This is a genomic window from Herbaspirillum sp. GW822-FHT03A08, assembly GCF_058801885.1.
In genome coordinates, this window is sequence record NZ_JBXANR010000007.1 from 1 (window position 1) to 230,001 (window position 230,001).

The 230,001-nt window shown below is 58.5% G+C and carries 202 protein-coding genes, 1 tRNA gene, 2 other RNA genes and 1 riboswitch (1 of these 206 only partly in view); of the genes, 112 read left to right on the forward strand and 93 right to left on the reverse strand.

Annotated elements, in window-relative coordinates; translation table 11 throughout:
* The coding region (locus AC1RN6_RS20910) for an ABC transporter ATP-binding protein C-terminal domain-containing protein (protein ID WP_493007628.1) at nt 1–84 on the forward strand (84 nt) is incomplete at its 5' end.
* A gap of 83 nt (nt 85–167) precedes the next feature.
* Nucleotides 168–737: an NADPH-dependent FMN reductase gene (locus tag AC1RN6_RS20915; RefSeq protein WP_493007378.1), complete on the forward strand. Its 570-nt coding sequence runs from the start codon at nt 168–170 to the stop codon at nt 735–737.
* Nucleotides 738–866: 129 nt separating this feature from the next.
* On the opposite strand, the gene AC1RN6_RS20920 is transcribed toward AC1RN6_RS20915, so the two are convergent.
* Nucleotides 867–1,331 (reverse strand): PA2169 family four-helix-bundle protein, encoded by a 465-nt coding sequence (locus tag AC1RN6_RS20920; protein ID WP_493007629.1) that lies wholly within the window; start codon nt 1,329–1,331, stop codon nt 867–869.
* A gap of 507 nt (nt 1,332–1,838) precedes the next feature.
* Between AC1RN6_RS20920 and AC1RN6_RS20925 the strand changes: the two genes are divergently transcribed.
* The 14 genes from AC1RN6_RS20925 to AC1RN6_RS20990 all read left to right on the forward strand — a co-directional run bounded on the left by AC1RN6_RS20925 (nt 1,839) and on the right by AC1RN6_RS20990 (nt 9,639).
* Entirely contained in the window at nt 1,839–2,045 is a 207-nt protein-coding gene (locus AC1RN6_RS20925) for a hypothetical protein (RefSeq protein WP_493007379.1), read from the forward strand.
* A 48-nt stretch (nt 2,046–2,093) separates the two neighbouring features.
* Nucleotides 2,094–2,306: a hypothetical protein gene (locus AC1RN6_RS20930; protein WP_493007380.1), complete on the forward strand. Its 213-nt coding sequence runs from the start codon at nt 2,094–2,096 to the stop codon at nt 2,304–2,306.
* A 70-nt stretch (nt 2,307–2,376) separates the two neighbouring features.
* Nucleotides 2,377–2,640: a hypothetical protein gene (locus AC1RN6_RS20935; RefSeq protein ID WP_493007381.1), complete on the forward strand. Its 264-nt coding sequence runs from the start codon at nt 2,377–2,379 to the stop codon at nt 2,638–2,640.
* A 36-nt stretch (nt 2,641–2,676) separates the two neighbouring features.
* A complete protein-coding gene (locus AC1RN6_RS20940; protein ID WP_493007382.1) occupies nt 2,677–2,988 on the forward strand; it encodes an ElaB/YgaM/YqjD family protein in 312 nt (103 codons plus the stop codon).
* 50 nt (nt 2,989–3,038) lie between these two features.
* Complete coding sequence (locus AC1RN6_RS20945) at nt 3,039–3,593, forward strand: ferritin-like domain-containing protein (RefSeq protein WP_493007383.1); 555 nt, start codon at nt 3,039–3,041, stop codon at nt 3,591–3,593.
* A gap of 97 nt (nt 3,594–3,690) precedes the next feature.
* Nucleotides 3,691–3,903, forward strand: a complete 213-nt coding sequence (locus AC1RN6_RS20950; protein ID WP_493007384.1) for a CsbD family protein — start codon at nt 3,691–3,693, stop codon at nt 3,901–3,903.
* Between the two features lie 81 nt (nt 3,904–3,984).
* Nucleotides 3,985–4,362, forward strand: a complete 378-nt coding sequence (locus AC1RN6_RS20955) for a cell envelope biogenesis protein TolA (RefSeq protein ID WP_493007385.1) — start codon at nt 3,985–3,987, stop codon at nt 4,360–4,362.
* A 96-nt stretch (nt 4,363–4,458) separates the two neighbouring features.
* Nucleotides 4,459–4,776, forward strand: a complete 318-nt coding sequence (locus AC1RN6_RS20960) for a BON domain-containing protein (RefSeq protein ID WP_493007386.1) — start codon at nt 4,459–4,461, stop codon at nt 4,774–4,776.
* Nucleotides 4,777–5,023: 247 nt separating this feature from the next.
* A complete protein-coding gene (locus tag AC1RN6_RS20965; RefSeq protein WP_034298516.1) occupies nt 5,024–5,653 on the forward strand; it encodes a response regulator in 630 nt (209 codons plus the stop codon).
* 103 nt (nt 5,654–5,756) lie between these two features.
* A complete protein-coding gene (locus AC1RN6_RS20970) occupies nt 5,757–6,224 on the forward strand; it encodes a response regulator (protein WP_493007387.1) in 468 nt (155 codons plus the stop codon).
* A gap of 138 nt (nt 6,225–6,362) precedes the next feature.
* Complete coding sequence (locus tag AC1RN6_RS20975) at nt 6,363–8,417, forward strand: PAS domain-containing sensor histidine kinase (RefSeq protein ID WP_493007388.1); 2,055 nt, start codon at nt 6,363–6,365, stop codon at nt 8,415–8,417.
* Nucleotides 8,418–8,600: 183 nt separating this feature from the next.
* Nucleotides 8,601–8,774 (forward strand): CsbD family protein, encoded by a 174-nt coding sequence (locus AC1RN6_RS20980; RefSeq protein ID WP_493007389.1) that lies wholly within the window; start codon nt 8,601–8,603, stop codon nt 8,772–8,774.
* Nucleotides 8,775–8,969: 195 nt separating this feature from the next.
* Entirely contained in the window at nt 8,970–9,314 is a 345-nt protein-coding gene (locus AC1RN6_RS20985; RefSeq protein WP_493007390.1) for a hypothetical protein, read from the forward strand.
* A gap of 109 nt (nt 9,315–9,423) precedes the next feature.
* On the forward strand, nt 9,424–9,639 hold the full coding sequence (locus AC1RN6_RS20990; RefSeq protein ID WP_493007391.1) for a YMGG-like glycine zipper-containing protein: 216 nt from the start codon (nt 9,424–9,426) through the stop codon (nt 9,637–9,639).
* Nucleotides 9,640–9,853: 214 nt separating this feature from the next.
* Here AC1RN6_RS20990 and AC1RN6_RS20995 read toward each other — a convergent pair whose 3' ends face one another.
* The 3 genes from AC1RN6_RS20995 to AC1RN6_RS21005 form a co-directional block, all read right to left on the reverse strand.
* Nucleotides 9,854–10,180 (reverse strand): hypothetical protein, encoded by a 327-nt coding sequence (locus tag AC1RN6_RS20995; protein ID WP_493007392.1) that lies wholly within the window; start codon nt 10,178–10,180, stop codon nt 9,854–9,856.
* 117 nt (nt 10,181–10,297) lie between these two features.
* Nucleotides 10,298–10,456 (reverse strand): DUF3309 family protein, encoded by a 159-nt coding sequence (locus tag AC1RN6_RS21000; protein ID WP_007878300.1) that lies wholly within the window; start codon nt 10,454–10,456, stop codon nt 10,298–10,300.
* Between the two features lie 84 nt (nt 10,457–10,540).
* Nucleotides 10,541–11,386 carry a hypothetical protein gene (locus AC1RN6_RS21005; protein ID WP_493007393.1) on the reverse strand — a complete coding sequence of 282 codons (846 nt, stop codon included), beginning with the start codon at nt 11,384–11,386 and terminating at the stop codon, nt 10,541–10,543.
* A 418-nt stretch (nt 11,387–11,804) separates the two neighbouring features.
* Between AC1RN6_RS21005 and AC1RN6_RS21010 the strand changes: the two genes are divergently transcribed.
* The 5 genes from AC1RN6_RS21010 (at nt 11,805) to AC1RN6_RS21030 (ending at nt 16,660) form a co-directional block, all read left to right on the forward strand.
* Nucleotides 11,805–12,428, forward strand: a complete 624-nt coding sequence (locus tag AC1RN6_RS21010) for an ANTAR domain-containing response regulator (RefSeq protein WP_493007394.1) — start codon at nt 11,805–11,807, stop codon at nt 12,426–12,428.
* A 453-nt stretch (nt 12,429–12,881) separates the two neighbouring features.
* A complete protein-coding gene (locus tag AC1RN6_RS21015; protein ID WP_493007395.1) occupies nt 12,882–14,054 on the forward strand; it encodes a CmpA/NrtA family ABC transporter substrate-binding protein in 1,173 nt (390 codons plus the stop codon).
* A gap of 49 nt (nt 14,055–14,103) precedes the next feature.
* Entirely contained in the window at nt 14,104–15,021 is a 918-nt protein-coding gene (gene ntrB / locus AC1RN6_RS21020) for a nitrate ABC transporter permease (protein ID WP_493007396.1), read from the forward strand.
* A gap of 66 nt (nt 15,022–15,087) precedes the next feature.
* Nucleotides 15,088–15,897: an ABC transporter ATP-binding protein gene (locus AC1RN6_RS21025; protein WP_493007630.1), complete on the forward strand. Its 810-nt coding sequence runs from the start codon at nt 15,088–15,090 to the stop codon at nt 15,895–15,897.
* A gap of 55 nt (nt 15,898–15,952) precedes the next feature.
* Nucleotides 15,953–16,660, forward strand: coding sequence for a methyl-accepting chemotaxis protein (locus AC1RN6_RS21030; RefSeq protein ID WP_493007397.1), 708 nt, complete (start codon nt 15,953–15,955; stop codon nt 16,658–16,660).
* 84 nt (nt 16,661–16,744) lie between these two features.
* Here AC1RN6_RS21030 and AC1RN6_RS21035 read toward each other — a convergent pair whose 3' ends face one another.
* The 11 genes from AC1RN6_RS21035 to AC1RN6_RS21085 all read right to left on the reverse strand — a co-directional run bounded on the left by AC1RN6_RS21035 (nt 16,745) and on the right by AC1RN6_RS21085 (nt 25,250).
* Nucleotides 16,745–17,119: a DUF423 domain-containing protein gene (locus AC1RN6_RS21035; RefSeq protein ID WP_493007398.1), complete on the reverse strand. Its 375-nt coding sequence runs from the start codon at nt 17,117–17,119 to the stop codon at nt 16,745–16,747.
* A gap of 122 nt (nt 17,120–17,241) precedes the next feature.
* On the reverse strand, nt 17,242–18,234 hold the full coding sequence (locus AC1RN6_RS21040) for a ChuX/HutX family heme-like substrate-binding protein (protein WP_493007399.1): 993 nt from the start codon (nt 18,232–18,234) through the stop codon (nt 17,242–17,244).
* Between the two features lie 750 nt (nt 18,235–18,984).
* Nucleotides 18,985–19,060 (reverse strand) — tRNA-Lys (locus AC1RN6_RS21045).
* Between the two features lie 67 nt (nt 19,061–19,127).
* The gene (gene ybgF / locus AC1RN6_RS21050; protein WP_493007400.1) at nt 19,128–19,889 is read right to left on the reverse strand and encodes a tol-pal system protein YbgF; all 762 of its coding nucleotides are present in this window, start codon (nt 19,887–19,889) and stop codon (nt 19,128–19,130) included.
* A gap of 5 nt (nt 19,890–19,894) precedes the next feature.
* Nucleotides 19,895–20,419 (reverse strand): peptidoglycan-associated lipoprotein Pal, encoded by a 525-nt coding sequence (gene pal, locus AC1RN6_RS21055; RefSeq protein WP_493007401.1) that lies wholly within the window; start codon nt 20,417–20,419, stop codon nt 19,895–19,897.
* A gap of 39 nt (nt 20,420–20,458) precedes the next feature.
* Nucleotides 20,459–21,760, reverse strand: a complete 1,302-nt coding sequence (gene tolB, locus AC1RN6_RS21060; RefSeq protein ID WP_493007402.1) for a Tol-Pal system beta propeller repeat protein TolB — start codon at nt 21,758–21,760, stop codon at nt 20,459–20,461.
* Nucleotides 21,761–21,775: 15 nt separating this feature from the next.
* Entirely contained in the window at nt 21,776–22,702 is a 927-nt protein-coding gene (tolA, locus tag AC1RN6_RS21065; RefSeq protein WP_493007403.1) for a cell envelope integrity protein TolA, read from the reverse strand.
* A gap of 1 nt (nt 22,703) precedes the next feature.
* The gene (locus AC1RN6_RS21070; RefSeq protein ID WP_050479482.1) at nt 22,704–23,132 is read right to left on the reverse strand and encodes an ExbD/TolR family protein; all 429 of its coding nucleotides are present in this window, start codon (nt 23,130–23,132) and stop codon (nt 22,704–22,706) included.
* Entirely contained in the window at nt 23,132–23,833 is a 702-nt protein-coding gene (gene tolQ / locus AC1RN6_RS21075; RefSeq protein WP_493007404.1) for a protein TolQ, read from the reverse strand. The genes AC1RN6_RS21070 and tolQ overlap by 1 nt, the downstream gene beginning before the upstream one ends.
* Before the next feature lie 162 nt (nt 23,834–23,995).
* A complete protein-coding gene (ybgC, locus tag AC1RN6_RS21080) occupies nt 23,996–24,454 on the reverse strand; it encodes a tol-pal system-associated acyl-CoA thioesterase (protein ID WP_493007405.1) in 459 nt (152 codons plus the stop codon).
* A gap of 46 nt (nt 24,455–24,500) precedes the next feature.
* Nucleotides 24,501–25,250, reverse strand: a complete 750-nt coding sequence (locus AC1RN6_RS21085; protein ID WP_493007406.1) for an SDR family oxidoreductase — start codon at nt 25,248–25,250, stop codon at nt 24,501–24,503.
* A 172-nt stretch (nt 25,251–25,422) separates the two neighbouring features.
* Nucleotides 25,423–25,526: riboswitch (ZMP/ZTP riboswitch) on the forward strand.
* 160 nt (nt 25,527–25,686) lie between these two features.
* Between AC1RN6_RS21085 and glyA the strand changes: the two genes are divergently transcribed.
* On the forward strand, nt 25,687–26,934 hold the full coding sequence (glyA, locus tag AC1RN6_RS21090) for a serine hydroxymethyltransferase (RefSeq protein ID WP_094564961.1): 1,248 nt from the start codon (nt 25,687–25,689) through the stop codon (nt 26,932–26,934).
* Between the two features lie 148 nt (nt 26,935–27,082).
* Complete coding sequence (gene nrdR / locus AC1RN6_RS21095) at nt 27,083–27,565, forward strand: transcriptional regulator NrdR (protein ID WP_493007408.1); 483 nt, start codon at nt 27,083–27,085, stop codon at nt 27,563–27,565.
* Between the two features lie 223 nt (nt 27,566–27,788).
* On the opposite strand, the gene ssrS is transcribed toward nrdR, so the two are convergent.
* The 9 genes from ssrS to AC1RN6_RS21140 all read right to left on the reverse strand — a co-directional run bounded on the left by ssrS (nt 27,789) and on the right by AC1RN6_RS21140 (nt 39,421).
* A non-coding RNA gene (gene ssrS, locus AC1RN6_RS21100) (6S RNA) lies at nt 27,789–27,967 on the reverse strand.
* A gap of 213 nt (nt 27,968–28,180) precedes the next feature.
* A complete protein-coding gene (locus tag AC1RN6_RS21105; RefSeq protein ID WP_050479476.1) occupies nt 28,181–28,492 on the reverse strand; it encodes a cell division protein ZapA in 312 nt (103 codons plus the stop codon).
* Nucleotides 28,489–28,722, reverse strand: a complete 234-nt coding sequence (locus AC1RN6_RS21110; protein ID WP_493007410.1) for a DUF904 domain-containing protein — start codon at nt 28,720–28,722, stop codon at nt 28,489–28,491. Before AC1RN6_RS21110 ends, AC1RN6_RS21105 begins: the two co-directional genes overlap by 4 nt.
* A gap of 195 nt (nt 28,723–28,917) precedes the next feature.
* On the reverse strand, nt 28,918–29,808 hold the full coding sequence (locus AC1RN6_RS21115) for an alpha-amylase family protein (protein WP_493007412.1): 891 nt from the start codon (nt 29,806–29,808) through the stop codon (nt 28,918–28,920).
* A 13-nt stretch (nt 29,809–29,821) separates the two neighbouring features.
* On the reverse strand, nt 29,822–32,197 hold the full coding sequence (locus AC1RN6_RS21120) for an NfrA family protein (RefSeq protein WP_493007413.1): 2,376 nt from the start codon (nt 32,195–32,197) through the stop codon (nt 29,822–29,824).
* 8 nt (nt 32,198–32,205) lie between these two features.
* A complete protein-coding gene (locus AC1RN6_RS21125; protein ID WP_493007415.1) occupies nt 32,206–34,365 on the reverse strand; it encodes a glycosyl transferase family protein in 2,160 nt (719 codons plus the stop codon).
* A gap of 37 nt (nt 34,366–34,402) precedes the next feature.
* Nucleotides 34,403–36,559 (reverse strand): cellulose synthase, encoded by a 2,157-nt coding sequence (locus tag AC1RN6_RS21130; protein ID WP_493007417.1) that lies wholly within the window; start codon nt 36,557–36,559, stop codon nt 34,403–34,405.
* A 385-nt stretch (nt 36,560–36,944) separates the two neighbouring features.
* Nucleotides 36,945–38,162, reverse strand: coding sequence for a non-hydrolyzing UDP-N-acetylglucosamine 2-epimerase (wecB, locus tag AC1RN6_RS21135; protein ID WP_493007631.1), 1,218 nt, complete (start codon nt 38,160–38,162; stop codon nt 36,945–36,947).
* A gap of 326 nt (nt 38,163–38,488) precedes the next feature.
* Nucleotides 38,489–39,421 carry a DNA-3-methyladenine glycosylase family protein gene (locus AC1RN6_RS21140; protein ID WP_493007418.1) on the reverse strand — a complete coding sequence of 311 codons (933 nt, stop codon included), beginning with the start codon at nt 39,419–39,421 and terminating at the stop codon, nt 38,489–38,491.
* A gap of 203 nt (nt 39,422–39,624) precedes the next feature.
* On the opposite strand from AC1RN6_RS21140, the gene AC1RN6_RS21145 reads away from it, so the two are divergent.
* Complete coding sequence (locus AC1RN6_RS21145) at nt 39,625–40,542, forward strand: lysozyme inhibitor LprI family protein (RefSeq protein ID WP_493007420.1); 918 nt, start codon at nt 39,625–39,627, stop codon at nt 40,540–40,542.
* Between the two features lie 385 nt (nt 40,543–40,927).
* On the opposite strand, the gene ssrA is transcribed toward AC1RN6_RS21145, so the two are convergent.
* From ssrA to AC1RN6_RS21175, 6 genes are all read right to left on the reverse strand, one after another.
* Nucleotides 40,928–41,290, reverse strand: a transfer-messenger RNA (tmRNA) gene (gene ssrA / locus AC1RN6_RS21150).
* An 85-nt stretch (nt 41,291–41,375) separates the two neighbouring features.
* Nucleotides 41,376–45,134: a DUF748 domain-containing protein gene (locus AC1RN6_RS21155; protein WP_493007421.1), complete on the reverse strand. Its 3,759-nt coding sequence runs from the start codon at nt 45,132–45,134 to the stop codon at nt 41,376–41,378.
* Nucleotides 45,135–45,265: 131 nt separating this feature from the next.
* Nucleotides 45,266–45,925, reverse strand: a complete 660-nt coding sequence (locus AC1RN6_RS21160; RefSeq protein WP_493007422.1) for an HAD family hydrolase — start codon at nt 45,923–45,925, stop codon at nt 45,266–45,268.
* 65 nt (nt 45,926–45,990) lie between these two features.
* Entirely contained in the window at nt 45,991–46,686 is a 696-nt protein-coding gene (ubiG, locus tag AC1RN6_RS21165) for a bifunctional 2-polyprenyl-6-hydroxyphenol methylase/3-demethylubiquinol 3-O-methyltransferase UbiG (protein ID WP_493007424.1), read from the reverse strand.
* A 111-nt stretch (nt 46,687–46,797) separates the two neighbouring features.
* Nucleotides 46,798–47,418, reverse strand: a complete 621-nt coding sequence (gene ompA, locus AC1RN6_RS21170; protein ID WP_493007425.1) for an outer membrane protein OmpA — start codon at nt 47,416–47,418, stop codon at nt 46,798–46,800.
* A 282-nt stretch (nt 47,419–47,700) separates the two neighbouring features.
* On the reverse strand, nt 47,701–48,387 hold the full coding sequence (locus AC1RN6_RS21175) for an OmpA family protein (RefSeq protein ID WP_493007426.1): 687 nt from the start codon (nt 48,385–48,387) through the stop codon (nt 47,701–47,703).
* A gap of 331 nt (nt 48,388–48,718) precedes the next feature.
* On the opposite strand from AC1RN6_RS21175, the gene gyrA reads away from it, so the two are divergent.
* The 25 genes from gyrA (at nt 48,719) to AC1RN6_RS21300 (ending at nt 76,171) form a co-directional block, all read left to right on the forward strand.
* Nucleotides 48,719–51,394 carry a DNA gyrase subunit A gene (gene gyrA, locus AC1RN6_RS21180; RefSeq protein WP_493007427.1) on the forward strand — a complete coding sequence of 892 codons (2,676 nt, stop codon included), beginning with the start codon at nt 48,719–48,721 and terminating at the stop codon, nt 51,392–51,394.
* A 190-nt stretch (nt 51,395–51,584) separates the two neighbouring features.
* Nucleotides 51,585–52,682 (forward strand): 3-phosphoserine/phosphohydroxythreonine transaminase, encoded by a 1,098-nt coding sequence (gene serC, locus AC1RN6_RS21185; RefSeq protein WP_493007428.1) that lies wholly within the window; start codon nt 51,585–51,587, stop codon nt 52,680–52,682.
* Between the two features lie 135 nt (nt 52,683–52,817).
* Nucleotides 52,818–53,891, forward strand: a complete 1,074-nt coding sequence (pheA, locus tag AC1RN6_RS21190; RefSeq protein ID WP_493007632.1) for a prephenate dehydratase — start codon at nt 52,818–52,820, stop codon at nt 53,889–53,891.
* Between the two features lie 28 nt (nt 53,892–53,919).
* On the forward strand, nt 53,920–55,026 hold the full coding sequence (gene hisC, locus AC1RN6_RS21195) for a histidinol-phosphate transaminase (RefSeq protein WP_493007429.1): 1,107 nt from the start codon (nt 53,920–53,922) through the stop codon (nt 55,024–55,026).
* A 12-nt stretch (nt 55,027–55,038) separates the two neighbouring features.
* Nucleotides 55,039–55,935 carry a prephenate dehydrogenase gene (locus tag AC1RN6_RS21200; RefSeq protein ID WP_493007431.1) on the forward strand — a complete coding sequence of 299 codons (897 nt, stop codon included), beginning with the start codon at nt 55,039–55,041 and terminating at the stop codon, nt 55,933–55,935.
* A gap of 107 nt (nt 55,936–56,042) precedes the next feature.
* On the forward strand, nt 56,043–57,374 hold the full coding sequence (gene aroA / locus AC1RN6_RS21205; RefSeq protein WP_493007433.1) for a 3-phosphoshikimate 1-carboxyvinyltransferase: 1,332 nt from the start codon (nt 56,043–56,045) through the stop codon (nt 57,372–57,374).
* A 44-nt stretch (nt 57,375–57,418) separates the two neighbouring features.
* Nucleotides 57,419–58,081, forward strand: coding sequence for a (d)CMP kinase (gene cmk / locus AC1RN6_RS21210; protein ID WP_493007434.1), 663 nt, complete (start codon nt 57,419–57,421; stop codon nt 58,079–58,081).
* Between the two features lie 175 nt (nt 58,082–58,256).
* Complete coding sequence (gene rpsA / locus AC1RN6_RS21215; RefSeq protein ID WP_081493360.1) at nt 58,257–59,972, forward strand: 30S ribosomal protein S1; 1,716 nt, start codon at nt 58,257–58,259, stop codon at nt 59,970–59,972.
* A gap of 13 nt (nt 59,973–59,985) precedes the next feature.
* The gene (locus tag AC1RN6_RS21220) at nt 59,986–60,291 is read left to right on the forward strand and encodes an integration host factor subunit beta (RefSeq protein ID WP_007876341.1); all 306 of its coding nucleotides are present in this window, start codon (nt 59,986–59,988) and stop codon (nt 60,289–60,291) included.
* Between the two features lie 233 nt (nt 60,292–60,524).
* A complete protein-coding gene (locus AC1RN6_RS21225) occupies nt 60,525–60,857 on the forward strand; it encodes a LapA family protein (RefSeq protein ID WP_493007435.1) in 333 nt (110 codons plus the stop codon).
* A gap of 10 nt (nt 60,858–60,867) precedes the next feature.
* Nucleotides 60,868–62,043, forward strand: a complete 1,176-nt coding sequence (gene lapB, locus AC1RN6_RS21230) for a lipopolysaccharide assembly protein LapB (RefSeq protein WP_493007436.1) — start codon at nt 60,868–60,870, stop codon at nt 62,041–62,043.
* A gap of 32 nt (nt 62,044–62,075) precedes the next feature.
* Complete coding sequence (locus tag AC1RN6_RS21235) at nt 62,076–63,452, forward strand: UDP-glucose dehydrogenase family protein (protein ID WP_493007437.1); 1,377 nt, start codon at nt 62,076–62,078, stop codon at nt 63,450–63,452.
* A gap of 4 nt (nt 63,453–63,456) precedes the next feature.
* On the forward strand, nt 63,457–64,386 hold the full coding sequence (rfaE1, locus tag AC1RN6_RS21240; RefSeq protein WP_493007438.1) for a D-glycero-beta-D-manno-heptose-7-phosphate kinase: 930 nt from the start codon (nt 63,457–63,459) through the stop codon (nt 64,384–64,386).
* A 129-nt stretch (nt 64,387–64,515) separates the two neighbouring features.
* Nucleotides 64,516–64,884, forward strand: a complete 369-nt coding sequence (locus AC1RN6_RS21245; RefSeq protein ID WP_493007440.1) for a ComEA family DNA-binding protein — start codon at nt 64,516–64,518, stop codon at nt 64,882–64,884.
* A gap of 303 nt (nt 64,885–65,187) precedes the next feature.
* Nucleotides 65,188–66,156, forward strand: a complete 969-nt coding sequence (locus AC1RN6_RS21250) for a sensor domain-containing diguanylate cyclase (RefSeq protein WP_493007441.1) — start codon at nt 65,188–65,190, stop codon at nt 66,154–66,156.
* 54 nt (nt 66,157–66,210) lie between these two features.
* Nucleotides 66,211–67,656 (forward strand): mannose-1-phosphate guanylyltransferase/mannose-6-phosphate isomerase, encoded by a 1,446-nt coding sequence (locus tag AC1RN6_RS21255; protein ID WP_493007442.1) that lies wholly within the window; start codon nt 66,211–66,213, stop codon nt 67,654–67,656.
* A gap of 136 nt (nt 67,657–67,792) precedes the next feature.
* Nucleotides 67,793–69,835 carry a DNA polymerase III subunit gamma/tau gene (locus AC1RN6_RS21260; RefSeq protein ID WP_493007443.1) on the forward strand — a complete coding sequence of 681 codons (2,043 nt, stop codon included), beginning with the start codon at nt 67,793–67,795 and terminating at the stop codon, nt 69,833–69,835.
* Nucleotides 69,836–69,928: 93 nt separating this feature from the next.
* Nucleotides 69,929–70,255, forward strand: coding sequence for a YbaB/EbfC family nucleoid-associated protein (locus AC1RN6_RS21265; protein WP_050479445.1), 327 nt, complete (start codon nt 69,929–69,931; stop codon nt 70,253–70,255).
* Nucleotides 70,256–70,323: 68 nt separating this feature from the next.
* Entirely contained in the window at nt 70,324–70,626 is a 303-nt protein-coding gene (locus AC1RN6_RS21270) for a YciI family protein (protein ID WP_493007445.1), read from the forward strand.
* Nucleotides 70,623–71,219, forward strand: coding sequence for a recombination mediator RecR (gene recR, locus AC1RN6_RS21275; protein WP_493007446.1), 597 nt, complete (start codon nt 70,623–70,625; stop codon nt 71,217–71,219). The genes AC1RN6_RS21270 and recR overlap by 4 nt, the downstream gene beginning before the upstream one ends.
* 124 nt (nt 71,220–71,343) lie before the next feature.
* Complete coding sequence (locus tag AC1RN6_RS21280) at nt 71,344–72,588, forward strand: CaiB/BaiF CoA transferase family protein (RefSeq protein WP_493007447.1); 1,245 nt, start codon at nt 71,344–71,346, stop codon at nt 72,586–72,588.
* 83 nt (nt 72,589–72,671) lie between these two features.
* Entirely contained in the window at nt 72,672–73,709 is a 1,038-nt protein-coding gene (locus tag AC1RN6_RS21285; protein ID WP_493007448.1) for an ABC transporter substrate-binding protein, read from the forward strand.
* A 142-nt stretch (nt 73,710–73,851) separates the two neighbouring features.
* The gene (locus tag AC1RN6_RS21290) at nt 73,852–74,661 is read left to right on the forward strand and encodes an ABC transporter ATP-binding protein (RefSeq protein WP_493007449.1); all 810 of its coding nucleotides are present in this window, start codon (nt 73,852–73,854) and stop codon (nt 74,659–74,661) included.
* Nucleotides 74,662–74,703: 42 nt separating this feature from the next.
* On the forward strand, nt 74,704–75,555 hold the full coding sequence (locus AC1RN6_RS21295) for an ABC transporter permease (RefSeq protein WP_007876313.1): 852 nt from the start codon (nt 74,704–74,706) through the stop codon (nt 75,553–75,555).
* A 235-nt stretch (nt 75,556–75,790) separates the two neighbouring features.
* The gene (locus AC1RN6_RS21300; RefSeq protein WP_493007451.1) at nt 75,791–76,171 is read left to right on the forward strand and encodes a DUF3597 domain-containing protein; all 381 of its coding nucleotides are present in this window, start codon (nt 75,791–75,793) and stop codon (nt 76,169–76,171) included.
* A gap of 84 nt (nt 76,172–76,255) precedes the next feature.
* On the opposite strand, the gene tal is transcribed toward AC1RN6_RS21300, so the two are convergent.
* From tal to pgi, 5 genes are all read right to left on the reverse strand, one after another.
* A complete protein-coding gene (tal, locus tag AC1RN6_RS21305) occupies nt 76,256–77,197 on the reverse strand; it encodes a transaldolase (RefSeq protein WP_493007452.1) in 942 nt (313 codons plus the stop codon).
* A 55-nt stretch (nt 77,198–77,252) separates the two neighbouring features.
* Nucleotides 77,253–78,482 carry an AGE family epimerase/isomerase gene (locus tag AC1RN6_RS21310; RefSeq protein ID WP_493007453.1) on the reverse strand — a complete coding sequence of 410 codons (1,230 nt, stop codon included), beginning with the start codon at nt 78,480–78,482 and terminating at the stop codon, nt 77,253–77,255.
* Between the two features lie 80 nt (nt 78,483–78,562).
* Nucleotides 78,563–79,417: an SIS domain-containing protein gene (locus AC1RN6_RS21315; protein WP_050479436.1), complete on the reverse strand. Its 855-nt coding sequence runs from the start codon at nt 79,415–79,417 to the stop codon at nt 78,563–78,565.
* A gap of 23 nt (nt 79,418–79,440) precedes the next feature.
* Nucleotides 79,441–80,907, reverse strand: coding sequence for a glucose-6-phosphate dehydrogenase (gene zwf / locus AC1RN6_RS21320; RefSeq protein ID WP_493007454.1), 1,467 nt, complete (start codon nt 80,905–80,907; stop codon nt 79,441–79,443).
* Between the two features lie 59 nt (nt 80,908–80,966).
* Nucleotides 80,967–82,613, reverse strand: a complete 1,647-nt coding sequence (gene pgi, locus AC1RN6_RS21325) for a glucose-6-phosphate isomerase (protein WP_493007456.1) — start codon at nt 82,611–82,613, stop codon at nt 80,967–80,969.
* Nucleotides 82,614–82,875: 262 nt separating this feature from the next.
* On the opposite strand from pgi, the gene edd reads away from it, so the two are divergent.
* From edd to AC1RN6_RS21345, 4 genes are all read left to right on the forward strand, one after another.
* Entirely contained in the window at nt 82,876–84,726 is a 1,851-nt protein-coding gene (gene edd / locus AC1RN6_RS21330) for a phosphogluconate dehydratase (protein ID WP_493007458.1), read from the forward strand.
* Complete coding sequence (eda, locus tag AC1RN6_RS21335; protein WP_493007460.1) at nt 84,723–85,346, forward strand: bifunctional 4-hydroxy-2-oxoglutarate aldolase/2-dehydro-3-deoxy-phosphogluconate aldolase; 624 nt, start codon at nt 84,723–84,725, stop codon at nt 85,344–85,346. The genes edd and eda overlap by 4 nt, the downstream gene beginning before the upstream one ends.
* Before the next feature lie 226 nt (nt 85,347–85,572).
* Nucleotides 85,573–85,968 carry a thioredoxin family protein gene (locus AC1RN6_RS21340; RefSeq protein WP_493007461.1) on the forward strand — a complete coding sequence of 132 codons (396 nt, stop codon included), beginning with the start codon at nt 85,573–85,575 and terminating at the stop codon, nt 85,966–85,968.
* Nucleotides 85,969–85,990: 22 nt separating this feature from the next.
* A complete protein-coding gene (locus AC1RN6_RS21345; RefSeq protein WP_493007462.1) occupies nt 85,991–86,719 on the forward strand; it encodes a cytochrome c biogenesis CcdA family protein in 729 nt (242 codons plus the stop codon).
* A 42-nt stretch (nt 86,720–86,761) separates the two neighbouring features.
* On the opposite strand, the gene lgt is transcribed toward AC1RN6_RS21345, so the two are convergent.
* A complete protein-coding gene (lgt, locus tag AC1RN6_RS21350; RefSeq protein ID WP_493007463.1) occupies nt 86,762–87,574 on the reverse strand; it encodes a prolipoprotein diacylglyceryl transferase in 813 nt (270 codons plus the stop codon).
* Nucleotides 87,575–87,621: 47 nt separating this feature from the next.
* A complete protein-coding gene (locus AC1RN6_RS21355) occupies nt 87,622–88,530 on the reverse strand; it encodes a LysR family transcriptional regulator (protein ID WP_493007464.1) in 909 nt (302 codons plus the stop codon).
* Nucleotides 88,531–88,699: 169 nt separating this feature from the next.
* On the opposite strand from AC1RN6_RS21355, the gene ilvD reads away from it, so the two are divergent.
* Both ilvD and AC1RN6_RS21365 read left to right on the forward strand, forming a co-directional pair.
* Nucleotides 88,700–90,370: a dihydroxy-acid dehydratase gene (gene ilvD / locus AC1RN6_RS21360; RefSeq protein ID WP_493007466.1), complete on the forward strand. Its 1,671-nt coding sequence runs from the start codon at nt 88,700–88,702 to the stop codon at nt 90,368–90,370.
* Nucleotides 90,371–90,564: 194 nt separating this feature from the next.
* Nucleotides 90,565–90,885 carry a c-type cytochrome gene (locus tag AC1RN6_RS21365; RefSeq protein ID WP_493007467.1) on the forward strand — a complete coding sequence of 107 codons (321 nt, stop codon included), beginning with the start codon at nt 90,565–90,567 and terminating at the stop codon, nt 90,883–90,885.
* A gap of 203 nt (nt 90,886–91,088) precedes the next feature.
* On the opposite strand, the gene AC1RN6_RS21370 is transcribed toward AC1RN6_RS21365, so the two are convergent.
* Nucleotides 91,089–92,225: a branched-chain amino acid ABC transporter substrate-binding protein gene (locus AC1RN6_RS21370; protein ID WP_050479423.1), complete on the reverse strand. Its 1,137-nt coding sequence runs from the start codon at nt 92,223–92,225 to the stop codon at nt 91,089–91,091.
* Between the two features lie 294 nt (nt 92,226–92,519).
* Between AC1RN6_RS21370 and AC1RN6_RS21375 the strand changes: the two genes are divergently transcribed.
* From AC1RN6_RS21375 to rpiA, 3 genes are all read left to right on the forward strand, one after another.
* On the forward strand, nt 92,520–93,029 hold the full coding sequence (locus tag AC1RN6_RS21375; RefSeq protein WP_007876291.1) for an Lrp/AsnC family transcriptional regulator: 510 nt from the start codon (nt 92,520–92,522) through the stop codon (nt 93,027–93,029).
* Between the two features lie 565 nt (nt 93,030–93,594).
* Nucleotides 93,595–95,358 (forward strand): cation:proton antiporter, encoded by a 1,764-nt coding sequence (locus AC1RN6_RS21380; RefSeq protein ID WP_493007469.1) that lies wholly within the window; start codon nt 93,595–93,597, stop codon nt 95,356–95,358.
* A gap of 44 nt (nt 95,359–95,402) precedes the next feature.
* On the forward strand, nt 95,403–96,074 hold the full coding sequence (rpiA, locus tag AC1RN6_RS21385) for a ribose-5-phosphate isomerase RpiA (protein ID WP_493007470.1): 672 nt from the start codon (nt 95,403–95,405) through the stop codon (nt 96,072–96,074).
* 79 nt (nt 96,075–96,153) lie between these two features.
* Here the strand turns inward: rpiA and AC1RN6_RS21390 are convergent, their stop codons facing one another.
* The 3 genes from AC1RN6_RS21390 to argA form a co-directional block, all read right to left on the reverse strand.
* On the reverse strand, nt 96,154–98,898 hold the full coding sequence (locus AC1RN6_RS21390) for a M16 family metallopeptidase (protein ID WP_493007471.1): 2,745 nt from the start codon (nt 98,896–98,898) through the stop codon (nt 96,154–96,156).
* A 227-nt stretch (nt 98,899–99,125) separates the two neighbouring features.
* Nucleotides 99,126–99,401, reverse strand: coding sequence for an oxidative damage protection protein (locus AC1RN6_RS21395; protein WP_007876284.1), 276 nt, complete (start codon nt 99,399–99,401; stop codon nt 99,126–99,128).
* 133 nt (nt 99,402–99,534) lie between these two features.
* Nucleotides 99,535–100,863, reverse strand: coding sequence for an amino-acid N-acetyltransferase (argA, locus tag AC1RN6_RS21400; protein WP_157050740.1), 1,329 nt, complete (start codon nt 100,861–100,863; stop codon nt 99,535–99,537).
* 143 nt (nt 100,864–101,006) lie between these two features.
* Here argA and hrpA point away from each other — a divergent pair, with 143 nt between their 5' ends.
* Together hrpA and dcd are read left to right on the forward strand one after the other, a co-directional pair.
* Complete coding sequence (gene hrpA / locus AC1RN6_RS21405; protein WP_493007473.1) at nt 101,007–105,083, forward strand: ATP-dependent RNA helicase HrpA; 4,077 nt, start codon at nt 101,007–101,009, stop codon at nt 105,081–105,083.
* A gap of 107 nt (nt 105,084–105,190) precedes the next feature.
* Nucleotides 105,191–105,757 (forward strand): dCTP deaminase, encoded by a 567-nt coding sequence (gene dcd, locus AC1RN6_RS21410; RefSeq protein ID WP_053200600.1) that lies wholly within the window; start codon nt 105,191–105,193, stop codon nt 105,755–105,757.
* A 100-nt stretch (nt 105,758–105,857) separates the two neighbouring features.
* Here dcd and AC1RN6_RS21415 read toward each other — a convergent pair whose 3' ends face one another.
* Nucleotides 105,858–106,781 carry a LysR family transcriptional regulator gene (locus AC1RN6_RS21415; RefSeq protein ID WP_493007475.1) on the reverse strand — a complete coding sequence of 308 codons (924 nt, stop codon included), beginning with the start codon at nt 106,779–106,781 and terminating at the stop codon, nt 105,858–105,860.
* Between the two features lie 160 nt (nt 106,782–106,941).
* Between AC1RN6_RS21415 and AC1RN6_RS21420 the strand changes: the two genes are divergently transcribed.
* Together AC1RN6_RS21420 and AC1RN6_RS21425 are read left to right on the forward strand one after the other, a co-directional pair.
* Nucleotides 106,942–107,565, forward strand: a complete 624-nt coding sequence (locus tag AC1RN6_RS21420) for a chromate transporter (protein WP_493007633.1) — start codon at nt 106,942–106,944, stop codon at nt 107,563–107,565.
* Nucleotides 107,562–108,086, forward strand: coding sequence for a chromate transporter (locus AC1RN6_RS21425; RefSeq protein ID WP_493007476.1), 525 nt, complete (start codon nt 107,562–107,564; stop codon nt 108,084–108,086). The genes AC1RN6_RS21420 and AC1RN6_RS21425 overlap by 4 nt, the downstream gene beginning before the upstream one ends.
* Nucleotides 108,087–108,116: 30 nt before the next feature.
* On the opposite strand, the gene AC1RN6_RS21430 is transcribed toward AC1RN6_RS21425, so the two are convergent.
* From AC1RN6_RS21430 to AC1RN6_RS21440, 3 genes are all read right to left on the reverse strand, one after another.
* On the reverse strand, nt 108,117–110,075 hold the full coding sequence (locus AC1RN6_RS21430) for an alpha/beta hydrolase family protein (RefSeq protein ID WP_493007477.1): 1,959 nt from the start codon (nt 110,073–110,075) through the stop codon (nt 108,117–108,119).
* Between the two features lie 208 nt (nt 110,076–110,283).
* Nucleotides 110,284–112,548 (reverse strand): Orn/Lys/Arg family decarboxylase, encoded by a 2,265-nt coding sequence (locus AC1RN6_RS21435; RefSeq protein WP_493007479.1) that lies wholly within the window; start codon nt 112,546–112,548, stop codon nt 110,284–110,286.
* 363 nt (nt 112,549–112,911) lie between these two features.
* Nucleotides 112,912–113,415, reverse strand: a complete 504-nt coding sequence (locus tag AC1RN6_RS21440) for a dihydrofolate reductase (protein ID WP_493007481.1) — start codon at nt 113,413–113,415, stop codon at nt 112,912–112,914.
* A gap of 403 nt (nt 113,416–113,818) precedes the next feature.
* On the opposite strand from AC1RN6_RS21440, the gene AC1RN6_RS21445 reads away from it, so the two are divergent.
* The 4 genes from AC1RN6_RS21445 to AC1RN6_RS21460 are packed head-to-tail and all read left to right on the forward strand — an operon-like array spanning nt 113,819 to nt 120,735.
* Nucleotides 113,819–115,414 carry a glucan biosynthesis protein G gene (locus AC1RN6_RS21445; protein WP_493007483.1) on the forward strand — a complete coding sequence of 532 codons (1,596 nt, stop codon included), beginning with the start codon at nt 113,819–113,821 and terminating at the stop codon, nt 115,412–115,414.
* Nucleotides 115,387–117,963, forward strand: a complete 2,577-nt coding sequence (mdoH, locus tag AC1RN6_RS21450; RefSeq protein ID WP_493007484.1) for a glucans biosynthesis glucosyltransferase MdoH — start codon at nt 115,387–115,389, stop codon at nt 117,961–117,963. Before AC1RN6_RS21445 ends, mdoH begins: the two co-directional genes overlap by 28 nt.
* Nucleotides 117,960–119,201, forward strand: a complete 1,242-nt coding sequence (locus AC1RN6_RS21455) for an efflux RND transporter periplasmic adaptor subunit (RefSeq protein WP_493007485.1) — start codon at nt 117,960–117,962, stop codon at nt 119,199–119,201. The genes mdoH and AC1RN6_RS21455 overlap by 4 nt, the downstream gene beginning before the upstream one ends.
* A gap of 37 nt (nt 119,202–119,238) precedes the next feature.
* Nucleotides 119,239–120,735: an efflux transporter outer membrane subunit gene (locus tag AC1RN6_RS21460; protein WP_493007487.1), complete on the forward strand. Its 1,497-nt coding sequence runs from the start codon at nt 119,239–119,241 to the stop codon at nt 120,733–120,735.
* A gap of 57 nt (nt 120,736–120,792) precedes the next feature.
* On the opposite strand, the gene AC1RN6_RS21465 is transcribed toward AC1RN6_RS21460, so the two are convergent.
* Nucleotides 120,793–121,038, reverse strand: coding sequence for a hypothetical protein (locus AC1RN6_RS21465; RefSeq protein ID WP_493007488.1), 246 nt, complete (start codon nt 121,036–121,038; stop codon nt 120,793–120,795).
* A gap of 224 nt (nt 121,039–121,262) precedes the next feature.
* Between AC1RN6_RS21465 and AC1RN6_RS21470 the strand changes: the two genes are divergently transcribed.
* From AC1RN6_RS21470 to AC1RN6_RS21485, 4 genes are read left to right on the forward strand one after another with little or no spacing between them, the layout of a single operon-like run.
* The gene (locus AC1RN6_RS21470; protein WP_493007489.1) at nt 121,263–122,366 is read left to right on the forward strand and encodes a BMP family ABC transporter substrate-binding protein; all 1,104 of its coding nucleotides are present in this window, start codon (nt 121,263–121,265) and stop codon (nt 122,364–122,366) included.
* A gap of 51 nt (nt 122,367–122,417) precedes the next feature.
* Nucleotides 122,418–123,098 (forward strand): Rieske 2Fe-2S domain-containing protein, encoded by a 681-nt coding sequence (locus AC1RN6_RS21475; protein ID WP_493007490.1) that lies wholly within the window; start codon nt 122,418–122,420, stop codon nt 123,096–123,098.
* Nucleotides 123,095–124,003, forward strand: a complete 909-nt coding sequence (locus AC1RN6_RS21480) for an aromatic ring-hydroxylating dioxygenase subunit alpha (RefSeq protein ID WP_493007491.1) — start codon at nt 123,095–123,097, stop codon at nt 124,001–124,003. The genes AC1RN6_RS21475 and AC1RN6_RS21480 overlap by 4 nt, the downstream gene beginning before the upstream one ends.
* Nucleotides 124,000–124,638 carry a glutathione S-transferase family protein gene (locus tag AC1RN6_RS21485; protein WP_493007493.1) on the forward strand — a complete coding sequence of 213 codons (639 nt, stop codon included), beginning with the start codon at nt 124,000–124,002 and terminating at the stop codon, nt 124,636–124,638. Before AC1RN6_RS21480 ends, AC1RN6_RS21485 begins: the two co-directional genes overlap by 4 nt.
* A gap of 3 nt (nt 124,639–124,641) precedes the next feature.
* On the opposite strand, the gene AC1RN6_RS21490 is transcribed toward AC1RN6_RS21485, so the two are convergent.
* The 11 genes from AC1RN6_RS21490 to AC1RN6_RS21540 form a co-directional block, all read right to left on the reverse strand.
* Nucleotides 124,642–125,670, reverse strand: coding sequence for a LysR family transcriptional regulator (locus AC1RN6_RS21490; RefSeq protein WP_493007494.1), 1,029 nt, complete (start codon nt 125,668–125,670; stop codon nt 124,642–124,644).
* 136 nt (nt 125,671–125,806) lie between these two features.
* Nucleotides 125,807–126,601, reverse strand: a complete 795-nt coding sequence (locus AC1RN6_RS21495; RefSeq protein ID WP_493007495.1) for a thymidylate synthase — start codon at nt 126,599–126,601, stop codon at nt 125,807–125,809.
* A gap of 458 nt (nt 126,602–127,059) precedes the next feature.
* Nucleotides 127,060–128,400 carry a c-type cytochrome gene (locus AC1RN6_RS21500; protein WP_493007496.1) on the reverse strand — a complete coding sequence of 447 codons (1,341 nt, stop codon included), beginning with the start codon at nt 128,398–128,400 and terminating at the stop codon, nt 127,060–127,062.
* Nucleotides 128,397–130,175 carry a GMC family oxidoreductase gene (locus AC1RN6_RS21505; RefSeq protein WP_493007498.1) on the reverse strand — a complete coding sequence of 593 codons (1,779 nt, stop codon included), beginning with the start codon at nt 130,173–130,175 and terminating at the stop codon, nt 128,397–128,399. Before AC1RN6_RS21505 ends, AC1RN6_RS21500 begins: the two co-directional genes overlap by 4 nt.
* A 72-nt stretch (nt 130,176–130,247) precedes the next feature.
* Nucleotides 130,248–131,006 carry a gluconate 2-dehydrogenase subunit 3 family protein gene (locus tag AC1RN6_RS21510; RefSeq protein WP_493007499.1) on the reverse strand — a complete coding sequence of 253 codons (759 nt, stop codon included), beginning with the start codon at nt 131,004–131,006 and terminating at the stop codon, nt 130,248–130,250.
* Nucleotides 131,007–131,446: 440 nt separating this feature from the next.
* Nucleotides 131,447–132,379 carry a 3,5-dioxohexanoate:acetyl-CoA acetone transferase gene (gene kce / locus AC1RN6_RS21515; RefSeq protein ID WP_094564892.1) on the reverse strand — a complete coding sequence of 311 codons (933 nt, stop codon included), beginning with the start codon at nt 132,377–132,379 and terminating at the stop codon, nt 131,447–131,449.
* A 131-nt stretch (nt 132,380–132,510) separates the two neighbouring features.
* Nucleotides 132,511–133,443 (reverse strand): 3-hydroxyacyl-CoA dehydrogenase, encoded by a 933-nt coding sequence (locus AC1RN6_RS21520; RefSeq protein ID WP_493007500.1) that lies wholly within the window; start codon nt 133,441–133,443, stop codon nt 132,511–132,513.
* 21 nt (nt 133,444–133,464) lie between these two features.
* A complete protein-coding gene (locus AC1RN6_RS21525; protein WP_493007501.1) occupies nt 133,465–134,247 on the reverse strand; it encodes an SDR family oxidoreductase in 783 nt (260 codons plus the stop codon).
* 36 nt (nt 134,248–134,283) lie between these two features.
* Nucleotides 134,284–136,815 (reverse strand): branched-chain amino acid ABC transporter ATP-binding protein/permease, encoded by a 2,532-nt coding sequence (locus AC1RN6_RS21530; RefSeq protein ID WP_493007502.1) that lies wholly within the window; start codon nt 136,813–136,815, stop codon nt 134,284–134,286.
* A gap of 8 nt (nt 136,816–136,823) precedes the next feature.
* Nucleotides 136,824–137,699 (reverse strand): branched-chain amino acid ABC transporter permease, encoded by an 876-nt coding sequence (locus tag AC1RN6_RS21535; RefSeq protein WP_094564888.1) that lies wholly within the window; start codon nt 137,697–137,699, stop codon nt 136,824–136,826.
* Nucleotides 137,700–137,856: 157 nt separating this feature from the next.
* Nucleotides 137,857–139,116: an ABC transporter substrate-binding protein gene (locus tag AC1RN6_RS21540; protein WP_493007503.1), complete on the reverse strand. Its 1,260-nt coding sequence runs from the start codon at nt 139,114–139,116 to the stop codon at nt 137,857–137,859.
* 474 nt (nt 139,117–139,590) lie between these two features.
* Between AC1RN6_RS21540 and AC1RN6_RS21545 the strand changes: the two genes are divergently transcribed.
* Complete coding sequence (locus AC1RN6_RS21545; RefSeq protein ID WP_493007504.1) at nt 139,591–140,298, forward strand: GntR family transcriptional regulator; 708 nt, start codon at nt 139,591–139,593, stop codon at nt 140,296–140,298.
* On the opposite strand, the gene AC1RN6_RS21550 is transcribed toward AC1RN6_RS21545, so the two are convergent.
* Nucleotides 140,249–140,503: a hypothetical protein gene (locus AC1RN6_RS21550; RefSeq protein WP_493007505.1), complete on the reverse strand. Its 255-nt coding sequence runs from the start codon at nt 140,501–140,503 to the stop codon at nt 140,249–140,251. The two genes, AC1RN6_RS21545 and AC1RN6_RS21550, sit on opposite strands and share 50 nt — an antisense overlap.
* Before the next feature lie 304 nt (nt 140,504–140,807).
* On the opposite strand from AC1RN6_RS21550, the gene AC1RN6_RS21555 reads away from it, so the two are divergent.
* Both AC1RN6_RS21555 and AC1RN6_RS21560 read left to right on the forward strand, forming a co-directional pair.
* On the forward strand, nt 140,808–142,013 hold the full coding sequence (locus AC1RN6_RS21555) for a serine hydrolase domain-containing protein (RefSeq protein WP_493007506.1): 1,206 nt from the start codon (nt 140,808–140,810) through the stop codon (nt 142,011–142,013).
* A gap of 113 nt (nt 142,014–142,126) precedes the next feature.
* Nucleotides 142,127–142,768 (forward strand): DedA family protein, encoded by a 642-nt coding sequence (locus tag AC1RN6_RS21560; RefSeq protein ID WP_493007507.1) that lies wholly within the window; start codon nt 142,127–142,129, stop codon nt 142,766–142,768.
* Between the two features lie 133 nt (nt 142,769–142,901).
* Here the strand turns inward: AC1RN6_RS21560 and AC1RN6_RS21565 are convergent, their stop codons facing one another.
* The 8 genes from AC1RN6_RS21565 to folD all read right to left on the reverse strand — a co-directional run bounded on the left by AC1RN6_RS21565 (nt 142,902) and on the right by folD (nt 152,615).
* Nucleotides 142,902–143,972: an asparaginase gene (locus AC1RN6_RS21565; protein WP_493007508.1), complete on the reverse strand. Its 1,071-nt coding sequence runs from the start codon at nt 143,970–143,972 to the stop codon at nt 142,902–142,904.
* A gap of 243 nt (nt 143,973–144,215) precedes the next feature.
* Complete coding sequence (locus AC1RN6_RS21570; RefSeq protein ID WP_493007509.1) at nt 144,216–145,256, reverse strand: GGDEF domain-containing protein; 1,041 nt, start codon at nt 145,254–145,256, stop codon at nt 144,216–144,218.
* Nucleotides 145,257–145,874: 618 nt separating this feature from the next.
* On the reverse strand, nt 145,875–146,777 hold the full coding sequence (gene lpxO / locus AC1RN6_RS21575; RefSeq protein ID WP_493007510.1) for a lipid A hydroxylase LpxO: 903 nt from the start codon (nt 146,775–146,777) through the stop codon (nt 145,875–145,877).
* A gap of 283 nt (nt 146,778–147,060) precedes the next feature.
* Complete coding sequence (locus AC1RN6_RS21580; RefSeq protein WP_493007512.1) at nt 147,061–148,368, reverse strand: D-amino acid dehydrogenase; 1,308 nt, start codon at nt 148,366–148,368, stop codon at nt 147,061–147,063.
* A gap of 148 nt (nt 148,369–148,516) precedes the next feature.
* Nucleotides 148,517–149,086 carry a hypothetical protein gene (locus tag AC1RN6_RS21585; protein WP_493007513.1) on the reverse strand — a complete coding sequence of 190 codons (570 nt, stop codon included), beginning with the start codon at nt 149,084–149,086 and terminating at the stop codon, nt 148,517–148,519.
* A gap of 4 nt (nt 149,087–149,090) precedes the next feature.
* Nucleotides 149,091–149,510: a DNA polymerase III subunit chi gene (locus tag AC1RN6_RS21590; RefSeq protein ID WP_007876221.1), complete on the reverse strand. Its 420-nt coding sequence runs from the start codon at nt 149,508–149,510 to the stop codon at nt 149,091–149,093.
* A gap of 165 nt (nt 149,511–149,675) precedes the next feature.
* On the reverse strand, nt 149,676–151,763 hold the full coding sequence (locus AC1RN6_RS21595) for a M3 family metallopeptidase (RefSeq protein WP_493007514.1): 2,088 nt from the start codon (nt 151,761–151,763) through the stop codon (nt 149,676–149,678).
* Nucleotides 151,764–151,769: 6 nt separating this feature from the next.
* Nucleotides 151,770–152,615: a bifunctional methylenetetrahydrofolate dehydrogenase/methenyltetrahydrofolate cyclohydrolase FolD gene (gene folD, locus AC1RN6_RS21600; RefSeq protein WP_493007515.1), complete on the reverse strand. Its 846-nt coding sequence runs from the start codon at nt 152,613–152,615 to the stop codon at nt 151,770–151,772.
* Between the two features lie 174 nt (nt 152,616–152,789).
* On the opposite strand from folD, the gene gshA reads away from it, so the two are divergent.
* The 6 genes from gshA to lpdA all read left to right on the forward strand — a co-directional run bounded on the left by gshA (nt 152,790) and on the right by lpdA (nt 162,863).
* The gene (gene gshA, locus AC1RN6_RS21605) at nt 152,790–154,394 is read left to right on the forward strand and encodes a glutamate--cysteine ligase (RefSeq protein ID WP_493007516.1); all 1,605 of its coding nucleotides are present in this window, start codon (nt 152,790–152,792) and stop codon (nt 154,392–154,394) included.
* Between the two features lie 165 nt (nt 154,395–154,559).
* On the forward strand, nt 154,560–155,351 hold the full coding sequence (locus tag AC1RN6_RS21610) for a transporter substrate-binding domain-containing protein (RefSeq protein WP_493007517.1): 792 nt from the start codon (nt 154,560–154,562) through the stop codon (nt 155,349–155,351).
* 26 nt (nt 155,352–155,377) lie between these two features.
* A complete protein-coding gene (locus AC1RN6_RS21615; RefSeq protein WP_493007518.1) occupies nt 155,378–156,049 on the forward strand; it encodes an amino acid ABC transporter permease in 672 nt (223 codons plus the stop codon).
* Between the two features lie 349 nt (nt 156,050–156,398).
* Complete coding sequence (aceE, locus tag AC1RN6_RS21620) at nt 156,399–159,095, forward strand: pyruvate dehydrogenase (acetyl-transferring), homodimeric type (protein WP_493007520.1); 2,697 nt, start codon at nt 156,399–156,401, stop codon at nt 159,093–159,095.
* A gap of 153 nt (nt 159,096–159,248) precedes the next feature.
* Nucleotides 159,249–160,913 (forward strand): dihydrolipoyllysine-residue acetyltransferase, encoded by a 1,665-nt coding sequence (aceF, locus tag AC1RN6_RS21625; protein ID WP_493007521.1) that lies wholly within the window; start codon nt 159,249–159,251, stop codon nt 160,911–160,913.
* A gap of 153 nt (nt 160,914–161,066) precedes the next feature.
* Nucleotides 161,067–162,863, forward strand: a complete 1,797-nt coding sequence (lpdA, locus tag AC1RN6_RS21630) for a dihydrolipoyl dehydrogenase (RefSeq protein WP_493007522.1) — start codon at nt 161,067–161,069, stop codon at nt 162,861–162,863.
* Nucleotides 162,864–162,954: 91 nt separating this feature from the next.
* Here the strand turns inward: lpdA and AC1RN6_RS21635 are convergent, their stop codons facing one another.
* A complete protein-coding gene (locus AC1RN6_RS21635) occupies nt 162,955–163,989 on the reverse strand; it encodes an aldo/keto reductase (protein WP_493007523.1) in 1,035 nt (344 codons plus the stop codon).
* Nucleotides 163,919–164,410 (reverse strand): MerR family transcriptional regulator, encoded by a 492-nt coding sequence (locus AC1RN6_RS21640; protein ID WP_493007524.1) that lies wholly within the window; start codon nt 164,408–164,410, stop codon nt 163,919–163,921. Before AC1RN6_RS21640 ends, AC1RN6_RS21635 begins: the two co-directional genes overlap by 71 nt.
* 224 nt (nt 164,411–164,634) lie before the next feature.
* Between AC1RN6_RS21640 and AC1RN6_RS21645 the strand changes: the two genes are divergently transcribed.
* Complete coding sequence (locus tag AC1RN6_RS21645; RefSeq protein WP_493007525.1) at nt 164,635–165,405, forward strand: dienelactone hydrolase family protein; 771 nt, start codon at nt 164,635–164,637, stop codon at nt 165,403–165,405.
* Nucleotides 165,406–165,483: 78 nt separating this feature from the next.
* Here the strand turns inward: AC1RN6_RS21645 and AC1RN6_RS21650 are convergent, their stop codons facing one another.
* From AC1RN6_RS21650 to AC1RN6_RS21680, 7 genes are all read right to left on the reverse strand, one after another.
* Nucleotides 165,484–166,368, reverse strand: a complete 885-nt coding sequence (locus tag AC1RN6_RS21650) for a carbohydrate ABC transporter permease (protein ID WP_050478659.1) — start codon at nt 166,366–166,368, stop codon at nt 165,484–165,486.
* The gene (locus AC1RN6_RS21655; RefSeq protein WP_094566423.1) at nt 166,365–167,264 is read right to left on the reverse strand and encodes a carbohydrate ABC transporter permease; all 900 of its coding nucleotides are present in this window, start codon (nt 167,262–167,264) and stop codon (nt 166,365–166,367) included. The genes AC1RN6_RS21650 and AC1RN6_RS21655 overlap by 4 nt, the downstream gene beginning before the upstream one ends.
* A gap of 130 nt (nt 167,265–167,394) precedes the next feature.
* The gene (locus AC1RN6_RS21660; RefSeq protein WP_493007527.1) at nt 167,395–168,732 is read right to left on the reverse strand and encodes an ABC transporter substrate-binding protein; all 1,338 of its coding nucleotides are present in this window, start codon (nt 168,730–168,732) and stop codon (nt 167,395–167,397) included.
* Nucleotides 168,733–168,863: 131 nt separating this feature from the next.
* Nucleotides 168,864–169,952 (reverse strand): ABC transporter ATP-binding protein, encoded by a 1,089-nt coding sequence (locus tag AC1RN6_RS21665; RefSeq protein WP_493007528.1) that lies wholly within the window; start codon nt 169,950–169,952, stop codon nt 168,864–168,866.
* 314 nt (nt 169,953–170,266) lie between these two features.
* Nucleotides 170,267–171,223: a C-terminal binding protein gene (locus AC1RN6_RS21670; protein WP_493007530.1), complete on the reverse strand. Its 957-nt coding sequence runs from the start codon at nt 171,221–171,223 to the stop codon at nt 170,267–170,269.
* A gap of 138 nt (nt 171,224–171,361) precedes the next feature.
* On the reverse strand, nt 171,362–173,089 hold the full coding sequence (locus AC1RN6_RS21675) for an IlvD/Edd family dehydratase (protein WP_493007531.1): 1,728 nt from the start codon (nt 173,087–173,089) through the stop codon (nt 171,362–171,364).
* A 92-nt stretch (nt 173,090–173,181) separates the two neighbouring features.
* The gene (locus AC1RN6_RS21680) at nt 173,182–173,367 is read right to left on the reverse strand and encodes a hypothetical protein (protein WP_493007532.1); all 186 of its coding nucleotides are present in this window, start codon (nt 173,365–173,367) and stop codon (nt 173,182–173,184) included.
* A gap of 519 nt (nt 173,368–173,886) precedes the next feature.
* Here AC1RN6_RS21680 and AC1RN6_RS21685 point away from each other — a divergent pair.
* Both AC1RN6_RS21685 and AC1RN6_RS21690 read left to right on the forward strand, forming a co-directional pair.
* The gene (locus tag AC1RN6_RS21685; protein ID WP_493007533.1) at nt 173,887–174,951 is read left to right on the forward strand and encodes an Ldh family oxidoreductase; all 1,065 of its coding nucleotides are present in this window, start codon (nt 173,887–173,889) and stop codon (nt 174,949–174,951) included.
* A 124-nt stretch (nt 174,952–175,075) separates the two neighbouring features.
* A complete protein-coding gene (locus AC1RN6_RS21690) occupies nt 175,076–175,999 on the forward strand; it encodes a FadR/GntR family transcriptional regulator (protein WP_493007534.1) in 924 nt (307 codons plus the stop codon).
* An 18-nt stretch (nt 176,000–176,017) separates the two neighbouring features.
* Here the strand turns inward: AC1RN6_RS21690 and AC1RN6_RS21695 are convergent, their stop codons facing one another.
* The 4 genes from AC1RN6_RS21695 to AC1RN6_RS21710 all read right to left on the reverse strand — a co-directional run bounded on the left by AC1RN6_RS21695 (nt 176,018) and on the right by AC1RN6_RS21710 (nt 179,531).
* The gene (locus AC1RN6_RS21695; protein WP_493007535.1) at nt 176,018–176,392 is read right to left on the reverse strand and encodes a GFA family protein; all 375 of its coding nucleotides are present in this window, start codon (nt 176,390–176,392) and stop codon (nt 176,018–176,020) included.
* Between the two features lie 48 nt (nt 176,393–176,440).
* Nucleotides 176,441–176,977, reverse strand: coding sequence for a C40 family peptidase (locus AC1RN6_RS21700; protein ID WP_493007536.1), 537 nt, complete (start codon nt 176,975–176,977; stop codon nt 176,441–176,443).
* A gap of 16 nt (nt 176,978–176,993) precedes the next feature.
* On the reverse strand, nt 176,994–178,196 hold the full coding sequence (locus tag AC1RN6_RS21705) for an acetylornithine transaminase (protein WP_493007537.1): 1,203 nt from the start codon (nt 178,194–178,196) through the stop codon (nt 176,994–176,996).
* Between the two features lie 303 nt (nt 178,197–178,499).
* The gene (locus tag AC1RN6_RS21710; protein WP_493007538.1) at nt 178,500–179,531 is read right to left on the reverse strand and encodes a CDP-6-deoxy-delta-3,4-glucoseen reductase; all 1,032 of its coding nucleotides are present in this window, start codon (nt 179,529–179,531) and stop codon (nt 178,500–178,502) included.
* 12 nt (nt 179,532–179,543) lie between these two features.
* On the opposite strand from AC1RN6_RS21710, the gene AC1RN6_RS21715 reads away from it, so the two are divergent.
* The 6 genes from AC1RN6_RS21715 to AC1RN6_RS21740 all read left to right on the forward strand — a co-directional run bounded on the left by AC1RN6_RS21715 (nt 179,544) and on the right by AC1RN6_RS21740 (nt 184,624).
* Complete coding sequence (locus AC1RN6_RS21715) at nt 179,544–180,425, forward strand: sugar nucleotide-binding protein (RefSeq protein ID WP_493007539.1); 882 nt, start codon at nt 179,544–179,546, stop codon at nt 180,423–180,425.
* 175 nt (nt 180,426–180,600) lie between these two features.
* Nucleotides 180,601–181,386 carry an ABC transporter ATP-binding protein gene (locus AC1RN6_RS21720; protein ID WP_493007540.1) on the forward strand — a complete coding sequence of 262 codons (786 nt, stop codon included), beginning with the start codon at nt 180,601–180,603 and terminating at the stop codon, nt 181,384–181,386.
* Nucleotides 181,383–182,378 carry an ABC transporter substrate-binding protein gene (locus AC1RN6_RS21725; protein ID WP_493007541.1) on the forward strand — a complete coding sequence of 332 codons (996 nt, stop codon included), beginning with the start codon at nt 181,383–181,385 and terminating at the stop codon, nt 182,376–182,378. The genes AC1RN6_RS21720 and AC1RN6_RS21725 overlap by 4 nt, the downstream gene beginning before the upstream one ends.
* Before the next feature lie 220 nt (nt 182,379–182,598).
* Nucleotides 182,599–183,372 (forward strand): ABC transporter permease, encoded by a 774-nt coding sequence (locus AC1RN6_RS21730; protein WP_007884259.1) that lies wholly within the window; start codon nt 182,599–182,601, stop codon nt 183,370–183,372.
* An 18-nt stretch (nt 183,373–183,390) separates the two neighbouring features.
* A complete protein-coding gene (locus AC1RN6_RS21735; RefSeq protein ID WP_493007542.1) occupies nt 183,391–184,194 on the forward strand; it encodes a type 2 periplasmic-binding domain-containing protein in 804 nt (267 codons plus the stop codon).
* Nucleotides 184,195–184,387: 193 nt separating this feature from the next.
* Nucleotides 184,388–184,624 carry a hypothetical protein gene (locus AC1RN6_RS21740; RefSeq protein WP_094564847.1) on the forward strand — a complete coding sequence of 79 codons (237 nt, stop codon included), beginning with the start codon at nt 184,388–184,390 and terminating at the stop codon, nt 184,622–184,624.
* A 158-nt stretch (nt 184,625–184,782) separates the two neighbouring features.
* Here the strand turns inward: AC1RN6_RS21740 and AC1RN6_RS21745 are convergent, their stop codons facing one another.
* On the reverse strand, nt 184,783–186,063 hold the full coding sequence (locus tag AC1RN6_RS21745; RefSeq protein WP_493007544.1) for a cytochrome-c peroxidase: 1,281 nt from the start codon (nt 186,061–186,063) through the stop codon (nt 184,783–184,785).
* A gap of 152 nt (nt 186,064–186,215) precedes the next feature.
* Here AC1RN6_RS21745 and acpA point away from each other — a divergent pair, with 152 nt between their 5' ends.
* Nucleotides 186,216–187,844, forward strand: a complete 1,629-nt coding sequence (gene acpA, locus AC1RN6_RS21750; RefSeq protein ID WP_493007545.1) for an acid phosphatase — start codon at nt 186,216–186,218, stop codon at nt 187,842–187,844.
* A gap of 227 nt (nt 187,845–188,071) precedes the next feature.
* Here acpA and AC1RN6_RS21755 read toward each other — a convergent pair whose 3' ends face one another.
* Nucleotides 188,072–189,745 (reverse strand): Na+/H+ antiporter, encoded by a 1,674-nt coding sequence (locus AC1RN6_RS21755; protein ID WP_493007546.1) that lies wholly within the window; start codon nt 189,743–189,745, stop codon nt 188,072–188,074.
* Nucleotides 189,746–189,924: 179 nt separating this feature from the next.
* Between AC1RN6_RS21755 and AC1RN6_RS21760 the strand changes: the two genes are divergently transcribed.
* A complete protein-coding gene (locus tag AC1RN6_RS21760) occupies nt 189,925–190,908 on the forward strand; it encodes an aldo/keto reductase (protein WP_493007547.1) in 984 nt (327 codons plus the stop codon).
* Here AC1RN6_RS21760 and AC1RN6_RS21765 read toward each other — a convergent pair.
* Nucleotides 190,905–192,380, reverse strand: coding sequence for an MATE family efflux transporter (locus AC1RN6_RS21765; protein WP_493007548.1), 1,476 nt, complete (start codon nt 192,378–192,380; stop codon nt 190,905–190,907). The two genes, AC1RN6_RS21760 and AC1RN6_RS21765, sit on opposite strands and share 4 nt — an antisense overlap.
* Before the next feature lie 303 nt (nt 192,381–192,683).
* On the opposite strand from AC1RN6_RS21765, the gene AC1RN6_RS21770 reads away from it, so the two are divergent.
* Together AC1RN6_RS21770 and AC1RN6_RS21775 are read left to right on the forward strand one after the other, a co-directional pair.
* A complete protein-coding gene (locus AC1RN6_RS21770; protein ID WP_493007549.1) occupies nt 192,684–193,403 on the forward strand; it encodes a FadR/GntR family transcriptional regulator in 720 nt (239 codons plus the stop codon).
* Between the two features lie 208 nt (nt 193,404–193,611).
* Nucleotides 193,612–194,373 (forward strand): SDR family NAD(P)-dependent oxidoreductase, encoded by a 762-nt coding sequence (locus AC1RN6_RS21775; RefSeq protein WP_493007550.1) that lies wholly within the window; start codon nt 193,612–193,614, stop codon nt 194,371–194,373.
* 117 nt (nt 194,374–194,490) lie between these two features.
* Here AC1RN6_RS21775 and AC1RN6_RS21780 read toward each other — a convergent pair whose 3' ends face one another.
* Together AC1RN6_RS21780 and AC1RN6_RS21785 are read right to left on the reverse strand one after the other, a co-directional pair.
* A complete protein-coding gene (locus AC1RN6_RS21780; protein WP_493007551.1) occupies nt 194,491–195,048 on the reverse strand; it encodes a hypothetical protein in 558 nt (185 codons plus the stop codon).
* Entirely contained in the window at nt 195,048–196,841 is a 1,794-nt protein-coding gene (locus AC1RN6_RS21785) for an autotransporter domain-containing protein (protein ID WP_493007552.1), read from the reverse strand. Before AC1RN6_RS21785 ends, AC1RN6_RS21780 begins: the two co-directional genes overlap by 1 nt.
* A 73-nt stretch (nt 196,842–196,914) precedes the next feature.
* On the opposite strand from AC1RN6_RS21785, the gene AC1RN6_RS21790 reads away from it, so the two are divergent.
* Nucleotides 196,915–197,229, forward strand: a complete 315-nt coding sequence (locus AC1RN6_RS21790; RefSeq protein ID WP_493007553.1) for a hypothetical protein — start codon at nt 196,915–196,917, stop codon at nt 197,227–197,229.
* Between the two features lie 404 nt (nt 197,230–197,633).
* On the opposite strand, the gene AC1RN6_RS21795 is transcribed toward AC1RN6_RS21790, so the two are convergent.
* Nucleotides 197,634–198,470 (reverse strand): outer membrane protein assembly factor BamE, encoded by an 837-nt coding sequence (locus AC1RN6_RS21795; RefSeq protein ID WP_493007554.1) that lies wholly within the window; start codon nt 198,468–198,470, stop codon nt 197,634–197,636.
* Between the two features lie 41 nt (nt 198,471–198,511).
* Nucleotides 198,512–200,563: a YadA family autotransporter adhesin gene (locus AC1RN6_RS21800; RefSeq protein WP_493007555.1), complete on the reverse strand. Its 2,052-nt coding sequence runs from the start codon at nt 200,561–200,563 to the stop codon at nt 198,512–198,514.
* 523 nt (nt 200,564–201,086) lie between these two features.
* Here AC1RN6_RS21800 and AC1RN6_RS21805 point away from each other — a divergent pair.
* The 9 genes from AC1RN6_RS21805 to AC1RN6_RS21845 all read left to right on the forward strand — a co-directional run bounded on the left by AC1RN6_RS21805 (nt 201,087) and on the right by AC1RN6_RS21845 (nt 210,065).
* The gene (locus tag AC1RN6_RS21805; RefSeq protein ID WP_493007556.1) at nt 201,087–202,331 is read left to right on the forward strand and encodes a sensor histidine kinase; all 1,245 of its coding nucleotides are present in this window, start codon (nt 201,087–201,089) and stop codon (nt 202,329–202,331) included.
* Nucleotides 202,332–202,394: 63 nt separating this feature from the next.
* Complete coding sequence (locus AC1RN6_RS21810) at nt 202,395–203,039, forward strand: response regulator (protein ID WP_094564838.1); 645 nt, start codon at nt 202,395–202,397, stop codon at nt 203,037–203,039.
* A gap of 157 nt (nt 203,040–203,196) precedes the next feature.
* Nucleotides 203,197–204,606 (forward strand): CmpA/NrtA family ABC transporter substrate-binding protein, encoded by a 1,410-nt coding sequence (locus tag AC1RN6_RS21815; protein WP_493007557.1) that lies wholly within the window; start codon nt 203,197–203,199, stop codon nt 204,604–204,606.
* The gene (gene ntrB / locus AC1RN6_RS21820) at nt 204,606–205,478 is read left to right on the forward strand and encodes a nitrate ABC transporter permease (protein WP_493007558.1); all 873 of its coding nucleotides are present in this window, start codon (nt 204,606–204,608) and stop codon (nt 205,476–205,478) included. The genes AC1RN6_RS21815 and ntrB (AC1RN6_RS21820) overlap by 1 nt, the downstream gene beginning before the upstream one ends.
* 26 nt (nt 205,479–205,504) lie before the next feature.
* Complete coding sequence (locus AC1RN6_RS21825) at nt 205,505–206,365, forward strand: ABC transporter ATP-binding protein (protein WP_493007559.1); 861 nt, start codon at nt 205,505–205,507, stop codon at nt 206,363–206,365.
* 77 nt (nt 206,366–206,442) lie between these two features.
* Nucleotides 206,443–206,886 carry a cyanase gene (gene cynS, locus AC1RN6_RS21830; protein ID WP_493007560.1) on the forward strand — a complete coding sequence of 148 codons (444 nt, stop codon included), beginning with the start codon at nt 206,443–206,445 and terminating at the stop codon, nt 206,884–206,886.
* A 91-nt stretch (nt 206,887–206,977) separates the two neighbouring features.
* Nucleotides 206,978–208,324, forward strand: coding sequence for a TAXI family TRAP transporter solute-binding subunit (locus tag AC1RN6_RS21835; protein WP_493007561.1), 1,347 nt, complete (start codon nt 206,978–206,980; stop codon nt 208,322–208,324).
* 178 nt (nt 208,325–208,502) lie between these two features.
* Complete coding sequence (locus tag AC1RN6_RS21840) at nt 208,503–208,733, forward strand: hypothetical protein (RefSeq protein ID WP_007884216.1); 231 nt, start codon at nt 208,503–208,505, stop codon at nt 208,731–208,733.
* 297 nt (nt 208,734–209,030) lie between these two features.
* Nucleotides 209,031–210,065 carry a Fe(3+) ABC transporter substrate-binding protein gene (locus AC1RN6_RS21845; RefSeq protein ID WP_493007562.1) on the forward strand — a complete coding sequence of 345 codons (1,035 nt, stop codon included), beginning with the start codon at nt 209,031–209,033 and terminating at the stop codon, nt 210,063–210,065.
* 95 nt (nt 210,066–210,160) lie between these two features.
* On the opposite strand, the gene AC1RN6_RS21850 is transcribed toward AC1RN6_RS21845, so the two are convergent.
* Nucleotides 210,161–211,249, reverse strand: coding sequence for an ABC transporter ATP-binding protein (locus tag AC1RN6_RS21850; protein WP_493007563.1), 1,089 nt, complete (start codon nt 211,247–211,249; stop codon nt 210,161–210,163).
* A gap of 128 nt (nt 211,250–211,377) precedes the next feature.
* Between AC1RN6_RS21850 and AC1RN6_RS21855 the strand changes: the two genes are divergently transcribed.
* Nucleotides 211,378–212,982, forward strand: coding sequence for an ABC transporter permease (locus tag AC1RN6_RS21855; protein WP_493007564.1), 1,605 nt, complete (start codon nt 211,378–211,380; stop codon nt 212,980–212,982).
* 16 nt (nt 212,983–212,998) lie between these two features.
* The gene (gorA, locus tag AC1RN6_RS21860; protein WP_493007565.1) at nt 212,999–214,351 is read left to right on the forward strand and encodes a glutathione-disulfide reductase; all 1,353 of its coding nucleotides are present in this window, start codon (nt 212,999–213,001) and stop codon (nt 214,349–214,351) included.
* A 55-nt stretch (nt 214,352–214,406) separates the two neighbouring features.
* Here the strand turns inward: gorA and AC1RN6_RS21865 are convergent, their stop codons facing one another.
* On the reverse strand, nt 214,407–215,678 hold the full coding sequence (locus AC1RN6_RS21865; RefSeq protein WP_493007566.1) for a phospholipase A: 1,272 nt from the start codon (nt 215,676–215,678) through the stop codon (nt 214,407–214,409).
* Nucleotides 215,679–215,956: 278 nt separating this feature from the next.
* Here AC1RN6_RS21865 and AC1RN6_RS21870 point away from each other — a divergent pair, with 278 nt between their 5' ends.
* Both AC1RN6_RS21870 and AC1RN6_RS21875 read left to right on the forward strand, forming a co-directional pair.
* Nucleotides 215,957–218,044 carry a putative bifunctional diguanylate cyclase/phosphodiesterase gene (locus AC1RN6_RS21870; protein ID WP_493007568.1) on the forward strand — a complete coding sequence of 696 codons (2,088 nt, stop codon included), beginning with the start codon at nt 215,957–215,959 and terminating at the stop codon, nt 218,042–218,044.
* Nucleotides 218,045–218,311: 267 nt separating this feature from the next.
* The gene (locus tag AC1RN6_RS21875; RefSeq protein ID WP_493007569.1) at nt 218,312–219,943 is read left to right on the forward strand and encodes a methyl-accepting chemotaxis protein; all 1,632 of its coding nucleotides are present in this window, start codon (nt 218,312–218,314) and stop codon (nt 219,941–219,943) included.
* Nucleotides 219,944–220,020: 77 nt separating this feature from the next.
* Here AC1RN6_RS21875 and AC1RN6_RS21880 read toward each other — a convergent pair whose 3' ends face one another.
* From AC1RN6_RS21880 to wrbA, 4 genes are all read right to left on the reverse strand, one after another.
* Nucleotides 220,021–220,464, reverse strand: a complete 444-nt coding sequence (locus AC1RN6_RS21880; RefSeq protein ID WP_493007570.1) for a hypothetical protein — start codon at nt 220,462–220,464, stop codon at nt 220,021–220,023.
* A 105-nt stretch (nt 220,465–220,569) separates the two neighbouring features.
* Nucleotides 220,570–222,009, reverse strand: coding sequence for an FAD-binding oxidoreductase (locus AC1RN6_RS21885; RefSeq protein WP_493007571.1), 1,440 nt, complete (start codon nt 222,007–222,009; stop codon nt 220,570–220,572).
* Between the two features lie 16 nt (nt 222,010–222,025).
* Nucleotides 222,026–222,421 (reverse strand): DUF2069 domain-containing protein, encoded by a 396-nt coding sequence (locus AC1RN6_RS21890; protein ID WP_493007572.1) that lies wholly within the window; start codon nt 222,419–222,421, stop codon nt 222,026–222,028.
* Nucleotides 222,422–223,033 carry an NAD(P)H:quinone oxidoreductase gene (wrbA, locus tag AC1RN6_RS21895; RefSeq protein ID WP_493007573.1) on the reverse strand — a complete coding sequence of 204 codons (612 nt, stop codon included), beginning with the start codon at nt 223,031–223,033 and terminating at the stop codon, nt 222,422–222,424.
* 143 nt (nt 223,034–223,176) lie between these two features.
* Between wrbA and AC1RN6_RS21900 the strand changes: the two genes are divergently transcribed.
* Nucleotides 223,177–224,481, forward strand: a complete 1,305-nt coding sequence (locus tag AC1RN6_RS21900) for a YihY family inner membrane protein (protein WP_493007574.1) — start codon at nt 223,177–223,179, stop codon at nt 224,479–224,481.
* Between the two features lie 6 nt (nt 224,482–224,487).
* Here the strand turns inward: AC1RN6_RS21900 and AC1RN6_RS21905 are convergent, their stop codons facing one another.
* Nucleotides 224,488–224,808: an Mpo1-like protein gene (locus AC1RN6_RS21905; RefSeq protein ID WP_493007575.1), complete on the reverse strand. Its 321-nt coding sequence runs from the start codon at nt 224,806–224,808 to the stop codon at nt 224,488–224,490.
* Between the two features lie 200 nt (nt 224,809–225,008).
* On the opposite strand from AC1RN6_RS21905, the gene AC1RN6_RS21910 reads away from it, so the two are divergent.
* The 5 genes from AC1RN6_RS21910 to leuC form a co-directional block, all read left to right on the forward strand.
* The gene (locus tag AC1RN6_RS21910) at nt 225,009–225,458 is read left to right on the forward strand and encodes a CBS domain-containing protein (protein ID WP_050478608.1); all 450 of its coding nucleotides are present in this window, start codon (nt 225,009–225,011) and stop codon (nt 225,456–225,458) included.
* Between the two features lie 147 nt (nt 225,459–225,605).
* The gene (locus AC1RN6_RS21915; protein ID WP_493007576.1) at nt 225,606–227,492 is read left to right on the forward strand and encodes an MFS transporter; all 1,887 of its coding nucleotides are present in this window, start codon (nt 225,606–225,608) and stop codon (nt 227,490–227,492) included.
* Nucleotides 227,493–227,544: 52 nt separating this feature from the next.
* Complete coding sequence (aroC, locus tag AC1RN6_RS21920) at nt 227,545–228,642, forward strand: chorismate synthase (protein ID WP_493007577.1); 1,098 nt, start codon at nt 227,545–227,547, stop codon at nt 228,640–228,642.
* 176 nt (nt 228,643–228,818) lie between these two features.
* Nucleotides 228,819–229,658: a M48 family metallopeptidase gene (locus tag AC1RN6_RS21925; RefSeq protein ID WP_493007578.1), complete on the forward strand. Its 840-nt coding sequence runs from the start codon at nt 228,819–228,821 to the stop codon at nt 229,656–229,658.
* Between the two features lie 142 nt (nt 229,659–229,800).
* Nucleotides 229,801–230,001, forward strand: the start of a protein-coding gene (gene leuC / locus AC1RN6_RS21930) for a 3-isopropylmalate dehydratase large subunit (RefSeq protein WP_493007579.1). The gene runs 1,200 nt beyond the window's last position; the window shows 201 of its 1,401 coding nt (coding positions 1–201); its start codon is at nt 229,801–229,803; its stop codon lies beyond the right edge, outside the window.

Consider the following 230,001-nt stretch of genomic DNA (forward strand, 5'->3'; position numbering starts at 1 on the left):
TCGGGCCTGATCACCATGACCGGCGACGCCAAGGAGATGCTCAGCGATCCGCGCGTCAAGGCGGCTTATCTGGGTGAGGCATAAGGAAGCTGCGCGTAAGTCTGGTGTAGGATAGATCGGTGTTTCCGCTATTTGCAGGTTTAACTCCCTCATCAAAGGACATTGAAATGAGCGATACCCCGATCACCATTCTTGGCATTTCCGGCAGCTTGCGCACAGGTTCTTACAACACGGCTGCTCTTCACGCTGCAGCGGAATTACTGCCACCCGGCGTGCGTCTGATCCAGGCCGACATCTCCGACATTCCTCTTTATAACGACGACGTGCGCGCCAAAGGATGGCCGCCGTCGGTCGAACGTTTTCGCAAACAGATTGCTGAAGCAGATGCCATCTTGTTTTCCACACCGGAATACAACTACTCGATTCCGGGCTTGCTGAAAAACGCCATCGACTGGGCCTCGCGCCCTCCGGAGCAGCCTTTTGCAGGCAAAGCAACCGCCATCATGGGCGCCAGTCCGGGCGCAGTGGGCACGGCACGCGCGCAGTATCATTTGCGCCAGATCGGCGTCTTTCTCGATCTGAAAATTCTCAACAAACCGGAAGTCATGATCGGCGGCGCGGGTGATCGTTTCGATGCCGCCGGCAAGCTGACCCATGAGCCGACGCGTGAGTTCATCAAGACCATGCTGGTTGCCTTGCAAGAACTGGCGCTGATGCTGAAGCATCACAAAAAATAGGACGAAAAAAATTAAAAAGAATTAGAAAGAAAATAAAAAAGAGCGGCCGTTGAGCCGCTCTTTTTATTTCTGGCGATATGCATGCCCGGAGGCATTTGCGCGTCGCCTACATCGGTTGCAACCGAATACTTAGGCCGCCTTCTTGGCGCGCACCTGATCGCGTAACGCCTTGACGCGGTCATGGTTAGCCAGCACGCCCTGATACTGGCGTTCGACGATCAGGCGTACGTCGCTCGGCAGATCTTCCGCCAGCGCCTTGCGATAGGCGTTTACGGCGGCATCTTCACCGCGTTCGCATTCGTTGAGAATGGCCTCGTCGTTCTTGCCGACGATAGCGCTCTTGATGTTGATCCATTGACGGTGCAGGGCGCCGCTTACCGTGGTGTGGTTGGTCGGCTCGCCGCCGAGTGCACGCACCAGATTTTGCAATTCCAATGCGCTCTGGCCGCAAGCCTGCGAACGTTCCAGGAACTGGGTTTTGTAGTACGCCTGACGTTCCGAAGCGTCTTCCGCGCAGACGCGGAAACCTTCTTCGCCATCCTTGGAAATCTGGATCAGGTCGTTCAAGGTATCAATCAGTTGATCGTTTTTCATCATGTGCCTTTCATTGAAATGGAGGAAAAAAGTTTTTTCTTTTTCTGTTTCTGTTCATGCATCAGTGCACGAAAAAGTAGATCAGCACCAGCACGAAAGCGGGAACGCCCAGTATCCAGGCGAGAAAATACTTACCCATATCTGCTCCTTGAAATGTGAGGTCAACGTATTGACCAGAGACGCGCATCGATTCTTTGCATGCCTGTCGCGATCTGGCTGGCAAGGTCCGGGACATTCTTGATGTATTGCCAAGATTCTGCCGACTTGCCATCCAATGTCTGCATCGTAGTAGCTGCATCGTTCCGGGACCATCAGACGCCTGCGCAATCGGTTGTAGGAGGGCAACTGCAAAGGCTGGTAACAATCACCATGAGGAAGGTCGCAAAGCCTTTGCCGGCGCGGCTTCTCATCTTGTCCTACAAGACAATGGGCGGGCGTCCTATACCTCTTGCCTGGTGGCATTGCTACGATCCTCCCATCGCATCATCAAAAGCCGAGGAGCGCGTCATGAATAAAGACCAATTGGTAGGCAATCTGAAAATTGCACTGGGCCGTCTGTATGAAAACATGGCCAAGGTTTCCGGTGATCAGTCGCGCCGCCGCCATGCCCTGCAATTGCAGGAGGCAGGCAAGGTGCAACGCACCGTCGGTGATGCGCGCCAGATCATCAAGCACTCCATCAAGCATTCCGCCAAGCAGCATTTGTCGGCCTGAGCTGACTGCTTCGCATACGAGATCAACAAATAGAACAAGGAGCTTGCCATGTTGACCAAACGAAATCTGCTGCTGGCGCTGGGTATTTCCAGTGCAGCTGTTGTTGCGGTCCTGAATGTTTGCGCCAATCGTCTGCAGCGCGCCGACAACCGTGCGCAGCGCAAGGCATTGCAACGCTGGGAAGGCGAAGGCGGCAATGTGTTTCAGCCAGCCATGCCGGCGCCGAAGGCCGATGCGCTGTCGCAGGACGCGACGCCCTGAGCGGGGTATGTAAAAGAGGGTGTTTTACCGGCCTTGTCCTACAAGGCAATCAGCGGCAGTCCTATCGCTGATGACGCAGGCAGAAAGTATCGTTCAGTTACCGGATCCGCAACGCTTTACAGCCGGACGGATTACAGGGAAACAAGGAAGAGACAAGCAAGATACAAGCAAGATACAAGCAAGATACAAGCAAGATACAAGCAAGATACAAGCGGTTCGTTTCACGACACAAGAACAGATCGAAACGGGTGCAATCATGGAAAAAATGGTGCTTTGCTGGTTAGTGGGTATGCCTCTGGTGATGCTGCTCGTTCTTCAATACTTTATGTATTGAGCTGTAAGCCAAAGCCAATAAACAAGGAGTTAGAAAATGCGCGAAGAAAAATTACGAACCGTCCGAACTGACGTCCAGGTGCTGTTGCAAGAAGCACAGGAATTGTTCAACGAAGCTGCGGCGGCAACCGGTCAGAAGGCCGCCGATCTGCGTGCCAAGGGCGAGGAAATCCTCGATCGCGCCTTTATCAAGGCGCAGGGAATTCAATCGTATATGGTGCAGACCGGCAAAGAAATCGCCGCCACCACCGACGACTACGTGCAGTCCAACCCATGGCGCGCTATTGCCATCTCTACCGGCGTCGGCCTGCTGCTCGGCCTGTGCGTGTCGCGCAGCTGCGAACGCTAAGCGTCAGCCCATCCTCAGCCATATAGCCAACCGGATAAAGGAACACGATCATGTCAAGCAAACCATCCACGGTGCATCACATCAGCGGCAAGCCGTTTCACATCGACCGCGAAAAAGTGCGCCAGGACGCCATGAAGCTGAGTGACGGCGCCGTGACCGAGGGTTACAAGGGCGACCGCGAAGAAGTCGTCGCCATGCTCAATGATGCACTGGCCACCGAGCTGGTCTGTGTATTGCGCTACAAGCGTCACTATTTCACCGCGACCGGTCTGGAAAACGAGCCGATCAAGGCTGAATTCCTGGAGCATGCGCTGGAGGAAGAGGCTCACGCAAACCAGATCGCCGAACGCATCGTGCAACTGAACGGCGAGCCGAATTTCAACCCGCGGGAGCTGTCCGAGCGCAGCCATGCGGACTATGACGAGTCGACCGACATCAAGTCGATGATTCGCGCCAACCTGATTGCAGAACGTATTGCGATCGAGACCTATCGCCAGATGATCGAACGCATCGGCGACGACGATCCGACCACCAAGCATTTGCTCATTTCCATCATGGCGAAGGAAGAAGAACACGCCGACGACATGAGCGACCTGCTCGATTGACTGCGCCTGACCGGCGCATAGACGCCGGTGAGAGGCACGCCTCCGGCGCAGCAGTCATGGCAGAACTACCCTATCGACAACAAGCAAGGAGAACAGCATGAACTGGGACATTATTGAAGGCAACTGGAAGCAGTTCAAAGGCAAGGCCAAGCAGCAATGGGGCAAGCTGACCGATGATCAGCTCGACACCATCAACGGCAAGCGTGAAGAGCTGGCCGGCCGCATTCAGGAAGTGTATGGCATCAACAAGGACGAAACCGAGAAACAACTCAAGGCTTTCGAAGAAAACAACAAGGACTGGCGTCATTGATCGGTGACTTGGCGTCGGCAGCAAAGCTGTCGCCACACCGTTCCGGCAAGGTCTTTTAAAACCAAAACCAATGGAGTTCTCATGAAAAAATTTATCGCCACCTGCATCCTGACTACCGCCGCGTTCGGCGCACATAGTCTGGCAAACGCCGCCGACGCCGTCAAATCCCAATACAAGGCTGACGTTGCCGCCGCCGATGCAGACTACAAGACCGCCAAGGCCAAGTGCAAACCGCTCAAGGGCAACGAGGAAGACGTTTGCAACAAGGAAGCCAAGGCTGCGCACGAAACTGCGATCGCCGACGCCAAGGCCAAGCGTAAGACTAAAGACGCCAACAAGGATGCAGCCAAGACCACCAATGACGCCGACTACAACGTCGCCAAGGAAAAATGCGACGCCCTGAAGGGTGCGGAACAAGACAAGTGCACCACCGCGGCCAAGGCCAAGTACGGCAAGTAATTCTGTAGTAATCCAGTAAGGTCATGGAGAGGTAGCGATGCTTCTCCATAAAACAATCACACGCAAGTATTTGAATTTACCAACAAGGAGATCATCATGACTTTATCTTTGACCAAACGCTTTATGGGCTTTTTCCTCGCACTGATGATGGTGTCGCTGGTCGGCTGCGCTTCCGGTCCCAACAAGGAAGGCACCGGCGAATATGTCGATGATTCCGTGATCACCACCAAGGTGAAGAGCGCAATCTTCCAGGAACCTAATCTGAAGTCGGCAGAAATCAACGTCGAAACCTACAAGGGTGTCGTGCAGTTGAGCGGTTTCGTGAGCTCGGCAACCAACGCTTCCCGTGCTACCGAACTAGCTCGCGGCGTCAAGGGCGTGAAATCGGTGAAGAACGACCTGCGCCTCAAGTAAGGTCTTTCCCGGCGGCGGCCACCGTTGCCGCCGGGATCCGTTCCGGCGCTTTTCTGCCGGACAATTGTTTTTTTGGAATCAAGCAGAAGGCGTATTAAGGTATAGTTAGCCGCGGAAGGCCCCGGTGCCGCCGGGCAACTCACTCAAATGACGGAAACGCTGCACAGCAGGCAAGGAACAGCGCAGTCGTACCCGCATTTGCCTGATCAGGAAGGACTTCAGCATTGTCTTGATGCTGGTAAAAACTATGACAAAAATATTGGTAGTCGATGATCACGCTGTCGTGCGTGCTGGTGTCCAGCACTTTATTGCGGACATTCCAAATATGGAAGTCGGTGGTGAAGCAAGTACCGCCGAAGAGGCGATCCGCCTGGTGCGTACGCAAGAGTGGGATATTGTCCTGCTCGACATTGCGATGCCGGATAAAAGCGGCGTCGAAGTATTAAAGCAAATCAAACGCGAAAAGCCGGCGTTGCCGGTGCTCATGCTGAGCATGCATCCGGAAAGCCGCTACGCGGTGCAGGTGCTGCGCAGCGGCGCCAGCGGTTATGTGCAGAAGGAAGCCCTGGCGACTGATCTGGTCAGCGCCATCAACACCATTCTGCGCGGCCACAAGTACATCAGCTATGGCGTTGCGGAGTTGCTGACTACGGATCCTGTGGATTCGGAAAAGCCGCTGCACGAAACGCTGTCGCAACGCGAATACGAAATTTTTTACAAGCTGGGCCAGGGCCAGGGCGTGACGCAGATCGCCGATGAGCTTTGCCTGAGCGTGAAGACCGTGAGTACTTACCGGTCGCGCGTTTTGCAGAAGATGAATATGGCCAACAACGCCGATATCATCTATTACGCCATCAAGAATAATCTGATCGATTAACGGAACACGCAGGCAGGCGCATGCGGCCCATAAGCCGCCGATACGCCGGTCATGCCGGACCGGGGGCTTTTCGCAATTGAGTTTGAGTGTCAGGACAGTGATCATGGAACAGGTATTGCAGGACATGTCGGAAAGGATGGGGCGCAGCGCGAATGCGCCGCTGAAGGTGTTCCTTGTCGAGGATTCGGCCGACGTGCGCGATCTGATCATGGAAAGCCTCGCCGAAATTCCCGGTGTCGAACTGGCCGGCTATGCCGAGACCGAAGACGATGCTGCGGCCCATCTGGAAAACGAAAGCTACGACGTACTCATTCTTGACATCCAGCTCAGGCAGGGCAACGGCATGAACCTGTTGCAGTCGCTGGCACGTTCAGGCAAGAAAAGCCACGACGAACTCAAGATCATCTTCAGCAATCATGTCAGTTCTACTTATCGTCGTGTCGGCTTGCAATACGGCGTGCAGTTCTTCTTCGACAAATCTTCTGAATTTACCAAATTGCGCAGCCTGATCGAAAGACTCAGCGGCAAGGGAAAAGGTCTGGCGCCGATGCATGGATACACGCCGGCATGACCGGCTGATGCCATGCAGCGCAGGCGGGACTACCTGGCCACCTTGTTCTAAATATAATGTAGCCGGTGCAAGAACGAAGATACGTGTTCTCCACACGACGTTTGCGCACTCAACGGCACAATCCGGGGGCTTCAGCACATGCAAATGAAGGCAGCACGCAACGACATCAGTGAAGGCTCGTCGCTGGAACATTACGTCGCCACGCAGGCAAATTTCGCCAGTATCGTCACCGCGGCAATGAGCTTGGCCATGATTATCGTGCTGTTTGGCATCGTGGTGCTCATCAGTTGTTACGCAGAAGACGACTATCGCAAAATCCTGGCAGATCTGATTGCGGTACAGGGCAGCACGGCCGTCGGATTTATCCTGTCCGGTTCTGCGCTCTATCTGCAGTGTCTCAACGTCGGGCAAACTAGCCGCCGCATGGCGCTTGCTGCGCGTGTCGTAGCCTGTCTGCTGCTGGTGCTGGGAGCCGGCTTCCTGTTACAAAACGTCTTTGGCCTGAGTTTGCTGGGCGATCGCCTGCCGGGACTTCTTTCCACCATTTCCATTGCGCACAGCGCCTTCGGCGCGGCGATCCATCCGCTGGCGGCGGCTTGCTTCGTACTGATTGCCCTGACGCTGTTGCTGCATGACGTACGCATCAATGCACGCCACTATCCGGCCGAATATCTGGCCTTCATCCTGATCGGCCTGAGCGCCATTCCGCTGGTCGGTTACCTGTACGGCGTCAATAAACTGACCTTCCTGCATTACTCGACCGGCATTCCTTTCCTGTCGGCGCTGGGTTTTTTGTTGCTGAGCGCAGCGCTGTTGATGGCGCGGCCATCGCATCGCCTGATGGCGATCATCGTCAGCCATGCACCCGGGGGCAACATGCTGCGCCGTTTGCTGCCATCGATGCTGTTGCTGATTCTGATCCTCAATTTGCTGGTGGCGCGCGGCGCCGAATACGGTCTTTATGCGGATCGCCTGATGTTGCCGTTTTTGACGCTGATCGACGGTGCGCTGGTGGTGTTTATCTTCTGGCGCTTCGCCGGCAAGCTCGATCGCGAATACGGCGCGCGCATGCAGAGCGCCGCCAAGCTGGCAGAAACCAATTCTCTGCTGACCGCCGTCAGCGACAGCACGCGCGAACCGATCTTTGTGAAGAATCGCCAGGGTCTGCTGGTCTTTGCCAATCCGGCCATGCTGCAGCAAGTTGGAAAGACCTGGGAAGAGGCGATGTACCGCGCCAGTCGCGAACTGTTCGTACACAAGGAAGATGCCGATCGCATCGATGAGGACGACCGGCGCGTCATGGCCAGCGGCTTGCCTGAAACCATTGAGCAGACGCTGAATCTGCCGCATGGCGTCTTCACCTATCAGTCCACGCGCGTGCCCTGGTTCGACAAGCTCGGCAACGTATTGGGCGTGATCGGTATCAGCACCGATATCTCCGAGCGCAAACGCGCAGAAGACTCGCTGCGTGAGCGCGAAGCGCAGCTTGAAAAGACTGTGGTCGAACGTACGGCGTTGCTGCGCGAACTGACCAATCACCTGGAGACGGTCCGTGAGGAAGAGAAACGTGCCATTGCACGCGAGCTGCATGACAACATGGGCGCATCGCTGACGGCCCTGAGCATGCATCTGGAGAGCGTCTACAAGATCCTGCCCGACGATGAGAAATGGCAGGAACGCAAGCCGCGCATCCAGGGGTTGATGAATTCGCTGGTCGGCACGACACGACGCATCCAGACCGAACTGCGGCCGAATATGCTCGACCTGTTCGGGCTCAAGGCAGCGATCACCGAGCAGATGGACGAGCTGGCCGAGCGCAGCGGCATGACTTGCAAGGCCAGCCTGCCGGATGAGGACGTCGCCATCGGCCATCAGATGGAAATCGCCATCTACCGCATGCTGCAAGAGATGCTCAACAACGTCACCAAACACGCCAAGGCGACGCAGGTCGACGTGATCCTGGATGTCGATGAAGAACAGGTCGCCCTGACCGTGCGCGACAACGGCGTCGGTATTTCGCAAGACCGGCGCGATAACAATAAGACCTACGGCTTGCGTGGTTTACGCGAACGCGCCACCTTCTTCGGCGGCGAAGTCGACATCCGCTCCGCTCCAGGCACGGGTTCATTGATCACGATACGCCTGCCCATCGCCGCTCCCGCGGCTCCGGCTACCCCCGCGGCGCAAGCCTGACAAGGGATTCGGTTTTCAGGTCATTTTTTACTCTGCTTGTCCTACGTTTCAAAGCGGGGCTGTCTTATAGTCCCGCAACATCCTCCTCGCTAAGATGAACTCATCGCGTTTCCATTCATGGAGATGTGTGCAGTTGACTGTTGAGCATCGCAGTAACTGGTCTTTCAACTTTCAGGAGTCATCATGAATAAAGATCAAGTTCAAGGTAGCGCAAAACAGGTAGCCGGCAAGGTTCAGCAAAAGGCTGGTGAAGTTGTGAACAGCAAGGAACAGCAGGTCAAGGGCGCTGCCAAGCAAATTGACGGCAGCGTGCAAAAGAGCTACGGCGACGCCAAGGAAGCACTGAAGGGTCGCTGATCCTGAGCCGGTGAATGGGAGCGAGAGCTCCCATTTTCATGTCTGCGCGGTTTTTCTTGTAGGAATCGTCTTACGCCAGAATCGGAAAAGCACGGCTGTTGAGCCTTTCCGGCTTTTGTCATGATGGGCTGATAGAAAAACAGGCAGGTATTGAGACTTAACAATTCCCGGATCGTCGTTGTCGAGGGAGGGATCATGAAAAAAACAGCAACCGTTGCTTCGCTCGTACTGACCGGCATGATGGCATGCTCAATTGCCGTCGCGGCAACCGCAACGCCTCACACGACGCACCTGGTGCCAAGTGATGATGCCGCGCATGTTGTCATGGCGAAGAGCCATGCGCAGGCAGGAAAAGCAGTCGGCACGAAGCCTGCATTGGACAAAAAGAAATTCCGCTATCTCGACATGGTAGAGAGAAAGCATCCTTCTTCGATCCGCAACGCGGTCATTGTGTATGACCATGCACTGATGCGAAAGAAGGCATGTGACTCGCACGATCCCGCAAGTGTAAGCGAATGTTTGGGACGTCCTTCGGTGTGAAACTATCCACCCTCAAGACGTCTAAAAAGTATGTGCCTCGCAAACCGGCGCTTAACTGAACCATTTGCTGCAGCGGCAGCATCAATCAACTTTTTATAGAGGTGTCATCATGAAAAATATACATAAGATTGCAGTGACCTCGATCACTGTGTGCGCCCTTACCGTATTGAGCGGCTGTAGCGGCATGTCAAATCGCGACAGAGATACCGCGATCGGCGCCGGCGTCGGTGCAGTCGGCGGTGCAGTCTTGACCGGCGGCAGCGGTATCGGTACGGTCGGCGGTGCAGCTGTCGGCGGTGTGATCGGTAATCAGGTCGGCAAGTAAATGAAGTAGCAGCCGACGCACAGACTTCTCATTGCATTCACGGCGATATGCGGGATGCAATGCAGGAGAAAATTGTGGAGACAAGAAAAGAACAAGGGGACCGATCCGGTCCCCTTGTCTTTTGGCGCGTCGAAAGCGTTTTGAAATGCCTTCTGAGACCAGTCTTGTACCGCACCACCTGGCGATGCTGTTTTAAGTACGGTCCCGATAGTTCTTATTCGCTGTTGGCGGTATTGGCCTTGTAGATGCGCTTGGCTCGTTCCAGATCGCTTTGCATCAGCTCGCGCGCTTCCTTGCGGCAGGCTTTGGCTTCGGCCCGCTTGAGCGGTTTGCATTCGCCCAGAGCTTGCGCATAGGCGGCATGCGCCTCTTTCAGCAGCGTCTTGTTATGCAGCTTGGCGGTGTCGTCGCCTTCATACCAGCGTTGCGGATCTTGCTGCGAGACGTCTTCTTCCGCAGCCATGGCAGGGACATGCGCGGTAAAGCAAGCGGCCAGGAAGAACGGCAGTAGCAAAAGGTGTTTTTGGCGATTTTTTGTCATCGTTACGAGCTCCCTTCCAGTCAAAAAGATAAGCGGCGCTGCATCTGCATGGTATCTGCAGATGCAACGCCGCCCATCATATCCTGTTTATGGTGCCCGGAAGAAAAACCCGTATTTCTACAACCTGCCCAGCAACACCAGTATCAGCAGAATGATGACGACGGTACCGGCGATGCCGCTCGGGCCGTAGCCCCATGAACGGCTATGCGGCCAGGCCGGCAGGGCGCCGATAAGAATCAGGATAAGTACGATCAGTAGAATGGTGCCGATGGTCATGTTGTTCTCCTTGTTGTACTGCAGGACTTGCAGCGGTTACCGGCGCTATGCGCCACACCGGTTGGCGGGCGCACAGCGTCAATATTAGAAACGCACCTTTACGTAGGCAGACGGCCCTTTGAGGCGGATGTCGAGGTTGGCGTCATTGATGGTGCCGCCGCCGCTGCGATTGATGTTGATGCGGGTGATGCCATAGTCGGCGCCGATACCGAGGTTGGCGAGTGGATACCATTCGGCGCCGAATGCGGCGCTATAGATATGGCCGGTAACGCGGCCCCAGTTTTTTTTCACACCGGAGGCTTCGGCATAGAGACGAAAGTCTTTGCTGAAGGCATGTTTCCAACCCAGTTCGACCAGCGGCGCCCAGGTCTTTTCGGTATAGCTTTCGTTGAAGGTGCCGGTGGTGCCATTGAGCGTCGCCGCCGCGTTCACGTCGAGGTGGGCGCGGTAATAGCCGCCGCCGAGGCCGATGCCGAAGACGTCGTTGCCCTGGCCGATCCACCATTTATAAGCCAGTGACGCCATGTCGACCTGCAGGTTGGCGTCGGCGTTGGCGTTCAGACTGGAGGTAGTGCCGCCGATCAGCGCCGATCGGTCGATGGCGCCGCTGTTATTTTTCTTGTACGTGAAGTAATCGAAGGACAGGCCCTGGCTGTCGAACAGCAGTAACTCGCCGCGTATGCGCGGCAGGGTGGTGCGGTTGCGATCGATGTCGCCGGACTGGAAGTTGCCGTATTGCGTATTGGCGTTCACGCGAAACGTCGGATCGACATAGTAGGCGCCGGCGGAGAGGCTGAAACGGTCGAGGGCGGGAGAGTGCTCCGCAAGCGCGCTCGCCGATGTCAGTGCAAGCGCACTGCCGGCAGCGAAATAGGTGGCAAGTTGCGCGGTTTTTCTGACGGTTGGCAGCGTGCGATGACGACGGAACATTGGGGTCTCCTCCTGAGAGCGGATCAAATAAATGGAACGAATGCGGTGTCGTACTCACCTGCAAAAGCAGGAGGTGACGTCATGGATGTTAGCCATCGCCATGGCTACGGTAGATAGGCGTGCACCTCAATTTCCTGTAGGAAAAGGCGAGTAGCGAAGTAGGAGTGAACCATCTTTGCGCCGAGGCATGGGGGAAGTCGTGGTTTGATTTTTGCTTGCGGAAGACTGACGGACGGTGCTGTGATCGTCGAAATACCTCATGAAATGATATAAAGTGTGCACCCGCAGCAAATGAGTTACTATTCGCCCGACTGCATTTGGGGGAATATCGGGGAAGCCGAAGCAGCAGAATCCACACACCAGCCCGCAACGAGTTCAGAATCGATTTACGATGTCCAGGCGAACATTGGAACCACACATGCGCAATTTACGCATCGTTGTCGTCAACACCATCATCGATCATGCCGATGAAAGCGACACCGCGCTGCACGAACAGGCGGAGCGTGGAAAGGCTTTGCGTATCGGTTTGCTGGAAGCCGGCTACAACATCATCGCCTCGCTGCCTGCCGACCTGTACCTGCCGGAGCGCATCGCCCAGCTGCACCCCGACATGATCATTATCGACGCCGAGTCGGACGCGCGCGACGTGCTTGAACACATCGTTATCACCACACGCGACGAACGCCGTCCCATCGTCATGTTCACGGAGGACGACACCACCTCCACCATGGAAGCGGCCATGGAAGCCGGCGTCACTGCCTATATCGTGGCCGGCCTGCAGTCGGAACGCATCAAGCCGGTGCTGGATGTGGCGCTCGCGCGTTTCCGCCAGGAGCAGAAGCTGCTCACCGAACTCTCAGACACCAGGCACAAGCTGGCCGAACGCAAGGTGGTTGAGCGCGCCAAGGGCGTGCTGATGGCCAAGCACAAGCTGTCGGAAGAGCAGGCCTATCAAAAATTGCGCAGCATGGCCATGAACAAGAACCTCAAACTTTCCGAAATCGCCCAGCGCCTCCTGGATGTCGAAGACTTGCTCGGCTGACATTTTTTCGTCACGCGTTCCGATTGCTTGCTGCCGTCATGCACCGCCAAATTGGTGCGCGGCACAAACGCGGTGCGCCAGTGTTGCACTTCCTCCTGCCGGTTTTTCCTGATTTTTCTTTTTCTCCGAATCGTCTTGCTCCCCATTTCATAGCGTAGCGGCGCGGCTTTTCCGATTTTTCGTCCCGCTTGGCACGCTCTTTGCTGAATCTCCGGTATAGCGCAAGGTTTGCGCATCGAACGGTTCGGCCAATGGCGGTTGGACCATCCAAGACAAAGGCGTCTTTCAGCATGTTTCATTACGTGCTGAAGGGACGCCTTTTTTATTTGCTGAATGGGGAACGCGATGGAATTCAAAGAGCAACAAGCGAGCAAGGCCGTGGCAGCTGTCGAGGAAGTGGATTTCAAGCGTCGTCAATTAATTCAGACCGCAGGACTTGCAACAGGAGCGACCATGTTGGGATTAGCCACCGGAGGAGCATGGGCAGCCGGCTCGGACAAGCCGGAAAAAGAAGAAGTGAAGATCGGTTTCATCCCCTTGACTGATTGCGCTTCCGTGGTGATGGCGTCGGTGCTCGGTTTCGACAAGAAGTACGGCATCAAGATCGTGCCCAGCAAGGAGGCTTCCTGGGCCGGCGTGCGCGACAAGCTGACCAACGGCGAGCTCGATGCGGCGCACGTCCTGTACGGCCTCATCTACGGCGTGCAAATGGGTATCGGCGGCCAGAAGAAAGATATGGCCGTGCTCATGAATCTCAATAACAACGGTCAAGCCATCACGCTGTCGAAAAAGATCGCCGACAAGGGTGGTGTCGACGGTCCGTCGCTGGCCAAGCTGATGCAGACCGACAAGCGCGAATATACCTTCGCCCAGACTTTTCCGACCGGCACGCACGCGATGTGGCTGTACTACTGGCTGGCAGCCAACGGCGTCAATCCGATGAAGGACGCCAAGGTCATCACCGTGCCGCCGCCGCAGATGGTCGCCAATATGCGTGTCGGCAACATGGATGGCTTCTGCGTGGGCGAACCATGGGGCCACCGCGCGATTGTCGACGGCGTCGGCATCACTGCCACCACCACGCAAGACATCTGGAAAGACCATCCTGAAAAAGTGCTGGGCACCTCGCTCGACTTCGTCAAGAAAAACCCGAACACCTGCCGCGCCATGATGGCCGCAATTCTTGATGCCAGCAAATGGATCGACGCTTCGCTGGCCAACAAGAACAAGATGGCCGAAGTCATTGCCGACAAATCTTATGTCAACACCAGCAAGGACGTCATCGACCAACGCATCATGGGTCGCTATCAGAACGGCCTGGGCAAGACCTGGGACGATCCGAACTACATGAAGTTCTACAACGACGGCGCGGTCAATTTCCCGTATCTGTCGGACGGCATGTGGTTCATGACGCAGCACCGCCGCTGGGGCTTGCTCAAGGACGATCCGGACTATCTGGCTGTGGCCAGGTCGGTCAATCAGATCGACCTGTACAAGGAGGCTGCCGCCATGACCAAGACCAGCATTCCGAAGGACCCGATGCGTACCTCCAAGCTGATGGATGGCACAGTGTGGGATGGCAAGAATCCGAAGGCCTACGCCGCGTCGTTCAAGATCAAGACGTAAGCAGGGATCGGCACGTGTTTTTGTCGCAGTACAGAGTGAAGGAATCGATATGAGCGCAGTCATGGAAACGACGATGAATGAGAACCCGAAGCCGGCAGCTGTAACAGCAACCGCAGTGCCGGCAACAGCTGTTGTTGCGCCGGCACCGGTCGTCCGGGCGAAGTCGAAGCAGGCAAAGAGATCTCCGCTGGTAGCAGGCTTGCTGATGAAGGTATTGCCGCCGCTGACCGGGCTCGCTTTCCTGGTGCTGGTGTGGCAGATCGTCGCCGCCAAGACCGGAAACTTCCCGACACCGCTGGTGACTTTGCAGGAAGCGATCAAGCTGTTCTCCGATCCGTTTTACCGCGCCGGTCCGAACGATCAGGGCATCGGCTGGAACGTGCTGGCATCGCTGCAACGCGTGGCGATCGGCTTCGGTCTGGCGGCGCTGGTAGGGATTCCGTTGGGCTTCCTGATTGGCCGCGTGCGTTTTTTGTCGGGCATGTTCGGCCCCATCATCAGCCTGCTCAAGCCGGTGTCGCCGCTAGCCTGGTTGCCGATCGGCCTGCTGGTGTTCAAGTCGGCCAACCCGGCGGCGATCTGGTCGATCTTCATCTGCTCAATCTGGCCCATGATCATCAACACTGCCGTCGGCGTGCAGCGTGTGCCGCAGGATTACATGAACGTGGCGCGCGTGCTGAACCTGTCCGAATGGAAGATCCTGACCAAGATCCTGTTCCCGTCCGTCTTGCCTTATATGCTGACCGGCGTGCGCCTGGCCATCGGCACTGCCTGGCTGGTGATCGTCGCGGCAGAGATGCTGACCGGCGGCGTGGGCATCGGCTTCTGGGTCTGGGATGAATGGAACAACCTGAACGTGCCGCACATCATCATCGCCATCGTCGTGATCGGCGTGGTGGGCCTGATTCTGGAGCAACTGCTGGTGGCGCTGGCGAAAGCCTTCACCTACGAACAGGTCAGCACCTGATTCTGAACCTGCATTCTGAATACTTATTTGAACGATCACGCAGTCGAAGCCGAGAAGGAAATTGCGATGGAAGCGATGAATAAATTTATTGAGATCAATGACGTCGAGATGGTGTTTCATACCAAGAAGGGCACGTTCCACGCGCTGCGCGACATCAATCTGATTGTGCAGAAGGGCGAGTTCATCACTCTGATCGGTCACTCCGGTTGCGGCAAGTCGACGCTGCTGAATCTGATCGCCGGTTTGCTCAAGCCCAGCGACGGTTTGCTCCTGTGCGCCAACCGCGAAATTGCCGGTCCGTCGCCGGAGCGCTCGGTGGTGTTTCAGAACCATTCGCTGCTGCCTTGGCTGACCTGCTACGAGAACATTTATCTCGGCGTGGAGCGCGTTTTCGGCGCCGCGGAAAACCGTACTCAGTTACGCGACCGCACGCGTGCTGCCTTGGCGCTGGTCGGCCTGACGGCGGCCGAGAGCAAGCGTCCGAACGAAATTTCCGGCGGCATGAAGCAGCGCGTCGGCATCGCCCGCGCGCTGGCCATGGAGCCTAAGGTCTTGCTGATGGACGAGCCCTTCGGTGCGCTGGATGCCTTGACCCGCGCGCATTTGCAGGACGAGCTGTTGAAGATCGTCGCCAAGACCGAATCGACGGTCGTCATGGTCACGCACGATGTCGACGAAGCAGTGCTGCTGTCGGACCGCATCGTCATGATGACCAACGGACCGGCGGCGACTATCGGTGAAATCCTCGACGTCAAGCTGGCGCGTCCGCGTGAGCGCGTGGCACTGGCCCAGGATGCGCAATATTCCGAATACCGTACCGCGGTGCTGGAGTTCCTCTACCGAAAACAAGCGCATCCGGCCAAAGAAGCGGCGTAATCAGCGTAGCAAGAAGGCAGAGCAGGCAAGAACAGATTCAGACGAAAGGAACAACATGGCGGTCTCCGGGCAAATCAAGCTGGTGCAAAACAGCGATACCGGGAAGGGCGAGACGACTTCCGCTGCCGATACCAAGCCCTTGTCGGGCGAAGTGTTCGGCGCATTGATCAATCTGTCGGGCCGCCGCCGCTTCACTTCTCAGCGCCTGGTGCTGTATGCGGTGCTGGGGTCGCAGGGCCACGAAGGGGCCACCAAGATCGCGCGCGAGGCACTGGCCTTGTTCCGTGGCGCGCATACGGCGCTGGTGAAAGGTTCGGACACCGTGCCCGGTATTTTTTGCGAAGAGGTACGCGAAGCTTACTTCGGCAGGCTCGATGGCGATGCGCAGATTGTATATTTCATCAACCTGGCAGAACGCGCGCTCAACGCCATCGACGACGGCTTGCGCGACGCGCCGGCGTTACTGGACGAGCTGGTGCGCATCACCACGCCGCTGCTGAGCGTGCTGAACCAGATCACCAGCGTCTACGAAGAACAGTCGAAACGTCATGCGCTGCTGATGAAGAAGCAGTTGCGCGGCATCATGACCGACATCGAAACCATCGCCAAGCAGGCCAAGATGGTGTCCTTCAACGCGCGCATTGTGGCGGCGCGCGCAGGGCAGGCAGGCAAGGAGTTCTCGGTGGTGGCCGGCGTGCTGTCGAACATCACGACCGAGATCGACGATCTGGTGAAGGTGGCATTGAGCGGGGCAGCTGCTTAGTGGTTCGTGTTGATGCGTAAAAACAAAAAGCCGGTCTTCACCGGCTTTTTGTTTTTACAAAGAAGACTGCGGAACGAAACAAGCTTACTGCGCCTTGTAAGCCGCCCATGCCACCAGCAGCCATCCTCCCAGGAAAGCCAGGCCGCCGATCGGCGTGATCGCACCAAGGAAGCGTACGCCGCTCAGGGCAAGTACATACAGGCTGCCGCTGAAGATCACAATGCCGATGAACATCGCGCTGCCCGCCCAGCCCAATATGGCCGGGCCGAATTTTGGAATCAACAAGGCCACAGCGAACATGCCCAGTGCATGCACCATCTGGTAGATGACGGCGGTTTGCCAGATCGCCAGCATGTCGGCGTCGAGGATTTGTTTCAGACCGTGCGCGCCGAAGGCACCGGCGCCGACGGCGATGAACATATTGAGGCCTGCCAGGATGACGAGAAGACGTTCGCTCATGAGTGATTCCAGAAATTGATCTGCAGGTATTGTAATTGTTCTGCGCCCGTCACCCTTGGGCGGTGAACGGGGCGGCAATTTGTCGATGCGGGGAACTGCTTGGGTGTTGCCCAGGGATAGCTTCAAACACCGAAGATCGGCATCAGGCGCATGATCGATTCGCGCCATTCGCGCGGCTCCGGCTGGCCGTTGTCTTTTTTGCTCAGGAAGCTGGCGATGTGCATGCCCTGGCGATTGAACAGTTCCAGCGAAGTGATGATGCCGTCGGTGGTCGGCTTTTTCGCGACCCAGACCGAATCGATATGATCTTCGCGCAGCAGCATGCGAAAACCCGAGTTCATGATCTTCAGGCGCGAATCCTTGATGCCGATATTTTTGATCTTGCCATAGTAGGCTTGCACGATGCCGGCGTTGCCAACCTGCGCCATGATGGCGGTGCCGAATTCCGTCATGCGCTGCAGGATGATGCGTGCCGAATCGTTGGCGACCTGATAGGCGAAGGCCTTGCCGGCCAGGCGCAGCTTGCGCAGGCGCTGTTGGTCGAAGGCTTCCTGGCGCTGGACGAAATCGTTGTGGTTGTGCGTATGCGCCCAGTCGGCGCGCAGTGCATCGACGTCGATTTCTTTGCGGATGTCGGCCTTGTCTTCGCGCGGATGCACCAGTTGCAGCGGCGACGTCTGGTCGGCGGCTGCATGTTCGCTAACGAGCTTTCTGAAGGCCAGAATATCGTCGTTTTCACGTAGCACGATCTTGTGCAGCATGTTGCCGTAGCGGTCGAAGAACTGGAAGCTGTGCTGCTTGCTGCCGTTGCATTCGTCGTGTTCTTCGAGGGCGTAGCCGTGTTCCCATTGCGGATAGAAGATGCGCAGGTGCATGGCTTCCGCAGGCGCGAATTCGATTTCGTTCTTCACGTAGAGCGCGCCGCTGACGTTGTCTTTTTCCAGCAGGGCGGACGAGTTGCGCGTGACTTCCGTCAGGTTGCCGAGCGCCGCCAGGCGGTTGAGCAGCGGTGCGAATTCGTTGTGCAGGCGCGTGGCTTGCGGATGCAGCGCAATGCGTTGCACATCAGTCAGGTTGGGCAGTTGCTGATCGTCGAGAGGGCGCAGACGCATCATGATCTTTCCTTCTTCGTTATTACTGTGTTGCAGAGTGACCGGTAACGGCTCAATGACATCTCCGGAGGAAATGGCGGTGCACGGCTTTCTGGTCCTGCGTGATTCCGACCCATGTGGGGATGGGTTGCTGATATCCAAGTCGCTATGGCGCGGTATCCAAAGAAAAGGCGGCATGTCGGCTGGCGCGTGGGCTAACAAGCGATGGGAGGGCAGACGAACCGGAGGTGAATTTTCTTTAGATGAGAATAATTCTCATCTATTATTGGGCATGAGGGCTGAAATTGCAAGGACGGTTAAAGTCTTTTACAAAAGTCGGTGTCGTTGTCAGCTGTAATCAAAGTGTTGAGGATGTGTCATTGTGTAATTGTTCTGGAGGCGTATGGTGCGCTGCGATAAAGTGAATCTGTCTCCTCCAACTCCTCCCTGGATTGGATTCAGCCCCCGACCTGCAAAGCTTCGGGGGCTTTTTTTGTGTGCGCATTTAGGGGGGGCGATGCAGATGGTTTTCTTTGTCGGCGAAAGCATCGGTAGCGGAAAGCACTTCGCCTCCGGAATTGTTTGTGCAAATGGACGTGCAGAAATTAGCCGCGGAGTTGCTAGTATGCGGTAAGCAATTTTGCCTGATCGCGGGGAGGGGAATTAAAGAACGGCTTGCGTGTTTCGCAATGCATCGCGGACATCTGCAACGGCATTCAGCAAAACAAAAAGGGCTCCAATTGCTTGGAACCCTTTTCATCTACTGCGAATTTCTGGTAGGCCGTGCGGGACTCGAACCTGCGACCAACGGATTAAAAGTCCGCTGCTCTACCAACTGAGCTAACGACCCGAAAGACCGCTATTATATGCAATATTGATCGATGGTGTCAAACAGGTAGGGGAAATATTTCAAGGCGCTATTTCAATGTTGCCAGTTTTTCTTTGCCTGTCTGAGCCGCCGGGCTTTCGGGATACTTCGCAATCAGCGCATCCAACGATTTTTTCGCCGCTGCCTTGTCCTTCAGCTCGATGTACGAGCTGCCGATGTTGAGCATGGCGTCGGCCACTTTTGGACTGTCCGGATAATTCTTCACTACCGCCTGCTGTGCTGCGATGGCGCCCTTGTAGTCGCGCTGTGCATACAGTGCGTTGCCCACCCAGTATTGCGCCGATGGCGCGTAGCCGGATTGCGGATAACGCTTCAGGAAGTCGCTGAACGCAGCGCCGGCACCCTTGTAGTCGCCGCCCTTGAACAGGTTCAGTGCGGCATCATAGGATTTTTGCTCATTCAGATCGACGCTGGCTTCCTTGCCGTCGATGTTGATTTTTTGCGGTTCCAGCTTGCGCAGTCGCGCATCCAGATCGACGTAAAAGTCTTTCTGGCGTTGCTGCGTGTTGGACAGTTCATTGGTCAGCACTTCGATCTGGCCACGCAGTCGTGCAATTTCCTGGCGGAGCTGGTCGTTCTGATCGGACAGGCTCAGCGCGCTGTTCTTGTCCGACTTGTTGACCATGTCCTTTTGCAGGCTATCGACTTTGTTGCGCAGATCGAGGATGGCCTTGCGCGCTTCGTCATCGTCAAACAAGCCCGCGTGCGCTGTCATTGGCAGACACGCGACAGCGGCCAGCATGGCCGCTGCGGAAACCGATTTGAACTTGGTTTTCAGGGAAGTGCGCATAGGTCTTATTGGTAAGCGATATCAGCGCGGCGGTTTTCAGCCCATGCTGCTTCGTCGCTGCCCAGTGCTTTTGGCTTTTCCTTGCCGAAGGAAACGGCTTCAACTTGCGCATCGGAGACACCCAGCAGGACCAGTGCCTTGCGGACTGCTTCTGCACGCTTCTGACCCAGGGCCAGGTTGTACTCGGTGCCGCCGCGATCATCGGTATTGCCTTGGATGATGACCTTGCGATCCTTGTGCGAGTTCAGGTATTTGGCGTGTGCTTCCACCACGGAGCGGAACTCTTCCTTGACGGAGTAGCTGTCATAGTCGAAGTAGACGCTGCGCTTCGAGAGAATGCCTTGCGGATCGTTCAACGGGTCGGAACCGGCGTTGACGGTGTTGACTGCACGTGGATCTGCGCCGTCATTAGTGCCGGCTGTTGCACGGGTTTCTACCGGTGCATTTTTGTCGTCCAGTTTGGTGGACGAGCAAGCCGCCAGCAGCACTGCTGCCGAAAGAACGATTGCAAAAGAACTGAATGTGCGCATCTGAAACTCCTTGTGTCGTGAATGAATGTGAATAATTGTTTATTTCATGAACGGCCCCCAGGTTGGCTCCCTGACATCGCCGACCTGGGTTGTTAAGCGCTGTTTGATCCGGCCATCCGTGGAGACGATGGCTAAAGACCCGCGACGGCCTGATTCCGTCGCGTACATGATGTATTTGCCGTTTGGCGAGAAGCTGGGCGACTCATCTTTGACGGTGTCGGACAGGCGTTGTTCCTGACCGTTGGTCAAATCCAGCGCGTAGAGCTGGAATTTACCTTCCCGGCGCGAAATAAATGCCAAAGTCTTGCCGTCCGGCGAAATGCGCGGGCTGATGTTGTAGCTGCCGCCAAAGGTGACGCGCTGGGCTTCGCCGCCGTTGGGGCTGACCTTGTAGATCTGCGGACCGCCGCTGCGGTCGCTGGTGAAGTAGACGTAATTGCCATCCGGCGAAAAACGCGGCTCCGTATCGATGCCGGCGGTGTTGGTCAGGCGGCGCAGGCCGCTGCCGTCGGCGTTGATGATGTAGACCTGAGTCAGGCCGTCGCGCGTCAATGCCACTGCCAGGCGCGAACCGTCGGGCGCCCAGGCCGGAGCCGAGTTGCTGCCCTTGAAGTTGGCCACCAGCGTGCGCTGGCGTGTCACGAGATTCTGGATGTAGATGACCGGTTTCTTGGCTTCGAAGGAAACATAAGCCACCTTGCCTCCGTCCGGCGACCAGGCCGGCGAAATGATCGGCTCATTGGAACGCAGCGCAACCTGCACGCCTTCGCCGTCGGCGTCGGCAACTTCCAGGCGGTACTCCTTGCCGGAACGTGTCACATAAGCAATACGTGTCGAGAAGATGCCGGGGATGCCGGTCAGCTTTTCATAGATGTCGTCGGCAATCTTGTGTGCGGTCAGGCGGATCAGTTGCGGCTGGCTGCCGAATGACAGTGCCGACAATTGCGCCGCCTTGATGGTGTCGAACAGGCGATAGCGCACATCGAAACGGCCATCGGCCAGGCGCTGCACGCTGCCTACGGCCAGCGCGTTGGCGCCGCGGCCTTTCCAGTCGTTGTAATTGATCGCGGAAGAATCCGACAGCGAGTCGCTGTTGTCGATCAGCTTGAATACGCCGCTGCGCGTCAGGTCGGCTCTGACAATGTTGGTGATCTGTTGCGGTGCGCCTTCTTCGCCGGGGAAGGAGGCGATGGCGACCGGGATCTGGCTGGCGCCGACACCGGAAATTTCAAAGCGCAATTCTGCATGCGAGGCAGGCGCCATGGCGATGCCGGCGACGGTCAGGGCAAGGCCCGTCAGGCGGCGAAAACCAAGTGGCAAGTTGCGTGAGTTTTTCATCATCCTCATTGTCATCGTTTACTGATCTTTCGGTAAATGGGTGAAAGTAAAGCTGTTCGGCACCCGGCCATCCTTGTCAGGAGGGAAAGGTTGCGATTTGTTGATCGCTTGCAGGACTGCTTCGTCAAAGCCCGGAATGCCGGATGTTCTGTTCTTGCGGATGCTGCGTACCGTGCCGTCTGGCAGCAGTTCGACAGTGTATTCTACCGCCGGGTTCGCGCTCAATTCGCCAGGCACGTCGAAGATGGTGTTGGAACGGATCTTCGCGCCCAGCTTGCGGCCATAGTCTGCCGCGCCGCGCGGGCCTTGCGATTGCGCCGCCGTACCGGTGCCGCCGCTATTGCTGGTGGCCTGACCCATCATGCGTTTCAGGTCATCCTGGCGACGTTGCTCGGCTGCCTTGTTGTCGGCTGCTTGCTGCTTCTGTTTCTTCTCGGCAGCAAGTTTATCGGCGTCGGCTTTCTTCTTCGCTTCGGCGTCTTCCTTTTGCTTGGCGAGTTTCTTGTCGGCGTCCAGCTTCTCCTGTTTTTCCTTCTTCAGCTGATCTTCTTTTTCACGCTCGAGCTTGGCTTCTTTCGCCTTCTCTTCGCGATCTTTCTTTTCCGCTTCCTTGCGCTTCTTTTCCTTCTCTTTTTCTTTCTCCAGCGCGATATCCGGCTTCACGACCGGAGGCTCTTCGACCTTCGGTGGCGGCGGTGGCTTGACTGGTTCAGGGGCCGGTTGCGGCGTCGGTTTCGGCGGTTCCGGTTCCGGCTCGGGTTGTGGCAGCGGGGCGGCTTCCTTGACGTTCGGATCCCAGATTTCCGCCTCGACGGTGAGCGGCGTCTGGCTCTGCCAGCTGATGCCGAACCAGAGGAAAGCCAGCAAGGCCATATGGACCACCACCGCCAGCGCGATGGCGCGCCAGCGACCCGGTTGTCTCGGTACTTGGTAAGGAGAGCTCATATTACTTCGTTGCCAGTCCCACGCGTGTGATGCCCAGCTTCTTGGCGGACGCAATGGCCTGAATCACTTCGTCGTACTTGATGTCCTTGTCAGCGGAAATCATCACCGGCATGTCGGGGCTGTCCGCATGCAAGGCCTGCAGTTTTTGCGCCAGGTCGTTGCGGCTGCTTGCGGTTTGCGTCTCACCGCGCTTCGGGCCGTTGACCTTGATGGTGGCCTTGGCGTCGGGCTTCAGCGCGATCTCGATGTATTCGTTCGGCGGCACGGTCGACTTGCCGGCGGTCGGCAGGTTGATGACGCTCGGGTCGTTCACCGGCGCTGCCACCATGAAAATGATCAGCAGCACCAGCATCACGTCGATGTAGGGCACGACGTTGATTTCGGATTTGAACTTGCGGGTGCGTCCCCCGCGCATGGATGAACCTGCCATTAGCGTGCCTGACGTTGCAAGATATTGGAGAATTCTTCGATGAAGCTTTCAAAGCGGATCGCCAGGCGGTCGATATCGTGCGAATAGCGGTTGTAGGCAATCACGGCAGGAATCGCTGCAAAGAGGCCGATCGCGGTCGCGATCAGCGCTTCGGCAATACCAGGCGCGACGGCGGCAAGCGTAGCCTGTTGCACGTTGGCAAGGCCGCGGAAGGCGTTCATGATGCCCCACACCGTGCCGAACAGGCCCACATACGGCGACACCGAACCGACCGACGCCAGGAAGGCCAGGTGCGATTCCAGTGCATCCATTTCACGCTGGTAGGCTGCACGCATGGCGCGGCGGGCGCCGTCCAGCAAGCCGGTCGAATCGATCGTGGCGCCTTTGCCAACTTGCGCCTTGGCTTTGTTGAATTCGCCCATACCGGCCTGGAAGATGCGTTCCAGCGCACCGCCGTGGCCGCCGCCCTTGCGGCGGTTGGACAGCGTGTCCTGGTACAGTGCAATCAGATTGCCACCGGACCAGAACGAGCGTTCGAACTCTTCGGTCTGGATGCGCGAGCTGCGGATCGTGAACATCTTGCGGAAGATGTAGGTCCAGCTGAAAATCGACGCCGACAGCAAGAGCAACATGACAAGTTGCACAATGACGGAGGCATTGGCGATCAGGGTAACGAAGGATAGATCTTGAGTGACATTCATGGGGGATTGAGGGTCGGAGGTTCAGTCAGAGATGGTCAATTGTACGTGCAAATTTTTTCAATTCCGTTGAGGCAGGTGTAAAGACGCCGCTGCGGTCATGAGGTGCAGGCTTGACTTGCAAGCTTGATGCGCAAGCCGTGCAGATGTTGAATAGATGGCGAATTATAAATTTTCCTTGAAGCGCGCCAGCATTTCTTCCGGAATGGCCTGAGGCCGGAAGCTCGCCGCGTTGACGCAGACGATGGTGATGCGGCCGCGCGCCAGTAATGTTTGTTCTGTTCCCTGTGGTGTTCCCGAGGTACGCCACGCTTCCTGAACGAAAGCCAGCGAGGCGTTGCGGAACTGTTCGACCACGACGGTCAGTTTCAGTTCATCGTCGAGGCGCGCCGGTGCAAAGTAATCCACCGTGGTGTTTTTGACCACGAAGATCAGACCCGCAGATTCGGCCAGTGCTTGTTGGGAGTAGCCCAGCGCACGCAGCCACTCGGTGCGCGCGCGCTCAAAGAACTTGAGATAGTTGGCGTAAAACACCACGCCGCCGGTGTCGGTGTCTTCGTAGTAGACCCGCACCGGCCAGGCGAAGGCGTCGCTGTTACTGCTACCGACGCTGTTGCTGCTCATATTGTTCTTATTGGTTGATTCGGACATCTGGGGGCGTTTATCAGATTTATTGGGCGCGTTTGATATTCAGCGGTCCAAAACCTTGGCAAGTTGGCATCAGTTCGATGTAGTTGATGTTGACATGCGGCGGCAGGGTGGCGACCCAGAAAGCTGCTTCCGCGATGTCTTCGGCGGTCAGCGGGGTGGTGCCTTCGTAGACCTTGGCGGCCGCGCTGTCGTTGCCCTTGAAACGCACGTTGGAGAATTCGGTGCCGCCGCACAGGCCGGGCGCCAGGTTGGTGGCGCGCACGCCGGTGCCGACCAGATCAGCGCGCAGGTTCAGGGTGAACTGGTCCACGAATGCCTTGGTGGCGCCGTAAACGTTGCCGCCCGGATACGGATAAGCGCCGGCGATCGACCCCAAGTTGATAATCGTGCCGGTGCCGCGCTTGACCATGTTCGGCAGGATGTGATGCGTGACGGTGACCAGACCCTTGACGTTGGTGTCGATCATGGTTTCCCAGTCTTCCAGCGCGACCTGATGGGCAGGCTCCAGGCCCAGCGCGAGGCCGGCGTTATTGATCAGTACGTCGATGTCTTGCCAGCCTTGCGGCAGACTTGCCAGGGCGGATTTAATGGAAGCCTTGTCGGTGACGTCCAGCACCAGTGGCAGCACCTTGTCGCCGAATTCGCCGGCGAGGGCGTCGAGGCGATCCTTGCGACGGCCTGTAGCGATGACCTTGTGACCATTTTGCACGAATTTGCGTGCCATTTCTGCGCCGAAACCAGCTGTTGCACCTGTAATCAAGACGATCATTGTGTTGTTCTCCGTGTTGGTGTCTGGGCAATGCATATCTGCATCTATAACCCGAAATTGTAGCCCAAAGCGGGCCGCGGCGAGAGGTGGCGTGCGTTGCAACATATTCACGCAGGGCGGCAGACGCAAATCTTGCTGAAATTTAAGCCTTCACTTACAATGGGCAGACCATTTCGTCTCACGTAACTGGCGAAAAACCGGGACCTTGTTCCGGTACAAGATGGGTATCCATCGGGAAGCGTGAGATTTCATTAGCCGTGCGCCTGGGCAGCCCTGAATGGAGAACGTACGACTGAGGCTGCCTGCAATTCCCTTTTATTTTTGGCCCTCATTCGATTTGGAAGTCAGTCAAGTCGGCTTCGCCCATTGTGTTTTTGCTTTTTGGGCGCGCCGAACTGATATGCCTTCAGGCGCATCCTCATCCATTGGAGAAATCATGTTTGCAAAGAATCACACCATCGCGAATATCGACCCGGAATTGTGGTCGGTCATCCAGAAAGAAAACGTCCGTCAGCAAGACCACATCGAGCTGATCGCTTCCGAAAACTACACTTCGCCTGCAGTCATGGAAGCCCAGGGCACCCAACTGACCAACAAGTACGCTGAGGGCTATCCGGGCAAGCGTTACTACGGCGGTTGCGAATTCGTCGATATGGCTGAGCAACTGGCCATCGATCGCCTGAAGCAATTGTTCGGCGCCGAAGCCGCCAACGTACAGCCGAACTCCGGTTCGCAAGCAAATCAGGGCGTGTTCTTCGCCATGTTGAAACCAGGCGATACCATCATGGGTATGTCGCTGGCTGAAGGCGGCCACCTGACGCATGGCATGGCATTGAACATGTCCGGCAAGTGGTTCAACGTCGTTTCCTACGGTCTGAACGACAAGGAAGAAATCGACTACGAAGCCATGGAAGCACTGGCGCGTGAAAAGAAGCCGAAGCTGATCATCGCCGGTGCATCCGCTTACGCACTGCGTATCGACTTCGAACGCTTCGCCAAGATCGCCAAGGAAGTCGGCGCTTACTTCATGGTCGACATGGCGCACTACGCCGGTCTGATCGCTGCAGGCGTATATCCGAACCCTGTGCCGTTTGCTGACTTCGTCACATCGACCACGCACAAGTCGCTGCGCGGTCCGCGCGGTGGCGTGATCCTGATGAAGGCCGAGCACGAAAAGGCCATCAACTCGGCAATCTTCCCAGGCATCCAGGGCGGTCCGCTGATGCATGTCATCGCCGGCAAGGCAGTGGCATTCAAGGAAGCGCTGTCGCCGGAATTCAAGGCGTATCAACAGCAAGTCGTGAAGAACGCCGATGTGCTGGCCAAGACGCTGATCAAGCGCGGTCTGCGCATCGTCTCCGGTCGTACCGAGTCGCACGTGATGCTGGTGGATCTGCGTCCGAAGAATCTGACCGGCAAGGAAGCCGAAGCGATCCTGGGTTCGGCTCACATGACGTGCAACAAGAACGGCATTCCTAACGATCCGGAGAAGCCATTTGTGACTTCCGGTATCCGTCTGGGCAGCCCGGCGATGACCACACGCGGTTTCAAGGAAGCGGAAGCGGAAAAGGTCGCTAACCTGATCGCCGACGTGCTCGACAACCCGCATGACGCCGCAACCATCGAGCGCGTGAAGGCTGAAGTCAAGAAGTTGACTGACGCGTTCCCGGTTTATGCTGCGTAATCAGGCGCAAGTCTAGTCAGTAGCGATTCAGTAAAGTTGTTGTTTCATCCTGCGGCCTTCATCTTCTTTGCATCAACGAAGATGAAGGCCGCAGGCGCAGTAAGATGGTCTCCGGTATTAACCCAGCAGTCAGCTTCTACTCGCCTCTATGAAATGTCCCTTCTGCAATCATGACGACACGCCCGTGTTGGATACGCGACTCTCGGAAGAGGGCGACGCGATTCGCCGCCGCCGCCGTTGCGCCAATTGCGACAAGCGGTTCACGACTTATGAGCGCATTGAGCTGACCATGCCTGTCATCGTCAAGAAGAACGGCAGCCGCAGCGAGTTCGATCCGTCCAAACTGCGCGCCAGTCTGATGCTTGCCCTGCGCAAGCGCCCGGTGTCGGCCGAAGCGGTCGATGGTGCGATTCAGAGCATTCAGGAAAAGCTGTTGTCCAGCGGCGCGCGCGAAGTCGTGTCGGGACAGGTTGGCGAATTGGTCATGCGCGAATTGAAGCGCCTCGACAAGATTGCCTACATTCGCTTTGCCTCGGTCTACAAGAGCTTTGAAGACGTCACCGAGTTTCAGGATGCGATTGCCGAAGTGGGGCATGAGCGTAAAGCTGCGGCCAAGAAGCGCAGCGACTGATCGCTATCTATCGCTGCATGGCACCAGATCCTCGCGCCTGTTCATGCGCGTCTTTGCCATCTCTCCGCACACTCCTTCGTTGTAATCAGCAAGCAATGCGAACGCCGCACGAGGTCGATGACAGGATCTCGGCTGCCGGTGCAGCAGCGAATTCTACAAAGCCTTCACAAAGCGTTTTTGCATAAAAAAATCGACCGTATTTCTACAGTCGATTTTTTCTGAATCTAGTCCCGCCTGTGCCGCTATGCTGGCATCCTGAACCAAGCGGTTCAAGTTGGCTGCAGTTAGTTTAATTTCGGGTTCATCGGACTAGCGACGCTCACGCCCACCAAACAAAATCCCACAGCCTGTGCACATAAATGGTTCAAGGAATATAAGCATTCGCGAACACGGCAGGAGACTTAAGTCTACTCTATTCGCGATTCTTGTCAAAGTGTTTGCGTAAAAATATCGGGTATTTGCGCAGAGCGATGTGACGAAAAATTATTCATGCACATGCATTGACATCGAGGAGCAAAAAGCGCACGCACGCGACGTACGAAATGAGTTTCTCACAGGTCAAGAATTGAAAATGGCGTGCAGGAAAATACGTTAAAAAATATGCTCGGAAAGAACTCAGAACAAATTTTCCTGCGGCGCCAATGCTTCATCCAGCACCGTATGCATGGCAGCGATGCTTTGCTTCCATTCTGCAACCGTCAGGCCGGCAAAAGGACCGTCGCCCGGTTGGGTCGACAGCAATTCTGCGGCAATGCCGAGCGCGGCCATGACCGCGATGCGATCATTGCCCTTGATCTTGCCGGAGTCGCGGATGACGCACATCTTTTCATCCAGGTAAGCAACGGCTTGCTGCAACGTTGCCTCTTCACCTTCCTTGCATGCCAGCGTGTAGGAGTGGCCCATGATTGTCACGTTGAGCTGAATCATGCTGTCTCCTCTTCATTGATCGCTGGTGTCGTCGGCGCCGCAACTGGCAATTTTTCCAGCAAGGCTTCAACGCGCTGATGCGCTTCTTCCATGCGCCGCGCCAATTCCGCATTCTCAGTTGTCAGGGCGGAGACGTTAAGACGCAGTTCGGCGTTTTCGCGGCGCAATGACTGAGTCAGAGCGGCAAGTTGCGCGACTTTCTCGGAGAGTTGGTGAAATTCGGAGCTCATGGCCTAAGGTGTAGTGCAAAAGATGTGCGCCATTATATTCTGTTGGCGGCGTCGGGCGCGACAAATAGCGTGTCGGTTGCAGACGGTTACAGAATTTTTTCCGTGATTATCTTCGCGGCTATCGCTGATATTGGAGAAAGCATTCTGGAATCTTGAAGAGACAGGCGTCACAATATTGCCAGAAAAATAACTTCATCAGCGTCTGCGCAATTGCTCCACCAAAGCATCCGGCAAATAATGCGGCCCATCGAAAGCCCATACCCGATAGCCTTTATAGATCGCCAGTTGCGGACGGATTTCTTCGGCCGTGGCGCTGCGAAAGCCGCCACCCGGCATCGGCCGGAACATCTCGGCGATGATGCGCACGCGCGCGTGTCCGAGTCGCTGCGACAGCACGTCGGCATAATGGCGCGCGATGCGGGGCTCGCGCGCATAGACGCCGACGCCGTCCTGAAAGAACACGCCGACATCCGCCGGCAGCCATTTCAACAACCCGGCAGCCAGTGCATCCGGCCCGACGTTGGCGCTGTCATACACGCTGATCCAAAGCGGGCGCGGCAAGCGATTCAACAAGGCCGCAAGTCGCGGTGCATCGCTCCAGGTCGGATCGATTTCAACCGGGAAGAACCAGCCTGTCACATGCAGCGGCGTCGGCAATGCCGCCAATGCGGCAGAGTCGGCCGCAAGCTTGTCGATATCGGCACGTGCCGCCTTCTCGTCAAAACGGCCGGCCAGACCGAGGATGACGTTGTGCGCCCATGGTTCTGTCGCGATACGGTCCCAGTCAGGCAGGGCGCCGACGGGCGGCAACGTGCTTCCCGGCACGAAAGACATGCCGTCGACTGCCGACCATTGCACCAGCAATTCCGACGCGCCGAGCTGGTCCCATTTTCCGTGTGGGTTGATGGTGGCGTTGTCCGGTTGCCAGACCACGCCGTCGATATGCGACGGCTCCTGCGAGGAGCTGTCTTGTGCAAGGTCGCAACCGGCGCACGCGGCCAGCACCGCTGACGCCAGGATCGCCAGCGTCTTGCTGCGCAATGCAGTGAATGCATGTGTGCCGATATCGACTGTGCGTGAGTTCACCCTATCTCCGTCGTCAATAAGAAAGCGTAGTCGTCATGAAGAAGCCGCGCGCGCGTTCGTCGCCGGTTATCTTCAGTCGATACTGCAAGGACAACTCAATATACGAGCGTGGTGCGTGATAGGTATCCTCGCGAAACCAGTATCGCAGATTGACGCCCGGTCCTACGCCCATGGCGCTGCGCCGGCTGTTCAGCGAGTTGTAGTCTGTATTGAGCGTCACATGCGGAAACACCACCAGCCGCGGATCGATTGCATCCAGCCGTACGCTGCGGCCGGTCTGCACCGACGCCAGGCCATAAGTTTGCGGATGCTGAATATACCGTCCGGCTTCGGCATACCACTGCGTGGTCCACCACGATGGCCTATCGACGCGCAAGTCGGTGCCGAGGCCATCCGAATACGCCAGCTGCGCCAGCCAGTCGCTGCTGGCCTGCGAGCCAAGGGGGATCAGACGCCCGACGGACATCACGATATTTTGCGATGACCAGGGTTTCCAGCGCGCGCCCACCGTTGCCTGCGCCGTCTGCGTACCGGTGGCGCCGCCGCTGCGATCCTGCAAGGTCTGGAACACGCGGCCGAACACTTCGATGGTGCTGCCGTCGCGATAGCCGAACGGCCGCCAGTAAGCTTCCGTACCCGCTTGCAAGCTGCTGCTGCCGCGCGAGGCGCCGGGTTGCCCTCCGGCACCTGCACCTGCAGCGCTCGGGCCGCCGCCGCTGCGCGTGAGTGAAGCGATGAGGCCGAATTCACGATCCGTCGTTGCCAGTGCGCGCCGGGTATCGAACTGCTGTTGCGGGGTCTTGTCGATGCGTCCCGCATTGGCGGCGTCGACGCTTCGTCTGAACCACGTGCCGGCGCTGCGGTCGTCGCCGGCATGGCTGGCGCTGTAGGCGGCATCTTCCAGCGCCGTATCCGGCAATGCGCCGCGACGATCGGCTTGCTCGAACGCCTGTGCCGCGTCCTCGTTGTCGCCGACGCGTGCGGCAAGGTAGGCCAGTTCCAGATAGCTCATCGCAGCCAGCGCGCCATTGCGCTGTGCGTCCTCAAATCGTTTGCGCGCCTGCGTTGGCTGATCAGTGCGCATCAGCAGATCGATTTCGGTCGCCGGAGGCAAGCCGCCTTGCGCCAGTGCCTGTACAAAATCGTTGCGCGCGTCGGCGCTGCGACCGAGCTGGCCGCGGATCAGTCCGCGCTGCGCGAGCACGGCAGCATCCGGGTTCCTGGTCAATGCAGACGATGCCGCTTGTTCCGCATCCTGCAGGCGGCCGGCGGCAAGCAAGGCGCTGAGCAGGAGCTGGTCGTAGTCGGGATTGTCGGGTGACAAACGGACGGCGGTCTGCGCTTGCCGGACGGCATCGTTGTTGCGTTTTTCATCGAGCGCCTCATAGGCCAGCGTCGCCGCTTCATAACCACGGTCGCGCGGCAACCGGCCGGGGACGACCAGGCAAGATGCCGGATCGGTGCAATCCAACGCAGGCACAGGAAAATGGCGGGCGTCAATGCGATTGTCTTGTGCGGCAGCAGCGATGGTCTGAATCGACGGCAAGTCCTTCGGCGTTGCAATAGCGCGTGCTTGCGCAAAGTCGCTGGCAGCCTCATCGATTTTCCCGAGACGGCGTTGCGCATAGGCGCGCAGCACCAGCGCATCGCTGCGAGTCCGGTTTTGTGCGAAAGCGGAAGAGGCCGCGTCGACCGCATCATTCCAGCGTTCGTTGTGCAGCAAGGCAATCGCCAGCATCAGGCGGTACGAATGATTGTCCGGCGTGTAGTTGACGGCCTCTTGCGCCGCTTCCAACTCACCTTGCGCATCGTTGTTCTGCTGCGCACTGTAGACGCGCGCAGCCTGCAACGCTGCCATCTCCCGGCGTACGTAGTTGCGGCGCGTCGTCAGCGGTTCGGCATCGCCGACTTTGGCGGCGCCTTCTTTCAATACGCGATCGGCTTCATCGTAGTGTTGCTGCGCGATCAGTGCGTTGCCCAGCAGCAGCCAGTAGGCCGGGTTGCCGGGCGACTTCTCCGCTGCCTTGCGCGCCAGCTGTGCCGCTTCCGGATAGTCGCGGCGGGTATAGGCGCGAAACGCCGAGTCGGCATCGTCATAGCCGGCGTCACGCCTTGTACTTGCCATCTCGCGCGTGCGCGCCTGCTCTTGCCGGATTTGGCGAAGCTGTTCGCGCAACGCGGCGACATCGGGACGCAAGCGGATCGCTTCCCGCAGTTGAGCAATGGCGCGCGGATAATCGCCGCGGGCAGAAGCGCGGTAAGCCTCTTGCGCCAGTTCGTAAGCAGGTCCGCTCAAAGGTAGCGGCACGATCGCCATCTGTGCCGAGACGGCGACCGGCGCCAGTAGCAAGGCAAGAGCAGCGGAGTGGAAGCTGAGTCGCATTGTCATTGTTGTTCTCAGGCGGTCTGGCCGCCGGGTTGTTGAAAAAGCCGACGCTGTTCGCGTACCGCCTGTTCGATGGCCTCGCGTGAGATCACCGATTGATCCACCAGATAATCGCCGATGCGACCGTGCCGGTCAGGTCGGTAGCGATGCATAGCAGCATCGAAGACCTCACGCGACAGCAAGCCGCTTGAGATCAGCAAGTCGCCAAGCAGCGGCACGCGCGCTTCCGTACGATTCTTGTCGAAGGCGTTGCGCTGACCGTGCAGCAGGCGCAGGCCGGCGGCGATTTCCGATTCGCGCGCGATCATGGCGAATGGCGGCAGGCCGAGCGCTGCCTCCAGTTCGGTGCGCGCGTCGTCGCTCAAGTCGCTGGCGACAGCCACCCGTGCAATACGGACATCGTTCAATACTTCCTCACCGATGAACAGTGCGCGCAAGCGTGTCGCCACTTCCGACGCCAGCCGGTCGCGGTGCTGTTCCACCAGGTCGCGGGTCAGGCTCACGCGTGGCCGGCGTTCCTGATAGGCCAGCGCTTCGGCCAGCGTTTCTTCATCCAGCCAGCCGTGCGACACCATCACCGTGCCCAAGGGCAGTTGAGTACGCCGCTGTTCTTCCAGCGCGCGGTTGAGGGTGACGTCATCGACCGCCTGCCAGGTCTTGAGCAGATCGCCGAGCCGCTGGCGCGGTCGCACCAGATGACCGTCGCTGGGGAAGTCGTGCATGGTCTTGTCCCACGCCAGAGCCTTGCCGGCAAACAGATACAGCAGGAACAAACGCCATGCGCGCGCCACTGCCATGAAGTTGACGAAGTTCGACACCACCATGCGTGGCAGCGACATCAAGCCATGGCGCCAGCCGTACAGCTGGGAGGTGAAATAAAATCGATGCGCACCGCGATTGATCATCGCCAGCGCATTGAGCAGCAAGACCGTACGCCACCAGCCGTCGCCGGCCAGCAGCGGCGGATAGAAGATATCCCACAGATTGAACGTTGTCGCGACAGAGAACACGATGAACTGCGCCGCCAGCACATATCCCAGCATGCTGACGAAAGCGGTCACGATGCCCTTGCGATCGTGCAGCAGCAGATAGCGTGCCGCCAGCGAGCCGCTCCAGCCGATCTGTTCCCAGCTTTGCAGTCCGATGCCGAGTACCCAGCGGGCTTTTTGCCGGTAGGCCTGGCGAAAGGTGTCGGGAAAATACTCACGCACACTCAGCGGCGTTTCCAGTGTGGTGCTGACACCGTCGCCGTCGGAAAACCATGGTCGCCGGGTCACTGCAAATTGCACCGGGAAGCGCGCAAAAATCGTTTGCATGCCCATGCGTGCCAGACGTGTGCCGACTTCGTAATCTTCGGTCAGGCTGGCGGTGTTGAAAGGCTCGCCGCCGGATTCCGCCAGCAGACCATGCAAGGCCTTGCGCGAGAAGCAGGTGCCGACGCCCGCCGACGGCACGATGCCGGCCACGCTCTCGCGCACCATCATGTCCTTGGCATGGCTCTCGGCGAATTCGTCCATGTAGGTGCCGGCGACCAGCTCGTACCATTCGCGCTCCAGCGAAGCCACCGGCAACTGGATCATGTCCTTGCGCGGCAACAGGTAGTTGAAGAACTTCAGCTCCAGCGGATGGAGCACGTCTTCGCTGTCATGCAGCACGACACCGGCAAAGTGCATATTCATTTCGCGCTCGTGGGCGAAGATGGCCTTGACGATCCAGTTCAGGCAATCGGCCTTGCAGGTCGGCCCGGCATGAGGTACTTCGACGCGGCGCAGCTGCTTGTAGCGTCCGCGCATGCGTTCCACCTCGGCGATGGTCCGGGCGTCATTGACGTAGGTGCCGACGAAGACCTGGTAATGGCGATAGTCGAGCGTCGCCACCATGTCTTCGATCATGTGCGCAATGACGTCGTATTCCAGCCAGGCCGGGACCATGATGGCGATCGGCTGTTCGTCGCGCTCATGCAGCTGCGCCGCTGTCAGCGGGGTGCGGTCGCGCTCGATGGTGAGCTTGCGGTAGAGGCGGCGTCCCCAGTACCACAGGTCGAAGAACAGATCGTCCAGCGCCGAGATCAGGATCAGGATCGCCACCACCGCAGCCGAGATCTCCAGCGCCGCATAGTAATTCGCGGTGAGGAAATCCAGCTGGGCAGTGGCATTGGCAGTCGCAAACATCAGGCGCTCCGGTTGTTCTTGTTATTGACGATCAACATCAGGACGGCGTGCTCTGATCGTGATCGGGCGCATTGTCGGGCGCGTCCCTGGCGGCCTCAAGTTGGGTGATGCGACGTCGGCGCGCGCGGCTGGCGAGAATCAGCAAGCCGATGAACAAGGCAACGATGAACAGCGGCACCACCCACCACAGCATGTCGGCCACCGTCAGCACCGGCGCATCCTGCACCGAATCGCGGCCGCTGGTGTCATCCGTGTCGATCTCCGACAGCAAGCCACTGGTGCCGACCGCAGCGATATTGCCCGTGGAAAGCTGGAAAGGTTTGGCCAGCAAGGGCTGCTGCGCGCCGACACTGCGATAGACGATGCCCTCGTTGCCGGAAATCTTGTTCACTTCCAGCATGCCGAAGCGATTGAGACCGCTGATGTCCAGCAACGGCTTTTGCGAATGGTCGTTGAGCACCAGCGCATTGCCGTTGACGGCGATCATGCTCTTGCCATCCTTGAGCGGTACGTCGAGCGCGAGGAACGGGTGTGCAGGTTCGATCACCTTGCTGTCATCCGCGACGCGCAGTGTCGCCTTGGCGGGCGAGACGCCGGTGCTGGCCGCCAGCATGATGACGTTTTGCAGACTGGCATCGGCATGCGCGAGATAGGCCTTGGGCAGGATCAGTTCGGCGCCGTCCGTAAAGCGGCGCACCATGCTGGTGAAGTTGGCCTCTGCTTTGGCCTTGCTGAGTTTGACGTGACTGGATGCCAGTACGGCAACCGGAAAGGCTTGTGGCGTTTCACGGCAATTGTCGCTGGATGGCTGACGCACGAAAGCGACCTTCAACAGGTTTTGCGCCGCCAATGCATGCGGTGGAATCTTGGCGCTGATGCGTTCGCGCTGGCCGTCGGCGCGCAGATGCTTGGCACCGAGTAAAACGTCATTGAGGAAGATGGAGGCAACCGGCGGCGTGCGTCCGGCACCTGGCGCAGCGGAGATGTCGAGCACCAGTTCGCCCGGAACGCGGCCGTCGCTGGCGACTTCGGCAATATCGAACGAGGCCGTCCAGTCGGCGCGGCTCATCACGTCGAAACTGCCAGGCGCTCCGCCCAGATTTTTAAGGAGGATGAAAGATTCCTCGCTGCGGGGTTTGTGCGCGGCGCGCACGGTCAATGCCGGTGAGCCGCTGATATTTCGCCAGAAGTTGTCGAACAGGCTGGCGAAGTTGGCGCCCGATTGCATGCCGGCCAGGATCACCGGATGTCCGAATGCCGACACCAGTCTGAGTTCTTGCGGGTTCAGTCCATTGGCAGGGAGTGCAGGCTCGATGCGTTGCCGCCATTGCGAGAACGCTTCACCGGCATCCGCAGCGCTGCTGCGGATCTGTTCCTGCAAAGCATTGAGCGCGACGGTGATGGCATTGAGCAGTGCCGGATCGCCGACCACGATGTCGCCGCGCAGCTGGGCGTCGGGGCCGTTCTGGCCCAGCGCCATCAGTGCGCCGATTTCCGCCGGGGTCTTCAATACATGCATGCCGCTGCCGCTCAATGCAGCGAACGCCGGAATCGCGCGCAAGGCGGCGGGCACTGTCAGGCGACCGATATCGATGCTGTCGCCGACTGCAGGCATGGTGGTGATGGTGCTGTGTTTGCCGGCGCGTTCCAACGCCACACCGATGCGCCACGCGGTGTCGTAGGATTGCTGCGTCAGCTGTTTGCCGCTGACCATAATGGCCGTGACTGCCGGCAGTGCGCCCCACGCGGTGCGCAAGTCGGTGATGGCATTGCTGTCATAGCGATAACTGAAACTGGAGTCCGGCGCCACACGCAAGACATTGCCTGGCGTGCGCGGATCGGAGCAGGCGGTTTGTCCTGCCAGCATGGTGGTCCAGTTGATGCCCACTTTGACGAAACCATTGGAGCGTGGCGCACCGTCGATGCCCAAGGTCAGACCGGCGTCACCTTGATCTGCCGTCATGGCGCGCGCGGCGGCAGGATAGGTATCCACCGCCAATACCATGGTGGTGCGTCCGCCGTCGGCACGCAGGTAGCCGGCATTCATCTTCAGTGACGCGTCCGATAGCGGCACGTTGGCAGGAACGGGGAGATAGATTTCGCGGCTGCTGTCGTTCGACGCCAGCACCAGAGGGGTGGTGAAGCCGAGGCTGGAAAGTGTTTCCTTGCGGGTGATCCAGGTGTCGCCGGCCAACTGGCGGAATGTGGATGAAACGGAAGAAGCCTGAGCTGAAACAGGAGCGGCATGCGCTGCCGGCGGAAAGAAAAATGGAGCGCATAACGACATCATCGAGACAGCGCGTAAGGTGTGATAAAGGCGGTGATGAAGGCGATTTTTAGGACTGTTTGTTATCATATTTTCCTGTCTCGAAATAGCGTTGCCGCCGGTCCCGTCTATGTGTTCCGGCGAGACGGTTCCCCACGATGCGACCTGCATTTAGGGAATGGCCTGTCTATATTGTGTAGAGATTCGACCCGGAACTTACCGCTCTGGTCGCGTAAGATCCGTATAAAAAAATCAGACTGCATCAGACTGCATCAGACGGCGAGTACGCTTGCCGCGAATGGATGCGAAGCCGTCAGAAGGTGCGCGCCAGGCTTCCCTGTGCCGATGCTGGCATTGCGATCCGGGAATGAATAACGCGTACGCTGTCGCCGGCCGAGGCTTCCTGGAACTCGGCTGCATGCTGTCCCAGCAGTGTGCTTACGATCCGTGAAGATGCTTTGCCGTCACCGTAAGGGTTATGCCGCCGCGAATAACTTTGCCGCAGGATGTCGTCGTTCATCAGCGTTGACACCGCATGGACGATACGCTCGGTTCGCGTGCCCACCAGCGTCACGGTTCCTGCTGCCACCGCTTCGGGGCGCTCGGTGACATCGCGCATGACCAGCACCGGTTTGCCCAGCGAAGGCGCTTCTTCCTGAACGCCGCCGGAATCGGTGAGGATCACGTCGGCGCGCTGCATCATGCGGACGAATTGCAGATAGTCGAGCGGTTCGATCAGGTGCAGATTCGGTACGCCGGACAGGATCTCCATGACCGGCCGGCGCACGTTGGGATTCAGATGCACCGGATAGACGATCTGCAGATTGTCTCGCCGCGCCAGCATCGCCAATGCCTGGCAGATGTTGCGAAAACCATCGCCGAAATTCTCACGTCGGTGGCCGGTGACCAGCAGCGTTTTTCTGTTCGCGTGTAAGGGCGGCAGTTGCGCATCGATGTCGGAACGCAGAGATGCATCTGCGGCAAGTCGGGCCACCGTGATCTGCAAGGCGTCGATTACGGTATTACCGGTGACAACGATGCGGCCCTGCAATTGTTCTTCGAGCAAGTTGCTGCGCGACTGCTGCGTCGGTGCAAACAACAGGTCGCTGGCAAGATCGATGGTGCGCCGGTTCATTTCTTCCGGCCACGGCTGCTGCATGTCGCGTGTGCGCAGACCCGCTTCCACATGCGCCACTGGAATGCGCCGGTGAAACGCTGCCAGCGCCGCCGTCATAGCGGTCGTGGTGTCGCCGTGCACCAGCACGCGATCAGGTTGCTCGTCGACCAGCAGGCCATCCAGTGCTCCCAGCAGGCGCGCGCTCAAGCCGTTGAGGCTTTGGTCGTGTGCCATGACATCGAGCTTGTGATGGGCCTGGATGTCGAAAAGCGAAAGAACTTGCTGCAGCATCTCGCGATGCTGGCCGGTGACGCAAATACGCGAATCGATGCCGGGCGTTGCCGACAATACCTTGAGCAAGGGCGCCATCTTGATCGCTTCGGGACGAGTGCCGAAGATCGACAATATTTTTATGCGGGCGTGTCTGATGATTCCCTCCACAGTAATGGCCGATGGTCATCGCGTGGAGTGATTTATTGGAAAAGTCTGGTCGCAGATGATTGTCGGAATGTGCCTGCTGTTATTTGCTAACTACTTGCTAAATCTCAGGGACATACAGAGAACCACAAAGAACCATAAGTTGCCGGAGAGTCACGACGCGATGCCAAACATACAAGGTCGTATGTTTTACAGAAGATGGAGTCGAAAATGTTTGAGGTGGTTCCAGCTTCGCTACTAATGAGTAGCGAAGCTTTGTATCAAATTGTAAAAACAGTGAAGGCCGGACCCGTGGCAAGGAATTAACCGCCGCGCTGTTGCCCTTGCCGGTCGGCGATCTCATTCCACAAATGCATCGCTACATAGGCACGCCAAGGTCGCCACGCTTCAGCGTGGGCACGTTGATGAGCGAGTTTGAGCAAAGCCGGATCTCGGCCTGCAATCGCTTGCATCAGCACCAGATCTGATGCCGGCCATGCATCGGCATCGCGCCATGCACGCATGGCGACGTACTCGACTGTCCATGGTCCGATGCCAGGCAAGTCCAGCAGGGTTTTGCGCCTGTCGGCAAGATCGACGTCGGGCGCATCCACCGGCACGTCGCCGACTGCAACTGCACGCGCAAAACCTTGTAGTGCGGCGACACGTTTTCCCGGCATGCCGATGGCGGTGAGGTCCGCGCTTGCCAGGGCATGCGGTGTGGGAAAACGCCATGAGGTCGCTGCATGCGCATGGTGTTCGATACGTTCTCCGGCGCGTTCCACCAATCGTCCTACGATGGTAGTCGCCGCTTTGACGCTGACCTGCTGGCCGACGATGGTGCGCACGATCAGTTCAAACGCTGACCACGAACCAGGCAAGCGCAGGCCGGGTGCTGCCTTCAACAGCGGCGCCAGCCACGGATCTGCGGCGAGGTGACTGCGAATCGGTTGCGGATCGGCATCCAGGCCGAACATGCGGATGAGCGGCGCAACCAGTTCATCCGCGTGACGGCTGACCTTGCCTTCCAATACTGCGATCAGCGTGTTGTTCTCAGGATGCCGCGAAACCGCCAGCGTGCCGGCATCGCCATTCCACTCGATGGCGCGCAGATAGACGCCGTTCTCCACTGCTTCCACGCCCGCGGTCGAACGTCCGCCAAAAAAGCGCAGCAGCCTTTCCCAGTCAAACGGTGGCTTGAACGGCAGTTTTCGTATTGCGTTGTGCTTTTCTGAAGAGATGTCCGATTCCGGCATGGTTGATGTTGGTGATCTGCGTGAGTGTGAATGCGATAAATCAGTAAAGGAATGGCAGCAATTTGCAACGGCTTGTAACGGACGTAAATGTTACCCGGTATTTGTAAAGAATTCGGCGGGAAAGCCTGCTTCATTTCGATTTTGTCGATCATGTGTCGATGCCATCCTTCGGCTTTCACCATCTCAGACACGCACACGAGATCATGAGCCAGATACAACGCATCCTCGCATCGGCCATTGCGCCGCTTTCATCGGTCGATACCCATCCTCGTATTGCCTTCAGCTCCTCGGATTGGAAGCGGCGATTGCTGCTGGCGAGTTTGCTGGCGAGCGGTGCCGTCACTTCGGCGTTCGGTGCCAGCTTCAACTGCAGCAAAGCCGGTTCTGCGACGGAGATGATCATTTGCGGCGATGCCGAACTTTCCCGTCTCGACGATCAGTTAGGCAAGACATATAAGCAAGCCAAGGCGAAAGCCGCCGATCGCCGCGAGTTCGCCGCACGCTCGGACGGCTTCTGGCGCTGGCGTGAAAAGAACTGCCGGACGCGCGAGTGTCTGGCCGACTGGTATCAGCAGCGGCAGCTTGCACTGGATGCCGAGTTGTCGGGAATATCCGTCGCATCCACCGCGTTGCAATCCTTGCCTGCACAGGTATCCGCTGTGGTTGCGGATAGTCCGGCGCCGGTAGTGACGCCGGAGCAAATGCAAGCGGCATTGGCGCAGGTGCAGAAACTGATTGCAGAACCGGCCCATGGCAATCATCTGTTCCTCGTGTCTGCCGCACCTCAGTCCACACCGGCAGTCCCGCTGCAGCCACATTACGTCAGCACGTCCGATGGCGAATATGTCTACGAAGATTTGAACGAAGCCACAGCCCGCGACGCCAGGCCGCGCGTGATGGTCCGCTATCGCGGCAAAGTGCATGGCGAGTACACGCTGGAAGTACAGAAGAAAGCGGGGAAGGTGCGTTATACCTGCGACAGCGATTGTGCTTATATCAAGCAGCTGATATTGCCGGGGTATGGCTTGCATGATCTTGATATGGTGAAAAATGATCATGCGTCGCTGGCGTCGATCATGATGCGGGATGCGATGAACGGATTGTTGGTGGAGAGTGACTGAAGTGCGAACGAGGAGAGTGTAGCGTTGGTGTCAGAAGGAATCTCCCGCAGTTGGGCTTGCAAGCCCAACTGGCTCGCCCGGCGCGAAGCGATGCTTCGCGCAACCCCGGCCTCGCCCCGCGTCCGGACCGGACGCGAATTCAATTCCCGGAGGCACACCACCAATAAAAAAGGCCACCCAGAGGGTGACCTTTTGTATTGGTGGGGGTTATTTTTAGGTGGGAATCTCCCGCAGTTGGGCTTGCAAGCCCAACTGGCTCGCCCGGCGCGAAGCGATGCTTCGTGCAACCCCGGCCTCGCCCCGCGTCCGTACCGGCCGCGAATTCAATTCCCGGAGGCGCAACACCAATAAAAAAGGCCACCCAGAGGGTGACCTTTTGTATTGGTGGTGGAGCCGGCGGGAATCGAACCCGCGTCCGCAAGCACTCTACAGACAGTTCTACATACTTAGCGCTGCCATTTGATTTAACCCGAACGACGCGGACGCGCACGCTGCGTTAAGGCGAGTCACCTTAGATTTAACCTCGAACCAAGTGACCCGGTTCAAAGCGATTCCTTGTAAATGACTCTACTGCTGTTTTACCAGCCTACCCCAAGGAAGAAGTAGTGTAGAGCAAGCGGGTATTAAGCCGCTTGTGCGTACGAGTTATCGTTTGCAGTTATATCTTGTCTGATTGTATTTACGAGGTAGTCAGGCCTCGGTATGCCCTGCGCTGCTTTGCAACCCACGTCGAAACCAAGTCGGCCCCATGCAGATCTGCATTATAACTCAGTATGGGGGCGGCTTGCCGGGTTATCAAGGAGGATGCCGGCAAGCCATGTTGTTTTGGTTCTTTATTGCTGCAACGTCAGTTCGACGCGGCTGGTTTGTCCCTTGTCCTTGATGCCTTCGGCATTGAGCTTGGGCGCGATCAGGTAAATGCGATCCGCCGAGATGATGCTCTGGTCTTGCAGGTAATTGCGGACCAGATCTGCACGGCGTTGCGCGAGGTTACGCAGGTCGTCTTCCGTGATCGTGGTGTTGTCGACGATCAATTTCTGCATTTCTTCCGGGGGCAGCGACTTGGTCAGGCCCACCATGTTGCGCGGCTTCTTGAATTTTTCGTCCTTGTAGACCTTTTCCATGTACTTGGTGCGTTCGCTATCGGAGATATCGAGATCCTTGCCGGAGGGTTGGCCTTCTTTCTCGATGATGTCCTTGCGTTTCATTGCGCGCATTTTGCGGTTCAGGAGCTCCTTGCGCAGGCCGACGTCGTCGACAGCGGGGTCAGCGCGACCCATGACGTCGATCTTCAGGGCAGGGCGCTGATGCAAGGCGTAGCCGAGGGTGTCGAGCTTCTTGCGGATGTCGTCGGTCAGTTCGGACGAGCCGGGTTCGAACTCTATGTAGCTGAGCTCACCGGCGCTGTCGTCGCCGAACATCGAGCTGATCAGCGCAAACGGCGAGGTGACGGCCTTGACGATCAGGTTGACGAAAACGCGCATGATAATGCCGCCGATTGAGAATTGCGGATCGGACAGCGAGCCGGAAATCGGCAGGTTGAGGTTGATGGTGCCGTTGCGGTCCTTGAGCAGAGAGACGGCGAGCATCACCGGCAGCTTGGTGACGTTGGGGCCATCCACGTGATCACCGAAGGTCAGTTGCTCGATGCGCACGTCGTTTTGTGCGACCAGTTTGTCGTTTTCAATCTTGTATTGCACATCCATCGACAGCTTGCCCTTGGTGATCGGGTAGCCGGCGTACTTGGCGGAATACGGCGTCAGGCGCGGCAGTTGCACGCCGTTGGCGCTGGCTTTGACGTCGAGGAACATCGGCTTGAACAAGGGATTGAGTGAGCCGGAGATTTGCAGCGGCGCGTCGTTGTCGATCTTGCCGCGCAGGTCGATGGTGGCTGGTTCAGGCTTGTCGGAAGCGATGCTGCCGATGGTGCCGCCCATACCGGTCATGTTGGCGGTGTAGTTGGGTTTGACGAAGTTGTCGGTGAAGTTGATGTTGCCGCCTTGCAGGACCGTCTGGCCGATGCGCACGACCGGTGCATTCGGATCAGGTGCGGCGGGGGTGACCGGTGCTGTCGATGTGGTGGTCTTGGCGACGGTGGTCGAAGGTTTGCCGTCGGCGCTGGCTGGTGTAGTGACGGAGTTCGGCGGCTGATCTTTGGAGACGACGATGTCTTGCAGATTCAGCTTGCCCTGATCGGACAGGATGGCGCGGGCGTAAAAATCGGAGAGAGCGATCTTCTCCAGCGAGACCACCGGTTTGCCGCCAACTTTTGCATTGATACCTTGCAGATTCAGCGTTCTCCAGCGCAGGAAGTCGGTGGAGGTCTGCTTGTCGAGCACGCGGAAGTTGTTCAGGCTGGCCGAGCCGTTGTATTGCAGCGCCAACGCCTGCTTGTTGATGGGCGGCGTGAGCGCGAGTTTGCCTTTTGTGCTCAGCGTGCCGCTGGTGAGTGTGACGTTCAGGTAGTCGGTGAAGTAGGTCTGGAACGGTGCGATCGGCAAGTTCTGCGCGTCCAGTACGAGGTCGACGGTCTTCAACTGCGGTGCCGCCTGACCGGTGACGTTGAGCTTGCCGTTCTTGTTGAGCTTGGTTTGCAGCGAGATCTTCGTGGTCTGATCCAGTTGGCTGGAGAGATTGTCGATCTTCAGATTGAGGCCTTCGGCGCGCAGCTTTTGCGTCGGCGTGGTGCCGCTGTCTTCGTAGACGATGGTGCTGTCGGTGATGGCGAAACTGTTCAACTTCGCTTGCCATGCTGCGGCGTTTGCGCTGGCCGGTGTTGCAGTCTTTGCAGGTGTGTCGGCCTTGGCGGATGCATCCGCTGCTGTGGCCGGCTTGCCAGATGTGCCGGATGTGGCGAGCAAGTCTTGCAGGTTCAATACGCCCTTGGCGTCGCGTCGCAGATCGCCGTTCAGGCCGACGATGCGGAACGCCTCTGCTTCCGCCTTATGCGCTTGCAGGTCGATCGATGCATTATCCAGGGCGATGGTCTTGGCGCCAATGACACTCGCAGCGGATTTGACTTTGGATCCCAGTTTCAGATCGCTCACCTCGATACCGAGCTTGCGGAGGTTGATCTGGCCGCCGGCGATTTGTACATCGGTCTGGCCTGAGACCTTGCCGCTGAGTGCGCCGTTGAGGGAGCGATTGAGGTAATTCTGATAGCCGCTCAGCTGTACGGATTTCAGCGTGGCATTGCCGTTGACGCTACCTTTAAGTGGTGCGACTTCACCGGTGAAGCCGATTTCGCCATGACCGTTTTCTATGAGCGACAAAGCGATCTTCGCTGGCTTGGCATCGGCGACGGTGGAAACTTCTTCGGCGTCGACGGTGATTTTTTCCAACTGCACAATCTGGCGCGGCGAGGCGTTGGTGTCGTCCGTCCATTTTACGCTGCCGTCGCGCACCATCAATTTACGGACGGTGATGGCCGGTGCAGTTGCGGCCGGTTTCGTGTCTGCAGCCGCAGGCGTGGCTGCTACAGGAGCAGCGGTCGGCGCTGCAGCCACGGGTTTGACATTGCCCTGAGGGGGTGTCTTCTTTGCAGCAACAGGTCTGGTGTTGTTCTTGCCGATGCGGGTCCAGTTGATTTCGCCCTTGCTGTTCATCTCAGCCCATATTTCGGGCTTGCTGATGGTGATTTGGTCGATAACGCCACTGAGTTTGACGAGGTCGAGCTTGTTGAGCTTTGCTGAAATCGAACTGGCTTTCAGCAATTGCGCCGCATTTTTTTCCTGCACTGAGATATCTGCCAGCGTCACGTCGCCATCGAGCGCAATTTGCGGTTTGTCCTTGTCGCGGCTGAAGGTGAGGTCCAGTTGCGTGGTGAGTTTGGCGCTTTCCAGTTTGACGGGCAGCGCAACCGGGACGAAGGGGACGTAGCTCGCCAGATCCAGCTTGTCGATGTCGATGGCCAGCGTGGTATCGAGGGAGCTGGCAAATGGTTTGCTGCGTCCCTTGAGCGAAAACGGCGTGCCGTTGACGCTCATCGACAAAATGGGCTGGACGAAGGTATCCACATTGCGCGGCAGGTTTGACACGAACGGCACACCGATGTTGAGTGTGCGGATGTCGATGGTTTTGCCGGTGACCTTGTCGTCGAACAGGATGGCGCCGTTTTGCAATTGCAGATTGGCCAGCGAGAAGAAGGTTTCTCCTTCGCTCTTTGGCATGGCGAGAATGCGATCAATGATGTCGGAGAAGTTGTAGCGGCCGATGCCCTCATCGCTCAGGCGGACGACGTGGAGCTTGGGCTCGGTGAGCTTCACTTCGTCCAGAATGGCGGCCAATCGCGGCAGAGATGTCGCCGAGGCGTTGACGACCAGTTCTTTGGCGCTGAATGCGGCGGTTTTCTGATCAGGTTCGTAGAGTGTGACGTCATGCACGCGCAGGGCGAGGATGAAGGGATTGAAGCTGACTTCGCCGATGTCGAGCTTGCGGCCGATTTTCGCCAGCGTCTGTTCGGCGGCGATTTTCTTGACCAGAGACGGTAGTGCCAGCCAGCTGACTAATGCGAGCAGCAGCAGAACGGTGATGGTGTATGCGGACCAGCGCAGTGTGCGCAGTTGCCAGGCAGGACGGGGATGATTCGCCATGATCGTTTCCTCGTGGAGAAGTGCGTTCGCGGCAGGCAAACGCCTTCAATATATTTTGATGTGGCCGGAAATCGGATGGAAGCCGGCTTCCGGCTGCGCTGCAAGAGATGCGACGAATGAAACTATCGTGATTATGGCCTGATCAGGTCAAGCAGGTGCAGCGGGTCGTGCAACAACGCATCAGCTTCCCATGATGCCGGCTCCGCATGGCCGCAATAGCCCCAGGCGGCAGCCACGGTTTGCATGCCGGCGGCGCGTCCGGCCTGGATGTCGCGCAGGTCGTCACCGACGTACCAGCAATCCTCCGAAGGCAATTGCAGACGGCTCGCGGCCTCCAGCAGCGGGGCAGGGTGCGGTTTGGTATGTGGCGTGGTGTCGCCGGAGACGACGCAGCCGGCGTGACCCAGGCCGATCTGCGGTACCAGCGGATCGGTGAAGCGGGATGCCTTGTTGGTGACGATGCCCCAGGCCAGGCCTTGGGCTTCGAGCTGTTTCAACAGATCGGGGATGCCGTCGAACAGTTTGCTTTTGACGACCAGATTCGCTTCGTAACGGTTCAGGAAACTGACGCGCAATTCTTCATAGGCTGCGTCATCTGGTTTGATGCCGAAAGCGGCGCCGATCAGACCGCGCGCACCGGCCGAGGCGACAGGGCGCAGCAACTCATAGGGTGTCGGCTCCAGGCCGCGATCGGCGCGCAATGCATTGACCGCTTCGGCGAGGTCCGGGGCAGTATCGGCGAGGGTGCCGTCGAGGTCGAACAGGATTGCACGTGGCTTCTTCAGAGGCATTGTAGATTTCTGCTGTTGTTATATGGACGTGGCCGGGGTTGGTCCGGCCACGTATTTGCCAGCTGCTACAGTGGTTTGCGGCAAGCCACCATGTAGTTGACGCTGGTGTCCTGGTTGATCGAATACAGTTTGGTCAGCGGATTGTAGGAAAGACCTTTGAGGCCGTCGAGTTCCAGATCTGCTTCGCGGATGAAGCGCGCCAGTTCGGCCGGGGTGATGAATTTTGCATAGTCGTGCGTGCCTTTGGGCAGCATGCGCAGCAAATACTCTGCGCCCAGAATCGCGAACAGGTAGGCTTTCGGATTGCGGTTCAAGGTGGAAAAGAACACGTGACCGCCGGGTTTGGCGAGGGCAGAGCAGGCGCGCACAATGGAGGCCGGATCGGGAACGTGTTCCAGCATCTCCATGCAGGTCACGACATCGAATTGTCCGGCTTCGCGCGCAGCGAGGTCTTCTGCGGCAATTTTCTCGTAACGGACTTGCACGCCGGATTCCATGCCATGCAGGTCGGCAACTTTCAGTGCCTTTTCTGAGAGATCGATACCGGTGACCTTAGCGCCTTTGCGCGCCATGGATTCGGCAAGGATGCCGCCGCCGCAGCCGATATCAACCACATTCTTGCCGGGCAAGGCCGCTCGGGCATTGATCCATTCGAGGCGAAGCGGGTTGATTTCGTGCAAGGGACGAAATTCGGAAGTGGGATCCCACCAACGATGGGCGAGATCGCTAAATTTTTGCAGTTCTAGAGGATCGGCATTCATAAGGTGAATGATAGCCGAAGCAATTGGCTTGCTGTCCGACACAAAACAAATTTCCATAAAAAAACCCCGCCGAAGCGGGGTTTTTTTCGATTGAAAATCTCGTGCTGGCAATTACTTGTTACGTGTGCCAACAACTTCGATTTCAACGCGGCGGTTCTTAGCGCGGCCAGCTGCAGTCTTATTGTCTGCGACTGGTTGCGATTTGCCCTTACCTTCAGTGTAGACACGGTTAGCTTCGACACCCTTGGAAACCAGGTATGCCTTGACCGATTCAGCGCGGCGGACGGACAGTTTTTGGTTGTAAGCAACAGAACCGACGGAGTCAGTGTGGCCGACAGCAATGATAACTTCCAGGTTCAGACCGTTCAGGTTAGCAACCAGCTCGTCCAGCTTAGCCTTACCAGCTGGCTTCAGGACTGCCTTGTCGAAGTCGAAGAATGCGTCAGCAGCGTAAGTAACTTTTTCCGATGTCGGAGCAGCAGCAGGAGCAGCGGCTGGAGCAGCAGCAGGAGCGGCAGCAGCAGCAACCGGAGCAGGTGCTTCTTCGCAAGGGCCGTTAACAAATGCAGTTTGCCAGCACAGACCGAAACCGCTGCGGGTTACAACGTCACGACCGTCTTGCAGGTACAGGCTGTTTGGACGGACCTTGATGTCCTTGATTTCCTGTGCAGTCGCAGACAGAGCGATGGCTGCGGACGCAGCAGCGAAGACGAGTTTTGCTAATTTGTTCATGTTTCTCCTCTCGGGTGAGATATCCGCAGATAAACTGCGCTACAAAATTACGACATCAAAAAAACGAATAATATCATGTGTTCAGGTCGTCACACGCCCCTTTGCAGGGGACCGTGCAATGAACTTAGCCGCCATTCTGCCACAGGCTGGTGCAATCAGCGAACGTTGCCAAATAGTCCAATCAACGTTTTTAACACTCTGTTGTTTTTTGGTAACAAGAGGTTTACCTCTATGAACATGCTATGTGAGTTGCCAAAAAAACTAATTTTTGCGTAAAAAACCTTATTTTTCATGCCCTTGCACAGAAATAACCACACGCCGGTCAGGTGATAGGCAGCTTGTTAATTTCTTTTTGGCAAGACTTTCGCTGCAGTCGCTGATCGGTTCATTATTGCCGGCGCCGATGGTTTGGATCGGTGCGGAAATATTTTTGCTCTTCAGAAACGCCGCGACGGCTTCTGCTCGTTTGAGTGAAATTTCCTGATTATGTTTCTGAGCGCCAAGGCGGTCTGCATGACCGGTCACGATAATGCTGTCAATCTGACCGCATGCTTTCAGCTTTTCGGTCACCTCCTGATTCAGAACGTTGGCGGCGGCGCTATTTAATCTGGCCGTGCCGAAGCCAAAGGTCTGGTCGCCACTCAATGTGACGGTGAAAGTGCAATTCGCCCTGTCACCCTGCATGCCCTGGCCAACAGGGCCAACTGCCATCGGATTGCTGACCAATGCCGGTGCAATCGGATTGGCGACCGGCGGTTGCAGATCGCCGTCGCAGCCCGTGACGGAATTGGAGGGAGTCCAATATCCCGTGCGCCAGCAAAGCCCATATTGGCTCCGTGCAACATTGCCCTGATTGTCCTGGTTATAAGCGGACGAGGCGGGCGTTGCAGGGATGTTGGTGACGTTCTGCGCGCCGACGGTGGCGGCGAAAAGGCAGAGCAGGAATCCGGTGGTAGATTTATGTGACATATTAATTAGTATGTTGAAGCAGTTGCGAGACGAATTATTTTAAGGTCGGACTGTAAGGCGCTTGCAAGTGCCTTACAGGCCGTAAGGAAACGTGCCTCTTGCTTCAAATTCGCAAGTTTTTCTATGGAGGGCTCGCATTTTAATCATATTTGCCGCCTTGCCTCCAATTGTTTATGCCGGCCGCTGCATATTGCTCCAGAGCTAAAACCCGTGGCAACAAGGCTCGGCGTGCTAGAATGCTTGGTTTAAAGTCGCTACCCGCTATGGACGTTTCTAGCATGCTGTTGCGGGTCTGATTTACCAACCAAGATCAATACCTTCCGACTTGCCAATGGATCAATTCGCCAAAGAAACCATCCCCATTTCCCTTGAAGAAGAGATGCGCAAGAGCTACCTCGACTACGCGATGAGCGTGATCGTGGGCCGTGCTCTGCCGGACGTGCGTGACGGCTTGAAGCCGGTGCATCGCCGCGTGCTGTTTGCCATGCACGAGATGAACAATGTCTGGAACCGCCCGTTCGTGAAGTGTGCGCGTGTGGTCGGTGAAGTCATGGGTAAGTATCACCCGCACGGCGACGCTTCGATTTACGACACGCTGGTGCGTATGGCGCAGGATTTTTCGCTGCGTTACATGCTGGTTGACGGCCAGGGCAACTTCGGTTCGATCGACGGCGACGGCGCTGCGGCGATGCGTTACACCGAGTGCCGCCTCGACAAGATCGCCAATGAGCTGCTGGCCGACATCGAAAAAGAAACCGTTGATTTCGATCCCAACTATGACGGCAAGGAAAAAGAACCTTCGGTTCTGCCGACTCGCATCCCCAATCTGCTGATTAACGGTTCGTCCGGTATCGCGGTGGGTATGGCGACCAATATTCCGCCGCACAACATCACCGAAGTCATCAACGGCGCGTTGCACGTGTTGTCGAACGCCAATTGCACCGTGGATGAGCTGATCGAGCTGATTCCTGCACCGGATTTCCCGACGGGCGGCATCATCTATGGCGTGTCCGGCGTGCGCGATGGTTATCGCACCGGTCGCGGTCGTGTGGTCATGCGCGCCAAGACGCATTTCGAGGAGTTCGGCCGTGAAGGCCGCACCGCGATCATCGTCGACGAGCTGCCGTATCAGGTGAACAAGAAGGCCTTGCTGGAACGTATCGCCGAGCTGGTGCGCGACAAGAAGCTGGAAGGCATTTCCGACCTGCGCGACGAGTCCGACAAGTCCGGCATGCGCGTCGTCATCGAACTCAAGCGCGGTGAAGTGCCGGAAGTCGTGCTGAACAATCTGTACAAGCAGACGCAACTGCAAGACACCTTCGGCATGAACATGGTGGCGCTGGTGGATCGCCAGCCCAAGCTGCTGAACCTGAAGCAGATGCTTGAATGCTTCCTGTCGCATCGCCGTGAAGTCGTTACCCGCCGCACTATTTTCGAACTGCGCAAGGCACGCGAACGTGGTCACGTGCTGGAAGGTCTGGCGGTTGCACTGGCCAACATCGATGACTTCATCGCGATCATCCGTGCGGCGCCGACGCCACCGGTGGCAAAGACCGAACTGATGGCGCGCGCCTGGGATTCTTCCATGGTGCGCGAGATGCTGGCGCGTACCGGCGCAGAAAACACCGGCGGCATCAACGCCTTCCGTCCGGAAAATCTGCCGACGCACTACGGTATCCAAAACGACGGCCTGTACAAACTGTCCGACGACCAGGCGCAGGAAATTCTGCAAATGCGTCTGCAACGCCTGACCGGTCTGGAGCAAGACAAGATCGTCAACGAGTACAAGGAAGTCATGGAGCAGATCGCCGACTTGCTGGACATTCTGTCCAAGCCGGCTCGCGTTACTGCCATCATCACCGACGAACTGAACGCCGCCAAGAACGACTTCGGCATCGGCGCCAAGGACGAGCGTCGTTCGACCATCGAACTCAACGCGACCGACCTCGGCACCGAAGACCTGATCACGCCGCAAGATCTGGTCGTGACCCTGTCGCACACCGGTTATATGAAGTCGCAGCCGGTCTCCGAATACCGTGCGCAAAAACGCGGCGGCCGCGGCAAGCAAGCCATGGCCACCAAGGATGACGACTGGATCGACCAACTGTTCATCGCCAATACGCACGATTACATCCTGTGCTTTTCCAACCGCGGCCGCATGTACTGGCTCAAGGTATGGGAAGTGCCGCAAGGCTCGCGCAACTCGCGCGGCAAGCCGATCGTCAACATGTTCCCGCTGCAAGACGGCGAAAAGATCACGGTCATCCTGCCGGTCTCCGGTGAGAACCGTACTTTCCCCGAAGACCGTTACGTCTTCATGTCGACCAGCCTCGGCACCGTCAAGAAGACGCCGCTGTCCGACTTCAGCAATCCGCGCAAGGCCGGCATCATCGCGGTCGACCTCGACGAGGGTGACTTCCTGATCGGCGCTGCGCTGACTGACGGTCAGCACGATGTCATGCTGTTCTCCGATTCCGGCAAGGCGGTGCGCTTCGACGAAAACGATGTACGTCCGATGGGCCGTACGGCACGCGGCGTGCGCGGCATGAATCTGGAAGACGGTCAGCAAGTCATCGCCTTGCTGGTCGCCGAAAACGAACAGCAATCCGTCCTGACGGCAACTGAAAACGGCTTCGGCAAACGTACGCCGATCACGGAATACACCCGCCACGGCCGCGGTACCAAGGGCATGATCGCGATCCAGACCAGCGAGCGCAACGGCAAGGTTGTTGCGGCGACGCTGGTGGAAGCCAGCGATGAAATCATGCTCATCACTACCGGTGGCGTGCTGATCCGCACCCGGGTCGCGGAAATCCGCGAAATGGGGCGTGCAACGCAAGGCGTGACGCTGATTGCGGTGGAAGACGGTACCAAGCTGAGCGGCCTGCAGCGTGTGGTTGAGTCTGACGCTGAAGAAGACAAGGCGGAAGACGATGTCGACGGTGCGGTTGATTCCGAAGGCGGTGATGCAGCTGCCGCCGGAGAAGGCGACGCGCCTGCGGAATAAGCCGGGTTGAACAGAAAATGACCGGCTGATGGCCGGTCATTTTCATCCTGTTGCGTTTATTCGCTTCATTTTGTTCTATTTGTTTGTTCCGCTAGCTTGTTCTGCCTGTTTGCCCAGTCTTCTGTTTCTGTCTTTTCTGCTTGCGCTCTTGTATTGTTGCTTCGTCTTTTCTTTATTTCTACCCTGGATCATGGTCTACAATTTTTCCGCTGGCCCGGCCGTATTGCCGAAAGAAGTATTGCAGCAAGCTGCTGATGAAATGCTGGACTGGCACGGTAGCGGCATGTCCGTGATGGAAATGAGTCATCGCGGCAAGGAATACATGTCGATCATAGAAGCAGCATTGCGCGACATGCGCGAGCTGTTTGCAGTCCCCCCCAATTACAAGATCCTGTTCCTGCAAGGCGGCGCCATCGCCGAGAACGCCATCATTCCGATGAATCTGGCGGCTCTGCGCGGCGAGGCCGGCGTTGCTGATTACGTCAACACCGGTTCGTGGTCGACCAAGTCGATCAAGGAAGCGCGCCGTTATTGCGAAGTCAATGTCGCCGCATCGTCTGAAGCCGAGAAGTTCGCCAGCATTCCTGCGCGCGAGTCGTGGAAGCTGTCGCGCAACGCCGCTTACGTTCACCTGTGCACCAACGAAACCATCGACGGCGTCGAATACCAGTTCACGCCGGACGTCGCAGCCGATACTGACAATGCGCCAATCGTCGCCGACATGTCTTCGCACATTCTGTCACGCGCGGTGGATGTATCCAAATACGGCGTTATCTACGGCGGCGCGCAAAAGAATATCGGTCCGGCTGGCCTGACCATCGTCATCGTGCGCGAAGACCTGCTGGGCCACGCTTTGCCGATCTGCCCTTCCGCGTTCGACTGGAAGATCGTGGCTGACAACGATTCCATGTACAACACGCCGCCGACCTATTCGATTTATATCGCCGGACTGGTGTTCCAGTGGCTCAAGCGCCAGGGTGGAGTGGCTGAGATGGAGCGCCGCAATATCGCCAAGGCGGACTTGCTGTACAACTATCTGGACAGCACCGAATTTTATAAAACCCGCATTGCCAAGGATTGCCGCTCGCGCATGAACGCGCCGTTTTTCCTGCACGACGAGGCATTGAACGAGACATTCCTGACCGGCGCCAAAGAGCGCGGTCTGCTGCAGCTGAAAGGCCACAAGTCGGTCGGCGGCATGCGTGCATCGATCTACAACGCGATGCCGATTGAAGGTGTGCAAGCGCTGGTAACGTATCTCCGCGACTTCGAGCAAACTCACGGCTAAGAGGCCGCTGCAAAACAAATCTGGCGTTGTTGCAACGTCTTGCCGTGCTAGCGCACTGTTTGCGACGCTGCGCCTAGCCAGCTTTGCTTTGCAACAGCCTCTGGATGAGGCGAACGCGTAATAAGAAAGACTATGATGAGTGACGATAAACTCTTGCCCCTGCGTCAGAAGATCGACGCTATCGATGCGCAAATCCTCGATTTGCTTAATCAGCGCGCCCGTGTTGCGCAGGAAGTCGGCCATGTGAAGGCCGAAACCAATGCGCCGGTGTTTCGTCCTGAGCGTGAAGCGCAGGTGTTGCGCAAGGCTGCCGAGCGCAATCCAGGCCCGTTGCTGGGAACTGATATCCAGACCATTTTCCGCGAAGTCATGTCGGCTTGCCGCGCGCTGGAAAAGCGTGTGGTCGTGGCCTATCTCGGCCCGGAAGGCACCTTCAGCGAACAAGCCGTGTATCAGCAGTTCGGCCATGCCGTCGAAGGCTTGCCCTGCGTTTCGATCGACGAAGTGTTTCGTGACGCTGAAGCCGGCACTGCCGATTTCGGCGTGGTGCCGATCGAAAATTCTTCCGAAGGCGTGATCAATCGCACGCTGGATCTGTTGTTGCAGACCACGCTGCGCATCAGCGGCGAAATTTCGATTCCCGTGCATCACAGCCTGATGACTAAAGACGGCGGTATGCAAGGCATTACGCGCATCTGCGCGCACTCGCAAGCGCTGGCGCAATGCAATGCGTGGCTGAATCAGAACTACCCGTCGATTGAGCGTCAGGCCGTGGCATCGAATGCCGAAGCGGCGCGCATGGCCGGCGAAGATGTCACCGTGGCGGCTATCGCCGGGGAAATCGCCGGACAGAAGTACAGCCTGCAGACCGTCAACGCGCATATCCAGGACGATCCGCACAACCGTACCCGTTTTGCCGTGATCGGCCGCTTGCAAACGGCGCCGTCGGGGCGGGACCAGACCTCCATCGTGCTGTCGGTGCCGAACAAGGCTGGCGCAGTTTATAACCTGCTGGCGCCGCTGGCTAAGCACGGCGTGTCGATGACGCGCTTCGAGTCGCGCCCGGCCCGCATGGGCGCGTGGGAATATTATTTCTACGTCGATCTCGAAGGTCACGAACAAGACGAAAAAGTCGCCAAGGCCCTGGCCGAATTAAAAGAGAACGCTGCTTTCTTCAAGCTGCTGGGCTCTTATCCTTTCACTGTTTAAGTCATTCTAAGTCATTCGAAGGTTCATTATGTCGACACAATTTGGTCCGGAATACGTGCGCGCCCTCGCGCCCTATCAGGCAGGTAAACCGATCGCCGAAGTCGCGCGCGAGTTCGGCCTGGAAGAAAGCAAGATCATCAAGCTGGCATCCAACGAAAACCCGCTGGGCATGCCGGAATCGGCCAGGCTGGCTATGCAGAGGGCAGTTGCCGATATCGGCCGCTATCCCGATGCCAACGGCTTCGACCTGAAGGCGGCCATCAGCGCCAAGTACAACGTCCCGCAAGACTGGATCACGCTCGGCAACGGCAGCAACGATATTCTGGAGCTGGCGGCGCATGCTTTTGTGCAGCCGAATCAATCGGTGGTCTATGCGCAATACGGTTTCCTGGTCTACGCGCTGGCGACGCAAGCGGTGGGTGCACGCGCGATTGAAGTCAAGGCCAGGGATTTCGGTCACGACTTGCAAGCCATGGCGGCTGCCATCGCCGATGACACGCGGCTGATCTATATCGCCAATCCCAACAACCCGACCGGCACCTTCCTGCCGCCGGCAGAGCTGGATGCCTTCCTCAAGGCAGTGCCGCAGCATGTGGTGGTGGTGATCGACGAGGCTTACAACGAATACCTGTCGGCCGATCTGCAATACGAGTCCACCGACTGGGTCCGCACCTATCCGAATCTGATCGTCTCGCGCACCATGTCCAAGGCCTACGGTCTGGCCGGTCTGCGCGTCGGTTTTGCGATCGCGCAGCCGGGCGTGACCGATTTGCTTAATCGCATCCGTCAACCGTTCAATGTCAATTCGCTGGCACAAGCCGCTGCGGTCGCTGCGCTCAACGACAAGGCCTTCCTGCAAAAGAGCGCCGAAATCAATGCGCAAGGCTACAAGCAGCTGATCGCTGCCTTCGATGCGCTCGGCCTGAAGTATGTGCCGTCGTATGGCAACTTCGTGCTGGTCAAGGTGGGCGATGACGACGGCGCGGGTGCGCGCGTCAACCTGGCCTTGCTGAAGAAGGGCATCATCGTGCGCCCGGTCGGCAACTATGGTTTGCCGCAATGGCTGCGCATCACCATCGGCCTGCCAGAAGAAAATGCTGCGTTTATCGACGCATTGAAAGTCGTTCTGGGCTGAAGGCTGAGCATAGTGAAGAAAATTGTTGTCTTTGGCGTCGGTCTGATCGGCGGTTCGTTTGCACTGGCGTTGAAAAAGGCCGGAGCCGTAGAGCACGTGGTCGGTGTTGGCCGTACGGAAGCATCGCTGTCGCGTGCAAAGGAACTGGGCATCATCGACGAGCTCAGCACCAATGTCGCCGATGCCGTACAAGGTGCGGATCTGATCATGCTGGCGGCGCCGGTCGCACAGACCGGTGCGATTCTGGCAAGCATTGCGCCGCATCTGCAACCAGATACCGTCGTGACGGATGCCGGCAGCACCAAGGCTGATGTTGTTGCTGCAGCGCGTGAAGCTCTGGGCGACAAGATCGCGCAATTCGTTCCCGGGCATCCGATCGCCGGGCGCGAGCAGAATGGTCCGGATGCGGCTTTGGCAGATCTGTACGTGGGCAAGAAGACGGTGGTTACTTCCTTGCCCGAAAACACTGAGCAGGATATCGACCGTGTTGCGCAAGCCTGGCAGGCCTGCGGTGCAGTGATTCATCGCCTGAGTCCTCAGGAACACGACGCTGTCTTCGCATCGGTCAGTCATTTGCCGCACTTGCTGGCCTATGCGCTGGTGGACGACATCGCGTCGAAGCCGCATGCGCCGATTTTGTTTCAATACGCCGCCAGCGGTTTCCGCGATTTCACGCGCATCGCCGGGTCGTCGCCGGAGATGTGGCGCGACATTTCGCTCGCCAATCGCGCCGCGTTGCTGCATGAGCTGGATGCCTATCTGGTTCAGTTGATTCGCATGCGCAAGATGCTGGTCGAGCGCGACAGCGACGGTCTGGAAAAAATTTACGCAAATGCCCAGCAGGCACGGCACAATTGGTCTGTGGCGATCGAAACAGCCGAGCGGCAAAGCAAAGAGGGTGGCGACTAAGCTGCTTATATGCCTTCTGCGTCGTCATTGCCCGATTGCCGCAATTGCCGCGGTCCGCAATATCCCCGTTATTAATCCGCTATTAACCTGGTGAACCACGAATTCCGATGAAGCAAGCTTCCTATCCACATCACATCGATCTGGCGCCCGTCGCCCACGTACAAGGTACGGTCAAGTTGCCGGGTTCCAAGAGCATTTCCAATCGCATCCTGCTATTGGCCGCCTTGTCGCGCGGGACCACTAAGATCATGGATCTGCTGGCATCTGACGACACGCTGGTGATGCTGATGGCCTTGCAGCAGCTCGGCGTCAAATGGGAGCAGATCGACGGCACGCAGGATTACATCGTGCACGGCGTCGATGGCGTGTTGCCGGTGCACCAGGCGGATTTATTCATGGGTAACGCCGGCACCGCGATTCGCCCGCTGACGGCGGCGCTGGCGGTCATCGGCGGCGACTACACGCTGCACGGCGTGGCGCGCATGCATGAGCGCCCGATCGGCGATCTGGTGGATGCATTGAACGACGTCGGCATGCAGATCGAATACACCGGCAATGCCGGCTATCCTCCATTGCACATCCGCCGCGGCATGCTCAATGCGCATCGCATGAAGGTGCGCGGCAATGTATCGAGCCAGTTCCTCACGGCGCTGCTGATGGCTGCGCCCTTGATGGCCAAGAGCGAGCCGATGACGATTGAAGTCGTCGGTGAGCTGATTTCCAAGCCTTATATCGAAATTACCCTGAACCTGATGCGCCGCTTCGGTATCGAGGTGCAGCGCGACGGCTGGCAGTCGTTCACAGTTGCCGCCGGTCAGCATTATCAGAGTCCGGGAACGATTCACGTCGAAGGCGATGCATCTTCTGCATCGTATTTTCTGGCGGCCGGCGCGATTGCCGGCGGACCGATCCGCGTGGAAGGTGTCGGCAAGGACAGCATCCAGGGCGACGTACGCTTCGTCGAAGCCCTGCGTCAGATGGGAGCGACCATCACCATGGGCGACAACTGGATCGAAGCCTCGTCCAATGGCGTGCTGCAAGCCATCGATACCGACTTCAACCATATCCCTGACGCGGCCATGACGATTGCAGTGGCGGCTTTGTACGCCAACGGCACCAGTGTTTTGCGCAATATTGCCAGCTGGCGCGTCAAGGAAACCGACCGTCTGGCCGCAATGGCGACCGAACTGCGCAAGCTCGGTGCGACCGTGGAAGAGGGTGGGGACTATCTGAGCGTGACCCCGCCGGCCCAGCTGACGCCCGCGACCATCGATACCTACGACGACCACCGCATGGCGATGTGTTTTTCGCTGGCCTCGCTGGATGGTGTGGCGCGCCAGGGTACGCGGGTACGCATCAACGATCCGAAATGCGTGGCCAAGACCTTCCCGGACTACTTCCGGGTATTCGAACATATTGCCGAACAGACACTGATCTGATTCGCCAGAGTTTTTACTGATTTCACTGATAAGCGGGGATTCCCATGAACGCGGCAACTATTCCCGTTATTGCCATCGACGGCCCGACTGCCTCGGGCAAAGGTACGGTGGCGCAAAAAGTAGCGCAACATCTCGGCTTCCACTATCTGGATTCGGGGGCCTTGTATCGTCTCACTGCGTTGTCCGCGATTCGTCGCGGCGTGGCCATGAATGACGAGCATGGTCTGGCCAAGAGCGCAGAACATCTGAATTGCCATTTCGATGCCGGGCATATTTTTCTCGCCAACGAAGACGTCACACACGCGATCCGCGCGGAAGAGGTCGGTAATACCGCTTCAAAAATTGCCACTCTGGCAACGGTTCGCCATGCCTTGTTCGGCTTGCAGCTGAGTTTTCGCAAAGCGCCCGGCCTGGTTGCCGATGGCCGCGACATGGGGACGGTGATCTTCCCGCACGCCCCCTTGAAGGTCTTTTTGACCGCCAGCGTCGAAGCCCGGGCGCAAAGGCGCTATAAGCAATTGATTGACAAGGGTTTTCCTGCTAATATGGAAGACCTCTCGAAGGATTTGAGGGAGCGTGATGCACGGGATATGAATCGTGCGTCGGCGCCTCTCAAGCCGGCGGAAGGGGCATATCTACTGGATACATCCGACATGACAGCCGATGAGGCGGTCAAGCAGGTACTCAGCTGGTATGCAGCTTTATAAGCATTTGTTGCTGTTTTATCTGTTGTTTTTGCAATGCCATTGGTGCTCGCCAGATGCAAAGTCCGGCGAGTGTTGATAAACCTAAACCCAATATTCATCGCCCTTTGCGTGCATCATAAGCAGTCTGATTTCTGCAAATCGCGACCGGATACTGGCCAACACCTTTCATAAATCTATGTCTACCACTACTGTCCTGGCTCCTGGAGCCGCTGGCGCTGATGCATTTGCAGCGCTGTTTGAAGAATCGCTGTCACGTCAAGACATGCGTTCTGGTGAAGTCATTTCGGCTGAAGTCGTCCGCCTCGACCATAACTTCGTTATCGTCAACGCCGGCCTGAAGTCCGAAGCCTTCATTCCTATCGAAGAATTCAAAAATGACAACGGCGAACTCGAAGTCAACGTCGGTGATTTCATCTCCGTCGCGATCGAATCGCTGGAAAACGGTTTCGGCGACACTATCCTGTCGCGTGACAAGGCCAAGCGTCTGGCATCGTGGCTCTCGCTCGAAAAAGCGATGGAGTCCGGCGAGATCGTCGTTGGTACTGTCAATGGCAAGGTCAAGGGCGGTCTGACCGTTCTGACCAACGGTATTCGTGCCTTCCTGCCAGGTTCGCTGGTGGATACACGTCCGGTCAAGGATACAACGCCTTTCGAAGGCAAGACTCTGGAATTCAAGGTCATCAAGCTGGATCGCAAGCGCAACAACGTCGTGTTGTCGCGTCGCGCCGTCATCGAAGCATCGATGGGCGAAGAGCGTCAAAAGCTGATGGAAACCCTGAAAGAAGGCACTGTTGTTACCGGTGTCGTCAAGAACATCACCGACTACGGCGCGTTCGTGGATCTGGGCGGTATCGACGGCCTGTTGCACATCACCGATCTGGCATGGCGTCGTGTGCGTCACCCATCGGAAGTGCTCACAGTCGGTCAAGAGATCACTGCCAAGGTCCTCAAGTACGATCAAGAGAAGAACCGCGTTTCGCTGGGCGTCAAGCAACTGGGCGACGACCCATGGACAGGTCTGTCCCGTCGTTACCCACAAGGCACACGCCTGTTCGGTAAGGTCACCAACCTGACAGACTACGGCGCATTCGTCGAAGTCGAGCAAGGCATCGAAGGTCTGGTGCACGTTTCCGAAATGGACTGGACCAACAAGAACGTCGCGCCTAACAAGGTTGTTCAGCTGGGCGACGAAGTTGAAGTCATGGTTCTGGAAATCGACGAAGAGCGTCGCCGTATCAGCCTGGGCATGAAGCAATGCAAGCCGAATCCTTGGGATGATTTCGCGATCAGCCACAAGAAGGGCGACAAGGTTAAGGGCGCCATCAAGTCGATCACCGACTTCGGCGTGTTTATCGGCCTGACCGGCAACATCGACGGTCTGGTTCACCTGTCCGACCTGTCCTGGACTGAAACCGGCGAAGAAGCTGTCCGCCGCTTCAAGAAGGGCGACGAACTGGAAGCCGTTGTTCTGGCAATCGACGTCGAGCGTGAGCGCGTTTCCCTGGGCGTCAAGCAGCTGGAAGGCGATCCGTTCAACAACTTCGCTGCAATGAACGACAAGGGCGCACTGGTTACCGGTACCGTCAAGTCGGTCGAGCCTAAGGGCGCAGTGATCCAGTTGTCGGACGAAGTCGAAGGCTACCTGCGTGCATCCGAAATCTCGCGCGACCGCGTTGAAGATGCCGGTACACACCTGAAGGTCGGCGACAGCGTTGAAGCACTGGTCATCAACATCGACCGCAAGGCACGCAGCATCCAGTTGTCGATCAAGGCAAAGGACAACGCTGAAACTCAAGAAGCAATGCAAAAGATGTCTTCGGACTCCAGCGCTGCTTCCGGTACCACCAGCCTGGGTGCACTGCTGAAGGCAAAGCTCGACAACAAGAACTGATTAGTCGAGCATAATGACCAAGTCTGAGCTGATCGCTCGCCTGGCTGAGCGTTATCCGCAACTTGTCGCCAAGGATGCGGATTACGCGGTCAAAACCATCCTCGATGCAATGGTTGATGCATTAGCAACCGGCCAGCGTATCGAGATCCGTGGTTTTGGCAGCTTTGCGTTAAATCGCAGGCCGCCTCGCATCGGTCGCAATCCCAAGTCGGGCGACAAAGTGATGGTGCCGGAAAAGCGCGTACCTCATTTCAAGCCCGGCAAGGAATTGCGTGAGCGTGTCGACGCCATGGTGGGGCAACCCATCAAGGAAGACTAAGTTGTTGCGCCTGCTGCAGAGCAAGCGGGACCGTTGAGCGCACTGAGTGTAAATAGCGCTTAACAAATCAAACGGCATCTTTGGATGCCGTTTTTTTTCACGTACAATTTCAACTCTGCCGTATTGGCGATCCGGTTGGATAGTTTTTCTGCCGTTTGATCGTCTGTGCAGCATGCTGTAACTTATCGCCAAGCCATCGCGGCCGGCCAATACATCAAAAAAGGATTAGCGCCATGAAGATAATTTCAAGACTGATTGCGGCCATCCTGTTTATTCTTTTCTTTTTCTTTGCGCTGAAAAACACGCAGGAAATCACCCTCCATTTCTTCCTCGGCTATGAACGCACCGATCCGCTGGTGCTCGTGCTGCTGGTCTGCTTCGTTGGCGGCGCCATTCTGGGCGTGCTGGCCATGACGCCGATCGTCTTCCGCCATCGCCGCGAAGCATCCAGACACAAGAAAGCTGTCTCGACCCTGCAGAAAGAGCGCGAAGCGCAGCAACTGGCGCAAATTCAGCCACCGCAGCCGGATAGCATCGTGCCTGTTCCTCCGCAGCATCTCATCTAAAAAGATTTTTATGGAATTTGAATTCTGGTGGTTGCTGGGCATCCCCGTCTTTTTCGGCCTGGGCTGGATTGCGGCACGTGTCGATATCAACCAGTTGATTTCCGAATCGCGTACTTTGCCGCGCGGTTACTTCAAGGGGTTGAATTTCCTTCTGAACGAGCAGCCGGACAAAGCGATTGACGCATTCATCGAGATCGTCAAGCTGGATCCGGAAACCGTCGAACTGCATTTTGCGCTGGGCAATCTGTTCCGCCGTCGCGGCGAGACCGAACGCGCGATTCGCGTTCACCAGAACTTGCTGGCACGCCCCGATTTGCCGGCCGAGCACAAAGCCCATGCGCAGTACGAACTTGGTCAGGATTACCTGAAAGCAGGTTTACTGGATCGCGCGGAAGAAACCTTTCATTTGCTCAATGACACGCAATATGGAGCCCAGGCCGGCCGCGCCTTGCTGGAAATTTATCAGCGCGAAAAAGAATGGGCGCGCGCCATTAAAGCCGCTGAGACTCTGCAAGCATCCGGCGCCGGTGGGCGGCAGAAGGAAATCGCGCAGTTCTACTGCGAACTGGCGGAAGACGAGCTGGTGCACACGAACCCCGATGCCGCAATGAACATGCTGGAAAAGGCGCTGGCAACCGACCGCAAGAGTGTGCGCGCCAACATCCTGCTGGGCGACGTTTACCTGGCGAAAGGCGATGTTGAAGCTGCCTTGCTGGCATGGCGCCGCGTCGAACATCAAAGCGTGCCGCATGCTGCTTTGGTGGCGCAGCGCTTGCTCGATGGCTATCAAGCCGTAGGCCGCATGAAAGAGGGTTTGAATTTGCTGCGTGCCTATCTGGCCGAGGCCTCTTCCATCGACTTGCTGGAAGTGGTTTTCAAGGCCGTGCTGGAGCTGGAAGGTGTTGAGGCGGCCAATCAACTCGTCAGCGATGAGTTGCGCAGGACACCGACCTTGCTAGGTCTCGACAAATTCCTGGAAGCGCGCATGATCAATGCTCCGGCGGAGATTCGTCCTGAACTGTCGGTAGTGAAGACGCTGGTGCACAGCTACACCCAAAAGCTGGCCCGATACCAATGTACGCATTGTGGGTTCAAGGCTCGCCAGTTCTACTGGCATTGCCCGGGGTGCAATCACTGGGAAACTTATCCGCCACGCCGTACTGAAGAATTGAATGTGATGAACTAGAGTGCGCACGCACTCGCATCGGTAGGAATATTATGAAAATTACCATTATCGGCACCGGCTATGTCGGACTTGTCACCGGTGCCTGTCTGGCAGAACTGGGCAACGACGTGTTTTGTCTTGATGTCGATCAGTCCAAGGTCGACATTCTCAACAACGGTGGGATTCCTATCCATGAGCCAGGTCTGGAAGACGTCGTGGCACGTAATCGTGCGGCAGGCCGTCTGACGTTTTCGACCGATGTCGCCGCCAGCGTAGCGCATGGCGATGTTCAGTTCATCGCAGTAGGTACACCTCCTGATGAAGACGGTTCCGCAGATTTGCAGTACGTTCTGGCAGCTGCGCGCAACATCGGCAAGCACATGGCCGGCTTTAAAGTCATCGTCGACAAATCGACGGTGCCTGTCGGCACGGCGGATCGCGTGCACGCGGCCATTCAGCAGGAACTGGAACAACGCGCAGTCAAGGATGCATCCTTCTCGGTGGTGTCCAATCCCGAGTTCCTCAAGGAAGGTGCTGCAGTTGAGGATTTCATGCGTCCTGATCGCATCGTCATCGGTCACGACAACACATCGGAAGGGCAGCGGGCTTATTCGACGATGAAGAAGCTGTATGCGCCGTTCAACCGTAATCACGAGCGCACCTACTGGATGGATGTGCGCTCTGCGGAATTCACTAAATACGCCGCGAACGCCATGCTGGCCACCCGCATCTCGTTCATGAACGAACTGGCTAATCTGGCGGACAAGGTCGGTGCAGACATTGAGGCGGTACGCCACGGCATCGGCTCCGATCCACGTATCGGCCACAGTTTCCTCTACGCCGGCTGCGGCTATGGCGGCTCCTGCTTCCCGAAAGACGTGCAGGCGCTGGAACGCACCGCGCGTGACTATGGCCAGGAATTGCACATCCTGCGTGCAGTGGAACAAGTCAACAACAACCAGAAGCACGTGCTCGGAAAGAAGGTTGTGACGCGCTTTGGCGAGAATCTGCAAGGCAAGCATTTTGCAATCTGGGGCCTGGCGTTCAAGCCGAATACCGATGACATGCGTGAAGCATCTTCACGCGTCTTGCTGGGTGAGCTGATCGAGCGTGGCGCGACTGTCGCCGTGTATGATCCAGTCGCCATGAAGGAGGCCAAGCGCGTGCTGACCTTGGATTTCGCCGGCAAGGACGAAGCATTGTCCCGTATTCGTTTCAGCGACAGCCCGATGGATGCGCTGCAGGATGCTGACGCGTTGGCCATTGTTACTGAATGGAAGGCGTTCAGAAGCCCCGATTTTGATCAGCTCAAGCGCAAGCTCAAGAATCCGGTCATTTTCGACGGTCGTAATCTGTTTGAGCCGCAAGTGATGGCTGACATCGGTGTCGAATATCACGGTATCGGCCGTTCCATCCTGACCAAGGCGTAAGTTCATGGCAACAACACTTTCTTCCACCAACAGTGCTCGTATCCTGATCGTCGGCGATGTCATGCTGGATCGCTACTGGTTCGGCGAAGTCAATCGCATCTCGCCCGAGGCTCCCGTACCTGTTGTGCGCGTCGAACGTCGTGAAGAGCGCCTGGGCGGCGCCGCCAACGTGGCACGCAATGCGGCAACGCTGGGCGCGCAAACCGGTCTGCTTGGCGTCATTGGACAAGATGAGGCAGGTTCGGCCGTCGAGGGTTTGTTGACCGAGCTTGGCATCAACAGCTACCTCAATCGCGATCCGGCCATCTCGACTATTATCAAATTGCGCGTGATTGGCCGTCAGCAGCAGCTGGTGCGCGTCGATTTCGAAGATGCGCCGACCGACACCGTCTTGCGCGACAAGCTGACGCAATACAATGCTCTTGTCGGCAACTACGACGTGATCATTCTGTCCGACTACGCCAAGGGCAGCCTGGTCAATGTTGCCGACATGATCAGCGTCGGCCGCAAGCTGGGCAAGCGTATTCTGGTCGATCCCAAGGGTGATGATTTCTCCCGTTACAAAGGCGCTTCCATCCTGACGCCGAACCGCTCCGAACTGATCCGGATTATCGGTCACTGGAAGACCGAAGAAGAGTTGACCGCAAAGGCGCAAAATCTGCGACAGTCGCTGGAACTGGAAGCGCTACTGTTGACGCGTTCCGAAGAAGGCATGACGCTATATCTGGAGAATGAAGTCGTCAATTTCCCCGCCGTCGCGCGCGAAGTGTTTGATGTGTCAGGCGCCGGCGATACGGTAATTGCGACCCTGGCCGTGATGCTGGGTAACGGCGTTGCATTGCCGGAAGCAGTCCGGATCGCTAACTTGGCGGGCGGCATTGTCGTCGGCAAGCTGGGTACCGCGACCGTGACGCGCGAAGAGCTTTCTCTCTAATTTATTTCAATTTTATTTCGTTTCCATTTTGTCAACTTTTGTTTCTGGGCATCGTTAAGTTATTCAGCCGGCTAATTCCATTGCCGGTGTTGTTATTCACTGACTTAACGCTTACCCGAAAGGAACATTATGTTGAAAAAAATCTTGCTGGCAGTGTGCGCATTCGCCATGAGCGCCGGCCTGGCATTTGCCCAGGTGGATGTGAACAAGGGCGATCAGGCCGCACTGGACGGTATCAAAGGCATCGGTCCAGCGATGTCCAAGCGTATTATCGATGAGCGCAAGAAGGGCGACTTCAAGGATTGGACTGACTTTGGTACGCGTGTCAAAGGTGTTGGCGACAAGCGCGCAAACAAATTGTCCGACGCCGGTTTGACGGTAAACGGTCAACCTCGCAGCAAAACGCTGGTTACCAGCAAGGGCGAGGCGAAGCCTTTTCCTAAAAAGATGAAGGATCAGGACGCCAAGGCAGATAAATCAGCCGCCACCAAGGGCTGATGCGCAGGCAATGCAGTACACGAATTCGTTCGTCGATAAACCCCGCTTTGCGGGGTTTTTTGTTCTTGTGGCCGCAAATGATCATTTGCCCGGCGGCCGCTTGCGCATAAAAATAATCGGCATTACAGTCATCAATAATGATCAAAAATAAATAACTTTGATTTGCCGATATGGCAATTGTCGCGAACGCCTGTTATGTACATGCGCGGCAATCAAGGTGGGGAAAGGTTTTATCGGCATGCGTATGGCTGCCGCAGCTTTGCGTGTCAACAAGTTCTGTCAATTACTGGGCAAAAGGGATTTATGAAAATCGCTGATATTCCCGTCGACGAGCAAGCACGCGTCGGCGAGTTGCACTCCTTGCAGATTCTGGATACGCCTCCCGAAGAACGCTTCGATCGTCTGACACGGCTGGCAAAGCGCTTGTTTGCAGTGCCGACGGCCGTGGTGAGTCTGGTGGATGCCAAACGGCAATGGTTCAAGGCGCGTGCCGGTATTGATGTCTGTGAAACCGGACGCGATGTATCGTTTTGCTCGCATGCGATCTTGCGTGACGAAGTCATGGTGGTAAGCGATGCACTGAAGGACCCCCGTTTTCACGACAATCCATTGGTGGTGGGCGATCCGTACATCCGCTTTTATGCAGGCTGCCCGATCCGTAGTCCGCAGGGCTACAAGCTGGGCACCTTGTGCATCCTCGACACCATTCCGCGTGAATTTGATGAGGACGACAAAGTCATGCTGGCAGACCTGACGCGCATGGTAGAGCAGGAAATGGCGGCGGTGCATCTGGCCACCATGGATGAACTCACTAAGCTCTCCAATCGCCGCGGATTTGAGTCGTTGTCCGAACATGCGCTGAGCATGTGCAAGCGACTGGGGAAGCCGGCGTCCTTGCTGTATTTCGACCTCGATCTGTTCAAGCAGATCAATGATCGTTTCGGCCATGCCGAAGGAGACCGCGCGCTGGTCAATTTCGGTCGTATCCTGCTTGCCAATTTCCGGGAATCTGACGTCATCGGCCGGCTTGGCGGCGACGAATTCGCCGTGTTTCTGACCAATACCACGGGGCAGGAAACGGCCGCAGTGCTGGCGCATCTGGATACGGCAATCAATGAATACAATCAGGCCAGCAAACGCGGTTACGATTTGCTGTACAGCGTCGGATCGGTTGAATATGATCCCGCCACGCATGATACGATTGGCGACCTGATGAACAACGCCGATGCCCTGATGTATCAGCAAAAGAAGCGCCGTCGCGAAGCGCCATGATTCTTTCGGCCTGAGACGCTGGGGCAATGTCATCCAACAAACAGCGATAGATTAATGACTTATCTGCAGCCAGTAATTCTCTCAGGCGGCTCCGGCACACGTTTGTGGCCGCTGTCCCGTGAACAACACCCCAAACAGCTGCTGCCGCTGGTCGGTGCCGATACGATGCTGCAGGCGACTGCTTTGCGCCTGTCCGACGGTGGCGATGACTACACGTTGATTGAAGCGCCGGTTGTCGTGTGTAATGAAGAATATCGATTTACCACTGCCGAGCAATTGCGGACTGCAGGACGTCCGACCAGGCACATCGTGTTGGAACCGGTCGGGCGCAATACTGCGCCGGCATTGACGCTGGCAGCCTTGCTCGCGCATCAGGACAAAGACGATCCGATTCTGCTGGTGATGCCGGCGGACCACGTTATTCGCGATGTCGACGCGTTTCAGGCGGCAATCAAAAAAGGCATTCCTCACGCAGTTGCAGGCGCCATGGTGACATTCGGCATCGTCGCCGATCACCCTGAAACCGGTTACGGCTACATCCGCCGTGGCAAGGTCATCGACGGCGCGTATGCCATTGATCGTTTTGTGGAGAAGCCTGACGCCGCTACAGCGCAGGGCTATATCGACTCCGGCGATTATCTCTGGAACAGCGGCCTGTTCATGATGCGCGCCAGTGTCTGGTTGCGCGCGATGGATCATTTTCAGCCGGCCATGGCGAAGGCTTGCCGCGCTGCGTTCGACGGTGGCAAACAAGACCACGATTTTTACCGCATCGATAAAGCCGCTTTTGAAGCATGCCCGGCAGATTCCATCGACTACGCCATCATGGAGAAGCTGGCTGGTGCATCGGGGCTTGGCATCGACGGCCGGATTATCCCCTTGGATGCGGGCTGGTCCGATGTCGGCGCCTGGGATGCGTTGTGGGACGTGTCCGAGAAAGATGCTGCCGGCAATGTCGCGCGCGGCGATGTCATGCTGGTTCAGGCATCGAACAATCTGGTGTTCGCGCAGGGGCGGCTGGTCGCTTGCGTCGGCATTGATAATCTGGTGATTGTCGAGACTCCCGACGCCGTCATGGTTGCCGATAAAAACAATATGCAAGAGGTCAAGCAAATTGTTGCCCAACTGAAGACGCAAAAGCGCGTTGAAGCCGTAACGCATCGCAAGATCCATCGTCCCTGGGGCTGGTATGACTCCATTGATTCCGGCGAGCGTTTTCAGGTCAAGCGCATTGTCGTCAATCCCGGCTGTACGCTGAGCTTGCAGATGCATCATCACCGTGCTGAACACTGGGTCATCGTCAAGGGTACGGCGCGCATTACACGCGGCGAAGACGTATTCCTGCTCTCGGAAAACCAGTCGACCTATATCCCGCTGGGCGTCACGCATCGACTGGAAAATCCCGGCAAGTTCCCGCTGGAAATGATCGAAGTGCAATCCGGCAGCTATCTGGGCGAGGATGATATTGTCCGCTTTGAAGACACTTATGGACGGAAATAAGTCGGCCTACACACGAGCTTGATCCGGCGCTTGCCCGGCAATCAAGCCAATTCAGCGATAGTCGGTTAAGACGGGCCGGAAATAGAATAAAATGCCCGTCTGACCCAACGCAGCTATCCAAACGCACCCCAAGTTTATGTCCTACCAAGTTCTCGCCCGTAAATACCGCCCCCGCAGCTTCGATACGCTGGTCGGGCAGGAACACGTCGTGCGGGCGCTGACACATGCACTGGATCAGCAGCGTCTGCATCACGCCTACTTGTTCACGGGGACGCGTGGTGTTGGCAAGACAACTTTGTCTCGCATATTGGCCAAGTCGCTCAATTGCGTAGGCACTGATGGCAACGGCAGCATTACCGCGCAGCCTTGCGGCGTGTGCGAAGCCTGTGTCGCCATCGATGCGGGCCGCTTTGTCGACTATATTGAAATGGATGCCGCCTCCAACCGCGGTGTCGATGAGATGGCGCAGTTGCTGGAGCAGGCGATCTATGCGCCGTCCAACGCCCGCTTCAAGGTCTACATGATCGATGAAGTGCACATGCTCACCAATCACGCCTTCAACTCCATGCTGAAGACGCTGGAAGAGCCGCCTGAGCATGTCAAGTTCATTCTGGCGACGACCGACCCGCAAAAGATTCCCGTGACCGTGCTGTCGCGTTGCTTGCAGTTCAATCTGAAGCAAATGCCGCCGGGCCACATCATCAGCCATCTGGACAATATCCTCGGGCAGGAAAACATCGAATTCGAAGCACCCGCATTGCGTCTGCTGGCGCAAGGCGCGCACGGCTCTATGCGCGACGCCTTGTCGCTGACCGACCAGGCCATCGCTTACGCTGCCGGCAAGGTCACGCTGGAAGCAGTGCAGGGCATGCTCGGCGCGCTCGATCAGTCGTACCTGATCCGCGTGCTCGATGCGCTGGCTGCGCAAGACGGTGCCGCCTTGCTGTCGGTTGCAGACGAAATGGCGACGCGCAGTTTGTCGTACAACGCCGCGCTGCAGGATCTGGCAACGCTATTGCATCAGATCGCATTGGCGCAAACCGTGCCGGCTGCGCTGGCCGAAGATGTGCCGCAACGTGAAGATATCATGCGTCTGGCTTCCCAGTTCAATCCGGAAGAAGCGCAACTGTTTTATCAGATCGCCGTTCATGGCCGCAACGAACTGGGCCTGGCGCCGGATGAATACGCTGGCTTCAGCATGACGCTGTTGCGCATGCTGGCGTTCCGTCCGGTTGCTGCAAACGCCGCCGGCTCTGTGGGCAGCGCGCCGGCAGCGCCTGTTGCAAGATCCGCTGCGCCAACCCGGCCGACACCCGCTGCCGCGCCCTTGAGCGCGGCACCGCAGGTTGCGACGGCCAGCACACCGGCTTCACGTCCGCCGGTTGCTGCTCCGGCTCCTGCCGCAGGTCCAGGCAACTCGGCGCGCGCCGCTGCATTGGAAGCCGCCCGCGCCGCATCGGGCAAGAGCTCGCCGCGTCCTGCCGCCGCTACTCCGGCACCGGCACCGGCTGCTGAACCGGTTCAGGCCGCGCCCGCGCCAGCACCGGCACCTTCGTTGCCCGAAGCGTTCGATGACATTCCCCCGCCTTGGGATGAAGAGCCGGCCGGCGCCGACGCTCAAAAAAAAACTGAACAGTATTCATCAGACGGCGCAAACGCGGCTGTAAGCCGCGTTGTTTCGGACAATCCGCCGTCCAATGCGGAAGACGCCATCGTCGTCGCACCACCGGCGACATCTGTCAGCACTATCACGCCCGCAATGCAGGCGCAGACAGCGCAGGTCGCCGCCTCGCTCGGCTGGGACGGCAACTGGCCGCACCTGGCTGCCGAGTTGCCGCTGCGCGGCATGGTGCAACAGATGGCGCAGCAGAGCGAACTGGTACGATGCGAACAAGTCGGCAATGCCATTTGCTTCCATCTGCGCATCCCGGTAGAAACCCTGCGTGCTTCTGGCAACGTCGACAAATTGACTGCTGTTCTGAGCGAGCGCTTTGGCAAGAGCGTCCGGGTAGAAACTGAAATCGGCATGGTGGCGCATACCGCCAATGCCAAGGCGGAAGCCAATCGTGCCGAACGGCAACGCGAAGCGGAACAAACCGTGCAAAATGATCCCTTCGTGCAAGTGATGATGCGCGAGTTCGGCGCATCCATCGTTCCGGGGTCGGTCCGGCCGCTGTAAGAGATAATTAGCGGACACGCCGCAACTGCCGATGTGCCATTTCCGCCACGGCATGAGAAACATGAATCAACTTAGTTACCAAGGAGTACGACCATGATGAAAGGCCAACTGGCAGGCTTGATGAAGCAAGCTCAAGCGATGCAGGACAACATGAAAAAAATGCAAGATCAGCTTGCATTGATCGAAGTCGAAGGACAGTCCGGTGCAGGGCTGGTCAAAGTCGTGATGACCTGTAAGAATGACGTCAAGCGCGTCTCTATCGATCCGTCGCTGCTGGCTGACGACAAGGACATGCTGGAAGATCTGGTTGCCGCCGCCTTCAACGACGCCGTGCGCAAGGCTGAAGCAACATCGCAGGAAAAAATGGCAGGCATGACTGCCGGCATGCCATTGCCGCCAGGGTTCAAAATGCCGTTCTAAACGACGTGTCGGTATGATGTGGCAACGCGCTGTCGAAGCGGCTGCGCTTGCTTTCTGAGGGAGGCATCATGTTCGTTATCTCGATTACCTATACCAAGTCGGCAAGCGAAATAGACGCCTTGCTGACGGCGCATAAGCAATTCCTGAACGAACAATATGCCGACGGCGTGTTTCTGATGTCGGGCCGCAAGATTCCCCGCAGCGGCGGCATCATCATCGCTGACGCTGCCGACCGCGCCGAACTGGAAGCCATCATCGAAACCGACCCGTTCTACATCGGCGACGTCGCAGAATATGAAATCACCGAGTTTGTTCCATCCATGACGGCCGAAGCGCTTTCCGTCTTCCGGCATACCTCAGATCGAAATTGAAAACCCCGTCCAGTCTCACCCAGCTTACGGAATCTTTGCGTACGCTTCCAGGCATCGGTCCCAAATCGGCACAGCGCATGGCCTATCATCTGCTGCAGCATGATCGCGACGGCGCCTTGCAATTAAGTCGCGCGCTTGCCCAGGCAGCCGAAACGATCCGCCACTGCGCCCTGTGCAACACCTTCACCGAACAAGTCATCTGTGACACCTGCCAGGACGGAGAGCGCGACACCACCGTCCTGTGCGTGGTCGAGACACCCAGCGATCAACTGATGATCGAGCAGACGCTGACCTTCAAGGGTTTGTACTTCGTACTCATGGGGCGTCTGTCGCCGCTGGACGGCATCGGTCCCAAGGATATTCATCTGGAGAAACTGATTACGCGCGCCACCGACGGCGTCGTGTCTGAAGTGGTGCTGGCCACCAACTTCACCAACGAAGGCGAAGCCACTGCCCACTACATCAGCGAAACGCTCAAGGCGCGCGGCCTCAGGGTCAGCCGTCTGGCGCGCGGTGTACCGGTGGGCGGCGAGCTGGAATACGTCGACGCAGGCACCATCGCACGCGCCATGCTGGACCGCCGTGCAACGTAGTTCAAATATATAGCAACAAAGCAAGGCACTACATAACAAAGCAGGAGAGGAGATTCGGGACACGCCGGTGGCAAATCGATACAGTCGATACATCAGTTGCAGCCACTGTCCCGACAATACAAGTATGGAAAAGAAACAGACAAGCGGCCCCCTGGCCGGCATCAAGGTACTCGAACTCGGCACGCTCATCGCCGGCCCGTTCTGCTCACGCATGCTGGCGGAATTCGGTGCCGACGTCATCAAAGTGGAAGCACCTGAAGTCGGCGATCCGCTGCGTCAATGGCGCGTGCTCAAGGACGGCACCTCGCTGTGGTGGTCCGTGCAGGCGCGCAACAAGAAAAGCCTCACGCTAAACATGAAGGATCCGCAGGCGCAGGACATTGCCCGCCGCCTCGCGCTGGACGCCGACATCATCATCGAAAACTACCGCCCCGGCGTGCTGGAAAAGTGGAATCTCGGTTACGAAGCGCTCAAGAAGCTTAACCCCGCCACCATCATGGTGCGCCTGTCCGGCTACGGCCAGACCGGCCCGCTGAAGGATTTGCCTGGCTTCGGCGCCATCGGCGAATCGATGGGCGGCATTCGCTATGTCTCCGGTCACCCCGACCGGCCGCCGGTGCGTATCGGCATTTCCATCGGCGACTCGATTGCCGCTCTGCACGGTGTCATCGGCGCCATGATGGCCTTGCGCCATCGTGACGTCACCGGCGGCCGCTGGAACGGCAAGGACGGCGAGTTGCGCGTGGCAGGGCAGGGCCAGATGGTGGATGTCGCGCTGTATGAGTCGGTGTTCAACATGATGGAATCCCTGGTGCCGGAATTCGACCAGGCTGGTGTCGTGCGTGAGCGTACGGGCGGAGCATTGCCAGGTATCGTGCCGTCCAACACCTACACCACCGCCGACGGCAAGAACATCGTCATCGCCGGCAATGGCGACGCTATTTTCAAACGCCTAATGATCGCCATCGACCGCAACGACATGGCCAACGATCCGCAACTGGCGCGCAACGACGGCCGCGTGCCGCGTACCGAAGAAATCGATCAGGCGATTCAAGCCTGGTGCGACACCCGGACGATTGACGACGCGCTGGCCATCCTGCAAGCGGCAGACGTCCCGGTCGGCAAGATTTATTCGGTGCGCGACATGATGACCGACCCGCAATTCCTGGCTCGCAACATGTTCGAACAACATGCGTTTGCCGACGGCACGCCCATCAAATTGCCTGCCGTCACACCCAAATTGTCGGAGACGCCGGGCGGCACGAAATGGATCGGCCCGGGCCTCGGCGAGCATAACGATGAAATCTTGCGTTCGCTGGGGTATGATGACGCACAAATTGCGCAGTTGCGGCAAGACAAAGTCATCTGACGGCAGTCATCCCTGGAACTGCCCGGCATCAAATAAGTAAGCATAAGCAAGCACAAATAAGCACGCTCATAGGAGGAGACGACATGAAATTCAACCTGAAGCAATTCGCGATCGCCCTGGCCCTGTTTCTGGCCGGTTACGTGACATTCAATACCAATCTGTTTGCACAGACGCTGGAAAAACCGAAGGTATCCATCGCCGTCGGCGGCAAGAACCTGTTTTACTACCTGCCTTTGACCGTGGCCGAGCAACTGGGCTACTTCAAGGATGAAGGCCTGCAAGTCGAAATCTCGGACTTCGCCGGCGGCGCCAAGGCCCTGCAAGCCATGGTGGGCGGTAGCGCAGACGTGGTTTCCGGCGCGTATGAGCACACCATCAACATGCAGGCCAAGAACCAATCCATCGTCGCTTTCGTCTTGCAAGGCCGTGCACCGCAAATCGTGTTTTCGGTCAACAACAAGACCATGCCGAACTACAAGACCATCGCCGACCTGAAGGGCAAGAAGATCGGCGTGACTGCGCCGGGCTCCTCGACCAGCGTCATGGCCAGCTACGTTCTCGCCAAGGGCGGTCTGAAGCCGACTGACGTATCCTTCATCGGCGTCGGTGCAGCGGCAGGCGCCTTGTCGGCAATCCGTTCCGGCCAGATCGATGCGATTGCCAATCTGGATCCGGTGATTGCGATGCTGGAACAAAAGGGTGAAATCAAGACCATCGCCGATACGCGCACGCTGAAAGACACCAACGACGTCTTCGGCGGCCCGATGCCTGCAGCGACTTTGTACGCACCGGAAGCCTTCATCAAGAAATATCCGAACACCACGCAAGCGCTGACCAACGCCATGGTGCGCGCGCTGAAGTGGATCCAGAAGGCCGGTCCTTCCGACATCATCAAGGCCGTTCCGGAAAGCTATCTGCTGGGCGACCGCGCGCTGTACATCGCCGCCTTCCTGAAGGTGCGCGAAGCGATCTCGCCGGACGGCACCTTCCCGGATGCGGGTCCTGCCATTGCGCTGAAGACGCTGCAAGCTTTCGAACCTGATCTGGCCAGCAAGAAGATCGATCTGTCCAAGACTTACACTAATGACTTCGTCAAGAAGGCGAACGCCAAGTACAAGTAAGCGACTTTCGTCAGTCACAACACACGGGCGCCTTTGGGTGCCCGTCTGCAATTTGTAGTCCCGTATTTTTTGTATTCATCATCTTTGTTTTGATGCTTTCTCTTAACGTACCAACATTCGGCCTGGCCGGAAAATCCTCGCTATGACGCCAGCACTTTTTCTCGACGACATTACCTGCACCTTTGTTTCCAAGGACGACCGCACTCAGCGTTACACCGCCGTCGCCAACACCACGCTGGCGATTGCGCCGGGGGAGTTCGTCTCCGTCGTGGGGCCGACCGGCTGCGGTAAATCGACCTTGCTCAACGTCGGCGCCGGTTTGTTGCAACCGTCCTCGGGCAGCATCAAGGTCTTCGGCGAAGAGCTGACCGGCATCAACAAGCGCGCCGGCTACATGTTCCAGGCCGAAGCGCTGATGCCGTGGCGCAGCGCGCTGGAGAACGTTGTCGCCGGACTCCAATACCGCGGCATCGACGATCGCGAGGCTAAGGAACTCGGCGAGCAATGGCTGGCGCGCGTCGGCCTGAAGGGTTTCGGCGACCGCTATCCGCATCAACTGTCCGGCGGCATGCGCAAGCGCGTGGCGCTGGCGCAGACGCTGATCATGGATCCGGACATCATCCTGATGGATGAGCCGTTCTCCGCGCTCGACATCCAGACTCGTCAATTGATGGAAAACGAAGTCCTCGATTTGTGGAACGCGAAGAAAAAGGCAGTGCTGTTCATCACCCACGATCTGGACGAAGCCATCGCCATGTCCGACCGCGTGGTGGTGCTGTCGGCCGGTCCGGCCACGCATCCCATCGGCGAATTCACGATCGACCTGCCGCGTCCGCGCGACGTGGCCGAGATTCGCACGCATCCCCGTTTTGTCGAGCTGCACCAGCAAATCTGGTCGGTCCTGCGCGACGAAGTGCTCAAGGGATATCAGCAACAAAAAACCGCGGCCTGAGTCCTCAGCCGGTCGACATAAAAAACTGAACAAAGAATCATCATGTGGAAACTCCTCAAACCAAGTCATAAAAATCTGCGCTTCTGGCAATTGCTGGTGCTGGTCGTCGTGCTCGGCGTCTGGCACATCGCCACGCGCAATGAGCAGACCGCTTTCTTCTTCGGTGAACCGCTCAAGGTCGCCGTGCGCATCTGGCAATGGTTCACCGTCGGCAGCGGTTCGCTGGAAGTCGGCTTCGGCGACACGACGTTCTTTACGCTGACGTTCCCGGCCGAGATTTATTCGCACCTGCTGGTCACGTTGACCGAAACGGTACTGGCCTTTGGCATCGGTACCGTGCTGGGCCTGGGCATCGGTCTGTGGCTGGCGCTGTCGCCGGTGGCGTCGGCAATTCTTGATCCTTACGTCAAGGCTGCCAATTCGATGCCGCGCGTGATTCTGGCGCCGATCTTCGCGATGTGGTTCGGCCTGGGCATCTGGTCCAAGGTTGCTTTGGCCGTGACGCTGGTGTTCTTCATCGTGTTTTTCAACGTCTACCAAGGCGTGAAAGAAGTCAGTCCGGTGGTGCTGGCCAACGCGCGTATGCTGGGCGCCAATGCCCGCCAGTTGCTGCGCACGGTGTATCTGCCATCGGCGACATCGTGGGTGTTTTCCAGCTTGCACACGTCGATCGGTCTGGCCTTCGTCGGCGCGGTAGTGGGGGAATACCTCGGCTCGGCGCGTGGCGTCGGTTATCTCATTTTGCAGGCGGAAGGCAGCTTCGACATCAATACTGTGTTTGCCGGCATTGTGGTGCTGACGGCCTTTGCGCTGGTGCTGGACGTGGCGGTCGGCGTGATCGAAAAGCGCCTCATGAAGTGGCAACCGAAATCGGGCGAAACCGAAAAGTTGTAATCGCGCATGTAATCGGTCGAACAGGAATTTGGTGAAAGAAAAGAGGCGGATATTCCGCCTCTTTTTTATTTATGTTTCGTGAAAAGCTATCCGCATGATCGAAGGTTTTCGGTAAGCATAGGACTTGCCGGTGCGTTACAAATTGCTCAGGAACTTGACCTGAGCAGGGGTTTCTCAAGGGGCTGTTGCTTGTTTCGGCAACAGCTTTTGTTTTATTCCCTTTCAGGAGAACGCCATGGGCATTCTGAGCAATATTTTCAGCAAGATTTTTCCTTCATCTCACCCCACCCAGAATGATGCCGCCAATACCACCGCACCTGCATCGGATACCGGCGTCGTCGCAGGACAGGTGACACCTTTGGTCGACGTGGAAGCGATCCTGAACGACATGGCCGCGAAGAATCCGCAGAAACTGAACTGGCAGACCTCCATTGTCGATCTGATGAAACTGCTCGATCTGGACAGCAGTCTGGCCGCGCGCAAGGAGCTGGCGACGGAGTTGTTGTATCCGGGCGATAGCAATGACTCGGCCGCCATGAATATCTGGCTGCATAAGCAGGTCATGACTAAGCTGGCGGAGAATGGCGGCAAGGTGCCGGACGAGTTGAAACACTAAAGAAAAAGTGTTCCGGGCAATAAAAAAGAGGCGCTGTTGCGCCTCTTTTTTATTGGATTGATTTCCTAATGTGAATGCATCAGATCAGATGGCAGAGCGCGTCTCATCAATCATTTTGTTTAGCGTGTGGGTGTCTGCACAGAACAGGCGGATGCCTTCTGCCAGCTTTTCCGTCGCCATGGCGCTATCGTTCAACTGGAAGCGGAAATCCTTTTCCGAAGTCCGCGGAGGATGATTACCTTGATCTTGCGCCGCTTCGCGGGTCAGCTTGCGTGTCACCGGCTCGTTGCTTTCGGTGAGCTTTTTCAACAGATCGGGGCTGATGGTCAGCAGGTCGCAGCCCGCCAGTTCGACGATCTGCGATGTGTTGCGGAAGCTGGCGCCCATCACTTCAGTCTTGTAACCGAAATAGCTGTAGTAATCGTAAATGCTGCGCACCGACTGCACGCCAGGATCGTCGGCGCCGGTGAATTCCATGCCTTCCGCCTTCTTGTACCAATCGTAGATGCGGCCGACAAATGGCGAAATCAGGCGAACATTGGCTTCCGCGCAGGCGATTGCCTGCGGTATCGAAAACAGCAAGGTCATATTGCAACGGATGCCTTCGCGCTCCAGTACTTCGGCCGCGCGGATGCCTTCCCAGGTCGAGGCGATCTTGATCAGCACACGCTCTCTGGGGATGCGGGCGCGGCCATACAGATCGATGAGCTTGCGGCCCTTATCGATGGTGGCCTGGGTATCGAACGACAAGCCGGCATCGACTTCAGTAGAAACGCGGCCAGGCACAATCTTCAGAATCTCTGCGCCGAACGCCACCAGCAGGTGGTCCATGATCTCATGCTGATTCCAGCGGTTGTCGTGCACCGCCTTTTCCAGCAGCGGCTTGTATTCGTCCTTCTTCACCGCTTTCAGGATCAGCGAAGGATTGGTGGTTGCGTCTTGCGGCGCAAACGCCTTCATGGACTCGAAGTCGCCGGTGTCGGCAACGACGGTGGTGTACTGCTTGAGCTGTTCTAACTGGTTCATGGCAAGCGATCTCTGGTGAATGGGCCAAATGGCATTTTACGTAAGTTTTCGGGCGCTATCGTTTTTTCGGCAACGGTGCACCGACGGCGTTCAGCGACTCCAGATAGGCGCCGAGCGGATGATAAAAGTCGGTTTTGCCGTGCGGCGGTTTTTCGGGGCCGTAGCGGGTGTTGTCGCGTTGCAGGATGCGATACCAGCCGCCGCGTTCCTGATCGATCAGGTGCTGCATGCTGTACTGCCAGAGCTGGTCATAGACTTCCCAGTAGATCGCCTCGCCGGTGCGTTGCGCCAGCAGGGCTGCGGTGGCCAGCGATTCGGCCTGCACCCAGAAATACTTGTCGCCGTCGCATACGCTGTTGTCGGGCGCGATGCCGTAGAACAAGCCGCCATTCTCTTCATCCCAGGCGACCGGGACAGTCACGTCGAATAAGGCGCGTGCACGCGGCGCCAGCCAACTGGCGTCGTCTTGCAGATGTTCGGCATGGCGTTCGAGGATCAGCAGCAATTTGGACCACTCCGTCATGTGGCCCGGCTGGTAACCCCAGGGGCGGAACATGTTGGTGTTGTCGTGCTTGTTGTATTCCCAGTCGATCTTCCAGTCGGCAGTGTAGTGTTCCCAGATCCAGCCGTTGGCCAGGGCTGCCTGGCGCACGGTAATGTTGCGCGCCAGGTGTTCTGCGCGGTGCAGGAATCGGATGTCGCCGGTGGCTTCATAGGCCGCCAGCAGGGCTTCGCAGCTGTGCATGTTGGCATTCTGGCCGCGGTACGACGACACCACGCCTTCGGGCGTCGCTTCGTCGGCGTAGAGGCCGTGCTGCTCGGACCAGAACAGCTTTTCCATGTGATCGAAGGTGGCGTCGATATGCGCGCGCGCTTCTTCCACGCCGATGTCGTAGGCATGCGCATACGCCAGCAGCACGAACGCCAGGCCGTAGCAATGTTGCGTGCGGTCGAGCGGCACGCCGTCCTTGAGCACCCAGGCATAGCCGCCGTAACTTGGCTGCCAGTGTTGTTCCTGTAAAAACTTCAGGCCATGGCGCACCGCATCGCGATGCGTTTCCTTGCCGGTAGAGCGGTACGCCAACGCGTGGCAAAACACCATGCGCGTGCTGTTGACCAGATGGCGGCTGTTGTCGTACACGCTGCCGTCATCATTGAGATAGTGAAAGAAGCCCCCGGCCGGGTCGAACGCGTGTTGCGTGAAGAAGTCGATGTCGCGTTGCAGGCGCTGGTGCAGAAAGGCCGGAGTGCGGAAGGACGTAGACGATGTCGTTGCTGATGTCATGGCAAAACTCAACGAATGATTGCGAATGATGGTTAACTGAGGACGGAAGCGCTGCCCTCCAGAGTAAAGGAAAGCCTCGCTCAGCGGAAGAAGGAGTCGAACTGCATGTCGAATTTTTGCAGGGATTTCTGCGCGTTCTGCATCTTCTTGCGAAATTCCGGACCACGGCGCAGCGCCAGGCCAACCGCCAGAATATCGATTACCACCAGATGCGCCAGGCGCGCCGAGATCGGCGTGTAAGGGTCGATGTTGAAACTCAGGTCAATCGGCACCAGTACCGTCGCCAGTTCCGCCAGCGGCGTGCCGCTCGGCCCCAGTACGATGATGTCGGCGCCGCCCTTGCGCGCCAGTTGCACGCTGCGCAGCAACGCCGCATTACCGCCGCGTTGCGAGATCGCCACCACGGCGTCGCCGGGCTTGAGCAGCGATGCAGCGATACTGTGGATGTGCGGGTCAGAGTAAGCCACGGTCGGTACACCCGAACGGAAGAACTTGTGCTGGGCGTCGTTGGCGACAATGCCAGAAGTGCCCTGGCCGTAGAACTCGATCTTGCTGGCGCGCGTCAGCACATCTAACGCCAGTTGAATGGCGTCAGGATCAAGATGGTTGCGCAAATCGAGCAGGGTATTGATCGAGCGGCTGCAGATCTTGTTGACGAGGTCGACCGCGAGGTCGTCCTGTCCCAGCGATTCATTAGCGCCGGGCAGGGCGAGCGCCAGGCTTTGCGCCAGCTTGAGTTTGAAATCGTGCCACCCTTCGTAGCCGATGGCGCGGCAGAAGCGGATGACGGTCGGCTCCGACACTTCGGCATTCTTGGCCAGCGCCGTCAGGTTCTCTTGCAGCGCAAGCTGCGGATTGGCGAGGATGGCAGCCGCGACCTTCTTCTCCGATTTGGAGAGCGAATTGATATGGGTGCGGATGGAGTCGAGTAGCATGGCGCTTCTGTTCAGTCTTTAAATTAAACTTCCGGCAGCGCTTCTTCACGCCATTGCAAACCGTCGCGGCCGATCAGCGCGCTTGCGGCGGCGGGGCCCCAGGTGCCGGCGCTGTACGGAATAGGATCGCTTTCTTCCTGATCCCAATGTTCGAGGATGGGTTCAACCCATTCCCATGCCGCTTCCAGCTCATCGCTGCGCATGAACAGCGTCAACTGGCCGCGCAACACGTCGAGCAGCAGGCGCTCGTAGGCCTCCATGCGCGGCGTCTTGAATTTTTCGCGGAAATCCAGTTCCAGCTCGACCGGCTTGAGGCGCATGCCATCGCCCGGCGTCTTGGCCATCAGATTCATATGCAAGCCCTCGTCCGGTTGCAGGCGGATCACCAGGCAGTTTGGGGTGGCGTTGTTTTGTGCAAAGATCGAATGCGGCACGCTCTTGAAGCGCACCACGATTTCAGCGAGACTGTCGGCCATGCGTTTGCCGGTACGCAGATAGAACGGCACGCCGGCCCAGCGCCAGGTATCGATTTCCGCTTTGACGGCGACAAAGGTTTCGGTACGGGAATCCGGATTGGCGTCCTCCTCCTTGCGATAACCGGGAACGGCGACACCGTTGACATGGCCGGCGCGGTATTGGCCGCGTACGACATTCATTGCCAGCGTAGCCGGTGTGAAGCGTTTGAGCGAGCGCAAGACCTTCAGCTTCTCATCGCGCACGGAATCGGCCGAGTTGGAGACCGGCGGTTCCATGGCGACGATGCACAGCAGTTGCAGCAAGTGGTTTTGCAGCATGTCGCGCAGCGCGCCGGAGGTGTCGTAGTAATCGAAGCGGCCGCCCACGCCGAGTTCTTCGGCGATGGTGATCTGTACGTCGGAGATCCACTCGCGGCGCCACAACGGCTCGAACAGCACGTTGCCGAAGCGCAGCGCCAGCAGATTCTGCACGGCTTCTTTTCCCAGATAGTGATCGATACGGAAGATCTGCGACTCATTGAAATAACGGCCGACTTGCGCGTTGATGTCCTTGGCGCTTTCGAGATCGTGGCCCAACGGCTTTTCCAGCACCACGCGCGCATTCGGCGTCGCCAGACCGGCTTGCGACAGGTTGTCGCAGATCATCGAGAACAGCGTCGGCGGCGTCGCCAGATAGAACACCTGCGAGATCGCCGGATCGTTACGCAGTGCCGCGACCAGGTTCTGGTAGGTTGCAGTTTCCTTGGCGTTGAGCGAGACGTACTGGATGCGGCCGCAGAAGCGTTGCCAGACGTCGGCGTCCATGGTTGCGCTGCTGATGTGCGGTCTGGAGTTCTGTTCGACGATCTGCAGGAAGTCTTCGTTGCTCTTGTTGTCGCGGCCGATGCAAATGATGCGTGCCGTCGGCACCAGATCACGCGCGCGGTCGCGGGCGTACAGCGCGGGCAGCAGTTTGCGCATCGCGAGGTCGCCGGTGCCGCCGAATAAAACCAGGTCAAAGTCGGAAATAGCCATAGCAGTCTTCTTGTCTCAGTCAGTTGTTCGGTAAATATTGTTCAGTGTGGTCAGCCGCTTCAGGATAGCGCTTGTTTCGCCAGCGCAATCAAGGCGTTGGTCGAGCAGTCGTGACGCGACGGCACGGCTTCGCCGGACAGCTCGGACTGGATGGTCTTGGCCAATACCTTGCCCAGCTCCACGCCCCATTGATCGAAGCTGTTAATGCCCCAGATAGTGCCCTGGACGAACGTCTTGTGTTCATACAAGGCGATCAGTGCGCCCAGCGACGCCGGCGTCAATTCATCCAACAGCAGCGTGTTGCTCGGGCGATTGCCGTTGAAGGTCTTGTGCGGCAGCAGGAAATTGATTTCGTCTTCGTCCACGCCTTGCTTGCTCAGGTCCTCACGCACTTCTTCGGCTTGCTTGCCGCGCATGAAGGCTTCCGACTGCGCGAAGCAGTTCGCCAGCAGCACCGCGTGATGGCCGGGCAGGTCGTGCGTCGGTTTGAGCACGGCGATGAAATCGATCGGCGTGATGTCAGTACCCTGATGCAGCAACTGAAAGAATGCGTGCTGGCCGTTGGTGCCGACGTCGCCCCAGATGAACGGGCAGGTCGCTACGCCGACGGCGGTACCGTCGCGGGTGATGCGCTTGCCGTTGCTTTCCATTTCGAGCTGCTGCAGATAGGCGGGGAAGTGGCGCAGGTCGTGGTGATACGGTGCAATCGACAGCGATTCGCTGTTGAAGCAGTTGCGGTTCCAGATGCCGATCAGCGCCTGGATGATGGGCATGTTCTGTTCCAGCGGCGCTTCGCAGAAATGCTTGTCCATCGCATGTGCGCCGGCCAGCAAATCGCTGAAGTTCTTGAAGCCGATCGCCAGCGCAATCGACAGGCCGATGGACGACCACATCGAGTAACGTCCGCCGACCCAGTCCCAGAACGGAAACATGTTCTCGGGATCGATGCCGAAAGCGCGCACGGCATCGGTGTTGGTGGATACCGCGACAAAATGCCTGGCCAGATCGGCCTCGCCCGCGCGTTGCAGAAACCAGTTGCGCGCCGAGGTGGCGTTCATCATGGTTTCTTGCGTGGTAAAGGTTTTGGAGGCGACGATGAATAGTGTTGTGTCGACGTCAACTTGTTGCAAGACTTCATCCAGATCGTGGCCGTCGACGTTGGAAACGAAGTGCATCGTCAGGCGCGGATGAGCAAACGTGCGCAGCGCCGTACAGGCCATTTGCGGTCCCAGATGCGAGCCGCCGATGCCGATATTGACGATGTCGGTGATTGCCTTGCCGCTGCGGCCCAGCCACTGGCCGTCGCGCACGCGCTCGACAAAGCCGTGAATGCGATCCAAAACCGCATGAACGTCCTCGCCGATGTGCTGTCCATCTACTTGCAGGTTCTGGCCGCGCGGTGCGCGCAGGGCGGTATGCAAGACGGCGCGGTGTTCGGTGAAGTTGATCTTGTCGCCGTTGAACATGGCAGTACGCTGGGTTTCCACGCCGCGCTCACGCGCCAGCTCGAACAGCAACTTGAGCGTAGTATTGTCGACGCGGTTCTTGGAGTAATCGAACAGAATGCCGGCGGCCTTCACAGTCATGTGGTCGAAGCGTCTGGCGTCGGCGGCGAACAAGTCGCGCATATGCCGCTCGCGAACATCGGCGTGGTGAGACAAAAGTGCTTGGAAGGCTGCGGTCGCTGTGAGTGCTGTGTGCGGCATGTTCTGCAATCTTGGCTAGAGTGGGAAGGATCAAGAAGAATCTTTACTATACATGAATTACTACTTTTATGGTAATTTCACTACAATATCAAATGCGCAATTCAGTATGAAAATCGACTTGTAACTTAGTTGTCATAGGTTAGTAAGAAAAATCGGCAATTGGTTTCATTTGTAGTGCGTCTGAACAAAACAAGTAAAAGACGGAGTTTTATTTAAAGTTTTGTAGTAAAATTACATTTGTTAACGCTATCAGGAACCCAACATGTCTCTCAACGCTACCTTAGCCAGCGTCACGCGACGCATCGCCGAACGTAGTCGGCCTTATCGAACTGCCTATCTGGCGCGCCTCGATGCTGCGCGTCATGAAGGGGTGCAACGCGGCGCGCTGTCCTGTACCAATCTGGCGCACGGTTTTGCCGCATTTCCCGCCAACGACAAACTGAAACTGAAGCAGGATCGCGCGCTGTCGGTGGCGATCGTCTCCTCCTACAACGACATGTTGTCGGCGCATCAACCTTTCGAACGTTTCCCGCAGATCATCAAGGACGCTATCCGTGAAGACGGCGGCGTGGCGCAATTCGCCGGCGGCGTGCCCGCCATGTGCGACGGCATCACGCAGGGCCAGACCGGCATGGAGCTGTCGCTGTTCTCGCGCGACGCCATCGCCATGGGTACCGCAGTGGCCTTGTCGCACAACATGTTCGACGCCGCGCTGTATCTGGGCGTGTGCGACAAGATCGTGCCGGGTCTGCTGATCGGCGCACTGCATTTCGGCCACATTCCTGCCGTGTTTGTTCCCGCCGGTCCGATGACCAGCGGCATGACCAACAGCGAAAAGGTCAAAATCCGCCAGCTGTATACAGAAGGCAAGATCGGCCGCGCCGAATTGCTCGAAGCCGAATCGAAGTCCTACCATGACGCCGGTACCTGCACCTTCTACGGCACCGCCAACAGCAACCAGATGCTGATGGAAGCCATGGGCCTGCATCTGCCAGGCGCCGCCTTCATCACGCCGAACACGCCGATGCGCGACGTGCTGACTGCCGCCGCCGCCAAGCAGGCGCTGAAGATCACAGCGCAAGGCCAGCAATACACGCCGGTCGGTCGTCTGGTCGATGAAAAATCCATCGTCAACGCCATCGTTGCCTTGCTGGCAACCGGCGGTTCGACCAATCACACGCTGCATCTGGTGGCTATCGCCAAGGCTGCCGGTCTGGTGATCGACTGGGACGACTTCTCCAAGCTGTCGTCGGTGGTTCCGCTGGTGACCCGCATTTATCCCAACGGCACCGCCGACGTAAATCATTTTCATGCCGCCGGCGGCACCGGTTTCGTGCTGCGCGAGCTGATCGATGCCGGTCTGATGCACGACGACGTCATGACCATCCTCGGCCAGGGCTTGCGCGCGCATTGCACCGAACCATTGCTGGAAGACGGCAAGGTCACCTGGAAAGCGACGCCGAAAAACAGCGGCGACGACACCGTGCTGCGTCCGGCGACCAATCCATTCTCCGCCGACGGCGGTCTCAAGCTGTTGCAAGGCAATCTGGGCCGCTCGGTCATCAAGGTTTCCGCCGTCAAGCATGAGCATCGTGCAGTGCAGGCGCCGGCGATTGTGTTCCACTCGCAGGAAGCCTTCATGAAGGCCTTCAAGGCCGGCGAACTCGACAAGGATTTCGTCGCCGTACTGACCTTCCAGGGGCCGCGCGCCAACGGCATGCCGGAACTGCACGCATTGACTCCTGCGCTGGGAATCTTGCAAGACAAGGGCCGCCACGTTGCACTGGTGACCGATGGCCGCATGTCGGGTGCGTCAGGCAAGGTGCCGGCGGCGATCCACGTGACGCCGGAAGTATTGGCCGGCGGACCGTTGGGTTTTGTGCGCACAGGCGATATGATTCGTCTGGACGCCGAAGCCGGCATCCTGGAAGCGCTGGTGTCGGAAGCCGAATGGGTGGCACGTACATCGGATACCGCCAATCTGGCAGGCAACCAGACCGGCATGGGCCGTGAATTGTTCAGTGTCTTCCGCGCCAACGTGAGCGCGGCGGAAGAGGGTGGGACCAGCTTTGGTTTGCCGCCAGTTTTGGAAAATGAGAAAGCGACAGTATGAATATCTTAGACATCATGCGTACCTCGGCGGTCATCCCTGTGATCGCCATCGATAAACTGGAGCACGCCGTACCGTTGGCCAAGGCGCTGGTCGCAGGCGGCATCCGCGTGCTGGAAGTGACGCTGCGCACCGAGCATGGCCTGCCGGCGATCCGCGCGATTGCCGAGCAAGTGCCGGGCGCCATCGTTGGTGTCGGCACCTTGACCAGCCCGGAAGAATTCGCCGCTTCGCGTGACGCGGGTGCCGTGTTCGGCGTCTCGCCGGGTCTGACAGCGGCGTTGATCGCTGCCGCCAAATCCAGCGGCCTGCCCTTGCTGCCGGGCGTGATGACGCCGTCGGAAGTGATGGCTGCACGCGAAGCAGGTTTCCGCCAATTGAAGCTGTTCCCAGCCGTGCCTGCGGGCGGCGTCGGCATGCTCAACGCAATCGCCGGCCCGCTGGCTGATGTGACTTTCTGCCCGACCGGCGGCATCTCGCAAGAGACTGCACCGCAATTTTTGGCCTGCAAGAACGTCGCCTGCGTCGGTGGCTCATGGCTGACACCGAAGGGCGCGATTGAAGCTGGTGATTGGGACAAGATTACGGCGCTGGCCAAAGCGGCCAGTTCGCTGCGTCCTTAAAACCAGAACAGGTGAGTCACACGGCTTCTCATTGGAAGCTGTACTGATAGCATCAACATGGAAGCACATGCGCCGACGATCCGATGCATGTGCTTTTTTGCTTTGTGCCGCGTTAAAACACGATAGGCAAACAAACTGTAAGATTTCCCGGAATCGAACGACCAAAAGGCAGGCAGCATCCCGCAAGCATCAAACCATGTTCGTCCAGGCAACCAAGGGAAACACCATGAAAATTCTCAAAACGCTAATCGTCTTTTTACTCCTGCAAGCGGGCGTCGCCACTTCAGCCAGTGTTGCTTTCGCTGCCGGCCAGCATTTCACACAGGCGCAGTTCGACGCGCTCAACAAGAGCGGCAAGCCGGTCGTCGTTCATGTCCACGCCGACTGGTGTCCTACCTGCCGGGCGCAGGACCCGATCGTCTCCGCGCTGATCAAGGATCCGGCGTTCAAGAATGTCAGCTTCCTTGAAGTCGATTTCGACGCGCAGAAAGATATCGTCAAGGCGTTCAATGTCACGCAACAAAGCACGCTGATTGTCTTTAAGAATGGCAAGGAGCAGGGACGTTCCACCGGCGACACCCGCAAGGCATCCATCGACAGCCTGATCAACAAGGCGCTCTGATCCCAGGCTGAGAGCAGGCATCATGGAATTCGGCGTCACCTCCTATTTCATCGCGTTGGCGGCAGGGGTGCTTTCCACCCTGTCACCCTGCGTGTTGCCACTGCTGCCGGTGATCATCGGCTCGGCCATCCACGAGCATCGTTACGGCCCCTTCGCAGTTGCAGTCGGCATGTCCGCCTCGTTCGCCATCATTGGCACCGTATTGGCAAGTGCCGGTGCACGCCTTGGTGTGGGACAAGGCGACTTTCAGTTGGCGGCTGCGATAGTCCTGATCCTGATTGGCATCGTGCTGTTATCAAAGAAATTGCAGGAGCGCTTTGCCGTTGCCGCCTCAGGTGCCAGCGGTGCCGGTAGCAAGATATTGTCGACGCTGAATATCGGCGGATTGCGCGGGCAGTTTCTGGTGGGTTTGCTGCTCGGCCTGATCTGGAGTCCTTGCGTTGGTCCCACGCTGGGTGCGGCGATTACCCTGGCCAGCCAGGGGCGTGACCTGCCGCAGATCGTGGCGATGATGGCAGTGTTCGGCTTGGGAGCAGGTTTGCCGATTGCCTTGCTGGGCATGCTGTCGCGTCAGGCGATGCTGAAGATGCGTGGCAAGCTGCAAGGCGCCGGTTCGTGGGGGAAGAGCGTGCTGGGTGTGTTGTTCATCGCCATCGGCATACTGATCCTGACGGGATGGGACAAGTCGGTGGAGGTCTTCCTGCTAGACCATTCACCCGGCTGGCTCACAACGCTAACAACCTCGCTATAGTTCGAGTGGCGGCGACAACATCGCTGCCGCGCACCAACAGGTTCAGGCGGGTGATACCGCTGTACTTTTCTTTTTGTACGCGACAATCAACAGCACGATGCCCAGAGCTATCATCGGCACCGACAGCATCTGCCCGGCCGAGATAGTGATGCCGCCGAAGCTGACGTTGTAATCCGGCGTGCGGAAGTATTCGGTAAAGAAGCGCGCGCAGCCATACAGCAGTGAGAACATGCCGGCTACTGCCATGCGTGGACGCGGCTTGCGGGCGAAGAACCACAGGATGATGAACAACAGAATCCCATCCACCAGCATCTGGTAAATCGGCGAAGGATGGCGTGGCAGGTTGTCAACGTTGGGCCAGATCATCGCCCACGGCAGCGACGGATCAGCGAGGCGGCCCGGCAACTCGGCGTTGATGAAGTTGCCGAGGCGGCCGGCGGCGTAGCCGAGCGGCACCATCGGCGCGATGAAATCCATGATGTCCATCAGATGACGGCCGCGCTTGCGGCCCCAGATGTACATCGCGATCAGTACGCCGAGGAAACCGCCGTGGAAGGACATGCCGCCCTTCCACACTGCGATGATGTCGGCAGGATTGGCGAAGTAATAGCTCGGGTTGTAAAACAGCACCTCGCCGAGACGGCCGCCGATCACCACCCCCAGTACGCCATAGAACAGCATGTCGTCGAGGTCTTCCTTCTTCCAGCCGACAGCGGCGATGTGCGGCTGCTTGATGCGCAGGCGGCCCAGCGCGATGAACTGCGCAAACGCCAGCAGATACATCAGACCGTACCAGTGCACCTGTAGCGGGCCGACGGAAAAGGCGATCGGATTGGGCATCGGGTGTATCAGCATGAGAACTCTTTCAGAACGAATGTTAGGGGCTAGCGACTACCGCAGCATCACGTCGCCGGTGGTGTCGCCACCATGTCGAGAAATGCGCGCAGCACCGGTGAAGCGCTGTCGCGCCGCCAGGCCAGCCCGGTTTCGATCAGGGGTACTTTGCCGGTCAGCGGGCGGTAGTCGACGCCGGGGCGCTGCAAGTTAGACACGGATTGTGGCACAAGTGCCATACCCATGCCAGCCGATACCAGGCCGACGATGGTTTGCATCTGTATCGCTTCCTGACCGATATGCGGCGTCACGCCGGCGTCACGGAAGCAGCTCAGGATGGTGTCGTGGAAGGCCGGTGAAATCCGGCGCGGGAAGATGATCAGCGGCAGCTCGCGAATCGCCTTGAGTGCAATCGCATTCTTGCCGCGCACGACACCACTGGGGATCGCCGCCACCAGCGGCTCGGACAGCAGCGGCAGATAATCGAGCGCGCTCTGCGCCTTGTCCGGCAAGGGCGGCAACAGCAGGCCGGCGTCGATCTTGCCTTGCATCAGGTCTTCCAGCTGGATATCGGTGGTCGCCTCGCGCAGATCGATCTGCACTTGCGGATAGCGTGCGCGGAATTGTTGCAGCAGCGGCGGCAAAATACTGTAATCCGCGGTCGAAATGAACGATAGTGATAGCAAGCCCGAAGCGCCGCTGGCAGCACGCCGCGCCAGGTCCGGCAGAGTACCGACCTGTTGCAGGATGCGCTGGGCTTCCGGCAACAGCGCCAGTCCGGCCGGCGTCAGGGCGACGCTGCGCTTGGTGCGCGCGAACAGCGGCGTGCCCAGCATTTCTTCCAGCGCCTGAATGGTCTGGGACAGTGGCGGCTGGGTCATGTGCAGCCGGATGGCGGCGCGGCCGAAATGTTTTTCTTCGGCAACGGCCACGAAGTAGCGCAGCTGGCGCAATTCCAGTCTGGAATCAGAACTCATATGCAATCCGTCTTAATCGATGGTGAATCATATATTTGACAGAAGACATTGCGCAAGGCAATCTAGCTCGTTAACTTGCAGCCAGAACTACGTCCGCAATGTAGATGGACAGGTTCACGCCAGCTTTGCTTCTGGTGTGAACTGTAACGAATTCAACCAGGAGATATGCATGTCATTCAACCGCCGCTCAAAGAACATTACTCAGGGTGTTTCGCGCAGCCCGAACCGCTCGATGTATTACGCCCTGGGTTACGAAAAGGAAGACTTCGACAAGCCGATGATCGGCATCGCCAACGGTCATTCCACCATTACTCCCTGTAACTCGGGCCTGCAAAAGCTGGCCGACGTCGCCATCTCCGCCATCAAGCAGGCTGGCGCCAATCCGCAGGTGTTCGGCACGCCGACCATTTCCGACGGCATGTCGATGGGCACCGAAGGCATGAAGTATTCGCTGATCTCGCGCGAAGTCATCGCCGACTGTATCGAAACCGCCGTCAACGGCCAGTGGATGGACGGCGTGGTCGTTATCGGCGGCTGCGACAAGAATATGCCGGGCGGCATGATTGCCCTGGCGCGCACCAACGTGCCGGGCATCTACGTCTACGGCGGCACCATCAAGCCGGGTAACTGGAAGGGCAAGGACCTGACCATCGTGTCGGCCTTCGAGGCTGTCGGCGAGTTCTCCGCCGGCCGCATGTCGCAGGAAGACTTCGACGGCATCGAACGCAACGCCTGCCCGTCGTCCGGCTCCTGCGGCGGCATGTACACCGCCAACACCATGTCGTCCGCGTTTGAAGCGCTGGGCATGGGCTTGTTCTACTCCTCGACCATGGCCAACCCCGACGACGAAAAGACCGGCTCCGCCGCCGAGTCGGCCCGCGTGCTGGTGGAAGCCGTCAAGAAGGACATCAAGCCGCGCGACATCATCACCCGCAAGTCGATCGAGAATGCCGTCTCGCTGATCATGGCGACCGGCGGCTCCACCAACGCTGTGCTGCACTTCCTGGCCATCGCCCACGCGGCGGAAGTGGAGTGGACTATCGACGATTTTGAGCGCATCCGCCAAAAGGTGCCGGTGATCTGCGACCTCAAGCCGTCCGGCAAATACGTCGCCACCGATCTGCACAAGGCCGGCGGCATTCCTGCCGTGCTGAAGGTGCTGCATCAAGCCGGCATGCTGCACGGCGACTGCCTGACCATCACCGGCAAAACCATCGCCGAAGAACTGGAAAACATCCCCGACCTGCGCGCCGACCAGGATGTCATCCGACCTATCGACAAGGCGCTGTACAAACAAGGGCATCTGGCGATCCTCAAAGGTAACCTGGCGCCGGAAGGCTGCGTGGCCAAGATCACCGGCCTCAAGAACCCGGTCATCACCGGCCCGGCACGTGTGTTCGAAGATGAATACAGCGCCATGGACGCGATTCTGGCAGACAAGATCAAACCTGGCGACGTGCTCGTGATGCGCTATCTGGGACCAAAGGGCGGACCTGGCATGCCCGAAATGCTGGCGCCGACTTCGGCGTTGATCGGCAAAGGCCTGGGTGAATCCGTCGGTCTGATCACGGACGGCCGTTTCTCGGGCGGCACCTGGGGCATGGTGGTCGGCCACGTGGCGCCGGAAGCCTTTGTCGGCGGCGTCATCGCTCTGGTCGAAGAGGGCGACTCGGTTACCATCGATGCCCGCCAGTTGCTGATTCAGCTGAACGTCGACGACGCAGAAATCGCTCGCCGCCGCGCCAACTGGAAGCAACCCGCGCCACGTTACACCCGCGGCGTGCTGGCCAAATATGCGGCGCTGGCGTCGACCGCAAGCAAGGGTGCAGTGACGGGCTGATCGGTACAATCCTGTTTCAGCAGAACGTAAAAAGCCGGAGCAATCCGGCTTTTTTATTGCAGCGAATCCCTGTGAATGCATCTCACTTTTATCCCGTGAATGCCTGCCAGGAAACATGATGTTTATATGCGCCAGCCCATACAAGCGACCTCGCAAAGAGTTGTAGAATACGCAGAACTTCTTGGAGGGTAATAATGAAACAGTCTCTACTCATCGCCTCGGCCGTGCTGACATTCGGCTTCTCCGCCCAGGCTTTCGCGCAGGCAGCGCCGGCCGATCTGGCCAAGTCCAAAAACTGCATGGCCTGTCACTCGGTCCAGACCAAGATCGTCGGTCCGGCATTCAAGGACGTGGCGGCAAAGTACAAAGGCCAGAAAGATGCCGAAGACAAGCTGACGCAAAAAGTCCTGAAGGGCGGTTCGGGCGTGTGGGGTGCGATCCCGATGCCGGCCAATGCACAGGTTTCGGAAGCCGAAGCCCGTACGCTGGTGAAGTGGGTGCTGACGCAGAAGTAATCGTACGAAAGCACCTGGCAGTACAAGCGGCACAGACAGTACACATAAGAAAGCGCTCAATTTCAATGAGCGCTTTTTTCTTGCTTGTTTTCGATGCAGGGCAGGCCGGTCGATTTTGCCGGTTAAGCCGACGACGAATGGAACGGGTAATAAAAAACGCGCCTGACTTTCATCAGGCGCGTTCTTCATGGTGAAGCGGAAGCTTACTTGACCACAGCCAGCAGGGTGCGTTCACCCTTCTTGTATGTGTACAGAGTCAGCGAACCGTTCTTGATGTCGCCCTTGTCGTCGAAAGCGATGGTGCCGGTCACGCCCTTGTGGCTGATCTTGGCCAGTTCAGGCAGGTACTTGGCTGGTTCAGCCGAGTTTGCCTTCTTCATCGCATCAGCAACAGTCATCGTTGCGTCGTAAGCGTAAGCAGCGTTATAGACGACTTCGATGCCGAACTTCTTCTTGTATGCTGCGCGGAAGTCGTCCATGCCCTTCTTGCCGGACGCGTCCACACCGCCGGCTTCAGCACAGACCACCTGATCATCGATCAGGCCATCGCCTGCCAGGCCTGGCAGGGAGCCGGTGCAGATACCGTCGCCGCCCATGAACTTGGCATTGATGCCCAGTTGCTTCATCTGACGCAGCATCGGGCCGCCGACAGCGTCCATACCGCCGAAGAACACGACTTCAGGCTTCTTGGCCTTGATCGAAGTCAGAATCGCGTTGAAATCGGTTGCCTTGTCGTTGGTAAATTGCTTGCCGACGATCGTGGCGCCCGCGCCTTGTGCACCCTTGGCGAATTCTTCAGCAACGCCCTGGCCGTATGCAGTACGGTCATCGATCACGGCGACGTTCTTGGTCTTCAGTGCTGTCACAGCGTATTTACCCAGCACGGCGCCCAGTTGCGCATCGTTGGCGACAACGCGGAAGGCTGTCTTGAAGCCTTGTTGCGTGTACTTAGGGTTGGTAGCCGATGGCGACACTTGTGGGATGCCGGCGTCGTTGTAGATCTTGGAAGCAGGGATGGTAGTGCCGGAATTCAAGTGACCGATAACGGCAGCAACCTTCTGGTCGACCAGCTTGGTCGCAACGGCAGTCGCTTGCTTCGGATCGGAAGCATCGTCTTCACCGACCAGTTCGAATTTGACTTTTTTGCCGCCGATTGTGAAACCCTTGGCGTTCAGTTCGTCGATGGCCATACGGGCGCCGTTTTCGTTGTCCTTGCCCATGTGAGCGTTAGGACCGGAGAGAGGGCCGACGTGAGCGATCTTGATGACTTCTTGCGAATAAGCTGAGCCAGCGAAAGCCAATGCGATTGCGCCAGTAATAATTGTGCTCTTGAGTTTCATAAATTCCCTCTGTAGATTGAAATAGACTACGCTTGCTATGACACTGATTTGCGACTGGTGAAAATTGAGCCGATGCGCATCTTTGGGGTTCTCCTCCGAAGCGACCGGTCTCCCGATTTTGCAACAGCCCCTATTTTTGCTTATTCAGAGACGCTGTATAGACATGTTTGACAGACATAAAACACACTGTACTATTCAACGTCGGTTTCCGAATAATGCAGACGGTACAACATAAGAAACAGCTTGCAAAGGCTTTTTGAGTGCCTGACTAAAAAAAATTGAACTTTCGTTTTTATGCCCAAATACCATACGCTCGATAAGGTCGACCGCAAGCTCCTGAACTTGCTGCAGAAAGACAATCAGATTCCGACCCGTATCCTGGCGGAGAAATTGCACATCTCGCAACCGACCTGCCTGCGCCGCATCCGAGAGCTGCGCGAAGCCGGTATCATCAACGCCGAAGTGGCGATGGTTGACCCGTTTGCGCTCGGCTACGGCATGCTGGCCTTCCTTGAGATATCGCTCAACAATCAGTCCGATGAGCACATGCAGGAGTTCGAGCAGCGCATGGCCAAAGAGGCCGAGGTGATGCAGTGCTATTTCGTATCGGGCGAATATGACTATTTTCTGGCGGTGCATGTGATCGATATGGATGCGTACTATCAGTTTGTGCGTCGTGTCATTTCCGGCTCCGGCAATGTCCGCCACTTCCAGTCGCGTTTTCCGATGAAGCGCGCCAAATTCGCCACACGGATCACGTTTGACGAAAAGGCTGCAGAAATTCAGGTGCGTGTGCCGGAGTAGGGCAAAGCAACAAGAAGGCTTATTAGCAGTTTCTGTGCCTGCACTCGTCTTTGGAATGGATCCAAATCCCGTCATTCCGTCTTTACCCGCGCCGGCGCTGCCTGCCTCAGTCTGTCTGGGCATATCCCGTCAGCCAGCCGGCCGCGATTAAATTTGCAGATGCCTTGCCGTCTGTGCTAACTTTGCGCCTGCCAGCGACGATACGGTGCAGCAACTTTATTCCATGCACCAAATCCAATCGTCGTATTCCATCGGCTGCAGCAAGTTCTTCGGCACCTTCAGTGCGCTGAAGATATTCTGACTAAGCCGAGCCACGCTGACACAAGCTGATCCGGGCCGCAAGCCGGAACATCGCCGCCGTCGGCAAACCAACGAAGCGAACCCAATCGGGGCAGCCTGTGTGCCGGTCCGGCAAGGGGGCTCATCCATTTACGTATCGAGGCAGAGCCGCCCAAGCGGCGAGCATCGCACGTCCAATCCGAAACTGGCCCGGCATTTGCCTCAAGCCAGTCGCGCATCGTCAACCAAGCCGCCAGTCGGCCTGCTTTAAAGGGGAATACACCGCATGCATGCTGTTGAACTGTTTATCCAGGACCTTGCCGTGATCATGCTGATCGCCGGCGTCGTCACCGTCGTGTTCAACCGCTTCAAGCAACCGGTGGTGCTCGGCTATATCGTGGCCGGTGTCATCATCGGCCCGCACACGCCGCCATTCAATCTGATCCAGGACGACAAGACCGTCCACATCCTGTCCGAGCTGGGCGTGATCTTCCTGCTGTTTTCGCTGGGTCTGGAGTTCAGTCTCAAGAAGCTCGCCAAGGTCGGCGCCACGGCGGTCGTTGCGGCCGTCGCCGAGATCGTGCTGATGATCTGGATCGGCTACGAGATCGGCATCTACTTCGGCTGGAAGACCATGGACGCGGTCTTCCTCGGCGCCATGCTGGCCGTCTCCTCGACCACCATCATCGTCAAAGCGCTCAATGAGCTGGGCATGAAGAACGAGAAGTTCGCCCAGATCATCTTCGGTATCCTGATCGTGGAAGACATCCTTGCCATCGGCATGATCGCGCTGCTCTCGGGCATTGCCACCAGCGGCTCGGTCGATTCGGGCGAAGTCGTCAATACCGTCGGCAAGTTGCTGCTGTTCATGATCGTATCGCTGGTGGTCGGCATCCTTGTCGTACCGCGCCTGCTCAATTACGTGGCGCGCTTCAAGAGTAACGAGATGCTGCTGGTCACCGTGTTGGGCATCCTGTTCGGCTTCTGCCTGCTGGTGATGAAATTGCAATACAGCGTCGCGCTGGGCGCCTTCCTGGTCGGCGCGGTGATGGCGGAGTCGCGCCAGATTCATCGTATCGAGCGCCTGATCGAATCGATCCGCGACATGTTCAGCGCCATCTTCTTCGTCGCCATCGGCCTGCTGTTCGATCCGAACGTGCTGGCCCAGTACTGGCTGCCGATTCTGGTGATCACGCTTGCCGTCGTGTTCGGCAAGCTGTTCAGCTGCGGCATCGGCACTTTCCTGGCGGGCCACGGAGGACGCACACCGATGCGTGTGGGCATGGGGCTGGCGCAGATCGGCGAGTTCTCTTTCATCATTGCGGCGCTCGGCGTGAGCCTGAAGGTCACCAGCGACTTCCTTTACCCGATCGTGGTAGCGGTGTCGGCTGTGACCGCGCTGCTGACGCCTTATCTGATCAAGGCGGCGGATCCTCTGTCGAGCAAAGCCGTTGCGCTGGTGCCGAAAAAAATTTCCGGCGTCCTCGGCATGTATTCCGGCTGGCTGGAAAGTCTGCAGCCCCAGGGCGAGAAGGCTGAGATCAGCAAAATCATCCGGCGCATCTTGCTGCAGGTACTGGTAAACATTGCGCTGGTGGTGGCGATTTTTCTGGCGGGGGCTTTCTTCGTGGACGGCATCAGCCGCTGGCTGTCGGCCTGGATCAGTGACCAGCAGGTCCACAAAGCCGTGATCTGGGGCGGCGCTCTGGTATTATCCCTGCCTTTCCTGATTGCGACTTACCGCAAGCTGCAGGCGCTGGCGATGCTGCTGGCCGAGGTCGGCGTCAAGCCGGAATTCGCCGGCTCGTACACCACGGGCGCCCGGCGCGTGATTGCCGAAGTGATACCGGTGATGTCGATTGTCGGTATCATGTTGCTGATCTTCGTTCTGAGCGCCAGCATCTTGCCGCCGCTCAATCTGCTGGTCTTCGTGCTGCTGGGTGCGGCAGGGTTGCTGTGGTTGTTGTGGAGCAAGCTGGTCAAGTTGCATTCCCGGCTACAGATTGCCCTGTTCGAGACGCTGGACGAAAAGCCGGAAGATTCGCACTAAGTTCGCACCAATCCCGATTCGCTTTAACTTTTTCTTACTCTGTCATGACTCAAGACGAACTCAAACAAGCGGTAGCCCGCGCCGCCATCGAATACGTGGTCGATGGTGAAATCATCGGCGTCGGTACCGGTTCGACCGCCAACTTTTTCATCGATGAACTGGCCAGGATCAAGGATCGTATCAAGGGCGCGGTAGCTTCTTCGGAAGCGACTGCCGAACGCCTGCGCGGTCACGGCATCAAGGTGTTCGACCTCAACGACGTGGAAACCATGCCGGTCTACATCGACGGCGCCGACGAGATCAACGCTGCAGGCGCGATGATCAAGGGCGGCGGCGCAGCGTTGACGCGCGAGAAGATCGTGGCATCGGTGGCGCAGAAATTCGTGTGTATCGCCGACGGCTCCAAGCTGGTCGACGTGCTGGGCAAGTTTCCGCTGCCGGTGGAAGTGATTCCGATGGCGACCAGCGTGGCGGCGCGCAAGTTGTCGGCGCTGGGTTGCGAAGCCAAACTGCGTATGAAGGATGGCAAGCCGCTCGTGACGGACAACGGCTGCAATATTCTGGATGCGGTGGGTTTGAGCATCACTGAGCCGGCGGAGATTGAGGCGGCGATCAACAATATCGTTGGTGTCGTGACGGTTGGTCTGTTTGCACGTCAAGGGGCCAATGTCTGTTTGCTGGGGACTTCGGAAGGTGTGAAGAAGCTGGAGTTCTGAGGAGTTTCGTGTTCTCCGTTGAAAAAAAAGCCGCCTCATCGGGCGGCTTTTTTTTATGGCTGAAGACATTGCTTGAATCTTAAGGCTGCTTTGCCTTGCTCTCATCCCGCGCAATCACGACGCTCATTTTGTCGAGCGTGAGACGCTTGCGTACGGCGTCGTTGATCTGATCCAGCGTCAATGCAGCGATGCGCTGATCCAGTTGCGCCGCCCAGGCATAGGTACGATCCAGGTCCAGCAGATTGACCCAGCCGTTGCTGATGGTGTCGTCTTGCGCACGGGCCTGTTCGCGCTGTTGGCGGATGCCGGACTTGGCGCGGTCGAGTTCTTCTTGTGTGAAACCCTCTTTGAGCACGCGCTGCAATTCTTCGCGAATGGCGGCGTCGACCCTGTCCAGATTCTGCGGGGCGGCGATGGCGCCGATGCCGATTTGGGCGGCGTTGCTGATGGCGCTGACCGACAGGAAGGAACTGATGCTGTACGACAGGCCTTCGCGCTGGCGCACACGGTCGGCCAGGCGCGACTTGAGGCTGGCGCCGCCGATCAGATAGTTGGCGACGACCAGTGCCGGGTAGTCTGGGTCTTCATCGCGCATGTCGAGATTGAGGCGGGCGATGAAGGTGCCGTTTTCCTTGTCCGGTGTGTTGATCATCAGACGTGCCGGCGCGATGTCGGCGTAGTCATGCAGCACGCGTTGGTAGGGCGCGGCGCTGTTCCAGCTGGACAGGCTTTGCTGGACGGTGCGTGCGGCGGCATCGGAATCGAAGTCGCCGACGATGGCGACTTCACCCGAGGAAGCACCGTAGAAATTGCGGTGAAAGGCTTTGACGTCATCCAGCGACACCGCCTGTACTTCGGCGATACGCAGGTCCAGCGAGCGCGCTGCGCGCCAGTCGCCGGCCGGGTAGTGATCGAAGTGTTTGGCCAGCGCTTCCTGCGCGCGCGAGGTCGGGTCGTTGCGTGAGGATTCCAGGCTGACCAGGGTTTGCTTGCGCAGCTGTTCGAATTCGGCGGCGTCGAAGCGCGGATGTTGCAGCACATCGGCCATCAGGCGCAGGGCGGCGTCGAGGTTGCCGCGCGTGGTCTGGAAGTTGTAGACGCCGCCGCTGATCTTCAGGCGAGCGAATTCATCGGCCAGTTGCTCGCGCGTCATCGACTGGCTGCCGCGGCCCAGCATTTCAGCAGTCATGCCGGCGACGGTGCGCTTGCCGAACAGACTTTGGGCATCGCCCCAATCCAGCTTCATGCTGACCGAGACGGTCTGGCCGCGGGTCTTTTTCGGCAACAGCGCCAGTTTGAGCCCACCGACGCGGATGTGCTGGGTGCGCAGATCGAGATTGGCCGGCGAGGAATCAAAAGCTTCACCGGTGGCGATGGCGGCACGCGGCTGGTAGTTTTTCAACGCGCTCTCGACGCTTGGCGCGGCAGGGATTTCGCTGCGCTGCGGCTGGTCTTCGGGGATGAACAGGCCGACGGTGCGGTTGTCACGGCGGAAGTAGCTCGCCGCCGCTGTTGCCACTTGTTGCGGCGTCAAGGCGGCGACCTGATCACGGCCGGCAAACAGCAGGCGCCAGTCGCCCAGCGCCAGTACGTTGGACAAGGCGATACCGATGCGCTGGTGATCGCTCAGCAGTTTTTCGTAAGCGTTGGCATTGCTCACGCGCACGCGTTCCATCTCGGCTTCCGTTGGCGGCGTTGTCGCAAAGGATTCGATGGCGTCCGTCAGCGCCTGGCGCACCGGTTCCAGCGCTTCGCCTTTCTTAACCACGGCGCCGATGATTTGCAGTCCCGGCGCGTAGCCGCCGAGCTGAAATTGCATGATCGCGCTGGCCTTGCCGGTCTCCACCAGCAGCTTGTGCAGGCGGCCGTTGGGCGTGTCGGCGAGGATGTCGGCGGCGACGCCGATGGCGTCCGAGTCGATGTGCAGACCGGCGGGGATCTTGTAGCCGACGTAGACCAGTTGTACGTCGCCGCTGCGGCGGATGGTGAACTGGCGCTCGCCGTCCTGGGTCGGTTCCACCGTCCAGAAATCGGGCAGCGCCCGGGCAGGTTTCGCCATCTTGCCGAAGCTCTGATTGACCCACTCCAGCACCTTGGCCGGGTCGAACTTGCCGGCGATCAGCAACACCGCATTGTCGGGCTGGTAATAGGTGCGGTAGAAGGCTTGCAGGTTTTCGATCTTGACGTGTTCGATATCGCTGCGGTTGCCGATGGTGGCGTTGCCGTAATTGTGCCAGTCGAAGGCCACGCTTTGCATGCGCTTGACCATGACCGAGCTCGGCGAATTTTCACCACTCTCAAACTCGTTGCGCACCACCGTCATCTCGCTGTCCAGATCCTTGCGCGCAATGAAAGAGTTCAGCATGCGGTCGGCTTCCATGCCGATGGCCCACTGCAGGTTCTCGTCGCCGGCGGGGAAGAATTCGTAATAGTTGGTGCGGTCCAGCGAGGTGGTGCCGTTGAAGTTCATGCCGCGCTTGCTGAATTCCTGCGGGATCGCGCTGTGCTGCGGGGTACCCTTGAACATCAGGTGTTCCAGCAGATGGGCCATGCCGGTCTCGCCGTAGTTCTCCTGGCGCGAACCGACCAGATAGGTCATGTTGACAGTGACCGTCGGCTTGCTGGCGTCCGGCATGAGCAACAGCTTGAAGCCGTTGCCGAAGCGGTATTCGCTGATGCCTTCGGCGGAAGGGCCTTGCGTGACGCCGGATGGCAGCGCGACAGGCGCGTCGGCGGCTTTGGCCGTGATGGCGGCGGCAAGCGTCAGGAGTAGCGGAAGGGTGTAGCGAGCAATGCGGGAAGAAGCGGGACGGAGCAGAGGCATGTTTTCCTGAATGGATGATCAAGGGGACGCAAAGTCGGCAATGATGCGTAGCTGTGGATTGTCGCATGACAGCGGCATGAGGAGGATAGACCGGCAACCGGCGCAAAAAATCCGTGACGGCGATGCGATGAAACAGGGAGGGCGAAGAGGGGGCGGAAACGGAAAGGAGGGGCGGGAGGATGGGGAACCGGGTTCAGGCGGCGCGATGCGCCTGAACCAACGGCAACTTATTCGCTTGGCGGCGGTACGTAGCCCTGCGCTGCATCGGCGCCTTCGCCGAAGAAATGCTTTTCCATCTGCACGGCCAGGTACTTGCGCGCACGCGCATCGGCCAGCATCAGACGGTTTTCATTGACCAGCATGGTCTGGTGCTTGAGCCACCCGGCCCATGCTTCCTTCGACACGCTTTCGTAAATGCGCTTGCCCAGTTCGCCCGGGTACGGCGGGAAGTCGAGGCCTTCGGCTTCCTTGTTCAGTTTGATGCAATGGATCATGCGTGCCATGTTGATTCCTTGGTTAAAACATTGATGACGTATTCAGGGCAGACATGAGGTGCGCTTCGCTTCGAAAGAAGATTCAGCGGTTGAGTGCACGCTATGTCAATTTCGCGTGCGGCCTCACGTCCTGATCCCGACATTATAGATTCTTGATCAGCACCAGCGACTTGCGTTGCCAGTTGTACATGTGTTGCCGGTCCTTCGGCAGGTCATCCACCGTTGCCAGCACGAAGCCGCGCCGCATGAACCAGTGCGAGGTGCGCGTGGTCAGCACGAACAGCTTGGTCAGGCCTGACTCGCGCGCGCGCGTTTCGATGTGCTTGAGGATACGCTCGCCGTCGCCTTGCGCCTGGACTTCCGGATTGACGGTGAGGCAGGCCATTTCGCCCATTCTTTCCTTCGGGAAAGGATAGAGCGCGGCACAGCCGAAGATCACGTTGTCATGCTCGATCACCGAGAAGTAATGGATCTCGCGCTCGATCAGTTCGCGGCCGCGCTTGACCAGCGTACCGTCGGCTTCCAGCGGCTCGATCAGCTTGAGGATGCCGCCGACGTCTTCGATGGTGGCTTCGCGCAGGCTTTCGAGATTCTCATAGGTGATCATGGTGCCGATGCCGTCATGCGTAAACAGCTCCAGCAGCACCGATCCGTCGGTGGCAAACGGCACGATGTGCGCGCGCGACACCCCGGCGTTACAGGCCTTGACGGCATTTTTCAGATAGAAGGCGGCGTCCGGCGGCAGGAAGTTGGCCAGCAGCACGGCTTCGGCCTGGTGCGACGACAGTTCGCGGATGTCGGTGCCGGCGGCATCGTGCATCAGCGGTGTTTCGCTCAGGAAAATCAGTTTCTCGGCGCGCAGGGCGATAGCCGCCGTTACCGCCACGTCTTCCATCGCCAGGTTGAATGCTTCGCCGGTCGGCGAGAAACCCAGCGGCGACAGCAGTACGATGCCGCCGGCATTGAGAATCGGGTGGATGGCGTCGGCCGCGACCTTACGGACGATGCCGGTCAGTTGCAGGTCGGCGCCGTCAATCACGCCCATCGGACGCGCGGTCACAAAGTTGCCGGAAATGACACGGATCGCCGCATGCGCCATCGGCGTGTTCGGCAAGCCCTGGCTGAAGGCGGCTTCAATGTCCAGACGCAGTTCGCCGGCGGCTTCCTTGGCACATTCCAGCGCAGCCGGGTCGGTGATGCGCAGGCCGTTGTGGAAGCGCGCTTCCACATTACGCAGCGCCAGTTGTTCTTCCACTTGCGGTCGCGAACCGTGCACCACGACCACGCGGATGCCGAGGGCATGCAACAGGGACAAGTCTTGCGCCAGCACGGCCAGGCCGCCAGCCGTCACCAGTTCGCCCGGAAAGGCGACCACAAAGGTCTTGCCGCGAAAAGCATGTACATAAGGTGCGACGGAGCGCAGCCACGCCACGAAGCTGGCGTAATCGGTGTCATTTTCCATGTTGCGCATTATAACCATCCATGGGAAATCTGGTGCCGCTCCATGCAAGTACATCCCGCACGGGTAGTGGGTAACAACAACCCTGTCGCAACAACGGCGGGGCGGGTCCGTACCACAAGGAACTCCTTGCGGCAGGTATAATCCCGCCTGTCATGTCAGTCACGAATCCACCCCCAAAAAATCCGTCCCCTTCGCCAAGCAAGGACGCCCGTCGTCCCGAGCAAGGCGAACGTCAGCAAAAGCCGCAGGGCCAGCGCCATCAGCAACGTCCGGAACGCGCACAATCAGCACCACCTGCGGCGCCTGTGCGCAATCCGCTGCCCGAGATCACCTTTCCTGAAGAGCTGCCGGTTTCCGGGCGCCGCCAGGAGATCGCCGACGCCTTGCAAGCCAACCAGGTCATCATCGTCAGCGGCGAGACAGGTTCCGGCAAGACCACGCAGTTGCCGAAAATCTGCCTGCAGCTCGGCCGTGGCGAAAAAGGGCTGATCGGCCACACCCAGCCGCGCCGTATCGCCGCGTCGTCGACCGCCAAGCGCATCGCGCAGGAACTCGGCACGCCGCCGGGCGAACATGTCGGCTTCAAGGTGCGCTTCAACGACACGCTGACCAAGGGCGCGTGGGTCAAGCTGATGACCGACGGCATTTTGCTGGCGGAGACGCAGACCGATCCGCTGCTGCGCCAGTACGACACCATCATCATCGACGAGGCGCACGAACGCAGCCTCAACATCGACTTCCTGCTCGGTTACCTCAAGCAGTTGCTGCCGAAGCGTCCGGATCTCAAGATCATCATCACCTCGGCGACCATCGACGCCGACCGCTTTGCACGTCATTTCGGCAAAGAGGTCAACGGCGAGCTCAAGCTTGCGCCGGTGATCGAAGTATCGGGCCGACTGTATCCGGTCGAGATCCGCTATCGTCCGGTCGATAATGCCGACCGCAGCAACCTCGCGCCGGAAGTCGCCAACGCACGCGCCCGGGCCGAAGGCCGTGCAGGATCGGGACAGCAAGCGCAGAAGGACCGCGAGCAGCGCGACCTGATGGACGCTGTGGTCGACGCTGTTGACGAACTGGCGCGCATCGGTTCCGGCGACGTGCTGGTGTTTTTGCCCGGTGAACGCGAAATCCGCGATGCCGCCGAAGCACTACGCAAGCACCATCCCCCGCATGTGGAAATTCTGCCGCTGTTCGCGCGCCTGTCGGCGCAGGAACAGGAACGCGTCTTCAAATCCAGCAACGCCCGCCGCATCGTGCTGGCGACCAACGTCGCCGAAACCTCGCTGACCGTACCGGGCATTCGTTACGTGGTCGATGCCGGTCTGGCGCGCGTGAAGCGTTACAGTTACCGCAACAAGGTCGAGCAGTTGCAGATCGAGCCGGTCGCACAATCGGCCGCCAACCAGCGCGCCGGCCGTTGCGGCCGTGTCGCCGCCGGTGTGTGTATTCGCCTGTACGACGAGCAGGACTATCTGCAACGTCCGAAGTTTACTGAGCCGGAAATCCTGCGCTCGTCGCTGGCCTCGGTCATCCTGCGCATGAAGTCGCTGCATCTGGCCGACGTCGAGACCTTCCCCTTCATTGAGCCGCCACTCGGCCGCGCGATTGCCGACGGCTATCAATTGCTGCAAGAACTCGGCGCAGTCGACGAATTCAACCAGCTGACGCCGCTCGGCAAGCAGCTCGCCAAGCTGCCGCTCGATCCGCGCGTGGGTCGCATGATCCTGGCCGGACGCGAAAACGCCTGTCTGTCGGAATTGCTGATCATCGCCTCGGCGCTGTCGGTGCAGGATCCGCGCGACCGCCCGATGGAAGCGCAGAACGCGGCCGACCAGGCGCACAAGAAATTCGCCGACGAGAAGTCCGAATTCCAGAGTTATCTCAAGATCTGGAAGTGGTTCGAAGAAGCCGTCGAGCACAAGAAATCCAATCGCCAGCTGCAAGACCATTGCCGCGCCAACTTCCTGTCGCAGCTGCGACTGCGTGAATGGCGCGATGTGCATTCGCAACTGCTGACCATCGTGCGCGAGCAGGGCTGGCGCATGAACGAAGCGCCGGCGACCAACGAACAATTGCATACCGCCTTGCTGACCGGCTTGCTGGGTAACGTCGGCTTCAAGTCCGACGAAGATTCACACTACCTCGGCGCACGCGGCATCAAGTTCCACATATGGCCCGGTTCGTCATTACAGAAAAAGGCAGGCAAGTGGATCGTCGCCGCTGAGCTGGTCGACACCTCGCGCCTGTATGCGCGCTGCGTCGCACAGATCCAGCCGGAATGGCTGGAGCGCATCGGCGGCCATCTGCTCAAAAAATCCTGGGGCGAGCCGCGCTGGGAAAAACGCAGCGCGCAAGTCACCGCTTCCGAACGCGCGACCTTGTACGGGCTTGTGGTGTACAGCCAGCGCCGCATCAACTTCGGCCTCATCAATCCGCAGGAAGCGCGCGAAATCTTCATCCGCGACGCGCTGGTCGGCGGCGATTTCGAGACGCGCGCGCCGTTCTTTGCGCACAACCAGAAGCTGGTGCGTGAGATCGAAAACCTCGAACACAAATCGCGCCGCCTCGACGTGCTGGTGGATGACGAGCTGATCGCAGCGTTCTACGACAAGCTGATCCCGTCCGACGTCTGCAACGGCATCGGTTTTGAGAAGTGGCACAAGGACGCCACTGCCGCCGATCCCAAACTGTTGTTCCTGAACCGTGACGACCTCATGCGTCACGAAGCCGCAGGCGTAACTACCGAGCTGTTCCCCAAGACCATGACGGTGGCGGGTCTGAGCATGGCGCTGTCTTATCACTTTGAACCTGGCACGCCGCGCGACGGCGTCACGCTGACCGTGCCGCTGTACGCGCTGAACCAGATTTCCGCTGCGCGCTGCGAATGGCTGGTGCCGGGCATGCTCAAGGAAAAAGTGCACCTGCTGCTCAAGTCCCTGCCTCAGAAATTGCGCCGCCATTGCGTGCCGCTGCCGGACTATGCCGCCGGTTTCTGCGATCGCATGGAGGAGCTTCATCTGTTTGGCAAGGGCGAGTTGATTGATGCCTTGATCGCCGATATCCGCGAGCAGATCACCATCATGGTCAAAACCACCGACTTCAAGCAGGAGACCCTGCCCGCGCATCACGCGATGAACTTCAAGATCGTCGACGAGCACGGCCGCCAGCTGGAGATGGGCCGCAACCTCGGCAGCCTGCAAGCAGAATTCGGCGGACAGGCGCGCGAGCAATTCCAGAAGCTGGCTGAGCAGACCGCGATTACGGGTATCGCCACGCCCGCCGCAACGGTCCCTGTTGCGGTGCCTGTCAACGGAAAGCCTGCGGCCGTTCCGGTCGCATCGTCGGGAGCCAGCGCAGCATCGGTCTCTGAATACGGCAACCTCACCAACTGGACCTTCGGCGAGCTGCCCGAGCTATTGGAAATCCAGCGTGGTGGTCCGGGTAAATCGCAGACGCTGATTGGTTTCCCGGCGCTGGTCGACAAGAAAACGCATTGCGATCTGGAAGTCTTCGATGATCCCGCCGACGCCGCGCGCCAGCATTTCGCCGGCCTGCGCCGCCTGTTCGCGTTGCAGTTGAAAGAGCAGCTCAAGTATCAGGAAAAGAACATCCCCGGGCTGCAGCAGATGGGCATGCAATTCATGGCGCTGGGTTCGCAGGAGGAACTGCGCGACCAGATCCTTTCAGCAGGTCTGGAGCGCGCTTTCATGCAAGAGCCGTTGCCGCGTAACGCCGATGAATTCAATCGCCGCAAGGACGAGGGCAAAGCGCGCTTCGGTCTGCTGGTCAACGAAATCGCACGGCTGGCCGGATTGGTATTGGTCGAGTACTACACGTTGCCGAAGAAATTGCAAACCTTCAAGGCGCACGCCCAGGCCTCTGCCGACATCCAGTCGCAGTTGCAGAACCTGGTCGGCAAACGTTTTATCGCCGACAACGATTACAGCAACCTGATGCATTTTCCGCGCTATCTCAAGGCGGTCAATGTACGGCTGGAAAAGCTGCGCGCCGACCCGACCCGCGACGCGCGTCTGTTGTCCGAATGGACGCAGGTCGCCGCGCCATGGCAGCGCGCGCAGAAGGATCGTGGCGCCAACGATCCGAAGATGCAGGAATTCCGCTGGCTGCTGGAAGAGTTGCGCGTCTCGTTGTACGCGCAAGAGCTGCGTACGCCGATGCCGGTCTCGGTGAAGCGCCTGCAAAAAGTTTGGGAAACCATGCAGCGTTAAGCGGGACAATGACGGAATATCGCCTGCCGACAGCAGGTTTGAGGGAACGATGCTGCATTTAGCGTAAAATTGCAGCACTTTTATCGCAATTCATTTACAAAAAGACAATGGCAATCAAATCCGACAAATGGATCCGCCGCATGGCGGAAAACGAGGGAATGATCGAGCCCTTCGAGCCCGGTCAGGTGCGCGAGGCCAACGGCCAGAAGATCGTGTCTTACGGCACCTCGTCGTATGGCTACGACATCCGCTGCGCCAACGAATTCAAGATCTTCACCAACATCAACTCGACCATTGTCGATCCCAAGAACTTCGACGAAAAATCCTTCGTCGACTTCAAGGGCGATGTCTGCATCATTCCGCCGAATTCCTTTGCGCTGGCGCGTACCGTGGAATACTTCCGTATCCCGCGCAGCGTGCTGACCATCTGCCTGGGCAAGTCGACTTATGCGCGTTGCGGCATCATCGTCAACGTCACGCCTTTCGAGCCGGAATGGGAAGGCTACGTCACGCTGGAGTTCTCCAACACTACGCCGCTGCCGGCCAAGATTTACGCCGGTGAAGGCTGCGCGCAGGTGCTGTTCTTCGAAAGCGACGAGATTTGCGAGACTTCCTACAAGGATCGCGGCGGCAAGTACCAGGGCCAGCACGGCGTTACCTTGCCGAAGACCTGATTTGATTTAAATCGTTTAAATCGATAATAAAACAGCCGCATGTTCTCAGGACATGCGGCTGTTTTCGTTGGAGCGCGCCCAATGCGGCGTCAAGGCGGGTTCAGTGTTTTCTGTTCGCCTTCGCACACTTTCGGGCCTCGCCGATAAAGCGTTTGACGGCACCCGACTGGTCGTTGTTGCGATAGGCCAGATGCAATGGCGCTTTCAGCTCGGGAGCATCTTCGATGCTGAGATAGGCGACCGATTCCAGTTCGACGTGGCGCATCGATGCCGGGATGATGGAGATGCCGAGACCTGCGGCAACCAGGCTCAGCGTCGACAGGTTCTTGCGCGCCTCCTGTTCCACGCGCGGACTGAAACCGGCGGCGCGGCAGGCCGCGATGATGGTGTCGTACAGGCCGGGTCCGCTGGGGCGGCGGTTGAGGACGAAAATTTCTTCCGCAAGTGTTGCCAGCGGCACGCTCTTGCGCCGCTTGTTACGCACCAACGGATGTCCCGAGGGCAGGGCGGCAATCATTTCTTCGACCATCATGGTTTCGATGGTGATGTCGCTGACATCGCCCACCGGCGAGCGGATGAAGGCCACGTCGATCCGGTTCTGGCTCATCAATTCGACCAGATCGGTGGTGCTGCTCTCTTCCACCGTCAGCGCAACATCAGGCGCGACGTCGCGGAAAGCGCGAATCACGTTCGGTACAAAGGGGTGCAGCGACGCCGACTCGGTGAAGCCTACCGCAATGCGCCCCAGTTCCCCGCGCGCAATCCGTCGCACGCCGGCAACGGCCGAATCGACCTGGGACAAAATAATGCGGGCATCGGTAAGCAAGGCATGACCGCTTTCGGTCAGTTCCATGCCGCGCGGCAGGCGGTTGAACAGGATCACGCCCAGCTCCTTCTCCAGCGCCCGTATCTGCTGGCTCAGCGGCGGCTGCTGGATACCAATGCGTTGCGCTGCCTTGGTCAGATGGCCCTCTTCGGCGACGGCGATGAAATAGCGCAACAAGCGCAGATCGATGGATGGCATATGATTTAAATATGGATGAAGTGTCTGCCATATATTAGACAAAATAACTCTGCAAGAGTAGCCTTTCGTTTGTGGCGGCACAAGCCCCGCGCAGAGTAGGCGAACCATCATGCACAATCAAAATATTCCCCCAGATTCCACGCCGGCAACGACCAGCGCTATGCCCTCCAGGGACGCCATGGACGGCCACGACGATCGTGCCTCCGGCCGGGTGATTCCAACGTCGAAAGAACTGTTCCTGGGCTTTCTCGGCCTTGGCATGACGGCCTTCGGCGGCGCCTTGCCGTTGGCGCATCGCATGATCGTCGAGCGCCATCGCTGGCTCACCGAAGCAGAATTCGTCGAGTTGCTGGGGTTGTGCCAGTTCCTGCCCGGCGGCAACATCATCAACCTGTCGGTGGCGCTGGGCATGCGCTTTCGCGGCGTCAAGGGCGCGGTATCGGCAATCTTCGGTCTGATCGCGGTGCCGTCGATGGTGGTGATCATGCTGGGCATCCTCTATCAGCACTACCAGAACGATCCCAATATCAAACATCTGTTCGCCGGGCTGGCCGCTGCGGCTGCCGGCTTGCTGATTCAGATGGCGGTCAAGATCGCGCTGCCGCTGCGCAAGAATCTGGTGCTGGCGGGCTTGGCGACGGTCTGCTTCGTCGCCATTGCGTGGCTGCGTATCCCTCTGCTCTGGACCATGCTGGTGATGACGCCGGTGAGCGTGGTGATCACGGCGAAATTCGCGGACAAGAAGACGGCCAAAGCCGATGCAGATAAGGGGGCCGCAAAATGAGCGAAACCCTGATCGCCCTTGCTCTGATTTTTTCTGAACTGTCGGTGCTGGCTTTCGGCGGCGGCAACACCATCCTGCCGGAGATGCAGCGCCAGGTGGTGGAAGTGCATCACTGGATGACGGCGGAAGATTTCAGCGCGCTGTTCGCACTGGGCCAGGCCGCACCGGGACCAAACCTGATGATCGTGACGCTGGTCGGCTGGCACGTCGCCGGCTTCTACGGCATGCTGGTGACGACGCTGGCCAAGTTCGGCCCGTCGTCGCTGGTAACCATCGTGATGCTGCACGTGTGGGAGCGCTTCAAGGACAAGCCATGGCGCCGCCATGTGCAATCCGGCCTGCTGCCGGTGACGGCCGGCCTGGTTGCCGCCAGCGCCGCGCTGATCGCACACGCGTCGGTCAGCAACGGCATTCTCGCCGTAATAACCGCCGCGACCGCCGCCATCTCAATCAAGACCAAGATTCATCCGCTGTGGCTGTTGTTCGGCGGTGCCGCGGCAGGGATGATTTTTTTGCGCTGATATCGCGATGCCGGAGTTTACTCCGGTATCTCAATCAAGATACTTCTTCAGAAATTTTTCCATTTCCGTGAAGGTCGTGATGCGGTCTTCTTCGCGGCTCAGATGGTGATCGCCGAGCGGCAGTTCGACGTAGCGGTAATCCTTGTTGCCGGCGCTTTTCAGGGCGGATGCCATGTCGCGTGATTGTTCGACGTCGACGGTGCGGTCTTGTTTACCGTGGATCAGCAGCAGCGGCGTGATGATTTCCTTGACATGATTCACCGGTGAAGTCTGGCGCAGGCGCTCGCGATCATTCCACCATTCGCCGATCTGGCGTTCGACCCCAATTTCATAGCCGACGTAGTGCTGGTTTTGCGCCAGCAAGTCGCGCAGGTCGGCAACGCCGGCGATGCTGACGGCACAACGGTACCTCTCAGGTGTTTTGACCACACCCATCATGGCTGCATAGCCACCATAGCTGGCGCCTACGATACAGACTTTGGCAGGGTCGATTTTTCCGGCTTTCGCAAGCCATTCGACACCATCGGTCAGGTCGTCCTGCATTTCCATTCCCCATCGTTTGAAGCCGGCAGTTTCGAACTGACTGCCATATCCGCTTGAACCTCGAAAATTGACTTGCAGCACTGCCCAGCCGCGACTGGTAAAGAACTGCGTCCAATAGTCAAATGTAGCGGTGTCGCGGCTCACAGGGCCGCCATGAGGAAACAATATCAGCGGCACCTTGGGCTGTGCTTTAGCGGTAGCGCTTTTCGGCATGGTCAGATAGCCGTGCAAATCTACGCCATCGCGACTTTTGAAATTCACCGACTGCGGCATTGTCAGTTGGGCAGAGGGCAGATCCGGATAGGTCGTGGCGAGCAGGACCATTTGTAAGCTCTTCCGATCCACCCAGTACACGCGCGGCGCATCGAAGAAGGAGAGCGACTCGATGATGTGGCGGGTGCCGTCGTCGCTGCTGCTGACAACAAAATTGCCACGTCCCGGCAAGGCCTTGTCCAATTGTTGTTGAAACTGGCGCGTAGTGTCTTCCCAATAAATACGTCGTCCATATTCAGCTGAATATCTCAGCCCGACAATTTTCTTTAGCCACGGTGCGTAAATCAATTCTCCACTGACGTCGAATTGGGCATCGGCATGGACGAGCGTGCGCGGAAAGTCGGGCTTGCTGATGTCCACGCGGAACACGGCTTCTTTGCCTTGATAGTCCGCATTGACGTACAGAAAATGCGGATCCGCATCGAAACCCAATGGCGTCATACGCTTTTGCCGTACCTCACTATAGTCGTCGATAAGGTAGCTGCTGAGGGTCTCCCATTTATCACTGCCCGGTGCTTTGACGATTACTTTGACTGTCTTGTCGCGCCAGCCCATCCCGAGCCTGGTTTCGCCGCTGCGGTCGGTCATCCACTGATAAATGTAGCCTGGGTTGCGTACCACTTTCTTGAGATTGGCTGTTGCCACATCCAGACGATAGACATCGGGTTTGGTGGCATTGTCGAGATCAAGCGCAAGCACGACGTTATTCGGTTCACCCTCGACTTTACCCAGGATACGATCCTGAAATTGCGGGACGTTCTTGTTCGAATAAAACGCATCAAATTGAGATTGCAACAGGTTTCCCTGAACGTCGCTGCCGTCGCGATTGACTGCGAGCATACGGGTCTCGACGACTTGATTGCCGTAGCGCTGATTCGGAAAGCGCACACTGACGAGCAGGCGGTTGCTGTTAACCCATTGAAAGCCGGAAAAATAAAACTTCTGATTGTCGGTGGTAAAAATTACCTTCGGTTTGTTGCCGATAGCCTGAACAACCAGAAAGCTGTTTCCTTCAATGTTTTGAAAGTAGGCAGTGGACAAGCCGTCTGGTGAAATCTGGGCGTCGCTGATCAACGGCAAAGACGCAAACGCTTTCAGAGGAATTTCTTCAGCGGAGACAAGGGTGGAGGAAAAGACGCAAAGACAGAAAACCAGTTTTTTTATTGTGTGCATGGGTGAGTTCTGGCAACGATGAGGAGTGAACGGACGTGCTGTCCCATTCTGCATGACGCCTATAGACCGGTCAATTGTTGTCGTTCTCTCGTACCCGAGCGAATGTGGGCCGGATGTCCTGCGACAAAAATTTGCTGCAAACTTGAGCATAAAAAAACCGACACCGGTTTCCCGGTATCGGCTTTCAGGTCCTGCATACAGCGGTTGTTTATTGACGCACGCAATCCACAAAGTAATCGCGGCGGCCATCCACTTCGCGCTTGACCAGACCGTGCACGTCGGTTTCGAAGCCCGGGAATTTCTCATTGAAATCACGTGCAAACTTCAGATAGTCGACGATGGTCTTGTTGAAGATTTCGCCCGGGATCAGCAGCGGGATGCCCGGTGGGTAAGGCGTCAACAGGATCGAGGTGACGCGGCCTTCGAGTTCGTCCAGCGGCACGCGGTCGATTTCACGGTGCGCCATCTTCGAGAACGCATCGGACGGCTTCATCGCCGGCTGCATGTCGGACAGGTACATCTCTGTCGTCAGGCGCGCGACGTCGTAGGCGCGGTAGGTTTCGTGGATCTGCTGGCACAGGTCGCGCAGGCCCAGACGCTCGTAGCGCGCGTTGCGGCCCTGGTTCGCGGCGGCGAACTCAGGCAGGATGCGCCAGATCGGCTGGTTCTTGTCGTAGTCGTCCTTGAACTGCTGCAGCGCCGTCACCAGTGTGTTCCAGCGGCCCTTGGTGATGCCGATGGTGAACATGATGAAGAAGGAATACAGACCGCACTTCTCGACGATAACGCCGTGTTCCGCCAGGTACTTGGTGACGATCGAGGCGGGGATGCCGTTCTCGCCGAATTTGCCGTCCAGCGACAGACCCGGTGTAACGATGGTCGCCTTGATCGGATCCAGCATGTTGAAGCCCGGAGCCAGATTGCCGAAACCGTGCCAGTCGTCTTCCGCCTTGATGACCCAGTCTTCGCGCTCGCCGATGCCGTCGGCGGAGAAGCTGTTCGGGCCCCACACCTGGAACCACCAGTCCTTGCCGAATTCCTGGTCGATCTTTTTCATGGCGCGGCGGAAATCCAGCGCTTCCAGAATGCTTTCTTCCACCAGCGCGGTGCCGCCCGGCGCTTCCATCATCGCAGCGGCGACGTCGCACGAGGCGATGATCGAATATTGCGGTGAAGTCGAGGTGTGCATCAGGAAGGCTTCATTGAAAGCGTCCTGATCGAGTTGTACGGTTTCCGATTCGCGCACCAGAATCTGCGAGGCCTGGGACAAGCCGGCCAGCAGCTTGTGGGTCGACTGTGTCGAGAAGATCATCGACTTCTTGGCGCGCGGACGGTCCTTGCCGATGGCGTGCATATCTTTGTAGAAGTCATGGAAGGTTGCGTGCGGCAGCCATGCTTCGTCGAAGTGCAGGGTGTCGATTTCGCCGTCGAGCATTTCCTTCAGGGTTTCAACGTTGTACACCACGCCGTCGTAGGTCGATTGCGTGATGGTCAGGATGCGCGGCTTCTTGTTCACGGCTTCGCGCGCGAACGGGTTGGCTTCGATCTTGCGACGGATGCTTTCCATGGTGAACTCTTCCAGCGGAATCGGGCCGATGATGCCGAGGTGGTTACGCGTCGGCATCAGGAACACGGGGATCGCACCGGTCATGATGATGGAGTGCAGGATGGACTTGTGGCAGTTGCGGTCGACTACGACAATGTCGCCCGGCGCCACGGTCGAGTGCCAGACCATCTTGTTGGAAGTCGAGGTGCCGTTGGTGACGAAATAGCAGTGGTCGGCGTTGAAGATGCGTGCCGCATTGCGTTCCGAATCGGCGACCGGGCCGGTGTGGTCGAGCAGCTGGCCGAGTTCTTCCACGGCGTTGCAGACGTCGGCGCGCAGCATGTTCTCGCCGAAAAATTGGTGGAACATCTGGCCGATCGGCGACTTCAGAAAAGCGACGCCGCCCGAGTGGCCGGGGCAGTGCCAGGAGTAGGAGCCGTCCTGCGCGTAGTGCACCAGCGCGCGGAAAAACGGTGGCGCCAGGCCGTCGAGATAGGACTTGGCTTCGCGGATGATGTGGCGCGCCACGAACTCAGGGGTGTCTTCAAACATGTGAATGAAGCCATGCAGTTCGCGCAGGATGTCGTTGGGGATATCGCGCGAGGTGCGGGTTTCACCGTACAGATAAATCGGGATGTCGGCGTTCTTGTGGCGGATTTCGCCGACGAAGGCGCGCAGCGATTTCAGCGCGAAGTCGGTTTCTTCGGACGAGCCGGCGCCGAACTCTTCATCATCGATCGACAGGATGAAGGCGGACGCGCGCGATTGCTGCTGGGCAAACTGCGACAGGTCGCCGTAACTGGTCACGCCCAGCACTTCCATGCCTTCTTCCTTGATGGCGTCGGCCAGGGCGCGAATGCCCAGGCCGGAAGTGTTTTCAGAGCGGAAATCTTCGTCGATGATGACGATGGGGAAACGGAATTTCATAGGTTCTCCAGGAGAACGCATCGTATGGATGGAGAGATGCGTTCAGTTCAGTTAAAACTGCGACTGCGCCTGGGCGAAAAGCTTACGCGCTCGGACGGTTGCTATTGGTATGAGCCTGGCAAACCGGTCAAACAATGTCGCTGCAAAAGGGAAAGCGTGATGGATTTCATGCGACTTCCGGGCTAGCAGAACCTTCATGAACCTGTTGATCACATCGCCGTGCCGGATCGCGGCGACGGGGCAAGTGGGGCAGGTTCTAAAAAAGAAGCCGAATTTTCGCAGATATCGAGAAATGATGGGGCGAAAAATCGTGCCGATTTTGTTGAAAATCAGGGAAAAACAACAAAAAATCCCCGGACCCTTTCAGCGTCTTTCGTATGTCACAAATGCGTAGTCAAATTCCTGGCTTTCCGAGCGGTGCTTTTCACGTGCGACCTCTTGCCACAGTTGGGGATCGATGACCGGAAAGAAAGCGTCGCAGTCGAAGCTTTTGCCGATTTCGGTGACGATCAGACGTGTGGCCAGCGGCAGGGATTCGGCGTAGATCTGAGCGCCGCCGATGATGAAGGAGTCCGTGCCTGCCACCAGCGCCGCTGCATCTTGCAAAGATGACACTGTTTCGACGCCGGCGTGCGACCACTCGCGATTGCGCGTGATGACGATATTACGGCGATTCGGCAAGGGGCGTCCGATGGAGTCGAAGGTCTTGCGGCCCATGATGATCGGATGGCCGGAGGTGGTGCGCTTGAAATGCGCCAGATCTTCCGGCAGATGCCAGGGCAGCGTGTTGTTGATACCGATACCGAGCTTGCTGTCGGTGGCGACGATGACGCACAGCGCGCCGGAGGCGGAAGATGTAGGTGACATGCCGATACTTGTGTAGGATTGCCGGAAATCGGCGGGCGCCGTGTTGCGCCGCACCGGTGCTGAGGGCGCTATGTTACAGGACGCTCCGGCCGGAATGGAACTTTCTGGGAAGGAATTGCCCTTATAGAAGTATCCCCGGTAAGCGGAGAGTCTGGCCAGCTTCGTGCAAGCGATGGTTCTCGTCGGCAATTTTTTGCAACTGCGCTTCAACTGCGCTGCACCTGGCGGGAAGTCTTGTTGAAAGGTGCCGGATGCTGCGCCGCCATGGCGTTTCGAGGATATTGGGGTTTATCCGGGCCGACTTTTGGGCCAACTTGTGCAACATTGGGTAAACTACGCCATCTTTCGACACGCCGGAAGGGCGTTATCGGATAAGAAAAACTGCATGTCAGACGGAAATCCAATGTTTTTTACTTTGTATCGGCGGAGCGCCTTGAAAGCTTCCGCCAAATCGTCCCGTCTTATTGGGCAAGCTATTCACACTATCTTGCCGGTTGCGCTTACTGCGCTGCTGGCTATTTATGCAAGCAATGCGGCGGCGTTCGACTTCAACGACGTCGCCGTGCGCGCCAAGGCGCTGGCGGCCAAGTCGTACAAGAAGCCGGCCGACAAGTTGCCCAAGGAAATCAAGGATCTCAGTTACGAACAGGCCAATCAGCTGCATTTCAAGCAGGACCGCGCCTACTGGCGTCCCGAGAAGCTGCCGTTCGAACTGTCCTTTGTCCATCAGGGCGGCGCCTATGTGGAGCCGGTGCGCATCAATGAAATCGTCGGAGGCGGCGTGCGCGAGATCGTGTTCAATTCGGGCCTGTTCGATTACAGCCACACGCGTATTGATCCGCGCCGTGTGCGCAACATCGGCTTCGCCGGATTCCGCATCCGTTATCCGGTCAATTCGGCTAAAGAGAAAGACGACGTCCTGACCTTCCTCGGTGCGAGCTATTTCCGCGCCATGGGCAAGGGCCAGGGGTATGGTATTTCGGCGCGCGGCCTGGCGATTGATACGGCGCTTTATTCGGGCGAGGAGTTTCCGCGTTTCACTGAATTCTGGCTGAACCGTCCCAATCCGGGCGACAAGGAACTGACGATCTATGCGCTGCTGGACTCGCCGCGCGCAACCGGCGCCTATCGTTTCGTGCTGCGCCCCGGCGTGGATACGACGATCGACGTCAAGGCGCAGTTGTACCTGCGCGCCAACGTCACCAAGCTCGGCATCGCGCCGCTGACCAGCATGTTCTTCTTTGGCGAGAACCAGAATGGCCCTGCCGAAGATTTTCGTCCGGAAGTACATGACTCCGATGGCTTGTCGATCCAGTCCGGCACCGGCGAATGGATCTGGCGCCCGCTGGTCAATCCGAAGCGCTTGCTGGTCACGGCGTTCAGCCTCGACAATCCGCTCGGTTTCGGCCTGATGCAGCGCGATCGCCAGTTCTCCAGTTATGAAGATCTGGATTATCACTACGAAGCCCGTCCGAGCACCTGGATCGAGCCGAAGGGCAAGTGGGGCGCCGGCCGGGTGGAGCTGGTGCAGATTCCGACTCCGGACGAAACCAACGACAATATCGTTGCCTACTGGATGCCGAACAGCATGCCCAAGCAGGGACAGCCGTTCAATGTCGAATACAAGATGTATTGGCAGAAAGAAACAGAAAAGAAACCGCCGCTGGCCTGGGTGGCGCAAACGCGCCTTGGCCACGGTTACCGCGCCAAGAGCGACGATACGATAGGCATGTCGATAGACTTCGACGGCACGGCACTCAAGAAACTGCCGGCCAATGCCAGAGTGGAGGGGACAGTGGAGAGTGACGGCAACGGCAAGGTGGTCAGCGTGACGACCCGCCGCAATGACGTCACCGGCGGCTGGCGCATGGAGTTGAAACTGCGCCGCAATGAAGATAACAAGCCGGTCGAACTGCGTGGATTCCTCAGGAACGCTGCACAGAACGGCCCCGGCGCAACTCTGTCTGAAACGTGGAGCTACATATTACCCCCCAACTGAGGCAAGCCTCTGAAACATCGCAACAACTGGAGCGCTATCTCGACCGCCTGCCGCTGACGCCTGAGCAGCGCCAGGCGCTGGCCGCCCGCGCGGGCGAGTTGGATTCCGGCGACGCCATGCGCGACCTGCATGGATTGCTGGCGGGCGAACGAGGCTCGTCCGGCAGTGCCTCCGGGAATACACCGGGAAATGCATCCGGCAATCCGGCCCAGGACTCGGTTGCCGCACGACTGGAACTGTTGTATCCGCAAGCGGCCGCCAAGGCCATCGTTACGCAGGTGCCTGCCGCCAGTGCTGCCGTCCCCGGTCCCGGCGACGATCTCAAGGTCGCACCGCCGCTCAATCGCAAATCCATGGTGCCGCGCCCTTGGGGTACGCTCAATCCGCTGTCGCGCTGGGTGGAAGAAGCGACGCGCAAATTCGAGCAGCGCGCCGCCCGCCGCAAGGGCCTGCCGCCGAAAGAGCCGGTTTTCATCGAAGACACGCTGGACCTGCCCGATTCACCCGACCCGCGCGGCTACTGGACGCACAGCGGCAACGTGCGCCGCATCGTGCTGTTGGTGCTGATGCTGATGCAAAGCGCGCTGGCGACCTACTTCATGAGCGACGTCTTGCCCTACCATGGCGAGAAGCCGCTGGAAATGGTGGTGCTGGCCTTGTTCGCCTTGCTGTTCTGCTGGGTCTCGGCAGGATTCTGGACGGCCATGACGGGTTTCCTGGTGCTTATGCGCGGCGACGATCCGTATCTGATTTCGCACGAACAGGCCGGCCCCAAATGGATCGCGCCGGGAGCACGCACGGCCATCGTCATGCCGATCTGCAATGAAGACGTGGCGCGCGTGTTTGCCGGTTTGCGCGCGACTTATGAGTCCGTGGAACGCCATGGCGATCTCGACCGCTTCGACTTTTTCGTCCTCAGCGACAGCGGCGAGTCCGACATCTGCGCTGCGGAAACGCAAGCCTGGGCCAATCTGTGCAAAGACGTCGGCGGTTTCGGGCGCATCTTCTATCGCCATCGCCGCCGCCGCGTCAAACGCAAGAGCGGCAACATCGACGATTTCTGCCGCCGCTGGGGCGCGGATTATCGCTACATGCTGGTGCTCGACGCCGACAGCGTGATGAGCGGCCAGTGCCTGTCGACGCTGGTGCGCCTGATGGAAGCACATCCCAGCGCGGGCATCATTCAGACCGCACCGAGGGCGGCGGGACGCGACACGCTGTACGCGCGCATCCAGCAATTCTCGACGCGGGTCTACGGCCCTCTGTTCACCGCCGGTCTGCATTACTGGCAACTGGGCGAGTCGCACTATTGGGGCCACAACGCCATCATCCGTCTCGAACCGTTCATCAAGCATTGCGCGCTGGCGCCGCTGCCCGGCGAGGGCAATCTGTCCGGTCCGATTCTCTCGCATGACTTTGTCGAAGCTTCTCTGATGCGCCGCGCCGGCTGGTCGGTGTGGATCGCCTACGACCTCGACGGCAGCTATGAAGAGATGCCGCCCAACCTGCTCGACGAACTCAGCCGCGACCGCCGCTGGTGTCAGGGCAACCTGATGAACTTCCGCCTGTTCCTGGCGCGCGGCATGCACGTCGTGCACCGTGCCGTGTTCGTCACCGGCGTGATGGCTTACTTGTCGGCGCCGTTGTGGGCCTTGTTCCTGGCGCTGTCGACTATCTTGCTGGCGACGCACACATTGATCGATCCGCAATATTTCGTCGAGCCGCGCCAATTGTTCCCGATCTGGCCCGAGTGGCATCCGGAGAAGGCTTTGGCGCTGGTGTCGGCGACGGCGACCATCCTGTTCCTGCCGAAGATTCTCAGCGTGTTGCTGATTATCGCCAAGGGAGCCAGAGGATACGGCGGTGCCGTGCGCGTGACGCTGAGCATGCTCCTGGAACTGCTGTTCTCGATGATGCTGGCGCCGGTGCGCATGCTGTTCCATACCCGCTTCGTGCTCGGTGCTTTCCTTGGCTGGGCCCTGAGCTGGAAGTCGCCGCCGCGCGCCGATAACGAAACCGGCTGGGGCGAAGCCTTTCGCCGCCATGGCATGCATTCGCTGCTGGGCGTGGCGTGGGGCGCGCTGGTGTACTGGCTCAATCCGTCCTTCATCTGGTGGCTGATGCCGATCGCCGGTTCGCTGGCCTTGTCGGTGCCGCTGTCGGTAATGTCGAGCCGCGTATCCTTCGGCCGCTTGTTCCGCCGTTCCAAACTGTTTTCGATTCCCGAAGAAGTCGATGCGCCGCGCGAGCTGCGCGACACGGTTTCGCATCTGAATGCGACCGCGCCGCTGCCGGGCTTTATCGACGCCGTCGTCGATCCGTCCGTCAATGCTCTGGTCTGCGCCAGCGCGCACGGTCATCCGCGCATGCCGGCCGCCAGCCGCAGCGCCGGCGATTCGCTGGTGCTGCAGGCATTGCGCCGCGGACCGGATGCATTGACCGAAAAGCAGAAGCACACGCTGCTGGATGATCCGCGCCTGTTGTCGGAGCTGCATCTGGCGGTCTGGAGTCAACCGGCGCGGCACTCATCCTGGATGGCAGCGAAATGAGGAGAGACGACGTGGAAGACATGTCCGACATGACCGCAGAAAACCGCCATCTGGCCGATCCGGTGGCCGTGCCTGATGAGCGTCGGCGCAGACTGATCCGCCGTGGCTGGAGCGCGCTGGCCTTGCTGCTGGTCGTGGCTGCCGGCGTGGTCGGCTGGTACGGTTATCGCCAGCGCCATCCGCAACCGGTGCCGGTCAGACTGGAAACCGTCATCGCGGAACGCGCCGACATCGAGCAAGTCGTCAACGCCACCGGCAACGTCGCCATGCAGAGTTATGTCGACGTCGGCACCAAGGTCACCGGTCAGATTTCGGATGTCTACGTCGGTATCGGTGAGGCAGTCAAGGAAGGCAAACTGCTGGTCGCCATCTCGCCGGTGGTGCAGGCGGGCCGCGCCGAAAACAACCGTGCCCAGATGGCGCGCCTCAAGGCAGAACTGGCTGGGCAAAACGCCCAGCTCGATTTCGCCCAGCTGCAGTTTCAGCGCCAGACGCAATTGAAGGCCGAGAACGCCACCCGCGAAGAAGCCTTCGAGTCCAGCCGCATGGGCATGTATTCCGCCGCCGCCAAGGTTGACGCCATCAATGCGCAGATCCAGCAACTCGATGCGACGATGAAGGAAGACGAGGCGGTACAGAAGCAGACCAAGATCGTCGCGCCCATCAGCGGCACGGTGGTGGCCTTGTCCGCACGCATCGGCCAGACCCTGTCGGCCAATCAGGATGTGCTCATGCGCATCTCCGATCTGAGCAAGATGAGCGTGCAGGCGCGTGTGGCGGAAGAAGATGTCACCCAGCTGCACAAAGGCATGACGGCGTATTTCAGCACGCCCGGTTATCCAGGCAAGCGCTGGGCCGGCAAGCTGCGGCAGATCATGCTGTTGCCGGCCGACGATACCGGCAAGCAAGGCAAGAAAGCGTATTACACCGTATTGTTTGACGTCGCCAACCCCAGCCGCGAACTCATGGCGGGCATGACGGCGGACGTCTTCTTCGTGCTGTCCAGAGTGGAACACGCGGTGACGATTCCCGCATCGCTGGTGGTCAAGCCGGACAACAAGGGCATGCAAAAACTGAAGATCCTGCACGCCGACGGCAAGCTGGAAACGCGCGACGTCAGGATCGGCATTCGCAACGCCGACAAGGCGCAGGTTGTTTCCGGACTGGCGGAAGGGGAGCAGGTTTTGTTGCCGGTATCGCCGTCTTCCGCAGTACGTACCGGCGACAAGGCCGGTTAGTTTTTTTCAGCTCTCATTTTTCTGCTACAGGTTCTTCATGGCGTTTTTCTCCGGTGACTATTCGATGAGGCCCATCAGCGCCGCCGTGTTGGCGCAGTTGTTGGCACTGATGCTGGCCGGTTGCGCTGCTACCCAGGTCGACGTTGAGCCTGTACAAAAAGTGGATGTGCCGAAGCAGTGGAGCGATCCTTCCGTTACCGCGGCTGCCGGCGCCGACAATGCTGGCCAGATCGTCCTCGACGCCGATTGGTGGAAGCAGTTCGGCAGCGCTGAACTGAGCAGTCTGGTCACCGAAGGACAAAAGAACAATTTCGAAATCGCCGCCGCCATGTCGCGCGTTCGCCAGGCCGAAGCCAACGCCCGCATCGCCGGCGCACCGCTGCTGCCCGACGCGGACATCGCCTCCAGCGCCAACCGCAGCTTGCCGCTCAGCGGCGGCACTGCGACCACCAGTGCCAGCGGCATGCTGGAGATTAACTACGAAGTCGACTTCTGGGGCAAGAACAAAGCCGGTCTCGCTGCCGCCGAAGCCTCTTTGCGCGCCAACATCTACGACCGCGAAACCGTTGCGCTGACCGTCACCAGCGGCATCGTGTCGACCTTCCTGCAAGTGCTGTCGTTACGCGATCGGCTGCAGATCGCCCAGCAAAACGTTGCCAATGCCCAGCGCGTGCTGAAACTGGTCGAATCGCAAAGCCGTGCCGGCGCCGCCTCTCCGCTCGATCTGGCGCGGCAGCGTTCGGCACTGGCGAACCAGCAAGCGGCGCTTCCCGATCTGATGCAGCAAGAGCGCGACGCGCAGACGGCGCTGGCAACCTTGCTCGGCCGTCCGCCGCAAAGCTTTGTCGTGAACGAAAAAGGATTGGCCACGATCCAGATGCCGAAGATCGCACCGGGTTTGCCCTCGGAACTGCTGACGCGCCGCCCCGACATTCGCCGCGCTGAAGCACGCCTTGCCGAAGCCAATGCCAACGTTGCGGTCGCGCGCGCCGCGCTGTTCCCCAGCATCCGCCTGACCGGTTCCACCGGAGCGCAAAGCAATGCCTTGCTGTCGCTGTTCGACGGCCCCAATCTGCTGGCCAACCTCGGTGCCTCGCTGACCGCGCCTATTTTCGATGCAGGCCGACTGAGCAGCCAGCGCGATCTCGCGATCGCACAGAAACAGGAACTGGTGCAGGTCTACCGCTCGGCGGTCGTCAGCGGTTTGTCGGAAGTGGAAAAATCCTTGGGAGCGATTCGCAGTCTGGAAGAGCGTTACCGCCTCAAGAGTCAGGAAGTGGATCAGGCGCGCTTCGCATTTGAGTTATCTGAAATCCGCTATCGTGTCGGCGCGGAAGACCTGATGGTGGTGCTGGACACGCAACGGACGCTTTCCGAGGCGCAAAATCAACTCGGCCAGATCAAGCTGCAACGTCTGCAAGCGACGGTGTCGCTCTACAAGGCTTTGGGTGGAGGGTGGAAAGACGGCGTGCAATACGGCAACCCGGGAACGGATTCCGGCGGCACGCCGGAGAAGGCAAGAAACGCATCGTGACCGCAACGGTCCGATAGCTTCAGGGCGAGAGCGGCAACGACAACAGTCGCGGCAATATCAGAACAGAATCGCGGTGGTGGCCGGGCCGACGTCCACTTCCTGCATGTCGCGCCGGGCTGCGTGGCCGAGGTCAGCCTCTCCGTGCTGGCGGGACAAGGCCCACGGATACAGCACTCCCAATCCCATCATCGCCGCGGCTGCGGCAAATGCAAAAGCATCCCATTGCGACAAGCCGGGTAAGGCCAGCGTCGCGATCACCACAAAAGATGTCAGAAAAGCAATATATTTCGGGAGGTTGCGCATGACGGATCCTTTCGGTTTGGTCTGTCGATGCACTATAGATGCTGCAGTGCGGGAATGGAAATAACAATTACAACTTAGCTAAGCACTGATTTGACTTAAAGCCTGTCGCCGGCGGAAGGCGCCGGTACCATCGTTTCAAAATTGAAAAGCAGATGCGCATGCGCCATGTTGATCCGCGCTGCCGGGCGACGCAATAATGCAAGCACCGACAACAAGGAGCAACCATGGGATTCAATCGCCGCACTTTCCTCAAGCATGCCGCAGCAAGCGCGGTGCCAGTCTCGTTGATGAGCCATTCCTTGCAAGCGTTGGCGGCCCCCGTCGCCACGCCGCTCAAGGTCGGCGTCGTCCATGTTTCCGCAATCGGCGACTATGGCTGGGCCAAGCAGCATGACCTGGCGCGGCAGGCCATCGACGCCGCTTTTCCGGGCCGGGCGCAGACCATGGCGATCACCAATATCTTTAATCCGCTGGATGCCGAACGCGTCTTCCGCGATCTTGCCGGTCAGGGACATCAGCTGATTTTCGGCACCAGCTTTTCGCACATGACACCGATCATGAAGGTGGCGCGCGAGTTTCCCGATGTGCGCTTCGAGCATTGTTCAGGGCTGCACACGCTGAGCAATCTTTCCACCTTTGAAGCGCGCTATTACGAAGGCTCCTATCTCGCCGGTATCGCCGCCGCGTCGGTCAGCAAGACGAAGATCCTCGGTTTCATCGGCGGCTTTCCGATTCCCGACCTGATTGCCACCGCCAATGCTTTCTTGCTGGGCGCACGCTCGGTCGATCCTGCAATCGTCTGCAAGGTGGTCTGGCTCAATACCTGGATCGATCCGGCTAAAGAGCGCGAGGCCGCAGCCTCCTTGCTGGCGTCGCATGCCGACGTGCTGCTGTCGACCTCGGGCGACATCACCGGCGTCAAGGTGGCGGAAGAAAAAGGCGCGTGGAGCGTCGGTTACGCCAGCGACTTCCGCAAGTTCGCACCGAAGGGGCAACTGACCTCGTTCACCCTCGACTGGTCGGGCGTCTATGTCGAGGCCGCGCGGCGCGTGCTGGACAACAATTGGATCGCCACCGATCGCTGGGACGGCGTGCAGGCGCGCATCGTCAAAATGGCGCCCTACAATCCCGCCATCCCCGCCGCTGGCATGGAACGTCTGCGTACCCACGAGGCACGCATGGCGGCCGGCCAACTGCGTCCTTTCACCGGTCCGGTGAAAGATACCGGCGGCAAGCAGCGTCTTGCCCCGGGAGCCGTGCTGGCCGATGCCGATATCCGCAAAATGGATTGGTACGTTGAAGGCATACTTGGTGCCTTCACCAGTTGATTGCCGGTATTGCCGGTTCACATTGAGCATTCGTCTTTGAGGGAGCACTGCATGACAGTTTCACAAGCACTCGCCCTGAGCAACGCGGTGGAGTGCAATCAGGTCATCCTGGCGCGTGCGCCGGAGTTGGAGATGGCGCTCTGGCGCGACTCCGCCGGCGTGCTGCACGCCAATCAGAACCGCTGCCCGCATCGCGGCATGCGCCTGCATTTCGGCTTCGTCCGCGATGATCGCCTCAATTGCCTGTATCACGGCTGGTCATACGACAATCAGGGGCAATGCAAATACATTCCGGCGCATCCCTTGCACACGCCGTCCAATGTCATCTTCCTGCAGACGCACGCGGTACAGGAAGCGCATGGCGTCATCTGGAGAGGGCAGGCCCCCGCCATGCCCGAGCGCATGGCGGCGATGCGCAGCACGCCGGTGCGGTCGGTCTATCTGTCCGTGGCGCTGGAGCATGCGCGCAGCCGCATGGCGACCGTCCTGTTCGGACTGGCCGACGGCCTGCAGCATGCGGGCATTGACGAAAACGTCGGGTATTGGCTGCCCGATGACGGCGTCGCCCGCAACGGATGTCTGTATGCTTTGCAAGATGCGGGAGAAGGCAAGACCGGCATTCACCTGGCGGCACTGACGCCGGCCGATACCGTAGTTTCTCCTGTCTGGCTGCTGACGCTGTCTTCGCGGTTGCAGGCGATGCAGCTGAATCTGGAAGGAGCAGCATCATGAGCAGCGTTGTCAAAGAAAGCGCCGGCAAGACCCGCGATCCGGTCGCCTTGCGCGAGTGGATCGTCATCGGTGCAATCACCGATGTGCAGCAAGATGTTCCCTATCGAACGCGCGTGCTCGGACAAGAGATCGTCTGCCTGCGCAGCGGCGAGACGTTCGAGGTGTGCGAAGTCGACGGCGACCTGACGCCGCAGCGTGAGGTGCAGGTTCGCACGCGCTACGGCCACGTGTGGGTTTGCCTCGCCGATGAGGCCAGGCCGATGATCGAAGTGGAAGAGTTCGCCGATCCGCGGCGGCGCATGATCACCTGGGGCGGGGTTTATGTCCGTACATCGCCGCAGCGCCTGGTCGAAAATTTCCTCGACATGGGGCATTTTCCGTTCGTGCACACCGGTATTCTCGGCGCCGAACCGGTGACGGAAATTCGCGACTACAAAGTTGAAGTGCGTGCGGCTGATGCCGAAGTCTGGGCTACCGAATGCATGTTCTATCAGCCCAAGGCATCAACGGCGGCCGACACCGGGCGCGACACGGCCTACATCTATCGCACCTCCGGCCCGTTCGTCGTCGTGCTCTACAAGACGGCGGAAGAAGAAGGCGCATTCGACAACATCGGCATGCTGGTCCAGCCGCTCGATGAAGAACATTGCCGCGTATTCGGCTATACCTTGCTGCTGGAAGCGGATACCACCGATATTGAGGCGCTGCATTTTCAGCAGACCGTGTTTCTCCAGGATCGGCTGATTCTCGAACAGCAGACGCCGCGACGTATTCCCCTCTACGAGAAAAACGAAATCCCGGCGCGCGCCGATGCGGCCAGCGTCGGTTACCGCCGGTGGCTGCGTGCCGTGGGCATGCAATTCGGCGTGTTGCCGCAGCGAGTGAAAGAAGAGGCGCCGCAATGACAATGAAACTCTACGACTATGAAATTTCCGGCAGCTGCTACAAGGTGCGCTTGCTGCTGTCGATGCTGAACCTGCCGTATGAAAAAATCCCCGTCGATTTCTATCCGGGCAAGGCGCATCGCCAGGCTGATTTTCTGAGCATCAATCCGCTCGGGCAGATTCCGGTATTGACCGACGATGACGGCCTTGTTCTGCGGGATGCTCAGGCCATCCTGCTCTACATCGCCGCGCGCTACGATACGAGCGCGACCTGGTATCCCGCCGATCCTGCGACGCAAGGGCGCATCGCAATGTGGCTGGCATTTGCCGGCGGAGAGCTGATGCAGATATCGGCGGCGCGTCTGCATGACATGCTGATGGGGTATGAACACATCGACGCCGATGCCGCGCGCAGCAACGCGCACAAGGCGCTGGCGATTCTCGACCAGCATCTGGCGGAATGTGAAATGCGCGGTCAGCGATGGATCGCCGCAGCGCATCCGACGATTGCCGACATCGCCTGTTTCGCCTATCCCGCCTTGTGCCATGACGGCGGCATCGACCGTTCCGGCTATCACAACATCAATCGCTGGCTGCGCCGTGTGCGTGCACTCCCTGGATTCATGGTGATGCCGGGAATCCCGGCGTACGCCTGACGTCTACAGCGATGCCGCCACAGCAACAGCCGCAGGTGCTTGGGGCGCGGGGCCGCTGAGCTGATTCTTGCGTCCCAGCACGACATACATCATGAAGGTTTCGTTGCTGGAAAAATTGTCTGCCATCAGGTTGACGAAGGCCTTGAGTTTTTCCGAGGCGTGGCGCTGCTTCTGATAGACGCAATACACCGGCAAGGTTTCTGAGGCCCATTCGGGCAGCACCGGCATCAATACGCCGGCATCGACTTCGACACGCGTGAAGAAATCGGGCAGGTAAGAAATACCATAGCCATCGATGCAAAATGTCTTGTCCACCCAATAATCGTTACTGACCACCGTGCAGGGCGGAGCAACCTCGGCGCATTCGCGTCCGCGATAAAAGCGCCACTTACCGTCGACCAGCTCGTCGCTGCGCACGCTGGTGCGATGGGCGGACAGATCGCCCGGATGTTGCGGCGTGCCGTGCTGTTTGAGGTAAGCCGGGCTGGCATACAGGCGGCAGTGGAAAGAGCCGATGCGCTTGGCGACCAGATTGGGGTGATCGGGCGGTGTCGTGCAGATGAAGCAGTCGGCCTCATCGGGGAACACCGGGTTCGGTTTGTCTTCCACAATCCGCAGATGGCAGCGCACATTGGGATACAGCGACATATAACGCTCCACGGCGGGCGCGACAAATGTGGTGCTGAAATAATTGGTGGTCATCAGATGCAGTTCGCCGCTGACGCCCTGGCTCAGATTCTGTACATCGATCAGCACCGTTTCAAGATCGGTCTGCATGTTGCGCATCAGGCGCGAACCGCGCTCATAGAGCAAACGTCCAGCCTCCGTCAGCGTCGCCTTGCGCGACGTACGGATGAACAGTTGTTGTCCGAGCAAGTCTTCCAGCCGCGCCATCTGGCGGCTCAGCGTGGCCTTGGAAATGCCGCTGGATTCCTCCGCCTGCGACAAGGTGCCGCAGCGCGCCACCAGCACGAAACTCTCCACCAGACGAAGGTCGATGCCCAGTTCGCTGTACTTTTCGATTGCTCCCATACGTCTCGCCATTGGTAGTGTTGATCGCCGGAATTGGCGCACTGGAGGCAAGCAAGATTCATGCACATGCATACAGGCGCACAAACAAAAACGCCTGCAGAGTTGCAGGCGTTTGAGAGAGGGCCGGACGAAAGGCTCAGACAGCGACGGGCGCCTTGATGTGGGCCTGGGCTTCGTAATTGGTGATTTCGAAGTCTTCGAAGCGGTAGTCGAAAATGCTTTCCGGCTTGCGATGGATTTTCAATTGCGGCAATGGCCCTGGCGTGCGGCCGAGTTGCTCCTGCACCTGCTCCATGTGGTTGGAATACAGGTGGCAATCGCCGCCGGTCCAGATAAAGTCGCCGACCTCCAGGCCCGTCTGTTGCGCCACCATGTGCGTCAGCAGCGCGTAGGACGCGATGTTGAACGGCACGCCCAGAAAGATATCGGCGCTGCGCTGATACAGCTGGCAAGACAGCTTGCCGTCGGCCACGTAGAACTGGAAGAAAGCATGACAAGGCGGCAACTTCATCTGTGGGATGTCGGCCACGTTCCATGCCGACACGATCAGGCGGCGTGAATCCGGGTTGTTCTTGATCTGGCTGACGACTTGCGCGATCTGGTCGATATGCTCGCCGTTGGGCGCCGGCCAGGAGCGCCATTGGTAGCCGTAGATCGGTCCCAGATTGCCTTCCGGATCGGCCCATTCGTCCCAGATCTTGACGCCGTTTTCTTTCAGATAGGCAATGTTTGTCGAGCCGGCCAGGAACCAGATCAGTTCATGGACGATGGACTTGATATGCAGCTTCTTGGTGGTCAGGAGGGGAAAGCCTTCCTGCAGGTTGAAGCGCATCTGATGGCCGAAGACGGAGCGGGTGCCGGTACCGGTGCGGTCGGTTTTTTCGGTGCCATGTTCGTAGACATGGCGCATGAAATCGAGGTATTGGCGCATGGGGATTGGTGCTGATGGAATGAGGGGGATTGTAACTTATTTGGGCGAGGGGACCAGGAATCGGACGGGTTTGTTCTGGGTTTTGTCCCGACTGGCGGTATTGGATAATTCAGGCCGTTCTTTCGTCGGACAACCGTGCCGGGATAGCCCGGCGGCTACTCACTTTCTTTGGCTCGCTAGGCGTCGGCAAGGGACGGAGGTGGTTCAATCGTATGCGGCCTCCTTGGTTTCGTCGTTCCAACGAAAGTTGGAACCCAGCGTCGGGAAGACGGTTGAGTGACGCACGGAAGTCACTGGGTCCCAGCCTTCGCTGGGACGACAGCCTAAAAAGCACTCGCGGAACGTATGAGCGCGCGAAGCCGAAGGCGAGCCGCCGGGCTACCCCGGCAGCGCGTCCGAAAAAGGAAGAGCAAAGTTACGAATAAACGGAAGCCGGAACAAAACACAACGGCTAAAGCTCACTTCTGCGTAGCTTTTCTTACCGCAGCTACCTGCTCAGCAGTCACAACGCCACCGTGATTTCCCCAATTTCCACGAACAAAACTCACTACCTCCGCCACTTCCTGATCGCTCAGTCTCCACCCGAATCCCGGCATTCCCATCGCTGAGGGATCAGACTTGGTCGAAGGCATCGCGCTACCCGCCAGCACGATGTGAATCAGCGAAGTCGGATCATCGACGTTGACGACTGCGTTCTTGCCCAGCGCAGGAAACGCCTTCATCGCGCCTGTGCCGTCCGAGCGATGGCAGGCATTGCAGTTGTTGAGGTACACCGTGGCGCCTGCGGTCTGCAGCTTGCCGGATCGCAGTTCCAGAGTGGCCGGCTGATCTGCTCCGGCGGCGTTCGACGCTGCGGCTGCTTGCGTATTGCCGGCAGCAGGGCTGCCTGATTTCTTGCCGGGCAAACTGCTCAGATATTCAGCAATCGCCTGCAAGTCGGCGGTGTTGAGATATTGCGTGCTGTCGTTAATGACCTGGCTCATCGCACCGAAGGCTGCGCCGTCGTCGGAACGGCCGGTGCGCAGGTAGGTGGCGATCTGCTGCTGATTCCAGCGGCCCAGTCCATCCTTGTCGTTGCGCAGGCTCGGCGCATGCCAGTTGTCCAGCGTGTAGCCGGCGAGGAAGCTGTCGCTGCCGCCGTCCAGCGACTGCTCCTGGCCGAGCTTGCCGTGCGGCGTATGGCAGGCGCCGCAGTGGCCGAGGCCTTGCACCAGATAGGCGCCGCGGTTCCAGTTGACGCTTTGCGTGGAGTCGGCCTTGAAGGGTTTATCACTGAAGAACAGCATGTTCCATCCCGCCATCAGGATGCGCATGTTGAACGGGAAAGGCAACGCGGTCTTCGGATTGTCCTGCTGCACCGGCTTCACGCCTTGCGTGAAATACGCATACAGCGCGGAGACGTCTTCATCGCTGAGTTTGGCGAACGAGGTGTATGGCATCGCCGGATACAGGCGGCTGCCGTCCTTGCGCTTGCCCTTGCGCAGCGCGGAAGAAAAATCGTCGTAGGTGTAGTTGCCGATGCCGGTCTGCTTGTCCGGGGTGATGTTGGTGGAATAGATGGTGCCGAACGGCGTGTTCATCGCCAGGCCGCCGGTGAAAGGCGCCTTGCCTTTGACCGTGTGGCAGGCCATGCAGTCGCCGGCGCGGGCGAGGTATTCGCCGCGCTGGATTTGCTCGGGCTGGGGCATCGACGGCGTGGGATTGACTGTCTGCGCAGAGACCAGGCCAGTCGTGCTCAGCGTTGCTGCAACCGAGGTTGCGAGCAATACCTGCCTGAATATGAATAAACGGGCGCTCATGCTTGCACCAGCGGGCCGGGATTTTTCAGATAGCGCTCGCGGATCGCGGCAGCCGACCAGTAAGCCAGTGCGCCGACCATGCCGGTCGGGTTGTAGGCCCAGTTCTGCGGGAAGGCGCTGGCGCCCATGACGAAGACGTTGTGCACGTCCCAGCATTGCAGGTATTTGTTGATCACGCTATTGCTCGGCTTGTCGCCGCAGATGGCGCCGCCGGTGGTGTGCGTGGTCTGGTACGGTCGCACGTCATAGTGATCGCCGAACTTGGGCGGGTGCGGCGTGAAGGCTTTCGGGTTCATGGCTTTGGCGACCAATGCGGCTTTTTCGGTGACGAACTGTGACATGCGTACTTCGTTGTCTTTCCAGTCGTAGGTCATGCGCAAGAGCGGCACGCCGTAGACGTCCTTATAGGTGGGATCGAGGTCGAGATAGTTTTCGCGGTTGGCCATGACCGAGCCCTCGGTGCCGATGTTGAAGGAATGCAGATAGTTGTCCTTCAGCGCTTTCTTCCACTGGCTGCCCCACTTGGGCGTGCCGTCCGGGACCATCGATTGTCCGATCGGACGACCGCCGGTGACCATCGCGCTGACATAGGCGCCGCCGACGAAGTTGTGCGGACCGTGGTCGAAATTGTCGCCGTTGAAATCGTCGAACACCTGGCCGCCGGAGCCCGCGCCGATGAACGGATTGATCGCCACGTCCTTGTCGAAGAAGACCGATACCGAGCTGTTCTTCTGGTACGCATAGTTTTTGCCGACCACGCCTTCGCCGGTTCTGGGGTCATACGGTTTGCCGATGCCGGACAACAGCAGCAGGCGCACGTTGTGCATCTGGTAGGCGCACAGGATCACGATGTCGGCGGGTTGCTCGACCGAGCGGCCTTGTCCATCGATGTAGGTAACGCCGCTGGCGTGCTTGCCGTCGCTGTCGAGGTTGACCTTGGTGACGTAGGATTTGTCGCGCAACTCGAAGTTGGGCTTCTTCAGCAGCGCCGGCAAGATGCAGGTTTGCGGCGACGCCTTGGAATACATGTAGCAGCCGAAGCGCTCGCAGTAGCCGCAGAAGTTGCATGGGCCGAGCTGCATGCCGTAAGGGTTCTGATAAGCCTGCGATGCATTTGCCGCCGGAATCGGAAACGGATGGTAGCCGACTTCACGCGCGGCCTTGGCGAACAGGTTGGCGGGCGCGTTGTCCTTCAGCGCCGGCACCGGATAGTCGCGCTTGCGCGGCGCTTCAAAGGGATTCCCACCTTCGATGATCTGGCCGTTGAGATTGCCGGCCTTGCCGGAAACGCCGGCGATATATTCGAAGCGATCATAGAACGGTTCCAGCTCCGCATAGGTCATCGGCCAGTCCTGAATCGTCATGTCGACCGGAATGAAACGTTTGCCGTAGCGCTGTTCGTAATGGGTGCGAATCTGCAGTTCGGCATCATAGGCGCGCCAGGTCATGCCGTTCCAGTGCACGCCCGCGCCGCCGACGCCGTCGCCCAGCAGGAAGGAGCCCAGTTGCCGGTACGGCAGCGCATCGTCGTTGATCGAATGGCGCACCGTGACGGTTTCCTTCGACAGGTTTTGCATGAGCTTGTAGCGCACCGCATAAGTCAGCTCGTCGGCGATTTTCGGATAAGCGAAATCGGGATTGGTGTCGCGGTTCTCGCCACGCTCCAGACCGACAACGGTCAGTCCTGCTTCGGTCAGTTCCATGCCCATGATGGAGCCGGTCCAGCCCATGCCGACCAGCACGACATTGACTTTCGGTTTGGTGATATCAGCCATTTTCTTGTTCCTCGGATTGCAATGTTGTTTTGTTCTTCCGGTGTATTGAAGCGCGTGCCGGTGTCGGAAGCCTCAGCTTTGCTTGCCGCCGATGCCGACCGGACCATAGGGATACACCTTGTCCGACGGGCCCACAAAATCGAGGAAGTCGGCGCGCGCGCCGGGGAAGCCGATCATCTTCCACGCTGCCATGTCCTTGTTGCCGCCGTGGATAGGGTCGGAGAGATAGCCTTCCTTGGTGTTCTGCAGCAGGAAGGTGAAAAACCACTGCGCCGACACCGTATCGAACTGCACCTTGCCGCCGTCCATGTCCTTGAACAGCTGTTCCTGATCGTTCGCAGCGAGCTGATCGAAACTCTTGCCACCGAAATTTTTTCGGCAGTAAGCGGTGAGCGCAGCAATGCCCGAGCGGTACAGCTCACGCGGCGGCATGCTGGCCTGATAGCCGAACAGCGGCGAGGCGTCGCCCTTGAACGGCCCTTGCATGTACCAGTTGGAGGCATGACCGAAACCCGACTCCATCTGGCCGTCGATGAACGCCGGCACATTCAGTTCGAGTGCGCCCGGTCCTTCGCTGTCGGCAGGGATCAGCCGGTCGACGGCGGCCTTGATGAAGGTCCATTCATCGGCGTTGAAGAAGCGTGGCTGAAAGTTGGCGTTGACGGTGCCGGAGGAGGCGGCACCTGCCGGCGTCTGTCCGACCGCCGGAGAGAAGCTGGCCGTGGTCAGTGCGGACGCCGCCGGTACGATGGCGATGGTCTTGAAAAGGAAGCTGCGACGTGATGCGACTTTTTCGTCGGGCGTGCTGGGTGGCGGATTTTCTTTTTTCATTGTTCACCTGGGCTGGGTTAGCACATGGCATGGCGTCATGTGGCCTGGGGTCCGCCTGTGTTGCACGGCATTGCCGGAGATTTCCGGTAAAGGATCGTGGCGACACAGGTGATGTTTTTTTACTGGGGGTTCGACAGGAGCGAGGTGGGTGATGTTCCGCAAGCAAGAGGTTCGAGAACGGACTCGTTTTCATATCCTGACAACTTGTCAGGCAGGGCGGCGCCGAACGTGCAGCGAAATGGCGGCTATCTGAAACCATCGTCTTGTAACCAAAACGAAAGCTGACAGCGAAAGAAAATGAAAAAAAACGGCGCTCACAAAATCGTGAAGCGCCGCGGGAGATAAAAAGGAAAGAGGCTCCTACAAGGCGTGTAGGAGGTCGCTGACGAAATGATCTAAAACGTTTTAATCATCGATAAATAAATGATGAGACGCCTCGACTAAAACGCGACGTTATTGCCGCCCTTGAGCTTGAGCATTTCGCGCGCGTCGTCGGGTGTCGCCACTTCCAGCGACAGCGCCTCGATCACGGTGCGGATGCGTTTGACTTGCGCGGCGTTGCTTTCGGCCAGCTTGCCCGGGCCGTCCCACAGGGAATCTTCCAGGCCGACGCGGGTATGGCCGCCCATCGCTGCCGACATGGTCGCGATCGGGATTTGTCCACGTCCGGCACCCAGCACCGACCAGAAGTAGTCGTCGCCGAACAGGCGGTCGGCAGTGCGCTTCATGTGCATGACATCTTCGACGTCGTTGCCGATGCCACCGCGCAGGCCGAACACCGACTGAATCAGGAAAGGCGGCTTGATCAGCCCGCGGTCGATGAAGTGGGCCGCGGTGTAGAGATGGCCGATGTCGTAGCACTCGATCTCGAAGCGGGTCTGATTGGCGCTGCACGATTCGAGGATGTAGGCGATGTCCTTGAAGGTGTTGCGGAAGATGCGGTCGTCGGATTCGGCGAGGTAAGGTTTTTCCCAGTCGTATTTGAAGTCCTTGAAACGATGCAGCATTTCGTACAGGCCGAAGTTCATCGAGCCCATGTTGAGGGAGGCGACTTCGGGTTTGAGTTGCAGCGCCGGTTGCAGGCGTTCTTCGACGCCCATGGTGGGAGCGCCGCCGGTGGTGAGGTTGATGACGACGTTGGACTTGGCTTTGATCTGCGGGAGAAATTTGCGGAATTCGTTGGGGTCCTGGGTCGGTTTGCCGTTTTGCGGATCGCGCGCGTGCAGGTGGACGATGGCGGCGCCGGCTTCTGCCGCACCCAATGCTGCGTCGCGGATTTCATCGGGTGTCACCGGCAGGTAGGGAGACATCGATGGCGTGTGGATGGCGCCGGTGACGGCGCAGGTGATGATGACTTTTTTGGGTTTGCTCATTTGGTTCTCCTGGTGATTGTTGGTTTATGGGACTTGTCTATATGTATAACTTTTCAAGTTCATCTGTCGTCCTGACGGAAGTCAGGACCCAGTGGCGTGCTGTTGCCCGCATTGCCACCGGTGTTTCTCGTTTAAGTGGATTGCTTCTTCTTATGCGCCACCAATCCCATCAACCGGTTGTCACGCCACCGCGATCTTTCTTGCAACTGATCCGCACGCAGCACCTTGCGCCGTTCATCTTCAATCTGCTTGAGCGTCTCCACATTCCATTCATTCGGCAACTGCGTCTTGGCGACATCGCGATAGGTATGCCCATATCGTTTCGCATAGTCGATCACGCCTTCAGGCGCATTGAGGTCGATGGTTTCAAACGGGCCCATGAAGGACCAGCGCAGGCCGAGGCCATCCTTCAGTACCTTGTCGAGATCTTCCGAGGAGGCGTAGCCGTTTTCGTAGAGGTTCAGCGCTTCGTTGAGCACCGCGCCCTGGATGCGGTTGAGCAGGAAGCCGGTGATTTCCTTTTTCAGCAGCACGGGCGACTGGCCGGCGCGGGTGTAGATGTCGTGCGCACGCTTTACCGTTTCGTCCGATGTCCATGGCGCGGGAGCCAGTTCGACCAGAGGGACCAGGTAGGGGGGATTGACCGGATGGGCGACCAGAATGCGGTGACGGCCGGGCAGATGTTCGGAAAACTCGGACGTCGGAATCCACGAGGTGGAGCTGGTGAGGATGGCGTCGGGTGACGCCAGCTTGTCCATTTCGGCGAAGATCTGGCGTTTGACTTCGACCGTTTCCTTGACGTTCTCTTGCACCAATACCGCACCTTTGAGGGCTTCTGCCAGGCCGCTGACCGGCGTGATGCGGGCCAGCACCGTCTCGGGCGTCTCGGTGATCAGGCCGTGGCGGGCGAGGTCGCTGATGTTGTCGTGCAAAAGCTTCTGGCAGTTGTTGAGTGCTTCCGGGACGGCGTCGTAGATGGCGACGCTGCAGCCGGCGCGGGCGAACACGATGGCCCAGGCGCGGCCGATGAGGCCGGCGCCGATGACGGCGATTTTTTCGTTCATGGTGTCTCCTTTGTTTGGTCTTTAGCCGAGATGTTCGACATTACCGCAGACCGATAAACTCTGCCCGCTGATGGCCGATCCGGCCGGGGAGCAGATGTAGATGATCTGGTTGGCGATGTCTTGCGCGGTGACCATCTTGCGCATCGAGACCTTGGACAGCAGGCGCTCGCGCATTTCTTCGTGATCGATGCCATAGGACGCGGCCTTGGCGGCGATCACGCGCTCCTGGCGTTCGCCGGCGACGATGCCGGGCAGGATGGCGTTGACGCGGATGTTGGAGGGGCCGAGTTCCATCGCCCAGCTTTCGGTCAGGCCGATGACGCCGAACTTGGAGGCGGAGTAAGGCGTGCGCAGCGGGAAGCCGAGACGGCCGGCGGCAGACGAGATGTTGACGATGGAACCGCCGCCGGCTTTCTTGAGCAGCGGCACCGCGCGGCGCGTGCACAGGAAGGGGCCGGTCAGGTTGACGGCGATGGTCTGGTCCCAGGCAGACAGTTCGGTGTCTTCGACTTTTGCTGTGGGGCCGGCGATGCCTGCGTTGTTGACCAGCACGTCGAGCGCGCCCCAGCGTTGCGTCAGCTCGGCGAACATGGCGTCGACCTGCGCTTCGTCGGCGACGTCGGTCTTGCTGAAGCTGACCGGCGCACCGTCGAATTGTTTGCGCGCGCTGTCGAGGAAATCGTCGCTGACGTCGCAGATGTGGACTTGCGCGCCTGCCGCGACGAACGATGCGGTGATGGCCAGGCCGATGCCTTGTGCGCCTGCGGTGACGACGACGCGTTGATCTTTCAAACTGGTGTTCATGTAGTTGTCCTTGTTGCTTGTGTCAGAAGTAAAAAGTTAAAGCCAGAGAATTTGCTTGCGATAAGTCAGGTCGGTCAGCAGCGGTCCGGCCGGTCCGGTATGGAAGACCGCGCCGCGTTCCAGTGCGAATACGCGGTCGGCCAGCGCCAGCACCAGGTCGAGGTTGTGTTCGACGATGACAATCGAGACTTCCTTGCGCAGTTGATCGAAGACGGTGAACAGCTCCTGCACGACCGCCGGTGCGAGACCTTCAAAAGGTTCGTCCAGCAACAGCAGCCTGACGTTGCCCGACAGGGCGCGTGCCACTGCAACCATCTGCTGTTCGCCGCCGGAGAGAAAGTCGGCCGGCGTGTGCAGGCGTTCTTTCAGGCGCGGGAAGTAGTGCAGGATTTTTTCTTCGCTCCAGGCAATGCCATTGCTGCTGTCAGTTTTGCGCGCCAGACGTCCGAGCGAAAGATTCTCGGCTACGGTCATGCCGGCAAACAGTCCGCGTCCCTGCGGCACGTAGCCGATACCCAGACGCGCAATGTCAGGTGCGCTCAGGCCGGCAATGTCCTTGCCGTTGTAGCGGATCGCGCCCGATGCAGGCTTCAGCAAACCGGTCAGCGCTTTCAGCAAGGTCGACTTGCCGGCGCCGTTGCGGCCGAGCAGGGCGACGATTTCGCCTTCGCGCACTTCCAGCGAAGCGTCGTTGAGGATGTGGCTCTTGCCGTAGAAGGCGTTGACCTTGTCGAAGGACAGCAGTTGCGGGCGCTCCTGCGCATCGCCGGCGAGGCGGCCGGTGACGGGCGGCGTACCGGTGCCGGTGTAGATTTCCTGCACGCGCTGGTCGGCGCGCGCTTCATCCGGTGTGCCTGACATCAGCACGCTGCCCTGATTCATCACCGTGACCTGATGCGAGAAGCCGAGTACGCGGTCGATGTCATGTTCGACGATCAGCACCGGGATGTTGTCGGCGATGATCTTCACCAGCCGCGACACGCGCTCGCGCTCGGCGGCGGCCAGCCCGGCCAGCGGTTCATCCATCAGCAATACATGCGGTTTGGAGCCGAGCGCGATGCCCAGATCGACCAGCCGTTGGCCGCCGTAGGACAGTGCACCGCCTTCGATATCGTCGATACCTTTGAGACCGAGGAAGCGCATCAGCTCCTCTGTTTCGGCGTGGATCTCCGGATAGGCGTCGATGTCTTTCCACATGTTGAAGCGCGAAGCATGGCGCGCCTGCAGCGACAGCCGAAGGTTTTCGTAGATGCTCAGGCCCTTGAACAGATTGGTGATCTGGAACGAACGCGCCAGGCCGCGCTGACAAATCTGGCCTGGCGTCAGACCCTGGATTTCTTCACCATTCAGTTTCACCGTGCCGTGGTTCGGGATGAACATGCCGGAGATCAGATTGAAGGTGGTCGTCTTGCCCGCGCCATTGGGGCCGATCAGCGCGTGGATCTCACCCGCGTGCAGATTGATCTGCGCATTCCTGACCGCCTGAATGCCGCCGAAGCGGATGTCTATATCCTTCACCTCCAATACCAATCCCTCCTGGCGCGGTGGTTGCAGGAAAGCCGGCAACGGTAAACCGTCGACGATCTGGCGCTGGCTCATCGCGGCGCCGACTTCGGCCGGCGGATGCAGGCGGCGTTTGATCTGTTGCCAGATGCCGACCAGGCCGGTTGGCGAGAACAGGATGAAACCGACGAAGGCGAGGCCGAACCACAGCAGCCAGTTCTCGGTCCAGATCGACAGGCATTCGCGGAACAGGATGTAAAACAGTGCACCCAGTGCCGGGCCGAGGAAGCTGCGCATGCCGCCGATCACCACCATTGCCAGCAGCTCGCCGGAGAACGCGACCGAGGTTGGCTCGGCCGAGGCGAAGCGGTGATGAAAAGCCAGCAACGCGCCTGCCAGACCGGTCACGCTGGCCGACACGATGAACATGATCAGCTTGTAGATGATCGTGCTGTAACCCTGGAAGCGGGCACGCTGCTCGTTCTCGCGGATCGCCACGATGGTGTGGCCGAAGGGCGAACGGATCACGCGTTGCAGGACGAACAGCACGAACAATGCAATCACGCTGACGAAGACGAGGAAGGGAATCGACTGATCCAGATCGATGCCGGCCACGACCGGACGCACGACATTGCCGAGTCCCGACTCGCCGCCGGTGAAGTCCGTCCAGCGGAACGCAATCGCAAACGTCAGCGCCGACAAGGCCAGCGTCAGCAGCGAGAAATACACGCCGCGCCGGCGCAGGATCAGGAAGCCGATAATCGCTGCAGAGGCCGCAATGAAGACGATCGTGAACAGCATCGGCGCCACGATCTGGCCGGGGAACCAGTACTTCTGCGACAGCGCCGCCGCATACGCGCCGACGCCGAACCACGCGCCGTGGCCAAACGAGGTCAGGCCGGTGTAGCCGACCAGCAGGTTCAGGCCCATCGCCGCGATGGCGTAGATGACGACGTCGGTGGACGAACTGGTGGTCAGGCCCAGCAGTTGCAGCAGGATGGGGACGATGATCAGCGCCAGTGCGCCGATCCACAGGGATTGATATTTATTGTATGGGTTGTACATGTCCGCTCTCATTCAAAACGTTCGATGCGTTCGCCGAGGAGGCCGCGCGGACGGAAGATCAGGACCAGCAGCATCAGCAGATACATCGATGCTTCGCCGGCCGGCGCGTAGAACTGGATCGTGATGCCGCGTACCACGCCCACCAGCAGCGCGGCCAGCACCACACCCCAGAAACTGCCGAGGCCGCCGATCACCACCACCACGAAAGCAGCGGTCATGATTTCCGCGCCCATGGCCGGATGCACGCCGGAGATCGGTGCGAACAGCACGCCGGCCAGCGCAGCGAGCCCGACGCCGAGCATTACGATGGCGGTCATGTAGGGTTGCAGCTTGATGCCGAGCACCGCCACCATGTCCGGCTTTTGCACACCGGCGCGCACCACACGGCCGAAGGAGGTTTTGTTGAGCAGCATCCAGATCAGCGTCAGTGCGACGACGACCGCGACGAGCATCAGCAGGCGGTATTTGGAATACATGAAATCGCCGACCATGATCTGGCCCTTGAAGGCCGGCGGAATCGATGCCGGCAGCGGCGACGCGCCCCAGAAGATGCGGATGATCTGTTCCGCCACCATCGCCAGACCGAAGGTCAGCAGCAGGCCGAGGATGGGATCGGCCGAATAGAACCGGCGCAGCAGAAAGCGCTCGAACAGAATGCCGATCAGCGCTACGAGCAAGGGCGACAGAATTAATGCGCCGCCAAAGCCGAGGTACTTGGTGATCTCCACCGCGAGATAAGCGCCGATGGCGTAGAAGGCGCCGTGCGCCAGATTGACCACGCCGCCGAGACTGAAAATCAGCGACAGCCCCAAGGCAATCAGCAGGTAGTAGCCGCCTACCAGAATGCCGTTGAGGATTTGTTCCAACAGGAAAACGATTTGCATTGCTGCTCCGGAGGGAGGACAAGAAAAGACTGGCGATGCTCGCTCCACCGCCGTCGTGCCAGCGCATGCTGGGACCCAGTGTCGTCACACCGACAGATGACGACGAGAAGACACTGGGCTCCGGCGTTCGCCGGAGCGACGGAGAGTGGATGAAGACTTAGGTGTAAGTGCAGGCGTTTTCTTGCATCGTCGGCGCCAGCACTTCGAGCGACTCGCCCGGTCCCGGCACCGATGCGCCCAGCAGCATGAAGTCCCACTTGTCCTTGATCTGCGCCTTCGGCTTGGGTGTGACCGTGTACATCTCTTGCAGCAATTGGTGATCCCAGGCGCGATAGGTGCCTTTGCGCGCTTTCAGCGCATCGATGGGCGCACCTTTTTCGAAGTACTCGATCAGCCTGGCGGTGTCCAGCGACTTGGTTTCAGTGACGGCTTGCACGATGGAGCGGAAGGCAACGTATTCGCCCCATGCCTGGTTCTCCGGTGGTTTGCCGAATTTCTTGATGAACGCGGCGACGAAGGCCTTGGCCGATGGCGCATTGACGTCATGGTGCCAGGTGGTCGGCCAGGTGCCGGCAAAGCTGTCGGCGCCGGCACCCCAGGCGACTGCGGTGTCGAAACCGAAACCGGCAATCGGGAAGGGCAGGCCGAATTCCGAATATTGCTTGATGAAGTTGGTGATCTGGTTGCCGGCGAGGTTGGAGATGACCAGATCAGGTTTTGCCTGGCGGATCTTCAGCAGGTAAGGGCTGAAATCGGTGGCGTCGGTCGGCACCAATTCGTCATTGGCAATCGTGCCGCCGTTGGCGGAGACGAAGGATTTGGCGGCGCGCAGCAGGTCGTGGCCGAAGGCGTAGTCGGCGGAGAGTGCATACAGCTTCTTGCCCTTGATCAGGTTGTCGCGCACCAGTGAGCGGCCGCAAGCCTTGACGTAGGTTGAGTTGGCGGCCTCGATGTGAAACATGAATTTGTTGCAGCTCTTGCCGCGCAACTCGTCGGAGTTGCAGCCGGTGTTCATGAAGAGCTTCTTGTTGCGCTGTGCTACTTGCGCGATGCCAAGTGCCGAGGCGGAGGAAATTTCACCGATCAGCACCGCAGCGCCGTCGCGTTCCAGCAGGCGCTGCGCCTTGGAGGAGGCGGTCGGTGGATTGACCGAGTCTTCCGAAATCAGGGTGAGCTGGCGACCCAGCAAGCCGCCGGCCTTGTTTTGCTCTTCCACTGCCAGTGTGATGCTCATGACGGCATATTCGCCCAGGGGGCCGAGGAAGCCGGTGCGCGGGGTCAGGTGGCCGATGATGATCTTGTCCGACTGCGCCTTGACGATGGCCGGGAAACCTAGCGCCGAAGTGGTGGCGACGGCCGCGCCTGCTTTCAGAATGGTGCGACGGCCGGGCGACAGAATCTTGTTGTCTTGCTCCATGGTGCAAACCTCCTAATGGTCCGGCGCGAGCCGGGTGTCTCGATGGAAGCCGCCGCACGTCGCCGGATGAGTTGACGCGAATGAAGCGGCTTGTTTTCTTATTGAGTGCTTGTGTGCGGAAGAGAAAAAAACGGGGCGAAGCCGGATTCAAGTCATTGAATCTGGTCCCGATGTCTCCTTCATCTTTTTGCAACAGCCTCTTTTTTATGTCATTTATTTGACATGTGATCAAATGTATTCGATAGAATTGGGGTGTGTCAACCGGCGCTGCAGCAGCGACAAAGGTTGCCGGGAGTCATGCCGGCGCACCCAGGCAAGGTGTCAGTCGCAGTGGAAAACGCCGCAAAAGGACGTGTGGCGCAGTATTCGGCGGTCGGGGTGAAAAAGCGCGACTGCTATAATCCGCGACAATTTTGAATAACAGATGCATTTCATCGGCACGGATGAAATGGTTTCAAGTGAGAAGCCGGGGACATGGAACACACGATACTCGCGGACCTTTCGCAGATACGCAAAATCACGCACGCTACGCTGTCGCAGCGCGTGTATGAAGATTTGCGCGAACTGCTGCTGGCAGGGCAAGTCCGCCCCGGTCAAAAGCTGACTCTGAAAAGCCTGTCGGAAGCCCTGGGCACCAGCCCGATGCCGGTGCGTGAAGCGATACGCCAGCTGGCGGCGGAAGGCGCGCTGGAAATCCTGCCCAACCGTGCCGTGCGCGTGCCGCTGATGACCAAGGACAAATTCCGCGAGCTGCTGAAAATCCGCCTGGCGCTGGAAGGCCTGGCGGTCGAGCATGCAGCACAGAACATCACAACGGAAGGCTTGCAGCAAGTCTCCGATCTGCACGACACGCTGTGCGTCGAGATGCATCGCAAGAAGCCTGACGTCGACCTCATCATCCGCCTCAACAAGCAACTGCATTTCGCTGCCTATGAAGGATCAGGCATGGCGACGCTGGTCGGTCTGATCGAAAGCCTGTGGCTGCAGGTCGGGCCGGTGATCAACCTCGACCTGCGCGCCGGCTCGCGCCGCCTGTCGGAAGCACCTGCGCTGGTGCATCATGCGGCGTTGCTCAAGGGCTTGCAGGACAAGTCGCCGGAGCAGGCGCGCGCCGGGTTGTCGGGCGATTTGCTCAGCGCTGCGCAGATGATTCTTGCCGGCGACGGCCTGCCCGATGCGTAACATGATGCTTACCGGCTTGCTGTGCAGGCGCGCGATGGAAACAGCTTGCCAGCAAGAGGCTCAGCAGCGGTATCCCCGCGGCCAGTAGCTCCAGAATGCCGGTGCTTTGTTCCAGTTGCTCCAGACGGATCTTGTAATGCGTGGCGAACGCCATCAGCAAAAACAAGAATGCGGCGCTCAGCCCCGCGATCAATTTGAGTCGCATATTCATTTCCTTCACTCCCCCTTATCCCCACATGACGGCTACAGGCGCCGTCGCCAATGCCGCGAGCGCAATGCTCACGACGCCGAAGCCGCCATAGACGATGAGATCGAATTCGCTCATGGTGCATCTCCCTGTATGCAGACAAGTGCTATATCGACTGAGCGCGGCAGACGTTGATAGGGCGGATCGGTAAAGAAGCGTAAGTTTGCGTAGGCGCTTGTAAGCGGGGTTTCGGCAAGACATCGATGGCCCGGATCGTGTACCCTCTCGGTAAAAAATATCTCTACATCATTCAGGGAGCTTCATGTCTTTATTCAACAAGAGCGGGCTGTGCAAGCGCATCGGCCGCGCAGCTCTTTTGTCGTTCGTCGCTGTCGCTACCGTGACTCTGCCTTCCCGGTCCCAGGCACAGACGTCGCTGGACGACATGCTGAAACCATATCTGGAAGAATATCGTTTGCCTGCCGTAGCCGCTGCCGTGGTCAGGGACGGCAAGATCGTCAGCGCCGGCGCGGTCGGCGAGCGCAAGTTCGGCTCCGGCATCGCCGTGACGGTGAATGACCGTTTTCATATCGGTTCCGACACCAAGGCATTTACCGCGACGCTGGCCGGCATCCTGGTTGATCGCGGCCAGATGCAATGGACGACGACCATCGGTGACGTCTTTCCCGAACTGGCGCCGAACATGGATACCGGTTTCCGCAGCATCACGATCGGCCAGTTGCTGGCGCATACCTCCGGCATTCCTGCCGATAACGCCGAGTTCATCGAACTGTTGGCCAAATCGACATTTGAAGAGGGCAACCTCGATGATCTGCGCTACTGGCTGTTGGAACAATGGATGAGCAAGCCGCTGCAGTCCGCACCGGGACAGCGCTTTGCCTATTCCAATATGGGTTATACGGTGGCAGGCGCGATGATCGAGCGCGTTGCCAAAAAGAGCTGGGACGAACTGATCCGCGAATGGATCTTCGATCCGCTGGAGCTGAAGACAGCCGGGCTCGGTTCGCAGGCCAGTCCGGGACGCATCGACGCTGCGCTCGGCCATGGCATCCTCGATGACGGCACGATCAAGGCCTTCATGGCCGGACCGGGCGACGACAATCCGCAGATCATCGGTCCTGCCGGCATGGCGAATATGTCGGTCATGGACTTTGCCCGCTGGGCAGGCTGGAATGCTGGGGAAGGCAAGCGCGGCCCGGCTTTGCTGAAACCAGAGACGCTCAGGTTCCTGCATACCGCCGTGGTGGACATGCCCTCAGCGAGAAACCCGGCGCCGGGAACGCCCTCGGCCGGCAAGTATGCTCTCGGCTGGGTGATTGCGACCACCGATTGGGCGCCGCTGCCGCTGGTGTTCCACGGTGGTTCCAATCAGAAAAATCTGGCGCATATCTGGTTCAGTCCTGAAAAGGACTTTGCCATGGTCGTGGTCACCAATATCTCCAGCGCCAAGGCCAACGATGCCTTGTTCGATATCGCCGGTAAATTGTATAAACAGTTTGCGCCGTGATGGAGCGGTAAGAGATTTGTCCTTGAAGAGAGCATCACTGCCGGATTGAAGGAGGGGAAAGCGTCTGTTGGTACAATGCGCGTTTTCCCTTGTACCTCTTTCTGGCGGGCTTCATGGATTTTCTCTTGTTTGTGGTTGATTTCGTTCTGCACATCGATCGCCATCTGACCGAGCTGGCTGCAGCTTACGGTCCGTGGCTGTTTCTGATCCTGTTCCTGATCATCTTTGCGGAAACCGGCCTGGTGGTGACGCCGATCCTGCCGGGCGATTCGATGCTGTTCGTCACTGGCGCGATTGCCGCCACCGGTGCTTTCGACATCCATCTGATGGTACTGACGCTGATCGTTGCGGCCATCCTTGGCGACACCGTCAACTACCAGATCGGCAAAGCCATCGGCCTGAAGCTGTTCGATCGCCCCGATTCGCGCATTTTCAAGCGTGAATACCTCGACAAGACCCACGCTTTCTATGAACGCCACGGCGGCAAGACCGTGATCATCGCGCGCTTCGCGCCTATCGTGCGCACCTTCGCGCCGTTTGTCGCCGGCGTCGGCGCGATGACGTATCCGCGCTTCTTTGCTTACAACGTGATCGGCGGCATTCTGTGGGTGGCGAGCTTCTCGTACGCGGGCTACTTCTTCGGCAATCTGCCGGTGGTGAAGCAGAACCTCAGCTTGCTGATCGTCGCGATCGTGGTGCTGTCGATTCTGCCGGGCGTAATCGCTTATCTGCGCCAGCGTATGCAGTCCAGATAAACATCCCGGTTCGGTTACACAAAGAAAAAGCCGTTCAGTTTGCACTGAACGGCTTTTTATTTACTGCTGCAGAAATGAACTACAGAGCTTGCCTCCAGAGGTCACACAGTAAATTTGGTACCACGACCCACGATCAATACTTCCACAAGATCTTTTGCAGTTCCTTGCTGTCGTTGGTCTTGGTCAGCGCCAGCGCGGTCAGGATGCGGGCCTTCTGGGCGTTCTGATCATCAGTGACAACCCAGTCGAACTTGTCGTCGTTCTGTTCGCCGTTACGGATCACGACGCCGCTGCCGGTGCGGGTTGCGCGGACCACTTGCAAGCCTTTGGCGCGCACTTCCTGCAGGACCGGGACGATCTGTTCGGCGACGCTGCCGTTGCCGGTGCCGTCATGGATGATGGCCTTGGCGCCGGCGGTGACGAAGGCGTCATACGCAGCGCGGCTGACGTTGCCGTAGTTATAGGCAATATCCACGCGCGGCAGGCTGTTGATCTTGTCGATATCGAACTCGGTCTGCGTGGTGTGCGGACGCGCCGGCAAACGATAGAACATCAGCTTGCCTTCGACCACATAACCCAGCGGGCCGTATGCCGAGCGGAAGGTTTCGACTTTGAAGGAATTGCTCTTGGTGACGTCGCGGCCGGAATGGATTTCGTCATTCATGACCACCAGCGTGCCTTTGCCTGCCGCGTCCTTGCTGGAAGCAACCAGCACCGCGTCGTACAGGTTCAGCGCGCCGTCCGCTCCCAGGGCCGTACCGGGACGCATGGAACCGACCACCACGACAGGCTTGTCACTCTTCAGGGTCAGGTTGAGGAAGTAGGCGGTTTCTTCGATGGTGTCGGTACCGTGGGTGATCACGATGCCGTCGACGTCATTTTGCTTGAGCAGTTCGGAGACGCGCTTACCCAGTTTCAGCAGGCGCTCGTCGTTGAAGCTTTCGCTGCCGATCTGGAAAATCTGTTCGCCGCGCACGTTGGCGATCTTCGAGATTTCAGGCACGGCGGCGATGATCTTGTCGACCGGGACGACGGCTGATTGGTAGGCCGCTGTATTGACGCTCGATGCGCCGGCGCCGGCAATGGTGCCGCCCGTGCCGATGACGACGACGTTGGCTTTCTTTTCTTGTGCCTGTGCGGACAGCGACATGGCGGCGGACAGTAGCAGGACGCCACCGAGTTGTTTCAGCTTCTGGGGTTGCATGAAGGTCTCCTGAGCAATCGTAAGATCATTAGATGGTCCCGCCGTGGCGCCGGATGATGCTGACTAGTGCGCGCAACGGCGACTTGCGTGCCAATCGTTTTGCATTGTGGTTATGGCACGAAAGAATCTTACGGAACTGCGCAGTGGATGTCCCATGCTTTTACAGCATGGTTTTGCGCAGGTTATGCAACAGATGCATGACCTGGCGGCGGTCTTTTATAAATCAAAAATCAGGCCGCAGTTTTAGAAGAATTCGACGATGTCATTGGTGGAAATTTCCGGGCTGAGCACGCCGGAGGTGACCAGTTCATCGTAATAGCAGATGCGGTTGCGGCCGTTTTCCTTGGCATGGTACAGAGCCTGATCGGCATGGCCGAGAATGACCACCGGCGTTTCGTGCGAGATGCTCACGAAGCCCAGGCTGACGGTGACATTGCCGACTTGCGGGAAGTCGTAATCCTGAACATGCTGGCGGAAGCGATCGAAGATCTTGCGCGCATCGTCCAGGGTGGTCGAGCGCAGCAGGATGACGAATTCTTCGCCGCCGAAACGGAAGATGCGGTCATGCGAGCGGAACGAGGTGCGCAGGATATTGGCGACCAGGATCAGCACTTCATCGCCGTAAAGGTGGCCGTACTGATCGTTAACCTGTTTGAAATGATCGATGTCGACCACGGCAAGCCAGTGCGATTTGGCGTTGCCGGAATGACGGCGTTCGTTGTTGTCGACCGAATGCGATTCATGCGGTGCAATGGCGAAAGCATGGCGCGAGAACTGTTCGTCGAAGGTCTTGCGGTTGAACAGGCCGGTGAGGGCGTCGCGCTCGCTGTAGTCGAGCAGGCTCTGATAGTTGCAGTAAATCGCAAAGACGCCGTCGATCAATTCACGCATCGCCGCGTCGTAGGCATGCGGATGGCGGATTTCGATGCAGGTGTTGACCTTGCCGTGCAACCACACAGGCAGCCACAGCACATGCGTGCCATCGGCCTCGATTTCGTAGTGTTCGTTCTTGTGCTGGCGCATGCATTCCGCAATCGCGGGAAAGTTGCTCAGCGGTTCCTTGGGGTCGTCGTCGGTGTGTTCGGCGATGGTGCTCAGGTGGCCTTCGTCGAGGAACATTTTTTCCTGCACGAACAGTTCTTCGCGCAAGGCAAAGATATCGTGCACGCGGATCTGGCGGACTTTGGTCAGCTGATACAGGGAGGTGATGACGGAGCCGGCAAGACGCGTGTTCTCACGTTGTGCCGTGATATCTGTCAGGTTCTTTAGAAGCAGTTTCATCATCCGGATGTCGACTCCTGCGTGAGCACATTATTCTATGTCTAGTGGGTACTCTGTAGAACGCGGTCAATGCGTTCTCATTGGCTTTACCATTCATAGAATGCATAAGGACATTACGCAAGAATCAAGCCATGAATCAAGCCGGGAATCACGGGATTTTACACGCAGCTTGGCGTAACAGCTATTGAGTTAATGCAAAATCAAAGCGAATAATTTTCTTTCATTTCCGAGTGGAAATTTTATTTTCAGCTGCTCGCATTGCCCGCACTATATTGGCACTCACCGTCTCGCCTGATGCGCCGCCGATGTGAAATGCAGACGATGGATTTTATGTTTCCACACGGGAAAATTGGAGCGCTTGATGTGCAATAACACATCGTCAGTTTGATTGAATAAATACGGCAACGTGTGTCTCTGCGCGATGTAAGCACCGCAACAATTAATTATTTATATTATTTGAAAATGAGGAGACAGAACGTATCGTATTTCAAAGCGCGAATGCATAAGTGCCGTGCAAGTGCAGAGCACATTGTTTGCTGACTCGCTTTTGAACATGAGGAAGGTGTTGCAGGCGGGGGTGGCGCGCCGCGATGCCCGCGACGCGCCGGAAGCTGCGGAGAACTACAGGTAGATAATGGCGAGCGCTACTGCGATGATCAGGCCGAACTTGGTCGCGCGGTAGACGTTGCGGTTCCACTTCTTGAACTTGCGGCGATATTGGCCGGCAACCCAGACAAAGCGGAACAGCTTGTTGATGCGGCCGGTCTGATCGCCGGTTTCATTCGGCGAGCTGGCGGCGGTCATCATGGTCTTGCCCAGCCATTTGTTGATGGCTTGCGCCCAGCCGTAACGCAATGGGCGTTCGACGTCGCAGAACAGAATGATACGGTTCGTCTCGGCACCGTTTTGCGCCCAATGGATGAAGGTTTCGTCGAACACCACGCTCTTGCCGTCGCGCCAGCTGTAACGCTGGCCGTCGACTTCGATGAAGCAGCGGTCATCGTTGGGCGTCACCAGACCGAGGTGATAGCGCAGCGAGCCGGCATAGGGGTCGCGGTGCGGATTGAGTGTGCCGCCCGGCGCCAGTTCGGCAAACATTGCTGCCTTGACGCAAGGAATCTGGCGCAGGATCTCGACGGTCTTGGGGCAGAATTGCTCGGCCGACGGATGGCTGGCGTCGTACCACTTCAGGTAGAAACGTTTCCAGCCGGCTTTGAAGAAGGAATTGAAGCCGGCGTCGTCATTCTTTTCCGCAGCCTTGATCTTGGAGATGTTCTGCAGATTGACGGCTTCGGCTCTGATGGTTTCCCAGTTGTCATCCAGCAAGTGCAGGTTCTGGAAGTCCTTGGTCGCCGGAGGATATGGCACTGCCGGCACGCGCGAGAACGCGTACATGAACAGATTGATCGGCGCCATGATTGAGGAATGATCAAAGAACTGCCGGAAAAACGGCAGTCTCACCTTTCCGCGGAAATGGATGAAAAAGATGGAAAACAGATAAATACCGACAACAACCCACTTCATTGCAATGTCCTCATGAGGATGGCGGACTGATAAAGCCCTGCCATCTTGCATAGATAAGCGCGGTAAGCGCGATATCAATGCTGCAGCAGCCAAATACTATTAGCTGAATATTCTGGAAATCCGGCAGTTTTGCCGCGATGGATGGGGCTGATTCTACACCAAGCCGATTTGGGGAGCTTTGCGGTGGATCAGTGAAGAATTGTAAATATAGACCAGGTCCCGCCGGGGGAAGGACGGAACCCGGTCTATAAGGAGGGCAAAGGTTGGTAAGCGTTGCAGGCGCTTATGCCGGCTGAGCCGCCAGTTTGCCTGGGGCAATGCGCGGCAGGCCGGTAAAGCCGAAGTCGATTTCAGGTTGACGGCCGGCAATGATCTCTGCGATCGCGCGGCCCGAACCTGCACCCATGGTCCAGCCCAGTGTGCCGTGACCGGTATTGAGGAACAGGTTGCTGAACTTGGTCTTGCCGACGTAAGGGATGTTGGACGGCGTCAGCGGGCGCAGGCCGGTCCAGTACACCGGATTGTCATAGTCGCAACCGTCAGGGAACAGCTCGCGTGTACGGCGGGTGATGGCGTCGCAGCGGGTGTTGTTCAGTTCACGGGTGTAGCCGTTCAGCTCGCAGGTGCCGGCCACGCGCAGGCGGTCGCCCAGGCGCGAGACGACCAGCTTGTAACCGTCGTCGGTCAGCGACACGGTCGGGGCTGCATCCGGATTGGTGACCTTGTAAGTGGCCGAGTAGCCCTTGCCCGGATACAGCAGCAGGTTGATGCCCAGCGGACGCAGCAGCGGCTCCGAGAAGCTGCCCATGGCGACGACGAACTTGTCGGCGCGCAGGATCTTGTGGCGGCCTGCGCCGTCGATGACTTCCACGCCCGTGATCCTGGCGGCAGCGCCGGTGCCTTCGGTCAGCAGGCGGGTGATGGTGGTGTTGAACTGGAAGTCGACGCCGGCGTCTTCCGCCTTTTGCGCCAGGCCGGTGGTCAGCTTGTAGACGTCGCCTGATTCATCGCTGGCGGTAAAGTCGCCGCCGACGATCTTGTCGCGGATGCTGGCCAGTGCCGGTTCAATCTTGACCACTTCTTCGGCGCTGATGGAGTCGCGTTGGCAACCGAGGTCGCGCATCAGTTTGGCAGCCGGCAGCGACAGCTCGAATTCTTTTGCATCCGTATAGAAATGCAGGATGCCGCGGGTCAGGTGGTCGTACTGGATATTGGTTTCGGCGCGCAGGGCCACCAATGTCTGGCGGCTGTATTCACACAGTGCGACGATCTGGCGGATGTTGGCGTCGGTGCGCGCAGGCGTGCATTCACGCAGGAAGTTGACGGCCCATTTCCATTGCAGCCATTCAGGACGGAAGCGGTACAGCAGCGGGGCGTCTTCCTTGCCCAGCCATTTCAGGACTTTGAGCGGAGCCGAGGGGTTGGCCCATGGCTCGGCGTGCGACACGGAGATCTGGCAGCCGTTGGCGAAGCTGGTTTCCTGTGCCGCGCCGGGTTGGCGATCGATGACGGTAACGTCGTAACCTTCACGCTTCAAAAACCACGCGGACGCGGTACCGATGATGCCTGCTCCCAATACGATGACTTTCATCACATTCTCCTTGATTACTATTCCCTGAATGGGTGAAATTGTAAGAAGTAATCAGTTTTTTAGGTAAGCAATCAACGTGCCTGGATTTCTATTTTTAAATAGAAAATTGCTTCTGGCATTCAAAAAAGAAAATAATTTTGCAAAAAACTTAATATTTTGAATTTTCGAACTTCGCCATTTCTTCCGCCAGCGCCTGCGTGACGCTTTCTGCGAGGGCTTGTTCCAGACTGGCGCGTACGCGGGTCTTCAGGATGTCGGCCATGTTGTCCAGAATGACGGCCAGATGGTCTTGCAAATGCTGGTGCAACACGTTGTCGACCTGGCCCAGCATCTTTTGCATGATGTTGTCCTGGATTTCCTGGCGCAGTTGCTGCAATTGTTCAGCCGTCGGGATTGGCGCAGCCGCAGGCAACATCGGACTGACCGGGACCGGCAGCGGTGGTGCATCGTACGTCGGTTGGTAGATCGGCTGCTGAACTGGCTGGTATTGCTGCGGCTCAGGCTGGTAATGCTGATGATAATCGTGCTGCGGCTGCGATTGTGTCGAAGTCTGGGGCTGGCCGTAGTCGTATGTCTGTATCGGCGGCTGCGCCGGGGCGTCTTCCCAATACAGTGCATTGGGTGGCGATGCCGGTGTCGTCGCTGGTTCCGCCGCAGCAGGCGTGGCGATGACTTCGGTCAGGAGCGGGATGCTGTTGTCGGCGGAAGACTGGCTCATGGCTTCAATCTGCGACGAAATGGCTCAAGGGATAGCCGCGCTCTTTATAGAAGCGGTAACGATCGCGCCCGGCCGCCTTGTCGGCTTCGTCGGACGAAATGATCTCGAACATGCGCTCGAAGCGGGCGAAGTGCTCCGGCGTGTTGCCCGACAAATTAATCAGCACATGATGATGCGGCAATTCCACGGCTTCGCTGTCGGTCAGGATCACCGGCGTCTGTGCCGCCAGTGGATCGCCGGCCCGCACGTGGGGCAGGAAATCCTGTTCCGAGAAAGACCACAGCAATTGATCGAGCTGGGCCAGTTCGTTGCGATCCTTGCCGAGCAGTACGATCTTGCACTGCGCAGCGCGTGCCTTGCGCACCAAGCGGCAGGCGTAGGCGAGTTTATTGGGGACGTTGCTGTGGAAATCGATGCGGGTCATGGACGAAGTATAGACATATCCAGAGAGGAGGAAAACCTGAAGAGCGAATTAACCCGTCTCCGTCGTCCTGACAAAAGTCAGGACCCAGCGGCGTATCGACTGCGGTTACGGCACTGGGCCCCAGCGTGCGCTGGGACGACGGGAGATTTTCGTGCAATTACCTGATCAAGCAGCCATGCCGCTATGGCGCAGCAAGGCGTCGATGCTCGGTTCGCGGCCGCGGAAAGCCTTGAACGACTCGATGGCAGGACGCGAACCGCCGACCGCCAGGATTTCCTTCTGGAAGCGCAGGCCGGTTTCGATCGAGACCACGTTGTCGCCCTTGGCGGCAGCTTCTTCAAACGCGCTGTAGGCATCGGCGGACAACACTTCCGCCCATTTGTAGCTGTAATAGCCGGCCGCATAGCCGCCCGCAAAGATATGGCTGAACGAATGCTGGAAGCGGTTGAATTCCGGCGGACGAATGACTGCAAACTTGTCGCGCACGGCGTTCAGCACGGACTGCACGCTGTCCTTGCCGGAAGCGTCGTAGTCGTAATGGATGTGCATGTCGAACAGCGAGAACTCCACCTGGCGCAGCATCTGCAGGCCGGACTGGAAGTTCTTGGCTGCCGTCATCTTGTCGAACAGTTCGCGCGGCAGCGGTGCGCCGGTGTCGGCGTGGGCGGTCATGTGTTGCAGCACGTCCCATTCCCAGCAGAAGTTTTCCATGAATTGCGACGGCAATTCGACCGCATCCCACTCCACGCCCGAGATGCCGGACACGCCGACTTCGTCGACTTGCGTCAACATGTGGTGCAGGCCGTGGCCGGATTCATGGAACAGGGTGATGACTTCATCATGCGTGAACAGCGCTGGTTTCTTCACGCCGTCAACCGTCATCGGCTCGGTGAAGTTGCAGACCAGGTAAGCGATCGGCGTCTGCACGCCGTTGGCGGTCATGCGGCGCGAGCGGGCGTCGTCCATCCAGGCGCCGCCGCGCTTGCCGCTACGGGCATACAGGTCGAGGTAGAACTGGCCGATCAGCTTGCCGTCGCGCTCGATGCGGAAGAACTTGACGTCCGGATGCCAGACCGGTGCGCTATCGGGTTTGATGTTGACGTTGAACAGGCGCTGAATGACCTGGAACAGGCCTTCGACCACCTTCGGCTCCGGGAAATATTGTTTCACTTCCTGCTCGGAGAAGGCGTAGCGCTGCTCGCGCAGTTTTTCGGCGGCGTAGGTCATGTCCCAGGCTTCGAGCGTGTCGAGGCCAAGTTCATCGTGCGCGAAGGCGCGCAGTTCAGCCCAGTCTTTTTCACCGTAGGAGCGCGCGCGGCGGCCCAGGTCTTCGAGGAATCCGATGACTTCTTGCGGCGATTGCGCCATCTTCGGCACCAACGATAATTCAGCGAAATTCTTGAAGCCCAGCATCACGGCTTCTTCGTGACGCAATTGCAGGATCTCCTGCATGTTGGCGGTGTTGTCCCATTCCGGCTTGGCGCCGAGTTCCGAGGCCTTGGTGGCGTTGGCGCGATAAATCTTCTCGCGCAGGCTGCGGCTGTGCGCGTATTGCAGGATCGGGAAGTAGGATGGGAAATGCAGCGTGAACTTGAATCCAGGCGTGCCGTCTTTTTCAGCGGCAGCCCGCGCAGCTTGCTTGACGTCGTCCGGCAGGCCGGCCAGTTCGGATTCGTTTTCGACGAACAGGCCGAAGTCGTTGGTGGCGTCGAGGATGTTTTCCGAAAAGCGGGTGGTCAGCGCGGCCGACTTTTCCTGGATCTCGGCGAAACGTTCCTTCTGGTCGTCAGGCAGCTCGGCGCCCGACAGGCGGAAGTCGCGCACGGCGTTGTCGATGACTTTCTTGCGTGCGCCCGACAGCGAGGCGTATTCCGGGCCGGTTTGCACGGCCTTGTACTTTTCGAACAGTGCCAGGTTCTGGCCCAGCGCGGTCCAGAACTCGACCAGCTTGGGCTGGTTTTCGTTGTAGGTGGCGCGCAGTTCGGGTGTATCGACCACCGAATTCAGATGACCGACGATGCTCCAGGCGCGGCCCAGTTGCTCGGTGGCGTTTTCCAGCGGCTCGACGAAATTGGCCCAGGTGACTTGGGCCATCGGCGCTTCCAGCTCGGTGACCAGTTTGCTTGCTTTGGCCAGCAGGGTTTCGACGGCGGGCGTGACATGTTCGGGCTTGATCGCATCGAAACGCGCCAGACCGGAAAAGTCCAGCAATGGGTTGTTGTCAGGCGTGATCGTGGTATCTGTAGTGGTCATAGGAACTCAGGTTCTTTCAGCAGCTTCAATAGTGTTGACCAGCAGCATGGTGATGGTCATCGGCCCCACGCCGCCGGGCACGGGGGTGATGTAACCCGCAACTTCCTTGGCATTGGCGAAATCCACATCGCCGCACAACTTGCCGTTATCGTCGCGGTTCATGCCGACATCGATGACGACAGCGCCGGGCTTGACCATGTCGGCCGTAACGATGTTGCGTTTGCCGGTGGCCACCACCAGAATATCTGCCTGGCGGGTATGGTGGCCCAGATCGCGGGTCTTGGAATTACAGATAGTGACGGTTGCCCCGGCTTGCAAGAGCAACATGGCCTGCGGCTTGCCGACGATGTTGGAGGCGCCGACCACCACGGCGTTGGCGCCGCGCACCGGATAATCGATGGATTCCAGCATCTTCATGACGCCGTATGGCGTGCACGGGCGGAACAGCGGCTGGCCGGTCATCAGCAGGCCGGCATTGCTGACGTGGAAACCGTCGACGTCCTTTTCGGCTGCAATGGCTTCGATCACCTTATGGGCATCGATGTGCGCCGGCAGCGGCAACTGCACCAGGATGCCGTTGATCTTGGGATCCTTGTTGAGCGCATCAATGCGCGCCAGCAGATCGGCTTCGGTCAGCGTGGCATCGTACTTTTCCAGCACCGAGTGCAGGCCGTTGTCTACGCAAGCCTTGACCTTGTTGCGCACATACACCTGGGACGCCGGGCTGTCGCCGACCAAGATCACGGCCAGACCGGGCTGTTTGCCTTTGGCGGTGAGCGCGGCGGCGCGTTTGGCGACGTCGGCGCGCAGTTGTTGGGAGAGCAGGTTACCGTCGATTAATTGTGCTGGCATGGTGGAGAAAGGCTCAATGTGGAAGAATAAAGCGACATTATAAAGGGCTGCGCAGGGCAGGGTGTCGGACACGCCGAACGCGAGCAAAATTGGCGGTTGGAAGATTCGGAGCCCGACGACGCGAATTTTAATTTTCGGTTATGCTCCGCCAACCAATTGAACTGAGGACGTTGCATGACCGATTTGCTCACCCGCCGCTTAGCCCTTTTTGCCAGCCCGGAAAACCGTGCGCTGCTTGGACAAGGCTTGCGTGGCGTGGAACGGGAAACCCTGCGCGTGACCCCGGAAGGACAGCTGGCGACCACGCCGCATCCGGCCGTGCTGGGTTCCGCGCTGACCAACGAGCAGATTACCACCGACTATTCGGAGTCCTTGCTGGAATTCATCACGCCGGCTGAACACGACATCGCCACCGCCCTGAACCGGCTCGATGAAATCCATCGTTTTGTGCACGCCAACCTGAATGGCGAATTGCTGTGGAACGAGTCCATGCCGTGCGTGCTGCCGCCGGAAGAAGACATCCCCATCGCCTGGTACGGCACCTCGCACATCGGCACGCTGAAGCATGTTTATCGCCGTGGCCTGGCGCTGCGCTATGGCAAGACCATGCAGTGCATCGCCGGCATTCATTACAATTTTTCGCTCAACGAAGGCGTCTGGACGCTGCTGCGCGAGCTGGACGATCGCGAGCAAAGCGTGGAGCCGTCGTTTTCGGCGCGTGACTATCAATCAGAGAGTTACATTGCGCTGATCCGCAACTTCCGCCGCTACAGCTGGCTGCTGATGTATCTGTTCGGCGCATCGCCGGCGCTGGCGTCGAATTTCCTGCGCGGCCGTGCCCACCAGCTGGAGACGCTGAGCGACGACACGCTTTACCTGCCGTACGCCACGAGCTTGCGCATGAGCGATCTTGGCTATCAGAGCAACGCCCAGGCCAACATCACGCCCCACTACAATAATCTGCACAGCTATATAAAGAGCCTGTCGCAAGCCGTGAGCCAGCCGTACCCTGCGTACGAGGCCATCGGCACCAAGCGCGACGGCGAATGGGTGCAGATCAATACCAACATTCTGCAGATCGAAAACGAGTACTACTCGGCGATCCGCCCCAAGCGCGTGATCTATAGCGGCGAACGGCCGGTGCAGGCGCTGGCTGCGCGCGGCGTGCAGTACGTCGAAGTGCGCTGCATGGACATCGATCCGTTCGAACCCCTGGGCGTGAGCCTGCAGGCGTCGCGTTTCCTGGACGTATTCCTGCATTTCATCGCGTTTGAGGAAAGCTCGCTGACTTCGGATGAAAGCGGCGCAGAAAGCCGCTGCAATTTCGCCAAAGTCGTCAAGGAAGGCCGCCGTCCCGGCCTGCAGCTGGAGCAGGAAGGCAAGTCCATCGGTCTGCAGGAGTGGGGATTCGCATTGCTGGACCGCATGCTGCCTATCGCCGCGCTGCTGGATGCCCAGGCCGGCGGCGAACAGCATGCGCAGGCCTTGCAGGCGCAGCGCGACAAATTGCGCGATGTCGAACTGACGCCATCGGCTCGCGTGCTGAGAGAAGTGCGCGCAGCCGGCAACTCGTTTGCCGCATTTGCGTTGAATCAAAGCCGTAGCCAGGCGGAACAATTCCTCGCGCGTCCTTTGAGTGCCGAGCTGACCGCCGAATTCAACGCCACCGCCAGGACCTCGATCGAACAGCAGCAATCGATTGAGAGCACGCAGATCGGCGATTTCGATACCTTCGTCGCGGCCTATCGCGCCAGCACGCTGGGGAACATCAGCGTCTGATATCCAGCGCCAGGTCGGTTTCGTTTTGAATAAATTCTAGCGGCGAACAATCATTTTTGGATTGTTCGCCGCCTTTGTCGTTTCATCCCGAAAAGCCGCTTAAAACCAGATTCTTTTCGCGTATATTCCGCCCGGTTCAGCCAACTGCGAGGTGCGATGATGCGTATGAAAAAAATCATTACGGTATGTCTTCTGGGTTTGCTTGCCGGTGCAGGAGCGGTCGCCGCCACTGCGCAAGATCTTCTCGACAGCGTCAAGGCGCGCGGCACGCTGCGTGTGGCAGTCGAAGGGACTTATCCGCCGTTCAACTTCAAAGACAAGAAGACCGGTGAGCTGACAGGCTTCGACATCGAATTTGCGCGGACCTTGGCCAACAAGCTGGGCGTCAAGGTCGAGTTCGTCGCCACCGAGTGGGTCGGCATCCTCGCCGGGCTGCAAGTCGGCAAATACGACGCCATTATTTCCGAAGTGACCATGACACCCAAGCGAGAGGCCGAGTTCGACTTCTCGCAGCCCTACACCTATTCGACGGCGCAATTGATCCTGCGCAAAGACGACAAAGCCGAGTATCGCGATTTTGCCAGTCTCAAAAACAAGAGCGTCGGCGTGGGGCAGGGCAGCAGCTATGCTGAAACACTCAATGCTGTGGGAGGCATCAACGTCAAAACCTATGTCTCGGCGCCACTCAATCTGCAGGACCTGGCCAACGGCCGTATTGATGCCGCATTGAATGACCGTTTGCTGGTGCCTTACATGATTCAGGAGGCGAAGCTGCCCTTGAGGGCGGCGGCTGCCATCGGCGAGCCGCAGAAGCAGGGCATCCCCTTCAGGAAGAACAATCCAAAATTCAAGGCCGCCGTTGACGCAGCGATCTCGGACATGATCCGGGATGGCAGCTACGCCCGTATTTCACTGAAATGGTTCGGGTTGGACGCTTCCCGTCCGCCGGCGCAATAAGGCCGGGGTCATTTCTCTGATCGCTCATGACTGAGTTCCTTTCCGTCATTGAGGATTCCGGCAATCTGATCTTGCTGGGGACCCTCTATACCTTGCTGTATGCCGTCCTCGGCATGCTGTTCGGATTGCCGCTCGGGATGCTGGTGACCTTCATCCGCTATGAGCGGGTGCCGGTGCTGGCCGGACTGGCGCATGTCTATGTCAGCTTCATGCGCAGCACGCCGCAACTGATTCAGGCCTTTCTGGTGTATTTCGGCCTGGGTGCCGCCGGCATCGATCTGCCGCTGATCGTGATTGGCACGCTGGTGCTGACCGCCAACGCCAGCGCCTATCTGTCCGAAACCATGCGTGGTGCTATGGAGGGCGTCAGTGTAGGGCAGTGGGGCGCCGGTTACAGTCTCGGACTGACGCGGTTTCAGACGATTTGCAGCATCATTGCGCCGCAAGCCTTGCGGCTGGCGATTCCCGGCATCAGCAACACTCTTATTAGTCTGTTCAAAGATACTTCGGTACTGTCGGTGATTACGGTCGCCGAACTGATGAAATACACCGGTGACATCATTTCTGTCACCTTCAAGCCGTTTACCTTCTATTTAATAGCAGCGTTCATTTATTGGGGCCTGTGCCTCTTATATGAGTACGGCATCCATCGCCGCGTCGAAGCGCGCTTTAAAAAAGCTTACCGTCCTGCATTTTGATGGGGCGGTTCTGCCGGTCTTTTGTCCGGCCGAGGGACGATGCATGGCCGCGCGAGGCCATACCCAAGCCGATGGCAGGGTTTTAGATGCAGTGCAACTAACCCCGAACCTGCCGATTTCAAGAGTGATAGTCAAAAAACACCCCGCGGGAGAGTGAGTGTTTATGCCGCTTTGCAGCAATTTCCCATAATATGAAATCAAATATCGCTATTTGAAAATGCAAAAAGCCCTGTTAAAATGCCTCGTCCACGCGGCACAAAGACCGTACATTATTGGCAAAAAGAAGCGCTTAACGGTTTAACGATCCGGCTTCACCCGTCGGGTCCCCCCTCAACTCAGGAGACATAACATGTCAGCCCAAATCGACCAAGTCCTGGCGCAAGCCGCCAACGATCCCGACGTGATTGAAACGCAAGAGTGGCTTGATGCCCTCGAAGCCGTGATCGAGGCAGAAGGCCCGGAACGTGCACATTATCTGATGGAGCGCATGGTCGATCTGGCCCGCCGCCGCGGCGCCCACATCCCGTTCTCCAGCAATACCGCATACGTCAACACCATTCCCGCCGATCAGGGCGAACATTGCCCGGGCAACCTGGAAATCGAAGAACGCCTGCGCTCGTGGATGCGCTGGAACGCCATGGCAATGGTCGTCAAGGCCAACCGCGTTGATGGCGACCTCGGTGGCCACTTGTCCTCGTTTGCCTCGCTGGCGAACATGCTGGGCATCGGTTTCAACCACTTCTGGCACGCCCCGACCGAAGAGCACGGCGGCGACCTTTTGTACATCCAGGGCCACTCCTCGCCAGGCATCTATGCCCGCGCGTTCCTGGAGGGCCGCCTGACCGAAGACCAACTGATCCACTTCCGCCGCGAAGCTGACGGCCACGGTCTGTCGTCGTATCCGCATCCGAAGCTGATGCCTGAATTCTGGCAGTTCCCGACCGTGTCGATGGGCCTGGGTCCGCTGATGGCGATCTATCAGGCGCGTTTCCTGAAGTACCTGCATGCACGCGGTATCGCCAAAACTGACAACCGCAAGGTCTGGGCTTTCTGCGGCGACGGTGAAATGGACGAGCCGGAATCGATGGGCGCTATCGGCATGGCCGGCCGTGAAAAGCTGAACAATCTGGTCATCGTAGTCAACTGCAACCTGCAACGCCTGGACGGTCCGGTGCGCGGCAACGGCAAGATCATTCAAGAGCTGGAATCCGATTTCCGCGGCGCCGGCTGGAACGTGGTCAAGGTCATCTGGGGCAGTGGCTGGGACGAGCTGCTGGCCAAGGACAAAGAAGGCATCCTGCAAAAAGTGATGATGGAAACCGTCGACGGCGAATATCAGAACTACAAGGCGAAGGATGGCGCGTTCGTGCGCAAGCATTTCTTCGGCAAGCATCCCAAGCTGCTGGAAATGGTCAGCAAGATGTCCGACGACGACATCTGGCGCCTGACCCGCGGCGGCCACGATCCGCACAAGATCTATGCAGCCTTCAAGGTTGCACAGGACAGCAAAGATCAACCGACCGTCATCCTGGCCAAGTCCATCAAGGGCTATGGCTTCGGCAAAGCCGGCGAAGCACGCAACACCGCACACAACACCAAGAAACTGGACGATGAAGCCATCAAGGCCATGCGCGACCGTTTCCAACTGCCGATCTCCGACGCCGATTTGCCGAACATCCCGTTCTTCAAGCCGTCCGACGACACCCCGGAAATGCAATACCTGCACGAGCGCCGCAAAGCGCTGGGCGGCTATCTGCCGCAACGCCGTCCGCAAGCTGACGAAAAACTGGTCGTGCCCGAACTGTCCGCATTCCAGGTCATGCTGGAACCGACTGCCGAAGGCCGTGAAATCTCGACTACCGCAGCGTACTCGCGCGTGCTGACAGCGCTCCTGCGCGACAGCAGCCTGGGCCAGCGCGTGGTGCCGATCATGGTCGACGAATCGCGTACCTTCGGTATGGAAGGCCTGTTCCGCCAGATCGGTATTTTCAGCCAGGTCGGCCAGTTGTACGAACCGGTCGACAAAGACCAGGTCATGTACTACCGCGAAGACAAGGCCGGCCAGATTCTGCAGGAAGGCATCAATGAAGCCGGTGGCATGAGCTCGTGGATCGCTGCGGCGACTTCGTACTCGACCAACAACCGCATCATGATTCCGTTCTACACGTATTACTCGATGTTCGGTCTGCAACGTATCGGCGATCTGGCCTGGGCTGCCGGCGACATGCGCGCCCGCGGCTTCCTGATCGGCGGCACCGCCGGCCGCACCACGCTGAACGGCGAAGGCTTGCAGCACGAAGACGGCCACAGCCACGTGTTTGCCTCGGCCATCCCGAACTGCGTACCTTACGATCCGACCTTCGCCCACGAAGTCGCCGTGATCATCCATGACGGCCTGCGCCGCATGGTCGGCAACCAGGAAGACGTGTTCTACTACATCACCGTGATGAACGAGAACTACGGCCATCCAGGCATCAAGCCGGGCCAGGAAGAGGGCATCATCAAGGGTCTGTACCTGTTGAACGAAAGCAGCAAGAAGAACAAGCTGCGCGTGCAACTGCTGGGTTCGGGCACCATCCTGCGCGAAGTCATCGCCGCTGCCGATCTGCTGCGCGACGACTGGAAGGTCGACGCCGACGTCTGGTCCGCACCATCGTTCACGCTGCTGGCGCGCGACGGTCAGGACGTCGAACGCTGGAACATGCTGCATCCGGCCGACGCCGCCCGCAAGAGCCACTTCGAGCAATCGATGGAAGGTACCGAAGGCCCTATCGTGGTCTCGACCGACTACATGCGCACCTACGCCGAACAAGTCCGCGCCTTCGTACCGAAGGGCCGTACTTACAAGGTCTTGGGCACCGACGGTTACGGCCGTTCCGACACCCGCGCCAAGCTGCGCGAGTTCTTCGAAGTCGACCGTCACTATGTGACCGTGGCTGCGCTGAAGTCGCTGGCTGACGAAGGCAAGATCAAGCCTTCCGTGGTTGCCGAAGCGATCGCCAAGTACGGCATCAATCCGGAAAAACCAAATCCAGTGACCCAATAATTTTGGAAATCTGCTGGACCTGAATCATCAGCAAGGCGGCTTGTCATGACATACTAATGTCGGCAAGCCGCCTTCAACATGAGTGGACATCAATCCGGCGCTGCATTTACCCCCATGCAACGCACCGGATCCAGAACAAACGGAGCGCAAGAGATGAGTCAAATCGAAGTAAAAGTACCGGATATTGGCGATTTCAAGGAAGTTGAAGTCATTGAAGTTCTGGTCAAGGTAGGCGATACCATCAAAGTCGAACAATCCCTGCTGACTGTCGAGTCCGACAAGGCCAGCATGGAAATTCCATCCAGCCACGCCGGCGTGGTCAAAGAAATCCGCGTCAAGCTCGGCGACAAGGTTGCCGAAGGCTCCGTGGTCGTGATCGTTGACGCCGAAGGCGCCGGCGCTGCGCCGGCACCCGCTGCTGCTCCGGCGGCAGCTGCTGCACCTGCCGCTGCGACCGCATCTGCGCCAGCCCCGGCCGCACCTGCTGCAGCGCCCGCGGCATCGGGCGGCCTGCAAGATATTCTCGTTCCCGATATCGGCGATTTCGCTGAGGTCGAAGTGATCGAGCTGCTGGTCAAGGTCGGTGACACCGTCAAGGTCGAACAATCCCTGCTGACGGTCGAATCCGACAAGGCCAGCATGGAAATCCCATCCAGCCACGCAGGCGTGATCAAGGAACTGAAAGTGAAGATCGGCGACAAGGTCGCCAAGGGTTCGCTGGTTGCCGTGGTGGAAGCCACCGGCGGCGCAGCGGCGCCTGCTGCCGCTCCCGCACCTGCGGCTGCCGCTGCCCCTGCCCCTGCAGCCACGCCTGCATCAGCACCGGCTCCTGCCGCCGCTGCTCCTGCAATGGCAGTCGCAGCCGTTACACCAGGTTCCGTCAACAAGTCCCACGCTTCGCCATCGGTGCGCAAATTTGCCCGCGAACTCGGCGTCGATCTGACACGCGTTGTCGGCACCGGCCCGAAGAACCGCATCCTGCAAGAAGACATCCAGAAATTCGTCAAGGCGGCACTGGCCGGCGGCGCTGGTACAGCAGCCTCCGCACCGGCCAAGAGTGGTGGTGGCGCCGGACTGGATCTGTTGCCATGGCCATCGCTGGACTTCAGCAAGTTCGGTCCGACCGAACTGCTGCCGCTGTCGCGCATCAAGAAGATCAGCGGTCCGAACCTGCATCGCAACTGGGTCATGATCCCGCACGTCACGCAATTCGACGAAGCCGATGTGACCGAGCTGGAAGAATTCCGCAAGTCGTCCAATGACGCTTACGCCAAGGCCAAGTCGCCGGTGAAGCTGACCATGCTGGCGTTCGTGATCAAGGCCAGCGTTGCGGCGCTGAAGAAATTCCCAGCCTTCAATTCCTCGCTCGACGCCAACGGCGAAAACCTGATCCTGAAGCAGTACTACAACATCGGCTTCGCCGCCGACACGCCAAACGGCCTGGTGGTGCCTGTAATCAAGAACGCCGATCAGAAGACCATCGGCCAGATCGCTACCGAAATGGGCGAATTGTCGGCGCAAGCACGCGACGGCAAGCTCAAGCCTGCCGACATGCAAGGCGCGACTTTCACCATTTCGTCGCTGGGCGGCATTGGCGGCACGGCCTTCACGCCGATCATCAATGCACCTGAAGTGGCGATTCTTGGCTTGTCCAAGTCGATCACCAAACCAGTCTGGGACGGCAAGCAATTCGTGCCGCGCCTGATGCTGCCGACTTCGCTGTCCTACGACCACCGCGTGGTCGACGGCGCGATGGGTGCACGCTTCTCGGCTTATCTGGCTGAAGTGCTGGGTGATCTGCGCAAGTCGCTGCTGTAATTCATTGCGTCGCTCCGGCGCAGGCCGGAGCCCAGGGGCGTGCCGCATATCAGTGCGTCACGCCTGACAACGCAGCGTCACTGGGTCCCGGCGTTCGCTGGGACGACAGTCTGATAGCGTTGAGCGAACAACAGAACATAACGGAGTAAAGACATGAGTCTGAGCGAAGTCAAAGTCCCCGATATCGGCGATTTCAAAGAAGTGGAAGTGATCGAATTGCTGGTCAAGGTTGGCGACACCATCAAGGTTGAGCAATCACTGATCACTGTCGAATCCGACAAGGCCAGTATGGAAATCCCGTCCAGCACAGCTGGCGTGGTCAAAGAATTGAAAGTCAAAGTAGGCGACAAGGTTGCCGAAGGATCCGTGTTACTGCTGGTGGAAGCCAGCGGTGATGCGGCGGCTGCACCTGCTCCGGTCGCGGCGCCCGCACCTGCTGCTGCTGCTGCTTCGGCGGCGGCAACACCAGCACCAGCACCAGCACCAGCCGCAGCAGCACCGGTCGCAGCCAGCTTCGGCGGTTCGGCCGATATCGAATGCGACATGATGGTCCTGGGCGCGGGTCCCGGGGGTTATTCCGCTGCGTTCCGCGCTGCCGACCTGGGTATGAACACCGTGCTGGTCGAGCGTTACTCGACCCTCGGCGGCGTCTGCCTGAATGTCGGTTGCATCCCATCGAAAGCGCTGCTGCACGTCGCAGCCGTCATTGATGAGACAGCTGCGATGGCGTCGCACGGCGTCACCTTCGCCAAGCCGGAAATCGACATCGACAAGCTGCGTGCCTACAAGGAAAAAGTTATTGGCACCATGACCGGCGGTCTGGCCGGTATGGCCAAGGCGCGCAAGGTTAACGTCGTGCAAGGCGTGGGCCAGTTCGTCGGTGCTAATCACATTGAAGTGACTGCAGCCGACGGCAGCAAGAAGACCGTCAAGTTCAAGCAAGCCATCATCGCCGCCGGTTCGTCGGTGGTAAACCTGCCGTTTGTCCCGCAAGATCCGCGTATCGTGGATTCGACCGGCGCGCTGGAATTGCGCCAGGTGCCGAAACGCATGCTGGTCATCGGCGGCGGCATCATCGGTCTGGAAATGGCCACCGTGTACTCCACGCTGGGCGCCCGTATCGACGTCGTCGAAATGATGGATGGCCTGATGCAGGGTGCGGACCGCGACATGGTCAAGGTCTGGCAGAAGTTCAACGAAAAGCGTTTCGACAACGTCATGCTCAAGACCAAGACTGTCGCGGTAGAAGCGTTGAAGGAAGGCATCAAGGTCACCTTCGAAGCAGCGGAAGCCGGCGCGAAAGCACCGGAACCGCAAGTCTACGATCTGGTGCTGGTGGCTGTCGGCCGCAGCCCGAACGGCAAGAAGATCGCCGCCGACAAGGCCGGCGTGACCGTGACCGATCGCGGCTTCATCCCGGTCGACAGCCAGATGCGTACCAACGTGCCGCACATCTTCGCGATTGGCGATCTGGTCGGTCAGCCGATGCTGGCGCACAAGGCCGTGCACGAAGCGCACGTTGCTGCGGAAGCCGCAGCAGGCGAGAAGAGCCACTTCGATGCCAGCGTCATTCCTTCGGTGGCCTACACCGATCCGGAAGTGGCATGGGTCGGCATTACCGAAGACGAAGCCAAGGCCAAGGGCATCAAGCTGGAGAAGGGGCACTTCCCGTGGGCCGCTTCCGGTCGTGCCGTTGCCAACGGCCGTTCGGAAGGTTTCACCAAACTGCTGTTCGACGCTGAGACACATCGCATCGTCGGCGGCGGCATCGTCGGTACGCACGCCGGCGACATGATCGGTGAAATCGCACTGGCCATCGAGATGGGCGCGGACGCCGTCGACATCGGCAAGACCATCCATCCTCACCCGACGCTGGGCGAATCGATCGGTATGGCGGCGGAAGTCTACAAGGGTGTCTGCACCGACTTGCCGCCGATGCGCAAGAAATAATCCGCGCGCCGGACACTGCCGGCAAGCGGAAAGAAAAACGGCTGACATCGCAAGATGCCAGCCGTTTTTTATTGCAGATACGGTTTCAGAATCAACCGTTGACGATACGCATTCCTTCTTCGGTGTAACGCTGGCCGGCAGCCGCATCGGCAGGGAAGAGCCGGTTCAGTTCTTCCAGATGCGATGCCGTCAGCGTGACCGCAAGCGCACCGCTGTTTTCTTCCAGATATTTGCGGCGCTTGGTGCCGGGGATCGGTACGATATGCTCACCTTGCGCCAGCACCCAGGCCAGTGCCAGTTGCGACGGCGAGCATTCATAGCGCGCGGCAAGCTCTTTCACCTTCTCCACCAGCAGCAGGTTCTTCGCAAAGTTCTCGCCCTGGAAGCGTGGATTGTTGCGGCGATAATCGTCCGCATCAAACTGATCCGGACGTGTAATCGCACCGGTCAGAAAGCCGCGTCCCAGCGGGCTGTACGGCACGAAACCGATGCCCAGCTTATTGCATGTCGCCAGTACGTCCTGCTCGGGATCGCGCGTCCACAGCGAGTATTCGCTTTGCAGCGCGGTGATCTTGTGGACTTTGCTGGCGCGCTCCAGCGTTTGCGACGACGCTTCCGACAAGCCGATGTGGCGGATCTTGCCGGCCTGGACCAGATCGGTCAGGGCGCCCACGGTCTCTTCAATCGGCGTGCTCTGGTCGATACGGTGCTGATAATACAGATCGATGGTCTCGACGCCCAGACGCTTCAGGCTGCCTTCGACCGAGCTGCGGATGTAGTCCGGTTTGCCATTGACGCCGCGCGCCGCCGGATTGGATGGATCACGCACGATGCCAAACTTGGTCGCGATGAAGACTTGATCGCGTTTACCCTTGATGGCTTTGGCAATCAGTTCCTCATTGATATGCGGACCATACATGTCCGCGGTGTCGAGAAAGCAGATGCCGAGTTCCAGTGCGCGGTGGATGGTGGCAATGGATTCCGCATCGTCGCGGTTCGAATAGAAATCGCTCATGCCCATGCAGCCGAGGCCGATGGATGAAACGGTCGGGCCGTCAGCGCCGAGCTTGCGGGTGCCGACTTGCGTCGCCGGTTTTGCGTGTGTGTTTGCTGTTGCGTTGTTCATGGGAAGCGTCCTCTGGTTCCTGCGGTTGAGCGACGACGTTCACCGGCAGCGCGGCCTCGATGTCTTCATACATGTTCACTTTCATATGAAGCACAGCCAGATTGCTTTGCAGCTCAGCGATCGTCTCTTCCACGGTGCGGGCATGCTGTTGCAGCAATGCCTTCCGTGCAGACACACTTTCCGCCGTGTTGCCGGCGCGACGCAGCTCCGCATAGCGCAGCATGTCGCGAATCGGCAGACCGGTCGAACGCAGCTTCAGCAAGAATCCGATCCAGAGCAGATCTTCTTCGCGGAACAGACGGTGCGTATTGTCCTGGCGCGCGATGGGATCGAGCAGGCCGATCTTTTCGTAATAGCGCAGGGTATGCACCGACAATCCGGTCTTTGCGGCAGCTTGTTGTATGGTCAGGGAAGTGGTCATGTGGGGCAGTCTAGGAGTTGGAGTGCGCTCTAAGTCAAGGGGCATTATGCGCTTTTTTCTGACGGCTTGTCAGGATGGAGCGTGCCAATCGGCGCCGCGCCAGCAAACTTTCGGCAGCTATGCAAAGATAGCGTTTTTCGCGAGAAGACCCATGCGCAGCCGTGCGGTAACCGACCGGCCGCGCATGTGGTTTTCTCAGTCTGCAATGCTCAGGAGAAGAGTGAATGAGTCACCAATTTGATCCAACCCCCATCGCCGCAAAATTCGGCATTCCCGCCGCCGACCTCGGCATTGAACTGATCAGCCACGCACTGGACGGCGTTGAGTATGAAAGCGTCCTGCTGTTCAACAAGAAGAGCACCGCACCGGTTGCCGGCGTGCTGTCGATTCCCAATTTCTTCGGCGTCAGCCAGAAGGCATTGGAAGTCGCCGCTACCACCATCGGACTGAACCAGGCGATTCTGGTCGGCGACGTCTACGGCAAGACCGTACGTCCGGCCAATGGCGACGAAGCCATGGCCGCCATCATCCCGCTGAAGAAAGACCGCGCTGAATTGCGCAAACGCATGAGCGCCGTGCTGGAAGCGCTCAAGGGGCAGGACAAGGTCAAATTGAGCGGCAAGCTCGGCGTTTGCGGCTTCTGCTTCGGCGGTACCGCAGCGTTGGAACTGGCGCGCTCCGGCGCAGCCGTGGAAGCGTTTGCATCGCTGCATGGTGCGCTGGATACGCCAAATCCCAAAGACGCAGAAAACGTCAAGGGCGCGATCCTGGTGCTGCACGGCGTGCAGGATCCATCGGTGCCGCGCGACATGGTCAATGCCTTCATCGATGAAGTCAGCGCTGCCAAGCTGGACTGGCAACTGGTCAACTACGGTCAGGCCGGTCACTCGTTTACCGATCCGGATGCCAGCAACCCAGGCTTCTTCTATCACAAGCAAACTGCTGAACGCGCAGCAGTGGCCTTGAAGAACTTCTTCGCAGAAAAGCTCGTCTGATTCAATTCAGAAGAGCAATGAAAAACGGCTGGCATCGTAAGACGCCAGCCGTTTTTTTTACTAGCCCAGCAGAAGAATTTATTCCTTGACCGCTCCGGTCATGCCCGACACGTAGTATTCCACGAAGAAGGAATACACCACCGCCACCGGCAAGGATCCCAGCAACGCACCGGCCATCAGCGCACCCCAGTGATAGACGTCGCCATCGACCAGCTCGGTCACGATACCCACCGGCACCGTTTTCACCTCTGAGGAAGAGATGAAGGTCAGCGCATAGATGAACTCGTTCCACGACAGGGTGAAGGCGAAGATACCGGCCGAAATCAGACCAGGCACCGCCAGCGGCAGGATGATCTTGACCAGGATTTCCCAACGCGTGGCGCCGTCGATCAGCGCGCATTCTTCCAGCTCATACGGAATCGAGCGGAAGTAGCCCATCAGCAGCCAGGTGCAGAATGGAATCAGGAAAGTCGGATACGTCAGGATCAGCGCCCAGCGCGTATCGAACAGGCCCAGCTTGAACACGATCGCCGCCAGCGGAATGAACAGGATCGATGGCGGGATCAGGTACGCCAGGAAGATGCCCAGGCCGACTTGCTTGGAACCCTGGAAGCGCAGGCGTTCGATGGCGTAAGCCGCGAACACGCTGGCCGCCAGCGAAGCAAACGTCGACACCACCGACACGATCACCGTGTTGAGCAGCCACGCCGGATACTGGGTTTCAAACAGCAGCTTCTTGAAGTGGGCCAGTGTCGGCGCCACCACCCAGAACGGATTGCCGGTCTGGCGCAGCAATTCGTTATCAGGTTTGAACGCCGTGATCACCATCCAGTAAAACGGAAACAGCAGCACGAATACGAAGATGCCCAGCGGGATATACGTCGTGATCCAGCGGCGCGGCACCGATTGCAGAAAATCCATGCCCTGCGTTTCTTGCTGCAGGTCTTTTGACTTCTTGCTCATTTGTCACCTCCTTGTTGCCAGCCGCGACGTTGCAGGCCGAAGTACGAAAACATGATGGCTGCGAGCAGGAAAGGAATCATGTAAGTTGCCAGCGCCGCGCCTTCACCGAGCGAGCCGCCAGGAATGGCCCGTTGGAACGACAGCGTTGCCATCAGGTGTGTCGCATTCAACGGACCGCCGCGTGTGAGCACATAGATCAGCTGGAAGTCGGTGAAGGTGAACAGCACCGAGAACGTCATCACCACCGCGATGATCGGCGTCAGCAAGGGCAGCGTGACGTAGCGGAACTGCTGCCACGGTTTGGCACCGTCAATTGCCGCCGCTTCATACAGCGAAGGCGAGATGGTTTGCAGACCGGCCAGCAGCGAGATCGCGACGAACGGAATGCCGCGCCAGACGTTGGCGACCACGGTGGAAATCCGCGCCAGCCAGGGCTCGCCGAGGAAGTCGATGTAGTGATCGATCAGTCCCATCTTCATCAGCGACCAGCTGATGACGGAGAACTGCGAGTCGTACATCCACCAGAACGCCAGCGCCGACAGGGCGGTAGGGACGATCCATGGCAGCAGTACGATGGCCCGGAAAAATGACTTGATCGGCAGATTCTTGTTGAGCAGAATCGCCAGCCACAGGCCGAGCACGAACTTCAGAATGCTGGCGGTAATGGTGTAGAACAGCGTGTTGAACAGCGACAGCTGTGCCAGCGAATCACCGAGCAGGAAGGAATAATTGTCCAGCCCGATGAAGTTGCCTTCGCCACCGATCTTGGTATCGGTAAAGCCAAGCCAGACTCCCAGTCCGAGCGGATAGGTAAGAAACACAACAAGCAGTAATACGGCAGGCGCCATGAACAGCATGCCCAGCACATTACGGTTGTTCAGCATACGGGATAACATAAGCAGACCTCGGTAAGCGTGATGACTGCGTTCGCACGGCGCAGGCCGGTGCGAACGCATGTTTTGCTCCATGCACTGCCTGCCACGGTATCTGGAGGTTCAAGAAACCGAAGCAGGCAAGTGCAGGTTGTTATGCCTTGTAAAAGCGCTTGGCGCGTTCCGCTGCACGGTCGATGGCCTGCTGCACGGTCTTCGATCCGCTGGCGGCTTCCGCCACCATGTCGACCACCACATAGTCAGCCATACACGCTGCCGATGCTTGTCCCAGCGGACCTTCGTGGCCGTGATCGATCATCAGCGCTGCCGAATCGCGATACACGGTTGCCTTCGGATCCGACGTCCAGATGGCGTTCTTTTCGTAGGCCTTGAGCGGTTGGCTGACGTAGCCGATGGATGCTTCCATCCATGGGTTGTACTGCTCAGGCTCGAACATGAACTGCACGAAAGCCTTGGCGGCGTTCGGGAACTTGGTGTGCTTGAAGATCATCATCTGCGTGATCTGCATCAGTTCGGTCGGCTTGCCGACAGGGCCGACAGGGAAGTGGGCGTGTTGCGTGTCCTTCGCCATTTCCTGCATCTTCGGATCGGTCGAATTCTTGGCGGCGTAGTACACCGAGATGCCGTTTGCCGTCATGCTGATCTGGCCGTCCAGGTATGCCTTGTTATTCGACGGATCTTGCCAGGACAGCGTGCCCGGGATGAAGGTCGCGTACAGTTGCTTGGCGTATTCCAGCGCGGCGCGGGTTTCAGGCGAGTTGATGGCGACAGCGCCTTTCTTGTCGACCAGCTTGCCGCCGTGCGACCACAGCAGCCAGTGCGCCCAGTTGTTGGCGTCGCCGACGGCTTTGCCGAGTGCGAAACCGACAGGCGTGTTCTTGGCTTTCAGCGCCTGGCACATCTTCAGGAAGCCGGCAGTATCCTTCGGCACGCCGTCGAAACCGGCTGCCTTCAACTGGCTTTCACGATAGACCAGCGCATTGCCGACCACGCCGACCGGCAGCGCAATCCACTTGCCGTCCTTGGTGCCGTATTTGCGGCAGACGTCGTACCAGCCGCCCAGACGGCTGCCCAGCGAAGTTGCGAGGTCGGTCAGGTCGATCAGTTTGGTTGGATATTGTTGTGGATCATCGAACCAGCTCATCACGATGTCCGGGCCGGAGCCGACATTGGCGGCAACCGCAGCCTTCGGACGCAGATCTTCCCAGCCTTCGCTGTCGGTGCGCACGGCGACGCCGGTTTTCTCGGTGAATTTCTTCACGTTTGCATTCCACAGATCTTCATCGCCCTGGACGAAACGCTTCCAGCGCAGTACGCGCAGCGTCGCACCTTTCTCGATGTCGAACTTCAGGCCGGCGCCGGTGGCGGCAGGCGCTGCCGGTGCGGCAAATGCATTGGTGGTGGCTACTGTCGATGCTGCAGCGACGGATGCGCTCGCAGCTAAAAAGTCACGTCTGGTCAGCTTAGTCATGTCTCCTACTCCTTCTCTTCTGATGAAAGTGAATGGGTCCGCTCTGTTGCGTTGTTATTTTTACTTGCTGTAGTACAGATTGTGTTACAGGGACTGCTTTAAAAAAGGCGAATCAGATTTGCGCTTACCGCTCAGGCGTGCGCCAGCGTCTTGCCGCTGTCGGCATCGAACAGATGTGTGCTGCCGTGTTCCGGCACCAGATTGATCGTGTCGCCCGCGCCGAAGTTATGGCGTTCGCGGAAGATCGAAGTCAGGCTGGTGTCGTTGAAACGTGCATAGACTTCAGTGTCGGCGCCGGTCGGTTCGACCACGACCACCTTGGTGCTCATGCCGCTGCCGGCAGGACCGATGCTCAAATGTTCCGGACGTACGCCGTAGACTACGCGCTGGCCATCGACGCCGTCGAGGCCGCGGTGTGCATACGGTGCAGGCAGACGCGTGCCGTCAGCGAATTCGACTTCGGACTTGTCGGCATTGCGACGAAGCGTGGCAGGGATGAAGTTCATTGCCGGCGAACCGATGAAGCCTGCGACAAAAATGTTGGCAGGGCGGTCGTACAGTTCCAGCGGACGGCCGCGTTGTTCCACCAGGCCGTCGCGCATGACGACGATCTGATCAGCCATGGTCATCGCTTCAATCTGGTCATGGGTGACGTAGACCGACGTCGTCTTCAGGCGTTGATGGAGTTCCTTGATTTCGGTACGCATTTGCACGCGCAGCTTGGCATCAAGATTGGACAGCGGTTCATCGAACAGGAAGACTTGCGGATCGCGTACGATCGCACGGCCCATCGCTACACGCTGGCGTTGACCGCCGGACAGTTGGCGCGGATAGCGTTCCAGCAGATTGGTCAGGCCGAGGATTTCGGCGGCTTTCTTGACCTGTTGCTGGATGAAGGATTTGTCCTTCTTTGCCAGCATCAGTGAGAACGCCATGTTGTCGTTGACCGTCATGTGCGGATACAGCGCATAGTTCTGGAACACCATGGCGATGTCGCGGTCCTTGGGCTGGACGTTGTTGACGACCGTGCCGCCGATGGAGATTTCGCCTTCGGTGATTTCTTCGAGGCCCGCCAGCATGCGCAGCAGCGTTGACTTGCCGCAGCCGGAAGGGCCGACGAGCACGGCGAACTGGCCGTCCTCGATTTCAATGTCGACGCCACGAATAACCTGGGTGCTGCCGAATTGCTTTTTGATGCCGCGAATCTGAACTGATGCCATGCCTTGCTCCTCGTCTCAATATCTCGTTTTTTGTGTCTGCAGCGAGCCCCTTCTTGGAGGGCCCCTGCACATTTAATTCCGAACCATGCGCCGTTTGATTTTTGTGGTTTTCGGCGACATTGAGAGATACAACTGTGACAGCACACTATCACTGCTCATGCATTCAACAGGATTGCGATAGTGAACATTTTTACATCATCAGCGAGTCATACCTCTCGTTGTTGGGTGCTGCGAGATCGGCTGTTAAGTCTGCTGCGCTTGCTGTGTTGCTGCATCTGGCGACTGGCTGTGATGCAGCTGTCTTCGGTCTTTGATTATTTCTTCTTGCCTTCAACCACCACATACGATGGACGCCCGTTGCGGTCCCAATCGATCAGGTTTTGCGCTGCCTTGCGGCGCAATTCCCTGGCGGCGACTTCGGAATAGAAGGCGGCGTGCGGCGACAATAGCACACGTTTGTGCTGGACAATAGCGGAACTTGTGGCCGGCGGTTCGACCGGCAAGACATCGAGTCCGGCACCCTTCAGGTTGGTGTCCAGCGCCTTCAGCAGGTCGTCGATATTGACCAGGCCGCCGCGCGCCGAATTGACCAGGAAGCTGTCCTGTTGCATCAATTTCAACACCGACGCATCGATCATGCCGCGGGTCTCGTCGTTGAGCGGCGTGTGCAAGGACACTACGTGCGCCTGCTTGAACAATTCTTCTTTGCTGACGCGTTCCACATAGGCCGGGAAGTCGCCGTCGATGATGTGCGGATCGTAAGCGATCACGCGCTTGAAGAGATTGCGGCTGATATGCGCCATGCGCTTGCCGATGCGGCCGAGACCGACGATGCCGATGGTCATTTCGGAACAGCGCTGGATCTTGCCTGCGGTGGTGTAATGCCATTGGCCGGATTTGACGTCACGGTCGTAGCCGGTGATGTTGCGGATCAGGTCCAGCGCCATCGCCAGCGCATGCGTGGCAACTTCGCCGACGCCATAGTCGGGCGAGTTGCCGACCCAGACGCCGTGCTTGGCAGCGTCGTCGGTGTTGATGGTGTCGAAGCCTGCGCCATAGCGGCTGGCGATGCGGATTTCAGGACGGGCGGCGAACACCTTGGCGTTGACCGGCGCATATTGGACCAGCAGGCCTTCGCAGCCTTCGGCGGCTTTGATGACCTCGTCTTCGGTACGGCATTGTGCCGTCACGACCTCAACGCCGGCTTCGCGATACAGCGCGAGTTCAAGTTCCACATCGGGAAAATCGTAATCGGTAATTAATACTTTCATTGCTTCATGTCTCCGTATGTTGCAGTCAAAGCAGGCGGAAGTTCATTCTTTTCGGTCGTCATTTCCAAGAAAGGAACGCGCCTGAATCTTCCGCCGGTTTGTTTGTTGAAAAATTAATCCAGATCCTTACCTATGCAATCAGTGGTTATCCTTGGGGATGCCGGCGCCGCTCTTGCCGACCAGGAAGTCGAGGTCGGCGCCCAGGTTGGCTTGCTGCACGTGGTCAACGTAAAGCTTCACCCAGCCGCGATCGGCAGGTGCTTTCGGCGCTTGCCATGATGCGCGGCGGCGTTCCAGTTCTTCGTCGCTGACATGCAGGTGCAGCTTGCGCGCTTCCACATCCAGCTCCACCATGTCGCCGTTCTGCACCAGCGCCAGCGGGCCGCCGGCAGCAGCTTCCGGCGTGACGTGGAGAACTACGGTGCCGTAGGCGGTGCCGCTCATGCGTGCGTCGGAGACGCGCACCATATCCGTAATGCCCTTGCGTAAGACCTTCGGCGGCAGCGGCATGTTGCCGGCTTCACCCATGCCGGGATAACCTTTGGGGCCGCAGTTCTTGAGTACCAGCACGCAGTTTTCGTCGACGTCCAGATCTTCGTCGTCGATGCGCTTGTGCAGGTCGTCGCTGTTTTCAAACACGACAGCGCGGCCAGTATGTTTCAGCAGCGCAGGCGTTGCAGCGGAGGGTTTGATGACGGCGCCGTCCGGGCACAGATTGCCGCGCAGGATGGCGATGCCGGCGGCCGGTTTGAAGGGCGCGTCGAAGGCGTGGATGACGTCGCGGTTCCAGTTCGGCGCGTCCTTGCAGTTGTCCCACAAGGTCTGGCCGTTGGCGGAGAGGGCGCTCTTGTCGATCACGCTTTCCAGTTCGCGGATCACCGACGGCAAACCGCCGGCATAGTAGAAGTCTTCCATCAGGTATTTGCCCGACGGCTGCAGGTTGACCAGGCAAGGCAGCTTCTGGCCGATGTTGTCCCAGTCTTCCAGTTTGAGGTCGACGCCGATGCGACCGGCAATCGCCAGCAAGTGGATCACGGCATTGGTCGAGCCGCCGATGCCGGCATTGACGCGAATGGCGTTTTCAAATGCGGCCTTGGTCAGGATCTTGGACATGATCAGATCTTCTTTGACCATTTCGACGATACGGCGGCCGGAATTGCGCGCCAGCACATTGCGGCGTGCATCGACGGCAGGGATCGCGGCATTGCCCGGTAAGCTCATGCCCAGCGCTTCCACCATGCTGGCCATGGTCGATGCCGTACCCATGGTCATGCAGTGACCGTGCGAGCGGTGCATGCAGCTTTCGGCTTCAAAGAATTCTTCCTGCGACATCTGGCCTGCGCGGACTTCTTCCGACATCTGCCAGACACCGGTGCCCGAGCCCAGTTCGCCGCCGCGGTATTTGCCGGACAGCATCGGGCCGCCGGAGATGCCGATGGTCGGCAAGTCCACCGACGACGCACCCATCAGCAGGGCAGGCGTGGTCTTGTCGCAACCCATCAGCAGCACCACACCGTCCAGTGGATTGGCGCGGATCGATTCTTCCACATCCATGCTGGCCAGATTACGGAACAGCATCGCAGTAGGGCGCATCAGCGTCTCGCCGAGCGACATCACAGGGAACTCCAGCGGAAAACCGCCGGCTTCCCAGATGCCGATCTTGACCTGTTCGGCCAGTGCGCGGAAATGCGAATTGCAGGGTGTCAGTTCGGAATAGGTATTGCAAATGCCGATGACCGGACGGCCATCGAACTGATCGTGTGGAATGCCGCGGTTCTTCACCCACGAACGGTAGATGAAGCCGTCACGGTCTTGCCGGCCGAACCATGCCTGGCTGCGGCGGGTAAATTTCTTGGTGTCGCTCATGTTCTTTCCTTCTTTCCTTGTGGCCCGTCCATCTCTTTACTGAGACGAGAGCGGCCATGAATGCTGTCTGAATCGGATGGCTGTCGGAAGAATCAGTGGCGAATATCGCTTTGGTCGAAAAAGTAGCGGGAGAAATCCATCAGGTGATACGCCAGCATGGCGTCACCGTTGCCGGCGTGGCCGAGGCGGCAGGTATAGCGGGACGCAGCGGCGGAATAAGTGCTTGTCGCAAAAGCAGTGCGCGCAGACACAGAATCGCGTTGACGTGCTTGTAACACGACATGCTTCCATGCACACGGCACGGTTGAAGTACTCCCCCGGCTAGCTAAGAATTTCAATGCCTGTCTCCAGTGCTGCGTTGCTGTCCGTGAGCAATATCTGCTCTTGTATTTTTATAGGTCGCGGACTACATGCTTCGAAAAGATGTCAGCGAGTCTATTTCAGCATTTACGCTTTGGTCAAGTGGTAATACCAGATTTGTCATACATCTTTTTGTCGATGCATCACTCGTGTTTCCATTGCGCTCTATGATGCCCAATGGTGCGCTGCGGCGTAGGTGAATTATTTTCGTGCATCGTTTTCTTTCTTGACACTGCTGGGGTGATATGAAATTCTTTTCCTTATCTGGTCTGACCACATGACCTCTTTGTGTGCGTTTGACAGGCAAAAATACAAGAGTCGAGACGATATCGCTTCTGCCCCATGCACGCTGATCTGCGCAGGGGCTGCCATGAATTCAAGTTTGCGCGGACCTCTGTCCGCGACCGATTATTGCAATGAAAGGATGGTTTTTCTCCATGGCATCACCTGAACGTTTTTCCGCCGTTGAACTCAAGCAGTTCTCCACGCAACTGCTGCAAAAGGCCGGCCTGCCGCTGGAGCCTGCCGCGTCGGTGGCCGGCACGCTGGTCGATGGCGACCTGTTGGGTCACGACACCCACGGCCTGGCTTTGCTGGCGCCTTACGTCAAGGAGATCGAGAAGGGCGCAATGGCCACCTCCGGCGAGCCGGAAGTTGTCTCCGATCGTCCGGCTGCATTGGTCTGGGATGGCCGCCGTCTGCCGGGGCCATGGCTGGTGCACAAGGGCATCGATGCGCTGATTCCGCGTGCGCGTGAGCTGGGCACGGCTTCACTGGCGATTCATCACAGCCATCACATCGCCTGCCTCGCTGCGTATTTGCTGCGCGCCACCGAAGAAGGTTTCCTGATGGTGCTGTCGAGCTCCGATCCAGCGGTGCACAGCGTGGCGCCGTTCGGCGGTACCCGCGCAGTGTTCACGCCGAATCCGATTGCCGCCGGCATCCCGACTTCCGGTACGCCTTTTCTGGTTGACATTTCCGCATCGATCACGACCAACGGTATGAGCAACCGCCTGCACAAAGCAGGCAAGCAGTTTGAAGAAGAGTGGCTGCTCGACGCGCAGGGCAATCCGAGCCGCGATCCTGCTGTGTTCGCCGCGGATCCTCCTGGCACGATCCTGCCGCTGGGCGGTTTGTCGGCGGGGCATAAGGGATTTGGCCTGGCGGTGCTGATCGAAGCGCTGACCGGCGGCCTGTCCGGTTTCGGCCGCGCCGATCCCCCGGCAGGATGGGGCGCCACGGTGTTCATGAGTTTGTATGATCCGGCCGCGTTCGGCGGTGAAGCGGCCTTCAAGCGTCAGATGGATCACATCGCCGAAGCGTGCCGCACCAATCCCCCGCGTCCCGGCGTGGAGAAGGTGCGCATGCCTGGTGACCGCGGCATGGCGCGTCGCGCGCAGCAATTGGAGCAGGGCGTTGCTTTGCATCCGACGATTGCGCCGATGTTGCGGGATGCGGCGCAGCAGTACGGTTTGACGTTCCCGGCAGCGCTGGCGGACTGAACCTGATGACGCCGGTGCAGCTGCAAATTGCTGCACCGGCAGCAAGCCGACCGTTCGCTTGCAGGTGAGATACGAGATACAATCCGGCGCCAAGACAAAGACAGAATTCTCATCGGAACCCTCTATGCCAATTGAAGCGATCGAGCCGCAACGACTGTATCGCCAGATCAGCGACCAACTGCGCAAGCTGATTGTCGACGGCGAGTTTCCCGTCGGTTCGCGTCTTCCGTCGGAGCGCGATTTGTCCGTGCAATTGGGCGTCAGCCGACCGTCTTTGCGCGAGGCCCTGATCGCGCTGGAGGTCGAGGGCTACATCGAAGTCCATATGGGATCCGGGATTTATGTCTGTCCGCCTTCGCCTGCTCCCGAGGGCGAGATCGACCTGTCGACCGAAGAGGGGCCGCTGGAGCTGATCCGTGCGCGCGCCATGCTGGAAGGCGAAGTCGCCTACGCCGCTGCCAAAAACGCGAAGAAGGCGCAGATCGACGCCATCGAAGAAGCTTTTCAGCAAATGATCGAACACACCAGCGCCGGCACCAATCCGTTGGAAGCCGATCGTCTGTTCCATATCCGCGTGGCGGAAGCGACCGGCAACAGCGTGCTGGTCGGACTGGTGACGCAATTGTTCGATGCCCGTCTGGGACCGCTGTTCAATCGTCTGCACAGCCACTTCGATACTATCGAAGTGTGGAATGACGCCATCGAAGAACATTCACGTGTGATGAAAGCATTGCGCGCACGTGATCCCGAGATGGCGCGCGCAGCGATGCGGCGTCACATGGATATCGCGTTCAAACGCTATAGCGCCAGCCTGGTCGGACAAGCCGGTCTGTTCAGTAAGAAAGTCGTAGCGGAGAAGGCCGTCAAGGCGGCCAAGGCGAAGGTCGCAGCAAAGAAGCCGGTGGTGAAAGAGAGGGCGGTCAACGTCGCGGTCAAAAAATCTGCAAAGTCGACGACGGTAAAAAAGACATCCGCACTGAAAGCACCGGTCAAACGCGCGCCGGTTGTTGCGCCAGCCAGGCGCCGCAGCGCTCGCGCCGGAGGCTAACCAGACGCAGGCGGAACATCAGCCCAGCTTGCCGACATTCTTGTCCCAGTTGCGTCCGTCGAAGTCGACGAAAGTCAGCTTGTCGCTATTCAGATCGATATCATCGAGACAGCGGACATTGATGGTGTAAAGCTCAGGCGCAGCGCGCGGCCGTGTGAAGACGTGTACGCCGCAGGTCGGGCAGAAATGATGTCTGGCGGCCATGGTGCCGAACTGATAGGTCGCCAATATGTCCGTACCGGCAACCAGGCGAAAATTCTCAGGCTGCACGCGATGGTGCAGAAATCCTTTTTTGGTACAGATGGAACAGTTGCAAACGGTGATGCGTTCGATGTCGACATCGGCTTCGAAGCGGACCTGGCCGCAATGACAACTGCCTTTGTGGTGGTCCATGTGCATCCCGCCTTTGAATATTAGGTTGACGACGTTCAGTTGACGCTTTTAGTTAAAGTATGCCCGCGCCATTTCAAAACGCGGCGCGAAGTAAGGATTGTCCATGCGCGAGATATGCACCTTGCCGTTGCCCGACGGGGCATGGACGAAACGTCCGTCGCCGATGTAAATCCCGACATGCGAGAACGGCCGGTTGAGCGTGTTGAAGAACACCAGATCTCCCGGTCTCAAATTGGACTTGTCGATCTTGCGTCCCTGACGCGCCATGTCGGCTGCACTGCCGGTCAGCTTGAGGCCCGCCGCACGATTGAAGATATACGACACCATACCGCTGCAATCGAAGCCGGCATCCGGATTCTTGCCGCCGAAGCGGTAGCCGGTGCCGATCATGTCGAGCGCGTAGATGGCGATTTCGCTGCCGTGTTCGGTCGCAGCTTCCGAGCGGACGTCGGTCGGCGCCGGTGTCGCCGCCGGCGTTGACGCGTCCGGCGCACGCATCGGCGCGCTGCCGCAGGCCGTCAACAGGACGGCGATGCAGCAGGCGGCAAAAGCGTGCAGCGTGTTCGGTGAGCAGATGCTGCGCATCCTCAGCGACCCTGAATCAATGACCCAGTTGAACCAGCACGCCTTCCAGCATGGTCAGCATCTGGTCGATTTCATCCCTGGTCACGTTCAGCGACGGCATGAAGCGCAGCAGGTTCGGACGCGGCGAGTTCAGCAGCAGGCCGAGCGGTTGCAGGTCGCGTGCCGCTTCGACGATTTGCGGACCGATGTCTTTGCCCAGCTTCAGCGCGCGCAGCAAGCCTTCACCACGCTCGCCCTCGAAGCCATGCTTGTCCGACAGCTTGATCAACTGGGCGCTCAGATACTCGCCGGTCGCCTTGACGGTCGGCAGGAAGTCGGGCTTGAGCAATTCCTTGATCACGGCAGCGCCGACGGCGGTCATCAGCGGGTTGCCGTTGTAGGTGCCGCCTTGTTCGCCGGCTTCGAAGCAGGCGATTTCTTCACGCGCCAGCAGAGCCGCCAGCGGCACGCCGCCGCCGATGCCTTTGCCCAGCGTCATGATGTCCGGTTCGATGCCCGACAATTGATAAGCGAACAGTTCGCCGGTGCGGCCGACGCCGGTCTGCACTTCATCGACGATGAGCAGAAGATTGGCGTTCTTGGTCAGGCGGCGCAGGCCTTGCATGAATTCACGCGTGGCAGGAATCACGCCGCCTTCGCCTTGCACCGGTTCCAGCATGACGGCGACGGTCTTCTTGCTGATCAGGCGCTCGACGCTGGCCAGGTCATTCAGCTCGGCCTTCAGGAAGCCCGGTACTTGCGGTGCGAACATGGTGTCCCAGCCCGGCTTGCCGCTGGCCGACATGGTCGCAATGGTGCGGCCGTGGAAGCTGTGGTTGAAAGTGATGATTTCAAAACGGTCTTCACCGGCGCTGTTCTTGTTGACCTTGCCCCATTTGCGGGCCAGCTTGATGGCGCCTTCGTTGGCTTCGGCGCCGCTGTTGGCGAAGAACACACGGTCGAATACGGAATTCTCGGTCAGCAGGTTGGCCAGCTCGATCGACGGCGCATTGTAGAAGGCCGGCGACGGGTTGATCAGCTTCTTGCTCTGTGCGACCAGTGCTTCTTCGATGCATTTGGGCGCGTGGCCCAGCGCGTTGACGGCCCAGCCTTGCAGGTAATCCAGATATCGCTTGCCGGTATGGTCGGTCATCCACATGCCGCTGCCTTCGGTGAAGACGATTTCAGGGCGGTTGGTGACATACATCAGCTTGTTGATGGCGAACTCGTTGAATTCCATTGAATGACTCCTGCATGAGTGGTAAAGAAGCTGCGTGAAAGGCGGCGGTAACCGAACTGTAATAATGAACTCGAAAAAAACGATAAAAAAAAGCCACAGGGATTGCCTGTGGCTTCGTGACCAATATCAACTCACGCGCACGGCAAACCTCGTTGAGGTTGGCTGCGGCGTCGCAAGGAAATAGTAGTAGCGTTCATGCGGTCAATATTAGGACGTTTTGCGCGATGCGTCAAAACTAATTTGGTGCAAATTCATCCTGATTTTTTGAATGCTCACCACTTTGCAACATGCGTCGCCTCTGGTTTACTGAACCGTCGCCAGGTCCGCCGCCGAGGTAAAGGAGTCGGCGTAGAACTCGTCGTCCGGCAAGCCGCAGCTAGCGACAAAGTCGCGCTGCGCCGATTCCACCACGATGGGCGCGCCGCAGGCATAGACCTGATAACCCGACAGATCCGGCTGGTCGTCGATCACCGCCTGATGGACGAAGCCGCTGCGGCCGCTCCAGTTGTCTTCCGGCTGGGCGTTGGAAATCACCGGCACGTACTTGAAGTTGGGCAGCGTTTGCGCCCAGCTCTGGCACAGCTCGTCCATATACAGATCCTGTGGACGGCGGCCGCCCCAGTACAGCGTGACCGGACGCGTCGACTTGCTGTGTTCCAGCTGCTCCACGATTGCCTTGATCGGCGCGAAGCCGGTACCCGAAGCCAGCAGCACGATAGGCTTGTCGGAATCTTCGCGCAGGAAGAAAGTACCCAGCGGGCCTTCGAAACGCAGGATGTCGCGTTCTTTCAATGTCGAAAACACCTGGTCGGTGAACAGGCCGCCCGGCATGTGGCGGATGTGCAGCGTCAGATGCTCATCCTTGTGCGGCGCATTGGCCATGCTGTAGCTGCGGCGCTTGCCGTCGCGCAGCATGAACTCGACGTACTGGCCGGCCTTGTATTGCAGGCGATCGTTGGCCGGAAGTTGCAGCGAGAGGATGATGACGTCGTCGGCGACCTTGTCCAGCTTGGCCACGCGTACCGGCATTTTCTTGACCGGGAAGTCGCCGATGCCGGCCACTTCGCGCGCTTCGATGACGACGTCCGAATTCGGCTTGGCGCAGCAGAACAGCGAGAAGCCCAGGCTCTCGTCCTGCGCCGACAGGGCGCGTTCCTGATGCGGACCGTGGGTTACGCTGCCTTCGACCAGCTTGCCTTTGCAGGAGCTGCATGCGCCGTTCTTGCAACCGTAAGGCAGGCCGACGCCGGCGCGAATCGCGGCGGTAAGGATGGTTTCGCCTTCGTCACAGGTAAACTGATGGCCGCTGGGCTGAACGGTAACTTGAAAACTCATACAATCCTGACAATGAACAATAAAGTAAAAAAAATCGGCAAGCCGCGTCTGTTGATGCTGGGTTGCGGCGACGTCGGCATGCGCATGCTGCCGCTGGTGCGTGAGCGTTTTCGCGTGATCGTCGTCACCAGCAAGCCGGAGCGCTGCGAAGAGCTGCGCTCCGCCGGGGCTGTCCCCATTGTCGCTAATCTCGATGAGCCCGCCACGCTAGGCCGTCTCGCACGACTGGCGCGTGTCGTCGTGCATCTTGCTCCGCCGCAATCTGCGGGCGGAAAAGACCGCCGCACCCGCAATTTGGCCGCCATTTTACCTGACCGGGCGACTCTCGTTTATATCAGCACCACCGGCGTCTACGGCGATTGCGGCGGCGCCAGCTTCGATGAGACGCGCGCCACCCGTCCCACCAATGCGCGCGCGCAGCGCCGGGTCGACGCCGAAAGCGTCCTGCGCGCCTGGGCGAGGCGTTCCGGCAGCCGGCTGGCGATCCTGCGCGTGCCCGGCATTTATGCGCAAGACCGTTTGCCGCTGGAGCGCCTGCAAAAGGGTACCCCGGCTCTGACCGCCGAAGACGACGTCTACACCAACCACATCCATGCCGACGATCTGGCCATGATTGCACTGGCCGCCATCGACCGTGCCCGGCCGCTGCGCGTGTATCACGCGGTCGATAATTCCGAAATGAAGATGGGGGATTACTTCGACGCCGTGGCGCGCACCTTCAATCTGCTGCCGCCGCCGCGCCTGCCGCGCAGCGAACTGCAGCAGCAGGTGTCGCCGATGATGTTGTCCTTCATGTCGGAATCGCGTCGCCTGCGCAACGACCGTCTGCATCTTGAGCTGGGCGTGCGGCTGCGTTACCCGACGGTTGAGGCGCTCCTGAAAACATTGCCATAAAGAAAATAAATATCACCGGAAGACTATGCTTATTTGTTTTTCGTATAAGCATACGTCTTTTAAATTGTTGTCCGGTCAGCACGATGTCAGTAAAGTCGCATCCTACCGTCTGAAAGTCCGTGCAAAGTTGTCTTCACTGCAACGCGTCGGCAAGGCAACTGCAACGTACCTATTCATGAAGCTATCCTTTAAAGACATACAAAAGAGTTTCTCCGGGCTGCACGTCATTGACGGCTTCACCCGCGACATCGAGCAGGGCGAACTGGTCGCGCTGGTCGGTCCGTCCGGCTGCGGCAAATCGACGCTGCTGCATATCGCGGCCGGTCTGGAAACGCCAAGTTCCGGTTCCATTCTCGCCGACGGTAAGCCGGTGACCGGCCCGCATCCGGAACGCACGCTGATGTTCCAGGAGAACGCGCTCTATCCCTGGCTGACGCTGGAGCAGAACGTCGCATTGGCGCTGGAATTCCAGAAAGTCGATAAAAAAACTGCCGCCGCGCAGGCGCGCGAATGGCTGGCCAAGGTCAATCTGTCCGGCTTTGAAGCCTACTACCCGCATCAGGTCTCCGGCGGTATGCGCCAACGCGCTGCACTGGCCCGCGCCTTCATTTCGCAACCGAAAGCGCTGTTGCTGGACGAACCCTTCGGCGCGCTCGACGCGCTCACGCGCATGACCTTGCAGGACGCATTGCGCAACCTGATCCGCTCCGAAGTGCAGGGCAAGGCGCCGACCGTCCTGCTGGTCACACACGATGTCGACGAGGCGCTGTTCCTGGCCGACCGCATCTTCGTGTTCAGCGCGCGTCCGGCCACCGTACTCAAAGAATTCAATCTGGTGCATCACGAAAAGACACACGATCTGTCGGAGTTCTCGGCGATCCGTCGCGAAATTCTCTGCCTGCTCGGCATCCACGCCGAACAGGACGAGTTTGCCAAAACAATAGAAGAGGTTGGGATATGAAACTGAAACGACTGTTGGTTCCTGCATTGGCGGCTCTGGTGTTTTCCGCACCGGCCATGGCGCTCGAAAAATTCAAGATCGGCTATCTGCGCGTCATGGACGATGCGCAAGCAATGGCGGCCTATGAAGCCGGCCTGTACAAGAAATACGGCCTCGACGTTGAACTGATCGAATTCAAATCCGGTACGGACCTGATCAAGGCCATCGTCGGCGGTCAGCTCGACAGCGGCGTATTCGGTTTCACCAACGCCGTGGCATGGGCATCCAAAGGCGCTGACCTCAAAGTCGTCAGCGGTGCGCAGCTCGGCTATCACGCTATCGTCGCGCGTGAAGATGCGCACATCAACAAAGTCGCCGACCTCAAAGGCAAGAATCTGGCGTCGCAAGCCGAAGGCAGCACCGCAGACGTGGTGTTGAAGGGTGTCGTATTCCGTGATGCCGGCCTGAAGCCGGACGACGTCAACGTGCTTGGTGTCAGCCCGCAAGTTGCGGTGCAGTCGCTGGTCGGCAAGCGCGTCGATGCTGCTTTCCTGTTCGAGCCGCAAGCGCGCATCGCGCAACTGATCGCACCGGTCAAGCAAATTTATGAAATCGGCGAAGTCTGGCCTTTCCCATGCATGGTGGTGATCACTTCCGGTGAAACGCTGAAGAATCGTCGCGCCGCCGTGTGGAAGTCGCTCGATGCGCAACGCGATGCAATTGAACTGCTGAAGAAAAAACCTGCCGATGCCGCCAAGCTGATCGCCGGCTACTTCATCGCCGAACCGACACTGAAGACCCTGAAGCACGGCGAGGTGCTGCGCGAAGATGTGATCCGCGACGCCATCAAGAGCCAGACTTTCAACGCCAAGCTGAACGACAAGGAACAGAGCCGCATGCAGGAGATCGCCGACATCCTGCAAGCGCAGGGTTCGCTGAAGACCAAGGACGGCAAGCCGTTTGAAGTGCGCAGCATAGTAGACCTCTCCTGGCAAAAAGACAGGAAGCTCTGATCGCGGTCATCAAGCTGCTGCGCCGGGCAATTTTGCGTCTGCGATGCTCACCGTACGTCCGTACGGCTCCGCTTATCGACGCAAACTTGACCGGCTCGCTACGCTTGCTGATCCACGATCGTTCCTTAAGCACTTTCGTTCTTTAAGCGCTTTAACAGTACCCGGTTCGATTCAGGCCGACGGCTTCGTCGGCCATTGCATTTTTACTCAGTTTTAATCTATGAGCTCTCAGCGTCGCGTTACCGGTTATCGTAAAAAACTTGCCATGGTGTTGGCGATCGCTTTCATTTTATTGATGTGGCAGATCGCTGCGTGGTCCTTACCGGACTTCCTTATGCCGGGTGTACCGACGGTGCTCGCGCGGTTGTGGGAAGAGATTCAGGCGCCGGCTTTCCGTACTGCGTTGTGGGGCAGCCTCACGCGTCTGGGCGGTGGTTATGGTGCGGCGCTGTTGTTTGGTATCGGCTTCGGCCTGATCGGCGCGGTGCTGTTCTTCTTCCGTGAAGTCTTGAAGTCGGCCATCATTATTTTGCAGTCGATTCCATCGATCGCATGGGTGCCGCTGTTCCTTATCCTGATGGGCTTCGGCAATCTGCCGATTATCGTGGTGGTGGCGATTGCGGCTTTCTTCCCGGCGGCGTTGTCGGTGATGAATGCGACCGAGAGCGTGCAGCAGGTGCACGTGTCCGCTGCGCGCGTGATGGGGGCGTCGCGCTGGGGCATGCTGCGTCGCGTGTATTTGCCGGCAGTGATGCCTGAGCTGATCACCGGTGCGCAACTGGCTTTCGGCAATGCCTGGCGCGCGCTGATTTCGGCGGAGATGCTGGTCGGTTTCGGCAAAGGCCTGGGCCGCACGCTGGCATATTCCGGCGAGACCGCCGACATGGTCGGCGTGATGACCAACATTCTTGCCATTGCGATTCTGGCGGCGCTGATTGATCAGGTGATTCTGGAAAATCTCAAGCACCGTCTGTTGCGTTACCAGTACGTCTGATCGCAAAAAATGTACGCCATGAAATCCGCTGCCTCCGTGTTGTTGTCCATGTCCGTGCTGGCGTCGGCGCATGCCGCCGACAGCGGCATCGACGCGGCACGGCAACGCGGCACGCTGGTGGCGGGCATGTCGTATCCCTTGCCGGCCTATGTCGCCGGCGCCAAATTCCGTACCCCGGAAAGCCCCGAGTCGATACTGATCGAAGATATCGGCAAGCGCCTCAGGCTTAAACTTGGCACGCCGAAGACAGACGGCGCCAATGCCGCGCAATGGATCAAGTCGGGACGCGCCGATGTGGTGCTGGCATTGGTCGACGACAATGACGCCTTGCGCCGCGATGCCGGCGTGGCGACCATCCCGACTGGTTACAGCGCCGGCGCGATGGCGATCATGCGCAGCGATACTGACATCAAAAGCTGGGAGCAGTTGAAGGGCCGCACCGTGTGCCTGTCCGAAGGCGGTGCATATGTCGGCAAGATCGCAGCAAAATACGGTGCGATAGAAAAAGTGCAGCGCGCGCCGGCCGATTCGCTGTTGTCTTTACGCATCGGCGCCTGTGATGCCGCCGTGCATGACGACACCATGCTCAATGACTTGCTGAAGTTGCCGGAATGGAAAAAGTTTTCCGCGCGCCTGCCGGTGCAAAGCCGTCAGACGCTGGTGTTCGCGGTGCGCGCAGATGACGCAAAATCAATTTCTTATCTGAAACAGGTGGGCGCAGACTGGGCTGCAGGCAGCTTCTGGACCGAGCTCAAAAAAAAGTGGGTCAACAACGTCGCCTTCGAGGTTTATCTGGATCAGAATATTCCTGATTGTCATTGATTGCCGCTCAGCTAATATTCGTTGTAGGCGAGGCATGGCGTGGCTTTTGCCAAGTTGTCGTGACGGCAACCAGGCTTTGTAAGCAAACGCTTCCGTCGCTTGGCAAGCTGCTCTAAAGGTGTAAGATGTTCACAGGTCCGCACATTTCGACGCCGGACTCCTACTATGTTCTCAGGTATTGAAAGGTGATTTTATGGACGTCGCAATTACTGCCAGTTCTCCTGGTGCCGTATCCAGCTCCCCCAACTCAGGCCCGTCGGTAACCAATCTCGACAACGCGCGCGCGCTGCAGGCGCGTCAGGATCAAGAAAACGCACAGCGCAAACTTGATGAACAGCGTGCAGAAGCTGCGCGCCAGGCGCAAGCCACTCAGTCGTCGCGCAACTCCAACGGCGAAGTCATCGGCACCACGATCAGCACAACTGCCTGATTCGTCACCGCCGGTCGTTGTTGTAGCATGAAACGAAAAACCCGCTCATCGCGGGTTTTTGTTGTTAACGCGCCCTCACAGCAGAACTGTTCGTCTCGCTTTATTGCGCTGTCAGCACAGAGCACAGAGCACAGAGCACAGAGCACAGAGTCTTGCCTTTACTGTTTCGCCTCCGGCTTATAGCCATCCGTCAGCGTCTTCAAAAACGCAATCACGTCCTTGATCTCCGCATCGTTGAGCGCCGGCTTGTCGCCGGGCTGGCGATCGAAGGGCGGCTCCATGTTCACATTTGAAAAATGCTCCGGCAGCAGGTCGTCGAACTTGCGGATGCTGCCGTCACGATTGCGCGGATACCATTTCTCCGGATTGGTATCGCGCTGCACGTAGAACTCCATGACCTCTTGCAGCGTGTGAAACACGCCATTGTGGAAGAAGGTCTGGCGCAGCGCGATGTTGCGCAGAGTCGGCGTCTTGAACAGGCCGCAGTATTCCGGCTTGTCCTTGAAGTCGGTGCGCTCCGGTCCGCACAGGCCGAAGTCGTAATAGCGCGGGTTGGCATTGGCAGGAATCTTCTTGTTGCGCGGCACGCCAACAGCGATCAGACCGTAGTCGGTGAATTGCGGGAAGGCGCCGTTGGGCAGGATCTCGCTCAGATGGCAGGAGGCGCAATTGCCCTTGGCCGGCTCGTTGAACAATTCCAGACCGCGCAATTCCTGCGCGCTCAGGGTAGTCTGCTTGCGCAGATACGCGTCGTACTTGCTGGTGTAAGGATAGAAATCAGCCGGGCTTTCCTGGAATACTTCCAGCGCCATCAAGGCCGCCTGGAAGGCGCGATCCGTATTGTCGAAAATCGTTTCACCGAAGGTCGCTTTGAACTGTGCCACATAGGGTGCGCGCTTGAGCTTGGCGACCACTTCGGCGGCGTCCTTATTGGCCATCTCGTGCGCCGACAGCAAAGGAATGCGCGCCTGATCGTGGGCCGAATCGGCGCGGCCGTCCCAGGTGCGGCCGCCGGTCGGGCCGGCATCGATGCTGTCGTCGCCGTCGTCGTCGTGGAAGTGTTCGCTGAACGGCGGCACGTTTTGCCCATAGCGCAGCGAAGGCACGGCGCGGGTGCCGGCGGTTTTCATGTCCTTGCCGCCAAGCTGCACCGACAGATCATTCGGCGGGCCGAAAGCGTGATCCGGGCTATGACAAGTTGCGCAGGATTGCTGACCGGATCCTGACAATGAAGGGTCGAAAAACATGGTGCGGCCCAGTGCGGTCATCTCTTCCACGCTCGGACGGCGTCCCGGCTGAGGCGCGTAGGCGGCGTTGGCATAAGCGGGCGCATCTGCTGTAGCGGCTGCAGCAGCGACGACAGGCGATTGGCTGTCGAAATACAGGGCGGCGAGGGCGAGGGTAGCCGTGACGGCGGCGACAAGATACAGAGATTTCATGCGCGCAGGTTAGCAGGACAATATGACGAAATTGTGAAGAAACGGCACCATGAGCAGCAGCGAGGTCGCCGTCTTGTCATTTTGTGGTTATATTTGCTGGCTAGCATAGCTGCTATTTCCCCCTCTGCAGTTCCGATAAAAAGAGAATACTCATGCGACCCCAATTCAGCCAGTCTTTCAGACAGCCACTTCGCTTAACCCTCACCGCAGCCGCTGTTGCCGCCGGTCTTGCCGCTTGCGGCGGCAACGCCAACCTCGCCGGCGATGACGCAGCAGTGCGCAGTATCGACACCGTCGTCGTAATCTATGCCGAGAACCGCGGCTTCGATACTTTGTACGGCCTGTTCCCGGGCGCCAACGGCATTCCCGGTGTGAACCCGTCCGCCAAAGGCGCGTACGTGCCGCAGGTAGACGTTGACGGCGCGGTCCTGCCGGTGCTGCCGCCAACCTGGGGCGGCGTGACCGCGCCGGGCCAGATCAAGGTAATGACGCAGGCGCAATCGGCGGGTATGCCGAACAAGCCTTTCCAGATCGACAGCAAGAGCGGCATGGATGTCGGCGGCGATGTCGTCACACGCGATCTGGTGCATCGCTTCTACAATAATCAGATGCAGATCAACGGCGGCAAGAACGACAAATTCGCCACCTATTCCGACGCCGGCGGCTTGTCGATGGGTTACTACGACGGCAGCAAGATGGCGATGTGGCAACTGGCAAAAGAATACACGCTGGCCGACAATTTCTTCATGGGCTCCTTCGGCGGTTCCTTCCAGAATCACCAATACCTGATCTGCGCCTGCACGCCGCAATATCCGAACGCCGAGAAGTCGCCGGCCAAGGGCGGCATCTCCAAGATCGATGTCGACGCCAATGGCAACTTCCTGCGCCTGACGCCGGCTGCCGGTTCGCCGAAGTCGACCCTGGACGGCGCACAGAAATACGCCAACGACGGCACGCTGACGCCGCCTGACGCCAACGGCATGTCGTACGCCATCAACACCATGCAGCCGCCATATCAGCCGAGTAATGTCGCATCGCCGGCCAGCGACAGCGCCAAGCTGTATGCGGATCCGAACAGCGCATCGACACTGCCGCCGCAAACGCAAAAGAACATCGGCGATCTGCTGACCGGCAAGGGCGTGAGCTGGGCCTGGTACGCCGGTGCATGGAACGCCACCACTAAGGCTGCGCAGACCGACCGCAAATTCCCGTCGCCGACACCGAACTTCCAGTTCCATCATCAGCCGTTCAATTATTTCGCCAACATGGATCCGGTGAAGAACGCCGCTTACCGTGCCGAGCATCTGAAGGACTTCGACAGCAGCTTCCTGCAAGACGCTGCTGCGGGCAAATTGCCGGCCGTATCGTTCTACAAGCCGCAAGGCAACCTGAACCAGCACGCCGGCTACGCTGACGTGGCGTCCGGCGATGCGCACATTGCCGACGTGGTCAACAAGCTGCGCCAAAGCCCGCAATGGAAGCACATGCTGATCGTCGTGACCTATGACGAAAACGGCGGTTTCTGGGATCACGCCGCGCCGCCGAAGGCTGATCAATGGGGCCCGGGCACACGTATCCCGGCAATCATCGTGTCGCCGTATGCGAAAAGGGGCTATGTCGACAATAGCCTGTATGACACCAGCTCGGTGTTACGCTTCATCACACGCCGCTGGTCCCTGCCGGTACTCGACGGCATCACGCTGCGCGACAAGGCGATCCAGGCCAACGGCGGCAAGCCGATCGGTGATCTCAGCAACGCTTTGATATCGCAAGCGAACTGAGTCTGTTGCGGTAAATAAAAACGGCGTCATGCAGATCGCATGACGCCGTTTTTTATTTAATAGCCTGTACTTTATTTGTTAAAGCTACTGGCGTTTACATCAACCTCTGTCGCCCCAGCGGACGCTGGGACCCGGTGTCGTCAAACCAAGATAGAGCGTCATTCGAGCGTCGTATTACGCCGCTGGATCCTGACTTTCGTCAGGACGACGAAGATGCGAAGGCTAGATCAATGCGCAGCATTCAGCGAGCCCATCAGCCAGGTTTCCGCGAGGTCGATCTGGTTGATCAACGCAATGAAGGTCTCGTCATTGATCTGCTGTTCGGCGCGCAGGTGGTGCACTTCACGGCGTTCGGCGCGGATCGCTTCGAGCCGCAGTTCTCGTTCGAAGTGTTTGAAACGATTGGCGACGCGATGGGTTTCTTCCGTGCCGCTTTCCGCATCCATGCGCATGCGGTAGGTCGCCAGCAGGCTGCCGCTGACTTCCGTGAGCAGCGCCAGGTCGTCCTGGTCCATGTCGGCCCCCATGCGTTCCTGTGCCTCTTCAATACTGCGCACCGCTGCTTCAGAGACGCGCAGGCGCGCCATGGTTTCTTCATTGCGCCGGCGTTCGTTGTCGGCATCGAGCTTGAGGCCTTTCAGCAGCCACGGCAGCAGGAAACTGCCGCCAAGCAGCGAACAGACGATCACGCCGGTGGCCAGAAAGATCAGCAGGTCGCGCGCCGGGAAGGCATGGCCGTTTGGCATCAAAAGCGGAATCGACATCACGCCCGCCAGCGTAATCGCACCGCGTACGCCGGCCAGCGAAGTGATGCTGATCAGGCGCACATCGAAATAGCGTTGCTTGGCGCGCTGGCCGCGCACGGCTGCAGAGAAGCGGCGCAGACGCAGGTTGAACCAGACCCAGATGAAGCGTAATGCAATCAGCGCCGCGGTGATCGCCAGGATATAGGCGAACAGATGCCACACCGGCACGTTGCCCGCCACTTTGGCATCAAGGTGCGCGAGGCTCACGATGCCCGGCAACTGCAAGCCCAGCAAGATGAAGGACATGCCGTTGAAGATGAATTCCAGCATGGTCAGGATGCTCTGGCTTTGCATGCGCGTGGCGGCCGATTCGGCGCCGGCGGTTTCGATGTAGGGCATCAGCATGCCGGCGGCGACCGCCGACAGGATGCCGGACAAGCCGAAATGTTCAGCGAAGATATAAGCGGTAAACGGAATCAGCAGCAACAGCACGACCTGGATGCCGGGCTCGTCGCCGCTCCACTCGATGATCTTGCGGCGGACCAGGCCGAAGCCCCATGCCACGATCAGACCGACCGCAAGGCCACCGATGGAAATCAGCGTGAAACTGATGCTGGCATCCAGCAGCGAGAAGGTGCCCGACAATACCGCGATGATCGCGAACTTGAACGCCACCAGACCGGACGCGTCGTTCATCAAGGCTTCGCCTTCCAGCACGTGCTGCATGGTCGGCGGCAGGCGGCCCTTGCCGATGATGGAGGCCACCGCCACCGCATCGGTTGGCGACAATACTGCCGCCAGCGCAAACGCGGATGGCAGCGAGATCACCGGAATCATCCAGTGGATGAAGTAGCCCACGCCGACCACCGTGAACAACACCAGACCGAGCGCCAGCGCCAGGATCGGTTGCGCCAGCCGGAAAAATTCTCGTTTGGGCATGCGCCAGCCGTCGGTGAACAACAGCGGCGGGATGAACAGCAGCAGGAACAACTCCGGATCGAAGCTGATGCGCAGGCCGAATAGCGGCAGCGCCAGTACGGCGCCCAGCCCGATCTGAAACAGCGGCAGCGGTAATTTGAAAGGGACCAGACGTGCCGCGACACCGGATACGGCAACGGCGAGCAGCAGGATTAAAACGGTGAAGACGATTTCCATCGGCGAACAAGTAGAGTAGGGAGGGCGATGAACGCGTGAACGTAAAAGGATCGCAAGCGAGCCTCAAAGTGACTCACTAATCCTGACAAGTTTGTAAGTATAGAGCGTGCGGTCTCCGACAACGAAAACGGTTAGCGCATAAAATGGGTATTTCCCTACAGCATGTGGAGATTGACGCAATGGCTACTACCGGCAAGCAGACTCAAATTCAGCACCGTACCCTGGGCAATTCTTCCATCGAAGTCGCACCGCTTGCATTCGGCGGCAACGTCTTCGGCTGGACTGCAGACGAACAGACTTCGTTTTCCCTGCTCGACAAATTCGTCGACGCCGGCCTCAACCTGGTCGACACCGCCGACGTTTACTCGCGCTGGGCCAACGGCAACAAGGGCGGCGAGTCTGAAACCATCATCGGCAAATGGATCAAGCAAGGCGGCCGTCGCGACAAGCTGGTCATCGCCACCAAGGTCGGCATGGACATGGGGGACGGCAAGATCGGCTTGTCGCCGGCCTACATCAGGCGTGCCGTCGAAGACTCGCTGACACGCTTGCAGACCGATTACATCGATCTTTATCAATCGCATACCGACGACAAGAACACGCCGCAGGAAGAAACCCTGCATACCTATGGCGAACTGGTCCAGCAAGGCAAGGTGCGTCTGATCGGCGCTTCAAACTTTGGCGTGGAGCGATTGGAGGAAGCACGCAAGATCAGCCGCGAACATGGCTACCCGCTGTACCAGACACTCCAGCCGGAATACAACCTCTACTCGCGCGCCGATTTCGAAAACAATCTCGAGCAGTACTGCCTCCAGGAAAAAATCGGCGTCATCAATTACTACTCGCTGGCCAGCGGTTTCCTCAGCGGCAAATACCGCTCGGAAAAAGATCTCGGTAAAAGCACGCGCGGCGGCAAGACGCGAAGCTATCTCAACCCGCGCGGCCTGCGCATTCTCGATGCGCTCGACGCCGTAGCCCGGCGCTATGAGAGCACCCCTGCCAGCGTGGCATTGGCGTGGCTGATTGCACGTCCCAGCATCACGGCGCCGATTGCCAGTGCGACTACGCTGGAGCAGATGGATGCACTGATTGAGGCAACGCAATTGTCGTTGGACGGCGCCGCGATTGCTCAGCTCGATCAGGCCAGCGCACCTCAGGACTAAGACGCGGGCTTCTCATCCACGGCGGTCATGGCGGGCGTCGCCATGCCGGTATCCGGCGCCAGTCCACGCGGCTGCGCCGTCAGCATGTGCGCCTTGCGCCAGCCGCCGTAGCGGTAATACGTCATCGCCAGCACGATCAGCACTACGCTGCCGAGCGGAAAACTCCACCAGATCGCTTCAGCGCCATAGGCAGGCATCAGCCATTTTGCAAACGGCAGGCGCACCAGCCAGATGGCGACGAACAGTGTCACCAGCGGCGCCATCACTGCGCCGGTGGAACGCACCACACCGAACAGCACCATTGTCACGCCAAATAGCACGAAGGACCACGCCACGATATTGTTGATGTGACGCGCCACTGCCATGGCTTCGCCTTCATGCGGCAGAAAGAGTCCCAACGCTGCGTGATCGAACAGATAGAGCAAGGCCACCAGCGCGCCGGTCAGCAGGAAGTTGTAGCCCACGCCGATCCGCGCGATGCGCGAGACGCGATCCCAGCGGCCGGCACCGATGTTCTGCGCCGCCATCGACGACACGCTTGCACCCAGCGCCAGCGCCGGCATCTGGACATAGGTCCACAATTGCGACGTCACGCCATAACCGGCGGTGACTTGCGAACCATAGCCGTTGACCAGGCTGATCATCACCAGCGCAGAAGAAGAAATCACCAGCATCTGCAAGCCCATCGGCAAGCCCTTGAGCACCAGCGCGCGCAGGATGGCCATGTCCGGTCTGAGATAGTTCAGCTCGTTGCTGTGCAAGGCGAGAAAATGCTTGCGGCGATACAGGTAAGCGATCATCAGCAGCAGGCTGCCCGATTGCGCGATCAGCGTCGCCAGCGCCGAACCGGCAATGCCCATCGCCGGGATCGGACCGAGGCCGAAGATCAGCAGCGGGTTCAAGGCGATATCCAGTCCGACCGACAACAGCATGAAATAAAACGGCGTGCGCGAATCGCCTGCTCCGCGCAAGGTCATCATCATGAAGTTATAGAAGTACATCATCGGCAGCGCGATGAAGATGATGCGGAGGTAGGCAATCGCATAAGGCGCAGCGTCGGCAGGCGTCTGCATCAGCGCCAGGATATACGGCGTAAAAATATAACCTGCCGCGGCCACCAGGACAGAGAGCGTCGCAAAGAAGGTCGCACCGGTGCCGACCACGCGCTTGGCGCGATCGATGTCTCGCCCGCCGATGGATTGCCCCACCAGAATCGTCGTCGCCATGCTGATGCCGAATACCACGCCGAGCAGGAAAAACAAAATGATATTGGCATTGGACGTCGCTGTCAGCGCTGCTTCGCCGAGATAGTGCCCGACCCAGATGGCGTTGACCGAGGCATTGAGCGACTGCAGGATATTACTGCCCAGTACCGGCAATGCAAACATCAGCAAGGTTTTGGCGATAGAGCCATCGACCAGATCGGGACGGGACGATTTACGAGAGGGAGATTGCTGCGGATTGGCGGACATGAAGGAGCGTCTGGACACAAAAAAGCCATGCTAGCCCAATTCGCAGGCAAGGTTTGTATCGGTGTGTAAATGCAGGAGTCGCCTTTCGCGGAGCAGGTATTGTCTCAATGGCAATGGCGATGGCAATAGCGATACATGAAATGGTTTGACCATTGACGAAAGTCCTCGCTTGACAGGCCTCGGGGCCGCACCTATTCTCTGCATACCCAAAGGTCTTACCAGTCGCTCGCATTTCAGCGGCCAGGCAACGTAATAGGCAACTTCGAGCAACTTCAAGCAAACTCAGGCACTCAAGCAGACTCCATGTCCTTCGATCCCATCGTACAAAAATCCATTTCAGAACAAGTTGCCCAGCGCTTGCTCACCATGATCCGCAGCGGCTTGCTCAAGCCCGATCAGCAGCTTCCTCCGGAGCGCGAACTCGCGGCGATGCTGGGCGTCGGACGTCCCGCCGTACGCGAAGCGATCCGTGGTCTGGCGTTGCTTGGTTTGCTGCGTATTCGCCAGGGTGAGGGCACCTTCGTCGGCAAGCTGGAAACGCGTGAATTGCTCGAACCGCTGGAAATGATCATCGACCTCAATGCCGGCACGCTGGAAGCATTGTTCGATGCGCGCCTGATCATCGAAACCGGCGTCGCCGCATTGGCCGCCACGCATATGGCGCAAGAAGAACTCGACCGCCTGAGCCGCAACGTCGAAGACGAAGAGCGCCTGCTGAGCGACCCGGCCGCCTTTGCCGCCGCCGACGTCGAGTTCCATGAAGCCATCATCGAAGCCTGCGACAATCCTTTCCTGCAAAGCATCGCCGGCAGCCTCTACATGCTCGGCAAGAAGAGCCGCACCATTACCTCGCGCATTCCTGCCACGCTGGAACGCAGCCTGCAAGATCACCGCGACATCCTCGTCGCACTGAAGGCACGCGATCCGCAACGGGCGTCCGAAGCCATGCGTACGCACCTGATCCGCGTGCGCGATGCCTACCGCGGCGCCGCACAAAACAAGGATGAATCGGTCCACGACTGAACACGGTTGCCGGCGTTTTTCGCACGCCGGCACGCGCATCCTTAAATTGCGCCACAATTGAATCCGATTTGCTCAGAAGAACAAAAAATAGTCCGGCCTTCAAAAAACACAAACGATTGAAACGAGCCGGGATGTGATGCACCGCTGGCTCATGCAGCCGGCGCACCCTTTGGTCAACGTTTTGGTTACATTCTCAGGAGAAAAAGCAATGCAAGATCTCGCAGGTAAAGTCGTCTTCATCAGCGGCGCCAGCACCGGTATCGGCGCAGCCGCAGCACGCGCCTTCGGCGCCCGGGGCGCACACGTCGCTGTCCACTACAACAGCTCGGCAGCCGAAGCTGAAGCCGTCGCTGCCGACATTCGCAAGGGCGGAAGCAAGGCGATCACCATCGGCGCCAACGTGCGCGACAGCAAGGCCGTCGACAAAGCCATCGCCAGCGCCGTCGAACAGCTCGGCCGTATCGACGTCCTGATCAATAACGCCGGTAGCCTGGTCAAGCGTGAAGCGCTGGAAAAGATCACGGATGAATTGTTCGACGAAGTGGTGCAGATCAATGCACGCTCGGTTGTTGCATTCACTCGCGCCGTGATCCCGGTCATGCGCAAGCAGGGCGGCGGCAACATCATCAACGTGACTTCGGTTGCCGCACGTCACGGCGGCGGACCTGGCGCGCTGGTCTATGCAGCATCCAAGGGTTTCGTCAGCACCATCACCCGTGGCATGGCAAAGGAACTGCTGGCCGACAAGATCCGCGTCAACGCGGTTTCGCCGGGCGTCATCATGACGCCGTTCCAGGAACGCTTTACTACGCCTGATCAGCTGGAAGCCTTCCGCAAGACGATTCCGATGGGCCGCATCGGCGATCCGGATGAATGCAGCGGCGCTTTCCTGTACCTGGCGTCGGATCAGTTGTCGGGATATGTGACGGGGCAGATTATCGAGGTGAATGGCGGGCAGTACATGCCCTGATGTTGCTTCTGGCTTGCCGATGCTGTTCGGGCATTCCGTGCAAGCTTGCATAAAAAACGCCAACAGCAATGTTGGCGTTTTTCGTTTGTCGGCACATCCATCCCGGTGATGGAAGGTTTAATCTTGCGACGGCGCGAAGATCGTCTTCAACTGGCGACGCAGGCTGTTTGCATAGAGCGGCGCATACATGACGTCGTCAATTCTCCACTTTGCGGCGTCTTGCGTCAGGATCAACTGATCGCGCCGGAAATTCCTCTTGTCGAACTGATAGACGATGGTGATCTTCACGTTGTCGCCTATTTTTCTCAGACGTCCGACTTTGCAAGAACCGCGATCTTGCATGCTCTGAAATGGAATTCCGTCACCAAGCGGCGGTTTGTCGCGCGGGGACTTTTTCAGGACTATTTCATTTTGCCGTTCTGCTTCCAAAATCGCATTTCTCAGCGACGTACTGACCAATTCAGCATACTTTGACTCTAGCGTTTGCTGGCTGTATAGCGTGCAAAATTGTTTTGCCGTTGAGAGCGGGGAGCCAGCTGTTGCATCGCCAATCGGAGCTAGCGCGCACCCCGCCAACAAAAAAGAAAGCGTCGCATGTCTTTGAGATGTGCAGCTCGTCATAAGCTGCGCGACAGACGGCATGGTAATACGATGCGAAGCATTGCGCGATTCCATCAGAACGAACGCTTGTACATGGCAGTCAGCCAGTAGCCGACAGCACCGCTGCCTTCCGTGGAACCGTTCAGCATCAGCGATACCGTGCCGCCCAGCATGCGTCCTTCTGCACCCGCACCGAGGCGAAGCCAGTTTTGCTTCGGTTGCTGGCCAGGAATGAAGAATCCGTACAAGCCGATCACATTGCCGCTGGCGTCGGCGCTGTTGCCGCCGATGCGATGCACGCCTTCGACTTTGCCGAGCAGTTTGACGCTGTCGCTCACTGCGTAGGTCGAGTCCAATCCCAGGCGACCGATAGTGGCGCGCTCGGTACGGCTATTCCAATATGCCGGGAATCCGCCGCCTTGTTCGGTGTAGTCGGCGACCTTGGTCTGCGAGTAGCTCACGCTGGTGTATGGCGTAAAGGATGCCTTGCCCCAAGACCAGGCGTTGAGCCAATCCAGGCGCACACGGCCACTGACTGTCTGCACGCCGGCGTCGCCACGCGATTGGACCGGTACGCCTGCGTTCAGGTAACCGCGGCTGATGTCGGCGCTGCCGCTGGAGTACATCGCACTGAGGGTAGCGTACAGCGAGCTGTCACCGAGTTTGAAGATCAGTTCAGGCAGCACATAGTTGCTGCGCAGGCGCACGCTGCCGTTATTGTCGGCATTGGTTTTGCTGTAGGTCTGGCCGAGGGCGATGCTGCCTTGCACATATTGGCCGAAGCAACGTCCTGCACCGATCTCGGCAATGCCAAGATTGCTTTCTCCGCTGCTCAGACCTTTCAGGCCGAGGTCGCCGGCAGCCCACACGCGATAGCAACGTGACGCATCCAGTGACAGCAACGGATTCTCGTGCATGCCATGCATTACGGTGTCGGCGACACGGTTCGCTTGCAGCGGGACGCGAGACACGCCGACGACACCGGTATTGGTGTCGACGACATCGATCAGGCCGGAGCTCAGCCGGGCGATGAAGGCGTTGCCGTTTTGCAGCTGGCCGACGACGGTATTGCCGTCGGCGCTGACGCCGGTGCCGACAAATGTCTTGGCAGCGTTTGCTGCGACGACGATATGATTGGCCGCCAGCCAGCTTTCCACCGATTGCATGCCGGTGGCCTGCGTCCAGCGGAAGGCGCGCAGTGCATTTCCGGCGGTGCCGTCTGCCGCGGAGCCGACGACTACATTACCGGACGCGCTGACGCCTACGGCTGAGGAGTAGTTACCACCATTGAGACTGCCGAGGCTGACCATGCCCGTTGGTTGCGTCCAGCGAAAAGCCGTCGTGACAGCACCAGAATTAATAGATTGACCGACCACCACGTCGCCTGCAGCATTGACGGCGCTGGCAAGCGAAGTGCCGTTGGTAGTAAGGGCGCCAAGGCTGACCATACCGGTTGCCTGCGTCCATCGGAAAGCGCGGTCGCCGCCGGTCGGGGAGGAGCTATCGCTGGATACGCCGACGATGACATCGCCTGCTGCATTGACGCCATTCGCAGAAGAGGCACCGAAAGTGTCACCGTTCAACAGCCCCAGACTCACCATGCCAGTGGCCTGTGTCCAGCGAAATGCGCGAGTTTGAAAGAACGGTGTCGCGCGATCGGACGCGACACCGACCACGACGCTACCATTTGCATTCGTGGCATTAGCTGACGATTCCAATGTGCCATTGAGGCCGCCCAGGCTGACCATGCCTGTTGCCTGCGTCCAGCGAAATGCGTGAATTCGGCCGTTCCCTTCCGCTGCCTGGCCTACGATGACGTTGCCGTCGACACTTGTGCCCGAGGCGTAGGAGAATGTTCCTCCGTTCATTCCACCCAGGCTCACCATGCCACCAGTTTCGGTCCAACGAAATGCCTGGATCTGATTTCCTGCGGCGCCGTTAGTGGCACTGCCTACGACAACATCCCCGTTCGTACTGACACCCATCGAAATAGAGCTCGAACCACCGCTCAATGATCCATTCAGTACAGAAGAAGGGGTGCCGCCATTGAGTCGTCCCATATCCGTCAAACCAAAGGTATCGGCAAACGCTTCTTGCTGCGCGATGCACAGCAGTGCGGCGGCAACCAGTGTCTTCAATGGAAAAGATGTTTTGATGTGGCGAGTTGCTTTTGTGGTGACAACAGATGCGGCTTGCGAATTGGTTGTGCAAGCGATGATTGGATATGCAGCTTTCATTTTTCTAGCCCCGGTTTGATTTAGGAGTGTCCTGGTACCGAACGAATCTTAGAAAAAAACGAAAATTTGCTATATAAGAAAACTCTCAAAAAAGGCCTTCTCCCAGGACTTCACGGGATCCCTATGACTAATTGGCAACAAATAAAGAGGAGCACAGGCGTAGTGCGCTGTACTTTGAGGGGATGCGTTGTTATTTGGCGAACCTCATCTCCTGCATGCGCGATCTCTTTCGACGGATATCGCCGTAGGTCAGGCAGTACTTAGTGATGTGGACATGTTCCCGATGAGAAATAGCCAAAAGAAGATGCAGAGGCGCCACATCGAGCGGGTGTTCGCTCGTGGCAAAAAACAGCCGGCCTGATTGCGTTTTTTGTTTTCGCAATGAGGCCGGCTTTGCTAAAAGATCCTGCGTACTGATGTCGTTCAGTTGGTGTAGTTGGCGTTGACTTCAACACGGCGGTTAGGTGCAAGACAGGCGATAAGTTTTTCACGGGACTGGTCATTGCATTCGACCACCGGCTTTTGCTTGCCCAGTCCATCGGTACGGATAACGCCAGATGGGACGCCGCGTTGCACCAGATAGTCTTTGACACTCTCTGCGCGTTGTTTGGACAAGGCCAGATTGTCTGCGTCGCTGCCGATGCGATCGGTGTAACCGGTGATTCGCACATTGCTGACCGACCTGGCATTGCTCAGTTCGGTAGCGAATTTGCTCAATTCATTTTTTCCCGAATTATCCAGATCCAGCAACTTGCCGCCGTTGAAGGCGAACAGGCCGTCGGCTGCCAGCGTCAGATTGCTCTGCGCCAAAGGTTGTGGCTGAGGCGCGGGTTGTGCGGCGATGGGTTTGAGCTGGTCAGCGCAGCTCTCAGGTAACCAGTAAAAACTGCGGGCCAGCTTGTCTTTGTCGAACACGACCTTGTATTGGCAGGTGATGTATTCGTTGCCCTTGCCTGTGCGGAAGTTGAAGATGTAATCCCATTCACGCACACCGAAGACGCCTTCGTTGAAATGCGGACGGCCGAGCAGATCGTAAAGCTGGTCTTTCGTTGTGCCGGGAGCAACTTGTTTCAGGTTCTCGACATTGACGAAGGTACCTTCCTTGATCCATGCGTCGTCTTTAATGGAAGGGAACTTCAATTCCGATACGGAGCCGTCGTCCTGGACTTTGCTGATTGTCGACGTGCCGCAAGCGGAGAGTGCTACGCTGAGCACAACCGCCAGCAGAGTCGTCAGAGGGAGGGTATTTTTCTTGAGCATGATTTTTCCTGATTGATTTTTAATATGTGATGGAAACCTGATTACCAATGGAAGCCTGCACCGGCGCCGGCTGCAACAGAGCCGCGCGAGTCTGCCGAAGCGGAAACCTTATAGACCCAGCGTGCGCTTTGCGAAACCGTCGATACGCCCAGGGCCAATGCGCTTTGACCACGGAAGGTACCGATCGCGACGGCAGCCATGCTCTTGCCCGGCAGCATCGATTGCGGCAAGTTGGCAAAGGCAATCGCGGAGGCGGCCCCGGCGTTGGCGTCCTTTGCAACGTTATCGATATGATTGTTGACATTGGCAACACCCTGTTTCAGTTGCGAGACATTGACCGCATCGGTGTCGGCCGAGCCTGCCGCAACATTGGTAATTTTGCGTTCCGCACCTGCGGTGCCAACCGACACTTCACCGGCAGAACTTGTCTGGCCGACGAAGGCGCCGTTATAGCTGGATTGCGCGCCCACGGAGGTTTGTGAGCCTGCGCCCAGGGCAACGCTGTTTGCATTGCCGGCAGCTGCGCCGTTGCCGATGGCTGACGAATTGGCGGCGCTGGCATTTGCACCGGCGCCGATGCTCACAGCTTGTGCGCCGCTGGCAGCGGCGTTGTTACCAACGCTGATTGCTTGTTGACCACTTGCGATTGCTCCCGCACCAAGGCTCGCAGCTTGTACGCCGCTGGCAATGGAGCCGTTGCCGACGCTCACTGCCTGAGTGCCGCTGGCATTGGCATTGACGCCAAAGCTCGCAGCTTGTGCGCCGCTGGCGCTGGAGGCTGCGCCGATGCTGACAGCTTGTGCCCCGGCGGCAAGGGAGCTGGCGCCCATAGCGATGGAGCTGTCGGTCGCTGCTACAGATTTTGATCCGATGGAGACAGTATCGCTTGCGTTAACGCGGAAGCCAGAGCGCATGCCAATTGCGATGTTGTTATTGCCAACAACTTGTTGGCCCGCGTGATCGCCCAGAGATGTATTGGAATCTCCAACCACAAGACCGCCGGCGCGGTCGCCAACGTTGGTGTTACTGCTACCGATTGTTCTCGTTCCTGTGCCATTGCCTACAAAAGTATTTTGCATGCCTTGGACGTCATTTCCTGCTTGCGTACCAATCGTAACTTCTGACATATGATTGTAGGGGCCATATGTTGCATTGCCAGCGGCTTGAGCGGCCGCAGATGTTATGCCGGCGTTTGTGCCCATTGAAATTTCTCCGAGGCCTGATGCGGACGTAGAAGTACCTATGGCGACGGATCCGATGTTGCCGGTGGCTTGAGCACCTGCACCTATTGCCATCGAGGTTGTGCCAGTCGCAGCTGTATTGGTGCCCATAGCGATGGAGCTATCGGTCGCTGCTACAGAGTTTGATCCGATGGAGACAGTATTGCTTGCGTTGACGCGGAAGCCAGAGCGCATGCCAACTGCGATGTTGTTATTGCCAACAACTTGTTGGCCCGCGTGATCGCCCAGAGATGTATTGGAATCTCCAACCAGAAGAGCGCCGGCGCGGTCGCCAATGCCGGTGTTACTGCTACCGATTGCTCTCGTTCCTGTGCTATTGCCTACAAAAGTATTTTCCAGGCCTTGGACGTCAATTCCTGATTGGTTACCAATCGAAACTGCAAACACATGATTGTAGGGGCCATATGTTGCATCGCCGGCGGCTTTAACGGCCGCAGATGTTAAGCCGGCGTTTGTGCCCAGTGAAGTTTCTGCGAGGCCTGATGCGGACGAATAAGTACCCATGGCGATGGATCCCCTGTCGCCGGTGGCTTGAGCACCGAAACCTACTGCCATCGAGGTTCCGCCAGTCGCAGTTGTATTGTTGCCTACAGCAATACTGATGTTTTGTGCTGTCGCGCCACCGCCGCCGGAAATCGCAATGGAGCTTCCATCTGCAGTGGCAGGCGCGATGCCGGTGCCTATCGCTGTAGTATCGGAAACCTGGCCGCCTTCCATCGCAGTGCCGGCAAAAGCATTTGTCATGGAACCACTGACCAACAGCAATGCAGCGGCAGCGGTAAGCTTGAGAGACAGCGAAGATTGTTTCGTGACCTTGGCTGGACGTTGGGTGTGTTGGTTCAGAGTTTTCATTTCAGTTTGATCCGTTAATAATTTGGCGACGGACGAATCTTAGAAAAAAATGAAAACTATCAATATAGGAAAACTCCCAAAAATAAACGGATGGAAAAAACGTGCCTGGATGCGACGCACGTTACATAAGTTACGAGATTCACATTATTTCTAGCAGCCAGATCGTGATGCCGAAAATGACTGTTCATGTTGACAGGCACTATGTGAATGAGCCGAGGTTGAGCATCCTTTTTTGAAGAAGAGTCATAAGCGGCTTAGCAATTGATAATTTTCTAACGCGTGTTTCAGCAGAGAGATTTCACATCGATTAGTGGGGCTGCCACTCAAGAAAACCTTTGCATTGTCCAGAGGTAATCTTTGTCTCAGCGCTCTCGCCATTCATGTCGTCGTGGCAGTGCTCAATCATTGTCCGATCACAATGCACGTTGGTAGCGAACAAGAGAGAAGAGCGCTAGCTCGCGTGTTTGATTGGCATGCGGCTTGCTGCTTCTTTTCCATTGCGTTAATCGGAATTGCCTGACAAATGTCTGCTCCTGAAAAAATCAAAACAACAGATCACCTCAACTCTGCTGCCGGCGGGTTCGGTGATACGCCCTTGTTGCGTGACAAACTCACCTTGCTTCTCGACTCCACCGGCGAAGGAATCTACGGCATTGACCTCGAAGGCCGCTGCACTTTCATCAACCGCGCCGGTGCAGAGATGCTCGGATACGGGGTTGAACAGGTGCTGGGCAAGAACATGCACGATCTCGTTCATCACAGTCATGAACACGGCGAGCACTATCCTGAAGAAGAGTGTCCGATCCTGAAGGCCTTCCGCAAGGGCGAGTCGTGCCGGGTGGATCAGGAGGTATTCTGGCGCGCCAACGGGACGTATTTTGCGACTGAATATTCGTCCTATCAGATCATCGACGGCGGCGAGGTGCGCGGGGCGGTGATCATGTTCAGCGATATTTCGAAACGGCGTCTGGCCGAAGAGCAGTTGCAGCGCGCCAAGGCGGAGCTGGAGCAGCGTGTGGCGGAGCGTACGCGCGAGTTGTCAGCGGCGCTGATGCAGGTGCGCGAGCTGTCGGCACATGCGCATTCGGTACGCGAGGATGAGCGCACGCGCATTGCGCGCGAGATTCATGACGAGCTCGGCAGCCTGCTGGTGGCCTTGAAGCTGGACGTCAACTGGATGGCGAGCCGTGTTGCCGACCGCGAGCCGGTGGCGCGCAAGTGCGCGAGCATGAACCGGCTGATCGAGACGGCGGTGGACAACGTCGGACGCATCATTACCGATTTGCGGCCGAGCATTCTGGATCATCAGGGGTTGATTGCGGCGCTGGAGTGGCAGGTGCAGGAATTCTCCGAAGCGACCGAGTTGCCGTGTGAAGTGGAGTTCGACATTTCACCGCAGGCGTTTGCGCCGCAGGGCACGCTGGCGACGGCGGCGTTTCGTATTTTTCAGGAAATGCTGAGCAACGTGGCACAGCATTCGCAAGCAACTCAGGCGAAGATCTCGGTGCGCCTGACGCCGGATGAGCTGCTGATGGAAGTGGCGGACAACGGCGTCGGCGTGCCGGCGGCGGCGCTGGCGAATCCAAAGTCCTATGGCGTGATGGGTATGCGCGAGCGGGCGCTGCACTTTGCTGGCGCATTGAGCATCGAAAACGCTGTTGATGGTGCAGGAAGTGCAGCGGATGCACCGGAAAGCGGCAGTGCCGCAGCCAATCGCGGTACCCGCGTACGTCTGGTCTTGCCGTTGAGGAACGACAGTCATGCATGAGCAAGCAATTAAATACGCAAGTGCGGCATTTATATAAATACAACCGTGGCAACAAGGAAAACAATGATCCGTATCCTGCTCTGTGACGACCACCGCATCGTGCGCGAAGGTCTCAAGCAGATCCTGGCCGACACACCCGACATCGAGGTGGCGGCGGAGTGCGCCGATGGCCCGGAAGTACTGCGCAAGGCGCGTGTGGAGGCGATCGACCTGGTCTTGCTGGACATCGCCATCCCGCTGCAAGACGGACTGGATGTGCTGCGCCAGCTTAAACAGGAGATGCCGCGCCTGCCGGTGCTGATGCTGTCGACCTACCCGGAGAAGCAATATGCGGCGCGTTGCTATCGCCTCGGCGCCGCGGGTTATCTGAACAAGAGCGCCGATACCGAGCAACTGGTGGCGGCGATCCGCAAGGCGGCTGACGGCGGCGTGTATGTCAGCCCGCATATGGCCGAGACGCTGGCGGCCGAGCTCAGTGCGCATTCGGCCAGCACCCAGCGTGCCGCGCACGAGACGCTGTCGCATCGCGAATACCAGGTGTTCCAGCTGATCGCCGCCGGGCGCAGCGTCAAGGAAATCGCCGACCAGCTGACGCTGAGCCCCAATACCGTCAGCACCTATCGCAGCCGCATCCTGGAAAAGACCGGCGCCAGCAACGATGTTGGCATCGCCATGTATGCCGTGCGTCATCAATTGTTGCCTGCATAAGTTGCCGCTTTGACAGCGTCTTGTAGTCGTTCCCCTACAAGACGTCGTCTGGTGATGACATCAAAACGCACTCTGGCAAGCCCCTTGCACGTGATGAGGTAACACAAGCAGTTGTTACTTCGATAGTTACTTCAACTAATCACGCCGGGGGGAATCCATGCCAAAAGAAATCGACAGCACCATCTTCCACACCTACGACGCCGAGCGTGCAGGCAATACCTGCTCCTGCGGCAAGCACGCCAGCCAGACGGCACATGACGACGCGCAGCAGCGCAAGGCGGATGCACAGGCGCAGGCGCGTTCTCAGGACACCGAACAATTGAGCAACGACGTGGTGGAAGAGTCGGTGATGCGCGCGCTGTTCCCGCAGGCGGCGCAACGCCGCGACTTCCTGCGCGCGGTCGGCGTGAATACGGCGCGTGCGGCGATTGCCAGCATGTTCCCGCTGGGTGCCTTGCAGGCGATGGCGCAAGAGAAGAACGGCGCGATTGAAAAGAAGGATCTCAAGATCGGCTTTATCGCCATCACTTGCGCCGCGCCGCTGATCATGGCCGATCCGCTCGGCTTCTATCGCAAGCAGGGCCTGAACGTGTCGCTCAACAAGACCGCCGGCTGGGCGTTGATCCGCGACAAGATGATCAACAAGGAACACGACGCCTCGCACTTCCTGTCGCCGATGCCGCTGGCGATGTCGATGGGTGTCGGCAGCAATCCGGTGCAGATGCGCATCGCCACCATTCAGAACATCAACGGCCAGGCCATCACGCTGCACGTCAAGCACAAGGACAAACGCGATCCCAGGCAATGGAAGGGCCTCAAGTTCGCGGTGCCTTTCGAGTATTCCATGCACAACTTTCTGTTGCGCTACTACCTTGCAGAGAACGGCATCGATCCGGACCGCGATGTACAGATCCGCGTTACGCCGCCGCCGGAGATGGTGGCTAATCTGCGTGCCGGCAATATCGACGGTTTCCTCGGCCCGGATCCGTTCAATCAACGCGCGGTGTACGACGAGGTCGGCTTCATTCATATCCTGTCGAAGGAAATCTGGGACGGTCACCCGTGCTGCGCCTTCGGCATGTCGGAAGATTTCGTCAAGCAGAATCCGAACACCTTTGCGGCCTTGTTCCGCGCGGTGCTGACGGCCGCGGCGATGGCGCGCGATCCGGCCAACCGTTCGCTGGTGGCCAAGGTGATTTCGCCGGCGGCCTATCTCAATCAGCCGGAAACAGTGGTCGAGCAGGTGCTGACCGGCCGCTTCGCCGATGGCCTGGGCAACGTCAGGAACGTGCCGGGCCGCGCCGACTTCGATCCGGTGCCGTGGGATTCGATGGCGGTGTGGATTCTGAGCCAGATGAAACGCTGGGGTTACGTCAAGGGTGACGTCGATTACAAGGGCATCGCCGAGCGCGTGCTGCTGCTGACCGACGCCAAGAAGTACATGAAGGAACTCGGCCAGCCGGTGCCGGAAGGCGCTTATCGCAAGTACAAGATCATGGGCAAGGAATTCGACCCCGCCAAGGCCGATGCCTACGTGAACAGCTTCGCCATCAAGAGGACTACCTGATGAAGCCGGCTTCGCAACTGGGCTGGCGCGCGGCGCTGATTTCGCTGGCGATCTTCGGTTGTCTGCTGCTGGTCTGGCATCTGGCGACGGCGCCGAAGGAAAGCGCGCGCATAGAGACCGGCGCTTCTTCATCCGCGCAAGATGAATACGCCAAGCTGATGGGCAAGAGCAGCAGTTCGCCCGCCAAGACCAGCGGCTTCCCCGGCCTGGCGCAGATGGGCGAAACCATGCGCAAGGAGCTGGCAAATCCTTTCTACGACAACGGTCCCAATGACAAGGGCATCGGTATCCAGCTCGGCTATTCGCTGGCGCGGGTCGGGCTGGGGTTTGCGATTGCGGCGCTGGTGGCGATTCCGCTGGGCTTCTTGCTGGGCATGTCGCCGCTGATGCAAAGGGCTCTGAATCCTTTCATCCAGATACTCAAGCCGATTTCGCCGCTGGCGTGGATGCCGCTGGCCTTGTACACGATCAAGGATTCATCGGTGTCGGGGATCTTTGTGATCTTCATCTGCTCGGTCTGGCCGATGCTGATGAATACCGCATTCGGCGTGGCGTCGGTGCGGCGCGACTGGCTCAACGTCGCCAAGACGCTGGAAGTCACACCGCTGCGCAAGGCCTTCCTGGTGATTCTGCCGGCGGCGGCGCCGACCATCCTGACCGGCATGCGCATTTCGATGGGCATTGCCTGGCTGGTGATCGTGGCGGCCGAGATGCTGGTCGGCGGCACCGGCATCGGCTACTTCGTCTGGAATGAGTGGAACAACCTGTCGCTGACCAGCGTGATTTTCGCGATCCTGGTGATCGGCGTGACGGGAATGGTGCTGGATCTGGTATTTGCGCGTCTGCAAAAGCTGGTTACCTATACCGAATGAGCGAATAAGCGGAATAAGGCAGAACAATGGACAAAGCATTTCTTACCGTCGACAACCTCAACAAGCGTTATGCCGACGACGCGCCGCCGGTATTCGACAAGGTGTCGTTCAGTATCGACAAAGGCGAATTCGTTTGCATCATCGGTCACTCCGGCTGCGGCAAGACCACCATCCTGAACGTGTTGGCGGGACTGGAGGCGCCATCGGGCGGCGTGGTGATCATGGATCAGCGCGAAGTGAAGGGGCCGAGCCTCGATCGCGGCGTGGTGTTTCAGAGCCATGCGCTGATGCCGTGGTTCAGCGTGCTGAGCAACGTCGTCTTCGCGGTGCGTTCGCGCTGGCCGGACTGGTCGCGCGACAAGGCCGAGCAGCATGCGCGCCGCTTTATCGAGATGGTCGGACTAAAGGGCGCGGAACACAAGAAGCCGTCCGAGCTGTCGGGCGGCATGAAGCAGCGCGTCGGCATTGCACGGGCGTTCTCCATCGAACCCAAGATGCTGCTGATGGATGAGCCTTTCGGTGCGCTCGATGCGCTGACGCGCGGCGTGGTGCAGGACGAGCTGTTGAAGATCTGCAGCGCTACGCACCAGACCGTGTTCATGATCACGCACGACGTCGACGAGGCGATCCTGCTGGCGGACAAGATCTTCCTGATGTCCAACGGCCCGCATGCGCGGATTGCGGAAGTGGTGGTCAACACCATGCCCAAGACGCGCACGCGTGAAAGCATGCACCACGATCCGCAGTTCTATCGCATCCGCAATCATCTGGTCGACTTTCTGGTGCATCGCTCGCGCCGCATTCAGGAGGCCGGTGTGGAAGACACAGTGCCGCGCGTGGTGATGCCGGGGCTGGAGGAGGAGAAGCTTTCACAGGCAGTGGCTTAGCAATGATTATTTAGCCAACTGATTTTTTTACTATCAATTTCAATCGCAGTTCCAATTTTCACAGCAAGGAGAAGCTCATGGATCGCAATCTCGTTACCCAAAAAATCATCGAAGCCAAGGTCAGAAACAAAATGTCCTGGTCCAGGATCGCCGAAAGCATCGGCCAAAGCAAGGAATGGACAACCGCCGCCATGCTCGGCCAGATGACGCTGACCGCCAAGCAGGCCGCCGTTACACAGGAATTGTTCGGCCTGACCGATGAAGAAACACTGTGGCTCCAGATCGTTCCGTACAAAGGCTCGCTGCCGACCGCCGTGCCGACCGATCCTCTGATCTACCGCTGGTACGAAATCGTCAGCGTCTACGGTTCCACCATCAAGGAACTGATCCACGAGGAATTCGGCGACGGCATCATGAGCGCGATCGATTTCAAGATGGATATCCAGCGCCAGGCCGATCCTAACGGCGATCGCGTGAATGTCATGCTGAGCGGGAAGTTCCTGCCTTACAAGACGTATTGAGAGACTGTTGCCGAAGTAGAGAACTTGTTCCCGATCCGGATCGTGGCCTCGCAACAGGATCGTGAGCAAGTTCTGGCGGTAGAATGGCTGCATGGAAAAACATACCGCCCCCCGCAAGCATTCCGTCAGCGCCATGAAGGCGCGTTTCGTGGCCATCTCCTGGCGCGACCTCGCCGTCAGTTTCGGACCGATGGTCTTGCTGATCATCGTCGGCGTCTGGCTGGCGATCTGGCTGATCCATCCGGCGCCGCCGAAAACCATCACCATCGCCACCGGGCCGGAGCACAGCAACTTCTGGAATGTCGCCGAGCGCTACAAGAAAATCCTGGCGCGCGACGGCGTGACGGTGAAGATCGTGGCGTCGGAAGGTTCGCTCGACAATCTGCATAAGCTGGTTGATCCCGACAGCGGCGTCGATGTCGGCTTCGTGCAGGGCGGCATCGCCGACAGCGTCAATATTGAAGACCTTGTGTCGCTGGGCAGCGTGTCGTATTCTCCGGTGTCGGTGTTCTATCGCAACGACAAGGTGGTGTCGCGGCTGTCCGAGCTGACCGGCAAGAGCATCGCCATCGGCTTGCAGGGCAGTGGCTCGCGCGTGCTGGCGCTGACTTTGTTGAAAGCCAGCGGCATCGAACCGGGCGGTGCGACCAAACTGCTGGACATGGGCGGCGACGAAGCGGCGGAAGCACTTTCCAAGGGCAAGATCGACGTCGCTTTCCTGATGGGCGAGTCGGCAGCGCCGGCCACTATGGGCAAGTTGCTGCGCACGTCCGGCATCCGTTTGCTCGATTTTTCGCAGGCTTCGGCATACACGCGCCGGTTCAGTTATCTCAATGAGTTGACGTTGCCTCCGGGCGTGTTCGACTTCCGCCGCAATCTGCCTGACCACACGATCCGATTGATTGCGCCAACGGCCGAACTGATCGCCCGTGATGATTTGCATCCGGCCTTGTCCGACCTGCTGATCGAAGCGGCGCGCGAAGTGCATGGCAAAGCCAGCGTGTTGCAGAAAGCAGGAGAGTTCCCGGCGCCGCTGGCGCATGAGTATCCCATCAGCGACGATGCCACCCGCTATTACAAGTCGGGCAAGAGCTTCTTCTACCGCACGCTGCCGTTCTGGCTGGCGAGTCTGGTGGACCGGACGATGGTGATCTTGCTGCCGATCATTCTGCTGCTGATTCCCGGCATCAAGCTGGTGCCGCTGCTGTACGGCTGGCGTATCCGTTCACGCATCTACAAATGGTATGGCGCGCTGATTTCGCTGGAGCGCGGTGTGACCACGGGCACCAAGGAAGAGCAGGAGCAGATGCTCAAGCAGCTCGATGAGATTGAGACCTCGGTCAATCGCATGAAGATGCCGCTGGCCTTTGCGGATCAGTTCTATGTGCTGCGCGAGCATATCGGCTTTGTGCGCAGCCGGTTGGAAAGCGGTGCTTAGCGATGCCGGGCCGGATTTGACCGATGTCCTCTGAAACGGGGTAGAATCGGTCGAATTCGGGCGAAAATAGAAAAACTTCCAAAATCGCTCAAAAAACAACGAGATCAAAAACTACTGTTTTTTTATACAGTACTTGTGATACAGTGGAATCTCTTCAACAGAGATAGGAACCACTGCCATGACTCACTTGGATCTCACTTCAGGCGCTCGCTTTGGTCTGGAATCTTCTACCCCTTCGTCGTTCAGCTTGCGCTTCGGCCGCCGTGAAATGTTCGTCTGCCGCGACTCGTACGTGCGCCGCTATCGCGTCAATCCGGTAATTGAATGCAGCGCCGGTATCGAACCTGGCCATCTGGAAGTACTGCTGTTCCGCCGCTGGCTGGTTGTGTTGTCGAAGGCGCGTGCTTAAACAAGCGCCGTCATTTGATCCCGCGCATTCGCCTGATGCACCCGATGCATTTGCTTCATCCTTCGATGTCCCTCCGCGTGTTAAAAATGCGAGCAGGAGTATCGGTGGTTCGTTGCCGGTTATAAATTTTTATTTTTCAAATCCTGACAAAAAGCTGAATTTAAAACAGGAATTATTCTCATTTGTGCTATATTCCGTTCGTCTTTGCAGCCGTTCGGCATGATTTTTTCGATGGTTTTCGAAAAAAATGCCGGGGCTGACAAGCAGACTGATTAACCAGCAGAAAGGGATAAGTTCATGTTTTTGCGTACTTTTGTTGCAGGAATGGTGTTGGCGACAACCTCGGTCGGCGCGTTCGCCCAGGAAAAGGTAATCAACCTTTACTCCGCGCGCCACTATCAGACTGACGAAGCCTTGTATGGCAACTTCACCAAGGCAACCGGTATCAAGATCAACCGTGTCGACGCCGATGACGCCGGTATTCTGGCGCGTCTCAAAAGCGAAGGTACTGCCAGCCCGGCCGATGTGATTCTGCTGGTCGATGCCGCCCGTCTGTGGCGCGGCGAGAACGACGGCCTGTTCCAGCCGGTGAAATCCAGCGTGCTGGAGTCGCGTATCCCCGCCAACCTGCGCGGCAAGGATGACGGCCAGGGTTCGCAATGGTTCGGTTTTTCGACGCGCGCCCGCGTGATCGTCTACAACAAGCAAAACGTGAAGCCGGAGGACGTCGACACCTATGAGTCGCTGGCTGATCCGAAGAACAAGGGCAAGCTGTGCACCCGTTCCGGTTCGCATCCTTACAACGTGTCGCTGTTCGGCGCACTGTATGAACACGTCGGCGAAGCCAAGACCGAAGCCATTCTCAAAGGCATGGTCGCCAACATGGCGCGCACGCCCGTGGGCGGCGACACGGACCAGATCAAGGCCGTTGCTTCCGGCGAATGCGGCGTGGCGATTTCCAACTCCTACTATGTGGCGCGCCTGATGAAGTCGACCAAACCGGAAGACATCGCCATCGTCAGTAAATTCGGCGTGGTCTGGCCGAATCAGAAGAGCTTTGGCGCACACGTCAACATCGCCGGTGCAGGCGTGGCGAAGAACGCTCCACACAAGGCTGACGCCGTGAAGTTTCTGGAATATCTGGCCAGCGATGACGCACAACGCTATTTCGCCGAAGGCAATAATGAATGGCCGGCCGTCAAGAGCGTGAAGACCGGCAACGCCGCGCTCGATACGCTGGGACCGTTCAAGGCCGAAGTGATTGATGTTGCTGCAACCGGCCGCAATCAGCAAAAGGTGTTGCAGATTCTGGATCGTGTCGGCTACAAGTAATCGTAGTGCCGTGCTAGCGTCAATGCGCTGAAATAAAAAAGCACCGGAAGGTTAATACCTCCGGTGCTTTTTTACAGATTGAAGACGCAAGTTGATCAGGCTGAGTGCGAACGCGGAAATGCCACCACATGATTGACGTCAAGCCGGATACCGATAGCTTCGCCGATGGCGTGATCGTGATGCGAAGGGACCAGCGACAGCAACTCGATGCCGTCATCGAGTTGCAGGGTATAGAGGAAGTCGGCGCCGCGGAAGGACTTGCGCACGATGCGCGCCCTGAACGGCGACAAGTCGTCGTGCACGATGTCGTCGGAGCGCAGCAGGACGTCGAATGGCTGGCCGTGCGCCACTTCTGATTGCAGGGTGTCCAGCATGTGCGCCACGTCATGCAGCTTGCCCAGCGGCGTATCCATCGCCATGCCGGCAGCATCGCTGACCAAAGCGCCCGGGACGAAGATGCCGTGACCGATGAAGTCGGCGACAAAGCGCGTGGCGGGGCGATGGTAGAGCTCGTAGGCCTGGTCCCACTGCTCCAGGCGGCTTTGCTGCATGACGCCGACGACATCGCCGACGGCGAAGGCTTCCATCTGATCGTGCGTCACCATCAGGGCGGTGATTCCGGCTTGCTTGAGGATGCGGCGCACGTCTTCGGCCAACCGTTCGCGCAATTCGACGTCGAGGCTGGAGAAGGGTTCATCCAGCAGCAACAGGCGCGGCTGTGGCGCCAAAGCGCGTGCCAGGGCTACGCGTTGCTGCTGGCCGCCGGATAACTGATGCGGGAATTTGTCTTCCATGCCGGTCAGGCCGACCAGTTGCAGCATCTCCCGCACGCGTTGGCGGCGCTGTTGTTTGTCGCCATGCTCATGGCGCAGGCCGAAGCCGACGTTGGCTTCGATACTCAGATGCGGGAATAGGGCGAAGTCCTGGAACACCATACCGATGCGGCGTTCCTCCGCAGCGACGCGGATGCCGGGGCCGTCGAGCACTTGTCCGTCAAGCAGAATGCAGCCGGATTGAGGATGCTCAAGCCCGGCGATGGCGCGCAGCAGTGTGGTTTTTCCGCTGCCGGACGGACCGATCAGTACGCCCAGCTGTCCGGCCTGCAATTCGAGCGCGACCGATTGCACTGCAGGTGCGGAAGCGCGCGGATAACTGATGCTGACGTGGTCAATTTGCAGGAACATGGCGGGCCTTTGTCGTTACAATTCGCGGGTTGCGGAGCGTCTGCAAGTGTAGCGCATCGTGCTTGACGCTTGCCGGTATTCCAGGATGATGTGCTCCTCTTTTTTACTTCTTTTTCATCGGCGTATTCATGTATTTCATCGGTCTGGTTGCTTTGCTGATTTCCTTGCCAATACTCGGCATCGCGGGCGCCTGGCTGCATCTCGATGCGGCCGGTATCGACGCCATCCGGCAGCAGGCGCAGACCGTCTTGCCGGGTTACCTGGCGACCTCCGGTTGGCTGGCATTGTTCGTGACGACAGGTGTGATCGCGGTCGGCGCCGCGACGGCCGTGGCCATCAGCTTGTTCGAGTTTCGCGGCAAGCGATTTCTGTCGTGGGCCTTGCTGTTGCCGATGGCGATGCCGGCCTATGTTTCCGCCTACGCGTACACTGATTTCCTGCAATACGCCGGCATGGTGCAAAGTAGCCTGCGCGACATTTTCCCCGGATTCCGTATTGATGTACGCAGCTTGCCGGGTGCGATTTTTCTGTTCGTCTTCACGCTGTATCCCTATGCCTATCTGCTGGCGCGCAATGCCTTGAGCGAGCGTGGCGTGCATCTCATGGAAGCGGCGCGCCTGCTCGGTACGCCCCTGCATGAGCGCATTTACCGAGTGGCGTTGCCGCTGGCGCGTCCGGCGCTGATGGCGGGTGCTGCGCTGGCCTTGATGGAAACGCTGGCCGATTACGGCGTCAGCGCCTATTTCGGGTTGACGACATTCACGACCGGTATCTACAAGGCATGGATGGTGATGGATGACCGCATCGCGGCGGCGCAGTATGCATCGCTGCTGTTGCTGTTCGTCGCGGTGCTGTTGTGGCTGGAGCGCCGCGAACAGCAACGCATGCGATTTTCGTCAGCGCGCGACAATCGTAGCGATGGCGCAGAGTCGCACCTGCCTCAATTGCACGGCGTCAAAGCGATCGCTGCGTGGCTGGTGTGTGCGACGCCGATCGTGCTGGGCTTTGTCTTGCCGGTGCTGATTCTGCTGCAACTGATGTGGCGCGAAAGCGAACTGTCGCTGGTGACCAATCTGGTTCGCTATGCCGGCTGGACATGGAACAGTTTCCGCTTCGGCGGCATGGCGGCGGTGATCGCCGTGGCGCTGGCGCTGGCCTTGTGTTTTGCGCAGCGTGCCAGCGATTTGCCCCGCTTCAAATTCGCTTTCCTGCGCGTGGTCGCGCGTATTGCCTCCATGGGCTATGCGATTCCCGGTTCGGTGATCGCGATCGGTATTTTGCTGCCGATTGCCTGGTTGCAAGCGGTGTTTCCCGGCAGTATGGCGGGCGTCTGGCTGACCGCAACCTCGCTCGGCGTGATTTACGCGTATCTGGTACGCTTTACGGCCGTTGCGGTGCAGTCGGTGGAAGCCGGCTATACCCGCATCCCGATAAGTTTCGATGAAGCGGCGCGGACCATGGGAACATCGCGCCGCCGCATCGTGCAAAAGCTGCATATGCCTTTGCTGTGGCGTTCGCTGGCGACGGCCGGACTGATGGTGTTTGTCGATGTGGTGAAGGAATTGCCGGCGACGCTGTTGCTGCGTCCTTTCAACACCGACACGCTGGCGGTCATTGCGCACAACCTGGCGCGCGACGAACGCCTGGGTGAGGCGGCATTGCCGGCATTGAGCATTGTTGTGGTCGGTCTGATCCCGGTGTTGCTGGTCACGCGAGCCCTGAATAAATCCTGAATGAGATGAGGAAAACATGAGCCAATACGATTACGATCTGTTCACCATCGGCGGCGGTTCCGGCGGCGTGCGCGCCAGCCGGTTCGCGTCGCAATACGGTGCGCGTGTGGCGATTGCGGAGAGCAAGGATCTCGGCGGCACCTGCGTCAATGTCGGCTGTATTCCCAAAAAACTGATGTCCTACAGCGCGCATTTTCATGAGGATTTTGCCGACGCCGCCGGCTTCGGCTGGACGGTGGGCGAGAGCCGCTTCGACTGGCAGGCGCTGATCGCCAGCAAGGACAAGGAAATCGCACGCCTCAACGGCATTTATCGCAAGATCCTCGACGGCGCCAAGGTCGACATTGTCGAGGGCTATGCCACCGTCGAGGACGCCCACACCGTCGTCGTCGATGGCAAGCGCTACACCGCTGCGCACATTCTGGTCGCCACCGGTGGCCATCCGACCGTGCCGGACATCCCGGGCAAGGAACTCGGCATCGTCTCCGATGATTTCTTCCACCTGACGGCGCTGCCTAAGCGCGCGGTGGTGCTGGGCGGCGGCTATATCGCCGTGGAGCTGGCCTCCATCCTCAACGGTTTGGGCAGCGACGTCACGCTGGTTTATCGCGGTAAGCATCTGCTGCGCGGCATGGACAGCGAGCTGGGTGTTTTCCTGGCCGAAGAGATGCGCAAGAAGGGTATGAAGATTCTGTTTGAAAACAATATCGAAGCGCTTAACGCTGCCGGTGACGCCAAACAGGTCACGCTGAGCGACGGCGTCCCTATCCAAGCCGACTGCGTGTTGTTCGCCACCGGCCGTCACGCCAATACCGCCGGCATCGGTCTGGAAAAAGCAGGCGTCGTATTGACCGAAAAAGGCGCGGTCAAGGTCGACGGCAATTTTATCTCCAGCGTCCCCTCTATCCACGCCATCGGCGACGTGATCGACCGCGTCGCCTTGACGCCTGTCGCTTTGGCAGAGGGCATGGTGGTGGCAGCGCGCCTGTTCAACAAGGGCGGCAAGGAAATGTCTTACGCGAATATTCCTACCGCAGTTTTCAGCCATCCCAACGTCGGCACGGTCGGTCTGAGCGAGGAGGACGCGCGCAAGCAGGTCGGCGAGGTGCGTATTTTCAAATCGGAATTCAAGGCGCTCAAGCACACGCTCAGCGGCAATACTGAACGTACTTTCATGAAACTGGTTGTCGATGCGAAAAGCGATCGTGTACTCGGCGTACACATGGTCGGCGCGGATGCCGGCGAGATCGTGCAGGGTTTTGCCGTGGCCTTGCAATGCGGCGCCACCAAGGCACAATTCGACGCAACCATCGGTATTCATCCGACGTCGGCGGAAGAGTTTGTCACGATGCGTACGCCGGCGGCGTAAGCACCCGGAAGTGTGTTGCAGAGGCCGGGAGGCCTCTGCGATTGCTTAACCGGACTTAACGGGAAAGGCTGTAGCCGATTCTGAACTGCGGCGTCGACTTTTGGTTATACGTCAGCAGACTCTCTCCATAGCCGTAGAAATAACTCGCCATCAGATAACCGGCAGTGCCGGGAATCAGCCTTGCCAGCGGATACGAAAGCATCGAATCCGCACTACCGGTATTGCTGCGCGTGCCCTTGCGCAGCGTCGTCGAAAACTCCACGCCATCCGGTTTGCCGAATGCCAGTTTCAAGTCCGTATGGCCGCGATACTGGCCGATGTCCGGATTGTCCGACAGCGGGCCGAGGTAAGTGTAGATCTTCGGCGAGATGCGGAATTGGTAGTCATTGAGATTGCCGAAGGTCAGCGTCGGCTGTACGAAGAAGATATTCAGGCCGCGGGATTGCGGACCATCACGTCCGTTCGACTCATGTTCCAGACCGCTCGCAATGGAGACACGGCTCAGTACGCTGTTGTGGATGCCGACGTCCGGCAGGTAGTAGTACAGGCTAGGGCGGTAGTTGGTGTCGCGGAAGGGCGACGACGGACTTTGCAGATCCCACAGCGAGAACTGGGTGTAGCCGAAATACAGATTGTCGATCAACCCGCGCGAGCGCATGTCGTCAGGCTGGAAGATGCGGAATTTGAAACTCAGCTGGAATTTGGCGTTGCGGTTGCCGCCGCTGTTGCCGGCTGCAAAATACATTGGCTCGTTGAACGACAGGCGAGGCGTGTTGATCAGGTCTTCCGCTACCGGCGCGATGCCGATCGGGCTGCTGCTGGTGCCTGGCGTGATAGCGGAAGCCGACGGCGTCGCCGCGCCGCCTTCGACGCTGGTGGCTGTTGCCGCGACGCTGGCATCGGCGACCTGTTCATGCCCGGGCTTGGCGCGGACAACCGCGACCAGCACCGGCGACGCATCGATGCCGACGGTTTCAATGCGTATGACGCCGCGCAAGTATCTGGGCAGTTCCGCGCTGTAAGTGATTTTGCGGAACTCGCCGCGTTGCAGGGTGAATTGTCCCGGACCGTCGCCATCGCGCTTGAGATGCACCTGTACCGGCGGCGTCATGTCGGCCGACGCAGCGATCACCAGATCATCGGGCAGCGCATAGGCCTGCGATGCGTGCTCATCTTCGCTGACCATGAGCGTCAAGATAAACGGCTTGTTGCCGTCAATGATCTTAGGCGGCTGTAATACGGCGATGCCCGCAACTGCGCCGTGCGTGAGCGTCAATGCGCCTGCGGCGAACAGGGTTCGTTGTAAGGCGCGCAACTTGCTTGGCAAAATGTATTTCCATAACGGCAAATTTGGGGCGGTAGGCGTCTTGGTCATTGTTTGTCTTTTTTGTCGATTTAATATGGATTGATGATCAAACATCAGCCATATGGAGTAATTTCGCCAAGGAAAGTTGCTCGAATCCGACGAATCATACGTCGAAGTATGTAAAGGTCGCCGTTTTGAGGTTTTCTTCAAATTAGAACGATCGTTCTGCGGGATAATGTGGATAAGCTACACAAATAGTCACGCAAAAAGTTGTTTTTTAGTTAGTTTTTTACTCCATCATGTTATCCGCTTCTTACGATAGTTCGCTCGTTGTCATATCCCTGCTGGTCGCAGTTCTGGCCTCTTACACGGCTTTGGACATGACCGAGCGGATCAACTCGACGCGCGATTATGCGGGCCGCTCCTGGCTGCTTGGGGGCGCGGTCGCGATGGGCATCGGCATCTGGTCGATGCATTTCGTGGGCATGCTGGCTTTCCGTTTGCCGATCGATCTCGGCTACGACCCCTGGATTACCTTCCTGTCTTTATTGATCGCCGTCGCGGTCTCCGGATTTGCGCTGTGGATTGTGAGCCGCCCTGAACTGCCGATACGCCGTTTGCTCAATAGTGCGCTGGCAATGGGCGTAGGCATTGCGGCCATGCACTACACCGGCATGGCCGCAATGCTGATGAATCCGGGCATTCGCTACGATCCGTGGTGGTTTGCCGCCTCGGTGTTCATTGCCGTGGCGGCATCTGCCGCAGCGCTGTGGATTGCTTTTCGCTTGCGCAAAAATACGCCTCACGTCAAATTTGCGCGCGCGGGCGCCGCTGTCGTCATGGGTATTGCCATCGTCGGCATGCACTACAGCGGCATGGCTGCCGCCAGCTTCCCGGACGGCAGTATTTGTCTGGCAGTCCGTGACGGCGTGAGTCCCGGCTGGCTGTCGATCCTGATCATTGTCGTGACGCTGGCGGTGCTGACGATTGCGCTGCTGACCTCGCTGCTCGATGCACGCCTCGAATCGCGTACCGCCAAACTGGCGCGGTCCCTGGCAGAGGCCAACGAAGAATTGACGCACCTGGTATTGCACGACAACCTGACCAAGCTGCCCAACCGCACCTTGCTGGAGGATCGCCTGAATCAGGCCATCCACAAGGCGTCGCGCGAACAGGGACATTTTGCGCTGATGTTTTGCGATCTGGATGGCTTCAAGGCGATCAACGATTCGCTCGGCCATCACGTCGGCGATTTGCTGCTGGTTGAGGTCGCTCAGCGCATCTGTTCCGTCATGCGCGCGCAGGATACGGTTGCCCGTCTGGGAGGCGACGAGTTCGTCATGCTGGTGGAGCTGAAAGAACCCAATGACGCAATGCCGATTGCAGAAAAGCTGGTCAACATCGTCAACGAGGTCTTCCATGTCCAGAAGCACGAGCTGCGCGTGTCGGCCAGTATCGGTATTGCCATCTATCCGGAAGACGGCAGCAACCGCCACGATCTGGTGATCAATGCGGACGCCGCGATGTACCACACCAAGCGCGCCGGCCGGAACGGTTACCACTTCTTCGAAGCATCGATGAACGTCAATGCGCACAACCAGTTGCAATGGTTGCAGGATCTGCGTCTGGCGCTCGAGCGCAAAGAATTCATCTTGCATTACCAGCCCAAATACAACTCTCCGGACGGTCCTGTACTCGGTGCCGAAGCGCTGCTGCGCTGGCAGCATCCCACCCACGGACTGGTCGGTCCGGACGAGTTCATCGGTCTGGCGGAACGTTCGGGTCTGATCGTGCCGATCGGCGAATGGGTGCTCAATGAGGCCTGCCGCCAGATGAGGGAATGGTTCGACCTCGGGCACACCGACTGGACCATCGCCGTCAATTTGTCGGCACTGCAATTCGCCCATGCGGACCTGATCGATCTGGTCAAGAACACGCTGACGCGCCACAATTTGCCGGCGCGTTGCCTGACGCTGGAGGTGACCGAGTCGACCGCCATGCATGACGCCGAAAACAGCCTCAAGACCTTGCAAAAGATTTCCGATCTGGGCGTGGATATTTCCATCGACGATTTCGGCACAGGCTATTCGAGTCTGCTGTATCTGAAGCGTCTGCCGGCCAACGAACTGAAGATCGATCGCGGCTTCGTGCGCGACCTTTCGGACGGCAATGACGATGCGGCGATCATTTCGGCCATCGTGGCGCTGGGCCGCACGCTCAATCTGCGCATCGTCGCCGAAGGCGTGGAGACGATAAAACAACAGGATTTTCTGACTTCGGTCGGTTGTGATGCCTTGCAAGGTTATTTGATGGGGCGCCCGATGACGCCGGAAAAATTCCTGGAAGCGACTTCCGACCTGCAAAATAAAGCCGTGCAACCGCTCTGACTTTTCGTTCGCTTTTCCCTTTTCTCTCCCTCTGATGCGAGCTCTGCAGCATCCGGAATCGCTTCCGTGATGCTGCAGTGCGCTTCTGTCGCTGCTTGTGTTGCCCGGCGTCAATGCAAGTCGTGCAAGCCATGAACAGACACGGCACTCAATCGCTATTCCGCGAATTCAATCCTGGTGCATAGGATCATTATGGGCGGTAGGTGCTAACTTTGTAGTTGATAAAAATCAATATTGCCTGTCTTTAATGAAGTGTCAGGAGGGGAAATGAACATCATCGGAAATATGAAGATCGGCAAGCGTCTGGGGTTGGGGTTTGCGGCGATTTTGGGGCTGTCCATCGTCATTGCCGGTATCGGTGTGTGGCGTCTGCAAAGTGTCGCCAAGGCGACGCAGGTCATGATGGACATACCGCTGGCCAAGGAACGCATGATCGGCGACTGGTATCGGCATACCTATTCAGGAATTCGCCGCACGACAGCCGTAGCCAAGAGCTCCGATCCGTCGCTGGGGCCTTTCTTCAAACCGGAAACCGATGAAGCCACGCGCCTCTCGAGCGAGCTGCAAAAGAAGATTTTCGAACTGCTGGCCAGTGATGAAGAAAAGCAGCTGTACGACAAGATCATGGTGCAGCGCAAAGTCTATCTGTCCACGCGCGATGTGATTTACAAAGCCAAAGCAGAACCCAATCCCGATCCTGCGGTGATCGCAGCGGCACTGGAAAAAGACTATCTGCCGGCAGCGAAGCTGTATCAGCAACAGGTGGAAAGCCTGCTTGAGCTGCAGCGTAAAACCATCAATGACCTGAATCAGCACGTCGCCGAGATCGCCTCGCAAAGCGCCAACCTGCTGATCGTGCTGGAAGTGCTGGTGCTGGCAATGGGCATCATGTGCGCCTGGTACCTGACGACCGGCATCACGCGTCCGCTCAATACTGCGGTCGGTATTTCGCGCCGCGTTGCTGAAGGCGACCTGTCGGTGGAGATCACCGTCAGCACCACGGATGAAGCCGGCCAGTTGCTGCAGGCGCTCAAGGACATGAACGTCAGCTTGCGCAACATCGTCGGTAACGTGCGCACCGGCACCGATACTATCGCTACGGCATCGAGCCAGATCGCCAGCGGTAATCTGGATTTGTCTGCGCGCACCGAACAGCAGGCAGGCTCGCTGGAAGAAACCGCCTCCGCGATGGAGGAGCTGACCTCAACCGTCAAGCAAAACGCTGACAACGCGCGTCAGGCCAATCAACTGGCGGTGTCGGCGTCGGAAGTCGCAGTGCAGGGCGGCAGCGTCGTCGGCCAGGTGATTGCGACGATGAGCTCGATCAACGATTCATCGAAGAAGATCGTCGACATCATCAGCGTGATTGATGGCATCGCCTTCCAGACCAATATCCTGGCGCTGAACGCTGCGGTGGAAGCCGCACGCGCCGGCGAGCAGGGGCGCGGATTTGCGGTCGTGGCAAGCGAGGTGCGCAGTCTGGCGCAACGTTCCGCCGCAGCTGCGAAAGAAATCAAATCGCTTATCGACGACTCGGTGGAAAAAGTAGGTACCGGCAGCAAGCTGGTTGAGCAGGCCGGATCGACCATGGAAGAAGTGGTGGCCAGCGTCAAGCGTGTGACCGATATCGTCGGTGAAATCAGCTCTGCCAGCCAGGAGCAGAGCACTGGCATCGAAGAGGTCAATCGTGCCATCACGTTGATGGACGAGAGCACGCAGCAAAATGCCGCGCTGGTCGAGCAAGCCGCCGCCGCTGCACAATCCATGCAGGAGCAGGCCGGCAAGCTGGCTCAGCTGGTCAGCGTGTTCAACATCACCAGCACCGGCAGCCTGAGTGCGCCGGCAGCATCGAATTCGCGCCGTACGATTGATATCAATCCTGCGCCGCGTCTGGAGTAGTCGGGAAACAGGGGAAGAACTTCGGGGGAAGGGGGAGCCTGGCCGTCGTTACGCTGTGTAGCGACGGCCGGTTTTTTTCAGGCGGTACATTCGGCCTGATATTGTTCGTTCACGCGCAAGCTCTTGCGTCGTGCTTTTTCCAGATTTTTGACGGTAGCGGTGCGTACGTCTTCATCCGCCCACTTCTTGCGTTGCGCCAGCTGAGCGCATTTCCGTTTCTGTTTGTCCGCCACAAGTTTGTCGCGAGCGGCTTCACGTTCAGCTTTTTCCTGCGCCTTGATTTGCTGCTTGTCAGTCTTCGCGCGTTCACGTTCTGCAGCTTTATCCCGGGTGGTTTGCGGCGGTACGATGCCGGCGTTGCTTCTGGTATCGACGTTGATCGTTTTGCCGTTGGTGCAGGCGACGTCGCTATAGGTCACCTGTCCATCCGCTTCGCATTTGTAGATGGCCCACGCGGGCGTTGCGGCGAGCATGCTCAGGGACAGGGCGGCGGGCAGGTAAAGAAGAGAGATGTGCGGCATAGGTGAAACTCCGATAGAAGGCGGCAGACGATAAGGCAACTGGCCGATTGCCGCTACGTTTCCATCAGTCTGCGGACCTCAAGGGCCGGCAGCGATGAGCGACGGTCAGATGACTTTTCCTGGATTCATCAGCGCATGAGGATCCAGCGCCTGTTTGATGGTGCGCATCAGCTGGAGTTCTACCGGCGATTTATATCGCAGGATTTCTTCGCGTTTGAGTGCGCCCAGACCGTGTTCCGCGGAGATCGAGCCGCCGAATCTGTCGACGCTGTCGTGCACCGTGCGGTTGATCTTCTCTTGCTGGGCGATAAAGTCGGTGTCCTTCACGCCTTCCGGTGGCGACACGTTGTAATGCAGGTTGCCGTCGCCCAGATGGCCGAAGGTCACCATGCGGCAGCCGGGCGAAGTTTCCTGCACCAGCACATCGGTGACGCGGATGAACTCACCGATGCGCGAGATCGGCACTGAGATGTCGTGCTTGATGTTCTTGCCTTCATGCGCCTGCGCCATCGAAATGTGTTCGCGCAATTGCCATAGCGACTTCGATTGCGCGATCGACGTTGCGATTACGGCGTCGTCGATCAGTTCCTGGTCGAGTGCTGCACCGATGACGGCTTCGAACATGTCGGAGGCGTGCGCTTCCGATTCGCTGTCCGACAGTTCCAGCAACACGTATTGTGCGTGCGGTTTGTCGAAGGGCGCGCGATGCGGGGGGAAATGTTTGGTCACCAGTTGCAGGCAAAAATTCGACATCAGTTCAAAGCCGGTCAAGGCTGCGCCGCAGCGTTCCTGCGCCAGGCTGAGCAGGCGCAGCGCGTGATCCGGCGTACGCAATGCCGCGAGTGCGGTGACTTGCGCTTTCGGTTGCGGGAACAGCTTGATGACGGCGGCGGTGATGATGCCGAGCGTGCCTTCCGCGCCGATGAAGAGGTCGCGCAGATCGTAGCCGGTGTTGTCCTTGCGCAGGCCGCGCAGGCTGCTCATGACATCGCCTTGCGGCGTGACGACTTCGACGCCCAGGCACAACTCGCGGGTATTGCCGTAGCGCAGAACGCCGGTGCCGCCGGCATTGGTCGACAGATTGCCGCCAATGGTGCAACTGCCTTCCGCCGCCAGCGACAATGGAAAGAGGCGCTGTTCTGCAGCGGCGGCCTGCTGGATGTTTTGCAGGATGCAGCCGGCTTCGACCGTCATGGTGTTGTTGACCGGATCGACGGCGCGGATGCGATTGAGCCGCGTGAGCGACAACAGCACTGCATTGCCCTTGGTGTCCGGCACGCTGCCGAGCACCAGGCCGGTGTTGCCGCCTTGCGGCACGATAGGCGCCAGATGCTGATGGCAGAGCTTGACGATGGCGGCGACTTCTTCGGTGCTGCCGGGCTTGAGTACCGCCAGCGCCTTGCCGGTATAGCGTCCGCGCTGATCGGTCAGGTAGCCGGCGGTGTCGGCATCTTCTGTCAGGACATGTGCAGCGCCGATGGCGGTGCGGCAGGCTTGCAGGAAGGCTTCCGGTGATGCTGTCAGTGCTGCTGATGCTGCCGTCATGGCGATCCTCAGAAAATTATTGCGAGGCCTTTTGAATGGCCTGACGTGCGATTTCCTTGGCTGCTTTCTTGTAAGGATGCAGGTAGAGGATGGCGCACAGGAAGTAGATGCAGCTCAGCGCGACTTCGACCCAGCCCAGCGTCACCGACATGGCGACACGGTCGCTGGTGGCGCGCACGATGCCTTCGGTGAAGTAAAGCAGGATCAGCATCGACGACCATTGCATCGTGTAGACGTCGCGCTTGAGCACGCCGCGCAGTGGAAACAGCAAGGGAATCACTTTGAGCACCATCCACGATCCGCCCGGTCGCAAGGGCGCCAGCGCCAGTTCCCAGGCTACGCACAAGACAATCAGCGCCACCAGACTGATGGCGGCGCCCAGATGGAAAAAGCGAAACCGTTGCGTGCTCATTCAAGTCTCCTGCAGTTTGATGGCGTTGTGTGCAAGGCGCCGGCCCAGTGCGATGGCCAGCGCGCGCGTATCGTCCGAAATCGCCTGATTGCCGTTCACGCCGGCCCAGTGGCTGGCGCCATAAGGCGTGCCGCCGGTGCTGGTACTCATCAGTTCGGGCTGGGTATAGGGCAGGCCCATGATCAGCATGCCGTGGTGCAGCAAGGGAATCATCATGGACAGCAGCGTCGACTCCTGGCCGCCGTGCATGCTGCCGGTGGAGGTAAAGACGCAGGCAGGTTTGCCGGCCAGTGCGCCCGACAGCCATTGCGGCGCGGTGCCGTCCCAGAAGTATTTCATCGCTGCGGCCATGTTGCCGAAACGGGTCGGCGAGCCGAGCGCGAGGCCGGCGCATTGCTCCAGGTCTTGCAGCTCGACATAGGGCGCGCCTTCCTTTGGCACGTCGGGTTCGGTCGCTTCGGCCACGGTAGACACCGCCGGTACGGTGCGCAGGCGCGCGTCGCAGCCGGGCACGCTTTCTACGCCCTGGGCGATCAATTCGGCCAGTTTGCGGGTGGAGCCGTGTCTCGAATAGTAGAGGACCAGTATTGTTGTATTAGTTGTGTTCGCCATGTTGGTATTATAGGAGCCTTTATTTATCCATCGCTACGTGTTTACTGCTCGCATTTTTGCGGATGGAACCTGGCGCATGGGAGACGGTCCTTAACCTCTCTCGTGATTTTGATTGCCGCATCTTGCTTACCTTTTTTAAACCTATGCAGGGCTTGTCTCGTACCCAGTTGCGTGATTTGTTCCGGTTTGCCGTCAAACGGCTGAGCGACGACCGCTTGCCGCAGGTGGCAGGCAGCCTGACGTTTACCACCATCCTGTCGCTGGTGCCGCTGCTGACGATCGCGCTGGCGATCTTTACGGCGTTCCCGCTGTTCAGCACTTTCCGTTCGGCGCTGGAGGCGTATTTCGTCCAGAACCTGATGCCCAAGGGTGTGGCCAACACCATTCTCGGCTACCTCAATCAGTTTTCGTCAAAGTCGGCGCGCCTGTCGGCGGTCGGCGGCGTGGCGCTGATTCTGACCTCGGTGCTGACGATGGCGACCATCGACCGCGTGTTCAACCAGATCTGGCGCGTCAAGAAATCGCGCCCGCTGTTGCAGCGCATCCTGGTCTACTGGGCCATCATCACGCTCGGCCCGCTGCTGATCGGTGTCTCGATCAGCGTGACGTCCTATCTGTATTCCGCCACTAATGGCGTGGTCACCAGTGTGCCGTTCATCGGGGCGAGCTTCTACACGCTGATCTCGGTATTGCTGACGACCAGCGCATTTACCTTGCTGTATATCGCCGTGCCGAATCAGTGGGTGGATTGGCGCGACGCCGTCTGGGGTGGTTTGCTGGCGGGTGTGGCAGTGGAAATCGCCAAGCGGCTCTTTGCCAGCTACGTCATGAAATTTCCGACCTACACGATGGTGTACGGCGCAGTGGCAGCCTTGCCGATCTTCCTGCTGTGGATTTACATGCTGTGGATGATCACTCTCGTGGGCGCTTTGTTGACGGCGGCCTTGCCCATCGTGCGCTACGAGCGCTGGTGGCATGTGGCTTCGCCGGGCAGCGAATTCGTTGACGCCATGAAGGTGTTGAAGATTTTGCACGATGCCCGCGCCAACGGCGAATCGGCAACGGTGGACGTGGCGCTGCTGCGCGCCGATACGCAGATGGGGCTGGAAGAGTTGCAGAACCTGCTGCAAAAGATGCTGGATGCCGGCTGGGTCGGCTCGCTCAAGAGTGAGGCGCCCAAGAAGTCCGCCTGGAACAAACGTCTCGTCGACGGCCTGGACCGCTGGACCTTGCTGATCAACCCCGAGTCCCTAAAGCTGGTCGACGTCTACCGCTTGTTTGTCTTTGACACCGCCGCGCATGTCGATGAAGACCGCATGCTGGTCAATCGCGTCGATGCCGCCGTGGCAGCGGTGCTGGATCAGACACTGGAATCGTATTTTTCAGAAGACCACGATGGGCCGGATTTACGCGAAGTGAATTCGGTCGGGATGATCGCCGGCCGCTAAGCCGGGTCAGAACGAAATCTGCCCGGTCAGCAACTGCCAGTACATGACCCAGTCTCCCATGAAGGAATACAAGGGATGGCGAAAGGTTGCCGGCCGGTTCTTCTCAAACTTGAAATGGCCGATCCAGGCGAAGCCGTAGCCGCTCACTGCCGCGGCCAGCAGCCACCATGCATTGTGTGTCAGTAGCATCAATGCCAGGCAGAACAGCGCCAGCGTGGAGCCGGCGAAGTGCAACTGGCGGCAGGTCCGGTTGGAGTGTTCTCCCAGGTAGGTAAGGTAGAACTCTTCAAAGCTGGCGTACTTTTCATGTTGCAGCACGGTAGGCATACTTGTCTCCTTGACTTGTGATTTCAGAGTAGGCCGTCTGCGGGGCGTAATCAATGAAAAAATTTCATTTTTAATATGGAATGGTGATTGTAGGCAGACGCCAAACCTCGTACCATGGAGAAACCGCCGTTGGTTTGTAGATTTTTGCTCACGCATGGGCTACATTCCCGATAAGGCCACAATAACTTAAGGATGACACCATGAAAGTCTCTGAAATTCTTAAAGTCAAAGGCAACATTCTCTTCACCGTTACCCCCGACACGCCGATTGCGGAAGCCGTGAGTGCGATGGCGGAGAAAGACATTGGCTCTCTGGTGGTCATGGAATTCGGTGAACTGGTCGGCATGCTGACTTTCCGGGAAGTTCTGAAGACTTTGCAGGAAAACGCCGGCTCGGTCGGCACCAACACCGTGCGCAAGCACATGGACGACCATCCGATCACGGTCACTCCCGACACCGACCTCAACGAAGTGCGCCGCATCATGCTGGAAAAGCATGCGCGCTATGTGCCGGTGATGGACGCCAAGACGCTGCTGGGCGTGATGTCCTTCTATGACGTCGCCAAGGCGGTGCTGGATGCGCAGGGCTTTGAGAACAAAATGCTCAAGGCTTACATCCGAGACTGGCCGGCCGAGGAAGAAAATAGCTGAAACCAGCACCGGCAGCGCCCTTGCTGTGTTGTTGAAACAGGGTGCCGCTTATCCGAGAAACCGTTCATGTGGTCATGAACGGTTTTTTGTTATCCGAACGGCGTCTTTTTTAACCGATTCGTCCAACTTGCCCATTCTGCTCGCTCCATGAGTCAATCCAATCAGTTTTCCCTGCTCGGCCAGCGTCGTTTTGCTCCCTTTTTCTGGACCCAGTTCCTCGGCGCGCTCAATGACAACGTTTTCAAGACGGCCTTACTGACCATCCTTACCTACGACGCGCTCCGCTGGACCACGCTGGATACCGGTCTGCTCAACAACCTGATCCCGGGTTTGTTCATCCTGCCGTTTTTCCTGTTTTCTGCAACGGCAGGGCAATTGGCAGACAAGATGGAAAAGGGCCGCCTGGCGCGCTACGTCAAACTGCTGGAAATCGTCATCATGGGCATCGCAGCCTACGGCTGGATGACGCATCACCTGTGGCTGCTGGTGATCGCTGTGGCGGGCATGGGCATCCATTCGACCATCTTCGGTCCGGTCAAGTACGCTTATCTGCCGCAGCAATTGAAGCCTCAAGAGCTGGTCGGCGGCAACGGCGTCATCGAAATGGGCACCTTCGTCGGTATTTTGCTGGGTGAAGTGCTGGGCGCCGTATTGGTGGTGCAGAAGCCATTCGGGCTGGAAACCATTGCCTTCGTGACCATCGGCTTCGCGATTCTCGGCTGGCTGACCAGCCTGGCGATTCCCTTGTCCCCCGCGCCGGCGCCGGATCTGAAAATCAACTGGAATCCGTTCTCGGAAATGGTGCGCAACCTCGGCTTTTCGCGCCGCAATCGTCCCGTTTTCCTGTCGATACTGGGCAACTCCTGGTTCTGGTTTTACGGCGCCATCGTGCTGGCGCAATTTCCTCTGTATGCCAAGAATTATCTGCACGGCGATCATAGCGTGTTCGTCTTGCTGCTGATGGTGTTCTCGGTCGGGATCGGCGTCGGCTCGCTGTTGTGTGAACGTCTGTCCGGGCACAAGGTTGAAATCGGTCTGGTGCCTTTCGGCGCCATTGGTCTATCGGTGTTCGGGCTGGAGCTGTACTTCGCCAGCGTCAGCTACAGCGCGACGGCGGCGGTCGATATGAGCGGCTTTATTGCGCAACACGGCAGCCTGCGCATTCTGTTTGACTGCCTGATGATCGGTGTGTTCGGCGGCTTGTACATCGTGCCGCTGTTTGCGCTGATCCAGACTCGCTGTGACCCGCAACACGTCTCGCGCACGATTGCGGGCATGAACATCATGAACTCGCTGTTCATGGTGGTGGCGGCCTTGCTGGCGATGGTGCTGCTGCGGTCGGGCTTCTCGATCCCGCAGATTTTCCTGATCACGGCGATCCTGAACGCCGTCGTAGCGACGTACATCTTCTCGCTGGTGCCGGAATTCCTGATGCGCTTCCTGGCGTGGATGCTGATCCACACCATCCATCGCGTGCGTACCGTCAATGCCGATCTGATTCCCAGGCATGGGGCGGCGGTGCTGGTGTGCAATCACGTCAGCTACGTTGACGCCATCGTGATCATGGCTGCCAGCCCGCGCCCGATCCGTTTCGTCATGGATCACCGCATCTTCAAGACGCCGATACTGTCGTGGATTTTCCGCACTGCCAAGGCGATCCCTATCGCGCCGGCCAAGGAAGATCCGTGGCTGATGGAAAAGGCCTATGTCGATATCGCTCAGGCGCTGCATGAAGGCGATCTGGTGTGCATCTTCCCGGAAGGCAAGCTGACCAGCACCGGCGAGATCAACGAATTCAAGGGCGGCATCAAGAAGATCATCGACCGCACGCCGGTACAGGTCTTCCCAATGGCCTTGCGCGGCTTGTGGGGCAGCCTGCTCACGCGCGGCAGCGGCAATCCTTTTCATCGCTCGTTCAAGCGCGGCCTGTTTTCGAAGCTGGAGCTGGCGGTGGGTGAACCGATTCCTGCAGCGCAGGCTACGCCGGAATACTTGCAGCAGCGTGTCAGCGAACTGCGCGGCGAGTGGAAATAGCCCTTGGGCTGGTAAAATCACGTATTCAGATAATTCAAAGTAGAGCTTCGCTATGTCCGGCAATACCCTCGGCACGCTGTTTACCGTTACCACCTTCGGCGAATCCCATGGCCCGGCCATCGGATGCGTGATCGACGGCTGTCCGCCGGGAATGGCATTGTCCGAAGAGGACATCCAGCCTGAACTGGATCGCCGCAAGCCGGGCACCTCGCGTCACGTGACGCAGCGTCAGGAGCCGGACACTGTGGAAATCCTCTCCGGCGTGTTCGAAGGCAAAACAACCGGTACGCCGATTGCACTGCTGATCCGCAACCAGGATCAGCGCAGCAAGGACTACGGCAATCTGCTCGATACCTTCCGTCCCGGTCACGCCGACTACACCTACTGGCACAAATACGGCATTCGCGATCCGCGCGGCGGAGGCCGCTCTTCGGCGCGCCTGACGGCGCCCGTGGTCGGTGCGGCGGCGGTGGCCAGGAAGTGGCTGTTCGAACAATATGGCACGACTTTCAAGGGCTGCATGAGCCAGCTCGGCGACATCGCGATTCCTTTCGAATCCTGGGATCATGTACGCGAAAATCCTTTCTTTGCCGCCAACGAGAGCATTATTCCGCAACTTGAGGAATACATGGACGCATTGCGTAAAGCAGGCGACTCCTGCGGTGCACGTATCGACGTGGTGGCGCAGAACGTGCCGGTCGGTCTGGGCGAGCCAATTTACGACAAGCTCGATGCGGAAATCGCTTATGCGCTGATGGGCATCAATGCCGTCAAGGGCGTCGAGATCGGTGCGGGTTTCAGATCTGTGGCGCAGAAGGGCACTGAGCACGGCGATGCGCTGACGCCGGATGGTTTTGTCGGCAACAACGCGGGCGGTATTCTCGGCGGGATTTCGACTGGTCAGGACATCACGGCATCGATTGCGATCAAGCCGACGTCCAGCATTCGTTCGCCGCGTCCATCGATCGACAAGGCTGGACACTCGACCGAGGTTGAAACGCACGGCCGTCACGATCCTTGCGTCGGCATTCGCGCCACGCCTATCGCTGAAGCCATGGTGACGCTGGTCCTGATGGATCACGCCTTGCGTCATCGTGCGCAGTGCGGTGACGTCAAGGTATCGACGCCTCAGATCGCTGCGCAGAAATAAAACGAGATTGCCGGCTTTTGTACCGGCTGCAGAACTGGGGCAGTGTGGGCAGGTCAGAATGGCCTGCAACATCGGGGGAGCGCCGCGTCAACAATGCAATGACAATAGCGTGGCAATTTCGTATGGATGGCTAAGCGTTTCTCCCGCGTACTTTTAATTTTGACGATGGAGACAGCATGGCGTATGGAGCACAGCGTTCACAACAATTTCTTTCCCGTTGCTTTCTGATTGGGGTCGCCTTGGCGCTGACCGCCTGCGAAAGCGTGCAAACCACGCAGGGCGGCGCTGTCGGTATTACTCGTCAGCAAAGCATGATGTTGTCTGCGCAAGAGATCGATACCGCAGCCGTCAAGGAATACGCGCAGGTGCTCGATGAGCAAAAGAAGAAGGGCGCGCTGAACCAAAATGCCGCTCAATTGCGTCGCGTGCGCGCCATTGCCGACCGTCTGATCCCGCAGACCGCGGCTTTCCGTCCTGATGCCGTCAAATGGAAATGGGAAGTCAATGTCATTACTTCGCCTGAAGCCAATGCCTGGTGCATGCCCGGCGGAAAAATCGCCGTCTACACCGGTCTGATTGAAAAACTGAAGATCACCGACGATGAACTGGCTGCCGTCATGGGGCATGAAATCGCTCACGCCCTGCGTGAACATGCCCGCGAGCGCGCTTCCGAGCAGGCCGTGACAGGATCGCTGATTTCGATTGGTTCATCGCTTCTCGGCGTTGGGCAGTTGGGGCAGCAGGGCGCTCAGTACGCCTACATGGGGCTGGTCGGCCTGCCGAATTCACGCACGCACGAGACCGAGGCCGACCGCATTGGCGTGGAACTGGCCGCTCGCGCCGGTTACGACCCGCGTGCGGCTATTTCCTTGTGGCAAAAAATGGCGCAGACCGGCGGTAGCGAACCGATGAAGTTCATGTCCACTCACCCTTCGCGCGAAGATCGCATCAACGATCTCACGGTCTATTCGCAACGCGTGATGCCGCTTTACGAACAAAGTAAAAAGGTGCGCTGAACAGTATCGCTCGCAAAGCGTTGTACAGCGTTGCCTTAAAAGCATCGCCATAACCACATTCGCGCCTCGGGAAAGGCGCGTTTATGGCATAATCGAAGGCTCATTTCAACGACTTGCGTAGCTTTCACACGCCCGCATCATCATGCTTAAGACGCTTTACGACAAACTTTGGGAATCTCACGTTGTTCATGCAGAACAAGACGGAACGGCCATTTTGTATATCGACCGTCATCTATTGCATGAAGTGACCAGCCCGCAGGCATTTGAAGGCCTCAAACTGGCCGGCCGCCAACCATGGCGCAACGCCGCCAATCTGGTAGTTGCAGACCACAACGTGCCGACC

Bases quoted from the DNA above. Each gene is read 5' to 3' on its own strand.
- AC1RN6_RS21795 (WP_493007554.1), bottom strand. From the start codon at position 198,470: ATGCTCAAGAAAAATACCCTCCCTCTGACGACTCTGCTGGCGGTTGTG.
- gyrA (WP_493007427.1), top strand. From the start codon at position 48,719: ATGGATCAATTCGCCAAAGAAACCATCCCCATTTCCCTTGAAGAAGAG.
- AC1RN6_RS21815 (WP_493007557.1), top strand. From the start codon at position 203,197: ATGCCAAAAGAAATCGACAGCACCATCTTCCACACCTACGACGCCGAG.
- AC1RN6_RS21040 (WP_493007399.1), bottom strand. From the start codon at position 18,234: ATGATGCGTCTGCGCCCTCTCGACGATCAGCAACTGCCCAACCTGACT.
- AC1RN6_RS21120 (WP_493007413.1), bottom strand. From the start codon at position 32,197: ATGACAATGCGACTCAGCTTCCACTCCGCTGCTCTTGCCTTGCTACTG.
- AC1RN6_RS20965 (WP_034298516.1), top strand. From the start codon at position 5,024: ATGACAAAAATATTGGTAGTCGATGATCACGCTGTCGTGCGTGCTGGT.
- AC1RN6_RS21175 (WP_493007426.1), bottom strand. From the start codon at position 48,387: ATGTCACATAAATCTACCACCGGATTCCTGCTCTGCCTTTTCGCCGCC.
- AC1RN6_RS21590 (WP_007876221.1), bottom strand. From the start codon at position 149,510: ATGACCCGCATCGATTTCCACAGCAACGTCCCCAATAAACTCGCCTAC.
- AC1RN6_RS21085 (WP_493007406.1), bottom strand. From the start codon at position 25,250: ATGATCGTCTTGATTACAGGTGCAACAGCTGGTTTCGGCGCAGAAATG.
- AC1RN6_RS21125 (WP_493007415.1), bottom strand. From the start codon at position 34,365: ATGTTTGCGACTGCCAATGCCACTGCCCAGCTGGATTTCCTCACCGCG.
- AC1RN6_RS21010 (WP_493007394.1), top strand. From the start codon at position 11,805: ATGCGCAATTTACGCATCGTTGTCGTCAACACCATCATCGATCATGCC.
- AC1RN6_RS21420 (WP_493007633.1), top strand. From the start codon at position 106,942: ATGCCCTCCAGGGACGCCATGGACGGCCACGACGATCGTGCCTCCGGC.
- AC1RN6_RS20995 (WP_493007392.1), bottom strand. From the start codon at position 10,180: ATGACAAAAAATCGCCAAAAACACCTTTTGCTACTGCCGTTCTTCCTG.
- AC1RN6_RS21825 (WP_493007559.1), top strand. From the start codon at position 205,505: ATGGACAAAGCATTTCTTACCGTCGACAACCTCAACAAGCGTTATGCC.
- AC1RN6_RS21375 (WP_007876291.1), top strand. From the start codon at position 92,520: ATGCCCAAATACCATACGCTCGATAAGGTCGACCGCAAGCTCCTGAAC.
- cynS (WP_493007560.1), top strand. From the start codon at position 206,443: ATGGATCGCAATCTCGTTACCCAAAAAATCATCGAAGCCAAGGTCAGA.
- hrpA (WP_493007473.1), top strand. From the start codon at position 101,007: ATGTCAGTCACGAATCCACCCCCAAAAAATCCGTCCCCTTCGCCAAGC.
- AC1RN6_RS21635 (WP_493007523.1), bottom strand. From the start codon at position 163,989: ATGAACAACGCAACAGCAAACACACACGCAAAACCGGCGACGCAAGTC.
- AC1RN6_RS21900 (WP_493007574.1), top strand. From the start codon at position 223,177: ATGCAGGGCTTGTCTCGTACCCAGTTGCGTGATTTGTTCCGGTTTGCC.
- AC1RN6_RS20975 (WP_493007388.1), top strand. From the start codon at position 6,363: ATGCAAATGAAGGCAGCACGCAACGACATCAGTGAAGGCTCGTCGCTG.
- AC1RN6_RS21535 (WP_094564888.1), bottom strand. From the start codon at position 137,699: ATGCAAATCGTTTTCCTGTTGGAACAAATCCTCAACGGCATTCTGGTA.
- AC1RN6_RS21145 (WP_493007420.1), top strand. From the start codon at position 39,625: ATGAGCCAGATACAACGCATCCTCGCATCGGCCATTGCGCCGCTTTCA.
- AC1RN6_RS21810 (WP_094564838.1), top strand. From the start codon at position 202,395: ATGATCCGTATCCTGCTCTGTGACGACCACCGCATCGTGCGCGAAGGT.
- AC1RN6_RS21025 (WP_493007630.1), top strand. From the start codon at position 15,088: ATGGAAGCGATGAATAAATTTATTGAGATCAATGACGTCGAGATGGTG.
- AC1RN6_RS21580 (WP_493007512.1), bottom strand. From the start codon at position 148,368: ATGAAAGTCATCGTATTGGGAGCAGGCATCATCGGTACCGCGTCCGCG.
- aroA (WP_493007433.1), top strand. From the start codon at position 56,043: ATGAAGCAAGCTTCCTATCCACATCACATCGATCTGGCGCCCGTCGCC.
- AC1RN6_RS21015 (WP_493007395.1), top strand. From the start codon at position 12,882: ATGTTGGGATTAGCCACCGGAGGAGCATGGGCAGCCGGCTCGGACAAG.
- AC1RN6_RS21000 (WP_007878300.1), bottom strand. From the start codon at position 10,456: ATGACCATCGGCACCATTCTACTGATCGTACTTATCCTGATTCTTATC.
- AC1RN6_RS21915 (WP_493007576.1), top strand. From the start codon at position 225,606: ATGAGTCAATCCAATCAGTTTTCCCTGCTCGGCCAGCGTCGTTTTGCT.
- AC1RN6_RS21710 (WP_493007538.1), bottom strand. From the start codon at position 179,531: ATGAGTTTTCAAGTTACCGTTCAGCCCAGCGGCCATCAGTTTACCTGT.
- nrdR (WP_493007408.1), top strand. From the start codon at position 27,083: ATGAAATGTCCCTTCTGCAATCATGACGACACGCCCGTGTTGGATACG.
- ubiG (WP_493007424.1), bottom strand. From the start codon at position 46,686: ATGAATGCCGATCCTCTAGAACTGCAAAAATTTAGCGATCTCGCCCAT.
- dcd (WP_053200600.1), top strand. From the start codon at position 105,191: ATGGCAATCAAATCCGACAAATGGATCCGCCGCATGGCGGAAAACGAG.
- AC1RN6_RS21300 (WP_493007451.1), top strand. From the start codon at position 75,791: ATGGGCATTCTGAGCAATATTTTCAGCAAGATTTTTCCTTCATCTCAC.
- tal (WP_493007452.1), bottom strand. From the start codon at position 77,197: ATGAACCAGTTAGAACAGCTCAAGCAGTACACCACCGTCGTTGCCGAC.
- lgt (WP_493007463.1), bottom strand. From the start codon at position 87,574: ATGCTGATACACCCGATGCCCAATCCGATCGCCTTTTCCGTCGGCCCG.
- AC1RN6_RS20915 (WP_493007378.1), top strand. From the start codon at position 168: ATGAGCGATACCCCGATCACCATTCTTGGCATTTCCGGCAGCTTGCGC.
- AC1RN6_RS21160 (WP_493007422.1), bottom strand. From the start codon at position 45,925: ATGCCTCTGAAGAAGCCACGTGCAATCCTGTTCGACCTCGACGGCACC.
- AC1RN6_RS21890 (WP_493007572.1), bottom strand. From the start codon at position 222,421: ATGAGCACGCAACGGTTTCGCTTTTTCCATCTGGGCGCCGCCATCAGT.
- rfaE1 (WP_493007438.1), top strand. From the start codon at position 63,457: ATGGCAACAACACTTTCTTCCACCAACAGTGCTCGTATCCTGATCGTC.
- glyA (WP_094564961.1), top strand. From the start codon at position 25,687: ATGTTTGCAAAGAATCACACCATCGCGAATATCGACCCGGAATTGTGG.
- AC1RN6_RS21315 (WP_050479436.1), bottom strand. From the start codon at position 79,417: ATGCTACTCGACTCCATCCGCACCCATATCAATTCGCTCTCCAAATCG.
- AC1RN6_RS21565 (WP_493007508.1), bottom strand. From the start codon at position 143,972: ATGCAACCCCAGAAGCTGAAACAACTCGGTGGCGTCCTGCTACTGTCC.
- aroC (WP_493007577.1), top strand. From the start codon at position 227,545: ATGTCCGGCAATACCCTCGGCACGCTGTTTACCGTTACCACCTTCGGC.
- AC1RN6_RS21440 (WP_493007481.1), bottom strand. From the start codon at position 113,415: ATGTCACCTACATCTTCCGCCTCCGGCGCGCTGTGCGTCATCGTCGCC.
- argA (WP_157050740.1), bottom strand. From the start codon at position 100,863: ATGCGCAACATGGAAAATGACACCGATTACGCCAGCTTCGTGGCGTGG.
- ilvD (WP_493007466.1), top strand. From the start codon at position 88,700: ATGTCATTCAACCGCCGCTCAAAGAACATTACTCAGGGTGTTTCGCGC.
- AC1RN6_RS21675 (WP_493007531.1), bottom strand. From the start codon at position 173,089: ATGAGCGACACCAAGAAATTTACCCGCCGCAGCCAGGCATGGTTCGGC.
- AC1RN6_RS21310 (WP_493007453.1), bottom strand. From the start codon at position 78,482: ATGACATCAGCAACGACATCGTCTACGTCCTTCCGCACTCCGGCCTTT.
- AC1RN6_RS21685 (WP_493007533.1), top strand. From the start codon at position 173,887: ATGGCATCACCTGAACGTTTTTCCGCCGTTGAACTCAAGCAGTTCTCC.
- AC1RN6_RS21235 (WP_493007437.1), top strand. From the start codon at position 62,076: ATGAAAATTACCATTATCGGCACCGGCTATGTCGGACTTGTCACCGGT.
- folD (WP_493007515.1), bottom strand. From the start codon at position 152,615: ATGCCAGCACAATTAATCGACGGTAACCTGCTCTCCCAACAACTGCGC.
- AC1RN6_RS21850 (WP_493007563.1), bottom strand. From the start codon at position 211,249: ATGTTCCTGCAAATTGACCACGTCAGCATCAGTTATCCGCGCGCTTCC.
- AC1RN6_RS21255 (WP_493007442.1), top strand. From the start codon at position 66,211: ATGACTTATCTGCAGCCAGTAATTCTCTCAGGCGGCTCCGGCACACGT.
- AC1RN6_RS21545 (WP_493007504.1), top strand. From the start codon at position 139,591: ATGGAACACACGATACTCGCGGACCTTTCGCAGATACGCAAAATCACG.
- gshA (WP_493007516.1), top strand. From the start codon at position 152,790: ATGACCGATTTGCTCACCCGCCGCTTAGCCCTTTTTGCCAGCCCGGAA.
- AC1RN6_RS21265 (WP_050479445.1), top strand. From the start codon at position 69,929: ATGATGAAAGGCCAACTGGCAGGCTTGATGAAGCAAGCTCAAGCGATG.
- AC1RN6_RS21800 (WP_493007555.1), bottom strand. From the start codon at position 200,563: ATGAAAACTCTGAACCAACACACCCAACGTCCAGCCAAGGTCACGAAA.
- AC1RN6_RS21645 (WP_493007525.1), top strand. From the start codon at position 164,635: ATGAGTCACCAATTTGATCCAACCCCCATCGCCGCAAAATTCGGCATT.
- AC1RN6_RS21540 (WP_493007503.1), bottom strand. From the start codon at position 139,116: ATGGAGCAAGACAACAAGATTCTGTCGCCCGGCCGTCGCACCATTCTG.
- AC1RN6_RS21390 (WP_493007471.1), bottom strand. From the start codon at position 98,898: ATGCCTCTGCTCCGTCCCGCTTCTTCCCGCATTGCTCGCTACACCCTT.
- AC1RN6_RS21760 (WP_493007547.1), top strand. From the start codon at position 189,925: ATGGCTACTACCGGCAAGCAGACTCAAATTCAGCACCGTACCCTGGGC.
- AC1RN6_RS21380 (WP_493007469.1), top strand. From the start codon at position 93,595: ATGCATGCTGTTGAACTGTTTATCCAGGACCTTGCCGTGATCATGCTG.
- AC1RN6_RS21225 (WP_493007435.1), top strand. From the start codon at position 60,525: ATGAAGATAATTTCAAGACTGATTGCGGCCATCCTGTTTATTCTTTTC.
- AC1RN6_RS21720 (WP_493007540.1), top strand. From the start codon at position 180,601: ATGAAGCTATCCTTTAAAGACATACAAAAGAGTTTCTCCGGGCTGCAC.
- AC1RN6_RS21875 (WP_493007569.1), top strand. From the start codon at position 218,312: ATGAACATCATCGGAAATATGAAGATCGGCAAGCGTCTGGGGTTGGGG.
- AC1RN6_RS21845 (WP_493007562.1), top strand. From the start codon at position 209,031: ATGTTTTTGCGTACTTTTGTTGCAGGAATGGTGTTGGCGACAACCTCG.
- AC1RN6_RS21365 (WP_493007467.1), top strand. From the start codon at position 90,565: ATGAAACAGTCTCTACTCATCGCCTCGGCCGTGCTGACATTCGGCTTC.
- AC1RN6_RS21280 (WP_493007447.1), top strand. From the start codon at position 71,344: ATGGAAAAGAAACAGACAAGCGGCCCCCTGGCCGGCATCAAGGTACTC.
- AC1RN6_RS21885 (WP_493007571.1), bottom strand. From the start codon at position 222,009: ATGACGGCAGCATCAGCAGCACTGACAGCATCACCGGAAGCCTTCCTG.
- AC1RN6_RS21470 (WP_493007489.1), top strand. From the start codon at position 121,263: ATGGGATTCAATCGCCGCACTTTCCTCAAGCATGCCGCAGCAAGCGCG.
- ntrB (WP_493007396.1), top strand. From the start codon at position 14,104: ATGAGCGCAGTCATGGAAACGACGATGAATGAGAACCCGAAGCCGGCA.
- AC1RN6_RS21735 (WP_493007542.1), top strand. From the start codon at position 183,391: ATGAAATCCGCTGCCTCCGTGTTGTTGTCCATGTCCGTGCTGGCGTCG.
- pheA (WP_493007632.1), top strand. From the start codon at position 52,818: ATGAGTGACGATAAACTCTTGCCCCTGCGTCAGAAGATCGACGCTATC.
- AC1RN6_RS21455 (WP_493007485.1), top strand. From the start codon at position 117,960: ATGAGGAGAGACGACGTGGAAGACATGTCCGACATGACCGCAGAAAAC.
- AC1RN6_RS21270 (WP_493007445.1), top strand. From the start codon at position 70,324: ATGTTCGTTATCTCGATTACCTATACCAAGTCGGCAAGCGAAATAGAC.
- AC1RN6_RS20950 (WP_493007384.1), top strand. From the start codon at position 3,691: ATGAACTGGGACATTATTGAAGGCAACTGGAAGCAGTTCAAAGGCAAG.
- AC1RN6_RS21555 (WP_493007506.1), top strand. From the start codon at position 140,808: ATGTCTTTATTCAACAAGAGCGGGCTGTGCAAGCGCATCGGCCGCGCA.
- AC1RN6_RS20935 (WP_493007381.1), top strand. From the start codon at position 2,377: ATGACGCAGGCAGAAAGTATCGTTCAGTTACCGGATCCGCAACGCTTT.
- AC1RN6_RS20970 (WP_493007387.1), top strand. From the start codon at position 5,757: ATGGAACAGGTATTGCAGGACATGTCGGAAAGGATGGGGCGCAGCGCG.
- AC1RN6_RS21640 (WP_493007524.1), bottom strand. From the start codon at position 164,410: ATGACCACTTCCCTGACCATACAACAAGCTGCCGCAAAGACCGGATTG.
- AC1RN6_RS20955 (WP_493007385.1), top strand. From the start codon at position 3,985: ATGAAAAAATTTATCGCCACCTGCATCCTGACTACCGCCGCGTTCGGC.
- AC1RN6_RS21505 (WP_493007498.1), bottom strand. From the start codon at position 130,175: ATGGCTGATATCACCAAACCGAAAGTCAATGTCGTGCTGGTCGGCATG.
- rpiA (WP_493007470.1), top strand. From the start codon at position 95,403: ATGACTCAAGACGAACTCAAACAAGCGGTAGCCCGCGCCGCCATCGAA.
- AC1RN6_RS20945 (WP_493007383.1), top strand. From the start codon at position 3,039: ATGTCAAGCAAACCATCCACGGTGCATCACATCAGCGGCAAGCCGTTT.
- AC1RN6_RS21855 (WP_493007564.1), top strand. From the start codon at position 211,378: ATGTATTTCATCGGTCTGGTTGCTTTGCTGATTTCCTTGCCAATACTC.
- AC1RN6_RS21740 (WP_094564847.1), top strand. From the start codon at position 184,388: ATGGACGTCGCAATTACTGCCAGTTCTCCTGGTGCCGTATCCAGCTCC.
- AC1RN6_RS21550 (WP_493007505.1), bottom strand. From the start codon at position 140,503: ATGCGACTCAAATTGATCGCGGGGCTGAGCGCCGCATTCTTGTTTTTG.
- AC1RN6_RS21880 (WP_493007570.1), bottom strand. From the start codon at position 220,464: ATGCCGCACATCTCTCTTCTTTACCTGCCCGCCGCCCTGTCCCTGAGC.
- tolQ (WP_493007404.1), bottom strand. From the start codon at position 23,833: ATGAATGTCACTCAAGATCTATCCTTCGTTACCCTGATCGCCAATGCC.
- AC1RN6_RS21520 (WP_493007500.1), bottom strand. From the start codon at position 133,443: ATGAACGAAAAAATCGCCGTCATCGGCGCCGGCCTCATCGGCCGCGCC.
- lpdA (WP_493007522.1), top strand. From the start codon at position 161,067: ATGAGTCTGAGCGAAGTCAAAGTCCCCGATATCGGCGATTTCAAAGAA.
- AC1RN6_RS20940 (WP_493007382.1), top strand. From the start codon at position 2,677: ATGCGCGAAGAAAAATTACGAACCGTCCGAACTGACGTCCAGGTGCTG.
- AC1RN6_RS21460 (WP_493007487.1), top strand. From the start codon at position 119,239: ATGGCGTTTTTCTCCGGTGACTATTCGATGAGGCCCATCAGCGCCGCC.
- pal (WP_493007401.1), bottom strand. From the start codon at position 20,419: ATGCGCACATTCAGTTCTTTTGCAATCGTTCTTTCGGCAGCAGTGCTG.
- tolB (WP_493007402.1), bottom strand. From the start codon at position 21,760: ATGATGAAAAACTCACGCAACTTGCCACTTGGTTTTCGCCGCCTGACG.
- AC1RN6_RS21500 (WP_493007496.1), bottom strand. From the start codon at position 128,400: ATGAGCGCCCGTTTATTCATATTCAGGCAGGTATTGCTCGCAACCTCG.
- AC1RN6_RS21560 (WP_493007507.1), top strand. From the start codon at position 142,127: ATGGATTTTCTCTTGTTTGTGGTTGATTTCGTTCTGCACATCGATCGC.
- AC1RN6_RS21155 (WP_493007421.1), bottom strand. From the start codon at position 45,134: ATGGCGAATCATCCCCGTCCTGCCTGGCAACTGCGCACACTGCGCTGG.
- AC1RN6_RS21655 (WP_094566423.1), bottom strand. From the start codon at position 167,264: ATGTTATCCCGTATGCTGAACAACCGTAATGTGCTGGGCATGCTGTTC.
- aceF (WP_493007521.1), top strand. From the start codon at position 159,249: ATGAGTCAAATCGAAGTAAAAGTACCGGATATTGGCGATTTCAAGGAA.
- AC1RN6_RS20980 (WP_493007389.1), top strand. From the start codon at position 8,601: ATGAATAAAGATCAAGTTCAAGGTAGCGCAAAACAGGTAGCCGGCAAG.
- AC1RN6_RS21480 (WP_493007491.1), top strand. From the start codon at position 123,095: ATGAGCAGCGTTGTCAAAGAAAGCGCCGGCAAGACCCGCGATCCGGTC.
- AC1RN6_RS20920 (WP_493007629.1), bottom strand. From the start codon at position 1,331: ATGAAAAACGATCAACTGATTGATACCTTGAACGACCTGATCCAGATT.
- AC1RN6_RS20925 (WP_493007379.1), top strand. From the start codon at position 1,839: ATGAATAAAGACCAATTGGTAGGCAATCTGAAAATTGCACTGGGCCGT.
- AC1RN6_RS21430 (WP_493007477.1), bottom strand. From the start codon at position 110,075: ATGCACACAATAAAAAAACTGGTTTTCTGTCTTTGCGTCTTTTCCTCC.
- AC1RN6_RS21105 (WP_050479476.1), bottom strand. From the start codon at position 28,492: ATGATTCAGCTCAACGTGACAATCATGGGCCACTCCTACACGCTGGCA.
- ntrB (WP_493007558.1), top strand. From the start codon at position 204,606: ATGAAGCCGGCTTCGCAACTGGGCTGGCGCGCGGCGCTGATTTCGCTG.
- zwf (WP_493007454.1), bottom strand. From the start codon at position 80,907: ATGGCTATTTCCGACTTTGACCTGGTTTTATTCGGCGGCACCGGCGAC.
- AC1RN6_RS21285 (WP_493007448.1), top strand. From the start codon at position 72,672: ATGAAATTCAACCTGAAGCAATTCGCGATCGCCCTGGCCCTGTTTCTG.
- AC1RN6_RS21650 (WP_050478659.1), bottom strand. From the start codon at position 166,368: ATGAGCAAGAAGTCAAAAGACCTGCAGCAAGAAACGCAGGGCATGGAT.
- AC1RN6_RS21910 (WP_050478608.1), top strand. From the start codon at position 225,009: ATGAAAGTCTCTGAAATTCTTAAAGTCAAAGGCAACATTCTCTTCACC.
- hisC (WP_493007429.1), top strand. From the start codon at position 53,920: ATGTCGACACAATTTGGTCCGGAATACGTGCGCGCCCTCGCGCCCTAT.
- acpA (WP_493007545.1), top strand. From the start codon at position 186,216: ATGCGACCCCAATTCAGCCAGTCTTTCAGACAGCCACTTCGCTTAACC.
- eda (WP_493007460.1), top strand. From the start codon at position 84,723: ATGAATATCTTAGACATCATGCGTACCTCGGCGGTCATCCCTGTGATC.
- AC1RN6_RS20960 (WP_493007386.1), top strand. From the start codon at position 4,459: ATGACTTTATCTTTGACCAAACGCTTTATGGGCTTTTTCCTCGCACTG.
- AC1RN6_RS21295 (WP_007876313.1), top strand. From the start codon at position 74,704: ATGTGGAAACTCCTCAAACCAAGTCATAAAAATCTGCGCTTCTGGCAA.
- AC1RN6_RS21475 (WP_493007490.1), top strand. From the start codon at position 122,418: ATGACAGTTTCACAAGCACTCGCCCTGAGCAACGCGGTGGAGTGCAAT.
- AC1RN6_RS21745 (WP_493007544.1), bottom strand. From the start codon at position 186,063: ATGAAATCTCTGTATCTTGTCGCCGCCGTCACGGCTACCCTCGCCCTC.
- AC1RN6_RS21425 (WP_493007476.1), top strand. From the start codon at position 107,562: ATGAGCGAAACCCTGATCGCCCTTGCTCTGATTTTTTCTGAACTGTCG.
- AC1RN6_RS21615 (WP_493007518.1), top strand. From the start codon at position 155,378: ATGACTGAGTTCCTTTCCGTCATTGAGGATTCCGGCAATCTGATCTTG.
- pgi (WP_493007456.1), bottom strand. From the start codon at position 82,613: ATGCCGCACACAGCACTCACAGCGACCGCAGCCTTCCAAGCACTTTTG.
- lpxO (WP_493007510.1), bottom strand. From the start codon at position 146,777: ATGAAGTGGGTTGTTGTCGGTATTTATCTGTTTTCCATCTTTTTCATC.
- AC1RN6_RS21725 (WP_493007541.1), top strand. From the start codon at position 181,383: ATGAAACTGAAACGACTGTTGGTTCCTGCATTGGCGGCTCTGGTGTTT.
- AC1RN6_RS21110 (WP_493007410.1), bottom strand. From the start codon at position 28,722: ATGAGCTCCGAATTTCACCAACTCTCCGAGAAAGTCGCGCAACTTGCC.
- rpsA (WP_081493360.1), top strand. From the start codon at position 58,257: ATGTCTACCACTACTGTCCTGGCTCCTGGAGCCGCTGGCGCTGATGCA.
- AC1RN6_RS21070 (WP_050479482.1), bottom strand. From the start codon at position 23,132: ATGGCAGGTTCATCCATGCGCGGGGGACGCACCCGCAAGTTCAAATCC.
- AC1RN6_RS21775 (WP_493007550.1), top strand. From the start codon at position 193,612: ATGCAAGATCTCGCAGGTAAAGTCGTCTTCATCAGCGGCGCCAGCACC.
- AC1RN6_RS21585 (WP_493007513.1), bottom strand. From the start codon at position 149,086: ATGAGCCAGTCTTCCGCCGACAACAGCATCCCGCTCCTGACCGAAGTC.
- AC1RN6_RS20930 (WP_493007380.1), top strand. From the start codon at position 2,094: ATGTTGACCAAACGAAATCTGCTGCTGGCGCTGGGTATTTCCAGTGCA.
- AC1RN6_RS20990 (WP_493007391.1), top strand. From the start codon at position 9,424: ATGAAAAATATACATAAGATTGCAGTGACCTCGATCACTGTGTGCGCC.
- AC1RN6_RS21570 (WP_493007509.1), bottom strand. From the start codon at position 145,256: ATGATGAAACTGCTTCTAAAGAACCTGACAGATATCACGGCACAACGT.
- AC1RN6_RS21925 (WP_493007578.1), top strand. From the start codon at position 228,819: ATGGCGTATGGAGCACAGCGTTCACAACAATTTCTTTCCCGTTGCTTT.
- AC1RN6_RS21140 (WP_493007418.1), bottom strand. From the start codon at position 39,421: ATGCCGGAATCGGACATCTCTTCAGAAAAGCACAACGCAATACGAAAA.
- AC1RN6_RS21510 (WP_493007499.1), bottom strand. From the start codon at position 131,006: ATGAAAAAAGAAAATCCGCCACCCAGCACGCCCGACGAAAAAGTCGCA.
- AC1RN6_RS21835 (WP_493007561.1), top strand. From the start codon at position 206,978: ATGGAAAAACATACCGCCCCCCGCAAGCATTCCGTCAGCGCCATGAAG.
- AC1RN6_RS21525 (WP_493007501.1), bottom strand. From the start codon at position 134,247: ATGAACACCAGTTTGAAAGATCAACGCGTCGTCGTCACCGCAGGCGCA.
- AC1RN6_RS21660 (WP_493007527.1), bottom strand. From the start codon at position 168,732: ATGACTAAGCTGACCAGACGTGACTTTTTAGCTGCGAGCGCATCCGTC.
- AC1RN6_RS21495 (WP_493007495.1), bottom strand. From the start codon at position 126,601: ATGCGCCAATACCTCGATTTCATGCGCCATGTCTACGAACATGGCACC.
- AC1RN6_RS21370 (WP_050479423.1), bottom strand. From the start codon at position 92,225: ATGAAACTCAAGAGCACAATTATTACTGGCGCAATCGCATTGGCTTTC.
- AC1RN6_RS21780 (WP_493007551.1), bottom strand. From the start codon at position 195,048: ATGGAATCGCGCAATGCTTCGCATCGTATTACCATGCCGTCTGTCGCG.
- AC1RN6_RS21765 (WP_493007548.1), bottom strand. From the start codon at position 192,380: ATGTCCGCCAATCCGCAGCAATCTCCCTCTCGTAAATCGTCCCGTCCC.
- AC1RN6_RS21260 (WP_493007443.1), top strand. From the start codon at position 67,793: ATGTCCTACCAAGTTCTCGCCCGTAAATACCGCCCCCGCAGCTTCGAT.
- AC1RN6_RS21715 (WP_493007539.1), top strand. From the start codon at position 179,544: ATGAACAATAAAGTAAAAAAAATCGGCAAGCCGCGTCTGTTGATGCTG.
- AC1RN6_RS21755 (WP_493007546.1), bottom strand. From the start codon at position 189,745: ATGGAAATCGTCTTCACCGTTTTAATCCTGCTGCTCGCCGTTGCCGTA.
- AC1RN6_RS21415 (WP_493007475.1), bottom strand. From the start codon at position 106,781: ATGCCATCCATCGATCTGCGCTTGTTGCGCTATTTCATCGCCGTCGCC.
- AC1RN6_RS21345 (WP_493007462.1), top strand. From the start codon at position 85,991: ATGGAATTCGGCGTCACCTCCTATTTCATCGCGTTGGCGGCAGGGGTG.
- AC1RN6_RS21245 (WP_493007440.1), top strand. From the start codon at position 64,516: ATGTTGAAAAAAATCTTGCTGGCAGTGTGCGCATTCGCCATGAGCGCC.
- AC1RN6_RS21465 (WP_493007488.1), bottom strand. From the start codon at position 121,038: ATGCGCAACCTCCCGAAATATATTGCTTTTCTGACATCTTTTGTGGTG.
- AC1RN6_RS21445 (WP_493007483.1), top strand. From the start codon at position 113,819: ATGTTTTTTACTTTGTATCGGCGGAGCGCCTTGAAAGCTTCCGCCAAA.
- AC1RN6_RS21035 (WP_493007398.1), bottom strand. From the start codon at position 17,119: ATGAGCGAACGTCTTCTCGTCATCCTGGCAGGCCTCAATATGTTCATC.
- AC1RN6_RS21490 (WP_493007494.1), bottom strand. From the start codon at position 125,670: ATGGGAGCAATCGAAAAGTACAGCGAACTGGGCATCGACCTTCGTCTG.
- AC1RN6_RS21485 (WP_493007493.1), top strand. From the start codon at position 124,000: ATGACAATGAAACTCTACGACTATGAAATTTCCGGCAGCTGCTACAAG.
- AC1RN6_RS21395 (WP_007876284.1), bottom strand. From the start codon at position 99,401: ATGGCACGCATGATCCATTGCATCAAACTGAACAAGGAAGCCGAAGGC.
- AC1RN6_RS21530 (WP_493007502.1), bottom strand. From the start codon at position 136,815: ATGTACAACCCATACAATAAATATCAATCCCTGTGGATCGGCGCACTG.
- cmk (WP_493007434.1), top strand. From the start codon at position 57,419: ATGAACGCGGCAACTATTCCCGTTATTGCCATCGACGGCCCGACTGCC.
- AC1RN6_RS21785 (WP_493007552.1), bottom strand. From the start codon at position 196,841: ATGAACGGAGGAACATTCTCCTACGCCTCGGGCACAAGTGTCGACGGC.
- AC1RN6_RS21805 (WP_493007556.1), top strand. From the start codon at position 201,087: ATGTCTGCTCCTGAAAAAATCAAAACAACAGATCACCTCAACTCTGCT.
- lapB (WP_493007436.1), top strand. From the start codon at position 60,868: ATGGAATTTGAATTCTGGTGGTTGCTGGGCATCCCCGTCTTTTTCGGC.
- AC1RN6_RS21670 (WP_493007530.1), bottom strand. From the start codon at position 171,223: ATGAAAGTATTAATTACCGATTACGATTTTCCCGATGTGGAACTTGAA.
- AC1RN6_RS21030 (WP_493007397.1), top strand. From the start codon at position 15,953: ATGGCGGTCTCCGGGCAAATCAAGCTGGTGCAAAACAGCGATACCGGG.
- AC1RN6_RS21610 (WP_493007517.1), top strand. From the start codon at position 154,560: ATGAAAAAAATCATTACGGTATGTCTTCTGGGTTTGCTTGCCGGTGCA.
- AC1RN6_RS21250 (WP_493007441.1), top strand. From the start codon at position 65,188: ATGAAAATCGCTGATATTCCCGTCGACGAGCAAGCACGCGTCGGCGAG.
- kce (WP_094564892.1), bottom strand. From the start codon at position 132,379: ATGAGCAAACCCAAAAAAGTCATCATCACCTGCGCCGTCACCGGCGCC.
- AC1RN6_RS21695 (WP_493007535.1), bottom strand. From the start codon at position 176,392: ATGGACCACCACAAAGGCAGTTGTCATTGCGGCCAGGTCCGCTTCGAA.
- AC1RN6_RS21690 (WP_493007534.1), top strand. From the start codon at position 175,076: ATGCCAATTGAAGCGATCGAGCCGCAACGACTGTATCGCCAGATCAGC.
- AC1RN6_RS21220 (WP_007876341.1), top strand. From the start codon at position 59,986: ATGACCAAGTCTGAGCTGATCGCTCGCCTGGCTGAGCGTTATCCGCAA.
- AC1RN6_RS21730 (WP_007884259.1), top strand. From the start codon at position 182,599: ATGAGCTCTCAGCGTCGCGTTACCGGTTATCGTAAAAAACTTGCCATG.
- AC1RN6_RS21870 (WP_493007568.1), top strand. From the start codon at position 215,957: ATGTTATCCGCTTCTTACGATAGTTCGCTCGTTGTCATATCCCTGCTG.
- ybgF (WP_493007400.1), bottom strand. From the start codon at position 19,889: ATGCGCACTTCCCTGAAAACCAAGTTCAAATCGGTTTCCGCAGCGGCC.
- AC1RN6_RS21435 (WP_493007479.1), bottom strand. From the start codon at position 112,548: ATGAAATTCCGTTTCCCCATCGTCATCATCGACGAAGATTTCCGCTCT.
- AC1RN6_RS21840 (WP_007884216.1), top strand. From the start codon at position 208,503: ATGACTCACTTGGATCTCACTTCAGGCGCTCGCTTTGGTCTGGAATCT.
- ompA (WP_493007425.1), bottom strand. From the start codon at position 47,418: ATGAACAAATTAGCAAAACTCGTCTTCGCTGCTGCGTCCGCAGCCATC.
- AC1RN6_RS21905 (WP_493007575.1), bottom strand. From the start codon at position 224,808: ATGCCTACCGTGCTGCAACATGAAAAGTACGCCAGCTTTGAAGAGTTC.
- serC (WP_493007428.1), top strand. From the start codon at position 51,585: ATGGTCTACAATTTTTCCGCTGGCCCGGCCGTATTGCCGAAAGAAGTA.
- AC1RN6_RS21005 (WP_493007393.1), bottom strand. From the start codon at position 11,386: ATGTTCCGTCGTCATCGCACGCTGCCAACCGTCAGAAAAACCGCGCAA.
- AC1RN6_RS21665 (WP_493007528.1), bottom strand. From the start codon at position 169,952: ATGGCATCAGTTCAGATTCGCGGCATCAAAAAGCAATTCGGCAGCACC.
- tolA (WP_493007403.1), bottom strand. From the start codon at position 22,702: ATGAGCTCTCCTTACCAAGTACCGAGACAACCGGGTCGCTGGCGCGCC.
- AC1RN6_RS21705 (WP_493007537.1), bottom strand. From the start codon at position 178,196: ATGGAATTCAACGAGTTCGCCATCAACAAGCTGATGTATGTCACCAAC.
- AC1RN6_RS21355 (WP_493007464.1), bottom strand. From the start codon at position 88,530: ATGAGTTCTGATTCCAGACTGGAATTGCGCCAGCTGCGCTACTTCGTG.
- aceE (WP_493007520.1), top strand. From the start codon at position 156,399: ATGTCAGCCCAAATCGACCAAGTCCTGGCGCAAGCCGCCAACGATCCC.
- AC1RN6_RS21595 (WP_493007514.1), bottom strand. From the start codon at position 151,763: ATGACCACTACAGATACCACGATCACGCCTGACAACAACCCATTGCTG.
- AC1RN6_RS21290 (WP_493007449.1), top strand. From the start codon at position 73,852: ATGACGCCAGCACTTTTTCTCGACGACATTACCTGCACCTTTGTTTCC.
- edd (WP_493007458.1), top strand. From the start codon at position 82,876: ATGTCTCTCAACGCTACCTTAGCCAGCGTCACGCGACGCATCGCCGAA.
- wrbA (WP_493007573.1), bottom strand. From the start codon at position 223,033: ATGGCGAACACAACTAATACAACAATACTGGTCCTCTACTATTCGAGA.
- AC1RN6_RS21700 (WP_493007536.1), bottom strand. From the start codon at position 176,977: ATGCGCAGCATCTGCTCACCGAACACGCTGCACGCTTTTGCCGCCTGC.
- ybgC (WP_493007405.1), bottom strand. From the start codon at position 24,454: ATGAGCAGCAACAGCGTCGGTAGCAGTAACAGCGACGCCTTCGCCTGG.
- AC1RN6_RS20985 (WP_493007390.1), top strand. From the start codon at position 8,970: ATGAAAAAAACAGCAACCGTTGCTTCGCTCGTACTGACCGGCATGATG.
- AC1RN6_RS21770 (WP_493007549.1), top strand. From the start codon at position 192,684: ATGTCCTTCGATCCCATCGTACAAAAATCCATTTCAGAACAAGTTGCC.
- AC1RN6_RS21340 (WP_493007461.1), top strand. From the start codon at position 85,573: ATGAAAATTCTCAAAACGCTAATCGTCTTTTTACTCCTGCAAGCGGGC.
- gorA (WP_493007565.1), top strand. From the start codon at position 212,999: ATGAGCCAATACGATTACGATCTGTTCACCATCGGCGGCGGTTCCGGC.